174 protein-coding genes, 4 tRNA genes, 10 rRNA genes and 1 pseudogene (2 of these 189 cut by a window edge) are annotated in these 230,686 nt (G+C 46.0%); 65 read left to right on the top strand and 124 right to left on the bottom strand.

Annotated elements, in window-relative coordinates; all coding sequences use genetic code 11:
• The 3 genes in view from SSED_RS02720 to SSED_RS23845 are tightly spaced (at most 22 nt apart) and all read left to right on the top strand, a layout consistent with a single transcriptional unit that may run on beyond the window.
• Positions 1-28, top strand: partial view of a 4Fe-4S dicluster domain-containing protein gene (locus SSED_RS02720; protein WP_012140867.1) — the 3' portion only. It extends 662 nt beyond the left edge of the window; only the last 28 of its 690 coding nucleotides appear in the window; its start codon lies off the left edge, out of view; its stop codon occupies positions 26-28.
• Positions 25-966: a cytochrome c nitrite reductase subunit NrfD gene (gene nrfD, locus SSED_RS02715; RefSeq protein WP_012140866.1), complete on the top strand. Its 942-nt coding sequence runs from the start codon at positions 25-27 to the stop codon at positions 964-966. Before SSED_RS02720 ends, nrfD (SSED_RS02715) begins: the two co-directional genes overlap by 4 nt.
• Positions 967-988: 22 nt before the next feature.
• Positions 989-1,279: a cytochrome c3 family protein gene (locus SSED_RS23845; protein WP_012140865.1), complete on the top strand. Its 291-nt coding sequence runs from the start codon at positions 989-991 to the stop codon at positions 1,277-1,279.
• An 806-nt stretch (positions 1,280-2,085) separates the two neighbouring features.
• Here SSED_RS23845 and SSED_RS24525 read toward each other — a convergent pair.
• The 6 genes and pseudogenes from SSED_RS24525 to SSED_RS02690 all read right to left on the bottom strand — a co-directional run.
• Positions 2,086-2,174, bottom strand: a pseudogene (locus tag SSED_RS24525) (3-deoxy-8-phosphooctulonate synthase); the annotation flags it as partial.
• A 178-nt stretch (positions 2,175-2,352) separates the two neighbouring features.
• Positions 2,353-2,898 carry a hypothetical protein gene (locus SSED_RS02710; RefSeq protein WP_012140864.1) on the bottom strand — a complete coding sequence of 182 codons (546 nt, stop codon included), beginning with the start codon at positions 2,896-2,898 and terminating at the stop codon, positions 2,353-2,355.
• A 10-nt stretch (positions 2,899-2,908) separates the two neighbouring features.
• The gene (locus SSED_RS02705; protein WP_012140863.1) at positions 2,909-3,835 is read right to left on the bottom strand and encodes a C-GCAxxG-C-C family protein; all 927 of its coding nucleotides are present in this window, start codon (positions 3,833-3,835) and stop codon (positions 2,909-2,911) included.
• A gap of 558 nt (positions 3,836-4,393) precedes the next feature.
• Positions 4,394-5,338 carry a LysR family transcriptional regulator gene (locus tag SSED_RS02700; RefSeq protein WP_012140862.1) on the bottom strand — a complete coding sequence of 315 codons (945 nt, stop codon included), beginning with the start codon at positions 5,336-5,338 and terminating at the stop codon, positions 4,394-4,396.
• A 596-nt stretch (positions 5,339-5,934) separates the two neighbouring features.
• A tRNA-Ser gene (locus SSED_RS02695) sits at positions 5,935-6,025 on the bottom strand.
• Between the two features lie 156 nt (positions 6,026-6,181).
• Positions 6,182-7,384, bottom strand: a complete 1,203-nt coding sequence (locus tag SSED_RS02690) for an aromatic amino acid transport family protein (RefSeq protein ID WP_012140861.1) — start codon at positions 7,382-7,384, stop codon at positions 6,182-6,184.
• A 364-nt stretch (positions 7,385-7,748) separates the two neighbouring features.
• Here SSED_RS02690 and SSED_RS02685 point away from each other — a divergent pair, with 364 nt between their 5' ends.
• Entirely contained in the window at positions 7,749-8,249 is a 501-nt protein-coding gene (locus tag SSED_RS02685; RefSeq protein WP_012140860.1) for a TlpA family protein disulfide reductase, read from the top strand.
• An 87-nt stretch (positions 8,250-8,336) separates the two neighbouring features.
• Here the strand turns inward: SSED_RS02685 and SSED_RS02680 are convergent, their stop codons facing one another.
• Complete coding sequence (locus SSED_RS02680; RefSeq protein WP_041421506.1) at positions 8,337-8,561, bottom strand: hypothetical protein; 225 nt, start codon at positions 8,559-8,561, stop codon at positions 8,337-8,339.
• Between the two features lie 277 nt (positions 8,562-8,838).
• Between SSED_RS02680 and SSED_RS02675 the strand changes: the two genes are divergently transcribed.
• Entirely contained in the window at positions 8,839-9,369 is a 531-nt protein-coding gene (locus SSED_RS02675; RefSeq protein WP_012140859.1) for a GNAT family N-acetyltransferase, read from the top strand.
• A gap of 47 nt (positions 9,370-9,416) precedes the next feature.
• On the opposite strand, the gene SSED_RS02670 is transcribed toward SSED_RS02675, so the two are convergent.
• From SSED_RS02670 to SSED_RS02660, 3 genes are all read right to left on the bottom strand, one after another.
• A complete protein-coding gene (locus SSED_RS02670; protein ID WP_012140858.1) occupies positions 9,417-10,397 on the bottom strand; it encodes a chemotaxis protein in 981 nt (326 codons plus the stop codon).
• A gap of 1,042 nt (positions 10,398-11,439) precedes the next feature.
• Positions 11,440-11,697, bottom strand: a complete 258-nt coding sequence (locus tag SSED_RS02665; RefSeq protein ID WP_012140857.1) for a hypothetical protein — start codon at positions 11,695-11,697, stop codon at positions 11,440-11,442.
• Positions 11,698-12,113: 416 nt separating this feature from the next.
• Positions 12,114-12,605: a hypothetical protein gene (locus SSED_RS02660; RefSeq protein WP_012140856.1), complete on the bottom strand. Its 492-nt coding sequence runs from the start codon at positions 12,603-12,605 to the stop codon at positions 12,114-12,116.
• Positions 12,606-13,072: 467 nt separating this feature from the next.
• Here SSED_RS02660 and ubiD point away from each other — a divergent pair, with 467 nt between their 5' ends.
• Positions 13,073-14,554: a 4-hydroxy-3-polyprenylbenzoate decarboxylase gene (gene ubiD, locus SSED_RS02655; protein ID WP_012140855.1), complete on the top strand. Its 1,482-nt coding sequence runs from the start codon at positions 13,073-13,075 to the stop codon at positions 14,552-14,554.
• Between the two features lie 80 nt (positions 14,555-14,634).
• Entirely contained in the window at positions 14,635-15,345 is a 711-nt protein-coding gene (fre, locus tag SSED_RS02650; protein WP_012140854.1) for an NAD(P)H-flavin reductase, read from the top strand.
• 132 nt (positions 15,346-15,477) lie between these two features.
• Here the strand turns inward: fre and SSED_RS02645 are convergent, their stop codons facing one another.
• From SSED_RS02645 to SSED_RS02540, 22 genes are all read right to left on the bottom strand, one after another.
• Entirely contained in the window at positions 15,478-16,761 is a 1,284-nt protein-coding gene (locus SSED_RS02645) for a winged helix-turn-helix domain-containing protein (RefSeq protein WP_012140853.1), read from the bottom strand.
• Between the two features lie 279 nt (positions 16,762-17,040).
• The gene (locus SSED_RS02640; protein WP_012140852.1) at positions 17,041-17,871 is read right to left on the bottom strand and encodes an ABC transporter permease; all 831 of its coding nucleotides are present in this window, start codon (positions 17,869-17,871) and stop codon (positions 17,041-17,043) included.
• A gap of 1 nt (position 17,872) precedes the next feature.
• Positions 17,873-18,775 (bottom strand): ABC transporter ATP-binding protein, encoded by a 903-nt coding sequence (locus SSED_RS02635; RefSeq protein ID WP_012140851.1) that lies wholly within the window; start codon positions 18,773-18,775, stop codon positions 17,873-17,875.
• A 26-nt stretch (positions 18,776-18,801) separates the two neighbouring features.
• Entirely contained in the window at positions 18,802-20,091 is a 1,290-nt protein-coding gene (gene nosD, locus SSED_RS02630; RefSeq protein ID WP_012140850.1) for a nitrous oxide reductase family maturation protein NosD, read from the bottom strand.
• 6 nt (positions 20,092-20,097) lie between these two features.
• Entirely contained in the window at positions 20,098-20,586 is a 489-nt protein-coding gene (locus SSED_RS02625; RefSeq protein WP_012140849.1) for a nitrous oxide reductase accessory protein NosL, read from the bottom strand.
• A 171-nt stretch (positions 20,587-20,757) separates the two neighbouring features.
• Positions 20,758-21,705, bottom strand: a complete 948-nt coding sequence (nrfD, locus tag SSED_RS02620; protein ID WP_012140848.1) for an NrfD/PsrC family molybdoenzyme membrane anchor subunit — start codon at positions 21,703-21,705, stop codon at positions 20,758-20,760.
• Positions 21,706-21,707: 2 nt separating this feature from the next.
• Positions 21,708-22,418, bottom strand: a complete 711-nt coding sequence (locus SSED_RS02615; protein WP_012140847.1) for a 4Fe-4S dicluster domain-containing protein — start codon at positions 22,416-22,418, stop codon at positions 21,708-21,710.
• A 63-nt stretch (positions 22,419-22,481) separates the two neighbouring features.
• On the bottom strand, positions 22,482-23,204 hold the full coding sequence (locus SSED_RS02610; RefSeq protein ID WP_012140846.1) for a tetratricopeptide repeat protein: 723 nt from the start codon (positions 23,202-23,204) through the stop codon (positions 22,482-22,484).
• A 60-nt stretch (positions 23,205-23,264) separates the two neighbouring features.
• A complete protein-coding gene (locus SSED_RS02605) occupies positions 23,265-24,056 on the bottom strand; it encodes an FKBP-type peptidyl-prolyl cis-trans isomerase (protein WP_012140845.1) in 792 nt (263 codons plus the stop codon).
• 62 nt (positions 24,057-24,118) lie between these two features.
• The gene (locus SSED_RS02600) at positions 24,119-24,547 is read right to left on the bottom strand and encodes a rhodanese-like domain-containing protein (protein ID WP_012140844.1); all 429 of its coding nucleotides are present in this window, start codon (positions 24,545-24,547) and stop codon (positions 24,119-24,121) included.
• 77 nt (positions 24,548-24,624) lie between these two features.
• Positions 24,625-26,655 carry a multiheme c-type cytochrome gene (locus SSED_RS02595; protein WP_012140843.1) on the bottom strand — a complete coding sequence of 677 codons (2,031 nt, stop codon included), beginning with the start codon at positions 26,653-26,655 and terminating at the stop codon, positions 24,625-24,627.
• A 603-nt stretch (positions 26,656-27,258) separates the two neighbouring features.
• Positions 27,259-28,542 carry a winged helix-turn-helix domain-containing protein gene (locus tag SSED_RS02590; protein ID WP_012140842.1) on the bottom strand — a complete coding sequence of 428 codons (1,284 nt, stop codon included), beginning with the start codon at positions 28,540-28,542 and terminating at the stop codon, positions 27,259-27,261.
• Between the two features lie 290 nt (positions 28,543-28,832).
• Positions 28,833-29,672 (bottom strand): ABC transporter permease, encoded by an 840-nt coding sequence (locus SSED_RS02585; RefSeq protein ID WP_012140841.1) that lies wholly within the window; start codon positions 29,670-29,672, stop codon positions 28,833-28,835.
• A 12-nt stretch (positions 29,673-29,684) separates the two neighbouring features.
• Positions 29,685-30,593: an ABC transporter ATP-binding protein gene (locus tag SSED_RS02580; RefSeq protein WP_012140840.1), complete on the bottom strand. Its 909-nt coding sequence runs from the start codon at positions 30,591-30,593 to the stop codon at positions 29,685-29,687.
• Positions 30,587-31,846, bottom strand: coding sequence for a nitrous oxide reductase family maturation protein NosD (gene nosD / locus SSED_RS02575; RefSeq protein WP_041421926.1), 1,260 nt, complete (start codon positions 31,844-31,846; stop codon positions 30,587-30,589). The genes SSED_RS02580 and nosD (SSED_RS02575) overlap by 7 nt, the downstream gene beginning before the upstream one ends.
• Positions 31,847-31,965: 119 nt before the next feature.
• The gene (locus tag SSED_RS02570; RefSeq protein ID WP_012140838.1) at positions 31,966-32,466 is read right to left on the bottom strand and encodes a nitrous oxide reductase accessory protein NosL; all 501 of its coding nucleotides are present in this window, start codon (positions 32,464-32,466) and stop codon (positions 31,966-31,968) included.
• A 316-nt stretch (positions 32,467-32,782) separates the two neighbouring features.
• A complete protein-coding gene (nrfD, locus tag SSED_RS02565) occupies positions 32,783-33,730 on the bottom strand; it encodes an NrfD/PsrC family molybdoenzyme membrane anchor subunit (protein WP_012140837.1) in 948 nt (315 codons plus the stop codon).
• 2 nt (positions 33,731-33,732) lie between these two features.
• Positions 33,733-34,437 (bottom strand): 4Fe-4S dicluster domain-containing protein, encoded by a 705-nt coding sequence (locus SSED_RS02560; protein WP_012140836.1) that lies wholly within the window; start codon positions 34,435-34,437, stop codon positions 33,733-33,735.
• 50 nt (positions 34,438-34,487) lie between these two features.
• Positions 34,488-35,195 (bottom strand): tetratricopeptide repeat protein, encoded by a 708-nt coding sequence (locus SSED_RS02555; RefSeq protein WP_012140835.1) that lies wholly within the window; start codon positions 35,193-35,195, stop codon positions 34,488-34,490.
• 33 nt (positions 35,196-35,228) lie between these two features.
• Entirely contained in the window at positions 35,229-36,017 is a 789-nt protein-coding gene (locus SSED_RS02550) for an FKBP-type peptidyl-prolyl cis-trans isomerase (protein WP_012140834.1), read from the bottom strand.
• Positions 36,018-36,071: 54 nt separating this feature from the next.
• Positions 36,072-36,500 carry a rhodanese-like domain-containing protein gene (locus SSED_RS02545; RefSeq protein ID WP_041421504.1) on the bottom strand — a complete coding sequence of 143 codons (429 nt, stop codon included), beginning with the start codon at positions 36,498-36,500 and terminating at the stop codon, positions 36,072-36,074.
• 72 nt (positions 36,501-36,572) lie between these two features.
• Entirely contained in the window at positions 36,573-38,609 is a 2,037-nt protein-coding gene (locus SSED_RS02540) for a cytochrome c3 family protein (RefSeq protein WP_012140832.1), read from the bottom strand.
• Between the two features lie 546 nt (positions 38,610-39,155).
• Between SSED_RS02540 and SSED_RS02535 the strand changes: the two genes are divergently transcribed.
• The 3 genes from SSED_RS02535 to SSED_RS02525 are packed head-to-tail and all read left to right on the top strand — an operon-like array spanning position 39,156 to position 42,122.
• The gene (locus SSED_RS02535; RefSeq protein ID WP_012140831.1) at positions 39,156-41,126 is read left to right on the top strand and encodes a heme lyase CcmF/NrfE family subunit; all 1,971 of its coding nucleotides are present in this window, start codon (positions 39,156-39,158) and stop codon (positions 41,124-41,126) included.
• The gene (locus SSED_RS02530) at positions 41,123-41,551 is read left to right on the top strand and encodes a cytochrome c-type biogenesis protein (protein WP_012140830.1); all 429 of its coding nucleotides are present in this window, start codon (positions 41,123-41,125) and stop codon (positions 41,549-41,551) included. Before SSED_RS02535 ends, SSED_RS02530 begins: the two co-directional genes overlap by 4 nt.
• Positions 41,544-42,122 carry a TlpA family protein disulfide reductase gene (locus SSED_RS02525; RefSeq protein ID WP_041421503.1) on the top strand — a complete coding sequence of 193 codons (579 nt, stop codon included), beginning with the start codon at positions 41,544-41,546 and terminating at the stop codon, positions 42,120-42,122. Before SSED_RS02530 ends, SSED_RS02525 begins: the two co-directional genes overlap by 8 nt.
• A gap of 134 nt (positions 42,123-42,256) precedes the next feature.
• Here SSED_RS02525 and SSED_RS02520 read toward each other — a convergent pair whose 3' ends face one another.
• Both SSED_RS02520 and SSED_RS02515 read right to left on the bottom strand, forming a co-directional pair.
• Complete coding sequence (locus SSED_RS02520) at positions 42,257-42,469, bottom strand: helix-turn-helix domain-containing protein (RefSeq protein ID WP_012140828.1); 213 nt, start codon at positions 42,467-42,469, stop codon at positions 42,257-42,259.
• Positions 42,470-42,487: 18 nt separating this feature from the next.
• Entirely contained in the window at positions 42,488-43,003 is a 516-nt protein-coding gene (locus SSED_RS02515) for a DUF2975 domain-containing protein (RefSeq protein WP_012140827.1), read from the bottom strand.
• A 185-nt stretch (positions 43,004-43,188) separates the two neighbouring features.
• On the opposite strand from SSED_RS02515, the gene SSED_RS02510 reads away from it, so the two are divergent.
• On the top strand, positions 43,189-45,255 hold the full coding sequence (locus SSED_RS02510) for a S9 family peptidase (protein ID WP_012140826.1): 2,067 nt from the start codon (positions 43,189-43,191) through the stop codon (positions 45,253-45,255).
• Positions 45,256-45,303: 48 nt separating this feature from the next.
• On the opposite strand, the gene nhaC is transcribed toward SSED_RS02510, so the two are convergent.
• Positions 45,304-46,821, bottom strand: a complete 1,518-nt coding sequence (gene nhaC / locus SSED_RS02505; protein ID WP_012140825.1) for a Na+/H+ antiporter NhaC — start codon at positions 46,819-46,821, stop codon at positions 45,304-45,306.
• Positions 46,822-47,199: 378 nt separating this feature from the next.
• Between nhaC and SSED_RS02500 the strand changes: the two genes are divergently transcribed.
• Together SSED_RS02500 and SSED_RS02495 are read left to right on the top strand one after the other, a co-directional pair.
• Positions 47,200-47,427, top strand: a complete 228-nt coding sequence (locus SSED_RS02500) for a hypothetical protein (protein WP_012140824.1) — start codon at positions 47,200-47,202, stop codon at positions 47,425-47,427.
• A gap of 154 nt (positions 47,428-47,581) precedes the next feature.
• Positions 47,582-48,160: a nucleoside triphosphate pyrophosphohydrolase family protein gene (locus SSED_RS02495; protein ID WP_012140823.1), complete on the top strand. Its 579-nt coding sequence runs from the start codon at positions 47,582-47,584 to the stop codon at positions 48,158-48,160.
• Positions 48,161-48,514: 354 nt separating this feature from the next.
• Here the strand turns inward: SSED_RS02495 and SSED_RS02490 are convergent, their stop codons facing one another.
• On the bottom strand, positions 48,515-50,047 hold the full coding sequence (locus tag SSED_RS02490; protein ID WP_012140822.1) for a KAP family P-loop NTPase fold protein: 1,533 nt from the start codon (positions 50,045-50,047) through the stop codon (positions 48,515-48,517).
• Positions 50,048-50,655: 608 nt separating this feature from the next.
• Here SSED_RS02490 and SSED_RS02480 point away from each other — a divergent pair.
• Positions 50,656-51,827, top strand: a protein-coding gene (locus SSED_RS02480) for an IS3-like element ISSse1 family transposase (RefSeq protein ID WP_086022442.1) whose coding sequence is annotated in 2 segments (ribosomal slippage) — positions 50,656-50,926 and positions 50,926-51,827 — 1,173 coding nt in all. Because the reading frame shifts where the segments join, the coding sequence is not laid out codon by codon here.
• A gap of 76 nt (positions 51,828-51,903) precedes the next feature.
• Here SSED_RS02480 and SSED_RS02475 read toward each other — a convergent pair.
• The 8 genes from SSED_RS02475 to SSED_RS02440 form a co-directional block, all read right to left on the bottom strand.
• A complete protein-coding gene (locus tag SSED_RS02475; protein WP_012140819.1) occupies positions 51,904-53,016 on the bottom strand; it encodes a hypothetical protein in 1,113 nt (370 codons plus the stop codon).
• A gap of 298 nt (positions 53,017-53,314) precedes the next feature.
• Positions 53,315-54,175, bottom strand: a complete 861-nt coding sequence (gene ubiA, locus SSED_RS02470) for a 4-hydroxybenzoate octaprenyltransferase (protein ID WP_012140818.1) — start codon at positions 54,173-54,175, stop codon at positions 53,315-53,317.
• A gap of 83 nt (positions 54,176-54,258) precedes the next feature.
• Complete coding sequence (uvrD, locus tag SSED_RS02465; protein ID WP_012140817.1) at positions 54,259-56,424, bottom strand: DNA helicase II; 2,166 nt, start codon at positions 56,422-56,424, stop codon at positions 54,259-54,261.
• Between the two features lie 100 nt (positions 56,425-56,524).
• On the bottom strand, positions 56,525-56,878 hold the full coding sequence (locus SSED_RS02460; protein WP_012140816.1) for a RidA family protein: 354 nt from the start codon (positions 56,876-56,878) through the stop codon (positions 56,525-56,527).
• Positions 56,879-57,047: 169 nt separating this feature from the next.
• Positions 57,048-57,494, bottom strand: coding sequence for a hypothetical protein (locus SSED_RS02455; RefSeq protein ID WP_041421501.1), 447 nt, complete (start codon positions 57,492-57,494; stop codon positions 57,048-57,050).
• A gap of 98 nt (positions 57,495-57,592) precedes the next feature.
• Entirely contained in the window at positions 57,593-58,528 is a 936-nt protein-coding gene (locus SSED_RS02450; protein WP_012140815.1) for an SPFH domain-containing protein, read from the bottom strand.
• Complete coding sequence (locus SSED_RS02445) at positions 58,525-59,472, bottom strand: SPFH domain-containing protein (RefSeq protein ID WP_012140814.1); 948 nt, start codon at positions 59,470-59,472, stop codon at positions 58,525-58,527. The genes SSED_RS02450 and SSED_RS02445 overlap by 4 nt, the downstream gene beginning before the upstream one ends.
• A gap of 130 nt (positions 59,473-59,602) precedes the next feature.
• Positions 59,603-60,076, bottom strand: coding sequence for an NfeD family protein (locus SSED_RS02440; protein WP_012140813.1), 474 nt, complete (start codon positions 60,074-60,076; stop codon positions 59,603-59,605).
• A 338-nt stretch (positions 60,077-60,414) separates the two neighbouring features.
• Between SSED_RS02440 and SSED_RS02435 the strand changes: the two genes are divergently transcribed.
• Positions 60,415-61,167 carry an outer membrane protein OmpK gene (locus tag SSED_RS02435; RefSeq protein ID WP_012140812.1) on the top strand — a complete coding sequence of 251 codons (753 nt, stop codon included), beginning with the start codon at positions 60,415-60,417 and terminating at the stop codon, positions 61,165-61,167.
• A 132-nt stretch (positions 61,168-61,299) separates the two neighbouring features.
• Here SSED_RS02435 and udp read toward each other — a convergent pair whose 3' ends face one another.
• A complete protein-coding gene (gene udp / locus SSED_RS02430; RefSeq protein WP_012140811.1) occupies positions 61,300-62,058 on the bottom strand; it encodes a uridine phosphorylase in 759 nt (252 codons plus the stop codon).
• A 408-nt stretch (positions 62,059-62,466) separates the two neighbouring features.
• Here udp and SSED_RS02420 point away from each other — a divergent pair, with 408 nt between their 5' ends.
• Positions 62,467-62,688: an HP1242/YdcH family protein gene (locus SSED_RS02420; RefSeq protein ID WP_012140809.1), complete on the top strand. Its 222-nt coding sequence runs from the start codon at positions 62,467-62,469 to the stop codon at positions 62,686-62,688.
• 80 nt (positions 62,689-62,768) lie between these two features.
• On the opposite strand, the gene SSED_RS02415 is transcribed toward SSED_RS02420, so the two are convergent.
• Complete coding sequence (locus SSED_RS02415; RefSeq protein ID WP_012140808.1) at positions 62,769-63,233, bottom strand: hypothetical protein; 465 nt, start codon at positions 63,231-63,233, stop codon at positions 62,769-62,771.
• A 231-nt stretch (positions 63,234-63,464) separates the two neighbouring features.
• On the opposite strand from SSED_RS02415, the gene SSED_RS02410 reads away from it, so the two are divergent.
• A complete protein-coding gene (locus tag SSED_RS02410; protein ID WP_012140807.1) occupies positions 63,465-64,298 on the top strand; it encodes a mechanosensitive ion channel family protein in 834 nt (277 codons plus the stop codon).
• A gap of 62 nt (positions 64,299-64,360) precedes the next feature.
• Here SSED_RS02410 and SSED_RS02405 read toward each other — a convergent pair whose 3' ends face one another.
• Positions 64,361-65,290, bottom strand: coding sequence for a radical SAM protein (locus tag SSED_RS02405; protein WP_012140806.1), 930 nt, complete (start codon positions 65,288-65,290; stop codon positions 64,361-64,363).
• Between the two features lie 351 nt (positions 65,291-65,641).
• Here SSED_RS02405 and SSED_RS02400 point away from each other — a divergent pair, with 351 nt between their 5' ends.
• Positions 65,642-65,887: a hypothetical protein gene (locus SSED_RS02400; protein ID WP_012140805.1), complete on the top strand. Its 246-nt coding sequence runs from the start codon at positions 65,642-65,644 to the stop codon at positions 65,885-65,887.
• Between the two features lie 72 nt (positions 65,888-65,959).
• Here the strand turns inward: SSED_RS02400 and SSED_RS02395 are convergent, their stop codons facing one another.
• From SSED_RS02395 to SSED_RS02385, 3 genes are all read right to left on the bottom strand, one after another.
• Positions 65,960-66,415 (bottom strand): GNAT family N-acetyltransferase, encoded by a 456-nt coding sequence (locus tag SSED_RS02395; RefSeq protein WP_012140804.1) that lies wholly within the window; start codon positions 66,413-66,415, stop codon positions 65,960-65,962.
• 127 nt (positions 66,416-66,542) lie between these two features.
• Complete coding sequence (locus SSED_RS02390; RefSeq protein WP_012140803.1) at positions 66,543-68,123, bottom strand: DHA2 family efflux MFS transporter permease subunit; 1,581 nt, start codon at positions 68,121-68,123, stop codon at positions 66,543-66,545.
• A gap of 3 nt (positions 68,124-68,126) precedes the next feature.
• Entirely contained in the window at positions 68,127-69,185 is a 1,059-nt protein-coding gene (locus SSED_RS02385) for an HlyD family secretion protein (protein ID WP_012140802.1), read from the bottom strand.
• A gap of 97 nt (positions 69,186-69,282) precedes the next feature.
• On the opposite strand from SSED_RS02385, the gene SSED_RS02380 reads away from it, so the two are divergent.
• From SSED_RS02380 to SSED_RS02370, 3 genes are all read left to right on the top strand, one after another.
• A complete protein-coding gene (locus tag SSED_RS02380) occupies positions 69,283-70,212 on the top strand; it encodes a LysR family transcriptional regulator (RefSeq protein WP_012140801.1) in 930 nt (309 codons plus the stop codon).
• A 114-nt stretch (positions 70,213-70,326) separates the two neighbouring features.
• Entirely contained in the window at positions 70,327-71,055 is a 729-nt protein-coding gene (locus SSED_RS02375; protein ID WP_012140800.1) for a YebC/PmpR family DNA-binding transcriptional regulator, read from the top strand.
• 363 nt (positions 71,056-71,418) lie between these two features.
• Entirely contained in the window at positions 71,419-72,435 is a 1,017-nt protein-coding gene (locus tag SSED_RS02370; RefSeq protein WP_012140799.1) for a DUF4382 domain-containing protein, read from the top strand.
• 126 nt (positions 72,436-72,561) lie between these two features.
• On the opposite strand, the gene SSED_RS02365 is transcribed toward SSED_RS02370, so the two are convergent.
• From SSED_RS02365 to zntR, 4 genes are all read right to left on the bottom strand, one after another.
• Positions 72,562-74,541, bottom strand: coding sequence for a S9 family peptidase (locus SSED_RS02365; RefSeq protein WP_041421922.1), 1,980 nt, complete (start codon positions 74,539-74,541; stop codon positions 72,562-72,564).
• Between the two features lie 373 nt (positions 74,542-74,914).
• Positions 74,915-76,753: a multiheme c-type cytochrome gene (locus SSED_RS02360; protein ID WP_012140797.1), complete on the bottom strand. Its 1,839-nt coding sequence runs from the start codon at positions 76,751-76,753 to the stop codon at positions 74,915-74,917.
• Between the two features lie 514 nt (positions 76,754-77,267).
• Positions 77,268-78,569 carry an SO_0444 family Cu/Zn efflux transporter gene (locus SSED_RS02355; RefSeq protein ID WP_012140796.1) on the bottom strand — a complete coding sequence of 434 codons (1,302 nt, stop codon included), beginning with the start codon at positions 78,567-78,569 and terminating at the stop codon, positions 77,268-77,270.
• A gap of 2 nt (positions 78,570-78,571) precedes the next feature.
• The gene (gene zntR, locus SSED_RS02350; RefSeq protein WP_012140795.1) at positions 78,572-79,051 is read right to left on the bottom strand and encodes a Zn(2+)-responsive transcriptional regulator; all 480 of its coding nucleotides are present in this window, start codon (positions 79,049-79,051) and stop codon (positions 78,572-78,574) included.
• A gap of 670 nt (positions 79,052-79,721) precedes the next feature.
• Between zntR and purH the strand changes: the two genes are divergently transcribed.
• From purH to SSED_RS02335, 3 genes are all read left to right on the top strand, one after another.
• Entirely contained in the window at positions 79,722-81,326 is a 1,605-nt protein-coding gene (gene purH, locus SSED_RS02345; protein ID WP_012140794.1) for a bifunctional phosphoribosylaminoimidazolecarboxamide formyltransferase/IMP cyclohydrolase, read from the top strand.
• A gap of 81 nt (positions 81,327-81,407) precedes the next feature.
• Positions 81,408-82,700 (top strand): phosphoribosylamine--glycine ligase, encoded by a 1,293-nt coding sequence (gene purD, locus SSED_RS02340; RefSeq protein WP_012140793.1) that lies wholly within the window; start codon positions 81,408-81,410, stop codon positions 82,698-82,700.
• Between the two features lie 305 nt (positions 82,701-83,005).
• Positions 83,006-86,008: a hypothetical protein gene (locus SSED_RS02335; protein WP_012140792.1), complete on the top strand. Its 3,003-nt coding sequence runs from the start codon at positions 83,006-83,008 to the stop codon at positions 86,006-86,008.
• Positions 86,009-86,175: 167 nt separating this feature from the next.
• On the opposite strand, the gene SSED_RS02330 is transcribed toward SSED_RS02335, so the two are convergent.
• Both SSED_RS02330 and hemE read right to left on the bottom strand, forming a co-directional pair.
• Positions 86,176-88,788 carry a bifunctional diguanylate cyclase/phosphodiesterase gene (locus SSED_RS02330; protein ID WP_012140791.1) on the bottom strand — a complete coding sequence of 871 codons (2,613 nt, stop codon included), beginning with the start codon at positions 88,786-88,788 and terminating at the stop codon, positions 86,176-86,178.
• Between the two features lie 542 nt (positions 88,789-89,330).
• Complete coding sequence (hemE, locus tag SSED_RS02325; protein WP_012140790.1) at positions 89,331-90,395, bottom strand: uroporphyrinogen decarboxylase; 1,065 nt, start codon at positions 90,393-90,395, stop codon at positions 89,331-89,333.
• Positions 90,396-90,921: 526 nt separating this feature from the next.
• Between hemE and SSED_RS02320 the strand changes: the two genes are divergently transcribed.
• Positions 90,922-91,389 (top strand): Rsd/AlgQ family anti-sigma factor, encoded by a 468-nt coding sequence (locus SSED_RS02320; RefSeq protein ID WP_012140789.1) that lies wholly within the window; start codon positions 90,922-90,924, stop codon positions 91,387-91,389.
• 185 nt (positions 91,390-91,574) lie between these two features.
• Here SSED_RS02320 and acnB read toward each other — a convergent pair whose 3' ends face one another.
• Positions 91,575-94,172 (bottom strand): bifunctional aconitate hydratase 2/2-methylisocitrate dehydratase, encoded by a 2,598-nt coding sequence (acnB, locus tag SSED_RS02315; RefSeq protein WP_012140788.1) that lies wholly within the window; start codon positions 94,170-94,172, stop codon positions 91,575-91,577.
• A gap of 415 nt (positions 94,173-94,587) precedes the next feature.
• Here acnB and hxpB point away from each other — a divergent pair, with 415 nt between their 5' ends.
• Entirely contained in the window at positions 94,588-95,253 is a 666-nt protein-coding gene (hxpB, locus tag SSED_RS02310) for a hexitol phosphatase HxpB (protein ID WP_012140787.1), read from the top strand.
• Positions 95,254-95,556: 303 nt separating this feature from the next.
• On the opposite strand, the gene SSED_RS02305 is transcribed toward hxpB, so the two are convergent.
• The 9 genes from SSED_RS02305 to ampD all read right to left on the bottom strand — a co-directional run bounded on the left by SSED_RS02305 (position 95,557) and on the right by ampD (position 113,437).
• Positions 95,557-97,611 (bottom strand): M13 family metallopeptidase, encoded by a 2,055-nt coding sequence (locus tag SSED_RS02305; RefSeq protein WP_012140786.1) that lies wholly within the window; start codon positions 97,609-97,611, stop codon positions 95,557-95,559.
• A 160-nt stretch (positions 97,612-97,771) separates the two neighbouring features.
• A complete protein-coding gene (locus SSED_RS02300) occupies positions 97,772-99,985 on the bottom strand; it encodes a patatin-like phospholipase family protein (RefSeq protein ID WP_041421497.1) in 2,214 nt (737 codons plus the stop codon).
• 119 nt (positions 99,986-100,104) lie between these two features.
• Complete coding sequence (locus SSED_RS02295) at positions 100,105-104,562, bottom strand: EAL domain-containing protein (protein ID WP_012140784.1); 4,458 nt, start codon at positions 104,560-104,562, stop codon at positions 100,105-100,107.
• A gap of 130 nt (positions 104,563-104,692) precedes the next feature.
• Positions 104,693-106,120 (bottom strand): dihydrolipoyl dehydrogenase, encoded by a 1,428-nt coding sequence (lpdA, locus tag SSED_RS02290; protein WP_012140783.1) that lies wholly within the window; start codon positions 106,118-106,120, stop codon positions 104,693-104,695.
• A 154-nt stretch (positions 106,121-106,274) separates the two neighbouring features.
• Positions 106,275-107,912, bottom strand: a complete 1,638-nt coding sequence (aceF, locus tag SSED_RS02285) for a dihydrolipoyllysine-residue acetyltransferase (protein WP_012140782.1) — start codon at positions 107,910-107,912, stop codon at positions 106,275-106,277.
• Positions 107,913-107,924: 12 nt separating this feature from the next.
• The gene (aceE, locus tag SSED_RS02280; RefSeq protein WP_012140781.1) at positions 107,925-110,591 is read right to left on the bottom strand and encodes a pyruvate dehydrogenase (acetyl-transferring), homodimeric type; all 2,667 of its coding nucleotides are present in this window, start codon (positions 110,589-110,591) and stop codon (positions 107,925-107,927) included.
• Positions 110,592-110,677: 86 nt separating this feature from the next.
• Positions 110,678-111,430 (bottom strand): pyruvate dehydrogenase complex transcriptional repressor PdhR, encoded by a 753-nt coding sequence (pdhR, locus tag SSED_RS02275; protein ID WP_012140780.1) that lies wholly within the window; start codon positions 111,428-111,430, stop codon positions 110,678-110,680.
• A 398-nt stretch (positions 111,431-111,828) separates the two neighbouring features.
• Positions 111,829-112,680, bottom strand: a complete 852-nt coding sequence (gene ampE / locus SSED_RS02270) for a beta-lactamase regulator AmpE (protein ID WP_012140779.1) — start codon at positions 112,678-112,680, stop codon at positions 111,829-111,831.
• A 139-nt stretch (positions 112,681-112,819) separates the two neighbouring features.
• A complete protein-coding gene (gene ampD, locus SSED_RS02265; protein ID WP_012140778.1) occupies positions 112,820-113,437 on the bottom strand; it encodes a 1,6-anhydro-N-acetylmuramyl-L-alanine amidase AmpD in 618 nt (205 codons plus the stop codon).
• 324 nt (positions 113,438-113,761) lie between these two features.
• Here ampD and nadC point away from each other — a divergent pair, with 324 nt between their 5' ends.
• The 9 genes from nadC to mutT all read left to right on the top strand — a co-directional run bounded on the left by nadC (position 113,762) and on the right by mutT (position 122,006).
• Positions 113,762-114,667, top strand: coding sequence for a carboxylating nicotinate-nucleotide diphosphorylase (nadC, locus tag SSED_RS02260; protein ID WP_012140777.1), 906 nt, complete (start codon positions 113,762-113,764; stop codon positions 114,665-114,667).
• Positions 114,668-115,419: 752 nt separating this feature from the next.
• Positions 115,420-115,830, top strand: a complete 411-nt coding sequence (locus tag SSED_RS02255; protein ID WP_012140776.1) for a pilin — start codon at positions 115,420-115,422, stop codon at positions 115,828-115,830.
• A 72-nt stretch (positions 115,831-115,902) separates the two neighbouring features.
• The gene (gene pilB, locus SSED_RS02250) at positions 115,903-117,612 is read left to right on the top strand and encodes a type IV-A pilus assembly ATPase PilB (protein ID WP_012140775.1); all 1,710 of its coding nucleotides are present in this window, start codon (positions 115,903-115,905) and stop codon (positions 117,610-117,612) included.
• 65 nt (positions 117,613-117,677) lie between these two features.
• Positions 117,678-118,943, top strand: a complete 1,266-nt coding sequence (locus SSED_RS02245) for a type II secretion system F family protein (RefSeq protein ID WP_012140774.1) — start codon at positions 117,678-117,680, stop codon at positions 118,941-118,943.
• 72 nt (positions 118,944-119,015) lie between these two features.
• A complete protein-coding gene (locus tag SSED_RS02240; RefSeq protein WP_012140773.1) occupies positions 119,016-119,927 on the top strand; it encodes a prepilin peptidase in 912 nt (303 codons plus the stop codon).
• Positions 119,928-119,972: 45 nt separating this feature from the next.
• Positions 119,973-120,578, top strand: coding sequence for a dephospho-CoA kinase (coaE, locus tag SSED_RS02235; RefSeq protein ID WP_012140772.1), 606 nt, complete (start codon positions 119,973-119,975; stop codon positions 120,576-120,578).
• Positions 120,579-120,586: 8 nt separating this feature from the next.
• Complete coding sequence (gene zapD / locus SSED_RS02230; protein ID WP_012140771.1) at positions 120,587-121,321, top strand: cell division protein ZapD; 735 nt, start codon at positions 120,587-120,589, stop codon at positions 121,319-121,321.
• Positions 121,322-121,400: 79 nt separating this feature from the next.
• A complete protein-coding gene (yacG, locus tag SSED_RS02225) occupies positions 121,401-121,613 on the top strand; it encodes a DNA gyrase inhibitor YacG (RefSeq protein WP_012140770.1) in 213 nt (70 codons plus the stop codon).
• A 3-nt stretch (positions 121,614-121,616) separates the two neighbouring features.
• The gene (gene mutT / locus SSED_RS02220) at positions 121,617-122,006 is read left to right on the top strand and encodes an 8-oxo-dGTP diphosphatase MutT (protein WP_012140769.1); all 390 of its coding nucleotides are present in this window, start codon (positions 121,617-121,619) and stop codon (positions 122,004-122,006) included.
• Positions 122,007-122,215: 209 nt separating this feature from the next.
• On the opposite strand, the gene SSED_RS24755 is transcribed toward mutT, so the two are convergent.
• The 17 genes from SSED_RS24755 to SSED_RS02140 form a co-directional block, all read right to left on the bottom strand.
• Positions 122,216-122,353, bottom strand: coding sequence for a hypothetical protein (locus tag SSED_RS24755; protein ID WP_190273185.1), 138 nt, complete (start codon positions 122,351-122,353; stop codon positions 122,216-122,218).
• Positions 122,354-123,473: 1,120 nt separating this feature from the next.
• Positions 123,474-123,589: ribosomal RNA gene (rrf, locus tag SSED_RS02215) — 5S ribosomal RNA — on the bottom strand.
• A gap of 138 nt (positions 123,590-123,727) precedes the next feature.
• A 23S ribosomal RNA gene (locus SSED_RS02210) occupies positions 123,728-126,623 on the bottom strand.
• A gap of 338 nt (positions 126,624-126,961) precedes the next feature.
• Positions 126,962-128,504, bottom strand: a 16S ribosomal RNA gene (locus tag SSED_RS02205).
• A gap of 1,407 nt (positions 128,505-129,911) precedes the next feature.
• Positions 129,912-130,073: a hypothetical protein gene (locus SSED_RS24750; RefSeq protein WP_190273184.1), complete on the bottom strand. Its 162-nt coding sequence runs from the start codon at positions 130,071-130,073 to the stop codon at positions 129,912-129,914.
• Positions 130,074-130,202: 129 nt separating this feature from the next.
• Positions 130,203-130,318: ribosomal RNA gene (gene rrf, locus SSED_RS02200) — 5S ribosomal RNA — on the bottom strand.
• Between the two features lie 19 nt (positions 130,319-130,337).
• A tRNA-Thr gene (locus SSED_RS02195) sits at positions 130,338-130,413 on the bottom strand.
• 89 nt (positions 130,414-130,502) lie between these two features.
• A 5S ribosomal RNA gene (rrf, locus tag SSED_RS02190) occupies positions 130,503-130,618 on the bottom strand.
• A gap of 138 nt (positions 130,619-130,756) precedes the next feature.
• Positions 130,757-133,652, bottom strand: a 23S ribosomal RNA gene (locus tag SSED_RS02185).
• A gap of 348 nt (positions 133,653-134,000) precedes the next feature.
• Positions 134,001-135,543 (bottom strand): 16S ribosomal RNA (locus SSED_RS02180).
• The 16S, 23S and 5S rRNA genes sit together here with 1 tRNA gene alongside, the layout of an rRNA operon.
• 2,009 nt (positions 135,544-137,552) lie before the next feature.
• Positions 137,553-137,668, bottom strand: a 5S ribosomal RNA gene (gene rrf / locus SSED_RS02170).
• A gap of 140 nt (positions 137,669-137,808) precedes the next feature.
• Positions 137,809-140,704: ribosomal RNA gene (locus SSED_RS02165) — 23S ribosomal RNA — on the bottom strand.
• Between the two features lie 342 nt (positions 140,705-141,046).
• Positions 141,047-141,122: transfer RNA gene (locus tag SSED_RS02160), tRNA-Ala, on the bottom strand.
• A 70-nt stretch (positions 141,123-141,192) separates the two neighbouring features.
• A tRNA-Ile gene (locus SSED_RS02155) sits at positions 141,193-141,269 on the bottom strand.
• Positions 141,270-141,342: 73 nt separating this feature from the next.
• Positions 141,343-142,885, bottom strand: a 16S ribosomal RNA gene (locus SSED_RS02150).
• Between the two features lie 772 nt (positions 142,886-143,657).
• Positions 143,658-146,381 (bottom strand): preprotein translocase subunit SecA, encoded by a 2,724-nt coding sequence (gene secA / locus SSED_RS02145; RefSeq protein WP_012140768.1) that lies wholly within the window; start codon positions 146,379-146,381, stop codon positions 143,658-143,660.
• A gap of 59 nt (positions 146,382-146,440) precedes the next feature.
• The gene (locus tag SSED_RS02140; protein WP_012140767.1) at positions 146,441-147,340 is read right to left on the bottom strand and encodes a M23 family metallopeptidase; all 900 of its coding nucleotides are present in this window, start codon (positions 147,338-147,340) and stop codon (positions 146,441-146,443) included.
• A gap of 27 nt (positions 147,341-147,367) precedes the next feature.
• Between SSED_RS02140 and SSED_RS02135 the strand changes: the two genes are divergently transcribed.
• On the top strand, positions 147,368-147,820 hold the full coding sequence (locus SSED_RS02135) for a DUF721 domain-containing protein (protein ID WP_012140766.1): 453 nt from the start codon (positions 147,368-147,370) through the stop codon (positions 147,818-147,820).
• Between the two features lie 41 nt (positions 147,821-147,861).
• Here the strand turns inward: SSED_RS02135 and lpxC are convergent, their stop codons facing one another.
• The 15 genes from lpxC to mraZ form a co-directional block, all read right to left on the bottom strand.
• Complete coding sequence (lpxC, locus tag SSED_RS02130) at positions 147,862-148,782, bottom strand: UDP-3-O-acyl-N-acetylglucosamine deacetylase (protein ID WP_012140765.1); 921 nt, start codon at positions 148,780-148,782, stop codon at positions 147,862-147,864.
• A gap of 200 nt (positions 148,783-148,982) precedes the next feature.
• The gene (gene ftsZ, locus SSED_RS02125; RefSeq protein ID WP_012140764.1) at positions 148,983-150,158 is read right to left on the bottom strand and encodes a cell division protein FtsZ; all 1,176 of its coding nucleotides are present in this window, start codon (positions 150,156-150,158) and stop codon (positions 148,983-148,985) included.
• A gap of 76 nt (positions 150,159-150,234) precedes the next feature.
• Positions 150,235-151,470: a cell division protein FtsA gene (gene ftsA, locus SSED_RS02120; RefSeq protein WP_012140763.1), complete on the bottom strand. Its 1,236-nt coding sequence runs from the start codon at positions 151,468-151,470 to the stop codon at positions 150,235-150,237.
• A gap of 3 nt (positions 151,471-151,473) precedes the next feature.
• Positions 151,474-152,238 carry a cell division protein FtsQ/DivIB gene (locus SSED_RS02115; RefSeq protein WP_012140762.1) on the bottom strand — a complete coding sequence of 255 codons (765 nt, stop codon included), beginning with the start codon at positions 152,236-152,238 and terminating at the stop codon, positions 151,474-151,476.
• Positions 152,239-152,369: 131 nt separating this feature from the next.
• Entirely contained in the window at positions 152,370-153,839 is a 1,470-nt protein-coding gene (murC, locus tag SSED_RS02110) for a UDP-N-acetylmuramate--L-alanine ligase (RefSeq protein WP_012140761.1), read from the bottom strand.
• A 1-nt stretch (position 153,840) separates the two neighbouring features.
• On the bottom strand, positions 153,841-154,938 hold the full coding sequence (gene murG / locus SSED_RS02105) for an undecaprenyldiphospho-muramoylpentapeptide beta-N-acetylglucosaminyltransferase (protein WP_012140760.1): 1,098 nt from the start codon (positions 154,936-154,938) through the stop codon (positions 153,841-153,843).
• The gene (gene ftsW / locus SSED_RS02100) at positions 154,919-156,151 is read right to left on the bottom strand and encodes a cell division protein FtsW (RefSeq protein WP_012140759.1); all 1,233 of its coding nucleotides are present in this window, start codon (positions 156,149-156,151) and stop codon (positions 154,919-154,921) included. The genes murG and ftsW overlap by 20 nt, the downstream gene beginning before the upstream one ends.
• Positions 156,144-157,475, bottom strand: coding sequence for a UDP-N-acetylmuramoyl-L-alanine--D-glutamate ligase (murD, locus tag SSED_RS02095; RefSeq protein WP_012140758.1), 1,332 nt, complete (start codon positions 157,473-157,475; stop codon positions 156,144-156,146). Before murD ends, ftsW begins: the two co-directional genes overlap by 8 nt.
• A 72-nt stretch (positions 157,476-157,547) precedes the next feature.
• On the bottom strand, positions 157,548-158,630 hold the full coding sequence (gene mraY / locus SSED_RS02090) for a phospho-N-acetylmuramoyl-pentapeptide-transferase (RefSeq protein ID WP_012140757.1): 1,083 nt from the start codon (positions 158,628-158,630) through the stop codon (positions 157,548-157,550).
• A complete protein-coding gene (locus SSED_RS02085) occupies positions 158,630-159,997 on the bottom strand; it encodes a UDP-N-acetylmuramoyl-tripeptide--D-alanyl-D-alanine ligase (protein ID WP_012140756.1) in 1,368 nt (455 codons plus the stop codon). The genes mraY and SSED_RS02085 overlap by 1 nt, the downstream gene beginning before the upstream one ends.
• Positions 159,994-161,475, bottom strand: a complete 1,482-nt coding sequence (murE, locus tag SSED_RS02080; protein ID WP_012140755.1) for a UDP-N-acetylmuramoyl-L-alanyl-D-glutamate--2,6-diaminopimelate ligase — start codon at positions 161,473-161,475, stop codon at positions 159,994-159,996. Before murE ends, SSED_RS02085 begins: the two co-directional genes overlap by 4 nt.
• Positions 161,475-163,211 carry a peptidoglycan glycosyltransferase FtsI gene (locus tag SSED_RS02075; protein ID WP_012140754.1) on the bottom strand — a complete coding sequence of 579 codons (1,737 nt, stop codon included), beginning with the start codon at positions 163,209-163,211 and terminating at the stop codon, positions 161,475-161,477. The genes murE and SSED_RS02075 overlap by 1 nt, the downstream gene beginning before the upstream one ends.
• A gap of 76 nt (positions 163,212-163,287) precedes the next feature.
• Positions 163,288-163,602 (bottom strand): cell division protein FtsL, encoded by a 315-nt coding sequence (gene ftsL, locus SSED_RS02070; RefSeq protein WP_012140753.1) that lies wholly within the window; start codon positions 163,600-163,602, stop codon positions 163,288-163,290.
• A gap of 76 nt (positions 163,603-163,678) precedes the next feature.
• Entirely contained in the window at positions 163,679-164,620 is a 942-nt protein-coding gene (gene rsmH, locus SSED_RS02065) for a 16S rRNA (cytosine(1402)-N(4))-methyltransferase RsmH (RefSeq protein WP_041421494.1), read from the bottom strand.
• 30 nt (positions 164,621-164,650) lie between these two features.
• The gene (gene mraZ / locus SSED_RS02060) at positions 164,651-165,109 is read right to left on the bottom strand and encodes a division/cell wall cluster transcriptional repressor MraZ (protein WP_012140751.1); all 459 of its coding nucleotides are present in this window, start codon (positions 165,107-165,109) and stop codon (positions 164,651-164,653) included.
• 441 nt (positions 165,110-165,550) lie between these two features.
• Here mraZ and SSED_RS02055 point away from each other — a divergent pair, with 441 nt between their 5' ends.
• On the top strand, positions 165,551-165,853 hold the full coding sequence (locus SSED_RS02055; RefSeq protein WP_012140750.1) for a hypothetical protein: 303 nt from the start codon (positions 165,551-165,553) through the stop codon (positions 165,851-165,853).
• Between the two features lie 69 nt (positions 165,854-165,922).
• Here SSED_RS02055 and glpK read toward each other — a convergent pair whose 3' ends face one another.
• The 7 genes from glpK to leuA form a co-directional block, all read right to left on the bottom strand.
• A complete protein-coding gene (gene glpK / locus SSED_RS02050) occupies positions 165,923-167,410 on the bottom strand; it encodes a glycerol kinase GlpK (RefSeq protein WP_012140749.1) in 1,488 nt (495 codons plus the stop codon).
• Positions 167,411-167,468: 58 nt separating this feature from the next.
• Positions 167,469-167,966, bottom strand: a complete 498-nt coding sequence (locus SSED_RS02045; RefSeq protein WP_012140748.1) for a nuclear transport factor 2 family protein — start codon at positions 167,964-167,966, stop codon at positions 167,469-167,471.
• 241 nt (positions 167,967-168,207) lie between these two features.
• Entirely contained in the window at positions 168,208-169,521 is a 1,314-nt protein-coding gene (locus tag SSED_RS02040) for an outer membrane protein transport protein (RefSeq protein WP_041421493.1), read from the bottom strand.
• A 513-nt stretch (positions 169,522-170,034) separates the two neighbouring features.
• On the bottom strand, positions 170,035-170,640 hold the full coding sequence (gene leuD, locus SSED_RS02035; RefSeq protein ID WP_012140746.1) for a 3-isopropylmalate dehydratase small subunit: 606 nt from the start codon (positions 170,638-170,640) through the stop codon (positions 170,035-170,037).
• 13 nt (positions 170,641-170,653) lie between these two features.
• Complete coding sequence (gene leuC, locus SSED_RS02030) at positions 170,654-172,054, bottom strand: 3-isopropylmalate dehydratase large subunit (protein WP_012140745.1); 1,401 nt, start codon at positions 172,052-172,054, stop codon at positions 170,654-170,656.
• 4 nt (positions 172,055-172,058) lie between these two features.
• Complete coding sequence (leuB, locus tag SSED_RS02025; protein WP_012140744.1) at positions 172,059-173,153, bottom strand: 3-isopropylmalate dehydrogenase; 1,095 nt, start codon at positions 173,151-173,153, stop codon at positions 172,059-172,061.
• 56 nt (positions 173,154-173,209) lie between these two features.
• Complete coding sequence (gene leuA / locus SSED_RS02020; protein WP_012140743.1) at positions 173,210-174,781, bottom strand: 2-isopropylmalate synthase; 1,572 nt, start codon at positions 174,779-174,781, stop codon at positions 173,210-173,212.
• Between the two features lie 515 nt (positions 174,782-175,296).
• Here leuA and SSED_RS02015 point away from each other — a divergent pair.
• Positions 175,297-177,048, top strand: coding sequence for a tetratricopeptide repeat protein (locus tag SSED_RS02015; RefSeq protein ID WP_012140742.1), 1,752 nt, complete (start codon positions 175,297-175,299; stop codon positions 177,046-177,048).
• Between the two features lie 5 nt (positions 177,049-177,053).
• Here the strand turns inward: SSED_RS02015 and recQ are convergent, their stop codons facing one another.
• The gene (gene recQ, locus SSED_RS02010; protein WP_012140741.1) at positions 177,054-178,877 is read right to left on the bottom strand and encodes a DNA helicase RecQ; all 1,824 of its coding nucleotides are present in this window, start codon (positions 178,875-178,877) and stop codon (positions 177,054-177,056) included.
• Positions 178,878-179,176: 299 nt separating this feature from the next.
• Between recQ and SSED_RS02005 the strand changes: the two genes are divergently transcribed.
• On the top strand, positions 179,177-179,641 hold the full coding sequence (locus SSED_RS02005; protein ID WP_012140740.1) for a thioesterase family protein: 465 nt from the start codon (positions 179,177-179,179) through the stop codon (positions 179,639-179,641).
• Positions 179,642-179,886: 245 nt separating this feature from the next.
• Complete coding sequence (gene rarD / locus SSED_RS02000; protein ID WP_012140739.1) at positions 179,887-180,783, top strand: EamA family transporter RarD; 897 nt, start codon at positions 179,887-179,889, stop codon at positions 180,781-180,783.
• A gap of 370 nt (positions 180,784-181,153) precedes the next feature.
• On the opposite strand, the gene argA is transcribed toward rarD, so the two are convergent.
• The 4 genes from argA to radC form a co-directional block, all read right to left on the bottom strand.
• The gene (argA, locus tag SSED_RS01995) at positions 181,154-182,473 is read right to left on the bottom strand and encodes an amino-acid N-acetyltransferase (protein WP_012140738.1); all 1,320 of its coding nucleotides are present in this window, start codon (positions 182,471-182,473) and stop codon (positions 181,154-181,156) included.
• Positions 182,474-182,761: 288 nt separating this feature from the next.
• Positions 182,762-182,935 carry a 50S ribosomal protein L33 gene (gene rpmG / locus SSED_RS01990; protein ID WP_011494790.1) on the bottom strand — a complete coding sequence of 58 codons (174 nt, stop codon included), beginning with the start codon at positions 182,933-182,935 and terminating at the stop codon, positions 182,762-182,764.
• 6 nt (positions 182,936-182,941) lie between these two features.
• Positions 182,942-183,178, bottom strand: coding sequence for a 50S ribosomal protein L28 (gene rpmB, locus SSED_RS01985; RefSeq protein ID WP_012140737.1), 237 nt, complete (start codon positions 183,176-183,178; stop codon positions 182,942-182,944).
• Positions 183,179-183,305: 127 nt separating this feature from the next.
• Positions 183,306-183,983 carry a RadC family protein gene (gene radC / locus SSED_RS01980; RefSeq protein ID WP_012140736.1) on the bottom strand — a complete coding sequence of 226 codons (678 nt, stop codon included), beginning with the start codon at positions 183,981-183,983 and terminating at the stop codon, positions 183,306-183,308.
• Positions 183,984-184,127: 144 nt separating this feature from the next.
• On the opposite strand from radC, the gene coaBC reads away from it, so the two are divergent.
• From coaBC to folE, 6 genes are all read left to right on the top strand, one after another.
• Positions 184,128-185,330 carry a bifunctional phosphopantothenoylcysteine decarboxylase/phosphopantothenate--cysteine ligase CoaBC gene (gene coaBC, locus SSED_RS01975; protein WP_012140735.1) on the top strand — a complete coding sequence of 401 codons (1,203 nt, stop codon included), beginning with the start codon at positions 184,128-184,130 and terminating at the stop codon, positions 185,328-185,330.
• Positions 185,327-185,785 carry a dUTP diphosphatase gene (gene dut / locus SSED_RS01970; RefSeq protein ID WP_012140734.1) on the top strand — a complete coding sequence of 153 codons (459 nt, stop codon included), beginning with the start codon at positions 185,327-185,329 and terminating at the stop codon, positions 185,783-185,785. The genes coaBC and dut overlap by 4 nt, the downstream gene beginning before the upstream one ends.
• Before the next feature lie 144 nt (positions 185,786-185,929).
• Positions 185,930-186,523, top strand: a complete 594-nt coding sequence (gene slmA, locus SSED_RS01965; RefSeq protein ID WP_012140733.1) for a nucleoid occlusion factor SlmA — start codon at positions 185,930-185,932, stop codon at positions 186,521-186,523.
• Positions 186,524-186,601: 78 nt separating this feature from the next.
• Complete coding sequence (locus tag SSED_RS24520) at positions 186,602-186,688, top strand: hypothetical protein (protein WP_398355916.1); 87 nt, start codon at positions 186,602-186,604, stop codon at positions 186,686-186,688.
• A 253-nt stretch (positions 186,689-186,941) separates the two neighbouring features.
• Positions 186,942-188,906 carry an alpha/beta hydrolase family protein gene (locus SSED_RS01960; protein WP_012140732.1) on the top strand — a complete coding sequence of 655 codons (1,965 nt, stop codon included), beginning with the start codon at positions 186,942-186,944 and terminating at the stop codon, positions 188,904-188,906.
• Between the two features lie 238 nt (positions 188,907-189,144).
• Positions 189,145-189,804, top strand: coding sequence for a GTP cyclohydrolase I FolE (gene folE, locus SSED_RS01955; RefSeq protein ID WP_012140731.1), 660 nt, complete (start codon positions 189,145-189,147; stop codon positions 189,802-189,804).
• Between the two features lie 299 nt (positions 189,805-190,103).
• On the opposite strand, the gene pyrE is transcribed toward folE, so the two are convergent.
• Together pyrE and rph are read right to left on the bottom strand one after the other, a co-directional pair.
• Positions 190,104-190,745, bottom strand: coding sequence for an orotate phosphoribosyltransferase (gene pyrE / locus SSED_RS01950; RefSeq protein WP_012140730.1), 642 nt, complete (start codon positions 190,743-190,745; stop codon positions 190,104-190,106).
• An 86-nt stretch (positions 190,746-190,831) separates the two neighbouring features.
• Entirely contained in the window at positions 190,832-191,545 is a 714-nt protein-coding gene (gene rph, locus SSED_RS01945) for a ribonuclease PH (protein ID WP_012140729.1), read from the bottom strand.
• A gap of 180 nt (positions 191,546-191,725) precedes the next feature.
• On the opposite strand from rph, the gene SSED_RS01940 reads away from it, so the two are divergent.
• The 4 genes from SSED_RS01940 to SSED_RS01925 all read left to right on the top strand — a co-directional run bounded on the left by SSED_RS01940 (position 191,726) and on the right by SSED_RS01925 (position 195,343).
• Complete coding sequence (locus SSED_RS01940) at positions 191,726-192,589, top strand: YicC/YloC family endoribonuclease (protein ID WP_012140728.1); 864 nt, start codon at positions 191,726-191,728, stop codon at positions 192,587-192,589.
• Positions 192,590-193,003: 414 nt separating this feature from the next.
• Complete coding sequence (locus tag SSED_RS01935) at positions 193,004-193,252, top strand: helix-turn-helix domain-containing protein (protein ID WP_012140727.1); 249 nt, start codon at positions 193,004-193,006, stop codon at positions 193,250-193,252.
• On the top strand, positions 193,239-194,543 hold the full coding sequence (locus SSED_RS01930; RefSeq protein WP_012140726.1) for a HipA domain-containing protein: 1,305 nt from the start codon (positions 193,239-193,241) through the stop codon (positions 194,541-194,543). The genes SSED_RS01935 and SSED_RS01930 overlap by 14 nt, the downstream gene beginning before the upstream one ends.
• A gap of 161 nt (positions 194,544-194,704) precedes the next feature.
• Positions 194,705-195,343, top strand: coding sequence for an ERCC4 domain-containing protein (locus SSED_RS01925; protein WP_012140725.1), 639 nt, complete (start codon positions 194,705-194,707; stop codon positions 195,341-195,343).
• 114 nt (positions 195,344-195,457) lie between these two features.
• Here SSED_RS01925 and adk read toward each other — a convergent pair whose 3' ends face one another.
• The 10 genes from adk to SSED_RS01875 all read right to left on the bottom strand — a co-directional run bounded on the left by adk (position 195,458) and on the right by SSED_RS01875 (position 206,997).
• Positions 195,458-196,120, bottom strand: a complete 663-nt coding sequence (adk, locus tag SSED_RS01920; protein WP_012140724.1) for an adenylate kinase — start codon at positions 196,118-196,120, stop codon at positions 195,458-195,460.
• 229 nt (positions 196,121-196,349) lie between these two features.
• On the bottom strand, positions 196,350-197,375 hold the full coding sequence (locus tag SSED_RS01915; RefSeq protein WP_012140723.1) for a manganese-dependent inorganic pyrophosphatase: 1,026 nt from the start codon (positions 197,373-197,375) through the stop codon (positions 196,350-196,352).
• Between the two features lie 128 nt (positions 197,376-197,503).
• Positions 197,504-199,330: a hypothetical protein gene (locus SSED_RS01910; protein WP_012140722.1), complete on the bottom strand. Its 1,827-nt coding sequence runs from the start codon at positions 199,328-199,330 to the stop codon at positions 197,504-197,506.
• Between the two features lie 935 nt (positions 199,331-200,265).
• Positions 200,266-201,309: an inorganic phosphate transporter gene (locus tag SSED_RS01905; protein WP_012140721.1), complete on the bottom strand. Its 1,044-nt coding sequence runs from the start codon at positions 201,307-201,309 to the stop codon at positions 200,266-200,268.
• Positions 201,310-201,321: 12 nt separating this feature from the next.
• Complete coding sequence (locus SSED_RS01900) at positions 201,322-201,990, bottom strand: DUF47 domain-containing protein (RefSeq protein WP_012140720.1); 669 nt, start codon at positions 201,988-201,990, stop codon at positions 201,322-201,324.
• 82 nt (positions 201,991-202,072) lie between these two features.
• On the bottom strand, positions 202,073-202,897 hold the full coding sequence (locus SSED_RS01895; protein WP_012140719.1) for a hypothetical protein: 825 nt from the start codon (positions 202,895-202,897) through the stop codon (positions 202,073-202,075).
• A gap of 9 nt (positions 202,898-202,906) precedes the next feature.
• Positions 202,907-204,259, bottom strand: a complete 1,353-nt coding sequence (locus tag SSED_RS01890; protein ID WP_012140718.1) for an OprO/OprP family phosphate-selective porin — start codon at positions 204,257-204,259, stop codon at positions 202,907-202,909.
• 275 nt (positions 204,260-204,534) lie between these two features.
• Complete coding sequence (locus SSED_RS01885; RefSeq protein WP_012140717.1) at positions 204,535-205,860, bottom strand: hypothetical protein; 1,326 nt, start codon at positions 205,858-205,860, stop codon at positions 204,535-204,537.
• A gap of 16 nt (positions 205,861-205,876) precedes the next feature.
• Positions 205,877-206,347: a CYTH domain-containing protein gene (locus SSED_RS01880; protein WP_012140716.1), complete on the bottom strand. Its 471-nt coding sequence runs from the start codon at positions 206,345-206,347 to the stop codon at positions 205,877-205,879.
• 14 nt (positions 206,348-206,361) lie between these two features.
• On the bottom strand, positions 206,362-206,997 hold the full coding sequence (locus SSED_RS01875) for a hypothetical protein (protein ID WP_012140715.1): 636 nt from the start codon (positions 206,995-206,997) through the stop codon (positions 206,362-206,364).
• 338 nt (positions 206,998-207,335) lie between these two features.
• Here SSED_RS01875 and SSED_RS01870 point away from each other — a divergent pair, with 338 nt between their 5' ends.
• From SSED_RS01870 to SSED_RS01835, 8 genes are all read left to right on the top strand, one after another.
• Positions 207,336-208,934, top strand: a complete 1,599-nt coding sequence (locus tag SSED_RS01870; protein ID WP_012140714.1) for an SLC13 family permease — start codon at positions 207,336-207,338, stop codon at positions 208,932-208,934.
• A gap of 37 nt (positions 208,935-208,971) precedes the next feature.
• Entirely contained in the window at positions 208,972-209,985 is a 1,014-nt protein-coding gene (locus SSED_RS01865; protein ID WP_012140713.1) for a helix-turn-helix domain-containing protein, read from the top strand.
• A gap of 591 nt (positions 209,986-210,576) precedes the next feature.
• Complete coding sequence (locus tag SSED_RS01860; protein WP_012140712.1) at positions 210,577-211,437, top strand: DmsE family decaheme c-type cytochrome; 861 nt, start codon at positions 210,577-210,579, stop codon at positions 211,435-211,437.
• A 9-nt stretch (positions 211,438-211,446) separates the two neighbouring features.
• The gene (locus SSED_RS01855; protein ID WP_012140711.1) at positions 211,447-213,144 is read left to right on the top strand and encodes an MtrB/PioB family outer membrane beta-barrel protein; all 1,698 of its coding nucleotides are present in this window, start codon (positions 211,447-211,449) and stop codon (positions 213,142-213,144) included.
• 33 nt (positions 213,145-213,177) lie between these two features.
• A complete protein-coding gene (locus tag SSED_RS01850) occupies positions 213,178-215,628 on the top strand; it encodes a DMSO/selenate family reductase complex A subunit (RefSeq protein WP_012140710.1) in 2,451 nt (816 codons plus the stop codon).
• Positions 215,629-215,638: 10 nt separating this feature from the next.
• A complete protein-coding gene (locus SSED_RS01845; protein WP_012140709.1) occupies positions 215,639-216,256 on the top strand; it encodes a DMSO/selenate family reductase complex B subunit in 618 nt (205 codons plus the stop codon).
• A 1-nt stretch (position 216,257) separates the two neighbouring features.
• On the top strand, positions 216,258-218,360 hold the full coding sequence (locus SSED_RS01840) for a hypothetical protein (RefSeq protein WP_012140708.1): 2,103 nt from the start codon (positions 216,258-216,260) through the stop codon (positions 218,358-218,360).
• 55 nt (positions 218,361-218,415) lie between these two features.
• Entirely contained in the window at positions 218,416-219,036 is a 621-nt protein-coding gene (locus SSED_RS01835; protein ID WP_012140707.1) for a TorD/DmsD family molecular chaperone, read from the top strand.
• Positions 219,037-219,589: 553 nt separating this feature from the next.
• Here SSED_RS01835 and SSED_RS01825 read toward each other — a convergent pair.
• Positions 219,590-220,282, bottom strand: coding sequence for a TetR/AcrR family transcriptional regulator (locus tag SSED_RS01825; RefSeq protein ID WP_012140705.1), 693 nt, complete (start codon positions 220,280-220,282; stop codon positions 219,590-219,592).
• A 296-nt stretch (positions 220,283-220,578) separates the two neighbouring features.
• On the opposite strand from SSED_RS01825, the gene SSED_RS01820 reads away from it, so the two are divergent.
• The 7 genes from SSED_RS01820 to SSED_RS01790 all read left to right on the top strand — a co-directional run bounded on the left by SSED_RS01820 (position 220,579) and on the right by SSED_RS01790 (position 230,414).
• Positions 220,579-222,309 carry an OPT/YSL family transporter gene (locus tag SSED_RS01820; RefSeq protein WP_012140704.1) on the top strand — a complete coding sequence of 577 codons (1,731 nt, stop codon included), beginning with the start codon at positions 220,579-220,581 and terminating at the stop codon, positions 222,307-222,309.
• 778 nt (positions 222,310-223,087) lie between these two features.
• Positions 223,088-224,041, top strand: a complete 954-nt coding sequence (locus SSED_RS01815) for a DmsE family decaheme c-type cytochrome (RefSeq protein ID WP_012140703.1) — start codon at positions 223,088-223,090, stop codon at positions 224,039-224,041.
• A gap of 15 nt (positions 224,042-224,056) precedes the next feature.
• Positions 224,057-226,063, top strand: coding sequence for an MtrB/PioB family decaheme-associated outer membrane protein (locus tag SSED_RS01810; RefSeq protein ID WP_012140702.1), 2,007 nt, complete (start codon positions 224,057-224,059; stop codon positions 226,061-226,063).
• A 40-nt stretch (positions 226,064-226,103) separates the two neighbouring features.
• The gene (locus SSED_RS01805; protein WP_012140701.1) at positions 226,104-228,533 is read left to right on the top strand and encodes a DMSO/selenate family reductase complex A subunit; all 2,430 of its coding nucleotides are present in this window, start codon (positions 226,104-226,106) and stop codon (positions 228,531-228,533) included.
• A 12-nt stretch (positions 228,534-228,545) separates the two neighbouring features.
• Positions 228,546-229,181, top strand: coding sequence for a DMSO/selenate family reductase complex B subunit (locus tag SSED_RS01800; RefSeq protein WP_012140700.1), 636 nt, complete (start codon positions 228,546-228,548; stop codon positions 229,179-229,181).
• Between the two features lie 84 nt (positions 229,182-229,265).
• Entirely contained in the window at positions 229,266-229,925 is a 660-nt protein-coding gene (locus SSED_RS01795) for a TorD/DmsD family molecular chaperone (RefSeq protein WP_012140699.1), read from the top strand.
• Positions 229,926-229,955: 30 nt separating this feature from the next.
• The gene (locus SSED_RS01790) at positions 229,956-230,414 is read left to right on the top strand and encodes a hypothetical protein (protein ID WP_012140698.1); all 459 of its coding nucleotides are present in this window, start codon (positions 229,956-229,958) and stop codon (positions 230,412-230,414) included.
• On the opposite strand, the gene SSED_RS01785 is transcribed toward SSED_RS01790, so the two are convergent.
• Positions 230,411-230,686, bottom strand: partial view of a sigma-54-dependent Fis family transcriptional regulator gene (locus tag SSED_RS01785; RefSeq protein ID WP_190273182.1) — the final stretch only. 1,248 nt of this gene lie beyond the right edge of the window; only the last 276 of its 1,524 coding nucleotides appear in the window; its start codon lies beyond the right edge, outside the window; the stop codon is at positions 230,411-230,413. The two genes, SSED_RS01790 and SSED_RS01785, sit on opposite strands and share 4 nt — an antisense overlap.

Genomic DNA, 230,686 nt, shown 5'->3' with positions numbered 1-230,686 from the left:
AGCAAAAAATGGGGAGATAAAGCTATGAATCCATTTCACTTTGATAGCCTTGTTTGGCATTGGCCTATCGCAATCTACCTTTTTTTAGCAGGTATATCGGCCGGAGCTATTTGTTTCGCCGTATTACTAAAGCACTTTAAATTAGGTAAGAGTGCTTACAAATCAAGTTTTGTTCAAGCAGCTTGTCTACTTGCACCACTAGCCGTATTTGCCGGTCTTGGCATACTAGTTCTCGATTTAACTAAGCCATTTGATTTCTGGAAAATTTTAGTATTTTACAATCCGACTTCGATTATGTCTGTTGGAGTTGCTGTGCTAATGATTTACCAGGTAGCCCTATTCTCATGGTTAGCTTGCTTATTTAAAGAGCCTATCTCCAATTGGTGTGACCATCGATGGCCATTGATAGATAGAATATTAAATATATTAGATAAGCATGAGCCTAGCATCACTGGATTGCTAGTTATGCTAGCTCTATCTTTAGGTGCTTATACGGGCTTTTTACTTTCTGCATTGACCACTTTTCCTATGCTCAACAATCCTGTACTACCTATGTTATTTCTTGTTTCTGGTATTTCTTCAGGGGCTGCAGGAACCTTGTTAGGTGGATTACTCCTCAAGGGGAACCCTGATAGTAAAGAAGTTCATTTTATTCATCACATTGAAATACCTATAATTTTATTCGAACTGGTTCTGCTTTTTACCTTCTTCATTGGGTTGATTATATCTGGCGGACAGAGCCAAGCAGCGGCACTTACGGCGCTCGGGGAAGGTTTCTGGGGATGGGTATTCTGGGCTGGGATCATTGTAATAGGCTTAACACTACCGCTCGCCTTCAATTTATTTATGACAGCCTCTTCTAAACGAAAACTATCTTATGTCGCTATTACAGCTAGTTGCAGTTTATTGGGCGTTTTACTGCTTCGTAACTTCATTCTTTACACTGGTCAAATGACTGTCGCATAAACCAATATCAGGAGTTTATTACATGCTTAGAATTTTAGGATTAACATTTCTATTAATATTATCAGGTTACGTACTTGCAGAACCAATAGCTGAAACCCATGCTGAAATGAGTGGTTGCGAATCTTGTCATATTAACGGTGAACCATCTGATGACATGGTTCATGAGAATAGTTCATGTGTTGAGTGTCATGGTCCTTTGAGTGACTTTGCTGACGAAACGCACCAACGACACCATGATGTTTTAGAATGCAGTAATTGTCACCTTGCTCACGATGAAGTAAAACTTAACGATTCTTGCGTTAATTGTCACTAATAATGGTGACTTATTAACGTGCAATGAATGAATTAATTAGCCATACCTCATCATGGCTAATTAATTTCGTTGAAGTGTTACCCCTTCATTTCAGCGAGTTCACAGGGAAGTTATTGGGCAGGTAGCCACATTAAATTTACAAGATTAATAGCCGTTATTAATTGTTGTACCCAACCTCCAAATGGGTTAGTCACTCTATTCTGTAGAGTGACATTTTTATTTTTAGCATAAGGACTGAGGCAGTCCACTGATGAACAGTCAGATCTCTTCAAAATCAGCGGATTAGCAATCAATAGAATAAAATACTTTTTTGCCTCAATCGAGCTGCTTATGTACTAACGGCTGCACTCCCTCTTTTCTTTTGAACAGGTGAACAGTTCTAAAGCCTGATTAAGGGTCAATATTGGTGAGACTTGTCGCTGAAAAATTAGCCCTGCCCTCAACTTCGATATTGGTGACAAGCCTTTTTGATATGCTGGCAGTGTCACTTACCTCAAAATTAATCCTAGTTTCATTAATCTGTCGATCTAATGAAGCTTTGAACTTGCAATGTGTCAGCCCCTTAGATTTCCAACTTTGGGAATCGCTCAGGCATATCAAGGGCTACGACCTGTCAACTTTCCCCAAAATTAAACAGATACTTAGTGTGTGGTTAGTCCTATGTAATCTATCTTTATCCATTTAATAAACAGCAATAAAAAAGCCCCAATCTTTAACTGGGGCTTTAACAGTCGGTGATAAGCTAATTATTACTTACTTGTATTGATAGCATTTAATGATTTAATCAGGTCATCGACCGCTTTAATCTAAGTTAAATACGCTTCTATCTGATGAGGTGGCTGCGCGCATGGCCATCACACTTAGCATTATCAGGATCCGGGTGCGCTTCTATAAACTGGCAATCGAAACCGTCGAGTTGAAAGAGATATATTCAGCAACTAAAAAGAAAGAAGAGAATGACTTAATTACACAATAAATCAAGTCACCAGAATATAGAAACCACCGCTCAGGGGAGCCGTGGTTTCAGTTGCCTTAACTCTTTGTAGGCTTTATTATTTTTGGTTTGCTTTGCGCTAACTCGTCGGTAACCAAAAGTGATCGCCTATAGGTTTTACTATTTCTGGTTTGCTTTGAGCTAACGCGCCAGCAACCATAACAGATAGCCTTAAAGTTTGAGTATCCATATTGAAGACAGGTTGACTGGCAGGAGTAAAGGTATAAGAGCCCGGACTCACTTCAACCAGTGTATCGATACAATCAGACTCTTCTGCATCGCAGCCAAATTTTGAGGCATTATGCCAGGGCATGCTAAACGCCGAAGTTATCTCGGCAGGCATACTCAGGTACATCACCTCGAAATCACTACCGGCATCGGTGATCGCCTGGTTGTCTGCATCGGTCAAGGTAAAGGCGATGGCAAAGCTTTGAGGATCAACCGAGCTGATGATGACATCAATCTCGTTAGCCTGATCTATGGTGACACTGGCAGATATAGGATCAGTCGGCTCAACCGGAACAACTGGATCAACCGGATCAATTGGCTCAACGCTCACATCATCATCTGAGCCACAGGCTGACAACAGCAATGCCAGGGAAGCGGTTATAAGTAATTTACGCATAATTATTCCCTTAGTTGTGGCAAGTGCTACAAGTCGCATCCGCGTGCATGCCTGTCAGGCCAGACGTAACATCATGCGGCGCGTGACAAGTTTGACATTCCATAAAGGAATTCACATCCGAGCCAATATAGGTATCAGGCTCACGCTTGGTTCCGGTATGGCAACCGTAACAGTCATCATTGCCTTTAGCGACCATCTCCAGCTCAGGATCGGTTGTTAACTCGCCTTTGAGCGCCTGGTTTAAAAACTCCACCGTCTTGAAAGCCACTTCTGCTGTCACCTGAGCACAACGCTCATACTTAGCTTTATGGGCCCCACCGTACTTACTTGCAGCAGACCAGTGTGAGACCGAAGTGTGACATAAGATGGAATCGGCCGTAGATTGACCAATCATATCAGGAGTTAGCAGTTCACCGGCATCGTTGTGGAAAATAGGTGCACCGATATAATTCATAAATTTATCATCGCCACGGGGCATAGGGGTCTTTTCATAATAGCGGTTGATAGCACCGATAACGGCAACCTGATCGACACCGCCCAGAATGTTGACAATCATAGCCGCGGCGTTGACGCAGCCACAGATAGAGCCCCAGCCCTTAACCCCGGAGCCACCATAGACTGTAATATTGGTTGGAATGGCGGCAAAATTACAGGCATCCTCATGCCCTTGAGCGGCAAGCTCCTTAACTACGGCATTGAACACACCGTACATACAACCACCACGGACATAGCCTTCATAGGCACGCTTGGCGACTTCAAAAGGATCCAACTCAACGTATGCCAGTAAGTTCGCCCCCAAATCTGCACCACCATCACTACCTAAACCGATAGCACCATCGACCGGACATGTATCAGCGGCGAACACGGCGGGTGACACTGCTGCGGCACCGGCAAAACCAACAATTTTTCCCATCGCCTGACGTCTATCTAAATTCATAATCATCTCTCCAGTTATTGAAAATCTGCAATTCCACATAGTGACAAATTGCATATTCCAATTATAAATATCTTAAAAAACAATAACTTAGCCATTTCCCTGCGAAAGGATAATAGCCCTAAAGCAGAAAACAAATTGTGATCGACAAAACGTTTACAAACAAAATTTCAACAATTCTGATAAGTAAATGATCAAGGACGTCTGCTGAGATTATGGTATTTCAGAGGTAACCAATTACAACTGGAAGGATATGCTCGGTGGTATGGAAGAGTTATGGAACCATAAACGTGTATAACGTGTGTATTGCTAGCTTAAATTGAACTTCTCCACGATAGTGGTCGCTTGCCACTATATAAGCGGTACCTCAATTCCATATTCATCAATGAAACTGTTTCAACATTGGCAATATTCATTGATTTGCAGGTGTATTGGTACGCGAAAGGCAACGATATATCTTTAACTGATATTCAGGCATTGAAAATGGGGAATGACCTCTAAGCTTGGAAAGCTTATGGGACAAAACTGCCTGGAGGGTGATTCGATCAACAAAGTCGAATATCACTGGTTATCATAAGAAAAATGCTCCCGTAACTTCTCAGCTAACTTTAATGCTAAAATATGATCACTAGAGTCATTTGCCTGTAAATAATATTTAAGTTCTTTGTAGGTGGATGTCTCACTAAACAAGTTAGTTGATAATTCAGTAATGTCGAGGAACTCAAGCTCCGGTCTTTCTTGCAGCGTATGAAGGAAAACCGATCCTGCCACCAATCCTACACAGTCACCAAGCTCAAGATAATCGAGCAGCAGTTTCAAGTCAGAAATTTTTAGTGCAACGGTGATTGGGAGTTTTTTCTGGTAGGCAATCTTATCGATACGGGGCATTTTCTGCTCGTCTAAAGCATAATTTGATATGGCTACTTTATATTTGAGTATGTTCTCTAATGTGATTTTAGAATTGAAGATAGGGTGCCCTTTCTTTGCGACCAAGAAATAGCGGCCTATTTCTCCTATTTCATACCGGGTGATGCCGTCCGCTTGGGCAGGGTTGATGGATATACAATAATCAAAAACACCGTTAACCAATTTTTTCTGAAAGTCTGATGTAATTGTGTGTAGTTCGAAAGAAAACGGGCTCCCCTCACCGATAGTAACTTGATTCAAGCAGTCAAAAATTATGTTGTGAAAATTCCCCTGAGCAGCAATATTAACCGCCTTGTTTTCTGCTACGGTGATCTCCATGGTATGAGCCAGAGACTGGTAGTTCGCGACTAACGTTTTGGCCAGAGGGTAGAGTCGGTCTGCCAGATGGTTTGGTTTCATGCCATGCTGCTGTCTAATAAACAGTTCATTTTCAAAAATATGACGAAGGGACGTCAACGTTCGGCTTACTTTTGACTGAGTTATCGCTAATTTTGCGGCTGCAGCGGTTCCACTCTTTTGTTCATAAAGCTCTACAAATACGGATAATGTGAAGGAATCAAGATGATCAATTTTTTTCATGAGTGTATTCCGGAAATATTTTTTGCTGCATGCACCATACTTTAACTGCAGTCATAGTATGGTGCCATCGTTTCAAATCACACTTTGCAAATATAGTAATCGACTTTCTTTTACCCACAAATTAGAAGAATCATTTGCAATTCATGCATAACACAACCAAAAAGACTACAAATCAAAATTATACTCATACCGTCTCTTTGATTATTAATGCGCTTAAAACGTAAATCTTAGCGACTGGTACTTCCCCCTAGTGATCGTGTCACCGACATCTACTTTGCACTGAAATAGATAGCGAAGGGATAGCTGACTTTAAACAATAGGAACAATGGGTTCAATTTCATTAAGCTATAGTTAGCAAAAAGCCCGATATCTTTCGATATCGGGCTCTTCTTAATGTGGCGCCGGGATAGCTGACTTCAAACAATAGGAACCATGGGGTTCTAAATTGAGTATACGAAAAAGGGCTACTCTTTCGAGTAGCCCTTCATCTTAATATGGCGCCGGGATAGCTGACTTTAAACAATAGGAACCCTAGGGTTCTGAATTGAATATACGAAAAAGCCCCAAGCATTTCTGCTTGGGGCTTCATCTGAATGTGGCGGAGGGATAGGGATTTGAACCCTAGACGGGCTATAAACCCGTGCCGGTTTTCAAGACCGGTGCATTCGACCACTCTGCCATCCCTCCGAACGCCGCTGATAATAGGGATACTTGAGTTCAATGTAAAGCCCCACATGAATCAAATGACTAAAAAACAATCCGTTAAAACAAATAAATGCTTAATCAGCCATTTTTCAGCCAATAATCCCCCTAAATAGCGCAATATTCTCATTCTCGGGCTAACTAGCCGACAGCAGGCAAAGCATCAAACATCTGCAACAATTGCACCGTCATGATTAAAATACCGGCTAAGGTCACTAATCCGAGTCCCAATGCTCCGCCCCTAACGCGGTAGCCACCTAACCCGACTTGTCTGCGCTGAGTCGATACCATAGCCACCGGAAGGAAGATCGCCAGTACCACTAACGCAAATGCCGCGTAGCCTAAAGCTGCGATAAACCCTTGAGGGTAAAACATCGCAAATCCCAATGGCGGCATAAATGTCACCAGGGCGACCTGAACTCTATGGCTCGGCTTAGTGCTGCGCTTCAACAGGTCTGCAATAAAGTCATATAAGCCTAAACTGACACCAAGAAATGAGGTAGCCAGAGCGAGATCGGCAAATATCGATACCGTGTTCGCTATCATAGGGTCATGCAGCAGGCGGCTCAGAGAGCCGATGAACCCATTGAGGCTTTGACTCCCCATTAAATCACCTTGTGTCAGAACCCCCTGACTGGCCAGCATCCATAAGAGGTAAACCGCCAGCGGCAGTGCCGATCCCACCACAATGATCCACCTCAATGCCTTAGTATCCTTCCCTAAGTAACGCACGATAGATGGAATAGAACCATGAAAACCAAACGAGGTGAAAATCACAGGCAATGAGGCTAATACGAGCCCTTGATGCACAGGCAGCGCCACTAAGTTATCGACAGACACGTGAGGCAAAAGCAGGAACAACATCAAGACTAAGGCAATTAACTTCAAGGAAAATAAGCTGCGGTTAATCATATCGACAGAGCGAGTACCAATCGCCACAACAGTACCAATTAACACAGTGAAGAGTATCGCCCCCAACTGCATAGGGATATCCAGCTCAAACCAGCTTGTGAGCTTACTATGGATCTGCTCACCGCCACCGGCGATATAGGCCGCACATAACGCATAAAACAGAAACATCATCGAGAAACTGGCAATGAGCTGCCCTTTTCGGCCCAGCAGTTTATACGCCAAGGTGTGTAGGGTCGCATCGGCGGGGGCAAATTGGTGCACTTCGATCATCAGCAATGCGGTATAGGTCATAAGAGACCAGATGAGCAGCATAATAATACTCGCGACACCGAAGCCCAGACCCGAGGAGGCAAGAGGCAGGGCTAACATACCCGCACCTATGGTCGTGCCGGCAATTATGAGCATGCTACCGAAGATTTTACTTTTATTCATTTATGGTGTTCCAAAACAGAGAGAATGTAGCCGGAACAAGCCCTGTATCATGGCCAATTTCCGAACAATAGATGGAATTGCCACAATGGTGTGATCTAAAAATGAGGGGGGGACTAAAAATAACCTCTATCTACGCCATTGTGGCTATAGATAGTAGTAAGTATTGGCGAGTGTTAATAACACGTTATTATCCTTGATAACCACTGTTAATCAATAGCTTAACGAACAGAAATGGAGTGTACAGACTCTACCTTAGTTTTTCCTCATACATCTGTCAACAGTGAACAATTGTTTATACATGAAAGTGGAATTTTGCTAGCTTATACCGATTGATATTATTCGCTATCAAATGAATGGAGATCCGATGAAACAGCTAGCTACAATATTTATGATAACGATGGCCCTTACAATTTCAGGCTGTGCAAGTTCCGTTTCTGAAACGGCTAAAGTTGAATACCTGACCTATGTCAGCACCGGGCAAGCCGTACCGGTCAAACATTTCACCGACTCTCACGGTAATAGCATAGATCTCACCGAGTCACACAATGCCAAGTTGTTGATCCTGTTTGCGACCTGGTGCCCCGACTCTCAACGGGCAATGAAAGCATTGCAGGCATCGGATCTTATTTTAGATCCCAACCTGGATATCATAGGTATTGGCCGAGAAGAGAACAAAGAGGTACTGGATAAGTTTGCCAATGAATATCAGATAAACTTTCCCTTAGTCGCCGATAGTGACCGCAGCATCTACGCCAAGTTTGCCAACGCCGGGATCCCACGCCTCATCTTGCTCGATGGCGAGAATCACATAGTCAAAGCTATCATAGCCGAAGGCGACAACCCCTTAGCCGAGGTTCGGTGGTAGGTAACTGCTGACTATATAGCGATAAGCGAATTTGAGAATAATCCCGGCTGTCTTGGACAGCCAAATAATCAGATGAAACCAACAGGATTAATGCTCAACCTGTATAGCCAGTGGACAGCTCTGATTGGCAAAGAGGACTTTGAAATGAACTTGCTTCATCGTTCTATATTCACAGATAAGCATTGAACCTTCGGTTTCTGATTTTATCAGTTGTGCGGTAACGGCTGTTTGAGGGGATGCAAGAGCTGAGCTTGCCAAAAAAATAAGGCTACTGGCTAAGATAATAGATCTGTTCATCAATTTTTTTATCATTCACTCTTTCCTAAAGATCAGAGTTTTACAGTAATACTCTTCATATCACTCACTCTATCATCACGAGCTGAACCTCTACTTAACAACCACTTAGGTTATTACCTTCGAAATAAAGCCCCCAATAAAATCCCGAATGATTTCTGCAAGGAGGAGTACACCTCGTTAAGCAGGCCAGCAATAGTGACTGGACGAATGCCACCAAAATAAAGTAAAAACTAATACAAGAGTGAATTTAAAAGCCAATACAAAGGCTAACCGAACAAAAAGCAGGAGTGACATGAGCCGAATAATTACCGAGACCGAGCGCCTCATTATCCGAGAGTTTAATCTTAATGATGCCGCAGCCGTACTCCATTTCAATGCCCCGGAGGAGGTAAACCGTTACACGGGAGATGCCGGCATGTGTGAAAGCCTACAGGATGCGATAGCGATCATCCGCGATATCTGGTTAGTCGAGTATGACAAGTTTGGCTATGGCCGCTGGGCGGTGGTACTGAAAGAAACCGGCAAGGTGATCGGGTTTTGCGGGTTCAAGAACGAAAGTCGTATCGGGGCGGTCGATATCGGTTACCGCTTTCACCCGGAGCATTGGGGCAAGGGCTACGCGACGGAATCGAATATGGCGTGTGTCGAATATGCCAGGCAAGAGATGGAGCTGGATCGGGTAGTCGGTGATGCCGCAGCCGAAAACCGAGCATCGATCAATGTACTGCTCAAGTTAGGTATGAGCTTCGATAAACAGTACCGGGAAGATCAATTTACCGTTAATCGATATCAGATGTTCTTAAAGTCTGCTGGCGGTAATTAACCACCTCTCAGCCGCTCTAACAAATTGGCTACCAAAAGAACAACGGTTTAATCATCGAGCACGTAGCCATCCATCATACCGACCATGCGACCGATCTCTGGCTTAGTTATGGTGTCGTTCGCGCCGAGTTGCAACGCCTTACTGCGGTTATCCTCACTCATCAGAGACGAGAACATTACAATAGGCATATTGCTATAGGCACTCGTATCACGCAGGCGCTTCACTAAGTGCATACCATCCATGCGGGGCATCTCCACATCGGTAATGATGGCACTGACGAAATCATTAACCGAAGCCCCCTCATCGACGGCTAAACGCTCATATTCCAGTAACATCTCGAGAGCATCGCCACCATCTTTCGCTGTAATAATGTTATACCCAGCCGATCTCAATGTATTTTCAATCATCTTACGGATAAACGCGGAATCATCGACAACCAGTATGGTCTTAGCTTCACGCTTAGCCAGCATGGTATCGTCGATAATGACACTCTTATCCTGAAGTACATCATATTTATCCATACTCAATTCCGGATTGATATCTGCGATGATTTTCTCAAAATCCAACACCATAATCAGATGCCCCTCCCGCCTGACAACGGCGACGACACAATCCTGTTCGCCCGCCTCTAAAAACTGACTGGGGGATTCGACCTGCTCCCATGACACCCGATGAATACTGCGAACACTATCGATTAAAAAACCATTAATCATCTTGTTAAAGTCGGTGACAATGACAACCTTATGAGTCAAGTCATCTTTCGTCGGGATCCCAAGCCACCCGGCCAGATCTACCAAGGGGATCAAGATATCCCTTAAGGAAAATACACCCACCATATGCGGCTGAGCATTAGGATAATCAGATGTGCTCGGCACCAGAATCACCTCACGCACCTTAGCCACATTAATCCCGTAATGACATACTTTAAAACCGCCATCGGGGAGTAATTTATGCAGATGAAACTCGATAATTTCGAGCTCGTTGGTACCACTCTCGGTAAGGATCTCAGATTTTTTCAAGTCATTCATAAACGGCACTCAGGCAAACACAAACAATGAAAATAGGAAGGGACAATTATGAGTATAGGAAAGAAATGACGCTTTATCTGTTCTCGGTAATTCCATGCTCCGCTCTCAGTAAGAGTTGTAGCCGGTAACTGCGAACGAACATAGCTCTAGAAGTGAGGGGGGAGAAGGAAACGCTCAAAACCAGTATTCGGCTTTCGATAGTGACAGCATGGTCGACGTTCGGAAACCGACCATGATGCTTTTAGTGAGAAGGTTAAGCCTTGTCATGGCGAATTATTTCAAGGCTCGATAGGTCTCGCTGCTCCAATCGAACACATACTCGATCCCTTGCCACTCATAGATGGTATGAGTCATCCCTTTGAATGACCTAGGCGTTTAAAATAGTTCAATTACCTGTAAAAAATAAACCCTCCTAGAGTTCAATACAGGCATGTCCACTAACCTGCAAAAAAATCTAAGCCAAAGGTCCATCCACCTATTACCCCCAAAACAAAAAGTATTGGTATAACAATATCATTCACATTCAATTTATTATCCATATAAATACCCATATAATATCCATACAATTAAGTTGTTTAAATATTTCACTTCTAAATATTCAGCCACCAACCACAGCAGTCAAAAATCTGGACTTAGAAGTTCTTCAACAACGAAGTAACACTACACCTAACTATTACTCTACCTAAAAAATAAAGAAGTAACCCCATAGACTTCAGGGGGCACTTATTTTATTTAAGTAAAGAAAATCTCCTTAGAGTCGAACAAAATAGCTCTAACCAATATAATATCCAATAGAAATTAATACAGCTCCGAATATCGAACCAGTTAGAAACGCCAAAAGCTGAGGCTGTTCAATACATAACTTAATCATCCGTCTCCTCACTTTAACAGTTTTGCAATCCATATTGCACCAGCTGCACCTTCAAGACAAAGCCGGATCCAGTTATACATGCCAAAGGTAATTTTGGAGTAATACCACCATTACCCTACTCAATCTCATGTATTGTTAGCTATCCCCCCCGAAACCCGCATAATACATTCCTTAACTTAAAATTATTAACATTACATTCCCACTTCGGCTTGCATGGGTTTTTATTACACCTTTATCTGGAACGATATAGCCTCTAACCGTTTCCTTACGTGCATAATTTGAAAAAGAGAGAAAAATGGATGTGGCTACAACAATAGCGAGAAGTGCAAGAACGACACTATAAATTGACAAGGGTTGCGCCAGTGAAATATCACCATGCAACTTATTTTTTTGAGCCTCTACGGCTTGCCTTCTGAATATTCCAGTCATAACAACTCCCTTGCACTTAAAATGAATACAATTGTCATCCTGACAATTAAACAGAAATCATTAAAAGTTGACCTAAAGCACACTTGTAAATCTGATATTAAAACATAAGGCAAAAGCATCTTTTTAACAAGACGAACATTAATAAAAATATCCCCACTCCATCACTCATAGAACAGTAATATATCAGAGATGCAAATATATACACTTAAAAATCACACATGGATGCGGTTTCTAAAAACATGAAATACCTGAAGATTAAACCTTAAATTGAACTTATTACTAAGTTATTTACTTATCACTACCTATAGAACGATACCAAATAGCCATCATGAAAGTTATAAATAAACGTTATAGTGAGGTGGGTTTAAACATATGTCGAAAGTGTGGATGAAAACTAGCACTTCACCAATACTGCTCTACCTCAACTCTCGATAGGTCTCGCTGCTCCAATCGAACACATACTCGATCCCTTGCCACTCATAGATGGTGCGGCCATCTCTTTGCATGACCCGGGCATTTTCAGGCAAGCTTTTCAGGCCAGATGCGTATTGCACACTGGTGGTCACTCTCTGTGGTGGTGCTATGACTTTAGGCTCGGGACGCTTATACTCTCTACGATCGTAGCGATAAGGATAGCCCCAGTTGTTACGCCAGTAAGGGCGATACCAAGGTCTGTTCCAATAATAGCCGTGATTATTCCAGTAAGGTGATCCTGTGCTGACTCCAACACCCCAACGCCAACCACTATTATAGTTTGGATAGTGATGACCCCAGCTACTGCTCCAGGTAGGTTGAACCCACACATTACTGCTCCAATTGAAGCGATCAGAAGCTTGTGCACTTAGACTTGAAAGAGACAGCAAACCACACAAGATAACAGCCCGTCTAACACGAGATAATTGACTCATTTGCCTCCCTCCACACTCGCTCTATCATCAGAGCAGACTTGACCGTCCCCCTATATTACTCCTATTTACAGCAAGAAGTAATTTACCTCTATCTTATCTATTTATACCAATCAGTATAAAGATGTGATCGCTCAGCGAGAATTTAGCGCTTCTGAGGCAAGGCAACGAGTGAAGAACATAGTTATTCTACGTTAAAGCTCGTTAACACAGCATCGGATGCGCTAAAACTCGCCTGTTAGGCGTGTTTTGGGCTGCCTACTTCTGCGTTGAATGGCCTTACAAGGGAACAACCATTCCATCATCCATTCGCCTTGAATTAGTTGCCAAAAAACACGCTGAGTAGATCACTTTCTTATACTGATTGGTATTATTGTCTCCTCATAAATCAACCTAAGCAGTTAAACATGCGTACTAAAAATGGTATAGTGCGCGCCATATCACACTTTAATAGCAGCGAGTAATTCCACATGAGTTTTAAGGATTTACGCAGTTTTATAAGCCACCTGGAAGCGAATGGTGAACTTAAACGTATCAGCCATCCGGTCGATCCCCATCTTGAGATGACAGAGATCGCCGATCGTGTGTTGCGCGCCAAGGGCCCTGCTCTGCTGTTTGAAAATCCGGTTGGCAACGAGATGCCGGTATTGGCAAACTTGTTTGGCACACCGAAACGCGTCGCCATGGCACTGGGTAAAGAAGATCCCCTCGCACTCAGAGAGGTCGGTGAACTGCTGGCATTCCTGAAGGAGCCTGAGCCACCACGTGGCTTTAAAGACGCTATATCCAAGATCCCTATGTTCAAGCAAGCCTTGAATATGCCGCCGAAAACGGTTCGCAACGCTCCCTGTCAGGAAGTAATAAAAACCGGCAGTGATGTCGACCTGACTAAACTCCCTATCCAGCATTGCTGGCCCGGCGATGTCGCTCCTCTGGTAACCTGGGGACTGACCATCACTAAGGGGCCGCGTCAGAAACGACAAAACCTCGGGATCTACCGTCAACAGTTGCTCGATAAAGATAAACTGATTATGCGTTGGCTCGATCACCGTGGTGGCGCGCTCGACTTTAAAGATTTTAAAGAGAAATTCCCCGGTGAACGTTACCCGGTAGTCGTCGCGCTGGGTGCAGATCCCGTAACCATCTTAGGGGCCGTGACTCCGGTACCCGACTCCATGAGCGAATATGCCTTCGCGGGCCTGCTGCGTGGTGAGCGCACCGATGTATGCAAGGCCATAAGCTGTGATCTGGAGGTTCCCGCCACCAGCGAGATCATCTTAGAAGGTTATATCGATCCCGAGGAGATGGCCGAAGAGGGTCCCTATGGCGATCATACCGGTTATTACAACGAGACAGATAAATTTCCTGTCTTCACAGTGACCCATATAACCCACAGAAAAGACGCTATCTACCATAGTACCTACACCGGCCGTCCACCTGATGAGCCAGCTATGTTGGGCGTGGCATTGAATGAAATCTTCGTGCCGATTCTGCGCAAGCAGTACCCTGAAATTATCGATTTCTATCTGCCACCAGAAGGCTGCTCTTACCGTATGGCGGTGATCTCGATACGAAAAGAGTACCCAGGGCACGCCAAGCGGGTGATGATGGGAGCCTGGTCATTCCTGCGCCAATTTATGTATACCAAGTTTATTATTATCGTCGATGAAGACGTTAATTGTCGTGACTGGAACGATGTTATCTGGGCCATCACCACGCGTATGGATCCCAAGCGCGATACCGTCATGATAGAAAACACTCCTATCGATTATCTCGACTTTGCTTCGCCTGTTGCGGGTCTGGGCTCGAAGATGGGGATGGATGCCACCAACAAGTGGGAAGGCGAAACCGATCGTGAATGGGGAACCCCAATCGTGATGGATGAGGCCGTGAAACAAAGAATCGATACTATCTGGGACGACTTGGGCATAGACGATGCCCCTACCCTATAATTTATAGTCTGAGATCTTAAACAAGATTAGCCAAAACGATTATTACAAGCCTCCACAGAGGGGCATTAAAAGGACGTTAGATGAAAACGATTCGCTGTAAGATAGAACAAGTCACCCCATTTAATGAGGCGGTTTATCAGATCATTCTGAAGCCTGAAACAGCTTTTGACTTTAAGGCTGGCCAGTATCTTTGCGTCGTTATGGATGAAAAAGACAAGCGTCCATTCTCGATCGCTTCGGCACCCGATGCCGAACATATTGAGCTACATATCGGTGCCGCAGTGAGTGAAAGCTACCCGATGCAGGTCGTAGATCGTATGCAAGAGTGTTTACAAAACAACGCCACTATTGAAGTTGAAGTACCTGGCGGTGATGCTCATCTGCGTCATGAAAGTCAACGCCCGCGCCTCATGATTGCAGGCGGTACCGGCTTCTCCTATATCAAGAGTATCGTTGAGCATCAGATAGCATTAGACCTGCAAGTGGAAACTACATTCTACTGGGGTTGCCGGACTCAGGATGCCATGTATTACGAGACTATCGCACGGGAATGGCATGATGCTCATCCATGGATGCATTTTGTACCTGTACTCGAGCAGGCCAATGATGACTGGAAGGGAAAGCAAGCTAACCTTCTGGATCAGATAAGGACTGACTTTGTCAGCCTCAATGGCTATGACATCTATATCGCGGGTCGTTTCGATATGGTGGGAACGGCGCGGGAACTGTTCCGCACTATGGGACTGGAAGAAGATCACCTCTACGGCGATGCCTTCGCGTTTATTAAGTAAAGATTCTGAAGGCGTTCGCAAGCTCACTACGAGTAACGAGAACGCTTCGCTACGAGAAAAGAGCCAATGCTTTTTTCTCGTAAGGCGTAGCCCGAACTCGCAGGCGCTTTCAGCCGCTCTCTAAACTAGATCCTAGAGTTTGACTTTATCATACTCATACCAGGCAACAAGATTGCCCAGAATTGGCACTATCCACACCGCCGTGTCAGTATCTTTATAGACCCGATAGAAGTAGAGGTCTTCTTCAACTATCTCATGCTTTCTTATTTCGCGATAAAAATGCATCGCAGATGAGCTCACCTTATCTGGTTTGATCAGCTCTTTCTGACCAACCCTGACATGAAAAACATCGACATCCAGGCCGTTAATCTGCTCTGCATACTGCTTAAACTTACCTTTTATCTTGTATTTAATCGGCGTAGTTGCACACTCTTCATCAGTGATACAAGCAGCGGAATAGAACTTACCTGAGTCTTCTCCCTCATAGATGAGCGACAGGCTGATATCGGATCTAACCAACATATTGCCCTGAACCGGATAGTAAACATCGGCGTGATAATGATGTTCAACAAAACCGCTGGTTCCCGGCTCATTATGAGGAATGATGACCCTGTTATAGCGGATCCTTTGCTCCATCTTTTTGGTTAATGCCGCAAAATTTTTCATATTTAACCCGGCGGGAGTCGGGTCGATCGCTGTAATGTTGATCAACCCCTTGCCGGAACAACTCTTGTCATCGGCATCGGGGCACACGGCCATAGAGTAGTAATTACCATCCGTCAGCGCGAAACCATTAAACTTGTTCAAATGAGTTAAGTGGTTCACTTCCGGTGCTAAATGCTTCTGCCACATAGAGGGGTGCAGATGTGCGACATTATCTTTATACAACAACTGAACATCTTGCTTAACGCCACCGATATTCAGTTCGATAGACTTATCCGCATTCCAGCTAGCCGTGTCTTGTACGACCCCATGGTAATCACTGAAATACCAAACAGACAAACCAATCATTAACGCTATGACTATGCCACTGAACTTAACCAGCAGCGATACATCTACGATAGCCGCACGTACAGACTCAGCATCGTTAACCGCAAGCATCTTAATATGAGAACGTGTGGACACATTCAACTGATAACCACGTCCGGCAATCGTTCTCAACATCACTTCAGGATAGGGTTCAAGCTTCTTTCTTAGGGTGCTGACGCACTGAGTTAAAGATGTTGCTGCAACCACGCGATCGGGCCAGCCTGCTGCGAGAAGATCTTCTTTGGTACAGACAGAGCTAGAAGAGAGTAATAGCAGATGTAAGACAGCAGACTCTGATACTGTCAATGTAACGGTCACATTATTAGCATGATCAACTAATTGCTTAGCCTCTTCATCTAACTCCAAATAAGGAGTAATTTTTAGCACCTTGAACCTCTATGAATCAATTAACATCAATGAGTTAGCAATGAACTTATTGATAGTTTACTTAATATAATAATGGAAAAATGTGATTGTACTCCAAAATCAAATCAGATATAAAATATCGAGACGCCCACGCTCACATATATAGCATTTAATCGTTTACATAAAGACAACAAGACAAACCTGAAACTCATTTCACCCAAGAAAAAATAACCTTTAGTAAAGCTCGGTTATAAAGCGTTTCAAGCCATTTTACATCTGTTAATCGAACGAAGTGAATCACTATAGCTGCCTACGTTTAAACACGAAGTTAGCAACAAGCATCAAACCTGAAACCCACAAACCCATTACAAGATAAAGCGCGATTTTTCCCCAACCCGATGCAGATAATGTAGCAAGGCTCCCCTTGCTCGCATCGGTACCGATAAGATTAATTGCGCGATACAGATCCGTAGGATTTAGTGCAATTAAGACATTGATAATATACTGATTAAAGAATGAAATATCGGCAACTAATAGCGTCAACAGCAAGAGATCATAGATAAGCACGAACAGAAACCAAACAAACAGAACCGTCGCAACCGCCTTAGCTTTTTCAGTCGCTTTTAAGCTGACAATATAGCCCAGTAAAATAAACGTGATCGCGAGTAATATGCTGGTCAAAATAAACTGACTAAACTGACCGACTGTGGCGGCAACGTCATAGTTATCACCGAATATAAGCAAGAGCACAGCTGTCAGTCCAAAAGCGAAACTGATAGTAAAACTCATAATCACACTGTGCCCGATAAGCTTACCCGATAAAATTTGAAACCTGGACAGTGGATAGGAGAGTAATAACAGTAGAGTCCCGGACTCATCCTCCCCAATGAAGGCATCGTAACTGACTAACATTGCCGCTAACGGAATAATAAATACAGAAATTGTAGATAGACTCGATATCAGGGCATCCAACTTCGGCAACGCCAATTGACCAACAACGGCACTACCTGCAAACGTAACACTAAGAGAGAGAAGCAAAAAAATAAGCGAGATAAAGGTTACCCATCGATTCCTCAGGCTATCCCGGATCTCTTTTTTAGCGATGACCAATACTGATGAGTGAAATAACATATTAACTAACGACTCCAAGCTGAGAATACTTCTGCATATGAAAATGATAGATCTCGGCTAAACCCGGCTCTTTCAGAGCAAAATCAAACAGACCACACTCGGCAGTTAAATATTGAACGACATCTTGCTTGCTCTCGCTATCCAGCAACAGCGCATTATCGGTATAAAGAGAGGCTAATCGCTCGCTGTCATTCACCAACGCAGCTAATGAAGGAGAGGTTAACCTTGTTTTTAACCGACTCTCATATCTGAGTTCGCCGAGGTTCCCGGATGCCAGACACCGACCCTTACCTAAGATAAGGGCGGTATCGATATTGTTTTCAATGAGTGATAATTCATGGGTACAGACAATAACAGCACAGCCAAGCCGCTTGAGCTCATCAATTTTTCCATAGAGAAATTGAGAGGCAACGGGATCTAATCCGACGGTAGGCTCATCGAGCAGCAATAACTCCGGCTCACAGAGAATCGCCTGGGCAAAGCCTAACCTTTGCTTCATCCCTTTAGAGTAGGTTTTTAATGCCCTGTCTTTGGCATAACCTAAACCAAACTCCTCTATTAATTCACAGACTCTGTTTTTTCCTACCCCCTTGAGCTCAGCAAAATAGGTTAAAATCTCCTCGCCGGTCAACTTATCATAAAAGCTCACATTTTCAGGAAGGTACCCTAACTTCAGGTCCGAACGACTGGTATTTTTTCTTATATTCCGCCCTAAAATATTGATCACACCTCCAGTAGGTGTGATCAAACCGAGCAAGATCTTTATCAGGGTAGATTTACCTGCACCGTTATGACCGAGCAACGCCATCGTTTGCCCTTGTTTCATCTCGAAACTCACATCATCGAGTGCAACATCAGCCCCAAAATTGTGGCTTATATTTCTGGCAGAAACAGCAGTATTCATCTTGCCTCCTGAGTAACCTTCAACTTTCAATGAGGAACGCCAAACTCGAAATCGAATGGGGGAGTAAAATTAAGAAGAGGGTAGCTATCGATAATGCCGCTGGGCTCACCAATCTCAAACTGTCTCTGCACCCATCTAAGCACCATCACTATCGGACTTCCCATCAAGAAATTCGCTTCCGGGTAGAGCCAGAATAGCCTATCGATATTATCATTTGGGCGATACGGGCTATTGCCAATACCGTCAGAACTGTGATCCCACCCCAGATATCCGCTCCAGTGGTTTCCACGTCCATCTTTACTCCACTCAAGTAGCTTATCGCCTACATATTTAACCTGACTGAAGTTATCGACAAACTGATTTTCATAGACCAGATTTCCTTCACCGCCCATGGCCATATAGAAACCGATATCGCAAAGTGAAAAACGATTTCCGACGACCCGATTATCTCTGGCACCATAGATGAAGATCCCCTTTCCCTCTTTACCCTGAACCGGATTCTCATCAGGATTAAGGATCTGCTCGACTCGGTTGCCCTCAATGACCGAATCCTGGCTCATATTAAGCAGGATACCAAAATCGACGGCATCCCAGACCTGATTGCTGTGCAGATGGATCTGCTTTGAACTCATCAGAGCATACCCACCATCGACACGATAACTTTGATTGTTGAAGGCTTCATCCATGCTGGAGTACATATAGTGAATGCCATACTGTTGCTCGAAGAAGCGATTACCGGCTACCTTGCTGTGACTTCCAGACTCTATATAGACACCGTCTCTGACGTGAGAGATGACATTGCCCCACACCTCAGCCCCGACGACATGGTCAAGATGGATGCCATCGCCCCGATCTAGCTTATATAGCGAAGCGTTGCCTGTGACAATATTGTCATTGATCTTGATCCGATTTAGCTCATCGGCTCTGATGCCGAAACCGTCTCCGGATAGCCGGTTATTATTGATGCTGACATCATCGCTGCCCGCCATCACCAAGATACCCGAGTCTCGCTCGTAGTGATCGTTTCCCCAGTGCTCTATGGTGAGCCCTGAGATCTCTACACCAGATGAGTGGATGGTGATAGCACTTCCCTCTCCCTGTGCATCAATAGTGCTACCACCGCGGCTGGAAAGGGAGAGAGGCTTTTCTATGTCGAACCGGCCTTCATATAGACCAGGGTTGAGTATGATGTGATCGCCCGGATTGGCATGCTCTAACTCTAACCTAAGGCTTTCGGTATCGAATACCGTGGCACTTCCGGCTTGGGAGAGAGCGGAGAAGCCAAAAATAACAGCCAAAAGGCAGATGCGAAACATAGGCGGTTACTCGCCGAGAAGTAGCTCGAGGGTGATCTGCTCATAGCCTAAAACGGCTCCCCCAAACTCTTTAGCAAATTGAACAGCCCCCTCTTCGGTGGCGAACGAGGCGACAGCAGGTCCCATCACTGCTTTTCTGCTGGTCCCATATACATACCAGGCCTGAGTCGCATCGATAAAGTGCTTATCATCCGGATGCGCCCAGTCGGTTGCCGACATGTCATGGACCATAAGAGCGGTGATCTGACGTTGATTCTCAGGCTGAAGAGAGAAGTTGAACATATCTCTGGTAGAACAAAACTTAGGGACTATCTCTTCACTTTTTAGCTGTAACTGCCCCTTAGGACCCGGGTATTTCGTTATCATCATGCCACACAGGTGACAACGCTCATGATCATGAATAGCTTGGGCCTCTACCGACTTAGTAACGGCATCACCTCGGCTACATGCAAAAAGAACCGGGATAACCAACAAGATGAGAATAAGCTTTTTCATACATTTTCCAATTCGATAAGAGGTGATGGAATAGCACTCAACACCTTATCGATACCTTGCAGGGAAAAAACGATAAGGCGTGAGTCGGTATAGCAGTAATTGTTGACCAGGCTCCTGATACAAACCTTGCAGGGCGGTGTATCAGGAGTGAGGTTCAATTACAGTTCCACATTAAATCGCAAAGTTCTGACCCGCATAGATGATGAATAGTCGCAGGCACATCATACCTGTGACAGCACAGACACCTGATGCATAGAAGGCTTGCGCTGAGTGGCTAACACGCTTACTCGTTGCAAAGTTAAGTAGTAGCGGGCCACAAAATCCTACCCCTACAACCCCAAGCCAAAATACGCCGGCCCAGTCACCTATATGGAAAGCAGAGAACGCGCTTTGCATACCAGCATTACCGGTAAACAGAGACATAGCTATCATAAAGATAAATAGGATCTCGGCTGCCATGATTGGCCATTCGGCCCCATGTAGAAGCTTCATATCCTGGCTGTGCATCTCCTCCTTAAACATAGATACAGCCAGCATTTTCGCACTTGCTGCACCGGCTGAAATACCAGACGCAATAAATAGCGCCGGCAATACAGAGGTGTTGATGATAGGAAAACGAATAAGCGCCGAGATAAGGAAGCCGGTATACGCACACACCGCCATAGCTAAAATCAGTACTGCAACCTCACATGGGCGACGCACTCCTTTTAGCTTATCAATCACTGGCAGTAACATGCCCAATGCAGGGATCTTACGGATCTCATCTTCGAAAGCGAATAGGGTGATTAAGGCCACTAGCGGAATATACGCTGTCAGTGCAATAACACCTATCGACATCACTGAGTTAAGGTTGTAGTAAACCAGTATCCGCCAGAAGAACAGTGGATTGGTCAAATCGAGCACCAGGCACAACATACCTAAGCTGATGGTCACAAACGAGATCAGTGCAGCCGCTTTATAAAAAGGCGTATTTTCAGTCTGACCTTTATAGAAACGAATAAATATCGCTGTTGCTATCGCCCCACCCGATATCCCTGCAAAGAACAGGTAAACCGCGATGGGCCAGGGCCAGGCGATACCATCAGATAGCCCCATAGTGAATTCCATTGAACCATCCATCTCTATACCCCCAGCTTAACAATAGGTATGTACCTCAGACTTGGCTCAGTACCAAATCCAGGCTTCACACGAACAGAGTCTTTTACCCTTAGCAACTTACTGACATAGGATGTCGGGTCGTTGATATCACCAAAGATCAATGCATCATAGCGACACTTCTGAACGCAGGCCGGTAGCTCGCCAATCGCCAGTTTGCTGTGTAGACAAAAATCGCAATTATCGGCAACATCGGTCTCTTTATTGATAAAGCGCGCATCGTAAGGACAAGCACCGATACAATATTTACAACCGGCACATTTGCTCGCATCCATAGTTACGATACCGGTTTTCTCATCCCGGTGCGCAGCGCCAGTTGGGCATACGGTGACACAGGGGGCATTTTTACACTGCTGGCATGAAACTCGAACGAACTTACGTTCACAACCACATTCAGTTGTTTTACCGCAGTGTGGGCAAGGCTGCCCCTCTAGCCCACCAGAATGTTGCTCCAACAGCAACCTGGACTTACCCTCGGGTAAGTTATTCGCTAAATTACAGGCCTCTTTACACTCACCACAGCCAGTGCATTTATTTTGATCAAACACCATCGCATAATGGGGCTTGTTTGCATCTGACTCCTTCTCTTTGACCGAACTGCACCCTAAGGGCGCTATTATCAAAGAGCTGGCTCCTAAGCACTTAAGGAACCTCCGTCTCTCTATGTTTTCACTCACAGCATCCTCCATCTATCAGCTATTCTGCTGATCTGTTTTATATTTATTTGGTTTAACGTGACTCTACTCAGATGCAGTCACTGAACGATTAGCTATTTTTTGCTCGGCTCGTAAAATTGCATTATTAATTGAGTCTCTATTAAAACTTTGGCTATCACTCTTGAGTAACAACTCCCACTGCTTAATGGCTTCTTCATAATTTCCATTAAGGTATCCGTGAGTCGCTAGCAGTAATCTGGACTGAAATTCATATTCATCGATAGCGAGTGCTCTGGCGATAACGAGATCGATATCGAGACTCATCGCCCGGTTATCACGGTAGTACATGGCATTGGCTTTCATGCCCAAAATACCGGCATCATCACCCGTTAACTGAAGTAGTTCATCGAAGGTTTTCACTGAATCTGAATAAAGCCCACCATCGGCATAAGATTGAGCCAAATTTAATAATGCAATTTCATTGTTTGGTTGCTCATTAACTGTTTTTGCATTTTTATTGATATCTGCGGTGATCAGGTAATCAATATGTTCATCTACGCTCCCTTTATCCCAGTCACTGAAGTGACCCAGTTGCGAGTAAAGTGATACGCTCGAAAAAAGGAGCACTATGGATAGCAGCACAGGTATCTTTATATCTAAAGATGGTGTTATCACTTCGCTATCACATGCATTTGACTGCTTTGCAATATGAATGACCCCTTGATTGAGACACCGGAGATGATGTCGCCAGATCAGTGCTATAAAAGCACAAAGTGTTACCCCAATACCGATAGCAAGACTATTCATAGTGGCTCTCTAAAAACGAATTAAACGTGTCGAATTTCTGTCATTGAAATCCTGTTATTGTTAGTGGGCTTTTCCCCCCCCCATCATGCCTCCCATCCCCATTCCGCTCAGGCCCATACCGTGAGAGTTCTCACCAGGCTCTTCAACTTTGACTAACTCAACCTCAAAAACTAAGATGGAGCTAGGTGGGATAATGCCCACTTGTTTCTTGCCATAGGCAAGTTCAGATGGAATGGTGAACTTAAATGTTGACCCCTCTGGCATTAATGGGATCCCCTCTTGCCAACCTTCGATCACACTCATCAAGGCGAAGCGGTTCGGCTCATCACGTTCGTAGGAGTTATCAAACTCGGTACCGTCGATTAACAGCCCCTTATAGTGAACCGTTACCACATCTTCTGGGTTCGCCTTACGCCCCTCTCCCATGGTGATGACTTCGTATTGCAGGCCAGATTCGGTGACCGTAACCTTGTCACTCTTCTTGTTACTGGCAAGGTATGCGCTACCTTCAGTCATGTTCTTAAGGGCGATGCGCGCATCTTCGGCCTCACGGGCTGCATTTAGCTGCTCGGCACGCTGATTGAGAAAGGTTAATATCTCTTCATCCGAATATTTCTGCTCCCCTTTAAGCGCATCGATCACGCCTTTTACCACTAAGTCGACATCGACCTCGGCACCTAACTGCTTTTGGCTATATATCTGACTGGAAACATACTTACCCAGCGAAGCGCCTATGCTATAAGACTGTTGTTGCACATCTGAGGAGGTGTCGTCATCAGCGATGCTGTAACCAGATACAAACAGAGAGAGACCAGTGATCACAGCGAGTGAACTTTTAGTAAATTTTTTCATATCAATTTTCTCTTAATTTAGTCAAACATCTTTAATACTGAGCTTTACTGCACATCTATCTGTTATGGTTTTTCCGTCACTCGGTTTGCTAAACGCCACCCATATATCCCGTCATACATGTGTCGTACTCCGGTATACCCAAGCTTCATTACGGCTCTTGCCGCGATTTCACTGGCGTTACACAGACGGTTGGCGCAGTAAAAAACCATCACGGTATCTTTATTCTCTGGAAGTAGTTTTTTCCAATCTTTAACGTTGAAATAGATAGCACCTGGAATATACCCTTCAGCCCAAAGCTCAAGCGTATTAACATCAAAAAAGTAGACACCCTCTTTACCCACCAATGTTTCGGCCTCTGTCATTGAGATCGGGTTTAACTGAACGTCTTGGTGGGGAGCCGGTGCCATATCCGAACCGCCTCCGGCAAAACAAGTTGCAGCGCTTAACAGTAAAGTGAGTGAAACAACAATTTGACCCAGTGCTTTCTTCATAATTAATTCTCTTGTTTACCCCGATACCTCAATCTTCTGAGATACCGGGATAGGTTTTGCTAATGAGTCAGCAAGCCTTATTTAGCCGCGTAACCCGTGCCGTCTAAGATGTTTTGCGCTTGTGTTACATAAGTAAGTGCAGCATCGAGACGCTTCTGGGTATAACGGAACCCGTGAACACCCCAAGAGCCATCTTTCTTAACCAGATTGACAGTCTCTTCTGCTTTCTCTGCAAGCATTAGAACCTGAGTCTTGTCTTCAACAGACAGCTTAGTGACTTCGAGTAGCTGGTCGATACGCTCAAGCGCTTGCTCAACCTTGGCATAAACCTCTTTAACAGGTGTTTGCATCTTCATTACTTCACCGTAGATCTCTTTCTGGTCTTCGTAATGTAGGCCTACTTCAAGTTCAGACTGGAACTGGCTGTGACAGCCTTTGTTCTCAACCACATCATGGTCAGAGATAGCGGTACGTGCACAAGACCACATTAGATCTAAGTAGCTACGACCCTCTTCGTTCTTAGCAACGGTCCAACCTTTACCGCCATCAGGGCCCTGTGTACGAGGCTCACCTTCAGGTGGGTTAATTGTCTTACGCACTGGGTCTACGTCAATCTTCCACATGTGTGACTTACGCACTGCGTCGAAACCAGCTTGATCAGGGAACTGCATCGCCTTGAAGTTTTCGCAGCTACCCATGTTTGGCATGTGACAGCTTTGACACGTCTGTTCGCTGTGAGTGTCTGTGTTGCTGGCAATCAGCGTTTGAGCTTCATGACAGTCTTGACAGTCTTTCTTAAGCTTTGGCTTAGTGATACCAGACATCCAAGTACCGTCAGTCACTTCGTGCGGATCGTGACAGGTAGTACAACGCATACCCTTCTCATAGTGCTCAGAGTTATACATCTGAGAACCTTCGGTACCACAAGATGGACATAGTGACTTCATCTTCACACCAAATGCATACTCACCTTTCTCTTGAGCTTCTGGTGTATCTTGAAGAGTAGGATCGTACTGGAAGCGCTGGTGACAACGTTCACAGTTAGATTGCATACCACCGGTACCACCATCCAAGTGACCACCTGCGCCATGACACTCTTCACAAGCAATACCCTTACTGATGGTATGCTCTTGCAACTTCTTCGGGTCGCCTAGAGCATCGAAGTACTCTTGCTTGCTTTGGAAATCAAACTTAAAGGTATGACAAATTTCACAATAAGAACTGGCAGGTTGGAACAACATAGCTTCACGGTACTTTGCACCGTATGAGCTCATCCCTTTCTGGTGTGAACCTGAAGCGCCGAAGGCTTCAATAGTCGTTGGAAATGCTGGAATAACGTCGTTAATTTTCTTTGCCATTTCAGGCGTCAACCACTCGGCCCAACCACGAGAGAACTGGTTAGCACCGGCAACCATTTTACCTGTGCCATCTTTAAGTAGACCGCCTTCGATATGATAAGTACCACGTACCAGCCATGCATCGATAAAACCATACTTGGTACGTGGCGTACCAACGGTTGCATAGATAGCATCCGGTGTAACACCGTCTGGTAAGATAGAGGTATCTTTAGTGCCATACATGGTTTGCTCTAGGTCGTTGTCGACCTCAGGGTGCTCACCTGGGAAACGAATTGTTTTTGCATGACGCGAACGTTGCCACTTCTCATATTGAGTCGCATGACATTCGGCGCACTTTTCAGGACCAACGAAGTTGTTTGGATAATCTAAGATAGACTTGGCACCTAAGCGATACTGAACCGCGCGAGGCTTACCTACACCTTTACTGTATGAAGGGCTGTGTCCTGTATCGAGATACTCTTCACCACGATCACTGATGTGGTAATCACCGACTAGGTTTCCTGACTCCTGGTATTTGAACATCGGGTGATTTTCGAAAAGGAAGTCGAACAACTCCTCCTCTTGGACAATATAATCTTGCAGCGTTTTTACGCCATTGATCCTCTCTGTTCCCTGGTAATTAGCAATCGACTCTTTAGCCGTTTTTCCCATTTGAGGTATGCTGTCATACTTTCCGGCAGCGTTCGCATTGGCAATGGCACCAAAACAAAACAGCACACTTAATGCTACCTTGTGTTTCCATCGTCTCATCATTCACTCCTACTTATCATTGTTTTATTTTTCATGTTTTTGGCATGCCTTTATAAACATGCTTTTTTGAATCTAACCGTTCACCGATTGACCTAAACAACTGAGCAACATCTATTTTCCATATAAAAAACAGTAAAAATTTGCTTCAAAGCACACTTAAAAAAACATCAGATTCAATCAGATGTAAAACCAATATTTACAATTGAATTCAGTAGGTTAAACATTTCAAAAAATATCATTTTAGAAATAAAAATCGTTCTTTTAGTTCTGTTTAGGGTCAAAAGTTGATGAAGAAGCGAGCAAAATCTTGAGTGGGTCACAATAAGGTTCAGAAGTGAGATAGGTAACAAGGCAGACATATAAGGAGTGAAAACATGGAGGAGATAAATCTATCACCGGACAAGGAAAGTACTTAATGATTGCTTTTGTCGCTATTACAAGAGGGCTCAGTGGCTTATGAGAGACTTATGAGGGTTATGGGGGACGTCAGAGCGCTTGTAAGCATAGAAGGTTACTGCGGCCATGAAAGTGCAACAGCCACATACAAAAAAGCCCGTAATCGATACGGGCTTCACAGGCCAAATGGGAACCATCCAATAGATATCAGATATCTACCTGGTCATATTTGTACCAGGCCGTAACCTGACCAAAGAGGGGTGTTATCCATACCGCGGTCTTATCATCCTGATATATGCGGAAAAAGTAGAGTTCTTCGTCCTTAATATCACGCTTTCTCAGATCTCGATAGAAGGGAACCGCCGAAGCATTGAGTCGCTCGGGTTTAATCAGATCTTTCTGCTGTACGCTCACCTGAAAAGCATCAATTTTCAGATTATCAATTGTCTCGCTGTATTGCTTAAACTTGCCCCTAATCTTGTACTTTATCGGTGTGGTCAGACAATCTTCGTCGGTAATACAGGTCGAGGAGTGAAATTCACCCGTAGTGTCCGAATCATAGATAAGAGACATGCTGATATCAGACCTGATCAGCAGCTCCCCTTTCACAGGAAAGTAGACATCGGCGTGATAGTGGTGCTCGATCAGGGCTCCGACGCCCTCTTCACCCTCAGGCAGCATGATGCGGTTATAGCGTATTCTCTGCTCCATCTTTTTCGACAACTCGGCAAAATCTTTCATATTTAAACCGGCTGGCTCAGAGTCGACGGAGGTGATATTGATCAATCCATTTCCGGAGCACTGCTCTTTATCACTGTCCGGACAGATGGCCATTGAGTAATTTGTACCATCGGTCGCCACAAAAGCATTGAAGCCTGGGTAGGAGGCGAGGTAATCACCATCAGAATCGAGATGCTTTTCCCACATGGATGGATGTAAGTGGGGAGCATCATCTTTATAAAGCAGTCGCGCATCTCCGGTGATCCCACCAATTTTGAGCTCAACCCGTTTATCGGCGCTCCAAAGAGACAATTTCTGACTTACCTTGTGATAATCACTAAAATACCAGACAAGTAGCACCAAAAATAACGCAAGCAGGATGCCCGAAACTTTTACCACCAGTGAGACATCGACAATAGCGGCTCGCATAGACTCGGCATCATTCACGGCCAACATTTTCACATGGGATTGTGTCGCTATATGCAGCTGATAACCACGACGCGCAACAGTTTTTAGTTGCACCTCTCTATAGGGGTCGAGTTTCTTACGCAGCGTACTGATACACTGAGTTAACGATGTTGTAGCAACGACACGATCGGGCCAACCAGCACCGAGTAACTCATCTTTAGAGCAGACGGAGTTGGAAGAGAGCAGCAAGCAGTTCAGTACCGCTGACTCAGAGAAAGTCAGGCTGATATTCTTGCCATTGACGTGATCAACTAAATGATTGGCTTCTGTATCTAACTCCAGATAAGGAGTGATTTTTAACACCATTAACCCCTACTAATTTTCTATGCTTATTGCTTTATTTATCACTTTACCAAGAGTCTAAATTTTACAATTAAGCAGTAGAGGAGAATGTGATAATTCACTCAAAATTTGTAGTGTTCCCCTCCATATTTAAAGGTGATGTTCACAAATTTAGAATTTAATGATATTCGAGGTTAAGAGCAGGTAAATATACTCAAAACTCGAATCGACAATTCCCCCAGTTAAGTTCATATTTGCAATAGGTAATTGCAGTCATCCCATAGATTCCCTCTGTCATCTCCAAAGCAAACTCAGAGGCGTTTACGCTTAAAAATTCCATGGGAGATCCAACTTAACAGCGCTATCCATAACAACATCAGGACATACATCCCAGGCAGTCCCCAGTCGGTCTCTGTGAGCATTGCAAGACTTCCTCTCCCATCGCCCCCCTCGATAGCCATCAGGTTTATGGCCCGATAGAGATCGGTCGGACTCAATGCAATTAAGATATTTACAACATATTGATTCGCAAAGGAGAGATCTGAAACCAAAATAGTCAGTAGTAACAGATCATAGATAAGTACAAACAGAAACCACACCAGCAGCAGGGTGCCCACCGCCTTGGCCTTCTCAGTGCTTTTAAGGCTGACGATGTAGCTGAATAAAATAAAGGTCAAGGCCAATAAGTTGCTACTTAGCAGAAACTGAGCAAATGCACCGATTAACTCGGCAACTTGATATTGCTCGCCAATTAACAGCAGCAATATTGCAGTAACTCCAAACGCAAAACTGGTTGCCAATAGCATGACAGTCATATGTCCGAGTAATTTTCCACAGAGGATCTGTAATCGGGTCAGAGGGTAGGAGAGCAGCAGGAGCAAGGTACCAGACTCATCTTCACCGACGAAACTATCATAACTGAGTAAGATCGCCGCTAAAGGGATGATAAATACCGATATAGTCGACAGGCTACTCATCAGGCTGGCAAGCTCCGGAAGGTAGAGACTTCCGGTAACGGCACTGCCGGCAAAGGTTACACTCAAGGAGAGCAACAGGAAGATGCTACCCATGAAAGCTAACCAACGATTTCGGGAACTATCACAGATCTCTTTACTGGCGATAATCAATACGGGGGATGTAAATCTGTTCATATACACTCTTTATTACTGCGCAGGCTGGTCCAAAAGGGGATGCACCATCAAGTCATGGTAAATATCTTCCAGCTTTGGTTCATCTATGGTGAAGTCGAAGATCTGACATTGTGATACTAAGTATTTAATCATGTGTTGCTTTTGACCCGACTCGACCTGTAATCGGCCGTCGATAAAAAACCGCCTCAAGTAGTGGTCACGCTCAACCAACGAAGTCAGTTCGCCAAAATCAATCTTGGCCTTTAACGAACTTCCGGCACTCAACTCAGAACTCGTTCCCTGTGCGAGTCGTCTCCCCTTCGACATTATCAAGGCGCTATCCATATGAGACTCGACAAGGGGCAGTTCGTGAGTGCTCACTACCACGGCGCACCCACTGTTTTTCAACTGATTAATCTTTCCATAGAGAAATTGAGAAGCTTGAGGATCGAGCCCGACAGTGGGCTCATCGAGCAGTAGAATTCCAGGCTCTGACAGTATGGCCTGTGCCACCCCTAAGCGCTGCTTCATCCCTTTCGAGTAGGTCTTAAGCTGTCTGTCCTGAGCATAACCAAGCCCAAACTCATCGATAAGATCGGCGACACGCGTTGGACGAACCCGCTTAAGGGCAGCAAAGTAATTCAGCACCTCCCTACCGGTTAGCTTGTCGTAAAAACTCACATCTTCTGGCAGATAGCCAAGATTGACTTTATGCTGGAGATGAGATGATTGGGCGCTCTTTCCCATAATTTTTACAGAACCTGAACTGGGAGCGATCAACCCGAGTATAACTTTGATTATACTGGATTTCCCTGCACCGTTATGACCAAGTAGGGCCATAGTCTGCCCTGCTTCCACCTCAAAACTGACACCGTCCAGAGCTGTGAAATCATCATATTTGAGGACAATATCGGTCAGCTTTATCGGAACTTCACTCAACATAAAACACATAACTCCATATCGGCAGAGATCAGAGGAAAGCTGTCTACAATGCCATTAGGTTCACCGAATTCAAATTGGCTCTGCACCCATCGAAGCAGAGCCACCACCGGGCTATTCATTAAGAAGCGAGCCTCAGGATAGAGCCAAAAAAGTTTATCTAAGCCATCATTGGGTCGATAGGGATTATCGGCTATGCCATCCCTGTTACTGTCCCAGCCCATATACCCACTCCAGTAGTTACCTCTGCTGTCACGGCTCCACTCCAATAGTTGCTCACCCACATATTTAACTTGGGTTCTGTTATTCACAAATTGATTGCCATAGACAAGATTGCCCTCACCTCCCATTGCCATATAGATACCTATATCACTGGTCGAAAAGAGGTTATGCCTGATCTCATTATCTAAGGCACCATAAACAAAGATCCCTTTACCTTCATTGCCAAGCTCTACTTTTCCTTGAGGGTTATGTGCATCCGATACCCGATTTGAGGAAACGACCGAGTTGTGAGTCATGTTGAGTAGCACCCCGAACTCTTTAGCCCGGCTGACACGATTGTGATATAGATTGATATTTTCCGAACTCATCAGGGCGTAGCCGCCATCGACATCTACCGCCTCATTGCCATAGGCCTCATCACGCTTTGAATACATATAATGAATACCGTATTGCTGCTCGGAAAATTGATTATCAAAAATCAGGCTATGTTTGCCAGCCTCGATATATACCCCGTCTCTGACATGGAAGATCTTATTGCCTTCTATCACTGGTGACTCAACCCTCTTTAGATGGATACCATCGCCTCTGTCTAATTTATGACGCTCGGGATCGCCGGAGATAATATTGTCAGAGACGGTAATATTCGCCGAATTTTCGGCACAAACACCGAAACCGCGACCAGTTAGGCGATTCGATTCGATCTTGGTTCGATGAGCGAGATCCTGGATCAAGATACCGGAGTCTCGTTCGTAAAGATCTCCCCCCCAGTTCTGGATCTCAAGATTAGAAATAGTCACATCAGAAACAAATATGGTAATGGCACTGCCCAGGCCCTGAGCATCGATGACAGCACCCTTCTCGCCCGTTAATGTGATCCCATGGTGGATCTCAAACTGCCCGGAATATATTCCGGCGCGCAGTAAAATTGAGTCTCCTGGGCGGGACTGAGCCAGCTGTGCCTTAAGCCCCTCGGAGTCGCTAACGCTATAGGCCGCCGCAAAACTCACCGAAGAGAAGAGGAGAGCTGTCAGCATAAGTAAGAACAGAGTCAGAAGCGCAAACATGAGTTTGAAGCCATGACAGTGACACCTATCTCTGAGCATTTGACGAAGGAGGGCGTTTTTCACAAAAATCATCATCGAATTACTATCTGTTATTCGCCGGATAACAGGGCAAGATCGACCTGCTCAAACGGCAGAACGGCACCGCCAAACTCCTGGGCAAACTTCACCGCCTGAGACTGACGCTTAAAGCTGGCTACTGCTGGTCCCATGACTGCTTTTTTGCTGGTACCGTATACATACCAGGCCGTTTTGGCATCGATAAAGGCATCGATAAAGGCATCATCACCAGGCTGCTCCCAATCCGTCGCCCCCATATCATGGACAAACAACGCTGAGATTTGCCGTTTGTTTTCGGCCTGCAGTGAGAAATTAAACATATCCCGGGTAGAGCAGAACTTAGGCACAACCGATTGCCCTTTCAGATGAACCTGCCCCTTTGGACCCGGGTATTTAGTGATCATCATCCCGCATAGGTGACATCGCTCATGCTTTTCAATTGCCTCGGCTTTAGCTTGTGGAACATCTTCAGCGCCTTGAGTACAAGCCAGAAGCAGAGGAAGCAGGAACAATAAACAGATTATCTTTTTCATATTTTCTCCAGTGATGCTTTCAGGCCAAGCTCCGGTTGTAACCTTGCAGGGGCGATTCAACAGGAGCCGGCTTACTCACAGCTAGTTTAATTCAATCAATAATGGCTAATGCAAACAGGGTTAATCACATCGATGAATACGTTTAGGGGGACGCACACCGATGACAAATTCACTATTATTTCCAATCAAAATTGACCAGCAAAACACCATAGCTTTGCTTTCGCCCTATTCCCTATATGACCATCCAGGGGACACACATAGGGGAAAGGACTACTCACTAAAAATGGCTTCGCACTTAGCTCAAACCCTTAACAAACTAGATGCCATGGTTTTGACCGGCGTAGATGATAAACAGACGCAGACACATCATGCCGACAACCGCACACATACCAGACATATAAAGCGCCTTAGCCGAATGGCTAAATGCTTTACTTGTAGCAAAGTTCAAGAGCAGTGGGCCGACAAAGCCGATTCCGATAATGCCAATCCAGAAGACACTCGCCCAAGTACCACTATGGAAAGCAGTAAAGGCACTCTGCATACCGGCATTACCTGTAAACAGAGACATAGCAAGCATAAAGATAAACAGGATTTCGGCAGCCATAATTGGCCACTCAATACCATGTAAAACCTTCATATCACTACTGTGTAGCTCCTCTTTGAACAGGCCAACAGCCAACATTTTAGCCGCTGCAGCACCAGCAGAAAGTCCCGATGCAACAAAGAGTGCCGGCAATACTGAGGTGTTAATAATCGGGAAGCGGATCAGAGCCGAGATCAGGAAGCCGGTATAGGCACACACTGACAGGGCTAGCAGCAGTACCACCTTCTCCGATGGGGCACGCACTCCACGCAACTTTGCGATGACAGGCAACAGGAAGCGCAACGCTGGAAACTTCCTGATCTCATCTTCGAGTGCAAACAGCGTCACGAGGGCAACTAACGGTATATAAGCCGATAACGCAATCACACCAATAGACATGACAGAGTTAAGGTTATAGAAGACAAGTATTCGCCAGAAAAACAACGGATTAGTCAAATCCAATACCAGACATAACATCCCGAGTGATATCGTTACCAGCGACATTAAAGATGCCGCTTTTAGAAATGCTGTATTCTCCGTTTGCTGCTTATAGAATCGGATAAATAGTGCAACAGACAGTGCACCACCAGAGATCCCGGCAAAAAACAGGTAAACAGCAATCGGCCAAGGCCAGGCGATCCCTTGAGATAGCCCCATGGTAAATTCAATACTACCGTCCATTATTACACTCCTAACTTAACTATGGGTATGTAGCGCAAACTAGGTTCAGTTCCGAAGCCTGGCTTCATTCGAACTGCATCTTTCACTCTGAGCAACTTACTTACATAGGAGTTTGGATCATTGAGATCACCAAAAATCAGTGCATCGTACCGACAAGCTTGAACACAGGCAGGGAGTTCACCTTTAGACAGTTTTGAGTTCAAACAAAAATCACAGTTATCAGCAACATCAGTCTCTTTATTGATAAAACGAGCATCGTATGGACAAGCTCCGATACAGTATTTACAACCTGCACACTTACTGGCGTCCATAGTGACGATGCCTGTTTTCTCATCACGATGCGCAGCACCTGTTGGACATACAGTGACACAAGGTGCGTTTTTACACTGCTGACAAGAAACTCGCACATATTTGCGCTGACAGTCACAATCGGTTTTTCCACAATGTGGGCATACTTCACCCACTACGCCACCCGACTGCTGCTCAAGCAGGAGTCGTGACTTACCTTCGGGTAGATTATTTGCAGTGGTACAGGCAAGCTTACACTCACCGCAGCCAGTACACTTATTTTGGTCGAACACCATAGTGTAGTGGGGCTGATCACTCTCCCCCTCCTCTTCGACAGAGCTACACCCTAGTGGTGCAATAATCAAAGAGCTAGCTCCTAAACACTTTAGGAACCTCCGCCTCTCTAAATTTTCACTCACAGCATCCTCCGATATTCGCCATCAGGCGAACTCATTTTTAATATTTAGAATTATTTTTTAGCAAATAGATTTTTCTTTGCATTATTAATCGCAAACTCAATTGCATTGCGGTTAAATGGCTGCTTAGTATTCTTTAATAAAATTTGCCAGTGACTTATGGCTTCTTGATACTTGTGATTGATATAGGCGTCATTAGCTAACAACACTCTAGTGTTGAAGTCATGCGGATATAAAGCTAGCGCACTTTGAGTCAGCAATTTAACTTCACTAGTCATAGAACGATGATTCTTATAATATAGTGCTGTAGCTTTTAAACCGATAATTTCGGCATCGTCACCCATATAGAACAACAGCTCATCTAAAGCCTCAATAGCTTCGAGGTATAATCCTCCATCCATTGATGCCCTGGCCAAGCCCATGAGCACAGATTTATCGTTCGGCTGCTCATTGGCCTGTTTTCTTGCTCTGTTTATTTCCGCAGCGAGTAAATAATCGACATTTACATCTGCTCTTGCTAAATCAATTTCATTGTAACGGCCTAAATATGAGTAGACAGTAACAACACTGGTAATAACCGTGACGTTTAATAACAGTACAAATGAAAAGCTTGAACGACTATATTTAGTACGATTTGAGTCGAGCTCATTACAATCACTAAAAAATGACGTATGTTTAATTCTATATAAAGTATGATGACCAAAAAAAGTCATTAGTAACAATACACAAAGCGCAACAATACTAATTAGTAATATATTCATAATGGCTATTCTCTTTAACTGCGATAGTCGTGCTTATTTATGTGGATTAGCACCCATCATGCCACCCATCCCCATACCACTGAGGCCCATGCCATGAGCGTTTTCACCAGGTGCTTCAACCTTGACGAGCTCAACTTCAAAAACTAACGCTGAGTTAGGAGATATCATGCCAACCTGGCGCTCCCCATAGGCAAGCTCAGAAGGGATATTGAACTTATACTTAGCCCCCTCCTTCATCAGCTGTAGCCCCTCTTGCCAACCTTCAATCACAGTTACCAGTGAAAATCGATTCGCTTCATCACGTGTGTATGAGTTGTCGAACTCAGTGCCGTCAATAAGGTAGCCTTTGTAATGAACCGTCACGACATCATTCGCTTGTGGTTTTGCGCCACTCCCCTGACTAATGACTTCATACTGTAGGCCCGACTCGGTCGTTCTAACATCAGCACTTTTTTTGTTTTCGGCCAAAAATTTCTCACCTGCAACTAAGTTTTTAAGTGCAAGATCTTTATCCTTCTCTTCCTTAGCTGTATTTAACTGCTCGGCTCGGATATTGAGGTAGGAGACAATGTCTTCATTAGATAGTTTTGACTGACCTTTCAATGCATCGAGAAGCCCCTCAACGACGATATCAACATCGACCTCGGCTCCCAATTGCGACTGGCTGTATAACTGGCTGGAAATATAGCTACCAAAAGATGCTCCGATACTATAGGACTCTTTATTGCTATCGGCTAACAACTCCGTCTCGGCCATGCATTGCACAGATAAAAATAGTGGTAAGCAAGATATTGCGATGATACTTTTCTTAAACGTTTTCATAATTTTCTCTTTGATAATTAAGGTCTAATCTGGCTTGATGAAATAACATCTACTTTATGGTCTTTCTGTTTGTCGATTTGACAACCTCCACCCGTAAATACCATCTGGCATCTGTCTTACACCGGTATAGCCAAGTTTCATGACTGCTCTTGCCGCTATTTCACTTGCATTACAGAGACGATTCGCACAATAAAAAACCATCACAGCATCTTTATTTTCTGGTAGTATTTTTTTCCAATCTCTAACATTGAAGTAGATAGCACCTGGAATATATCCCTCTGCCCACAGTTCCAATGTATTGACATCAAAAAAGTAAACACCTTCCTTTCCTACTAACGTTTCTGCTTCCACCATGGTGATATGGTTAAGTTGAAATTCATGATGTTTAGCCGGAGCCATATCAGAACCTCCCCCAGCAAAACTATTTGGAGATAGTGCAGCTAAAAAGAAAGTTAAAATAATTATTCCAAGTACTTTATTCATAATGATTCTCTTATTTGCTTCGACCATCGACTTGCTGGTTACAATGGTCGAAGCTGGGTAACAACTCAGTTATTAGTTAGCTTTAGCTGAATAGCCATTGCCATCTAATATCTTCTGAGCCTGTGTAACATAGGTAAGTGCAGCATCGAGACGCTTCTGGCTGTAACGGAAACCGTGTACTCCCCAAGAACCATCTTTCTTAATTAGATCGACTGCCTCTTGTGCCTTCTCAGCTAACATCAGAACCTGAGTCTTCTCTTCAGTTGGTAACTTAGTCACCTCAAGAAGCTGGTCGATACGAACAAGTGCCTGTTCAACCTGTGCATACACCTCTTTAACGGGTGTCTGCCACTTCATCACTTCACCGTAGATCTCCATCTGATCGTTGTAGTGCATGCCGGTTTCCAGCTCTGACTGAAATGGGCTGTGACAACCTTTGTTCTCAACGTTGTCATGATCAGATACAGAGGTACGAGCACATGACCACATAAGATCCAGGTAGTTACGATCTTCTTCGTTCTTAGCTACAGTCCAACCTTTAACAGCTGAATCACGTGGCTTACCTTCTGGTGGATTTAGTGTCTTGCGCTCTGGATGAATATCAATTTTCCACATATGCGATTTACGAACAGCGTCGAAGCCAGCCATATCCGGGAACTGAACCGCAGTGAAGTTTTCACAGCTACCCATGGCAGGCATGTGGCAGCTCTGACAAGTTTGGTTGCTATGAGTATCTGTGTTGTCTGCAATCGTCGCTTGCGCTTCGTGACAATCAACACAATCTTTCTTCAGCTTAGGCTTAGTGAAACCTGATAGGAAATCACCATCAGTGACTTCATGTGGATCGTGACACGTCGTACAACGCATGCCTTTCTCGTAGTGAGCAGAAGCAAACATCTGTGAACCTTCAGTACCACAAGATGGACAAGCAGACTTCATCTTCACGCCAAAGGCGTATTCCATCTTCTCTTGGCCTTTCTCGGTGTCAGCTAACTCATCAACGAAGTTGAAACGCTGGTGACAACGCTCACAGTTAGACTGCATACCGCCGGTACCACCATCCAGGTGACCACCTGCTCCATGACACTCTTCACAAGCGATACCTTTAGAGATCGTATGCTCTTGTAACTTCTTGCTATCACCAAGGGCAGCGAAGTACTCCTCCTTGTTTTGGAAGTCAAACTTGAAGGTATGGCACATTTCACAGTACGAACTCGCTGGCTGAAATAGCATCTCTTTTTCGTACTTAGCACCATAAGAGCTCATGCCCCACTGGTGAGAACCTGAAGCACCAAAACCTTCAATCGTTGTTGGGAACTCAGGGATAACCTTGTTGATCTTCTTTGCCATCTCTGGAGTTAACCACTCGGCCCAACCACGAGAGAACTGGTTAGCACCGGCAACCATCTTGCCTGTACCCTCAGAAAGTAGACCGTCACGGATATGGTAGGTACCACGAACAAGATAGCTATCGAGTAGACCGTACTTAGTACGTGGAGTACCGATGATTGCATAGACATCATCAGGCTGGATGCCATCAGGTAACATTGCCGCTTCACTACCGTAAAGACGAGCAGTTAGATCACCATTTGGTACTTCTTTGTCGGTAATTTCACTTGGGAATCGAACCACGTTAGCGTGGCGAGAGCGTTGCCACTTCTCATACTGAACCGCGTGACACTCACCACACTTCTCAGGGCCAACAAAATTGTTTGGGAAATCAAGTGTCGACTTCGCACCTAGTCGATATTGAACCGCACTTGGACGCCCAACGCGCTCACTATATTTAGGAGAGTTACCCGTATCAAAATACTCTTCACCACGGTCACTAATATGATATTCACCGATGAGGTTACCCTCTTCGTGATATTTAAACATCGGGTGGTTCTGGAATAAGAAATCAAATAACTCACTTTCTTGAACAACATAATCATGAAGTGATTTAACACCTTTAGTTTCTTCTGTTCCTTGATAATTAGCAATTGCAGCCTTTGCTGATTCTCCCATTTCAGGAACGCTATTATATTTACCACCAGCAGCATTTACATTCGCTGCTGCGGTGAAACAAAACAGCAAACCTGCGGCTGTTTTTAGTTTCCAGTTTTTCATCATCTCTCCTAGTTTTCATCGTTTTGTTATCATTCAACTAAGCAGCTCACTTGTTTAGCCGAACAACTAAAACAATTGAGTTGAGGCTATTTTCCATATTTGTTTGACAAAAAATATGGGTGATAGCAAGAAATGAGACACAGCAAAACACAGACAGTAAAAAATTCATGAAAAACAAGCAAAAACAAAAGGTTAAGCGCGAGCGCGGCGACTGTTTTTCAGCTATCACGACTGTTTTTTAGATCTAAAAGGATCTAAAAAAAGCCCACTAACATGTGAAAACATATGAGACTCGATATTGAGTTCGATAAAGGCTAACGGGGTCACAAAATCTATGACTAATATCACCTACCCTTACCGCAGATTTAACCTGATAGCTTTATATCTAAGTTGTCCCTTAATGATTCCGCTCTATATTAACTGACAGCATTTAGAGTCAAGCTTAATTAAAAGTGAACATTAACTTCAGGAAATCAATATTACAACATTTGGCAAACAGGATAGATTCTATACACAAAGTCTATCGGGAATAGAGAGTTAATTAAGATGATCCCAGAACTCGGACTTATACTTCTAATTATCAGCACAGTATCATCTCTGTTACTTGCCGTTATTCCACTCGTTGCCCTACACACTAAAAATCATTACCTTTTCAGCTATGTAAAGACATTAACCGGATTAATGACATTTACCATTACGGCTTCTATTCTTTGTCTGCTTATCTCGTTTATTACCGATGATTTCTCCGTTGCCTATGTCGCCAACCATTCCAACACACAACTGGCGCTACTCTATAAAGTTGCAGCCGTCTGGGGTAGCCACGAAGGCTCTATGCTGTTTTGGGTTGTCGCCATTGCCATTTGGGGTTGCATCATCGTCTTCTCATCCAAATATCGAGACCGCTTATTTATCGGCAGGTTGATCGCAATATTAGCCTCGGTGATAGCCGGCTTTAACCTGTTTATGCTGTTTACTTCGAATCCCTTTGCCAGGTTACTGCCAAATTTCCCGATAGAGGGCCGAGACCTTAACCCCATACTGCAAGACATAGGGTTAATCTTTCATCCACCGCTACTGTTTCTTGGCTATGTCGGCCTCACGGTGACCTTTGCCGCCGCAATTGCGGCTCTGCTCGGCGGTAAGCTGACCCGGACACACGCAGGCTATCTTAGACCTTGGGCACTGCTGGCATGGGTATTTCTAACGGGCGGCAATGCCTTCGGTTCATGGTGGGCGTATAACGAACTGGGCTGGGGAGGATGGTGGTTTTGGGATCCGGTTGAAAATGCCTCTTTCATTCCATGGCTGGTCGCCACCGCGTTACTACACTCGGTGGTTTTGAGTCACAGGCGTGACAGCTTTAAGGTGACCACCCTACTCTTGTGTCTGTTAGCCTTCTCGTTAAGCCTGTTAGGCACTTTCCTCGTCCGTTCGGGTATCGTGCAGTCGGTGCACGCCTTCGCATCCGATCCCACCAGAGGGATGTCGATTCTGTTCCTGCTCGGCGTATTTGTATGTGGCGCCTTAACCCTTTTCGCCCTAAAGGCTAATCAGATTAAATCTGAGCTGAATTTCACACTGGTATCGAGAGATAGCGTGATATTACTGGGTAATATTGTCTTAGTGGTCGCGGCTATATCCGTACTGCTCGGCACCTTTTATCCACTGCTGTTTGAGCTACTCGATATTGGCACCCTGTCCGTGGGAGCGCCCTACTTTAACAGCATCTTCATTCCTCTCACTTTCATGGCAGTGTTATTGATGGGAGCCGCACCTTTAATTTCATGGAAAAGAGAGAAGTTCTCGGCGCTGAGACCCTTAATCGTACTCTTTATCATTGCCCTCGCCATCGCCGAAACCCTGAGCATGCTGACAGGCTCAGGTTTTAATATCTGGCTCTTTCTTGGTGCAACATCGGCCACATGGTTGATCCTGTGCTTAGGCTATCTACTGTTCCGTTTACGTCACCAGGGAATAGAAGGCTTAGCCAGAAAATCTGCGATGCTCATCGCTCACCTTGGGGTTGCCATTAGCATAATAGGTGCAACATCGGTTTCAAATTTCGAGCAGCAGGAGTTGCTGAGAATGGGACCGGCGCAAGGTAAGGTCGTTGCCGGCTATACCTTCGTGTATGAAGATACGGTCAACGTGGATGAGAAGAGCTATACCGCTATTCAGGCAAATATTCGCGTGACCGATGCCGATGATAATTTTATCGGCTATATCACCCCTCAACGCCAGACCTTCAAGACCAATGCCATGGAGGTCTCCAAGGCCGGCATTATGCGTAATATCTTCAGGGATCTTTATGTTTCCAGTGGTCTACAGCTCAGTGATACCGAATATCTCATCCGCATTAGCTACAAGCCGCTTGCCTGCTGGATCTGGTTAGGCGGACTCTTGATGATGCTGGGAGGAACCATAGCGGCACTTACTGGCTTATATCGCCTGCGGGTACAAAAAGCGGCCTATTCGAACAGCAATCCCATTGCCACAAGAATAGAGGGGCTAGCATGATGCGTATCCTCTTTTTGATGCTGTTATTCAGCCTGAGTATGAGCGCAATGGCCGCTACCACTACGACAGGTGAAAACAGCTATACCCAAGATCAGATCCGGGATATCGGCTTTGAAATCTCCTATGAGCTGCGCTGCCCCATGTCGATAAATCAAAATCTGTTTGATTCACAAGCCCCCATAGCGAATGAATTGAAGGCTCAAATTTTCCTTATGTTAGAGCAAGGCGAGTCTAAAGAGGCCATTATCGAATTTCTGGTTCAACGCTATGGCGAGAAGATTAAGTATCAGCCCAGTTTTTCTGTGGCAACCGCCATGCTCTGGTTTGGTCCACTCTTTCTGTTGCTGATAATTATCGCCGTCGCCGCGATGCTTATCCGTGAGCAACATAAACACCAAAGAACTAATGGTAACTCCTATGAATAAGACACTTATATTAACCTGCCTATTGGCCTTATCCTCTGTATTCATCCCTGCAGACGCTAAGTCCAATAAAGTCTACAACACCGGGGAGGCCATCAATAAGCCGATGATCATGTCTCGTTTTATTGAGATGCAATCGGCCAGAGAGGTACCCGATGTCACCTTTACCGATACCGAAGGTGGTGAGATAAACCTCAAACAATATAAAGGCAAGGTGGTAATGGTCAACCTATGGGCAACCTGGTGCGCCCCCTGCATTAAAGAGATCCCGCAGATGGAGAATATCCGTCAGACCAATATAGACAAAGATCTGGTCGTACTGCCGATCTCCATCGATGAAGAGAGTGAAAAAGTTAAACCATTCCTGGCCCGTCATGGACTGTCCCACTATAAGACCTGGCTGGATCCCAATAAAGATATCGACCAGGTCATGCCGGCAGATGTTGTCCCCGCGACCTATGTGTTCGACGGTTCAGGGAATCTCATCGGTTTTCTGAGGGGATATTTAGATTGGGGGGATAAAGAGGTGCAACCCTACCTGGAAAAACTTATCGCCAAATACGCTAAACGATAGCTCACGAGATAGAGAAGAGAGATAACTCACCGTATTAGAATGTCTTACAAGGTTTTCATTGCTCCCGTCCGGCTTGTTTCCCCTATTTTTTACCGGACGGATTTTTTTACAGGTATTTATCCTGAATCTGCAGATCACTCAGCGGCTTTTCGATACTCCAGAATATCTCCGGGCTGACACGCTAGATAGTCGCAGATACTCGCTAAGGTTTCGAAGCGCACCCCTTTTACCTTGCCGCGTTTAAGTAAGGACAAATTAGCCTCGGTGATCCCTATCGCCTTGGCCAACTCTTTCGAACTGACCTTACGAACCGCCATCATGACATCTAAATTTACGATAATTTCCATGATTTAAATTTCCACGACCTAGATAAACTCTCTGTTTTCGGCTTCGAGCTCTCTCGCCGCTTTGAGCAAGTAAACAATTAAAAGCATTAATAAAATTGTGGTCACATCACCAAAATCTATCGTCAATTGTATGCTGGTATGTTCAAAAAATTGTTTATGGTAGTAACCCGTCCCCAGATGCTGGATTATCTCTATTCCGAAGTCGAATACCTTTAGCCATACCAACCACAGATAACAGCGCATCGCCTCATGGCCGAAAAATTGCCCCTGTTGATAATGGCTAAGCAGCTTCTGTAACCAATAAACCCCAACCAATAGTATGATAAACAGGGGGGACTGGAGGCCTAAGAGTATGCCTCTACTCGCACGCTCATCCTGCCAGAGTTCATGAAACAGGTGACTGGCCCCAAAGCGGATATCGCCATTGACGAAGAAACTGTATCCCAGATAAACCATCATGATTGTTGTCGCAATCAAAACCAGCAACCTAAAAAAACCGCTGATCTTCATCAGTTTCTGCATATTGGCATTCATTGTTTCTGTTTCCTCACCCGTGAATTGCACCGATTATACCAGACAGAAACATTTGGTTGTAAATTAATATTTAATTATCGTTTTACAATAATTAATTTATGTATTAGTTTAATTAGCAATTCATGGATAACTGATTTGTTGATAATACAAATAGGCATCTGAGCTGTTATTTAAAGGAATGAACGATGAAGACACATAAGATTTTACCTAGCGTACTCTCGACAGCGCTCGCCGCTAGCTTATTTATAACAGGCTGCTCGCAGACCCCTTCACCAACAAACTTGTCAGATCGAGCCACTATCCAAGATCAAAGTCAGCAAGTTCAACTGCTACCTGTTGAAGCCTTTTTCAACGAGCAAGGGATCAGTGGACTCAAGAGCTCCAGTGACGGAAAGTGGTTAGCCTTTTTCAAAGAGTATCAAGGCGCGAAAAACATCTATCTGATGGCCACCGGTACTGATCTCGATGAAGCTTTTCCTATTACCACCTCAAAGGATCCGATTTACAGCTTCCGCTGGTCACACCAAGGCAATGAGATCTTCTTCCTTAAAGATACCGGTGGTAATGAAAATACCCAGATCTATAAACTCTCTCTGGATACGAGCCAGATTAAACCTGTCCCGAACATCACTGCGCTCACCAGTAATACAGACATCAGATATGACCTGCTCAAACAACCAAAAGATAAGCCCAACACTTTGGTTGTCATGTCGAATCAAGATAATCCTCAGCAGATGGATCTCTTTCGTCTGAATATCGATTCCGCAAAAATAACCAATATTTTTTCTAACACCTACGGCTTCTCTTCCATAGAGACAAACCAACAAGGCGTTCCGGTACTCGGCACCAGCAGTAACCCAGACAATACTTCCGATCTCTACGCCAAAATTTCTGGGAAATGGACGAGTCTGATCAAGACCCAATTTGGTGAAGACATAGATATTCTTAGCTTCGATGAAGATAACAACTTGGCCTATCTTCGTGCCAACATCCAAGGACGAGACAAGCTACAACTGTTACGCCTCAATATGACCACAGGTAAAATCGTCACTCTACATCAAGATCCGCAGGATGAATCTGATGTTTATGATGTGCTCTTTAACGATGAAGGTGCACCACTTGCCGTCTCCTATTATGGCGGTCGTTTACGCACTTACCCGCTGGATGAAACCTTTGCTGACAACTGGCAAAAAATTAACGACCACTTCACTCAAGATGTGGAGATAACCATCACAGATAGAAACGAGAAAACCGGTCTGTGGCAGCTACATATCGCCAGCGATGTCGATATGGGAAGCGACTATCGCTTTGATGCCAATACTGGACTCGTGAGCCTTTTGCTTGAGCAAGAAGCATCGATTAGCCCTGAGCTGCTATCAAAACGTCAATCCATCACCTACCAGGCTCGCGATGGCGTGACCATTCAGGCCTATCTGACCCTACCTAAGGGACAAACACAAAACCTGCCGACAGTCATTCTTCCCCATGGTGGCCCCTGGTCCCGAGACTACTGGACTTTAAGTTCAGGCTATTTCAACCCGATTGCTCAGCTATTGGCAAACCGCGGCTATGCGGTATTACAGCCCAACTTTCGTGCCTCTACAGGCTTTGGTAAACGCTTCCTCAATGCAGGCAATAAAAACTGGGGCACCGGCAGCATGCAGGACGATCTGACCGACGGGGCGCATTACCTCATCAAAGAGGGGATAGCCGATAAACAGCGCTTAGGGATCATGGGCGCATCTTATGGTGGCTATGCAGCGCTTGCCGGCGCGACCTTCACCCCGGATCTGTATCAGGCGGTGATCTCCTATGTCGGTCCCTCTAGCCTTATTACACTACTGGAATCATTCCCTCCTCACTTCCGTCCCTATCTGGGTCAGTTTTACAGTGCGGTAGGCGATCCTGAGATCGATACAGACAGAGTAGATATGAAGGCTCGTTCTCCCATTAATTTCGTCGATAACATTAGGGCGCCGCTGATGTTAGTCCAAGGGGCGAATGATCCCAGAGTGACCCAAATTGAATCCGATAATATCGCGCGGGTGATGTATAACCGCAAACTACCGGTTGAATACATTCTGGCAAAAGATGAAGGTCATGGCTTCCGTAAACGGGATAATAAGTTAGCCTATATTGTGGCTATGGAGCAGTTTTTCGGTAAACACCTGGGCGGCCGAGTAGATAATGCGGTGACTCCCGCTCTCACCGCACACCTCGATACGCTAAAGGTTGATGTGAGCCGATTATAATTTAACAAGTTCCTGGAACCTAGATCCCTAGGTTCCAGGAACCTTCTCTTACGCAATCACCTCTTCCGCCTCTGATACCTCTTCTAGCTTCTCTATCTTGAAGTTAAAATAAGCATAACTTGCACTGATTAACGGGCAGACCAGGTTAAAGAAGGCGTACGGCAGGTAAGCAATTGTCGCGACCCCTAAGGTACTGGCCATATAGGCACCACAGGTATTCCAGGGAACCAGAGGACTGGTGATCGTCGCCGAGTCTTCTAAGGCACGGCTCAAATTAACAGGCGCTAATCCTCGCTTGGTGTACTCCACCTTGAGCATGCGACCCGGCAGTAAGATGGCAATAAACTGATCACCGGTGATCAAGTTAGCCCCGATACAACTGGCCAGAGTCGTGATAATTAAGCTACTGCTCGATGTCACCACACCCAAGATACTCTGTAAAATGCGCTTCAATAATCCGGTGCGCTCCATGACTCCGCCAAAAGCCATGGCACAGAGGATTAACCAAACGGTATTGACCATGCTGCTCATGCCACCACGGCTGAGTAGGCTATCGAGCACGGTATCGCCGGTATTCGCCGTATAACCGTCGAACATGGCAATCCAGATCCCCTTCAGTAACGCAACTGCTGGCAGTAAATTGTCGTCGCCGACAAATTCAATAATATTGTCAAACTGAAAAATCGCTGCACAGATAGCGCCGGCAAAGGTTCCTAAAATCACTGTGGGAAATGCGGGCACCTTCTTATAAGCCAGCAATAATACCACCAGCAGAGGCAAGAGCAGATGTACGCCCGGAGCATATTGAGATTGTAAGATATTCAGGGTCGATTCGAGATCGCTGCTACCTCCTGAACTCTGAGTGCTAAAGCCTAAGATAACGAAGCCTATCAAGGCGATAATAATACTCGGCGTCGTCGTCCACACCATATGCCTGATATGGCTAAAGAGATCCGTACCCGCCACAGCAGGTGCCAGGTTAGTCGTGTCTGACATAGGCGACATCTTATCGCCAAAATAGGCGCCACTGATGATGGCGCCTGCGGTAATTTCGACACTCAGCCCCATCGCTCCGGCAATACCAATCAAGGCGATACCTAAGGTGCCCGCCACGGTCCATGAACTACCGATACTGATCGCCACTACGGCGCAAAGTAAACACGATGCAGCATAGAAGTATTCGGGGTTAAGCACCTTCATGCCATAGAAGATCATCGTCGGTACCGTACCGGCTAAGATCCAGGTACCGATTAGGGAGCCCACCGAGAATAGAATCAGCAGTGCACCCGTCGCCATAGAGACACTGTGTACTATCCCCGCCTCCATCTCCTTCCAGCTATAGCCATTTTTGGCGCCAATCACCAAGGCGATACAGGCCGCCATGATAAGAGCTATCTGGTTAGCCCCCGAAGAGCTATCCGATGAAAACAGATACACGGCCGTCGTCAACATGGCAACCAAGGCGATAATGGGAGTTAACGCATCGAGCAGACTCGCGGGCTTATGTTGAGATACTTTTTCTGGCTCATCAGGCGGCGATTGCTGAAGCTCATTCTTTGAGGGCATCACGTTTTCCTTATTATTGTTTTTATCTCGCTTTGGAGCGTAATTGACTTGCCGTAAGAGCCACTCTTCCGGTGGTTTTCTCCTACGAGGGCCAGCCATATTTACACAAAGTTAACATTCTCGTCCATATTCGTTACATCGGCGAGTCAGCTGCGCAACCCCACAGGAATGTCTAAAAAGACTAAAAATTCATCCCAATAAGAAAATAGTGGTTAGTTATGCAGATAATCAGGGTAAGAAAAGCAAACAAAGGAAATAAAAAGAATTCACCCAGTAACGGCTCAAATGGAGTAACACTGAAAATAGCTATTTGTTTTATCCATATTGCCCTGTTATAAATATCCTTAAACCAACAATCAATTAGATGGATCTGATTCGATGAAAAATAATCACCATATCCTCTCCCCCTTCTTGCTAGCACTACTCCTCTGTGATTGCTCCAGCACAGAGGTCATCGACACGGGTATCACATTTGGTAAGGAGACGGTAAAAGCAAGTCAGCGAAGACAAGAGCGTACAAATCCCTCTTTTAGAGACGATAAAGTTAACTCAGACGATGTTGCAAATGGCTTATTAAATACGATTATTAAATCCGTTAATAATTAGCAATTAAGTCACTAAAATAATTTTTTAATTCTAGTGGTCTTGCGCTTGGTTAACCTTAGCGGTCACTCCCTTGGGTTTCTTTTGCTCCCCCATTAAATTAGAATTGCCGCAATTCTGATATTCAAACACAAGTTAAGACTTCAAGGCATATTCAATGAAACTCACCGCACTAACTCAGCCACTTTACGATCACCTTTACCGTGATATCCTCCAGTTCCGTTCAACCTTCGACCTACCGAGCGAAGATGAAACCACATTGGATGACAAGGCTGACACCCTGCACACTTCGTTGGCTATCGAAGAGCTAACCGAACTTGCCGAAGCCGATACCCGCATGGAACAAGCCGACGCCATCGTCGACTCTGTTTATGTCCTTATGGGCCGCTTAGTTCATCTTGGTGCCACTGGGGTAAACGATCGCATCGAGATTAGCTACGTGATCGACCTGCTGTTACATGTCGCCAAGAACCGCGAAATTGATTTTGTGACCTGCTGGGATGAAGTTCACTCAAGCAACATGAGTAAGGTGTGTCGCAACGAGCAGGAATTAACCGAAACTATCGAATTTTACGCCAAGCAAGGCGTCGAGATCGTCGGCAGCAAGAAAGGTGACTTCATCATCGCCAAGTGCGCCAAAGATGTAGATATGGCGGGTAAGGTCGTTCGTCAGGGTAAGGTTTTGAAATCGGTTTACTACCGACCGGCAGATCTGGCAAAGCTAGTGAAAGCTTAGGTTGTTCATTTTGGAGTTGGCATCTGGGAAATCAAATTTCATTTGCTGATTCTTTGCGGCCTTACGGCCGAGAAGGTCGTGGAATTCCATTCCACACCAGGGCAAGGAGGACTGCTCGTCCTCATCCTCCTTGCATCCACCTATGACGCCCCGGCGAAGTTACATGCATTGAGTACGGGCCTTGTGCTTATGGATAAATAGCTAACACTTCCGATGGTACATCCTGTACCCCGAAAGTTAGCCCGACATCCATGTCTGCCTCACGCAATTTATTCCAACGCCCTTCGGCAACTTCCAACGTGGATTATCTAATCAGTAGGAATTCTAGAATCCCCGTAGTTTATTCGTATTTATTCACTCGATGTGACCTGATAACTCAATGAGCATTTTGTAATCATCCCAAAGCCAGTACCTATCAACCGTGGACTCACTTAATTGAATGAGACTCCTCATCTCCTCATGAAAAACAAAATCGTCATACCTTTTAGTCGCATGTCGAATAAAGTTATATGATTGAATCTTAAGACACTCAATATTACTATTATCCCCCCGGCTTATTGAACTTCCTCCACCGGAATGTACCTCTCTAGACATCACTTTAACTACGGCATTTAGCTGACTCTGCATCAGGTCATTCACTGAAATCCCATCTAAAACATTTCCTACACACCGTATTTCAGAATCTATATGCACATTGCTTTCTCGATTATAAAAACACGTCATTCCGTTATGGTGTTCTGCTATACCAGTAAACAATACAACGGTATTAATGACGTCTGATTTATGGTTCATTCTGGTTTTTGCGATAAAGTCCAAACTTGCAAAAAACTTTTGTATAACCTGATCAATATCTCTCAACTCAAAACCAATTAACTTAGCAACGGCTGCCATATACTTAATGTTATAGTTCTGGTTTTTTGTAAATGGGTGCAACCTAATTCCTAACTCACTGTACTTTTCAAAATCAAATTCTTTTGATTTCAAATACCTTAGAGACGATATTTCTGAAAGCGCGATTTTCCTGGCAAAAAAACGCTTCAAATAAGATGCTGAATTAAACTTAGCTCCATACACAGCATTTACAGAATGTTGCAATGCTTCTGTATCTGTCGCGACCAAAAATACACAACCTTTTGCTTCAAAGAAATGCTTAATCACTTCTAGCATCTCAATCGCGTATATCGGCCTACATCTATCAAGTTCATCAACCAAAACAACTATCGGTGCTTCTAAATCATGAATTTCATTCATCAAAAGTGACAAAGCGGTTATCTGCTTTTTTATATCTTGCATAGCCAATACACGATTAGCGTGAGCTTGGGATATCTTATCGACTAATTCAACATTATTACTTACTACTGAATTACTCTCAGCTTTAGGTAAGGTATCAACAACTGAACCTGCTGCACTCGCTGTTGCCGCTGTTACAGGCTCTCCAACAAGAGAGGCTCCACCACTCAGGAGCTTCATACAAGTACCAAAACCATCTTTCAGCTCATTAAACTTCTCAGTGATGGACTTATCAGCATTACTAGAAAAAATGAAACCCAGTTGATTCAAGAACTCGCTACTAACAACAGATAAAGCATCATTACAAAAGTCACTTTCCCATGCATTGATATACACCACAGGGTGATTTTGCTCAGCAAGTTCTACATATAAACGTCTAAGTAGTTGAGTTTTACCGGTTCCCCAAGAACCATTAAGATTAACAACTAAACCGTCTTTGCTATTTGTCAGAAATGAGCACAAAAATTTGCCATACTCTTGCCTGTTAGTCTTGCAATTTCCCCAGTTGTACTCTGGTTGCCAATCTTCATATTTGCTCGCAAACGTCTTTGCGCGTTCCATCCGTGCTAACTGAGCTTCATCTATTACTGGATCCATTTCTATTCCACTTTAGGGCAACTGCATAAGTACAGAATACCAGCATCAATTTAAAAATATTGATATATCAAACTGACTTAGAATGCTTTAGTCACTAAAAATAGTTAAAGGCCCTGCCAAGTTAAAGCGGAGCATCTCAACACGATACATATAACTCCAAAATTCAAATAAATTACATGCGTTAACGATTTCCCGTTGGAAGTTGCCGAAATATTAAGGTAAAAATGCTGTAGAACCATCATGGATGATGGTTCAGGCTCAGGGCTACATGGATGTAGCATCTGAGCCGTTAGGCAATTTTTATTGGAATATGAGGCCCGTACTCAATGCATGTAACTTCGCCGGGACGTTATGGAGGTTCCAAGGAGGGCGAGGACGAGCAGTCCTCCTTGGTCGGGTGTGGGTTGAAGACCCACGACCTTAGTTATTAGACGAAGTCTAATTATAAAGCTCAAGCGCAGCTTGGTTACTCAAGACCATTTGCCAGCTTTGAGGAAATCAAAGCCAATCCCCCACGACCTTAGTTGTTAGACGAAGTCTAACTATATGGCCGCCTAACCTGATGTGACCCCCTAAAAGTGGACACCTTATATAAGCGATAAGGTGTCATGAAAATTAGATCACAAAGAGTCCACACAGAAGCCTTCAAGTTGGCAGCTGTTCAACAGTCTTTAAACTCTCCCGATACAGTGAAGGCTTTAGCTGGTAAATTAGGTATCCACCCAGCTTTGCTCAGTAAATGGAGAGCCCAATTGACGTCTAAGAAGCACACTTCAAAACCTATTGATAATATTGGCCCTAATAAGAGCCTAACTGAACTTGAACGTGAAATCCGTGAGCTTAAAAAGCGATTAGAGCGTGCAGAGTTGGAGAACGATATCTTAAAAAAGGCGAAGGAGTTCTTCGACAAACACCAGGGATAAAGTTTAATTTTATCCAAGGTTATTGCTCAACTCGAAGAACGATAAAAATGCTTTGCGATGTACTCGATGTATCGCGCTCAGGCTATTACAGCTGGCTTAACCGTGAGCCTTCTGAACGAAGTAAAGCTAACAAAGTACTATCTGATTTTCTCAAAGAAAAGATAGATGAGCACAATGGGATTGCTGGTTATAGAAAGCTATGGCTAGATGCTTTAGCCAATGGGTTTGCCTGCAATAAGAAGCGCGTACAGCGCTTGCTACAGACGTTTGGTTACCGCTCTAGGGCATGTAAAAGGAAGTTTGGCGTAGTGAAACCTAAGCTGATAGAGACCAGAGCTCCTAACTACTTAAACAGGGAGTTTGAAGTGGCTAAACCTAACACTATTTGGGTGTCTGATATCACTCAAGTTAGGTGCAAAGAGGGCTGGCAGTATCTGTGTGTCATTATCGACTTGTACTCGCGTAAAGTAGTGAGCTGGGCAACCAGCTACATAAACTCGAGCGAACTGGTGATGAAGTCACTCAAGCAAGCATGGGCTGAACGTAGGCCAAATGGGAGTGAACTGATGTTTCACTCAGACCAAGGCGTGCAGTACAGAAGCTTTGAGGTGCTTAAATGCCTAACGAAACGTGAAGTTACGGTAAGCATGTCCAGGAAGGGAAACTGTTGGGATAATGCGTGCTCAGAAAGCTTTTTTGCTCAGTTAAAGAAAGAGTGGTTCTCTAATCTTGAAGAACTAAGCAGAAGAGAGATGACAACTCAGTGTCGATTTTATATCGATGATTATTATAATATGGTGAGAAGGCATGGGACTCTAAATGGAGTGAGCCCCATAACCTTTGAATCAAGAATTTGAACCCCGTGTCTACTTTATCGGGGTCATATCAACCTCGAAACTCGTAGCTCGTAGCTCGTAGCTCATGACTCGTAGCTCAAGAAGTTAATTCAGTCGGCATATCGGCATTCCCCTCGAATACCTCCTGCGAAATGCTCTCTTTCCACGATGGGGTTAACTCTGCCCTGCGAACCTCAAGCTCCCTCTCATCGGAGATATCAAAAATAAGATCAGCTAACGCTTCGGGCTTATCGACGACCATGGCAATGGCTTTCACCTCTTCGGGCAGCCAGCCTAAACCGCCAAAATAGGTCTGAGGATGCTTGAACTTGAGTATGATATTACTGCTCTCCCCCTGTCCAAAATTAATGACTCCGGTGCGATTTTCACATGGCGGCGGACTCACCATAACCCTATGTATTTGATCGAATTTAACCAGACTAAATCCCCACACACCATTATTGATTATCAGCTGATCGCCATGTCGATAAACTGAGAAGTGTCTGGAAACTCTGTAATTAGCGGTAATGAGTATTAATCCATACAGGATAAAGCTCGAGACTATAATCGCCGTTATCTCACTCCAGGGTTGTATGACAACATAACTCGCACCGGCCAGTAGCACAGTTGCGCAGGCAAGCAATAGCCAATGCCAGCGAGAGGCGGATAACAAGTTTATATGTGTAACTGAGGGAGGATGTTTGCGCGAGAATCGGGGGATGGCATAGAACCAACTCGCTGGTTCCATGGCTAAGGCTAAAGCCATTGAGCGCTTCCGATCATCCTCTTGTCCGAATTGCTCCAGAATATTGATTCTCGGATCGCCAGACAAGTTGCGAGCCTGCCACAGGGCTTTGATAACACTCACTATCAAGAAAAGCTCTATCCCCAACAAGATGGCGATAATAGGGAACCTTAACCAGATGATAAATTCGAAATAGCTGGCGATTTCAACCGGAAAGCTCAATCGAGCCATCAGACAGCTAAGGCTGACTATCAGCAGTAACTTCCATAACTTCTGCTTACCCAATTTAATAATGCATAACCAGTAGAGCAGAGGAAGAAACGCAAAATAGAGGAGTGCGAACGCTATCGATATCTCTTGTCCATTAGAGATCTCGAGTGTCTCGGGTAAAAATTGAAAGCCTGCAGCGTAACAAAGGATAGCCACACTCAAGAATATCAATCTGAACTTCACGACCTGCCTCATAAAAGGCTCCCTGTGAAATGTTGTATTTATGTTGCAATACAATATCCGATTTTTTCGATTTACCCAAGTATATTTCGATTAAAAGCCGAACAAAAATAAGGCTAACTTATTGAAAGCTGTAGTTTCAGTTAAAAGTATTGCGGGTGAGGTGAGCGAGCTGTGAAAAAAGAGGCCAGACTATCAGACCTCTCTCAATTTAGATAAGCCACGAATCAAATCAGATAGTCGACACCTTAGACAACAGACAGGAATAAACAGCGATAAGCCATCCCAGTTATTCCTGATACATCATTGATAATCAAATCAGATAGTCGACACCGAGGGCGATAAACAGCGATAAGCCAGCCCAGTTATTATTGAGGAAAGCTTTAAAGCATGGGGCCCGTTCACGTTCATGAATAAGCTTTTGTTGGTACATGCTAAATCCTACGAAGGTGATGATACCGAGTCCATAGACTAAGCCGCGATCCGCCGCCCAGCCTGCAGTGATAAAACAAGCCAGCGCCGCCAGTTGAAATAAGCCGATGATCTGCCTGTCATATTTGCCAAATAATATAGCCGTCGACTTAATCCCCACCTTTAGGTCGTCCTCTCTATCGACCATGGCATACATGGTGTCATAGGCCACCGTCCAGCACCAATTTGCAGCAAACAACCACCAGGCCTCGGCTGGCACCTCACCGGTTTGCGCCGCATAGGCCATAGGAATAGACCAGCTCCATACCACACCGAGAAACATCTGCGGCATATTGGTAAAGCGTTTAGTGAAGGGGTAGATAATGGTCAGAATGATGCCAACGACAGAGAGCTTGACCACCAGCGGGTTAAGCATCAAAACCAGTCCGAAGGCAAATAGTCCCATCACAGCGAAGAGAATAAGCGCCTCTCTTCCCGTCACCTCACCACTGGCAAGCGGTCTGGACTTAGTGCGATCGACATGAGCGTCGAGATCGCGATCGGCATAATCATTGATAATACAGCCACACGCCCGCATCACTACGACACCGAAAATAAATATCGTCAGCACTTTCAGATCCGGCATGCCACCAGCGGCGAGCAGCAAAGCCATCAAGCATGGCCATAGCAACAATAAGGTGCCGATGGGGCGATCCATACGGGCTAAACGCAAGTAAACGTCTAATTTATCCCTTAAATTCATCTCTAGGCTCTCCTGATACCACTTTGGCCTTTAATCAACTATCACGCCATTATGACTGACGCGCGCAAGCATTCAAATGGTTTCTAACAAGTCTCGAGCCGCGCATAGGCGACAACAAGCCATTTGCTGCCAACATCGAAAAAGTTAACTTGTACCCGGGCTTGGGCGCCACTGCCTTCCGTACCGGTAACCTTGCCCTCACCAAACTTTTGGTGCATCACACTTTGACCTATCTTAAAGCCGGTATCATTAACGACCGTACTTCGAGAGAAAGAGGGTTTTGCCCTTTGTGGTGCAGTGACTTGTGTCTTTAAACGGATCTCCTCAACATGCTCCGTTGGGATCTCCTTGATAAAACGTGATGGCCTGGCAAAGTTTTCACGGCCGTAAATGCGGCGGGTTTCGGCGTAGGTGATGTAGAGTTTCTCCATCGCACGGGTCATGCCTACGTAGCACAGGCGTCGCTCTTCATCGAGTCTGTCGCCTTCGTCCATGGCCATCTGACTCGGGAATATTCCCTCCTCGACCCCGGACATAAATACTACAGGGAACTCCAGCCCTTTGGCCGAATGCAGTGTCATCAGCTGAACAGCATCGGTAAAGGCATCGGCCTGCCCTTCGCCCGCCTCAAGCGCTGCATGGGACAAGAAGGCATTGAGCTCGCCCATATCCTCACTGTCTTCGGGCATGATAAAGGTACGAGCGGCGGTCACGAGTTCGTCCAGGTTTTCGACACGCGAGCGCGCCTTCTCACCCTTCTCCGCTTCATACATCGCCTTGAGGCCCGACTCTCTTATCACATGATCTGTGGTGCGATGCAATGTCATCTCATCTGTGTCTTGCTGCATCTCAACGATAAGATCCATAAAGCCACGTACCGCATTGGCTGCACGGCCGCTCAATAGCTTCTCTTCGAGTGCACGCAAACAGGTCTGCCACAGGGTTAACTCCTGCTGACGAGCCGTTGAGCGCAGGATATCGAGCGTTCTGCCACCTATGCCGCGTGCTGGAGTATTGACCACACGCTCGAAGGCGGCATCATCGTCTTTGTTATTGATAAGCCTCAGATAGCTCATCGCATCCTTAATTTCCTGACGCTCGAAGAAACGCAGACCACCATAGATCCGATACGCTAAGCCTTTATGAAGCAGGGCCTCCTCGAGCACACGAGACTGGGCATTGGAGCGATAGAGGATCGCGCAACTACTGAGATCCCCGCCCATATCATGCCAATCGTTAATTCTGCCGACAATAAAGCGTGCCTCATCCATCTCATTGAATGCACAATACAGAGAGATCTGCTCGCCATCTTTATCTTCGGTCCACAACTTCTTACCCAATCGCTCAGGGTTATTGGCAATGAGTTCGTTGGACGCTTTCAGGATATGACCCGTCGAACGATAGTTTTGCTCCAGACGTATTGTCTCAGCCTTAGGGAAGTCTACGAGAAATTTATGCAAGTTCTCTACCTGTGCCCCACGCCAGCCATAGATGGACTGATCGTCATCACCGACGATCATCACATTGGCACTATCACCCGCAAGCACGCGGATCCAGGCATACTGAATGGCGTTGGTATCCTGAAACTCGTCGACGAGAATGTTCTTAAATCTGTCCTGATAGTGTTGCAACACATGAGGCTTGTTAAGCCAGAGCTCATGGGCACGCAGTAAGATCTCGGCGAAATCGACTAAACCGGCTCGGTCACACGACTCTTGATAGACCTGATAGATCTGCAGCAAGTTTTGCTCGATAGGAAAACCACCCGCATCGATATGCTTAGGACGTAATCCCTGATCTTTCTTTCCATTGATATAGCCCTGAGCTTGGCGAGGCGGATACTGCTTCTCATCAAGATGAAGGCTTTTAAGAATGCGTTTGATTAACCTTAGCTGATCATCAGAGTCGATGATCTGAAAGGTTTGAGGCAAGTTGGCATCTTTATAGTGGGTACGTAGCAGGCGATGAGCCAAGCCGTGGAAGGTACCAATCCACATGCGCCCCATGTTACTGCCGCTGACTTTTTCCACCCGCTCACGCATTTCAGCGGCCGCTTTATTGGTAAAAGTCACCGCTAAAATAGAATATGGACTCTGCTGTTCAACCTGCATAAGCCAGGCAATTCTGTGGGTTAGCACCCGAGTCTTGCCACTGCCGGCGCCCGCCAATACCAACATGCTGGATTGTGGTGCCCCTACAGCTTCACGCTGCTCGTCATTCAGGCCGTCTAGTAAAGAAGATACGTCCATTCTTGCCTCCAAAAAATCGAGGAGGCAGTATAGCAGGTGCGGGGGATGAGATCCTAGGTTCGAGATCCTAGGATCTAGGTTCTAGAAACTAAAACCTGTTTTAATCTTTCTCAGCCGCCACCACAGAGATCTCAACCAGCAAGGCTTCTCTTGCCATCTTAGCCGCAACGCAGGCACGCGCAGGAGCGTGACCTTCGGGTACCCAGGCATCCCACACCGCGTTCATCTCGGCAAAGTAGGACATATCTTTGACATAGATGGTCGCCGACAAGATATGCTCCCTGTCACTACCGGCTTGCTCCAGTAAGGCATCCACTTTATCCAGCATGGTTTGAGTCTGCTCGGTGATACCTTGCTCGGCATCTTTACAGACCTGACCACACAAATAGATGGTGCCGTTATGTTTAACGATACGGCTCATACGCGCACCGGTTTCTAATCTTTCAATAGTCATACTTATCTCAAATTTTTTTTGGGGATCTCATGGGGAGGAATATTAACGTTCAAACGAGTTTTAAGCGAGTGACTTCGATGTAGGGTCGAAGCGATTTAAACAAGGCCTGTGAAGAAAGGCCTTTGAATAAAGGTGTGGCTCTGCAAATGCTATGTGTTAGTGGATATATTCAATGAGGTTGATAGAGCTTGATTCTATCAACAATTCTTTCTCGATCGTCCGGTGAAAAACATCTTAAATCACACGATATCTTGTTGTTATCACCCCCATGGAAGCATAAATGCCTCAACGGAAAGCGAATAGACCCGGGCATTTTAACTTTGGTAATTTGCTGCCAGCTCAGTTCTCGTTGCTTTCCCCAGCTCTGGAACTTCACGCCAAGATGATCCACCTCAAGTTCGTTTCGCCAGGGACGATGCCGCAAATTCAGATAAACCAATGAGATGAGTTCTGAGCTTAAAACCCAAATAAAACTCCAAGCGGCCACCTTCATAACCGGAATATTTGTTGCCTCGCCACTGACAAGCCTGGCTCCTAATATTGCACACAATGCCATATAAAGGTTCTGGCTTACCGAGTACCACCCATACTGAAAAGGTGTTTGGCTTATCTTCATTGTTGAACTCCATCTCGAGAGCAGGCTGGCTATCCTTAAATACAATTGTTAAATTCTATCCTTAAATAGATTGGCCTGCTCTCAACCTATACTCCTTCTCAGGACTTACTCTCTTCCAGACCGATGCTGTCCATCCAGTGATCGAAGTCCATCATGTTCCCTGGCAGTACCACCCTACTGGCACCATTGCTCAAACCGTCCAGTTGCTTAAGATACTGAGCGCCGAGCTGCATGCGAACCACATTCTTACCACCGGGGGCGGCGATAACGGTAGCCATGAGTTCGATAGACTCGGCGGTGGCCTTGGCGATGGTTAAGATCTCCTCCCCCTTACCTTCCGCTTCGTTGATACGCTTTTGCATCTCACCCTCCGAGAGGTTAATCATCTCGGCTTTGATACCTTCGGAGCGGTTGATCTTACTCTGCTTATCCCCCTCACTCTTCGCCAACAGTGCACGGCGCTCACGTTCTGCATTCACCTGCATCTCCATGGCATTTTTCACCGTTTCCGGTGGGGTAATATTCTTTATCTCGTAGCGATGTACACGGATGCCCCACATGGCGCCAGCCTGATCGAGTACTTCAACCACTTTGGCACTGATCACGTCACGCTCTTCGAAGGTGCGGTCAAGATCCAGAGTTCCTATCACTGAACGAGTGGTGGTTTGAGCCAGTTGTATCGCTGCATAACGGTAATCTGTCACACCGTAGCTGGCCTTAACCGGATCCACGACCGAGATATAGATAACGCCATCGACCTCAACATTCACTTCATCGCTGGAGAAACACTCCTGAGGGGGGACATCGATAGTCTCCTCTTTAAGATCGTGAATATAGGATACCTTGTCTACAAAAGGGACCAGGGCATGAAAACCTGCATCCAGAGTCGAATGATATTTACCAAGACGCTCTACGATATAAGCCGATTTAGTCGGCACTAAACGAATCGATTGAAACAACTTAATAATAAATAAGGCAAAGATAAGCCCCCAGATACCTAACACTATTAGATCTGTATTTATGCCTGCAATCATGAGCGACCTCCTTTCACTGAATTTGAGCCTGTAGAACTGCTACTCACAGCATGCGTCACCTGCTCCATACCTTCGAAGAAGCCTTCCAACTTTGCCATCTCAGCCGGAACAACGGAAATTTCGGCCTCATTGAGTATTTTGCCTACCTGACCGATAAACTGCTCCTTAAGCTGCATGTTCATCGCTTCGTGTCCGCCGTCTAACGCCAGCGCGGTTGAGACAAGCTCCATCCCCTCTGCCTTCGCCTTAGCAATAATACTGATCTCTTGCGCCGTACCTTTAGCCTCGTTGATGCGTTTGAGTTTCTGTCCCTCGGAGATGTTGATCGCCTCTTGTCGCTCCCCCTCAGAGAGGTTAATCATCGCAGCTTTCTCTGCATTCGCTAAGGTGATCTCCGCGCGCTTACTCCGCTCGGCTTCCATCTGTTTTTCTAAGGTGTGTATCACCTTACGAGACGGTGTAATGTTCTTTATCTCATAGCGAAGTACTTTAATTCCCCATGGGTCTGAGGCTTTATCGATCTCACGTACGATCGACTCATTGAGACTGTCTCTCTCAGAGAAGGTCTGACTTAGGGACAGTTTACCTATTTCTGAACGCATGGTTGTTTGAGCCAGGTTCACCGCCGCGAGACGGTAATTTTCGATACCATAGCTCGCCAGCTTGCCATCCATCACCTTGAGATAGACTAAACCATCGACCTCAAGCTGAGTGTTATCTTTCGAGATACAACTCTGTGGCGGCACATCCAGCACCTGCTCACGGATCTCATGCTTATAGGCCACGCGGTCGAAGAAGGGAATAAGAAAATGAAAACCGGGCTTAAGCACGGCCCGAAATTTACCCAGACGTTCGATCACATTGACCTCACGCATAGGGACAATTAACAACAGCTTATAGAGAATAAAAAAGATAAACAGGACAAAAATTGTAAATACAAACATAGATTCCTTCCTTAACTTAAACTAACTGTACTTAAACTAACTGCACTTATTAACTGACAGTGCACTAAACTCTGAGCCCAAAGTGTAGGGCTCATCTTAAACTAGTTGAGTCAGACTTAATTGATCAGATTTAATTACTCATGTTTACTTCGTCTGGGCAGGGTTCGACAACCAAGGCGATATTATCCCGGCAGATGATACGTACGCGAGTTCCCGCAGCGATTTCGCTACCATCGCCAAGTGCCGACCATTCGATACCCTGAAATTCGATTCGCCCCTGATGTTGCGCCGGACCGATAGTCTCTTTAACGACGGCAGTCTGATTATAGATATCGAGTTCCTCATCGGTATTATCAACGTGAGAATCTCCGCCAACCAGCTTTTGGGTAAGCTGCCTGAAACCTAATAAAAAGACAATAGAAACGATAAACCAGAGTGTGAGGCTTTGCACTATTCCTTCGACTAACCCAACAGCCAGTGCCGATGCGACAACCAGACAAGCACCACCGAGCAAGATGACGATTCCCCCGGGAATAATGATCTCAGCCAGCATCAATGCCAGTCCAATGCAGCCCCAGATAATGATGGGATTTGATAACTCCATATTTCCCCCTGAAATGTGAGTATCCGTCAAAACACTATATCAGTTGTTTCAGCCCTTCGCGACATAATATGTCAAAATTCAACTCCTGAACATTTTAAAACCTAATTGAAGCAGACATTTATGCCGATTTATCCCAAAACAGCAACAAACCCTTTGAACAATAGTGCCTTTATGAATATATTCTCCGCCCTATGAGGTGGATGCTCAGCAGCCATCTCAATTTAGCTTCGCCGTACCCTTGGCGATCGATGTTTTTCAACAATCAATAAATGCATCTCAGAGTGCAAAGATTGTCATAGATAGCGGCCCGGTGGCTGCATTAATAAAAAGGTAATGAGATGAACAAAAAATGGCTTTTACTCGCGCTTTTCGCCGCACCACAGGCGATGGCCGATGATATGATCCACTGGTGGGATGCCAGCGTGACCGCGTTATACGGCGATAATTACGATCTAGCGCCTTCCGATAAGCAAACCACTTTCACCTTCGAAACTGCCGGCGCATGGCAATATGGTGACTGGTTTGCGTTTCAGGATCTGATCTATTTCAACGGTTCGAACGTCAGTAGTGACAGCACGACCTACGGCGAAATCTCGACTCGATTGAGTGCCGGTAAAATTTCCGGTAAAGAGATCGGCTTTGGCCCGGTCACCGACCTGTCTCTGGCCATGACCTTCGAAGAGGGTGAAGGACCGGTTAAGAGCTTCCTATATGGTCTTGGCATGGACATAGCTATCCCTTACTTTAGCTATTTTCAACTCAATACCTATCGACGTGAAGCCATCAGCAGTGGCAATATCAGCGACGGTTGGCAGATAACTCCCGCCTTTAGAATGGACTTTCCCGTTGGCAACTCGAACATAGTATTCGATGGTTTCTTTGACTGGGTATTCTCTGCCGATAACCAAGGCTATGAAGAGAACTTTCACTTCAATCCTCAGCTGAAATATGACCTGGGCGCGGTCATCTTCGGAAGCCACGAGAAAAACAAATTCCTTGTCGGTGTCGAGTATGATTACTGGAAGAACAAGTACGGTGTCAAAGGTGTCGATCAAAACACCTACTCGGTTATAGCTAAATATCACTTCTAAGCGAGTTTATGGATCACTAGTTTTATCCATCAGTCCTGATTGAGAAGTCAGATCAAAAAAGGCGCCTAAGGCGCCTTTTTATTAACTTAAACCATCAATGAGCTAACTGCAGGAAAGCTCAACTCAGAGGATTTAAGCCAGTAACTTCTTCGCTGCTGCAACGACGATAGAAACTGCACTCACTTCAGTTTTCTTCATCGTAGCTTCATCAGGGATCTCTTGCTGTGTACGGTTTACAATCACACCCGCAACACATGCCGCACGCCAACCTTGCGAAGCACACATGGTAAATAGCGTCGAAGATTCCATCTCATAGTTAAGCACGCCAAGGTCCTGCCACTCTTGCATCATTCCTCTATACTGACGCGTTACTCGACCAGAGACGGTATCGTAACGATCTTGACCAGGATAGAAGGTATCTGAAGAGGCTGTAATACCGATGTGCGGCTCCAGGCCTGCATCACGGGTTGCTTCGACCATAGCTGTAGTACATTCGAAGTTAGCAACGGCTGGATACTCCATAGGAGCAAAGTGCAGACTCGCGCCATCGAGACGAACCGATGCTTGAGTTACGATAACATCACCAACATTCACTTGAGGCTGGATAGCGCCGGTCGTACCCACACGCAGGAAGGTTGTCACACCTAGCTGAGCTAACTCTTCAACTGCGATAGAGGTCGATGGTCCACCAATACCGGTAGAACATACCACTACAGCTTTGCCGTCGATATAGGCAAGGTAGCTAGTATATTCACGATGACTGGCCAGGAATGTAGCGCCTTCCATCAACTCGGCAATTCTCTTAACACGCTCTGGATCACCAGGCACAATCGCCAAGTTAGCCCCATCCAACATTTTTTTGGTCAATCCCAAGTGAAATACATCTGACATTATGAAAACCCCTTTCAATTTTGATAATAAAATTCTTCTGTTTGCGACTTTAACCTAGTATCGAAGCCAAAAAGGTTAGCTCGATCACACTTTATTGGGCAGCAGGTAAATGTTTTGATGTAATGCAGTTACTAAAACGATTCATCTGCATTAACAAACTGCGTCACTCACAGACACAGATCGAGATATATTGGTTCAGTACCAGTATAGGTGGCTTTAAAAAATAAGGAGTTATACCTGCCATTATCTTTACCACCATCGGATAGCCAGAGATCGCACTTCAGCCTCTTCCCCTCAAGCAGATATTTATGACGAGTTATCAATTGTTGACCGCTATCACATTTGGCGGTCACAAATCGCGCTAATTTAGATATAAACAAAATAAAAAAGAAGGAGGAGATCACCACTATGTTTCCAGAATACAGAGAGCTCATCACTAAACTAAAGTCCGAAGACACGCACTTCCTGAAGAAGTTTAACAAGCATAATGCGTTGGATGATGAAATTAAGGAGTTAGAGCAACATAGTTCCAGTGGCTTTACCAATGAGGTCCATGAGCTCAAGAGAAAGAAGCTTCATCTTAAGGAAGAGATACATACAATTTTAAAGAATACACCACAGATGATTTAGCGCACACAGTTTGAGTTAGTAAACAAAAAATGGGCAATTAAGCCCATTTTTTATATCTGTTTAACGAGATAGAGAGTCCTCTATCTCAATGCCTTAATGAGTGCTGCACTGGAATCGAAGGTACTCACACTCATTACCTTTAAATGATCTAACTTGATCAAGGTTGCCTGATCTTTTTCGGAAGGCAACAAACGCGTCGTTTCTCCCTCTCTGTCCAGTGCCATGGAAAACGGAAGATCTTTCATTTGAGGAATAGCGACAAACTTAGCAATCAAGGAGGGCATGCCACTTATGTCAGCGACATAAACCAGCTTATCTGATGCTTGTTTTTGCTCTGCCGTCAGCACCTCAAGTGCCTCTTTGATGATATCTCCGCCTTTCATGTTACGACTAAAAAGCAGGGTCTGGGTTCCTTCAGAGACGGTGATCTCATTTTCAAACTGGTCCTGAAGTTGTATCTGAGAAACCAGATCGCCTTCAGCGTAAGATGATGCCTGAGCAAAGCTGGTCAACAGAGTACATATAACGAATAACAGGGTTCGCATGCTTTTATTCCTAGCTAGGTCTTGAGTTCATTAAACATTAACTTAGTCCGCTTAAAACCACATTAAAATTATGGGCAATTCATGATCCACTTCACCTAGTATCAACGCTAACCAATGAACACGAGAAACCAGCATCAAAATGACTACATAATGTATCTAAAATTCAGTAATCTATTTAACCTAATTTCAGCTTATTCACTATTGAAGTGATGTTATTTAAAGGTCTATACCATGAAGGAAGATCAACTCGCACAAGAGCTTGAGCAACTACAAAATGTCTATACGCTGATCACTGAGTTTTTGGTTCAATACAGTTTTCGCCTTGTGGGTGCACTATTGATTTTTCTTATCGGCCTATGGCTCGCCTCCAAGGTCGCTAAACTGGTCACAAGACAGTTCGAAAAACACAATATCGACATCACCCTAAGCAATTTTGTCAGCAACTTAGTACGCATTATTATCGTTGTCATGGTCGCCATCATTGCACTGGGAAAGCTTGGGATAAGCGTCACCCCTATGATCGCAGCCATCGGTGCGGCCTCATTGGGTGCCGGGCTCGCTATTCAAGGGATGCTCTCTAACTATGCCGCCGGCATTACCATCATAGTTACCCGTCCCTTTATTATCGGTAATACCATCACAGTTAAAGAGGTAACCGGTGTAGTACAAGATATCCACTTGGGTTTAACGGTGCTGACTAACGAGGAGGGAGAGCAGATCAGTATTCCCAATAAACATATTGTCGGAGAGATACTGCATAACTCCTTTGCAAATAAGCTGGTAGAGACCAAATTCAACATTAACTATCAATCAGATCCCGAAGCCGTTATCGAACTCACCACAAAAATACTGGCAGAGAGCCCACAGGTCAATCAAGACAAACCTGCTCACATAGGTATTAACGGTTTTAACACTGTCGGCATCGAGATAGGTATTCGATATTGGGTCCCCACCGAACGCTATTACCAAAATAAATACCAAACTAACTTAGCCATATATAAGGCGCTTCACTCAGCCGGAATCGAGATCCCATGCCCGGTAAGAGAAGTTCATATAGAGAGGTAGCTAATTCTGTTTTTCCGCTGGATCTTGCCCTAAAAAGTTCAGGGCAAGATTTAAAGTGAGGGCTAAAGCCCCCGCTGCCACTCCTGTCTTAAACCGCTCGACTGCGGCTTGGTCATGGCCTGTTCCACTTGAGCTATTAACTTCTCCTTGTCTTTACCTAAAGTCCCTTTCAACACGAGGTAATTTGAAGCGTGGTCCGAGCGAAAAATCGTTTTATCCAGCTCGAGATGCTTCAATAGAGTGTGCATTTCGACGAATAAACCATGTTGATCCGGCAGCTGAAAATGTCCATCGAAACTCGCATCCATACGCTCTGTCCCCAGAGGTAGCGTAACCACCAGAGTAGAGAGGTACTCAGGCTGAGACGCATTCATTAACTTAGCCGAGTTGATAGCATGTTGCGTTGATAACTCGGTGCCACCGAGTCCATTTAAAATCATCACCGAAGATTTAATGCCTGCCGCCTTTATCTTTTTCAGTGCGGCCAGTGACGAGTCAAAACTTTCACCTTTTTCGATCCGTCGCAGCACCTCATCATCACCACTCTCGCAACCGATATAGAGCAGGGATAAGCCGAGTGCCTTTAAACGGGACAACTCTTCAGAGGTCTTATTCTTGAGGTTTCTTGGCAGACAGTAACTGCTGATCCGGGTGACGTCGGGCAGGTGCTCACGGATCAACAAGCAGATGGCCTCTAGTCTGTCGAAGGGCAAGCTCATCGCATCGCCATCGGCGAGAAACACCCGATGAACCGAGCGACCAGTTTCTGCAACCGCAATAATATCCGCAGCAATCTTATCCAGCTTCTGCGCCCTGAAGCGTTTCTGCGGCGCGGTATACATGTCACAAAAGGTGCAACGATTCCAACTACAACCGTTAGTCACCTGCAGAATAAGTGACTTCCATTCCGATGGAGGACGAAACAAAGGCTCAATATAGTTCAAAGGCTGACACTCCCTACTAAAGAACAAGCAATAATCTGCATCATGCATCCACAGCCATAAACATATAGGTTTCAACCTGGTTCAAAGGCTACCACTCCCAACTGAAGAACAAGCAATAATCTGTATCATGCATCCACAGCCATAAACATATAGATTTCAACTTGCCTCAAAGGTTAACACTCACTAATAAAGAAAAAAACGATGAATTGTGAACAAGTTCTCATGTTTTTACATCTACTACTCACAAATGAGTAGAATTTGATCTGGTTCAATTTTTATTCAGTTTTTTTTGCTAAAGTGCACCCATTCTGAGTTTGTACAAGTTTGGCAAACTCACATTTCCCATCTGGGCAGTGAAGAAAACAGGCGCATCGGCCTGCATACGTAAAGATAATAATTATGCAAATAGCACAACAACTGAAAGACAGAAGAGAGACAGATCTGCATCATGACGTCCATTGGGACTCTATGACTGCAGAGCAAAAAATTGCTCTCTATAACCTGCACCGATTTGGCTATCGGCTGTTGTTTGTTCGCCATATGCATTCAGGACCTTTGGCTGTGATCTCTCAACAAAATCATCTGGCAACGATAAGTAGCCATGGTGAAGTGGATTACAGGACAGATGTCCAACTAAGGGATTAATCTCAACGAAGTTGTTAGATTATTACTCAGAAAGGAGCGCTGAAAAGTGCTCCTTTTATTTATTCCGGCAACTCAAGAACGACGATATAACATATCCAGATGCGGGATCCCATCTTCCAGATAAACTTCAGAGACGGGCTCAAAGCCCAACTTTTGATAGAAAGCCTTAAGGTATTCCTGTCCGCCTAATTGAATATTTTGATCGGGCCAGCATCTCTTTGTCAGCCCGATGGCTTGTGTCATCAATGAGTGCGCGACTCCACCGCCTCTGGCTTGCTCGGCTACCACCACACGTCCGATACTGGCATCGGCATAACTGACTCCTGGTGCGAGTAATCGTGCATAAGCCACAATCTCTCCCGCATCATTTCGCCCAAGCAGGTGACGGGTTTCATTATGGCGGTCTTTTTCATCTAATTCCGGATAAGGGCAGTTTTGCTCAACCACAAAAATATCGACCCTAAGCTTTAATAACTCATACAACTCATCTACCGAAAGCTCATTAAATGTCAGAACGCTCCACTGCATACCATCTCCTCTATTGAACGATTAAAGAATATAAAAATAAAGAGTAAAAAATCAGTGTAACACCACTATGCCAAAAGGGGGATCCGCAGCGATTTTAGTAAACGGACAACCGGCGGTTACACTAAAATTAATCGCTGCGTTTCCTTATCGAGAGCACTGCGACAACGGCAATGAGCAATAAGCATGAGATGATAAAAAAGACATCGTTATAGGCACTGATATAGGCCTGCTGCGTCATAGTCTGCCCCAAGAGTGCATTGGCTTGCGCCGCAGCGGTAACAGGGTCGGACCCCGCCTGAGTGAAAACATTCGCCGTCTGCATCAGATAATCATTAGCTATCGGGCTCACGGCCGGCAGAGTCTCTTTAATATGAGCCAGATGTTCTCTGGATAGGTTATCGGTCAGGGTGGACACTAAGGCGATACCGAATGCACCTCCTAAATTACGCATCACATTGAGCACCGTCGATGCCGAGGCATTTTCATGGGGCTTGATATGCATGGTGGCGATAATACCAATAGGCACTAGTATAAAAGGCTGTCCCAGAGCACGAACTATCTGTGATGCAATCATCTGCTCACCGGCATAGTCGGCGGTCATATGGCTGTTCATGTAATAGCTCAGCGAGAACATCAAGAAGCCAAACGCCGCCAGATAACGGCCATCGAAACGTTCCATCAATTTAGGCACCAGCGGCAGAACCAGTAGCTGTGGGAACCCCATCCACATAATCACCTCACCAATTTCGAGCGGGCTATAATCATGGATCTGTGACAGGTAGAGGGGGATCATATAGATAGCACCAAACAGAGCCATCCCCAATAAGAAATAAGCCACTGTAGAGAGAGCAAAATCCCTCTGCCCCAGCAACCTTAGATTGACCAGAGGCTCACTCTTTTTGAGCTGAATATAGATAAACAAACCTATGTTTATCACCGCAATAATCGACAGATATTGAATGAGAGCAGATCCAAACCAATCTTTACGGTTGCCCTCCTCCAGCACCACCTCTAAGCAGCCCATTCCTATGGCCATGGTGATGATACCAGACAGGTCCACATTCCTTAATTTTTCCCAGATAACGCCCTTTCTCTCCAAGCCATAGGCCAGCATCGCCATGACGATAAGCCCAGGTGGAACATTGATGTAAAACAGGTAATGCCAACTAAACTGCTCGGTTAACCAACCTCCTAACGTGGGCCCGATCGATGGAGCAAAAGTTGCCGTGATCCCAAACAGGGCCATCCCCACGGCGCGTTTTTCATCGGGAAGAAATTCGAGTATTAAACGAAATGCCAAGGGAATAAGCGCGCCACCGAAGAAGCCTTGCATCGCGCGAAACGCGATCATCGACTCCAGGTTCCATGAGATTGAACACAATAAGGAAGCAAAGATAAAGGCCGAAGTCGTCCATAACAGATAGCGCCTCACCGACAAGCCCTGACTCAGCCAACCAGACAGAGGAATGGCTATCATCTCTGCGACCAGATAAGCCGTCGCAATCCATGATCCCTCCTCTAGGGTAGCACCCAGACTACCTTGGATCTCTTTCATCGAAGCATTGGTGATCTGAATATCCAGAATCGCCATAAATGCACCAATCAGCCCGCCAAATACTGCGATCCATGCTCGGCGACTACCACGCTCATAACCCTGTGGCTTTGTCTCAATAGAGAGATTAACTGCGCCATTGACGATAGCACTCATCTCTTAATGACCGATGTTAGCAGCAAGTGCGCTATCTAATGACAATGTTGTGGTATCGACCTTAACGATCGCACTCAAGCCTGGAACGAGTCTCTCCCGCTCCTCACCGAGTTCCAGGCGGATCCTCACCGGAATACGCTGAACAATCTTGGTAAAATTCCCCGTCGCATTTTCCGCGGGTAACAGACTAAATTTGGCACCGGATGCCGGCGAAAGGCTATCGATAACACCTGTAAAGGTTTTGTCGGGAAACGCATCGAGATTGACCTGAACCGACTGGCCGGGCTGCATATGTTGGATCTGAGTCTCTTTGAAGTTGGCCGTGATCCAAACAGCCCCATCCGGTACCAAACTGTAGAGCGCCTGTCCTGGCTGAACGTATTGCCCCTTCAGGGCCCCACGCTTACCTATCACGCCAGAAAATGGCGCCCTGACTTGTGTATCTGCTAACTGGATTTTGGCAAGCTCTAAACCCGCCTTAGCCTTCACGACATTCGCATCGGCCTGTAACAGTTGCGCATTAAATACTGCAAGCTCTCGTTGCTTTGCAACCAAGGCCGCATTAGCTTCATCAAGATGCGCGACAGAAGACTCGAAACTCGCTTGCATCTGATCCACGTCATCCTGGGAGCTGTAATTCTTCTCTTTTAGCTTCTTAGATCGGCGCAACTGTTGCTCCGATCGCAACCGATCCGAACCAGCCGCTGCGACTCCCGCCTGAGCCTGAGCGATCAGTGCGTGTTGCAGCTCTACTTTAGCCGAAAGGGTTTGCAACTCTGCTTGTGAGCTATCAAGCTCGGCCTGACTCTGGGCTAACTTAGCTTCATACTGATTATCTTCTAACTGTGCCAGCAACTGGCCTGCGTTGACATGCTGGTTATCGGTGATGTCTGTCATCACCACATAGCCCGGAACCTTGACGCTGATATGAGAGATATCCGCTTCAACATAGGCATTATCGGTCGACTCGAAGAAACGAACTTGCGTCCACCAGTAATAAGCACCACCAGCTAAGGCTGCAAATATCAGTGGCACCGCAATGAATAATTTACTCTTGGACATGCATGACTCCTTGATTAGAGCCCTATAGTCTACTACTGTCTCCTTTAGTTTATTAGATAGTTAAAAATCAACCTACTGTCTCACAGGTGTAACAATCATGGATCTTAATCGCGTACAGATGTTTGCCCAGGTCGTCGAACAAGGCAGTTTCACCGGGGCAGCAAAAGCCTTAGGATTAACTAAGGCTACGGTTAGCCGAAAAATTGCCGAGTTAGAGGCCGATGCCGGCGTTCAGCTCCTGTTTCGTACCACCAGGTCGCTAAAGCTCACCGAAGCTGGGTCAGCTTATTACAATCGGGTTCATCATATTCTGATCGATCTGAAAAATGCCGAGGATCTACTCAGTGCCAGTCAGCAGCTGATCAAGGGAAAACTGAAAATTGTCTGCCCTATCGAGATGGGCCAGCTTTTTTTTGGCAGGATCTTTGCTCGATTTTTAAAACAATACCCGGATATCTCCATCGAAGCCGAGCTGAGTAACCGAAAAGTAGATGTCATTGAAGAGGGCGTAGATGTCCTGTTTCAAATCACCAGCAGCTCCGACACCCGCCTGCAGACCTACTCCCTGCTCAATACCAGCAAGACCTTAATGGCGAGCCCTGAGTATCTGGCACAATACGGCACACCACAAACCCCACAAGATCTCAATAAACATAGGGCGGTCAAGTTAGAGTCGGCACACATTGACGGCAGCTGGACTCTCTTCGACGGGAAAGAGTGGATCACCGTAGAGCCCGAAGCTCAGCTCACCGTGAATAATGTTACCCTTGCCAGAGAGGCAGCCATAGAGGGGTTGGGGATCACCTCGGTACCAAGCTTGATAGCCCAGCAAGCCATAGATAAGCATCTGCTCATTCCGCTTCTGGAAGATTTCCCCATGGCACAGACAAAGATCACCATGAGCCTACCACAGCGTGCATATCTACCCAGGAAGTACCGCGTCTTTATCGAGTTTATCTACCGGGCTATGAGCGAAAACCCCGATAATCACCTGCTGGATATTCCAGACTTCGTCTCGTTAGAGTGAGTTTTTCTGGCTTAAAATCAAAGATTCATAAATTAAAAAGCTCATCTCTGCAAAAAGAATGATAAAGCTGCTAACATTGCAGGCAATTTTTTAAGCTTAGTGAGATAGAGCAAGATGGGAAGAGCATACCAGAACAAGAAAGAATCCATGGCAAAAACGGCTGGGCAGAAAACCAGAATATATTCTCGCTATGGTAAAGAGCTCTACGTTTGCGCAAAAAATGGTGGTTTCGATCCTGATGGTAACCTTCCACTACGCCAGTTGATCGCCAAGGCCAAGAAAGACCAGGTACCGGCTCATGTTATCGAACGTGCGATCGAAAAGGCCAAGGGGGGCGGCGGTGAAGATTATGAAACTGCACGTTACGAAGGCTTTGGTCCTGGTGGCTGCATGGTCATCGTCGATTGCTTAACCGACAACGGCAAGCGCACCTTCACCGAAGTTCGTCAGGCATTCGTTAAAAATGACGCCAAACTGGGTGGCCCGGGTACCGTCGGTCACATGTTCGAACACCAAGCCATTTTTGTTTTCGCCGGAGAAGATGAAGAGGAAGTACTTGAGATGTTGATGATGGCCGATGTCGACGTCACAGATGTTGAAGTCGAAGATGGCATGATCAGTGTCTATGCACCGAATACCGAGTTTTACAAGACTAAGACTGCATTGAACGAAGCCATGCCTGAAGTCGAATTTGTGGTTGAAGAGATCACCTTCGTGCCACAAACCATGACAGATATCAGCGATCCTGAAGTGATCGAGCAGTTAGAGAAATTCCTCGCTGCCCTCGAAGATTGTGATGACGTGCAAAATGTCTACCACAACGCTGAGTTTGCTGAAAACTAAGCCTCATCTATAGCTCGGCAAGAGCACCTAGAAATGAACCTGTGTCATCACCTATCCGGCTGCTGGCACAGGCATTGATTTCCCCACTAAATCCCACTCAAAATTTGACTGAATTTATTGACACCAGCCAACAAATTGTCACTTTCTCTTCCAAAAAGAAATAAGCAAACTCATCAGCAAAATAAATAGCAAAAAGCTTACTCTAACCCAGTAAAAATCATGGTTTCAAGATAGACAATATTTCGATATGCCCTATGATTAATAGCGATAGATACTATCTCTCTCAGGCAGTGGCGGTAATCAATGTCAGATAAGAAAACATAAGAATCTAGCCGCTGCCGTGTATAAAATCGAAGGTAACTTATGAAACACACTAAGACAATACTCGCTATCACCCTGACGAGTTTGCTTGCGGCATGTGGTGGCAGCGATGATAACTCATCTCCTGACCCTGAATCCGGTATCTTTAACCTGGGAGTATCGGACAATCCAGCCGATGCCGAGATAGTTAACATCGCATTTAAGCAAGTCGTCCTAAAGAATGATGAAGGCTCTATCTCATTTGATGCCATAGAAGGTGGTGGACTCAAGCATGTCGATCTACTTACGGTACAAGGCGCCGAGGTCGCGACACTCGTCAGTGGCGAATCGGTTCCGGTAGGTGAGTACCAGATGTGTATCTATATGCAAAATAATGAGGCCGCAGCCTCTGGAAGCTCTTATGTAGAAACAGCCGATGGCATAGCCGGACTGACTACCAACAGCAATGGCTCCTGCGGCGGTGTTGGCGCCGAAGATCCAGACACGGGTCGCCTGTTCTTAAATAAAACCTTTACCATCGAGGAGGGAAGCAACACCTTCGTTGCCGAGTTCAATCTGGCCAAAGGCCTGCAGGCCCCTCACGGCAATAAAGATTACTGGACCTTGAAACCCACATCTGTGCAGCTGGTCAATGCCGCAGAGATAGGCGGGATTTCCGGGCAGGTAAGCTCTGCTACTTTCTCTGAATGTCAGTCCGCGGCTGTCGGATTAGAACTCCCTGATGAATATAGTCAGGCAGTTTATCTCTACCCAATCGATACGATACTGACGAATATGGCCGACTTCAGGGCCGAAAATGAGCCTTATCTGCTGACAGAGGTCGCGCCTCTCGCATCGGCTCGTGTTAACCCAATTTTTGACGAAGGTGGGACTGAGACTGGTCAGGGATACGAGTTCGGTTTTCTCGATGCCGGCACCTATAGCTTAGGCTACACCTGTGTTGCTCAACAAGATGACTCAGATGAAAATGATATTGATAAGACTCCTCCCTTCTTTATCCATATCGACGAGCAAGGGGTTGTTGTAGAGCTTGGAGAGGTCACAGAGCGTAACTTCTAGCTCTCTTTGTACTTGCTGCTTAAACACTGACCATAGTTTAAAGGCCAGCTAAAAATAGCAAACGAAAAGGCACTCAATTGAGTGCCTTTTCTATTTCAAACCAATTTTAAACTGTGTACCAAGAAGCTACTTGGTTGCGACCCGTTCACCAGGTAGCTGACTGCCATCCCCTTTAAGATAGGTATCTAAAAACTTCACATAGGCTTCCGATGCCGTAATACGATTATTTTTCTTGCTAAAACCATGCCCCTCGTCATCGAACACCACATATTCCACCGGCACTCCGTTTTGCTTCACCTTTTCAACCAACTCATCACTCTCGATTTTGAGGACGCGAGGATCGTTCGCTCCCTGGATCACCATCAAAGGTTTAGTGATATTTTGCGCGTGAAACAGTGGTGATATGGCTCTGTGACGCTCGGCATCTGTCGCCGGGTCACCCATTTCATCATATAAGGCCTTCTTAAACGATTCCCACCAAGGTGGAATAGACTCGAGCGTACGCACCCAGTTGGTGACACCGAAGATATCGATACCCACCTTAAACTCCTCCGGCTCGAAGGCTAAGGCTGCGGCTGTCATGTAGCCACCATAACTCCCCCCCATGATGCCAATCTTATCTGCATCGACCCAATCTAAGCCTTGCAGATACCTCTTTCCGTAGACGATATCCTGCAGATCATTCTCACCATGATTCTTATCATCGAGATGGAAGAAGGTTTTACCATAACCTGAGCTGCCGCGATTATTGACCGCAAACACTGCATAGCCATGATTAATCAGATGTTGGCGCATAGCGCTGTATCCGGTGCGGCTCTGGCCACCAGGGCCACCATGAACAAATACCACGGCAGGACGCTTATTGTCTGCGCTCGCCCCCTTAGGCTTAAACAGTAAGCCAGGCACTTCTAATCCATCGAAGCTCTTAAAGCGCACCACTTCACTCGCGACTAAGTCCTGGGGGTTAATCTTTGGGTTCAGTGCTTGAGTGAGCTGCTTGGCTGACTCGCTATCCATCTTCCAGACGAAGAGGTTAGAGGGTGAGGTATCTGAATTGATATAGAATGACAGAGTGCTTTCATCTTTGGAGAAATTGACACTGCGCAGATCGCCTCCGGGTAGTTGAGGCAGGCTCACCTTTTTACCTGATTCGGTATCTAGAATGCTGATACGCGTGCTGGCATCGGCGTTAACTCCACTGACACGATATTTTCCCGATTCAGAGAAGTAGACAAAGCTGACATTCCAATCATCTTTCACCGCCAAAACATGCTCGCCACTGGCGATATCGTATTGCCAAACTTGTGCAAACTCCCCCTTGGCATCGGTGCTGTAGTACAGGAACTGACTATCGGAAGAGAAGGTCATTGGGCTGTAATTGGCCGGATCTTGATGCTCGCTAATCAGCGTAGGCTTCAGGGTTCTTTTTCTGAAATCTAACAGGTATGTGTCGCTATCCCTGTTGGTATGTGTTTTAGCTAATGAGAGAAAGTACCCATCCGGTGACACCTCAGATATCTCAAAACCCAGCTCATTTTTAAAGACTAAGGTACGTTTATAAGTCTTAGCGTCATAACGATAGAGATCCATAAACTTTGGGTCGCGCTCGTTAGTGGTGGCATAGAAGAACTCGCCGTCATTGGTAAAGTTCACGAAGTTGGCACGGGTATTTTCACTATCGGTCAGATCCGTGATAGTTCCATCGATCTCACGAACAAACAGGTGATAGAGCTCATTGCCGCCATTATCCTGAGTCAGCAATACGCGATCATCATTAGGGAACCAGGATATCGGATAGGTGGTGTCTTTAAAGTTAGTCAGTGCGACTTTATTGCCGGAGGCAACATCCATCTTATAAAGATTAAAGATCCCGGTTTCATCGGAGCCCATCAAGATGGAGCGCCCATCTGCCGAGAAGGATGAACCAAAATAGGTTGTGGTTTCGAAGAAGGTCTTGGCATCATATTTCTGCACAGATGTTTGCACATTTGATGGTTCACTTGCTACAAGCTCATTCGAGCTTTTAGCGGTGTTTGAACACCCGGTAAGACCCAATCCTAAGGTTACGGCTAGCGCTAGCGCACTAAGGTGAAGAGACGTTTTCATATTTCCCTCTTTAATATCCCAAATTTTCAGTTCGAAATCGTTAGTCAAAAAATCCATATACTTCACATCATAATTAACCCTGACAATTCCAATCAGGATTAAACAAGATGGGTATAACCTAGAGGAAAATGAACAGAAAGGCGAACGATACTAATGAGACCAAATATCTGACCATTAAGCGGGAGTTCAAAGTGTAATACCAATCGGTATAAACTCCAGACAACAAAAAGGGCCCCGCAGGGCCCTTGGCAAACTGAACATTCACCAGGTCTGTCGCATCGATATCTAGTGTCTTAAAACGACGGCCTGCAGGGGAGCCGTGTATCAATTCAATATCTAACGAAATACATCCATAGATGAAGGTCCATTTAACTTAACGTTCGAATACATGGAACTTCTCGATACCGTAAGATTTCCCCTCGGCATGACAAGTTGAACAAGATTCTGATGTTGGTAATGTGTACCAATCTTCAAGCTTCTCAACGTTGATTTCGCCACCTTGTTGAAGCATGTGATTCTTAGCCGAATCATCATTATGACAAGCAAAGCAGTTAGCGGTTACCGGACTGGTCATCACACCCGACTCTCCGCCGTTATAGGCTTTAGATAAGATATATTGATTAGGGATAGCATCGATATCGATACCTTCAGCATGGCAGGCGACACAGTTTTCGGCATTTAACTTAGCTGCCGAGTTTGCTTCACCATCGGGATCTGTCGCCGTGTTACCGACTCCCCAGTGCATGCTGTGGACCATAGGACCAAAACCTGGTGCAGAGCTCTTAGCGTTGCGGTCCTGGCCATTGTTATGGCACGCGACACAACCTAAGCCACCATCATTGTAGCTACCGTTCTTGTGGTAGTTGCTACCGTTGGTATGACACGTTGTACAGCTGTCGGCGGTGACAGAGTGTCGACGCGCATATTCAGTACCGGATAGAGCATCAGAGTAACCGTGAAGCGTTACACCATCATATCCCGCATCTTCCCCGAAGTTGAAGGTCACACGTGAGCTGGCGATGATTTCAGGGAACAGTTCATCGAGAGATGAAAAACATAATGTTGCAGAACCAGCAGCATCGAAGGTTGCGCTATAAGAGCGAGCCGCGCGACCAACAATAGACGCATTCTCGTAGCCGTGCAGATAAGCCCCGATATAAGAGATGGTACCGTCCGATGTTAAGCCCTCCAGATCTAACTGCTCCTCCCCCTTGAACAGAGAGATATCGGTACAGAACTCACCTAACTCATTATTGTAAACCTGAGATGTGGCCAAGCTATGCTCTTCATGAACCGCTTTCTTTTCGGCTATCTTCTTATGGAACAAGCGCATATCACTACCTTCATTGAAGGAATTGAAGGTCGCCGCTAAATTTGAAGTTTCAACATTCGCAGTATCATGACAATCAATACATGTCTGCTGTGAATAGACAGTCTCTATAGGCTCTGCGTGACAGGTGTAACAGTTAGAGGGAGCAAAATCCTTCTCAAACTTCTGATGATTGATATGACCAATCTTCTGCAGGCTATTCTTAGCATAACCGCCGGTATTCAATGAACTACCACTATCATCCACATCGCGCGGGACGTGGTTATGACATGCCATACACCCGGCAACCAAGTCAGTTTCGCCTTCAGCATTTATTGCCGTATAACTCGAATGCTTAATTGAGGAGGCTAAGAAGTCCACGTGGCAGCTCTGACAGGTCGCCGTCGATGTCGTATGAATATTTTCAGTTTTATCGACCACAATATAACGAGACTTAGCGATATTATCGCCACCGCCAACGGCTAAACGAATAAGTCCTTCGGTACCCGCATTTACCGCAGCCATGGGCGCGATAAACTCATAGCGACCATCTTGAGTCATGGTGAGGCTGGCACCTTCGGTAGAGACATTGGCACTGCCACCCACAGAGCCATCACGGCTACGCTGGATACCTTTCTCGGTTAGTGCCGCCACTTCCGCGCTGGCTTCCTCGAGCCCGGTGATTAAGACTCCCTCTTCATTGGTGATCTCAAACTCAAATCGCACCAGTCCCTCTTCCAAGGTGTGAGACAGCATCTCAACATTGGTGACTTGAGAGCCCCCTACCGTTGGCGGTGGCGGCGTAGTGCCATCTTCGCCATCTTTACCATCACTTCCACAGGCACTTAAGCCCATCGCTCCAGCCACTACCAAAGCCAGATAACGCTTATTCAGTACTTTCATCGCCACTCCCGAATTTTACTTTTTTTAATTGCGATCTGCTCGCCCCTATAAATACATTAACGTTTGTAGGGATATATTTTTTGAAAAGAGAGTAAATTATTGAGCCGAGTCAAAGGAGTAAAGCCGAAAAATCAGAGTGATAACTAACCAGCAAAAATATGATTTACGAAGAGAAACTCCAAACGTGAGAGGCATAAACAAAAAGATGATAACTGAAGGTGATTTCGCACAGATGTTTCACTTAACGTACACTGAAACAGTGATTAACCGAAGATTAAAACGAAACATAAGTCATTGAATAAAATGAATTAATGGCGACACATACATTAGAACTCAATAAACTAAAATAACATGCGATAAGCACCTAGAAAATCAATTCTAAATTTTTAAAGCTTGCAGTTTGATGTGTTGCTCTATTTGTTTTTGGCAAAAAGACAAAGACAATGGCGATCATTTAGGTAATAAAAAAGGGCCTATCAAAGGCCCTCTCTTTTAAAACCGTTTACTTTGAAACCTAAGAACAGCAATCTCTGCGCCACCAGTTCTTTGGTAGCTTCTCGAGTAGTACTTTCAGCATCAATATCGCCAGTACGACACCCGAGGTGTACACCACGACAGATGGCAAGAGATTATGTTGCTCACCGATCTGCGGCATAACTTCAAAGCCAAATGTGGCAACCAGATAATTGACCAAAATCCCCGAAACGAGTGCGACACCCAATACTCCACCGAGATAGCCAAATAGCGCTCGTTTCCCGAGTTCCTTAGTCACGACACCTAAGGTGGCGATATTGGTCGCTGGCCCCGCGAGCATAAATACCAGTACAGCACCGGGAGAAACACCAGCCAAGAGTAATCCCGCAGCAATAGGCGTCGATGCCGTGGCACAGATATACATAGGAATTGAGATGAGTACCATCACCAACATCGCTAAGATGCCATCCCCCCATTTAGCCATGAAGTCCCCCGGCACATAAGTCTGTACCAGTGCAGCAAAGAACAGTCCGATTAATAACCAAACCGTAGTGTCACGCACCAGATCCGTTGCAGCAAAGTGCAACCCCTTACCGATACGACTGATCACCGAAGTGCCTTTTAGCTCAGTAGCGACATCTTTGGTCGATTCACAGCAACTTTCACTCTTATCACTCGCATCACTCTTTTGTGAACTACAGCATGAAGCTTTGGGCTCCTCAACTTTTATCTTACTGCTACAACAAGGTGAAACTTCAGGTTCTTTAGCTTTTTCCTTACTGCTACAACAAGATGTAGATGCTGGCTTTACGCCACTTAATAATGGCTCTGTTGCGGCCATAGGCGTCATAGTAACTGCTTTCTTGCTTGCTTCATTCTTACTGCCACAGCAAGATCCACTCACCTCACCGCTTTCTTTTACTTTTGGCTTAACTTCTGTAGGAGTATCATCATCTCGCCCAACCAACAGACCTGCCACTATCGCGCTGATAACAGCCGCAATAGGCCTGACTACTGCCATGAAAGGGCCAAGCAACACATAAGAGACGGTCACCGAATCGACACCGGTCTCGGGAGTGGAGACTAAGAATGAAGTTGTCGCGGCTTTAGATGCACCGGAGCGTCTCAAGCCAACCGCTGCCGGAATAACCCCGCAGGAACATAAAGGAAGAGGCGCACCTAATACGGCTGCCTTAACCACGGTTTTAAAGCCATGGCCGCCGAGCTGTTTTTGCATCCATACCATAGGCACAAACATTTTCAGCATGCCTGCTAATACGAGGCCCAACAATAACCAGGGGGCTGAATCTAAAAACAGGTCAATAAAATTTGCTAACAACATACCTAACCCTTACTTTGACAATTTTTTGTATACTGTGATTTATCATGATGATGAGCGTGATTTTCACACTTAATGTTATCGGTATTCGTTTCTAACGCTTCTAAGATAGAGCAATGCTCGGCACTCTCCGGTCCTCCACAACAGGCATCCGACAGACGCTGAAGTGACACTTGAAAGTGATTTAGCTCGGATATTTTTTCATTCACTTGAGCCAACTTGCTATCCACCAAGCCTTTAACATCGGCGCATGCCCAGTTGGATTTGTCTAACTCGATAGAGAGAAGCTCGGTGATCTCGGCTAAGGTAAAGCCGACCGCCTTAGCTCTTAATATAAAACGCAATCGCTCCGCATCACTCTCACTATATAAACGGTAACCCGAGTCACTGCGTGAGGAAGGCGCCAATAGGCCATGTTTTTCATAAAATCGTAATGTGTCGGCCTTCACTTCACATAGCTTAGCCAGCTCGCCAATTCGATACATATATCGCCCTTACCTATCACCACAATGAGTCTTGAATATTACAGAGTATAAACCTTGGAGTTAAATCTAAGGTCAAGGGTTATAATGCGATAAATATTGTTATACCCAAACAACCTCGAAATGCAGGATTCAGCATGTCGAGAAGTAACAGAGTTCAAGGCATGAAATTGCAGTACTAGTTATTCTAATTCAATATTTCATAACGCAGAAACATGTTGCTTCTCGCCTTGCCCTTCGGGAGCTTCCGTAGAATCCCTGCACTGCGTTAGTGATATTGAAAAGGGACTCACCATTCTCTTCAATCACTGCCTTGTTCAGCCATCCTACGGGAGCTCTGAAACGAGCATTTTGAAGTAGCTTGGGTATATATAACCCTTTTAAATAAACAGAGTGTGACGCTCTGCACAAATTAGCCGTCATCATAAACAACAGGCCTTCGAAACAATTCCATTATCTGAGGGGGGTTGTTCGCAAAAGCGTATTGTGAAATCGTGCAGAAAAAAAAAGCCTAGGGATACTTTTTACGTTAAAATACGCGCGCTACGAAACGGGAGCGACTAAAGAAGCTAGAGTTGAGGGACTTTTGGAAAACGGTTAAGCATTACAATTTATTATGCTGTTCTGTTTTCCGAAAGATCCTTAAAAATAACTACTGGACCCTGTACCCAAAATGAATAATGCCAGACCCATTCGTCGCGCGCTGTTAAGCGTTTCAGATAAAACCGGAATCCTTGAGTTTGCAAAATCTCTACACGCTCAAGGCGTAGAACTGCTATCTACTGGTGGCACCGCCCGCCTTTTGGCTGATAACGGTGTGCCTGTCATTGAAGTATCGGATCATACCGGACATCCTGAAATTATGGATGGTCGTGTTAAGACCCTGCACCCTAAAGTGCATGGCGGTATCTTAGCGCGCCGCGGTATCGACGAGCTCGTCATGGAACAAAACAACATCAAGCCTATCGACCTGGTTGCCGTCAACCTGTATCCATTCGCAGAGACTGTGGCGAAAGAGGGTTGTACTTTGGCCGATGCAGTCGAAAATATCGATATCGGCGGTCCAACTATGGTTCGCTCTACGGCGAAAAACCATAAAGACACCACCATCATAGTTAACGCGAGTGATTACGACCGCGTTATTGTTGAGATGAATGCTAATGAAGGCAGCACGACGCTGGAGACTCGCTTCGATTTAGCTATAGCCGCGTTCGAGCACACCGCAGCATATGACGGCATGATTGCTAATTACTTCGGCACTCAGGTACCGGCACACAGTAAAGATGAGTGCCATCACGACTCTAAGTTCCCGCGTACCTACAATACTCAGCTGGTGAAGAAACAAGATCTGCGTTACGGCGAAAACAGCCACCAGACCGCGGCTTTCTATGTCGATAGCCCCTCTTTTAACGGCCAGGGCGATGAAGCTTCTGTCGCGAGCGCCATACAGCTACAGGGTAAGGCATTGTCTTACAACAACATCGCCGATACCGATTCAGCACTCGAGTGCGTGAAAGAGTTCAGCGAACCGGCTTGTGTCATCGTTAAGCACGCTAACCCATGTGGTGTGGCTATAGGTAGTGATCTTCTCGATGCCTATAACCGTGCTTTTAAAACCGATCCGACCTCGGCCTTCGGTGGCATTATCGCTTTCAATGGTGAGCTCGATGCGGCAACGGCCAGCGCGATTGTTGAACGCCAATTTGTTGAAGTCATTATCGCACCGAAAGTGAGCCAAGCCGCTCGCGATATCGTGGCTGCTAAAGCCAACCTTCGTCTTCTCGAATGTGGCGAGTGGAACACTAAGACCACGAGCTTAGATTATAAGCGAGTCAACGGTGGGCTGCTGCTGCAAGACAGAGATCAAGGTATGGTCGGCCTGGATGACGTGAAAGTGGTTTCTAAGCGTCAACCCACCGCAGCCGAGATGAAAGATCTGATGTTCTGCTGGAAAGTGGCTAAGTTCGTTAAATCAAACGCCATTGTTTACGCTAAAGACAGCATGACTATCGGCGTGGGCGCAGGCCAGATGAGTCGCGTATACAGCGCGAAAGTGGCTGGCATTAAGGCTGCCGATGAAGGGCTGGAAGTTCAGGATTCAGTTATGGCGTCCGATGCCTTCTTCCCATTCCGTGATGGTATCGATGCAGCCGCTGCTGCGGGTATCAGCTGTATCATCCAACCTGGTGGTTCGATTCGTGATGAAGAGATCATTGCCGCGGCAGATGAGCACGGCATGGCGATGGTATTCACCGGAATGCGCCACTTCCGTCATTAATGATAAGAAGGAGCTAGGTTCTAGGGTTTAGTTCCTAGTTCCTAGCTCCTCGATCCTAAGAACTTCTTTAAGGATAAAAAAATGAATGTATTAGTCATAGGTGGCGGCGGTCGTGAACATGCATTGGCATGGAAAGCGGCGCAGTCTGCACAGGTCGAAAAAGTCTTTGTAGCCCCTGGTAATGCTGGCACATCTCTGGAGCCAAAATTAGAAAATGTGGCCATTAATGTAGAAGAGATCTCTGCATTAGTCGCCTTTGCGCAAGAGAAAGCCATTGAGATCACCATTGTCGGCCCTGAAGTCCCGTTGGCACTCGGCGTTGTCGATGCTTTCAATGAAGCGGGTTTGCCTATTTTTGGCCCAACCCAAGGCGCGGCGCAGCTGGAATCTTCTAAAGCCTTCACAAAAGATTTCTTAGCCCGTCATAACATTCCAACTGCAGCCTATTCTAATTTTACAGAAATCGCGCCGGCTAAAGCCTATGTGACAGAAGTGACAGCCATGACAGGTTTCCCTATCGTGATTAAGGCCGATGGCCTTGCCGCAGGTAAAGGGGTGATCATTGCTGAAGATCAGGCAGCAGCAGACGCGGCTATCGAAGATATGTTGGCTGGCAATAAGTTTGGCGAAGCCGGTTCTCGCGTCGTTATCGAAGAGTTTCTTAAAGGTGAAGAAGCCAGCTTTATCGTCATGGTCGATGGTAAAAACATTCTTGCTATGGCCACCAGCCAAGATCATAAAGCCCGTGATAACGGCGATCATGGTCCTAACACCGGCGGCATGGGTGCCTATTCACCCGCTCCGGTTGTCACTCAAGCCGTACATGACTGGACAATCAATAACGTCATCCGCCCAACGGTCGATGGCATGGCAGCAGAAGGTAATGTCTATACCGGCTTCCTTTATGCGGGCTTGATGATCGCTCCCGATGGCAGCGCTAAGGTATTAGAGTACAACTGCCGTTTCGGCGACCCTGAAACTCAGCCTATCATGATGCGCCTGAAATCTGACTTAGTTGAGCTTTGCCTGGCTGCCACCCGTGGCGAATTGAATAAGGTTACGGCTGAATTCGATGAGCGCGCCGCCGTCGGTGTCGTGCTGGCCGCCGGAGGGTACCCGGAAGCGTACCGCAAGCACGACGTTATCGATGGTTTAGATCTGGGTAACAATAACGCCAAGGTCTTCCATGCCGGTACCTGCATGAAAGATGGCCACGTGGTGACCAACGGTGGTCGCGTACTATGTGCTACCGCTCTGGGTAATAATGTCACAGAGGCACAACAAGCTGCATATGGACTCGTCGATAAGATCCACTGGGATGATGTCTACTTCCGCACCGATATCGCCTACCGCGCTATCTCACGGGAGAGTTAATACCTACTAATGGAAGGGGTAATAACCCTTAAGAGGTAATTAACTTAAAACGAGACTGAGGTCACACTCATCATCGCATGCAGACTTACTGCATAATAAAGCACCTAATATCCCTACTGATATCAGGTGCTTTATTTTTTAAGGGCTGAAGCAAAGCAGTGGAACAAATACCTCTTCAAAGTGCATAATCATTGCAATAATTAAACATTGGCCTACGTAACACCGTAAAAACACTACAAAACGCCATTGTTACAGACTTTTCACCTGCGTATACTCCAGCTCTTTTTAATTTGGCCGGGGGCCCGATGAGATACCTGTTATTAATGATCACCTTCCTGATCACCGCATGCGGTGGCGGCGGTGATGATGACACCACGACACCGACACAAGAGAAACTAACTCATCCGGGGCTTTCAGCACTTGATATCCGGGTCGACTATTCACCCGATGGTAGCCTGACACCAGTACTCAGTGGTTCTCAGGGCAATATAAGTTTCAGCCTGGCCGACGGCGCTGCGAATGACGTAGTGCGAGTCAATCAAAACAGCCTAACTATATTAAATGTCGGTCAAACCAAGTTAATCGTTACCGATAGTGGTAATAGCCAGTATAAAGCCACAAGCAGATCACTAAATGTTTCTGTCGACAGAGCGAGTCGTGATCCTCTGCTGACTAATAACTACTCCTACCCTTATGCTGCCGGTGCGATTCACCAGGTCGGCGTTAGTGGTGCAAAAGGTCAATTGCTTTACGAGCTCAGCACTGGTTATCCCGATGATGTTGTCAAAATCGACATCGCAGGTTCGCTAATTGTTTGGGGCGAGGGGCAGACTCAAGTTACCGTCAAAGATGACGGGGGGCGAAACTACCAGGCCAGCGAGAGTCAATTCTCCATTACCGTCGAAGCCGCAAACTCGCAGTTTGCTTCCTATCGAGACATCACCAATAAACCACTGGTTTTTGGTGGCACCTTGCTTCCGGTTTATTCAGGATCACCGACAAGTGAGATAAGCTACGCTATCGCAGAGAATGCCAGTCAAGATGTAGTTCAGATCCACCCAATAACGGGTGTGATGAATATCAAAGGAGCCGGAGAGACAGAAATCGTCGTCAGTCAGACAGCTGAAGATAATCATCAAGATATTGCCAAGCAAACTTTTAAAGTCAGAATTAACAAAGCCGATAACACAGATTTTATCGCCAATGATCTAACGCTCCCCTATGGATTCGATGATGAGCCAAGACTGCAAACAATCGGCGCTCAGGGAACCCTCACTTTCGAGATTGTCGATGGCGAGTCAACCGATGTGATCAACTTTATCAACAGCGAAACCGGACAATACCGCTTCAGCGGTATCGGTGAGACGAAGGTGAAGATAACAGACTCAGGAAACAGAAACTATCTGAGTAAAACGGTTATTACCACAGTGAATGTCGAACGTGTTCAATCGGTACCGCTCTCCTCTGTCAATCTTGAGAGTGCATACCAGCAAAACAAGGTGATATCGGCTCAAGTCGCAAGCAGGCAGGGCAAGCTAAGCTTCTCTCTTGCAAAAGATAGCGCGACGGATGTGGTAAGCATTGATGCACTATCGGGTGAGATGACGGTACTGAAACCCGGTAAGGCAGAGATCACAGTCACCGATGACGGTGATCTGTTCTACATACCGCAAACTACCAGCTTCTTCGTGACCATCAATAAACTCGTTAACGATCAATTCAGTGTCGACGATGATCTGTACGATAATGTGGCCAATACCGTTTATACACCGGTAGCGAAAGGAAGTCAGGGGCCTGTCACCTACGCGATTTCTGCCAACTCAACGGCTAACGTGTTAAGCCAAGATCCGACGACCAAGGTCATCACATTAACCGGTGCCGGTCGGGGTTGGATAACCGCAACCGATCATGGCAACGACTACTACCAGAGCCAAACAACTGACTTCATTGTCGATGTAGGCTATGCCGATGGTACCTTGAAACCCTTAGCCATTTCGGCAGGCTATGCCCCAAACAAGGTCGTCACTATTCCGGTATCGGGTGTCGTTGGACAACTAAGCTCTCAGCTCGAGAGAGGCCAACCTGACGATGTCGTCAATATCGATATTGTTAACCGCACCGTCACTATTAAAAATGCTGGCACCACTTACTACACGCTTACTGATTCAGGAAGTGCGGCAATCGCCCCTCGTAGAGTGCAATTACGGGTAACGATAGCCAAGGCCGCAGCGAATGTTGATTTGAGCCTGACTTCAACACTCATAGATACGATATATGAAGAGGGTAAGCAGCTTAGTTCACCCGCTGTATCGGGTAGCGCGACAGAGAGTACGATTAAATACTATGTCGATTATAGCGATCGACAGGTAGTGACTGCAGACTCAAGTAGCGGTGCGCTAACAATTAAAGGAGCCGGTTCGGCTCAGGTACAGGTAACTGAGGTGAGCCGCAACTTTGAGGACACGACACGCAGCTTCACGGTTAACGTCGGTAAGGCTAAGCATCCTGGATTGACCGTTGCTAAACAGGTTCCCGGCGCGAGTTATTACCCGGGGCTTGAGATGGCGCCCGCAGAGCTTGGCAATCAATTCGGAGAGCTTAGCTTCAAATTCACACACACAGAAAAGCCTGAGACTTATGAATTAACCCGAAACGGCACCTTGAGGGTACTCAAGTACGCAGCCTCGCGTACTAACACTTCTGTCCGTATAACCGTCACCGATGACGGCGGCGATGATTACCTGCCAAGCTCTGTCGATTATGATGTTTATGTCAATCCTATCGAAGAGGGAACTGGTGAAAAGTCTGTATTTACGTTCGACGGCACCGAGCTATCGATAACTTCGCCCATCGATGTGGCTGCCGGAGATGTTACATACTTCTCGGCCTCCGATACCCGTTCAGAAGCAGAAACCATGGGTGATAATCTTCAAAAATCCGGCGGTTATGCCACACAGAGGGTTACCGTTTGTCATGACCCATCAGTCTTAACCACTTGCACCTTAGTAACCGTCAGACTGCAAAACACCAGCCACTGTCCCGATGGCAGTAAAATAGCCTATCCTGTAGGCGCTAAAATTCGTTATGAGTGCCCGGGCCTAAAACAACCGATAAACTCTGAGGTGATGGTAAGCTTCGATAAAACGGATCTCTTTAATCCATCGCTGGCAGTTGGCACCTATCAGGCTCTAGAACCGATAACCTTAGTACACTTTGCCAAACCCTATCGCGCGGGTGGTGTCATCGAGATGGGTGATATTCAAGCCAGAGCCTGGTGGCTGATCAAGGTAAATCTGACCGTAAACTAAAGCTGTTATGGCACAGTGAAACATTCCACTGCCGCCATAGACTTTTAAGGCCTGATACTCTCGAGTATCAGGCCTTATTTTATTCAACGAAAATGGGCAGCTTAATCAACTGTTCGTTAGAGGGTTAGCGAGTTCAGCCCCGAGACCGATATACCCGACGAAAAAACTCAGGCACTGATAAGCTCCAGTGCGGGCTTAGCTTGCAACGGCTGCCCTCTGGAACGTCTAAGCTCAATATATGTCTCTAAAGGCTTAGGGCGGCCTATTGCATAGCCTTGGGCATAGTTAATGCCGATATCTTCAAGCCTGTCGATAATATCCTGATTTTCAACAAACTCTGCCACAGTCTCAATTCCCATCACATCACAGACATCGTGAATGGACTTAACGATGGCAAAGTCTTTCGCATTGGTCGCTAAACTTTTGACAAAACAGCCATCAATTTTTACGTAGTCGACAGGAAGCTCTTTCAGGTAGCCATACGATGCGAAACCGGTACCGAAATCATCTAAGGCAAATGAAAAACCTAGTTTACGCAGGTAATTGAGCATATCCATGGCTCGATTTCTGTTTTGAATCGCGCTGGTCTCTGTGATCTCAAAACAGATACATTTGCTCGGGATCTCGAAGCGCTTAAACTGCTCGGCAATGTACTCCACCATGCCTTCGGCACCTAAGCTATTGCCGGAAAGGTTAATCGAGATGCAGTGATCATCCCAAATTTCTTCATGCAGCGACAACCACAGAAATGCCTTTCGAATGACCTCTTTATCGACATCATTCATTAGCTTAAACCGCTCAGCGGCTTCAATAAACTGGGCCGGAGATAAGATGCGCCCGCATGGTTCCTGAATGCGAAGTAAGATCTCCATGCGTTGTTTATGTTCGCCCGGGCCCATACCTTTGATTGGCTGGTAATAGAGTAGTAGTTCATTATGCTCTATCGCCTGACCAATTCTTACCGCCCACATAGGTGCGTTACGCTGATAGATGGATTCTTTATCGTTATCATCGTAAAAATGAACTTGATTACTGCCTTTTCGCTTAGCGGCAATACACGCCACATCGGCATCTTTGATCAGCTCTTTCGGGCTGATATAGGGTGCCCGAGCGATAGCCACACCGGCACTGACCCCGACCTTATAGTGGCACCCATTATCACGTAGCACCTGCATCGAAACACTGGAAACGATCCGTTTCACCAGCTGAGCCACCTCTGATGCATTATGATCCCGGATAGCTAAACCGAACTCGTCTCCACCTAACCGAGCTAACATCTCATCTTTACTCAAACAGGATTGCATCGCTTTTGCTACCATGGCCAGCATGGTATCTCCGGCGCTGTGCCCGCAGGAGTCATTGATTAACTTGAACTGCTCCAGGTCGAAATAGCAGATCGCTATCGATTGAGCATCATGGCTAAATTTCTCCAACCTCTCTTCAAAGGCGCGACGATTTAATAGTGAAGTGATGGAGTCGAAGTTAGCCTTTTGCCTTAACTGCCTTTTAAGTAGCTCCTCTCGGGTAATATCGCGAAGCACAATCACAGTACCTATCACGATCCGCTGCTGATTAAGTAAATTACTGATACTACGCTCCAGAATTCGAGTCTTATCGGTTTTCAGCTTTAGTTTACTTAATACGGGTTGTTGAGCCTGACTAAACATGAATTCAAACAGGTCATCTTTGATACTCTTGTCTGTTTTTACCAAGGAGTCTACTGAAACGCCTATGGCACTTTCCCCTTTAACGCCGAGTAACCGCTCGGCCTGGGGATTTAAATACACCACCTTAGCTCCGATATCGGTCAGAATCACCGCCTCGGCAATCGATTCTAATGTCGTTTTAAAGCGCTCCTTCTGCTGAAATATTCGTGCAAGCAAGGTATTCACTCTCTCGGCCATGATAACAAGTTCTGAGCAACCACTTCCGACAAGCGGCGTGTAGGTTTTGGCAATGGGATCGATATCGGCAACCTGAGTCATCAGTCGACGGAAGGGACGAATAAGCCCCAGCTTGAGCCAGATATATCCGATGATAAGTATCAGTAATCCCACCCCCACGATAGAGAAGGTCACCAGGTCATACTTTAACTTCACCTGATTGAACGCATTTTCGGCGAACTGAATTTCCAGATGAACAGGACTTTCAAAGACTAAACTTGGTACCTTGATACTCGATATTGGTTTATCACTATTTACGTCATAGACCAGACTTGATTCACCTGGCACCAAATTGATATGACTGACTAACCCTTTGAGGCCATAACTAGAGAGATATTCGGGTGTAAGCTGTCTGGCCAATATAATCGAACGACTCTGCGAAACTGGCACTAAGCTGACGATGAAACTCTTATCCTGCAGCATATAGATACCGGACAGGGGTTGAGTGGCATGTTTGAGCTGGACAGGCACCGTATCGAACTCAAATGACATGATGTCATCGTATATGGGGGAGAATGGCTGCAGTTCACCATTATTCAGATAAAACAGACTCAAATGCTCGGCAAGCTGACTGTCACGCCAAGCTTCATCTAATAATTTTCTCTCTTCGATGGCAAGTTTTGAAAGGGGTAAGGCGTAGACATTAGCTAATAGCTGCAGCTGATTTATATCTTTTTCTATCTGGGTCTTAATGGTGCTGAGTTCAATGTTGACCGCACTGTTTTTGAATGTATCAACTCTATGATCGAACCACATGCTTAAACAATAAGAGACAGAAATCACCGCGGGAAGGCAGAAACCTACAATAAAGACGATTAACTTTTTCCCTATACGCATCTTATACCAATTTCAATGAACATTTTTCACTCAGAGCCGATATGGCATTTCAATTTTAAGGGGTTTGATGGGTGGCATCTAATCCTTGAGCGCCCTAATCGATGATGCTGTTACCTTGCACACTCCCGGTGCAAAAAACTCAGACTTACATTGAAAACATGCTACCTAATAACAACGACCAAAAAGCTCACAACTAAAGCTCGGATCACTACATTCAAAAATAAATAACGACAGTCATCATAACTTCGGCATGCAAAATAGCGCATTTACAGGCAGGATAAAACCCGTTTTGTTTCACTCGTTGCTAAAGTAGTCAATAGCCTGCATTTATCTGATTTTGTAAGCCTTGATATAGCGCATTAAAAGATCTGTAATCCTCGGGTATCGGCTCAAAAATTGATAAAAATCACATCCCGAAGTTCAATCTGGAACTTTATGTGATAATTTCGCGAAATTCGAGTGACTTATCTTAGCCATAATCAATAAAAAGGCCCGCAATATGCGAGCCTTATTAACACAACAAGAGTACTAGATGTTATAGATTACTTGTGGTATTGAGCCGATAACTCGTGCACAGAGTTAATGAAAGAACCTGCGTGCTCTGGATCGACATGCTGGTGAATACCATGGCCCAAGTTGAACACGTGACCCGTACCTTCGCCGTAGCTTGATAGGATCTGATCCACCTCTTGATGGATGCGCTCAGGTGAAGCATAAAGTACCGATGGATCCATGTTGCCTTGAAGGGCCACTTTATGACCAACACGGCGACGTGCATCACCGATATCGACAGTCCAATCCAGACCAAGTGCATCACAGCCGGTTTCAGCCATTGATTCTAACCATAAACCGCCACCTTTAGTGAATAAGGTAACCGGAACCTGACGGCCATCGGCGTGACGAGTCAAACCATCGACAATTTTTTGCATATAACGCAGTGAGAATTCACGGTAAGCGTGATGTGAAAGTGCACCACCCCATGAATCGAAAATCATCAGTGATTGAGCACCGTTAGCCACTTGAGCGTTTAGGTATAAAATTACTGAGTCAGCAAGTTTATCGAGTAGCAAGTGCAATGTAGCTGGCTCTTCATAGGCCATCTTCTTGATCTTCTCGAATGTCTTGCTTGAACCACCTTCAACCATATAAGTCGCCAGTGTCCATGGAGAGCCAGAGAAACCGATTAACGGTACTTCGCCTTTAAGCTCACGACGAATAGTGCTCACGGCACGCATGACATAACCCAGCTCATCTTCTGGATCTGGAATACATAGCTTCTTGATTGAGTCGATAGTATCGGTAGGACGCTGGAAGCGTGGCCCTTCACCTGTTTCGAAGTACAGACCTAAGCCCATGGCATCTGGTACGGTCAAAATATCCGAGAATAGGATTGCTGCATCGAGATCATAACGTCGAAGTGGCTGAAGTGTCACTTCACAAGCCAAATCCTGATTCTTACACAGAGACATAAAGTCACCGGCTTCTGCACGTGTGGCTTTATATTCTGGAAGGTAACGGCCAGCTTGACGCATCATCCAGACAGGTGTTCTGTCGACAGGCTGTTTTAGTAAGGCGCGTAAATAACGATCATTTTTTAATTCTGCCATTTGGCTCTATTCCTAGATTTATTGATTTCCGCTGGGTCGGTAGTTTAGCATTTACGCGAATAAAGTAACCTCTATCAGCTCATTTATGTGACATTAACCTCTTCATACTCAAAGCAGATTAATGTGCTACCAAGTTATCCATCTCTGTATTCCCCGCCGTACTTAGAGTGAGAACAGTTGGGATGTAAATACACTGACAAAAAATAGGTGTTAATGTTCCCAATATGACAGAAAAAAGTTGCACACACCTTCAGCCTTTGGTATAAAAAGTCTGCGCTAGCAAGAACAATCAAGAAGCTCGTCGCATCGAGCCTGCAAAACCTTTACTCGCCCAGCGATAGCATTCTATCGCTGGGCATTTTATTTTTTGGCTGTTTAATTCCCCAATTTTCATATTTTTCTGTATACAAAATAATCATCTCTTTGAATTGATAATATCTGCCTAAATAAGCGAATAATGGTTGATCATTACCCTAGTTGTCACCTACATTAGGAGTCAGGGAAGAACTCTTTAACGGGAACTATCATGCTAAGACAACTAGAGAAAGCCGAACAAAAATGGGGTGGTTCTAACACACTTATCGATCATTGGCTCAATAACCGTCGCAAACTACTCGTGAATTATTGCCAGATCGCAGGCATTCCTCCCTATGAGCCAACCGAAAAATCACTGCCGGCTATTACCGCAATCAAAGAGTTTTGTGATCTCTTAATGGATTATGTTTCTGAAGGGCACTTCGAGGTTTATGATCGTGTCGTGACAGCCTGTGAAAAACATGGGATTTCGAGCCAGACGCTTGCCCAGAACCTGGTTCCCCGCATCAGTGAAACAACAGACTCAGCCTTAGATTTCAATGATAAATATACCGAGTTTGTAGATGATAAAGTGTTATTCCAGCTCGACAAAGATCTATCATCTTTAGGGCATGCGATGGAAACTCGATTCGAATTAGAAGATCAACTGCTGGAAGTGCTGCATACAAAGCATTCATAGAGCGGTTCTAGGTTCTAGGTTCTAGGTTCTAAAAAGCTTAATAAAAAAGGCTAGATTCATCGGTATGAATCTAGCCTTTTTTGTTGGTTCGCTGCACTGAAATACCAATCGGTATAACAACGCCCAAAGGGACAAAGTCCACCTTCTAAGCTAATGCTTTAAGTGGACCCCGACCCGTTCTGATTCTATACCGCAGACTGGAAGATAACTTCGCCCGCTTTTTCAGTATAAGAACTCATCTTATCGAAGTTCAGATAACGATAGGTATCGGCAGCCGTTGCATCTAACTGCTTAGCATACTCCTGATACTCATCAGAACTTGGCAGACGACCTAGGAGTGCAGCAACCGCAGCCAATTCAGCCGATGCCAAATAAACATTAGCACCTGTACCCAGACGGTTGGGGAAGTTACGAGTCGAAGTTGAAACCACTGTCGCACCATCGGCAACACGAGCCTGGTTACCCATACAGAGAGAACATCCAGGGATCTCAACACGCGCACCAACGCGGCCGAAGATAGCGTAATAACCCTCTTCGGTAAGCTGATCACGATCCATCTTAGTTGGAGGCGTGATCCACAGACGCGTCGGTAGCGTTGTAGCAAACTTATCCAGCATCTTACCCGTAGCACGGAAATGACCGATATTAGTCATGCAAGAACCCACGAATACTTCGTCAATCTTAGTGTCTTTAACCTCTGATAGCAGTACTGCATCATCAGGGTCGTTAGGGGCACAAAGGATTGGCTCTTTAATGTCATTCAAGTCAATTTCGATAACCGCGGCATATTCTGCATCGCTGTCAGCTTCCATCAACTCTGGGTTTTCTAACCACTCTTGCATCGCAATAATACGACGCTCGATAGTACGACGATCGCCATAACCTTCGGCTATCATCCACTTCAACATCACAATGTTAGAGTTCAGATATTCGATGACAGGCTCTTTATCAAGCTTAATACTACAACCAGCAGCACTACGCTCAGCAGAAGCGTCTGACAATTCAAATGCCTGCTCAACCTTCAAGCTTTCTAAGCCTTCAATTTCAAGAACTCGGCCAGAGAAAAAGTTAATCTTACCCTGCTTCTCAACAGTTAGCAGACCCAGCTCGATCGCTTTATGCGGAATCGCATGGACAAGATCACGTAACGTGATACCTGGCTGCATTTCACCTTTAAAACGAACCAAGACTGATTCAGGCATATCGAGCGGCATTACGCCAGTCGCGGCGGCGAAGGCCACCAGGCCCGAACCTGCCGGGAACGAAATACCTAACGGGAAACGAGTATGTGAATCACCACCGGTACCGACAGTATCAGGCAGTAGCATACGGTTTAACCAAGAGTGGATAACACCATCACCAGGACGCAAAGATACACCACCACGATTCATGATGAAATCAGGTAGCGTGTGGTGCGTATTCACATCAACCGGCTTAGGATAAGCCGCTGTGTGACAGAAAGACTGCATAGTCAAGTCGGCACTGAAGCCAAGACATGCAAGATCTTTAAGCTCATCACGAGTCATAGGACCGGTAGTATCTTGCGAACCAACCGAGGTCATCTTAGGCTCACAATATTGACCAGGACGGATACCGGTAACGCCACAAGCTTTACCAACCATCTTCTGAGCAAGGGTATAACCTTTGCCTGTATCGGCCACATCTTGTGGTAATACGAAAACTGTTGATGCTTCGAGCTTTAACACTTCACGGGCACGAGCCGTCAGGCCACGACCGATAATCAATGGAATACGACCACCAGCACGAACTTCATCCATTAACACGTCAGTTTTTAGAGCGAACTCAGAGATAACCTCATCGCTGTCATGACGCTTAACGACCCCCTGATACGGGTAGATGTCGATAACATCGCCCATGTTCATCTTGCTAACGTCGAGTTCGATAGGCAATGCACCGGCATCTTCCATCGTATTGAAGAAGATTGGTGCGATCTTACCGCCCAGACAGAAACCGCCAGCACGCTTGTTTGGCACATTAGGGATATCATCACCCATGAACCAAAGCACCGAGTTAGTCGCAGATTTACGTGAAGAACCTGTACCGACAACATCACCAACATAAACTAATGGGAAGCCCTTAGTTTTAAGCTGATCAATTTCTTTAATTGGACCGATCACACCGGCCTCATCGGGCACAATACCTTCACGGGTATTTTTTAGCATAGCTAAAGCGTGCAGTGGGATATCCGGGCGTGACCACGCATCGGGAGCTGGAGACAAATCATCTGTGTTTGTCTCACCTGATACTTTAAATACCGTCAGAGAGATCTTCTCTTCAAGCTTAGGGCGGTTAAGAAACCACTGCGCCTCAGCCCAAGAGTGAACAACCTGCTTGGCAAACTCATTACCGGCTTGCATCTTCTCAGCTACATCGTGGAAAGCATCAAACATCAACAGAGTTTTAGATAGGGCTGTAACGGCTAAAGGCGCCTGCTCAGCAACATCAAGCTGAGCGATCAGCGGTTGAATATTATAGCCGCCCAGCATGGTGCCAAGCAGTTCAACGGCGCGAGCCGATGACAGAATAGATGACTTAGCTTCGCCTTTGGCGACAGCATCCAGGAAACCAGCTTTAACATAGGCGGCTTCATCGACACCTGGTGGAATTCTATTTTCCAGCAGGTCCAGGATAAACTCCTCTTCTCCTGCAGGTGGGTTCTTAACCAGCTCAACGAGTTCGGCGACTTGGTGGGCATCTAGTGGCTTAGGGACTACGCCCTCTGAAGCACGCTCTTCGACGTGTTTACGATATGCTTCTAGCACGGCAACATTCCTCTTTGTTTGGCGTTCTAACAACGAAACTGCACGTCTTCATAAATGAAGCTCACAGTCCTGCAGGCTCGACCCTTATTTCTGCTCGGCATTATACAACAGGTTTACAAAAGTTTGAATCAGATCACACTCTTATGAGTCATAAACAGGTGATAAACCCGCCAGCTTGCTTGGGGTGAACTGTAATTTAATCGTTACTCGTGAAAAATGTAATTAGACAATAGTTTTAAAAAGTAATTAAACCGATAAAAAGCAAATAGTTAATCACAGTTTATCTACCAACATAATCGGTAAAAAAGGCACTGAAAAATGAATTTCATTAGCATAAACACTCCCAATATCATGTGAAAATGATGATAATTGATAGTACTATTCACCGTAGTTATATTGAACATACCGGAACCCTATGACCTCTTCACGACTATCAGCCATCATTTTCGATATGGATGGCATACTTATCGACTCAGAGCCAACTTGGCAGAAAGCTGAATTTCAGACCATGAGAGAGCTGGGATTAGAGATAAGTTTTGACGATACCCTTCAAACGACCGGTCTGAGAATCGATCAAGTTGTGAGTTATTGGTACCAACGTTTCCCCTGGGATAATTATGACAATAGGGAAGTATCCAGGAAGATCGTCGATCAGGTTGTTAGCTATATTAACAAAGACGGTATTGCCATGGCGGGAGTGATCTCTGCATTAGATTACTGTCAGGAAAAAAACCTTAAAATCGGTTTAGCCACCTCCTCTTCACACGCTATCGTCGATGCTGTTTTAAACAAGCTGGATATCAGCCATTACTTTAACTCGACTCAATCGGCCGAGCACTTAGCCTATGGAAAACCACACCCGGAAGTGTACCTAAACTGTGCACTGGAGTTGGGCATATCCCCTACGAAATGTATCGCTGTCGAAGATTCATTTAATGGCCTCGTCGCCGCCCGAGCGGCAAACATGCAGACTTTAGCTATCCCCGCACCAGAGCAACGACTCGAATCTAAGTGGATTATTGCCCATCAGCAGCTAGCCGATCTCACCAAGCTTCCTGAGTATTTAGATGGGAAGATATAGGTTTTAGGTCCTAGACTTTGTCGCTAAGGGACGCCAACCCGTTGGCTAGCAGACGCTACGCTAAACGATTGGAGTCAATACACTCTAGCTATTAAAACATAGGCGTGGGAGATTCTATTTTTCTAGGGCAAAGCCCGTCTAATAGGCTTCGCCGCCCGCGTAGCGATAGACCAGAGGTCGTCATCTTAGCTTTGTCTGTTTGAAATAAGTAAGCCCATCTAAAAAAAGATGGGCTTACTTATTATTACTCTCTACCTTGATAACACCACGAAGTGGTATCGATAGAGATGCGTAGCAGATCTATTACCAGATCTTAACGCGATCTTCAGGGCTCAGGAACATCTTATCACCCTCTTTCAAATCGAATGCTTGATAGAAGGCAGGGATGTTTCTTGGCGTGCCCATGGCGCGGAAGTGACTCGGTGAATGAGAGTCGGTCATCAGACGACGGCCCAGCTCTTCATCACGATAATTACGACGCCATACTTGCGACCAACCGATAAACAGACGCTGTTCACCGGTTAAACCTTCAATGACAGGCGATTCTTTACCGTTCAGGCTCAAATGATATGAGCGAGCAGCAACAGTCAGACCACCTAAGTCACCGATATTCTCACCTAGGGTCAGATCGCCATTGACATGTTTGCCAGGTAGCGCTTCATAAGATGAGTACTGAGCAGACAGTTGCGCCCCACGCTTCTGGAACTCTTCACGGTCTTTATCCGTCCACCAATCGCGCAGGTTACCATCGCCGTCATACTTGGCCCCTTGATCATCGAAACCATGGCTGATCTCATGACCGATAACCGCACCAATACCACCGTAGTTTATCGCATCATCGGCATCCATATTAAAGAAGGGAGGCTGAAGGATCGCGGCAGGGAACACGATTTCGTTCATCACCGGGCTGTAGTAAGCATTTACTGTTTGTGGCGTCATATGCCACTCAGTGCGATCGATAGGCTTACCTAGTTTATTCAGCATGGTTTTATATTCGAATTTAGAATAGCGCTGAATATTCCCCACAAGCTGATCTGCTTTAATACTTAGGTCGGTGTAATCCTTCCATTTGTCAGGATATCCAATCTTATAGGTAAACTTAGACAACTTTTCTTGAGCCGCAATCTTAGTCTCCGGAGTCATCCATTCGAGTTCATTGATACTGACTTCAAAACCTTTAATGAGATTTTGAATGAGCTCTTCCATCTTCTCTTTTGCCTCTGGCTTGAAGTGTTGTTTCACATACTCCTTACCCACAAGCTCACCAATGACCTGATCCGCGGCATCGACTGCCTTCTTCCAGCGTGGCTTCTGCGCTTCAATTCCCATCAAGGTTTTGCTATGGAAAGCAAAATGAAGATCGACAAAGTTCTTGCTCAACAACTCCCCGTAACTATCAACAAGATGGAAAGAGAGGTAATCCTGCCACTCGCTCACAGTAAACTCATTGAACTGAGCACCAAATTTTTCAAAATAAGAAGGTTGACGCACCACAGCTTCTTTGACCGAACTCATATTGGCGTTAGCGGCAAATTGAGCAAAGTCAAAAGAACTCACTGTAGCCTGTAGCTCGGCGCTGTCCATCATGTTGTAGCTCTTATTCGCATCACGCGACTCCACACGGCTCCACTGGCTCTGTGCGATAAAGTGCTCAATCTTAGCTACGCTGGCTGCCACTCGCTCAGCATCTTGACTGCCGGCTTGCGCCATAATATCCGCAACATAGGCATTCAGTGCGGCTCTGTTGGCTACAAATTTTTCATCATCTTTCAGGTAATAATCACGATCGGGTAGAGTCAAGCCTGACTGGTAGAGGTAGACCGCATACTGGCTTGAGTTTTTAGCGTCGTTGTTAACGTAAAAACCGAATGGCATCTGTACACCACTATTTAGCAGACTCCCCATCAAGCCGGCGATATCTTTGTGAGTCTTTGCCGAAGAGATATCGGACAGCAGGTCGCTTAACGGGCTGATACCTAGCTTCTCGATGACATCAGTATTCATATAGCTGGCATAGAAGTCACCCACTTTTTGCTCACTCGAGCCTGCAACTTTATCTTGCTTAGCCGCCGCTTCATCGATAATTTTTTTCAGTGCATTTTGACTCTGCTCATAAAGTACTGAAAATGCGCCGTAGTTAGACTTATCTGCAGGAATTGGAGTGTTAGCTAGCCAATGACCATTTACGCTGTAGTAAAAATCATCTTGATGGCGAACCGCATTATCGAAGTTCTCTTGTTCGACTCCCGACACCTTAGTCACTTCCTCAGCGACTGTTGTCGTTGGTTCATTACTGCTACAAGCAGCAAGACCTAAGCTAAGTGCAATACCAATTGCCAGTTTACTTACTCTGTTCATTTTCATCCCCGATCTATCCTTATGATATACAGAATCTCCTATGATGGAGCTTTCTATAAATTTATCCGATCACACACTACCACTGAGGCATTTACGCCTACAGTACGTTTTTGTAACTTTGTATGAATTAATACCAATCGGTATAAGCCAACAATCGGGCTTACCAGTTCTTTCCAATAAATATAAATATTGTCATCTCACCATCATCGGCCCAGCCAAAACCTAATGCGGCGGGGCCCATAGAGGTATCTGTACCGAAATATAAACTGCCGGAATAGATAAGATCATCGAGATCCACCCCATCTCTGTACTCCCAAACGTTACCCGCCTCGATACTCGTACCCAGGTAGAGGGGATAATCTGTCATCCCTAACACATCTCGTCCCAGATCGTACTGATAGACGAAGGCACCAAACACCTTATGAGCGCCAACGAGCGCATTTTTGTGATAACCCGATAGATTCAGGAAGCCACCAAGCTCAGACACATGCACGCTGAAGCTGTCATCTTTATCGACGGTAGCCAATGACGCTATTCCTACGAAAGCATGATTACCAAAACTTAATGCACCGCGCCAATCCGCCTCGATCTGAAAGGAGTTCTCGTTAGTGTCAAAACCTAAAAAATCGGGCGCCGACTCGTTTCTGTAATAGAGGTTTAAGGTAAATCGATTACCGGAGGTCGGGAAGTTAATACTGTTGAGATCATCGAAACCAAACTTAAAGTAAGCACCATAGGTTTCATATTTAAGCTCATCAATTATAGCCTTATTTTCTAAAACTCCCTTTTCACCCGTTATTCCCAGCTCAACCATGCCCTCTTTTACAAAGTTATAGCCAATACCAATATCGGCCCTGTATTGAGTCTGAGATAACTGCAGTGTTTTAGCGTTTTGCTCATAGAAGTCCCAGTCTTTTTGCTCATAAGCTAATTTGGCCCGGCTAAAGAACTCTTGATCATAATCCAGAGGCAGATAAAACTCGGTGGCGATTAACTTCTCAAAACCGAGCCTTAATTCATTACGCCACTCACCACCTGTATCAGTGATATCGGTGAGTGTATAGGCCAGATCCAAGGACACGACAGAGTCCAGAGAGAAGTCATCTTCCCAGCTGAAGCCCAGTTGAAAATAATTAGGCCCCCATGATTTAGACTTGGTATTTAAGGTCAGCACACGTCCCTGTTCTGTATCGGAAAATTCCGCATTAACCAGCTCAAACTTGTCCAGGGCATATACATTGGCAATGCCTTGCTCGAGTCGCTCTGTGGTAACGACCTCACCAGGGTGAATTCCGAAGGCCTCCCTCAACAGAGAATCACTTACTCTCGATTCATTATTAAATACAATATCAACTAAGGGGTGGTCGACTTCATTGAGCCAGGTTTTGCTTATGCGCTTTTTAGCTTGCTGATAGCTGGCGTATTGAGACTCGGTGACACTCAATTGCTTAAGTAAATCAATATGCTCAAGCGCAGCCGATTCGCCCAAGGCATAAGCCTGAGGCATGATTGAAAAGTCTGTGGTACTCATATCACCGACTTTTGGACGAATGAGAATGTCACCTTTACCAAGAAGCAATTTCTGTCTCTCAGAGCTGGCATTCGTCAACATCGTCGATAGCTGATTCAATACCGCGACAGTACTATTTAACTCCTCTTTCTTCACCAGAGATGAACCGATATCGACGGCAATTATGATGTCGGCTCCCATCCCCATAACCACGTCGATAGGCATATTATTTGCGATGCCGCCATCGACGAGAAGCTTACCTTCATATTCAACCGGCTGGAGCGCGCCGGGAACGGTAGCCGAAGCCTGCATGGCCTTGACGACACTGCCATTATTGATAACGACGGCCTTACTGGTTACAAGATCCGTTGCCACGGCGCGGTAAGGAATAGCTAACTCATTGAAGTGACCAAACTGATGAACTAAGCCCGTGGATCGCTGGAGAAGTTTAGACATGGTTTGCCCACGCAAGAGACCGTTGGGCATTTTCATCTCATCATCGCTATATCCCATATTCACCGGGATATTAAATCTGTCTCTTTGCTGCTTATTCCGATAGCTCAATGATTCTCTGGGAATCGTATCTGAGTATCCATCTGACCATGACTCTGTCATCATGATCTTTTCAATCTCAATAGCACTGTATCCAAGGGCATACATGCCTGCGACATATGCGCCGATGCTGGTTCCTGCGATATAGTCGACAGGAATCTTGTTCTCCTCGAGCACCTTCAATACACCAATATGAGCCGCCCCCTTCGCGCCTCCCCCACTGAGTACCAAACCAACTTTTGGCCTGACATCGGCCATGACGGGAGCAGCGATAAAGCTGACCACCAGCAAAAATATTAGATTACGTATCATAGGATATTGGTTCTTAATTATTAATTGATACAGGGCGGGCATATTCTAACAAAAAAAACGTAACATAGTTAAAACACAAACAGAGAACTAATAAGTGGTGTTAAATAGCTAATATGACGTCACTCCGCTTTTTTTAGCCCCATATAGGACTCCATATCGCTTACCGTTAACGGTTTAGAGAAGTAATAACCTTGAATAACATAACAACCCCGGCTAAATACTTGCTCGAGTTGATCTTTGGTTTCCACACCTTCGGCTACCACATTCAATTTTAAGTTTCTGGCTAGCTCAATGATACTGCTCGCGATGGCCTGATCGGTCTCATTGGTCGCGATATCGATGAGGAAAGAGCGATCGATCTTTAATGTATCGACATCAAAGTGACGTAGGTAAGCAAGCGATGAGTAACCGGTACCAAAGTCATCAATAGCCACATCAATTCCAAGCTCTCTTAGATCCCTAAGATGATCTTTTGCAATATGTAGCTCCTTCATCAAGACCCCCTCGGTGATCTCAAAGCCTAATGCCGATGGGGGGATCTTAGTCTCTTCCAAAATAGACCTTACGCCATCAATAAAATCGGGCTGACGAAAATGAACGGCAGAGATATTAACTGATAACTTAAAATTTTCTTTATATGAGTTGGCCCAGAGCGCCCCCTGAACACAAGCCTGACGTAGCACCCAGCGATCGATATCTATAATTAATCCACATGACTCGGCCACCTTAATAAAGACATCCGTCCGAACTAACCCATCTTTATGATGCCTCCAGCGCAGCAGAGCCTCCATACCAATTAATTTATCACCCCTGAGGATATCGACCTGAGGTTGATAATGAAGCTCAAATTCATCGCGTTCGATCGCTTTGCGCAGCTCTCCCTCCAGACGAAGGTGGTATAAAGCTTCTGCATTACGCTCCGAAGAGAAGTATTGGAAATTCCCTCTGCCCTCCTCCTTCGCATGATACATAGCCTGATCGGCATTTTTAATTAAGACCTCAGGCTGCCTCGTATCATCGGGCCATAAACTGACACCAATACTCGTAGAGATAAAAAATTCTCGGCCGAATAGCTCAAATGGAGCCTCAATTTGTACCAGTAACTCGGTGCAGACATGATTTATCTTATCAATATTGTCGGCGTCTCTGATTAGAAGCACAAATTCATCACCACCAAAGCGGCATAAGGTGTGCTCCTCTGAGATACACGATTGCAGCCTACTTGCGGCTTCAACCAGCAGTGCATCTCCCATACTATGGCCGTATGAGTCATTAACATGCTTAAACCGATCCAGATCGAGGAAGATCAGGGCCAACTTTTCACCGCTATGTTCTGCACGATGAATAGATTGAGCTAAACGGGTAGAAAATAGAGAGCGATTGGGGAGTCCCGTTAGTACATCATAATTAGCCAGGCGACGCAGGTCCGCTTCTGTCCGCTTTCGTTCTGTGATATCGGAGAATACTGCGACATAATGGGTGATATCCCCCTTACCACCGAGCATGGTCGATACATTAAGCCATACCGGACAGCTACTACCGTTGGTACATACAAACTCACGCTCTCCCGTCCATGACACGCCTTGATCCAGAAGGTGCGCAATTTCATCTGAACGCCCCTCTTTAGCCACCATAAGATCGGAGAAATACTTATGCGTCAACACTCTCGCATCTGAGCCTATGATGGTCTGAGCCGCCTTATTGGAGACCTTTATCCTCTCACTCGCATCTAAAATCAACACCCCTTCAGAGGTGTTACCGAATGCCTGGGCTAACAATTTAACATCGTCTTCGAGTTGACGTTGAGCCGTGATGTCTGAATATATCCCCGCTACGCGTAAAATTTTTCCCGATGCAGGATCCAGCTCTACCGGCCTGCCTCTCACCCTAGTCCATCCCCAGGTCTTATCTTCTCGACGGTAGCGATACTCGACATCGAATCGATCGCTATAACCTTCGATCATATTATTCCATGAAGCCAGCACCTTATCTTTTTCATCACGATGAACCGGAAAATCTTTCAGCTTTAGTAGCTTATTTTTCCGATCTTCTTTCCGTTTCGCACCTCGATTCTCCAGACTAAACATCTGTGTATCATGTCGCCACTCCCAAAGCTCTGAATCGCTTCCCTTGAGTGATTGGCGTAGTCTATCCTCACTTTCAACCAAGGCACTGTTAACAAGCTTAAAGGCTTTCACCTGACGCTGCCGGTAAACAATCACTCCTATACCAATACAGAGAACGGTGAATAATATCAATCCATTGAACCATTGAGTCTGCCACCAGAATTGTTTAACCCTAAATTCAAAGGTGTGGGGTACCTTTGACCAGATACCATTCTCTTGGCTTAAAATATCCAAGTGATATTTCCCGGATGATAAACCGGTGATATTCAGTTGAGACTGCCCTTCCAACAATAGGTAGTGACTCTCGCTGCGGTCTCCTTCTCGGCGCAACCTATATTGCAATGTCATAGGCGTATCATCGAGATAATCCAGGCTGGTAACCTGGAAACTAATCAGTCTCGCACCAGGTAAAATCACCGTATCGGCCTGTGGAATAAGATCGATTTGAGTGTCATCGTCATAAAACACCGAAACAGCTTCCAGAAACACCTTGTCTCTTTGGATGCGATTACTCAAGTCATCGATATTCAGTGCCATAGCCCCATCGGGCGTACCTAGGTAGAGTCCATAAGCGGGGTCATAAAAATAGGCACCGTCGTTCAGCTCGTCACCAATAAGCCCGTCGTCTTCGTCGATAACAAGAATATTGTTACTCTCAATCTCCTGTCGGATTATCGAGTAGGGGCAACCAATAACACGGTGTTTATCCGTTTGATGAATAAAAAATACAGAGGAGCAATCAGTCAACCACTTCTTATCTAATGCTTTCACTCGACCCGATGCAGGAGCATATTCGAACAGGCCACTGGGTGAAGTGCCCAGCCAAAATACCCCCGACTCAACCTGCTTAATATAGTTAACTTCTATATCGATATCTTCGTCACTAAAAATATTTATTCGGGAATGAAATTGGCCTTCGCTATCGAGAAAACCAAAGAAGTCGCCTCCGCCAATCCATAATCGACCAGACTCATCGCGAAATAGCGCACGTAGATCTCGTATGCCCGCTTGTGTCCTTTCTCCGGATATTAGTCTCTCTTGAGGGTTAAGCATTCCCGGCTCCCAAAAATAGAGGCCGGTCATGGTAAGAAACCACCAACGTCCCTCTATCAAGGGATCGTTATAACTTGTATATACCACTTTGTGCTCTAAGGAATAATCTCCCTGAGCCCATTGGGCAAAACGTTGAGAAGTAAAATTACGCTTATCTACAACAAACAGACCCGTTGTCGTTGAAAGTAACAGATGATGACTATCTAAAGGATCAATCTTATAGATACTGTCATTTAACTCGATACCATCAGGAACTAACGTCCTAGATTGTTTATTTTTTTTATCGATAACGATAAGACCATTATCGGTGCCTAGCCAAATATTTTCATCTTCCGCAAATATGGTCCATATCATCTCATTGCTGAGATGATATGGCTCAGACATAGTGAACCTGTCGATAAGAAAACCAGGATCATCGGCAAGAACGGCCAGGCCATCTCCCGAGCCTCCGACCCATATAACCCCTGTATTATCTATGGCAATATCATTAATATAATCGATATCTGCGCTCTGTTTTAATTGCTTTTGAAAGAGCTTATGTTCTGTAGAGCCAGGGGGCCACTTGATTAACCCTATATGGCTGGAGATCCAAAGATCGCCATTATTATCCTCAGCTATTTTGGTCGTATAATAGGGTAGCTCTTTCACCGGATTAATCTGTAAGTTATCAACATCGACCCGATATAATCCATTGCTCGAGCTTAACCAAACTCTTCCCTTAGAGTCTTTAAACAGCCACTTCATTAATCCGTTTTTCTCTTCCCAGGGTAAAACCGCTATCCGTCGTCCTTTGCTATCTCGCAGTTGCAACTCATATTCGGTACCAACCATTATACGACCATCGTCGAGTGCAACCAGGTTATGCCATAGAACATCGGCATTATTTGGCAGAAAGATGATCCTCTCTAATGAAGATGGCTGATAAGAATACTGAAGCATCTCTCCCTCTCTGGTGAGAAAGAGATAACTACCATCGGCCCGCTTGACCTGAGCGACTATGCTTTCGCCTTTAAACTCAGGAAACAGCTCATCACTTCCGAATTTGATAAACCGATTGGCCAAGATGTCATAGAGATAGTTTTCAGAATAGTTACTGACAAGCAGGTGTTTTTGGCTCAAGGGTTCAACAATATTGATATATTCATCGGAGAGACGCAGGTCGAACTCAACCTTGTCGATCCGTCTAACTTTAGAATTACTTAACCGATAAAGGCCTTCATCGGTGGCCAGCCATACAAAGCCATATTCATCGAAGCTGATGTCATTAATCTGGGAGTTTGTCAGGCCTTCTCGCTCATTAAAAACACGAGACACTAAATCGCCCGCCATGACGGGAGCCAGGCAAGTAAGGAGTAATAATAATGGAAAAAGTATTTTTTTTACGTAAGCGATTTGCATTCAATAAACATCTCATAGGCTTACTACGAATGTAGCAGTTCATCGAGCCTAATTCACCTGCTTATTTACAAATTTATAACGCAATCAAAAAAAAGCGCTCAAAAGAGCGCTTTATCAGTTCTGTGAAAGGTTACTTTTTCTTTTTTGCTTTTGGATTAGGCAAATCAGTTATAGAACCTTCATAGATTTCAGCGGCCAAACCAACTGATTCATGTAGGGTTGGGTGAGCGTGAATAGTCAACGCTAAGTCTTCAGCATCACAACCCATCTCGATAGCAAGGCCGATTTCACCCAATAGCTCACCACCGTTAACGCCTACGATAGCACCACCGATCACACGGTGTGTCTCTTTATCGAAGATAAGCTTAGTCATACCATCGCTACAGTCTGATGCGATAGCACGCCCACTTGCGGCCCATGGGAAAGTAGCCGTTTCATAAGCAACGCCTTGCTCTTTCGCTTCTTTCTCAGTTAAACCTACCCACGCGACCTCAGGGTCGGTATAGGCAATTGATGGGATAACCTTAGGATCGAAGAAATGCTTAAGACCAGAGATAACTTCTGCGGCAACGTGACCTTCATGTACACCTTTATGCGCAAGCATTGGCTGGCCAACGATATCGCCGATAGCATAGATGTTTGGCACGTTAGTGCGCATCTGCTTATCGACATTGATGAAACCACGCTCATCGATATTAACGCCCGCTTTTTCTGCATCAATCAGCTTGCCATTTGGCGTACGGCCAATTGCCACAAGCACGGCATCGTAACGTACAGGTTCCGCAGGCGCTTTCTTACCTTCCATAGACACATAGATACCATCTTCTTTAGCTTCAACGGCGGTAACTTTAGTCTGTAAGATAAGATTAAATTTCTTCTTAATCTTCTTAGTGTAAACACGAACGATATCTTTGTCAGCGGCAGGAATAACCTGGTCAAACATCTCAACCACGTCAATCTCACTACCCAGTGACGAGTATACTGTCCCCATCTCGAGGCCGATAATACCACCACCCATAACAAGTAGCTTTCCAGGTACTTCTTTAAGCTCTAGCGCATCGGTCGAATCCCAGATACGTGGGTCTTCATGTGGGATAAATGGCAATTGAATAGGACGTGAACCCGCGGCAATAATGGCTTGTTCGAAGCGAATAACTTTAACGCCATCTTCACCCGTAACTTCAATGGTATTAGGGCTGGTAAACTTACCAAAACCATTAACAACATCAACCTTACGCATCTTGGACATTCCGCCCAAACCTGTGGTTAGCTGACTAATCACCGTTTCTTTAAAGCTACGAAGCTTATCAAGATCAATTTGCGGCTCACCAAAAACAACACCGTGGCTCGCAACCGCTTTCGCCTCTTCGATCACTTTAGATACGTGAAGCAGCGCTTTTGATGGGATACAGCCTACATTCAAACATACACCACCAAGCGTGTTGAAACGCTCAACGATGATGACTTCCAGACCTAAATCAGCCGCACGAAATGCCGCTGAATAACCAGCAGGACCTGCACCTACTACCAATACCTGAGTTTTGATTTCGTTACTCATGTTTTCCTCTATTCTTTTTATTTCATTCCGTTGGCGAGTGTGTCGCTTCACGGTAAATGACGCCAGCTATCGAATTTTTATTCTGTAAGGTGGCCGCATTTTAACCCTCAATTGCAATAAACAAAAGGCTACTCAACATGAGTAGCCTTCATCATTACAAAATAAGCGTCCGTATGTCGGACAGCATACTTGACAGTGTCACGCTAAAGCGCGCTGCCATCGCCCCGTCGATCACCCTGTGATCATAAGAGAGAGATAGCGGCAACATTAGCTTAGGCTCAAAATCTTTACCATTCCACTTTGGTTTAATCTCTGACTTAGATACACCTAAAATAGCCACATCCGGGTAATTGACGATAGGCGTAAATGCCGTACCACCGATACCACCCAGACTCGAGATAGTGAAACAACTGCCCTGCATATCTGCAGACTTAAGCTTACCATCACGTGCTTTAATCGAGATCTCAGTCAACTCTTGAGTCAGTTCGTGAATACCTTTCTTATCAACATCACGAACAACCGGAACCACTAGGCCGTTTGGCGTATCAACCGCAACACCTATATGGTAATACTTCTTCTTAATTAAAGACTCACCATCGGCACTTAGGCTGGCATTAAACACAGGGAAAGCCTGTAGGGTCTTGGCAACGGCTTTCATCATAAAGACAAGCGGCGTGATCTTAATACCTGTCTTACGCTTAGCTGCAAGTTCATTTTGCTGCTTACGGAATGCTTCCATCTCGGTGATATCGGCTTCGTCGAATTGCGTCACATGCGGAATGGTGACCCAGTTACGATGCAGGTTCGGACCAGAGATCTTCTGAATACGTGTTAGGGGCACTTCCTCGATTTCACCAAACTTAGCAAAATCGACTTTAGGTGCAGCAATAACATTGAGTCCACCCGCACCACCAGCAACGGCTGTCGCTGCAGATGCCTTAGGACGGCTAAGCTCATATTTAATGAACGCCTGAACGTCTTCCTTAAGGATACGACCTTTGCGGCCCGTACCTTTAACTAAGGTCATATCTGCGCCGAACTCACGAGCCAGACGACGAACGGCTGGTGAAGCGTGTACCGCTCCGGTGACAGGCTTACTGCCTGCACTTGGATGATGCGGAACCGGAGGCTTGCTTGTCGCGGCCTGAGCTGGTTGAGCTACAGGAGCTACAACTGGGGCTTCAACCGGAGCCACTATCGCTGCTGGTGCTGAAGCACCAACTTCCAACATAAGCACAAGCGAACCTTCAGAAACTTTATCACCAACGGCTACTTTTAACTCTTTCACCACACCGGCTGAAGGTGCAGGCACCTCCATCGTGGCTTTATCGGTTTCCAGGGTGATCAACCCGGTATCGACATCTATGCTGTCACCCACGGCCACCAGCACTTCGATGATTTCGACATCGGCCGCATCACCAATATCGGGCACCTTGACTTCAATAACTTGTGTAGCAGTAGAAGCCGGAACAGGAGCTGCATCAACAGGTGCTGCTGGCGCAACCGGAGTCGGCTCTGGAGCCGCTGTTGCCGCAGTAACTTCAGTGCTTGCACCTTGCGCAGACATCATAGCAATCAAGGTGCCTTCAGAGACGGTGTCACCGACGGCTATTTTAAGCTCGGCTAACGTGCCGGCAAAAGGCGCTGGAATGTCCATGGTCGCCTTGTCACTTTCTACGGTAATAATTGACTCTTCGGCTGCAAGTTGATCACCAACAGCAACACAGATCTCAATTACCTGTACATCGTCACCACCGATATCGGGGACTAAAACTTCTTTTAATTCAGACATTTTACTTCCCTCTTACGCGTACTGCGGGTTGATCTTGTCAACATCGATACCGTACTCGCTAATGGCTTTTGTTAGCACATCAACAGGCAGTTCATTACGGTCAACAAGTGACTTAAGTGATGCAATCACGATAAATTTCGCATCAACCTCAAAGTGGTGACGTAAGTTTTCACGGCTATCGCTACGACCGAAACCATCGGTACCTAACACTTTATAATCTGTAGGTATGTACGCGCGAAGCTGCTCGCCGTATATCTTCATATAATCGGTAGCGACGATGGCTGGAGACTCACTGGAGATGACTTGACTGATGTAAGCCTCTTGTGGCGTTTCCGTTGGATGTAACATGTTATAACGCTCTGCAGCCTGACCATCACGAGTTAACTCGTTGAAACTGGTCACACTGAATACATCTGCAGAGATACCGAAGTCTTTAGCCAAAGCCTGAGCCGCTTTACGTACTTGCTCAAGAATGGTGCCACAACCCATTAACTGAACTTTACCTTTACCCGAACCTTCAACGGTCTCCAGCTTATAGATACCTTTGACGATACCCTCTTCGGCACCCTCTGGCATAGCTGGTTGTTCGTAGTTTTCGTTCATAGTGGTTAAGTAGTAGAAGATATCTTCTTGCTGCTCACCATACATGCGACGAATACCATCCTGAACCACGACAGCGATCTCATATCCGTAAGTGGGATCATAAGAGACGCAGCTTGGAATAGTATTAGCCAATACATGACTGTGACCATCCTGATGCTGTAGACCTTCACCATTCAAGGTTGTACGACCCGATGTTCCACCGACCATGAAGCCACGCGCACGCATATCACCTGCAGCCCAAGCCATGTCGCCGATACGTTGGAAGCCAAACATTGAATAGTAGATATAGAACGGGATCATTGGCGTGTCGTTAACAGAGTAACTGGTTGCCGCTGCGACCCAAGATGACATTGCACCTAGCTCGTTAATACCTTCTTGCAATACTTGACCGCTCTTGTCTTCGCGGTAGTAAGCCACTTGATCTGAATCTTGTGGGACATACTTTTGACCTTCGTGAGCGTAAATACCCACTTGGCGGAATAGGCCTTCCATACCAAAGGTACGGGCTTCGTCAGGTATAATCGGTACAATTTGCTTACCAATCTTCTTGTCTTTTAGCAGTGCAGTCAAAATACGCACGAATGCCATTGTGCTTGAGATCTCACGGCCATTTGAACCTTTCAGTACCGAATCGAAAATCTTCAATGATGGTACTTCAAGCTCTTCAGAGAACTTCTCACGACGTGCAGGCATGGCACCATGTAGTTCAGCACGACGCGCCTTGAGGTATTTAACCTCTTCCGAGTCTGCACCTGGGTGGTAGAAAGGAATATCTTCTAACTGATCATCTGAGATCGGGATATTGAAACGATCGCGGAAGTACTTAAGTGATTCAACACCCATCTTCTTCACGTTGTGAGCGATGTTTTTACCTTCACCCGCGTCACCCATACCGTAACCTTTTACGGTTTTAGCAAGAATAACTGTTGGACGACCTTTAGTGTCTTTAGCATGCTGAAGCGCAGCAAAAATCTTAACAGGATCGTGGCCACCACGGTTCAGGCGCCAGATGTCATCGTCTGACATGTTAGCAACCATCTCGGCAGTTTCCGGGTATTTACCGAAGAAATGCTCACGAGTATATGCACCGCCTTTGGCCTTACAGTTCTGGTATTCACCATCGACCGTCTCTTCCATCAACTGCAGTAGTTTACCGCTGGTGTCACGAGCCAATAATGGATCCCAGTAACGACCCCAGATCACTTTAACCGCTTCCCAGCCTGCGCCACGGAATTCGCCTTCAAGCTCTTGAATGATTTTGCCGTTACCACGTACAGGGCCGTCAAGACGCTGTAGATTACAGTTAACGATGAAGACTAAGTTATCCAGCTCTTCACGCGCAGCAAGACCGATAGCACCTAGAGTCTCTGGCTCATCACACTCACCGTCACCAAGGAAACAGTAAACGGTTTGCTCTGAACAATCTTTAAGACCACGGTCGGTAAGGTACTTAAGGAAACGAGCTTGATAGATAGCCTGGATAGGACCCAGACCCATAGATACCGTTGGGAACTGCCAGTAGTCAGGCATTAACTTAGGATGTGGGTATGAAGGCAGACCTTTACCATCGACTTCTTGACGGAAGCTGTTCATCTGATCTTCAGTCAAACGTCCTTCAAGGAAAGAACGTGAATAAATACCGGGAGCAATATGGCCTTGGAAGTAAACTAGATCGCCGCCATCTTTTTCATTTGGACCGCGGAAGAAGTGGTTGAAGCAGACATCGTATATCGTGGCGCTTGAAGCGAAACTAGAGATATGGCCACCTAGTTCAAGATCTTTCTTAGAACCACGAAGAACCATAGCCAATGCATTCCAACGAACGATGGCGCGAATTCGACGCTCCATCTCCTGGTTGCCAGGCACATGAGGCTCTTGGCCAGCCGGAATCGTATTCAAATAAGCTGTAGTCGCTTTATAAGGCAGATGTGTACCATTACGACGTGCTTTGTCGATAAGCTTTTCAAGAAGGTAATGTGCGCGTTCAGGACCCTCTTGCTCGAGTACTGCCTGCAGAGAATCGACCCACTCTTGGGTCTCTAATGGATCTAAGTCTTGTAGCATATGTTCAGACATTTCGCAGTCCTTCCCCATACGTAGTAATAATAGTCATCATGAAAATTGTCATTTTCAGAGTATTTTCTGGTGTGAAGCCCGAGGCTTTACACACCGCTTTTTAAACGGCGCAGACTACGCTGCAACCGGCTATCTTCTTCCCTAACAGACAGCATGACTTCCTCAATGTAACTTAAGTGTTCATTAGAGGCTTCTCTAGCTGCTTCGGGATCTCGGCGAACGATGGCGGCAAGCAGGGCCAGCCTATGATCGTTGGCCATTTTGGAGGCTTCCTCTCTTCGGTTCAGAAGCTCCAGGTTCTGTGCCACGTTTTTATGCAGCACAGGGGCTAAACTTAAGACAAGGTGTAGCATAGCCACGTTATGAGAGGCTTCGGCGACCGCACGGTAGAATTTTACAATAGCTTCCGCTTGCTGCTCAATTTCAGATGCAGCATCAACTTCCATAATCGTGCGCTTGATATTCTGCATATCGGCGTCGGTACCACGTAGCGCCGCAAAATATGCCATCATGCCTTCGGTAGCATGACGAAACTCGAGTAGATCATACTGACTCTCGGAGTCACTATGCATCAACTCGACGATAGGATCTGCCAGGCTCTGCCAAAGCTGCTCTTTGACATAGGTGCCACCACCTTGACGACGCAAGAGTAGACCTTTGGCTTCAAGCTTTTGAATGGCTTCTCGTAATGAGGGACGGGAAACTTCGAACTGCAGTGCAAGTTCGCGTTCAGGGGGTAGTTTCTGACCAGGCTGGAGACTTCCTTCCAGGATCATCTGTTCTAACTGTCCCATGATGACGTCAGAAATTTTTGGCTGGTTTATTTTGCTATAAGCCATATGGCCCTCAGCTCCTATTGTAAATTGGTCTTACCAATTTAGTCGACTGAGCGCACTTTATCAAATCACATTTTGAATGTCCAGCTTGTGATCCATCTCATATATGCTCGCGAACTGTGAGCATACCGAAAAAAACAATCAAAGGGGTCTGACCATTATCACTGAACTTTAATTTTCATATGCTTAACTACAAGACTGTTACTCTTAGTGAAGACGATGATGCAAAATGTTCAATGAAAAATATTATCAGGAAATTAAACTCCTCAGTAAACTGTCAGCATCCCTTAGGATTTTTATCAGATATAAAATGAGCTCCCCCCTAGTCCAAAGTAACTAAGAGGTTAGATGGCTCCTGCTTAACTGAAACAAAAGCTTAAACTCATTAAGCTGTAGACTCTCTAAGCCACGACCCCAAATATGGTCAATAAAGACAGAGTGGTAAGCAGAAGAATAAAGTTACGCTTGCTCAATTGTAGCAGCGCTAAGGTAGCCTGCACGCAAATTGGCTTAGCAGATGGTTCGGGACTAGGCTCGGCAGCCAGAGCAACCTGAGTCACGACCTCTCTGGCACCATATTTTAAACTAAAACCGAACTCTCTCCAGCTTGCAAAGGCCTGTGAAAACTGGCCACTAAGTACATATCCAAATGCAAACACCCGACTTGGAAGCCAGTCCAGCAGTGTGAGTACCTGTCCAACCAAGGGTTGCTCGAGTAACTTTTGATGATTTTCGTCTGAGAAGTATCGAACGGTGCAATAGAAAACGGCTCCTGCGGGTCCAAAAAAAATGAGAAAGAGAGCAACAGCACCATAGAAGCGGTAATTTAACCAAGCGACACTTTGGCCAACCTTAGCGCCTAAGTCCCCTTCGGAAACAGCTTCAATCGACCTGTTACAATCCAGCTCTTCGGCAAAGTGATAACAGGCTTGGGAGTCTCCCCGACACGCGGCTTGCATATAGCGTTTAAACGTCTGTCTCTGCTTTAGGTGACTGAAACAGAGTATTGAAACTGCGACCCAGAGCAATAGGCTTAACGCGCCCCAAAATAGGCCGGCAACGGCCCACGTGGCAACTTGAACAGCGACAGCGGGTAACACCAGAGCCAAAGCCATCATTACTTCAGAATTAAGCTGCTTCTCACCAAAGAGACTATTAGAATAAACGCTTAAGAATGACTCGAGCTGCCAACTTTTCGGCAAAAGCTTCAACCGCTCGACAATAATAGCCACTAATAAAGAAAATAATGCCATTTAAAGTATCCTTTCGTGAGGTGGGGCTAGCTTAAAACTCTTCAATTAACGTTCATAACTTAGACAAGAGTTCACTATATACCAAGCGCTGTTTAACCACTATCTCTTTGCCAATATCTAATCTATTATGTTCAACGTTTTAACTTAAATCTTTTTTAAATCGTTGCCAATCAAAGCTTTCACCGGGATCTGTTTTACGGCCAGGCGCAATATCACAATGACCCACGACTCTATCAATATTTAGCATAGGATATGCGTCGAACAAGGCAAGGGTTAGTATTTTCAACTCCCGGTACTGCTGCTCGGTATAGGCCAGAGTATCGGTCCCTTCCAGTTCAATACCAATTGCAAAATCATTACACCCTTCTCGAGAGCCATAGCTGGATACCCCGGCATGCCAGGCACGATCACCACATGACACATATTGTACTAATTCGCCATCTCGCCGAATAAGGAAGTGAGCAGACACCTCAAGCCCCTTAAGGTCGATAAAGCTGGCGTCAGCACTGACATCCAGACACCCCTTAAACAATTGGTCTATATAAGATTCACCGAAACAGCCAGCAGGAAGGCTGATGTTATGTATAACCAACAAGCTAACCTCATTCAACGGGCGGTGGTTAAAATGCGGGGACTCACACCGCCTGGCATCATTTATCCACCCATCGGCACAGCGCTTTTCCAGACAAATATCATTATCCGTAGGGGAGCGCTCTTGCGCTGTTACCGGGGGAGAAGTTTTTATGTGTGAGGACATAACAAGGATATCTCAGCTCTTAATGGGGTGTTTACAATAATATATACACTCTATCAGTAAGCTATACAGCTGAGAAGCGGCTGATTTAGTGATTCTAAGCTTCACCGAAAAAACTGAATAACTGAACCAAGCCACAAAAATAACTTAGAGAGGTCCCGAAATGAATATCATATAACTCAGGGAGCTAGCTCTGCGAGCCAGAGGTTTCAACTTTCCTTATTCTCTACTTTAGAAAACAAATTTGTTATTATAATTATATCAAACAGCTAAATTTATACTTAACAACATCTGTTCATCAGTTATCGTCGATTAAGGACACCAAGTATGTTGGAAAATGACATTCGGTTATCAGTCAAAACCGCACTCGAAGAAGACTTAGGTTATCAAGATAATGCAGCTGTCTCAGGACGAGATAAGGCCAACTCAGACATTACAGCCCAACTGATACCGGCCGATAGATACGCTCAGGCGACATTGATTACCCGCGAAGAGGGCGTATTTTGCGGTAAAGCCTGGGCAGAGCAGGTATTCAATCAACTGGGTGGTGAGGTCGCGCTTCATTGGCATGTTGACGATGGTGACCTCCTTGTACCGAATCAACTATTGTGTGAACTCTCGGGACCAGCAAGAGCCATACTCACAGGCGAGCGCACTGCGATGAATTTCATCCAGACGCTTTCTGGCGTTGCGACTCACACCAAGCATTACATAGATAAAATTGCCGACACTCACACTAAACTGCTCGATACACGTAAAACCATTCCCGGCCTTCGCACGGCACAAAAATATGCCGTTACCTGTGGAGGCGGTAAGAATCATCGTATAGGGCTGTTTGACGCTTTTCTCATTAAAGAAAACCACATTATGGCCTGTGGCAGTATTTCAAAAGCTATCTCAGCAGCCAGAGCCCTGCATCCCGATAAGCCGGTAGAAGTTGAAGTAGAGAGCATTCAAGAGCTTCAACAGGCACTGGAAGCCAGATCTGACATCGTCATGTTAGATAACTTCGATGTCACCATGATGCTGGAAGCTGTCGAGCTAAATAATCAGTTTTTTGATCAATTAAATGCAGATAAGACGGCGAGTAAAACCAAGCTGGAAGTCTCCGGCGACGTGACACTGGATACCATTGCCAACTACGCTAAAACAGGTGTCGATTACATCTCTGTTGGAGCCTTGACCAAACACGTTAGGGCGCTCGATCTATCACTTAGGCTAAAAAACACCTAGTAAACGGTTAACAAATAGCTAACAAGCAATAGATAAATAGTGAATGGTATTTCGCATCGTAAGCGGTGCGAAACGCCTAACTCTACTCACACTCATGCTTCATACTACACCTGGTCAAAAAACAACTGCGCTACATTCATACAAAGCAAAAAGCGGTTGCCTGAAAAATAGACAGGATTTTCGATTCTGAAAACGCCCAAAAATTGACACTCCCCACCAAAGTGCCAGATTTCGATACACAGCCAAAAAAATGTTAGAACTTTTTAACATAAAACAACATCCATTAGATGAATTCATCGTCAAATTAGTACTTTGTTGTAATTTGTAGTTCCATTTCCATTAACTTTGTACTAACTTTGGACTTAGGCGAGATGGCCATTTCGGCCAACCTCACCATTAGGTAGACGCTCAACCTGTCGAAGCTAACAAAACTTAAACAAAAGCGAATAGTGAATCGTGAATAGCGAAGAGTTCTTTAGTTGAGAGCAGGAGGAGATCACAAGGTGCGGTTTGCCGAAACGACAATGGACAGCACAACAAACTTTTAACACTTAGCATAATGGCAGTATAGGCAGATTTTAGATTAGCTGTGATTACAAATTTAGTTACCACCTCTTTGAGCTTAACTGAAACAAAAAGCATCAAAGAATTTAGTAACAAGATTAATTAAGGACAGATTAGCTAGCGCAGGAGCAACACGGCTAAGTAACATAGACTAAACTAAAGTAAGCGGTGCCACTTGGAGATTGAAAATGAAAGGTCTTAACTTGAACAAGAGTATGAAAAACGCTAAGGGTTTCACCCTTATTGAATTAATGATCGTTGTTGCAATCATCGGTATTCTCGCCGCAATTGCACTACCTGCTTATAAAGATTATGTAGCTAAAGCTGATGCATCAGCTGGTGTTGGTACGCTAGCAGGTTCAAAAACTAAAGTATCAGAGGTATACTCAATTGATGGTAGCATAGGTTGTACTGATTCTAATGGTGATGGTATCCCTTACTGTGCTGCCGCCGATGGCATATTAGCGACTCAGAACGAAGCTGGTACTGTTATTATTACCTTAACTCCTGATATTGCGTCAACTCCTGGCAGTATTGAGTGGGGTTGTGTGCTATCCGGCGCTAACGCCGTTGCAATTAAAGGCTGTACAGCGCCTTAATTTGTTATCCAGATAATCAAAGATAAGAGGGCTAATGGCCTTCTTATCTTTCTATTTTGAGGTCTAACTTACGTGCCAACGACTGGGTTACACTTAGGATTATCAACCCTTTTCATTCGCAAACAACTGCTCAGCGAAGAGCAGATAGCATCGGCGATAGCCAAATCTCGTCAATCGAAGCGACCTCTAGTTTCAACCATAATCTCAGAAAAGCTTATCTCAGGGCGAGAAATTGCCGAGTTATGCTATGAAGAGTACGGTACTCCACTGCTGGATCTCGATGAATTTGATATTGCCAGTATCCCGGAAAACTTTCTCAACAAAAAGCTAATTGAAAAACACAAGTGCCTGCCACTTTTTAAGCGTGGCAACCGCCTCTATATTGGCACCTCAGATCCGACCAATATCGCAGCACTGGAGGATTTTCAATTTAGCGCAGGCCTGCACGCCGAAGCCATTTTGGTTGAAGACGACAAGTTAACCAAGGCTCTGGAAAAGGTACTCGAAGAGGACATTTCGGCCCTCGATATCGGCGACATAGATGAAGACTCTTTAGCTGGCATAGAGATAGAGGACACCAGTAAACGCGATGACGATCAGAATGGTGACAGCTCCGATGATGCCCCGATCGTTATCTATATCAATAAAATTTTGACCGATGCGATACGAAAAGGCGCATCGGATCTTCATTTCGAGCCCTATGAGAAACGATATCGAATTCGCTTTCGCATCGATGGCATCTTACACGAAGTATCAGAGCCTCCGGTAAATCTCTCTAACCGTATTTCGGCTCGCCTCAAGGTGATGTCAAAGCTGGATATCGCCGAGCGCCGCGTCCCCCAAGATGGCCGCATAAAGATGAAGCTATCTCGCACCAAATCAATCGATTTTCGTGTCAGTACGCTGCCAACAATTTGGGGGGAGAAGATCGTAATGCGTATCCTGGACTCATCCTCTGCTCAACTAGGCATCGAGAAGCTGGGTTACGAGGATGATCAGCGAGAGCTTTACGAGGAGATGCTGGCAAAACCACAAGGCATGATCTTAGTGACTGGCCCAACGGGTTCGGGTAAGACGGTATCTCTCTACACCGGACTCAACATCCTTAACACCGAAGAGCGTAATATCTCAACGGCAGAGGATCCGGTAGAGATAAACTTAGAAGGTGTCAATCAGGTACATATCAATCTAAAAGCCGGACTCACCTTCGCATCGGCCCTGCGTTCGTTCCTCCGTCAAGATCCCGATGTCGTCATGGTGGGTGAGATCCGAGACTTAGAGACAGCCGAAATAGCCATTAAGGCGGCACAAACCGGTCACTTAGTGCTCTCGACACTGCATACTAACTCGGCGGCAGAGACTCTCACTCGTCTCATTAATATGGGCGTGCCCGGGTACAATATTGCCAGCTCGGTCAACCTGATTATCGCCCAACGTCTGGCTCGTCGTTTATGTCCAGAGTGTAAACAACCTGAAGAGGTGCCCAAACACGAATTGGAAAAACTGGGGTTTAATCCAACTCATATCGAAGCTGGCATCACAGTCTATAAGCCAATAGGCTGCGATCTCTGCTCAGGTGGTTATAAAGGCCGTGTCGGTATCTATGAAGTGATGAGAATGTCAGATGAGATAGCCCGTACTATTATGGAGGGAGGTAACTCCTTACAAATAGCCAACCAGGCAAAAGAGCAGGGGATGAGAGATCTCAGGGGTTCCGGGTTATTAAAAGTCATTCAAGGTGTTACCAGCATTGCAGAGATAAATCGTGTAACCAGTTTTTAATCAACCTAAAAGTGGCTAAATTTGTTTAGTTAGTGCATTAGAAGCAAATCGAAGGAAGAAAGGCTATGGCAACGGCGACAGCAGGCAAAGCAAAAAAATCAAAGAAAAAGAGTGCTAAAGCCCAACCTAAGGTTTTCACCTTCGAGTGGAAGGGAGTTAATCGCGATGGAAAAAAAACCTCTGGCGAGTTAAGAGGAACCTCCGCAATAGAGATAAAGAGTCAGCTAAAACTCCAAGGCGTTAAACCAAAAGCTGTCCGTAAAAAAGCAAACTCACTCTTCAAGAGTGAAAAGAAAATTACAGCCATGGACATTGCTATGATGACCAGGCAGGTTGCCACCATGCTCTCAGCAGGTGTTCCGATTGTCACAACGCTAGAATTACTGGGTCGTGGCCATGAAAAGCCTAAAATGCGAGAGTTACTAGCGACGATTGTAGGTGATGTCCAATCAGGTATCCCCCTTTCTGATTCACTCAAACCCCATAGACAATATTTCGATGATCTATATGTCGATTTGGTTGCAGCGGGTGAACATTCTGGCTCACTCGATGCCGTATTTGATCGCATTGCCACCTACCGAGAGAAAGCCGAGGCGTTAAAGTCAAAAATCAAGAAAGCCATGTTTTACCCCGCTGCAGTTGTAGTGGTTGCGATAGCGGTGACCGCCCTACTTTTACTTTTTGTTGTGCCTCAGTTTGAAGAGATCTTTCAAGGCTTTGGCGCGGAATTACCTGCCTTTACGCAGATGATTGTTGATATTTCTCGATGGTTGCAAGCCTCTTGGTATATTTTTGTTATAGCGATAATTATTGCAGTATTCAGCTTCAAACGCGCTCATCTACACTCACAGAGCTTTAGGAACAGGGTCGATGAATTTGTATTAAAAATCCCTGCTATAGGCGATATACTCGATAAAGGTGCTATGGCTCGCTTTGCTAGAACTCTCTCAACAACTTTCGCAGCGGGAGTTCCGCTAATTGACGGCTTAGAATCCTCTGCGGGAGCTTCAGGTAACTATGTTTATCGAAGCGCTCTACTTAAAGTGCGCCAAGAAGTGATGGCAGGTATGCAGATGAATGTTGCTATGCGCACAACAGGTCTGTTTCCTGACATGCTGATCCAGATGGTAATGATCGGTGAAGAGTCTGGCGGACTCGATGAGATGCTCAATAAAGTCGCTAACATCTATGAGATGCAGGTCGATGATGCCGTCGATGGCCTTTCCAGCTTAATTGAGCCTATCATGATGGTTGTCATCGGCACACTCGTTGGCGGCCTGATTGTCGGCATGTATCTACCAATCTTCCAAATGGGTAATGTGGTAGGCTAGCTCATTAACTCAATCTAAATAACTTTTTAACTCAGTCCAAATAACCATTTAGCATTAAAAGAATAAATATTAATGTCAGAATTTATCTCCATATTGAGCCAGAACCTTTGGCTCTTCAGTATTATCAGTTTTATTTTTTCGGCTGTCATAGGCAGTTTTCTTAATGTGGTAATACACCGCTTCCCCGTCATGTTAAAGCGTGAATGGCAGCAAGAGTGTAATCAGTATTTGAACGAATACCACGAAAAGCTGATAGCGCCCATTTCGGAGCAACTTAACAATCCCATCGATGACTACCCCGAGAGATACAATTTAGTCGTTCCTGCTTCTGCATGCCCGAAGTGTAAAACAAACATCAAACCATGGCACAACCTACCGATTGTCGGTTGGCTGATGCTGAAAGGAAAATGTGCGGCGTGTGGTACCAGTATTTCGCCCAGATATCCAATTATCGAGCTCCTCACCGGGCTGGCTGTAGCATTGCTTGCATATCATTTCGGGCCTGGCTGGGAATTCATTTTTGCGACGGTACTGACATTTGTTTTAATAGCCCTAACAGGTATTGATCTGGATGAAATGTTACTGCCAGATCAGCTCACCCTTCCTCTACTCTGGCTTGGCTTACTGATAAATCTGAATGGTACCTTTGCGTCACCGACCGATGCAATGATCGGTGCTGCGGCTGGCTATTTAAGCCTCTGGAGTGTCTTCTGGGCCTTTAAGCTTTTAACGGGTAAGGAAGGCATGGGATATGGTGATTTTAAACTATTAGCCGTTTTCGGAGCCTGGTTTGGTTGGCAGATGTTACCACTCATTATTTTATTATCATCGCTGGTTGGCGCAATAGTCGGTATAGGCTTGATAGTAACCAAGAAGATAAATAAAACTAACCCAATTCCTTTCGGCCCATATATAGCAGCAGCAGGTTGGATCGCCATGATCTGGGGCTCCGATATTACAAACTGGTACCTTTCTACACTGTAACGAATAACAGCCTTTGATAGATAAACGGTAAGTAGGAACAGATCAATGTCAAAGTTTATAGTTGGCCTGACGGGCGGTATTGGTAGCGGGAAAACAACCGTTGCCAATATGTTCGCCGAGTTAGGCGTTGAGCTTGTCGATGCAGATATTATTGCTCGAGAGGTGGTCGAGGTTGGATCCAAAGGGCTAAATGAGATTAGTGCTCACTTTGGAAACACAATACTAAACAAGGATAAAAGCCTAAATAGGGCCACACTCAGAGAGCTCATTTTTAGTCAGCCCGATGAACGACAATGGCTAAACGATCTGATGCACCCCATGATCAGGAGTAAGATACTAAAATGTATTGAATCCACCACTTCACCCTACGCTATTTTGGTTGCTCCCTTGCTATTTGAGAATGGTTTAGATAGGTTAGTAAACTTATCTCTTCTGGTTGATATTTCACCTGAACAGCAATTGGACAGAACAATTGATAGAGATTCTGTTTCTTCAGAACAAATTAAAAACATAATAGATAGTCAGGCTCCCAGAGCTGAAAGACTATCGAAGGCTGATGATGTCATAGACAATCATGGAAAGATATCGGCACTAAAAGGGAAGGTCATTACACTACATAATAATTATTTGAAATTAGCCAATAATACTTAAAAAACGCCATGACTGAACTAATTTATGAACAGCCTTTAAATGAAAAAACAAGAAGCTATTTGCGACTAGAATATCTAGAACAGCAACTACAAACAAATTTAGCTCATGATCATCAGCATAGATGTTTCTATCCACTTTTTTCTCTGTGCGAATTAACCGAACGCTGTGATTATCGTGGCGAAGTATTAAAAGATATTGATAAACAGATCCTTCAACTCTCTAACTGGCAAAACCTACCTCATATTGACTCTAGGCAAGTTAGTATTTACTTGTCCAAACTTGCGGATGCAAGAGAAGCCCTAAGTGTTTGTGAGAGGCCAGGAAGCCAGCTTAAACTCAATCGCTTTCTTGCTGCATTACGCCAAAGATTTAATATGCCGGGCGCTTGCTGTAACTTTGACCTTCCTCAACTCCACTACTGGCTTGCAAAACCATGGGACATTCGCCAGTATGAATACTCTGAGTGGATTGGTCATTTTACCGCCTTGCTCGTCCCCATTAAGTTACTGCTGGACCTAACCAGACAAACCACCGAATATAGCAATGCAGTAGCCACAGCTGGTTTTTTTCAAGGAAACAGCAATCAAGCCTTATCCTTAATCAGAGTCAAACTAGACTCCCAACAAGGATGCTATCCTACAATCAGCGGTCATAAAAATCGTTACGCCATCCATTTTGTACAATTTGACCAACAGAAACATTCTGATAGAAGCATAGAATTCAAATTAGCCACCTGTTCTTAAAATCAGTATTATTGTCATATCTACTATATAACGTGATCTGTTTCTAACAAGTCACGAAACCGGTTCAAGAGAACTAAACATGACAACAACAGTGAAATGTCCAACCTGCCAAAAAGAAGTCATTTGGAACAGCGAGTCTAAATTTAAGCCTTTCTGTAGCGATAGATGTAAACTTATTGACTTGGGAGATTGGGCCTCAGAAAAGCATGCAATTCCAGTTAAGTCCGAATTTGATCCTGAAACCCTAGATGGCTTAGGCTACGATGAAGCTGACTTCTTTAAGGATCAATAATCAATGAAGCGGATACATGTCGCCGTAGGCGTAGTCCTTAACAATCAAAATCAGGTATTGTTAGCCAAACGACCGTCTCACTTACACCAAGGTGGCAAGTGGGAGTTTCCTGGAGGCAAGGTTGAAAGCGGTGAGACTGGTTCACAAGCATTGATTAGAGAGCTTAGAGAAGAGGTAAACCTTATCGTCATTGCTACAAGCCCCTTAATGACGATCTCACATGATTATCCTGACAAAGAAGTACTCTTAGACATCCATACGGTAAATGGCTATTCAGGTCTTGCTGAAGGGCTGGAAGGACAGCAGGTGTTATGGGCAAATGTAGATAAATTAGGAGAGTATGATTTCCCTGAAGCTAACACTCCAATAATCGACAAACTACAGTCTCTTTAAGTCACTTCAGAGCCTAATTCCAAAATGACTTAGGCTCTTCCTCATTCCAACCAAATATCAGTTATCTAAGATGTCCTAGCTCTGTAAAACGCAAATTTCCATTAAGGAAGGCGTTACAGAGCATGACTTAATTCTTGGGGCGACATCTAGTTCAAATAGCCGAAACATCTTCACTACAGGAACGAATGACGACACGAGGTTGCTATGGGTTACATAATACAGTTAGCCGCTATCGTAGGTGCCAGCAACTCTCCACGTTTACCCCATTCGAAATCGAGGGCTTCCCTGCGAGTCTCATAGCCTTTTTCTGGCATCCATGCCATCAAGGCATTTTTAATCCTAAACATCTGATGGCGGAAATACCCCCTTTATGTAGGAGCGCGCTTCAGCCGCGATGCTTATATTATAAATGAGCTATTCCCGGCTAAAGCCGGTCCTACACTTTCCCCATGTTCGAGTGGTCATTTCTTGTAGCAAAGAGTCCAGACTAAAAACGAAAAAAGCCCGTTGCGTGAGCAACGGGCTTTATCGTTATTAGGCGCCTGGAAATGACCTACTCTCGTAGTCCACGAAGTGGACACATGGGGGTGAAATTATGGCGCTATAAATACGCAGTATTTAGCCATCATTGAACGCGGAGAATCCTGGATTCGTAGCGGGAGGTCCCGCTCAGCGGCGGAATTGAATCGTGGGAAGTGCTTTTGTAACCTGCAACAAAGGCGCCTTCAATGCCCAGCTTCGAGCAAAGCTCTCCGCGTTCAGCTCCAGCATCAAACTTCGTTTGATAAGCACAGGGGCTTCCCCCTACTATCACATGGATAAGATGCATGCTTCGCATGCGCTATTTACTTCCCCATGTTCGAGTGGTCATTTCAAAAAGCCGTTAAACGAAAAAATCCCCAACACGAAGTGCTGGGGATTTATCGACTCTTTTTACGAGAAATTAGGCGCCTGGAAATGGTCAGCTGCGGGTAAACCCTCCGCGTTCAATAGGCGCAAAGCTACGCTTCGCCAACAACGCCTATTTCACCCTACTCCACATGGAGATGAAGCATGCTGCGCATGCGCTATCTATTTCCCCATGTTCGAGTGGTCACTTCTTCTAGCAAAGAGTCCAGACTAAAAACGAAAAAAGCCCATTGCGTTAGCAATGGGCTTTCTCGTTTATTAGGCGCCTGGAAATGACCTACTCTCGTAGTCCACGAAGTGGACACATGGGGGTGAAATTATGGCGCTATAAATACGCAGTATTTAGCCATAATTGAACGCGGAGAATCTGTGATTCGTAGCGGGAGGTCCCGCTCAGCGGCGGGTCGACGTCGGGAGTAGGCATTGCACGTACGTGCTTAAGTGGATAAGCCACCTGATTTCAATACAGGTAAGTTCGAGACATAAACTTTGATATTTTTTAAAAGCCCAAACGCAAAAAAGCCACCTTATTCAGGTGGCTTCTTCACTTAATTAGGCGCCTGGAAATGACCTACTCTCACATGGGGAGACCCCACACTACCATCGGCGCGATTGCGTTTCACTTCTGAGTTCGGGATGGGATCAGGTGGGGCCACAATGCTATGGTTTCCAGACTAATTTGGTAAAATTTAGAAAGCTGTCTATCTAGAATCTTCTAAATAGCTCTTAAATAAGTTGAGTCACACTAAAATCAAGTACTGTATTCTTTTGAAGTAATCACACTAGCTTCATACAAAACCCATACGGGTTGTATGGTTAAGCCTCACGAGTCATTAGTACAGGTTAGCTCAACGCCTCACAACGCTTACACACCCTGCCTATCAACGTCCTAGTCTCGAACGGCTCTTTAGAGGAATTAAATTCCTAGGGATGACTCATCTTAGGACTCGCTTCCCGCTTAGATGCTTTCAGCGGTTATCGATTCCGAACGTAGCTACCGGGCAATGCTATTGGCATAACAACCCGAACACCAGCGGTTCGTCCACTCCGGTCCTCTCGTACTAGGAGCAGCTTCCTTCAATCATCCAACGCCCACGGCAGATAGGGACCGAACTGTCTCACGACGTTCTGAACCCAGCTCGCGTACCACTTTAAATGGCGAACAGCCATACCCTTGGGACCGACTTCAGCCCCAGGATGTGATGAGCCGACATCGAGGTGCCAAACACCGCCGTCGATATGAACTCTTGGGCGGTATCAGCCTGTTATCCCCGGCGTACCTTTTATCCGTTGAGCGATGGCCCTTCCATTCAGAACCACCGGATCACTATGACCTACTTTCGTACCTGCTCGACGTGTATGTCTCGCAGTTAAGCTGGCTTATGCCATTGCACTAACCGTACGATGTCCGACCGTACTTAGCCAACCTTCGTGCTCCTCCGTTACTCTTTGGGAGGAGACCGCCCCAGTCAAACTACCCACCAGGCACTGTCCTCAATCCCGATTCAGGGACCTGAGTTAGAACATCAAAGCTACAAGGGTGGTATTTCAAGGTTGACTCCAACAGAACTAGCGTCCCATCTTCAAAGTCTCCCACCTATCCTACACATGTAGGTTCAATGTTCAGTGCCAAGCTATAGTAAAGGTGCACGGGGTCTTTCCGTCTAGCCGCGGGTATACGGCATCTTCACCGCAATTTCAACTTCACTGAGTCTCGGCTGGAGACAGCGTGGCCATCATTACGCCATTCGTGCAGGTCGGAACTTACCCGACAAGGAATTTCGCTACCTTAGGACCGTTATAGTTACGGCCGCCGTTTACCGGGGCTTCGATCATGAGCTTCTCCGAAGATAACCCAATCAATTAACCTTCCGGCACCGGGCAGGCGTCATACCGTATACTTCCTCTTGCGAGTTTGCACAGTACTGTGTTTTTGATAAACAGTTGCAGCCACCTGGTATCTGCGACTCCCAACAGCTTAGAGAGCAAGTCTCATCACCGTCGGGAGCGTACCTTCTCCCGAAGTTACGGTACCATTTTGCCTAGTTCCTTCAGCCGAGTTCTCTCAAGCGCCTTGGTATTCTCTACCCAACCACCTGTGTCGGTTTGGGGTACGATTCCTGCTAACCTGAAGCTTAGAAGATTTTCCTGGAAGCATGGCATCAACTACTTCAGTCCCTTAGGACCTCGTCATCAACTCTCAGCCTTAATGTTCACCCGGATTTGCCTAAGTGAACAGCCTACAGTCTTAAACGCGGACAACCAACGCCGCGCTAGCCTAGCCTTCTCCGTCTCTCCATCGCAGTTAGCAGAAGTACGGGAATATTAACCCGTTTCCCATCGACTACGCCTTTCGGCCTCGCCTTAGGGGTCGACTCACCCTGCCCTGATTAACATTGGACAGGAACCCTTGGTCTTTCGGCGAGGGAGTTTTTCACTCCCTTTATCGTTACTCATGTCAGCATTCGCACTTCTGATACCTCCAGTGTGGGTTACCCCTTCACCTTCAACGGCTTACAGAACGCTCCTCTACCGCTTGCTAGTAAACTAGCAAACCCATAGCTTCGGTGTATTGCTTAGCCCCGTTAAATCTTCCGCGCAGGCCGACTCGACTAGTGAGCTATTACGCTTTCTTTAAATGATGGCTGCTTCTAAGCCAACATCCTAGCTGTCTAAGCCTTCCCACATCGTTTCCCACTTAGCAATAACTTTGGGACCTTAGCTGATGGTCTGGGTTGTTTCCCTTTTCACGACGGACGTTAGCACCCGCCGTGTGTCTCCCGTATAGTACTCATTGGTATTCGGAGTTTGCAAAGGGTTGGTAAGTCGGGATGACCCCCTAGCCTTAACAGTGCTCTACCCCCAATGGTATTCGTACGAGGCGCTACCTAAATAGCTTTCGAGGAGAACCAGATATCTCCCGGTTTGATTGGCCTTTCACCCCCATCCACAAGTCATCCGCTCATTTTTCAACATAAGTCGGTTCGGTCCTCCAGTTGATGTTACTCAACCTTCAACCTGCCCATGGATAGATCACCGGGTTTCGGGTCTACACCTTGCAACTAAACGCGCAGTTAACACTCGGTTTCCCTACGGCTCCGCTATTCGCTTAACCTCGCTACAAAATGTAAGTCGCTGACCCATTATACAAAAGGTACGCAGTCACGGTCTCAAGAACCGCTCCCACTGCTTGTACGTATACGGTTTCAGGTTCTATTTCACTCCCCTCACAGGGGTTCTTTTCGCCTTTCCCTCACGGTACTGGTTCACTATCGGTCAGTCAGGAGTATTTAGCCTTGGAGGATGGTCCCCCCATGTTCAGACAAGATGTCACGTGTCCCGTCCTACTCGTTTTCACGTAAAGTTAGTTTTCATGTACGGGGCTATCACCCTGTGCCGCTGTGCTTTCCAACACATTCCACTAACACCCTCTACGCTTAAGGGCTAATCCCCGTTCGCTCGCCGCTACTAGGGGAATCTCGGTTGATTTCTTTTCCTCCGGGTACTTAGATGTTTCAGTTCCCCGGGTTTGCCTCACATACCTATGTATTCAGTATGTGATACTCACTTATGTGAGTGGGTTTCCCCATTCGGACATCGTTAGCTCAAATGCTTGTTACTAGCTCGCCAACGCTTTTCGCAAGTTACTACGTCCTTCATCGCCTCTGACTGCCAAGGCATCCACCGTATACGCTTAGTCACTTAACCATACAACCCAAATGAGTTTCATCTGTGTTGCATTGCAACTAATGGTGTTTACTTTCGCCAAAAGAATACTCATGAACTCATTACCAATTAAGGTAAATCGTTCGGGCACTTGATTTTAAGTGTTTGAGAACTCAATTATTTATTTTCGCATTAATGCTATTAACTAAAACAGTTGTTATCCCTTACGAGATATCTTCCACAATAGTCCCTTTCACATTAACACTATCAGCTTTCCAAATTTTTAAAGAACAAGCATTACCGTCTAGGTATGCCACTCGCTCTAACAAGAACAAGTTATCTGTGTGAACACTCAACAAACATTAAGTTAGTCGTATAGGTAAGGAGGTGATCCAGCCCCAGGTTCCCCTAGGGCTACCTTGTTACGACTTCACCCCAGTCATGAACCACACCGTGGTAAACGCCCTCCCCGAAAGGTTAAGCTATCTACTTCTGGTGCAGCCCACTCCCATGGTGTGACGGGCGGTGTGTACAAGGCCCGGGAACGTATTCACCGTAGCATTCTGATCTACGATTACTAGCGATTCCGACTTCACGGAGTCGAGTTGCAGACTCCGATCCGGACTACGACCGGCTTTGTGGGATTAGCTCCACCTCGCGGCTTTGCGACCCTCTGTACCGACCATTGTAGCACGTGTGTAGCCCTACTCGTAAGGGCCATGATGACTTGACGTCGTCCCCACCTTCCTCCGGTTTATCACCGGCAGTCTCCCTAAAGTTCCCACCATTACGTGCTGGCAAATAAGGATAAGGGTTGCGCTCGTTGCGGGACTTAACCCAACATTTCACAACACGAGCTGACGACAGCCATGCAGCACCTGTCTCAGAGCTCCCGAAGGCACTAAGCTATCTCTAGCGAATTCTCTGGATGTCAAGAGTAGGTAAGGTTCTTCGCGTTGCATCGAATTAAACCACATGCTCCACCGCTTGTGCGGGCCCCCGTCAATTCATTTGAGTTTTAACCTTGCGGCCGTACTCCCCAGGCGGTCTACTTAATGCGTTAGCTTGGGAGCCCAGTAACTAAGTTACCAAACTCCGAGTAGACATCGTTTACGGCGTGGACTACCAGGGTATCTAATCCTGTTTGCTCCCCACGCTTTCGTACATGAGCGTCAGTCTTTGTCCAGGGGGCCGCCTTCGCCACCGGTATTCCTTCAGATCTCTACGCATTTCACCGCTACACCTGAAATTCTACCCCCCTCTACAAGACTCTAGTTTGCCAGTTCCAAATGCAATTCCCAGGTTGAGCCCGGGGCTTTCACATCTGGCTTAACAAACCGCCTGCGTACGCTTTACGCCCAGTAATTCCGATTAACGCTTGCACCCCTCGTATTACCGCGGCTGCTGGCACGAAGTTAGCCGGTGCTTCTTCTGCGAGTAACGTCACAGCAAGCAGTTATTAACTACCTACCTTTCCTCCTCGCTGAAAGTGCTTTACAACCCGAAGGCCTTCTTCACACACGCGGCATGGCTGCATCAGGCTTTCGCCCATTGTGCAATATTCCCCACTGCTGCCTCCCGTAGGAGTCTGGGCCGTGTCTCAGTCCCAGTGTGGCTGATCATCCTCTCAGAACAGCTAGGGATCGTCGCCTAGGTGAGCCATTACCTCACCTACTAGCTAATCCCACCTAGACTCATCTAATCGCGAAAGGCCCGAAGGTCCCCTCCTTTCCCCCGTAGGGCGTATGCGGTATTAGCAGTCGTTTCCAACTGTTATCCCCCACGACTAGGCAGATATCTAGGCATTACTCACCCGTCCGCCGCTCGACGTCTGATAGCAAGCTACCTCCGTTTCCGCTCGACTTGCATGTGTTAGGCCTGCCGCCAGCGTTCAATCTGAGCCATGATCAAACTCTTCAATTAAAGTTTTGTTGGTTCCTAAGAACCGGCTCAATGAATTCTGATTTCGTTTAAAAGACTCGGAAGAATCTTAAAAACGTTTGTACATATTGCTATGAACACTCATCTTACATTGAGTAAAATTTTTGACTACTTCGTGAGAAGTAGTTTCGAATAACTCAACACCTGTGAGTGTCCACACAGATTTCTTGTTTCAATTTGTTAAAGAGCGCTAGCATCAATCTTTCAGATGCTGCCGTTAGACGCTAGGTCGTTGGCTTGAGGAGGCGTATTCTACACGCTCCGTGGTTGGCGTCAAGCGCTTATTTTAAGAAGTTTTTCAAGCGATGATTTCTTATACACTCTCGTATGTAAGGCACATCAATGAACCGCTTAAACCGCTTTTCACCTGATTAGAGTTTCTATTGAAAATCTAATCTCTAACACTGCTGCAAGTCCCGTCCTATCTAACCTTTCGACTATTTCTAATCTCAAGTCATTAGCTTAGTTGGCCTGCTGTGCCGTGTCAGTGGGAGCGAATTATAGGGAGTTTTAGGCAGAGCACAAGCGCTAATTACTGATATATGGGTGTTTTTATCAAATTGGCACTTAAGAACAGCTTGCGCACCAGTTGCGCACAGGGTTACCCACAACCGGCACAAGTAAAGCGCGACTGATGCTGATTTAGCCCTCATACGCATCAGTCACGTCATGTATTCACCGATCACATTAACGGTTGAAAACCAATCAATTAAAGCGGTTCAATAGGTCCGATGCTGAAACTTATACGATCAAAGCTGTTGTCCAATCAGGTTTACACTCTTCATATTGATATCGGTAATAACGAATATCGGCCTGGCAACTAAAATGAGCCAAGCCTAAGAGCAGGGAATAAGGAGAAATATAGCGAGTTTCATGAAGGAATAGCTGGGGGAACTGGAATGAAAAGCCAGATCCATAGAATACAATCGGGCCGATGCCCTCTCACGTGGCAGTCTAGACGGATGATTTTTCGTATAAATGTAAGATCAAAATGTCTGTTTTCGAAGCTAGGGCAACCGCCATGGTAATTGTAGATCCAGTAACAAGCATTAACGAGAGTCAAGATTGGCGAACTGGAAGTTATACAGGGAGAAACGGTAACCGATAAAGACAATGAAAATGTCTTTGGTGCACAACTGAACGCCTTGCAAACCGGATGAGGCCCATATATGGCGAAGGTAGAATAATGCACGGCTATATGGATATTGGAGGTTGAGCGAAGCAGGGTACTAGATCCAAGTATGCAATTAATAACATTGTCTCTAAAGCGCTAAATTCTCGCTGACCGATCACATCTTTATACCGATTGATATTACCCCTTTTTACATCCATCCTGAATTTCGTAACCAGCCTTCCTCTGTAGGAGCGTGCTTTAGCCGCGAAGCCTTCTTAAGAGCGAAGGCGCCAGTCATAGCCGCTGAGAAACTTACTGCAAAATGCCAACAAAACGGAGACCCTGACCGCCATGGATGGCGGAAATACCGTTAATGCATGGATGCAATTAACGGCCACATCGACGAAGTCGCTACGGGCTGCATGTGAAGTAGGCATTCATGCCTACCTAAGTGGAGAAGTCACCTGCCTACATTGAACTGGACCATGAGCTACTGAGCCAAAACTTAAAATAGCCCAAACGCAAAAAAGCCACCTTATTCAGGTGGCTTCTTCACTTAATTAGGCGCCTGGAAATGACCTACTCTCACATGGGGAGACCCCACACTACCATCGGCGCGATTGCGTTTCACTTCTGAGTTCGGGATGGGATCAGGTGGGGCCACAATGCTATGGTTTCCAGACAAATTCTTTTAACTAAAATGGTGCTGATACCCAGAATCGAACTGGGGACCTCATCCTTACCAAGGATGCGCTCTACCGACTGAGCCATATCAGCAATATTTTAAATTTATTACTACGATTGAGTCTTACGTGTTTTCATCTTAGATGAAATTCACTGCACTATCATATTTAACTATATTAGGCGCCTGGAAATGACCTACTCTCACATGGGGAGACCCCACACTACCATCGGCGCGATTGCGTTTCACTTCTGAGTTCGGGATGGGATCAGGTGGGGCCACAATGCTATGGTTTCCAGACTAATTTGGTAAAATTTAGAAAGCTGTCTATCTAGAATCTTCTAAATAGCTCTTAAATAAGTTGAGTCACACTAAAATCAAGTACTGTATTCTTTTGAAGTAATCACACTAGCTTCATACAAAACCCATATGGGTTGTATGGTTAAGCCTCACGAGTCATTAGTACAGGTTAGCTCAACGCCTCACAACGCTTACACACCCTGCCTATCAACGTCCTAGTCTCGAACGGCTCTTTAGAGGAATTAAATTCCTAGGGATGACTCATCTTAGGACTCGCTTCCCGCTTAGATGCTTTCAGCGGTTATCGATTCCGAACGTAGCTACCGGGCAATGCTATTGGCATAACAACCCGAACACCAGCGGTTCGTCCACTCCGGTCCTCTCGTACTAGGAGCAGCTTCCTTCAATCATCCAACGCCCACGGCAGATAGGGACCGAACTGTCTCACGACGTTCTGAACCCAGCTCGCGTACCACTTTAAATGGCGAACAGCCATACCCTTGGGACCGACTTCAGCCCCAGGATGTGATGAGCCGACATCGAGGTGCCAAACACCGCCGTCGATATGAACTCTTGGGCGGTATCAGCCTGTTATCCCCGGCGTACCTTTTATCCGTTGAGCGATGGCCCTTCCATTCAGAACCACCGGATCACTATGACCTACTTTCGTACCTGCTCGACGTGTATGTCTCGCAGTTAAGCTGGCTTATGCCATTGCACTAACCGTACGATGTCCGACCGTACTTAGCCAACCTTCGTGCTCCTCCGTTACTCTTTGGGAGGAGACCGCCCCAGTCAAACTACCCACCAGGCACTGTCCTCAATCCCGATTCAGGGACCTGAGTTAGAACATCAAAGCTACAAGGGTGGTATTTCAAGGTTGACTCCAACAGAACTAGCGTCCCATCTTCAAAGTCTCCCACCTATCCTACACATGTAGGTTCAATGTTCAGTGCCAAGCTATAGTAAAGGTGCACGGGGTCTTTCCGTCTAGCCGCGGGTATACGGCATCTTCACCGCAATTTCAACTTCACTGAGTCTCGGCTGGAGACAGCGTGGCCATCATTACGCCATTCGTGCAGGTCGGAACTTACCCGACAAGGAATTTCGCTACCTTAGGACCGTTATAGTTACGGCCGCCGTTTACCGGGGCTTCGATCATGAGCTTCTCCGAAGATAACCCAATCAATTAACCTTCCGGCACCGGGCAGGCGTCATACCGTATACTTCCTCTTGCGAGTTTGCACAGTACTGTGTTTTTGATAAACAGTTGCAGCCACCTGGTATCTGCGACTCCCAACAGCTTAGAGAGCAAGTCTCATCACCGTCGGGAGCGTACCTTCTCCCGAAGTTACGGTACCATTTTGCCTAGTTCCTTCAGCCGAGTTCTCTCAAGCGCCTTGGTATTCTCTACCCAACCACCTGTGTCGGTTTGGGGTACGATTCCTACTAACCTGAAGCTTAGAAGATTTTCCTGGAAGCATGGCATCAACTACTTCAGTCCCTTAGGACCTCGTCATCAACTCTCAGCCTTAATGTTCACCCGGATTTGCCTAAGTGAACAGCCTACAGTCTTAAACGCGGACAACCAACGCCGCGCTAGCCTAGCCTTCTCCGTCTCTCCATCGCAGTTAGCAGAAGTACGGGAATATTAACCCGTTTCCCATCGACTACGCCTTTCGGCCTCGCCTTAGGGGTCGACTCACCCTGCCCTGATTAACATTGGACAGGAACCCTTGGTCTTTCGGCGAGGGAGTTTTTCACTCCCTTTATCGTTACTCATGTCAGCATTCGCACTTCTGATACCTCCAGTGTGGGTTACCCCTTCACCTTCAACGGCTTACAGAACGCTCCTCTACCGCTTGCCAGTAAACTGGCAAACCCATAGCTTCGGTGTATTGCTTAGCCCCGTTAAATCTTCCGCGCAGGCCGACTCGACTAGTGAGCTATTACGCTTTCTTTAAATGATGGCTGCTTCTAAGCCAACATCCTAGCTGTCTAAGCCTTCCCACATCGTTTCCCACTTAGCAATAACTTTGGGACCTTAGCTGATGGTCTGGGTTGTTTCCCTTTTCACGACGGACGTTAGCACCCGCCGTGTGTCTCCCGTATAGTACTCATTGGTATTCGGAGTTTGCAAAGGGTTGGTAAGTCGGGATGACCCCCTAGCCTTAACAGTGCTCTACCCCCAATGGTATTCGTACGAGGCGCTACCTAAATAGCTTTCGAGGAGAACCAGATATCTCCCGGTTTGATTGGCCTTTCACCCCCATCCACAAGTCATCCGCTCATTTTTCAACATAAGTCGGTTCGGTCCTCCAGTTGATGTTACTCAACCTTCAACCTGCCCATGGATAGATCACCGGGTTTCGGGTCTACACCTTGCAACTAAACGCGCAGTTAACACTCGGTTTCCCTACGGCTCCGCTATTCGCTTAACCTCGCTACAAAATGTAAGTCGCTGACCCATTATACAAAAGGTACGCAGTCACGGTCTCAAGAACCGCTCCCACTGCTTGTACGTATACGGTTTCAGGTTCTATTTCACTCCCCTCACAGGGGTTCTTTTCGCCTTTCCCTCACGGTACTGGTTCACTATCGGTCAGTCAGGAGTATTTAGCCTTGGAGGATGGTCCCCCCATGTTCAGACAAGATGTCACGTGTCCCGTCCTACTCGTTTTCACGTAAAGTTAGTTTTCATGTACGGGGCTATCACCCTGTGCCGCTGTGCTTTCCAACACATTCCACTAACACCCTCTACGCTTAAGGGCTAATCCCCGTTCGCTCGCCGCTACTAGGGGAATCTCGGTTGATTTCTTTTCCTCCGGGTACTTAGATGTTTCAGTTCCCCGGGTTTGCCTCACAACACTATGTATTCATGTTGTGATACTCACTTATGTGAGTGGGTTTCCCCATTCGGACATCGTTAGCTCAAATGCTTGTTACTAGCTCGCCAACGCTTTTCGCAAGTTACTACGTCCTTCATCGCCTCTGACTGCCAAGGCATCCACCGTATACGCTTAGTCACTTAACCATACAACCCAAATGAGTTTCATCTGCGTTGCATTGCAACTAATGGTGTTTACTTTCGCCAAAAGAATACTCATGACCCAATCGTTAAAGAAGTAAATCTCTAATGACTGAGTCGGGCACTTGATTTTAAGTGTTTGAGAACTCAATTATTTATTTTCGCATTAATGCTATTAACTAAAGCAGTTGCTATCCCTTACGAGATACCTTCCACAATAGTCCCTTTCACATTAACACTATCAGCTTTCCAAATTTTTAAAGAACAAGCATTACCGTCTAGGTATGCCACTCGCTCTAACAAGAACAAGTTATCTGTGTGAACACTCAACAAACATTAAGTTAGTCGTATAGGTAAGGAGGTGATCCAGCCCCAGGTTCCCCTAGGGCTACCTTGTTACGACTTCACCCCAGTCATGAACCACACCGTGGTAAACGCCCTCCCCGAAAGGTTAAGCTATCTACTTCTGGTGCAGCCCACTCCCATGGTGTGACGGGCGGTGTGTACAAGGCCCGGGAACGTATTCACCGTAGCATTCTGATCTACGATTACTAGCGATTCCGACTTCACGGAGTCGAGTTGCAGACTCCGATCCGGACTACGACCGGCTTTGTGGGATTAGCTCCACCTCGCGGCTTTGCGACCCTCTGTACCGACCATTGTAGCACGTGTGTAGCCCTACTCGTAAGGGCCATGATGACTTGACGTCGTCCCCACCTTCCTCCGGTTTATCACCGGCAGTCTCCCTAAAGTTCCCACCATTACGTGCTGGCAAATAAGGATAAGGGTTGCGCTCGTTGCGGGACTTAACCCAACATTTCACAACACGAGCTGACGACAGCCATGCAGCACCTGTCTCAGAGCTCCCGAAGGCACTAAGCTATCTCTAGCGAATTCTCTGGATGTCAAGAGTAGGTAAGGTTCTTCGCGTTGCATCGAATTAAACCACATGCTCCACCGCTTGTGCGGGCCCCCGTCAATTCATTTGAGTTTTAACCTTGCGGCCGTACTCCCCAGGCGGTCTACTTAATGCGTTAGCTTGGGAGCCCAGTAACTAAGTTACCAAACTCCGAGTAGACATCGTTTACGGCGTGGACTACCAGGGTATCTAATCCTGTTTGCTCCCCACGCTTTCGTACATGAGCGTCAGTCTTTGTCCAGGGGGCCGCCTTCGCCACCGGTATTCCTTCAGATCTCTACGCATTTCACCGCTACACCTGAAATTCTACCCCCCTCTACAAGACTCTAGTTTGCCAGTTCCAAATGCAATTCCCAGGTTGAGCCCGGGGCTTTCACATCTGGCTTAACAAACCGCCTGCGTACGCTTTACGCCCAGTAATTCCGATTAACGCTTGCACCCCTCGTATTACCGCGGCTGCTGGCACGAAGTTAGCCGGTGCTTCTTCTGCGAGTAACGTCACAGCAAGCAGTTATTAACTACCTACCTTTCCTCCTCGCTGAAAGTGCTTTACAACCCGAAGGCCTTCTTCACACACGCGGCATGGCTGCATCAGGCTTTCGCCCATTGTGCAATATTCCCCACTGCTGCCTCCCGTAGGAGTCTGGGCCGTGTCTCAGTCCCAGTGTGGCTGATCATCCTCTCAGAACAGCTAGGGATCGTCGCCTAGGTGAGCCATTACCTCACCTACTAGCTAATCCCACCTAGACTCATCTAATCGCGAAAGGCCCGAAGGTCCCCTCCTTTCCCCCGTAGGGCGTATGCGGTATTAGCAGTCGTTTCCAACTGTTATCCCCCACGACTAGGCAGATATCTAGGCATTACTCACCCGTCCGCCGCTCGACGTCTGATAGCAAGCTACCTCCGTTTCCGCTCGACTTGCATGTGTTAGGCCTGCCGCCAGCGTTCAATCTGAGCCATGATCAAACTCTTCAATTAAAGTTTTGTTGGTTCCTAAGAACCGGCTCAATGAATTCTGATTTCGTTTAAAAGACTCGGAAGAATCTTAAAAACGTTTGTACATATTGCTATGAACACTCATCTTACATTGAGTAAAATTTTTGACTACTTCGTGAGAAGTAGTTTCGAATAACTCAACACCTGTGAGTGTCCACACAGATTTCTTGTTTCAATTTGTTAAAGAGCGTTAGCATCAATCTTTCAGATGCTGCCGTTAGACGCTAGGTCGTTGGCTTGAGGAGGCGTATTCTACACGCTCCGTGGTTGGCGTCAAGCGCTTATTTTAAGAAGTTTTTCAAGCGATGATTTCTTATACACTCTCGTATGTAAGGCACATCAGTGAACCACTTAAACCGCTTTTCACCTGATTAGAATTTCTATTGAAAATCTAATCTCTAACACTGCTGCAAGTCCCGTACTATCAAGCTTAGTGACTATTTCTAATCTCTAAGCGTTAGTCTAGTTGGCCTGCTGTGCCGTGTCAGTGGGAGCGAATTATAGGGAGTTTTAGGCAGAGCACAAGCGCTAATTAGTGAAAAATGAATGTTTTTATAAAAGAGATGCTTAAACACATGTTACATACCAATTACGCACAGAGTTACCCACAACCGCCTTAGGCTACCGTCATTTTCACTAGAGTTTCCACTTCTAAAATTGGCCATACACAAATGATATCCCACCTAAACTTATGTATAAAAATCAACCAGCTGAGACTTTTATGCAACCAAGCACTGAGCTGCTGTACGTACACAGTGGTTAAATCATCAAATGAACTGGCCCTATAAAAGCGCAACGGCCTGAAGTTAGCCCCTTTGTTCTCTGCTCCTCCCCAGAAATAAGCTCTGCAACTTCTATCCATGGAAGAATACACCTGGCTTTGCAGTACAAGAAACATTTTAATTTTGGTGGTGTAGATCTTGTTCAAAGAAGAAGTGCACGATTGAAAGGATCCACGAGAAAGCAGCTAGCCTCTACGTAGAAGCGTGCTTTAGCCGCGAAGCTTGTATAACGAAATGAGCGATTCCCGGCTAAAGCCGGTCCTACACAATAGAATGATGCCAGAAATTAACACCCATAGTGCGCTAACTGCTTTTAAGCTAAGAGCAAAGGCGCCTGTCATGGTCAGCTACGGATAAATCCTCCATGTTCAGCTCCATCATCAAGCTTCGCTTGAAAAACGCAGGGCCTTCACCCTACTCTCGACGTCAGCGAAGTGAACACATGGGGGGGAAGTTATGGCGCTATAAATACGCAGTAGTTAGCCCCAGTTGTTTAAGTAAAAAATGAACGCGGAAAATCCAGGATTCGTAGCGGGAAGCGACATCGGGAGTAGGCATTGCACGTACGTGCTTAAGTGGATAAGCCTCCTGATTTCGATACAGGTAAGTTCGAGACATAAACTTTGATATTTTTTTAAAAGCCCAAACGCAAAAAAGCCACCTTATTCAGGTGGCTTCTTCACTTTAAATTCAGGAGTGCGCCTGTCATGGTCAGCTTCGAGCAAGCTCTCCGCGTTACACCGCAGCATCAAGCTACGCTTGATAAGCGCAGCAGTTCCACCCTACTCTACATGAGTATTGAGCCTCACTGCGTTCGGACTCTTTATATTCCCCATGTTCGAGTGGTCATTTCAAAAAGCCGTTAAACGAAAAAATCCCCAACACGAAGTGCTGGGGATTTATCGTTTATTAGGCGCCTGGAAATGACCTACTCTCGTAGTCCACGAAGTGGACACATGGGGGTGAAATTATGGCGCTATAAATACGCAGTATTTAGCCATAATTGAACGCGGAGAATCTGTGATTCGTAGCGGGAGGTCCCGATCAGCGGCGGGTCGACGTCGGGAGTAGGCATTGCACGTACGTGCTTAAGTGGATAAGCCACCTGATTTCAATACAGGTAAGTTCGAGACATAAACTTTGATATTTTTTAAAAGCCCAAACGCAAAAAAGCCACCTTATTCAGGTGGCTTCTTCACTTAATTAGGCGCCTGGAAATGACCTACTCTCACATGGGGAGACCCCACACTACCATCGGCGCGATTGCGTTTCACTTCTGAGTTCGGGATGGGATCAGGTGGGGCCACAATGCTATGGTTTCCAGACTAATTTGGTAAAATTTAGAAAGCTGTCTATTCAGAATCATCTAAATAGCTTTAAATAAAAGTTTGAGTCACACTAAAATCAAGTACTTTGTATTCTTTTGAAGTAACACTCATTGCATTACAAAACCCATATGGGTTGTATGGTTAAGCCTCACGAGTCATTAGTACAGGTTAGCTCAACGCCTCACAACGCTTACACACCCTGCCTATCAACGTCCTAGTCTCGAACGGCTCTTTAGAGGAATTAAATTCCTAGGGATGACTCATCTTAGGACTCGCTTCCCGCTTAGATGCTTTCAGCGGTTATCGATTCCGAACGTAGCTACCGGGCAATGCTATTGGCATAACAACCCGAACACCAGCGGTTCGTCCACTCCGGTCCTCTCGTACTAGGAGCAGCTTCCTTCAATCATCCAACGCCCACGGCAGATAGGGACCGAACTGTCTCACGACGTTCTGAACCCAGCTCGCGTACCACTTTAAATGGCGAACAGCCATACCCTTGGGACCGACTTCAGCCCCAGGATGTGATGAGCCGACATCGAGGTGCCAAACACCGCCGTCGATATGAACTCTTGGGCGGTATCAGCCTGTTATCCCCGGCGTACCTTTTATCCGTTGAGCGATGGCCCTTCCATTCAGAACCACCGGATCACTATGACCTACTTTCGTACCTGCTCGACGTGTATGTCTCGCAGTTAAGCTGGCTTATGCCATTGCACTAACCGTACGATGTCCGACCGTACTTAGCCAACCTTCGTGCTCCTCCGTTACTCTTTGGGAGGAGACCGCCCCAGTCAAACTACCCACCAGGCACTGTCCTCAATCCCGATTCAGGGACCTGAGTTAGAACATCAAAGCTACAAGGGTGGTATTTCAAGGTTGACTCCAACAGAACTAGCGTCCCATCTTCAAAGTCTCCCACCTATCCTACACATGTAGGTTCAATGTTCAGTGCCAAGCTATAGTAAAGGTGCACGGGGTCTTTCCGTCTAGCCGCGGGTATACGGCATCTTCACCGCAATTTCAACTTCACTGAGTCTCGGCTGGAGACAGCGTGGCCATCATTACGCCATTCGTGCAGGTCGGAACTTACCCGACAAGGAATTTCGCTACCTTAGGACCGTTATAGTTACGGCCGCCGTTTACCGGGGCTTCGATCATGAGCTTCTCCGAAGATAACCCAATCAATTAACCTTCCGGCACCGGGCAGGCGTCATACCGTATACTTCCTCTTGCGAGTTTGCACAGTACTGTGTTTTTGATAAACAGTTGCAGCCACCTGGTATCTGCGACTCCCAACAGCTTAGAGAGCAAGTCTCATCACCGTCGGGAGCGTACCTTCTCCCGAAGTTACGGTACCATTTTGCCTAGTTCCTTCAGCCGAGTTCTCTCAAGCGCCTTGGTATTCTCTACCCAACCACCTGTGTCGGTTTGGGGTACGATTCCTGCTAACCTGAAGCTTAGAAGATTTTCCTGGAAGCATGGCATCAACTACTTCAGTCCCTTAGGACCTCGTCATCAACTCTCAGCCTTAATGTTCACCCGGATTTGCCTAAGTGAACAGCCTACAGTCTTAAACGCGGACAACCAACGCCGCGCTAGCCTAGCCTTCTCCGTCTCTCCATCGCAGTTAGCAGAAGTACGGGAATATTAACCCGTTTCCCATCGACTACGCCTTTCGGCCTCGCCTTAGGGGTCGACTCACCCTGCCCTGATTAACATTGGACAGGAACCCTTGGTCTTTCGGCGAGGGAGTTTTTCACTCCCTTTATCGTTACTCATGTCAGCATTCGCACTTCTGATACCTCCAGCGTGGGTTACCCCTTCGCCTTCAACGGCTTACAGAACGCTCCTCTACCGCTTGCTAGTAAACTAGCAAACCCATAGCTTCGGTGTATTGCTTAGCCCCGTTAAATCTTCCGCGCAGGCCGACTCGACTAGTGAGCTATTACGCTTTCTTTAAATGATGGCTGCTTCTAAGCCAACATCCTAGCTGTCTAAGCCTTCCCACATCGTTTCCCACTTAGCAATAACTTTGGGACCTTAGCTGATGGTCTGGGTTGTTTCCCTTTTCACGACGGACGTTAGCACCCGCCGTGTGTCTCCCGTATAGTACTCATTGGTATTCGGAGTTTGCAAAGGGTTGGTAAGTCGGGATGACCCCCTAGCCTTAACAGTGCTCTACCCCCAATGGTATTCGTACGAGGCGCTACCTAAATAGCTTTCGAGGAGAACCAGATATCTCCCGGTTTGATTGGCCTTTCACCCCCATCCACAAGTCATCCGCTCATTTTTCAACATAAGTCGGTTCGGTCCTCCAGTTGATGTTACTCAACCTTCAACCTGCCCATGGATAGATCACCGGGTTTCGGGTCTACACCTTGCAACTAAACGCGCAGTTAACACTCGGTTTCCCTACGGCTCCGCTATTCGCTTAACCTCGCTACAAAATGTAAGTCGCTGACCCATTATACAAAAGGTACGCAGTCACGGTCTCAAGAACCGCTCCCACTGCTTGTACGTATACGGTTTCAGGTTCTATTTCACTCCCCTCACAGGGGTTCTTTTCGCCTTTCCCTCACGGTACTGGTTCACTATCGGTCAGTCAGGAGTATTTAGCCTTGGAGGATGGTCCCCCCATGTTCAGACAAGATGTCACGTGTCCCGTCCTACTCGTTTTCACGTAAAGTTAGTTTTCATGTACGGGGCTATCACCCTGTGCCGCTGTGCTTTCCAACACATTCCACTAACACCCTCTACGCTTAAGGGCTAATCCCCGTTCGCTCGCCGCTACTAGGGGAATCTCGGTTGATTTCTTTTCCTCCGGGTACTTAGATGTTTCAGTTCCCCGGGTTTGCCTCACATACCTATGTATTCAGTATGTGATACTCACTTATGTGAGTGGGTTTCCCCATTCGGACATCGTTAGCTCAAATGCTTGTTACTAGCTCGCCAACGCTTTTCGCAAGTTACTACGTCCTTCATCGCCTCTGACTGCCAAGGCATCCACCGTATACGCTTAGTCACTTAACCATACAACCCAAATGAGTTTCATCTGTGTTGCATTGCAACTAATGGTGTTTACTTTCGCCAAAAGAATACTCATGAACTCATTACCAATTAAGGTAAATCGTTCGGGCACTTGATTTTAAGTGTTTGAGAACTCAATTATTTATTTTCGCATTAATGCTATTAACTAAAGCAGTTGTTATCCCTTGCGAGATATCTTCCACAATAGTCCCTTTCACATTAACACTATCAGCTTTCCAAATTTTTAAAGAACGGGCTTAAAAAAGCCAAAGATAAATTATTAGTTTATCTTTGGCATCTCTATCCAATGCATGAGCTTACAATTTCAGCAAAAAAGTAAGTAAATGGTGGAGCTATGCGGGATCGAACCGCAGACCTCCTGCGTGCAAGGCAGGCGCTCTCCCAGCTGAGCTATAGCCCCATTTACATGCAGTCAAACAAATATACGTATAACCAAATCGTTTCTTATCAAGCAAGATAAGGAAAGATATTGGTGGGTCAGAGTGGACTTGAACCACCGACCTCACCCTTATCAGGGGTGCGCTCTAACCAGCTGAGCTACAGACCCAACGTATTTTTGCTCTTTCTTCTATCAAGTAATCTGTGTGAACACTCAACAAACATTAAGTTAGTCGTATAGGTAAGGAGGTGATCCAGCCCCAGGTTCCCCTAGGGCTACCTTGTTACGACTTCACCCCAGTCATGAACCACACCGTGGTAAACGCCCTCCCCGAAAGGTTAAGCTATCTACTTCTGGTGCAGCCCACTCCCATGGTGTGACGGGCGGTGTGTACAAGGCCCGGGAACGTATTCACCGTAGCATTCTGATCTACGATTACTAGCGATTCCGACTTCACGGAGTCGAGTTGCAGACTCCGATCCGGACTACGACCGGCTTTGTGGGATTAGCTCCACCTCGCGGCTTTGCGACCCTCTGTACCGACCATTGTAGCACGTGTGTAGCCCTACTCGTAAGGGCCATGATGACTTGACGTCGTCCCCACCTTCCTCCGGTTTATCACCGGCAGTCTCCCTAAAGTTCCCACCATTACGTGCTGGCAAATAAGGATAAGGGTTGCGCTCGTTGCGGGACTTAACCCAACATTTCACAACACGAGCTGACGACAGCCATGCAGCACCTGTCTCAGAGCTCCCGAAGGCACTAAGCTATCTCTAGCGAATTCTCTGGATGTCAAGAGTAGGTAAGGTTCTTCGCGTTGCATCGAATTAAACCACATGCTCCACCGCTTGTGCGGGCCCCCGTCAATTCATTTGAGTTTTAACCTTGCGGCCGTACTCCCCAGGCGGTCTACTTAATGCGTTAGCTTGGGAGCCCAGTAACTAAGTTACCAAACTCCGAGTAGACATCGTTTACGGCGTGGACTACCAGGGTATCTAATCCTGTTTGCTCCCCACGCTTTCGTACATGAGCGTCAGTCTTTGTCCAGGGGGCCGCCTTCGCCACCGGTATTCCTTCAGATCTCTACGCATTTCACCGCTACACCTGAAATTCTACCCCCCTCTACAAGACTCTAGTTTGCCAGTTCCAAATGCAATTCCCAGGTTGAGCCCGGGGCTTTCACATCTGGCTTAACAAACCGCCTGCGTACGCTTTACGCCCAGTAATTCCGATTAACGCTTGCACCCCTCGTATTACCGCGGCTGCTGGCACGAAGTTAGCCGGTGCTTCTTCTGCGAGTAACGTCACAGCAAGCAGTTATTAACTACCTACCTTTCCTCCTCGCTGAAAGTGCTTTACAACCCGAAGGCCTTCTTCACACACGCGGCATGGCTGCATCAGGCTTTCGCCCATTGTGCAATATTCCCCACTGCTGCCTCCCGTAGGAGTCTGGGCCGTGTCTCAGTCCCAGTGTGGCTGATCATCCTCTCAGAACAGCTAGGGATCGTCGCCTAGGTGAGCCATTACCTCACCTACTAGCTAATCCCACCTAGACTCATCTAATCGCGAAAGGCCCGAAGGTCCCCTCCTTTCCCCCGTAGGGCGTATGCGGTATTAGCAGTCGTTTCCAACTGTTATCCCCCACGACTAGGCAGATATCTAGGCATTACTCACCCGTCCGCCGCTCGACGTCTGATAGCAAGCTATCTCCGTTTCCGCTCGACTTGCATGTGTTAGGCCTGCCGCCAGCGTTCAATCTGAGCCATGATCAAACTCTTCAATTAAAGTTTTGTTGGTTCCTAAGAACCGGCTCAATGAATTCTGATTTCGTTTAAAAGACTCGGAAGAATCTTAAAAACGTTTGTACATATTGCTATGAACACTCATCGTTACATTGAGTAAAATTTTTGACTACTTCGTGAGAAGTAGTTTCGAATAACTCAACACCTGTGAGTGTCCACACAGATTACTTGATAAATTGTTAAAGAGCGTAGCATCAATTTTTCAGATGCTGCCGTTAGACGCTAGGTCGTTGGCTTAGGGATGCGTATTCTACACTTCCCGTTGTTGGCGTCAAGCGCTAATTTTAAGAAGTTTTTCAAGTGTCTTTTTCTTATACAAGAGAATGACAAATGAAAACCTTAAAGGCTTTCTGCCTGAGTTATCTTTCGTTAAAAAGTTAACTCAACTTCAACTGCACTCTCTTACGAGATGTAGGCTGTATGCCTGCTGTGCCGTGTCAGTGGTTGCGCATTATAGGGAACTCAGAGCAGAGCACAACCCCTTTTTATCGAAAAAATGATATTTATTCGATCTTTTAAGATAGCCACACAATACCCACCAATTACCCCCAAACTTATCCACAACAGACCTTGAAGCCGTCGAAATAACCAACAAATGAGCAGGATAACAGATACTGTGAAATTCAGCGAAACGGCACCACATATAGTGTCTGGAGTTAATATTGTTCATACACGCCGCTCATGCGCTAGTCGGAGAAATAAAAAAGACCACTCATTGAGTGGCCTTTAATAATCTTCTATCGAATAGAGATGCTTATGTCAGCTTGCCGTGACACTGCTTATACTTACGCCCTGAACCACATGGACAAGGATCATTACGGCCAACCTTTTCACCTTCCCGCACAACCGGAGTGTGTGCAGACAAAGATTCAGCTTCCTCAGCTCCGACTATAGCTTCTGCTGAAGCATGTTGGTAATCACGTTGGATTTTGGCATCTTCCTGGCGGCGGCGTTCTTCCATCTCTTCTACATCTGACTGAGCTTGTACTTGAACCTTAGATAGAACACTGATGACATCGTGTTTCAGTGTTTCTAACATCTGCTGGAACAGCTCAAACGATTCACGCTTGTATTCCTGCTTTGGGTTCTTCTGTGCATAGCCACGAAGATGAATGCCTTGACGCAGATGATCCATGGCAGCCAAATGCTCTTTCCACAAACCGTCGAGTGTTTGTAGCATGACAGCTTTTTCAAATTGACGTAGAACTTGCTCGCCAACCATCTCTTCTTTAGCTTGGTATGATTTCACCCAAGTATCGACAATTCGCTCACGAAGCGTTTCTTCATGAAGATCATCTTCTTTATCCAGCCACTCCTGCACTGGCATTTTCAACCCGTACTCTTGCTCCAGACGTGTTTGTAAGCCAGGTACATCCCATAGTTCCTCAACAGATTGCTGAGGAATATATTGATCGACGAGACCATTAACCACATCGGCCTGAATATTAACGATAGTGTCCTGGATACTCTCAGCATCCATCAGTTCATTTCGCTGTGCATAGACAACTTGACGCTGATCGTTGGCTACATCATCAAACTCAAGTAACTGCTTACGAATATCGAAGTTACGCGCTTCAACTTTACGTTGTGCGTTTTCAATAGCTCGAGAAACCCAAGGGTGCTCTATCGCCTCACCTTTCTCCATACCTAACTTCTTCATCATTGAAGAGACACGGTCTGAAGCAAAGATACGCATCAGGCTATCTTCCATTGAAAGGTAGAAGCGTGAAGAGCCGGCATCACCTTGACGACCAGAACGACCACGTAACTGGTTATCGATACGGCGAGACTCATGACGCTCTGTACCCAGGATATGCAATCCACCAGCAGCAACGACTTCGTCATGGCGAACCTGCCAGTCTGTTTTAATCTTGGCTTTCTGTTCATCAGTTGGGTTAGTAAGAACCTCGATCTCCATCGCCCAGTTACCACCGAGTACGATATCGGTACCACGACCCGCCATGTTGGTGGCAATGGTTACCGCACCGGTTCGACCCGCTTGGGCAACGATATCGGCTTCACGTTCATGGAATTTTGCGTTCAATACTTCGTGAGGGATCTTCTCTTGCTTCATTAATCGTGCAAGCAGTTCCGATTGCTCAATTGAAACGGTACCCACAAGCACTGGCTGACCACGTTCACGACAGCCCCGAATATCTTCAATAATCGCAGCGTATTTCTCATCAGGAGTTAAATACACGAGATCGGCATGGTCTTTACGAACCATAGGTCTGTTGGTTGGAATAACTACCGTATCTAATCCATAGATGTGTTGGAATTCGAACGCTTCAGTATCGGCTGTACCTGTCATTCCCGCTAACTTCTCATATTGGCGGAAGAAGTTCTGGAAAGTAATAGATGCAAGAGTTTGGTTTTCATTTTGAATATGAACGCCTTCTTTCGCTTCTACCGCTTGATGAAGACCTTCAGACCAACGGCGACCCGGCATAGTACGACCGGTATGCTCATCGACAATGATAACTTCGTTATCCTGGACGATATAGTCAACATCTTTTTCGAAAAGAGTATGAGCACGCAGCGCGGCATTAACATGATGCAATAGAGAGATATTTGCAGCTGAATATAGAGAGTCACCTTCGGCCAACATTCCGCGTTCGGTAAGCAGCACTTCAACTTTCTCTTGTCCACGTTCAGTCATGTGAACTTGTTTAGCCTTCTCGTCGATAGAGTAATCACCATCGCCGATCTCCTCTTCCGTATCTTCTTTGTCTTGACGGACAAGATGCGGAATAAGGGTATTAATTTTGGTATAGAGCTCAGAGCTGTCTTCTGCGGCACCTGAGATGATCAATGGCGTTCTTGCTTCATCGATAAGAATCGAATCGACTTCATCGATCAGTGCATAGTGAAGTGGGCGTTGAACACGCTCTTGTGGCGAAAAGGCCATGTTGTCACGAAGATAATCGAAACCAAATTCGTTGTTAGTACCATAAGTAATATCGGCATCGTAGGCAGCTTTCTTCTCTTGCTGGCCAAGACCCGCGACATTAATACCAACAGAGAGCCCAAGAAACTCAAAAAGCGGACGGTTGTTCTCAGCATCACGACGTGCCAAATAGTCATTGACCGTAATAACGTGAACACCTTTACCCGTCAAACCATTCAGATAAGCCGGTAGTGTTGCGGTAAGTGTTTTACCTTCACCCGTTCTCATCTCAGCGATACGGTTACTATCCAGTACCATACCACCCAGCATTTGAACATCGAAATGACGCATTTCAAAAACACGCTTAGACGCTTCGCGTACAACGGCAAAAGCTTCAGACATCACATCATCTAAAGTCTCACCAGACTCTAAACGACCACGAAAGGCAGTAGTCTTAGCCTTTAACTCTTCGTCAGTCAGCTTTTCATATTCATCTTCAAGTGCATTAATCTTTGTGACAGTTTTGCCAAGAGATTTAAGTGTGCGATCGTTACGACTACCAAATAATTTTGTCAGTATTTTACCAAACATCTGAACCACTTTTTATGTTGTTGGCCAAGTCCCGATTGAGTCAAAAGCCTAATTTTATATTAACCTGCTTTGCGGTAGACAAATTTCTGCGGATCTATCTGCTGTCCACCCCGCAACACTTCATAATGCACATGGGGTCCGGTCGAGCGCCCGGTACTTCCCATTTTGGCGATATTCTCGCCTTTGGCGATAACATCACCTACGGTTACTAACAAAGACTTATTGTGTCCATAACGAGTTCGTAAACCATTTCCATGATCTATCTCTACAAGCTCACCATAGCCAAACATTTTGCCTGCCCATGTGATCACGCCGCCAGCGGTAGCGACCACATTGGTTCCCTCTTTTCCGGCGAAGTCGATGCCTTTATGCAAAGTCCTCCGTCCATTAAAAGGGTCATTTCGTAAACCGTAGGGCGATGATAACCATCCTTTTTGGATGGGCCGCCCAGATATATAACGTTCTTCATCTATATGGAGATTAGATGATACTGTTTCAAGTATTGAAAGTTGAACATTATTGTTATCTATTCGTGATACTAACTTATCCATGTCTGCGATAAGCTGGTCGAGCTCGATATTGGCACCTAATTCACTCAGGCCACCCACACCGACTTCGGAAGAGAAATCAAATTGATCTTCTAATTGATTATTTTTTGCAACTTGCTGACCGAGAGCTTCAAGACGAGTCACCTTCGCTTGTATGCGGGCAACGTGAGTTACGAGCATAGCCAGTTGGGCTTCTGTCGCACCTTTAAGCTCTATGAGCTCATTTTTTTGCGCTTCACGCGCAACTCGCTCATTATCGACATTGGTCTGCTGTTGCAGAATTTGTTTGGCGCTGTGCTGATATAGCCCTGAACCTGCTGCTATTAATAGAACAGGTAACAACAGCCAACGTTTACCAGGCTGCCATCGAGAGGCGCCATTTCGACCTTGAATAAAAACTGTTACACTCATAGCCTAATTAAGCCATTTTGTTATCATATGAAAAAGCCCCCGCAGGACCTAAGCCAATTACTGCATCAGCAAGGGCAAATGCCTAATCTTGCTGAAAAAGCAGAACTTCTATTACACTTGAATCATTACGTGAAACAGGTGTTAGCTGGTCCGGTGTCGCAGCAACTAAAAGTTGCAAATCTTCGACAGGGTGTTCTTGTTATTGAAACGACTTCAGCTGCATGGGCCGCAAGAATAAACTTCCAAAAAGCCAAAATTTTACAACAGCTACAAGCCGAAACGCTACCCATGCTCACCGCTATCGAAGTTAAAGTCAACCCGAGTCTGGTTTTGTATGAAACAAAGCCCAAAATCCCTCAACATCACATCAGCGAAACAGCTGCAAGCCATATTGAAGCATTAGCCGAACATACGGAGGGTTCTTTGGCAGAGAAACTAAAACGGCTGGCTGCATTAGCCAGCCGTTCAAGGCAATCTTAGCGTTAGCAATTAAGTAACTCTGAGTTCTCTTAACCTATCGATTAAGTGAACACTGCTGCACCTGTTGGTACAGAGAAGCTCACAGGTGCTTCGTCTTTTTCGAAGCTGACAAGCTCCCAGGCATCTTGCTGCGCTAACAAGGCGCGCACTAATTGGTTATTTAATGCATGCCCGGTTTTGAATGCACAGAATTCACCAACAATGGCATAACCAGCAACATAGAGATCACCGAAAGCATCTAAAATCTTATGTTTAACGAATTCATCCTCATAACGCAGACCATCGGGGTTGAGGACACGATATTCGTCAAGCACAACTGCATTTTCCATACTTCCACCCAGGGCTAAATTGTTAGCTCTCAAGTATTCGATATCACGCATAAAGCCGAATGTTCTCGCTCGACTTATATCGCGCACAAATGCTGAAGTAGAAAAATCCATTACCATGTGTTGTTGACTACGGGCGATTTCGGGGTGATTAAAGTCGATTGCAAAATCGACTCTAAAACCTTTAAAGGGTTTTAGTTCAGCCCATTTATCACCATCTTCAACACGCACAGTATTTTTGATTCTCAGGTATTTCTTAGCCGACGCTTGCTCTTGAATCCCTACTGATTGAAGTAGGAATACCCATGGGCTGGCGCTGCCATCCATGATTGGGATCTCCGGGGCATCGACTTCAATAACGGCGTTGTCGATACCAAGGCCCGCAAGGGCTGCGAACAGATGCTCAATTGTTGAGATACGTACACCTTCATCATTGACAAGTGCCGTACACATAGTCGTTTCACGAACTAAATCGGCTTTGGCTGGAATAGCCACTGCAGGTTCAAGATCGGTGCGCACGAGTACGATACCTGTATTAACGGGTGCGGGTTTGATGCTCAAAGTCACCTTATTGCCGGAATGCAATCCGACTCCAGTGGTTTTAACCATTTCTTTAACAGTTCTTTGAAAAATCATTCTATTACCCGTTCATCTCAACAAAAAAGCTCAAAACCTGTATAGGATAATTCCCTACATACAGGCGTGGCTGGTCGGATATGCTAACATATCTTTGCAAATTAGCCAAAATTCTACTAACCATCACTATCGCGAAACTGAAAAAGTCGCCTTAGCAAAACGTAGACAGCTCAATTAAAAGCTGTACACCAAAACTACATTTAATCAGCCTGCTTACGCAAGAATGCTGGGATATCCAGATAATCTGCTTCATTTTTTGGTGCTGGTGCTGGTGCAGTTTGAGCAACTGGCACAACATTTCCTGTCACCATTGGCTGAGCTATCATCTCTTCAGATGCTGTCTCTGGACGAACTTCTGGTGTCACTATTGGCTCTGGACGCGGAGCAGGTTTAGTCACCAACTGAATATCAGGCTTCTTTTCTGCACCAATTCCGGTAGCAACTACGGTCACACGCAACTCATCGCTCATTTCAGGATCGATTACCGCTCCCACGACGACTGTAGCATTATCAGATGCATAAGCTTTAACGTGATTACCCACTGTCTCAAACTCTTCAATGCTCATGTCCATACCGGCCGTAATGTTAACAAGTACACCACGAGCCCCGGCAAGATCGATATCTTCCAGCAAAGGACTGGCAACAGCCGCTTCGGCTGCTTCTTCGGCACGGTCTTCACCACTGGCTACACCCGTACCCATCATGGCATTACCCATCTCTGACATCACAGTTTTCACGTCGGCGAAATCCACGTTGATCAGACCAGGTCGAGTGATCAGTTCTGCGATACCTTGAACAGCACCCAGCAATACGTTATTTGCCGCGGCAAAAGCATCTAACAATGACGTACCACGGCCTAATACTTTCAGTAGTTTCTCGTTAGGAATGGTAATTAACGAATCCACATGCTTGGCAAGCTCAGCGATACCTTGATCGGCATAAGACATGCGCTTCTTTCCCTCGAACGGGAAAGGCTTAGTTACTACGGCAACGGTTAAGATGCCTTCTTCTTTAGCAACTTCAGCAACAACTGGCGCAGCACCTGTACCCGTACCGCCACCCATACCCGCGGCAATAAAGATCATGTCAGAACCTTTAATGGCATTTCTGATATTTTCTTTATCTTCCTCGGCTGCCAGGCGACCAATTTCTGGGTTTGCCCCCGCTCCCAACCCTTTAGTGATATCACGTCCAAGTTGAATGGTTGATCCTGCTGAAGATTTTCTTAATGCTTGTGCATCTGTATTGGTTGCAACAAACTCAACACCTTCGATGTTGTGTTTAACCATATGTTCGATGGCATTGCCACCACCGCCACCGACACCGATGACCTTAATCACCGCTTCATCAGTATGACTATCCATGATCTCAAACATGGTCTTCTCTCCGTTTTGCCTGCGTTATATGTAAAACAGCTAATCGACTAAGCCTTTAGCTCATCTTCTTAAGCTATTAAAACTCACCTTTAAACCAGCTTTGAACCCGATTCCAAAGACTGGTAACCCCTTGACGCTCAGGACGCTCAAACTGACGCTCGACGACCCTTCTTGCTCCATAGTGTAACAAGCCTACCCCGGTCGAATATATGGGCTGATCCACATATTCAAATAACCCTTTCACAGGTAGTGGTGTTGCTACTCTCACTGGCATACCAAATGTGGCTTCAGCCACATCAACCGTCCCTTCAATGGAGGATGTTCCACCTGTTAGGACGATACCAGCTGCGATCTGGTCTTCTAGACCAGAGTCTCTTAATTCTTTCAGTACTAATTCAAAAAGCTCTTGATACCTAGGCTCAACCACTTCTGCCAAAGTATGTCTGGACATGGTTCTGGACGGCCTTCCACCGACAGAAGGAACTTCAATACTGTCTTCACGGCTAACCATGGCGCTACGAGCACTGGCAAATTGAACCTTAATCTGTTCCGCATGAGAAAGTGGCGTTCTGAAAATCTTCGCGATATCGTTAGTCACCTGATTACCGGCAACTGGCACCACAGCGCAATGACGCAATGCACCGTTGGTATATACCGCCAGATCTGTTGTCCCACCACCGATGTCGACTAGACAGACACCTAAGTCCTTCTCATCATTAGTCAAAACTGAGTCAGCAGATGCAATGGCAGAAAACACTAAGTCATCGACCTTGAGTCCACATCGCTCGACACTCTTGGTAATATTTTTTGCCATATCATTCGCGCATGTAACAATATGAACCTTTGCCTCCATACGCATACCTGACATACCGATAGGGCTCTTAATGCCGTCCTGTACATCGATTGCATATTCTTGTGGCAACACGTGCAATATGCGGCGCTCAGTAGGAATTTTTACCGAACGCGCCGTGTGAATCACATTGTCGACGTCATCCTGCGTGACCTCTTCATCATTGATTGAGACCATGCCGTTTTCATTCTGACAATCTATATGCTTACCAGAAATACCCAAATATACTGATGAAACTTGGCAATCGGCCATTAACTCGGCCTGATCTAACGCACGCTGTACACTGCGCACAATAGAATCAAGATCGTTTACACCACCTTTGTCCATGCCTCTGGACTGATGATTCCCTAACCCGACAACACTGATCTCACCATCGGGTAGCACTTCACCTATGATCACAGCAACCTTTGAGGTTCCTATGTCTAATCCAACGATCAGATTTCTATCTTGATTCTTGGTCATTATTTACTGGCTCTCTTTCTGTGCATTTTCCCAACCTACGGCTAATCCGGTGTCGTAGCGCAAATCTACCTTGGCAACTGGCTTTGACTGCTTAACCAGTGTCGGATACACATTGATAAATCTTTGTATCCTTGCCATTTTATCTTCTCTGCCTAGCTCGAGCATAATTCCGTTATCCAATGAACCATGCCATGCATGTCTCGGACTCAAACTTAGACTGTCTAACTTGAAACCATTTATCTTCAACAACTCGCTAACTTGCCGATATGTGGTTAATACCACTTTCGATTGCCCTTCCGGGCCGGCAAGCAGAGGCAAAGCCCCAATATCAGATCTTTTAGGTGCATCGAATATCTGCCCATGAATATTGAGCCAGGCATCTCCATTCCAATGGGCGACGACTTGTTGCTCAACCAGGTATACCTTTAACTTTGCAGGCCATTCACGCCGTACCGAAGCCTGGTAAACCCAGGGCAACGCCTCTAATGCATCCTGCACTTGATTGACATCTGCCGAGAAAAAGCTTCTCTTCATCAGATCCTGTAATGCGACCTGTATCTCTTCATCAGAGGTTCTGGCACGCTCTCCTCTGATTGCCACAGCCTCGATAGGCAATGCGTCGGCGTCATTAACTATCAGATTAAGTTTCCAAGCTCCCATCGATAAACTGATTACTACCAAGAGCAAAAACAGGAGCCCAAGACACAGATACCAATCGACCTGCACCAGCCTCAATTTCCACCTTTGACCAACCTCAGCCCAAGACACAGATATTCAACCCTAATCTATATTTTAACGAAAACGTTAATATACTAATGAACCACAGAAAACCGGCCATTATATAGCCCTTATTCGTGGGGTCAAAATCCGGTACATCGGCAATGAGATATCTTTCAAATTTATTCCTTACCCGTTCCTGAAGCCGCTAAATCGAAACCAAGGCTCGATAGAGATAACTGTTTAGCTATCGCCCCGATATTTCCAGCTCCCTGAGTCAATACAAGATCTCCCGCTTGGAGAACATCCGGCAGTAAACTGAGCAGTTGTTCACTATCGGAGACAAAAATGGGGTCGAGCTGGCCTCGTTGACGTATGGACCGGCATAACGCGCGGCTATCGGCCCCCGGTACCGGAGACTCTCCCGCTGCGTAGACATCCAGTAACAACAGACAATCCACTTGAGACAGGACTTCGACAAAGTCATCGTAAAGGTCCCGTGTACGGCTATATCTGTGAGGTTGATAGACCATGACCAGACGTTTTTCCGGCCAACCGGCTTTAGCGGCTTTAATCGTTGCAGCAACCTCGCTGGGATGATGACCATAATCATCAACCAACACCATCTCCCCCTTATTGGTATCGAAACAACCTAACTGCTCGAATCGACGGCCGATACCCTGGAAGTCAGCGAGGGCTTGAATAATTGCCGCATCATCAATTTCATCTTCTGTAGCAACTGCAATCGCGGCCAATGCATTGAGCACATTATGTTGGCCGGGTAAGTTCACCACGACCTCCATATCTTCAACCCCGGCCCTTCTCAGAGTAAAGCGGCTAAGATACGCTTCCTGTACGAAGTTGAGCGCTTGAACGTCTGCATCTTCACTGAAACCATAGGTCACTATCTTACGACCTACCTTGGGCAGTAACTCGCGCACAACCGGGTCGTCGATACACATTACTGCGACGCCATAAAAAGGCAGGTTATGCAGGAAGTCGATAAAGGTAGATTTTAATTTTTCAAAATCTCCCTCATAGGTATCCATATGATCCGCTTCAATGTTGGTCACAACGCTAACCATTGGCTGCAGATGCAAGAAGCTGGCATCACTCTCATCCGCCTCGGCAATGAGGTATCGACTGTGTCCCAATCTGGCGTTGGTACCGGCACTGTTTAGCAGGCCACCAATGACGAAGGTAGGATCGCGCTCAGCTTGACCATAAACACTGGCAATTAAACTGGTCGTAGTGGTTTTACCATGGGTTCCCGCAACGGCGACACCATGACGGTAACGCATTAACTCGGCAAGCATCTCTGCCCGCTGGACCACCGGGATCCTCAGCGCCTGCGCCTCGAGAAGCTCAGGGTTATCCGCACTAATCGCCGTCGATACAACGACAACATCCGCGCCATGCACCTGCTCTTCTCGATGGCCTATATGGATCTTTGCGCCCAGAGAGGCAAGTCTTTGTGTCACAGCATTCTCAGCGATATCGGAACCGGATAACTTGTACCCCTCGTTAACGAGTACCTCAGCAATTCCTCCCATACCCGCACCACCGATCCCGACGAAGTAGATATGCTTAACTCTTCTCATCTCCGGGATGATGCTTCTTAACTGTGAATACTTCTCTTGATTCTTACTCATTTCAATCCTTTCCAGCTAATCTGATGCAGACACTCGCAACTTTCTGTGTTGCGTCCAATACCGCTGCACTTTTTGCTCGTAGGCCCATCTGAGCTAATTCGTTTCTATCAGAGGCTAAAATTTGCAATTTTCCAATCAGCTTATTTGCATCTAAAATTGTCTGCGGCAGTAAAAATGCCCCCCCGGCCTGCACCAAAACTTGCGCATTTTTGGTTTGATGATCGTCGACTGCATGTGGATATGGCACTAACAGGCTAGGTAAGCCAACGGCTGCCACCTCAGAGACGGTTAATGCCCCTGAGCGGCACAGCACAACATCGGCCCAGCGGTACGCTGCTTCCATATCATCAATAAATTCGGCAACATTAACACTGCCATCTTGCCCAAGGTGTTGGTACTCTGCCTTGACCCCTTGAAGGTTACCCTTACCTACCTGGTGCCATACGGTAATCGAGTGCGTCTTACTCACCGCAGCTGTCACACTTGGCATTAGGTCGTTAAACACTTTAGCGCCTAAGCTTCCACCAACGACTAATACCTTTAATGCGTCATCGGTAACGGGGTCGACATTACTATCGCCCAAGGCGATAAGCTCTTCTCTTATCGGGTTTCCAACAACCTCTGCCTCTACATTGTCAAACGTATCTTCGAAGGCACATAAAACCTGACTGGCAATTCGAGCAAGAATTTTATTGGTCATTCCCGGTATCGCATTTTGCTCATGCAATACTAAAGGGAGCCCCGATAGTCTGGCGGCCACGCCACCGGGTCCACTGGCAAAGCCTCCCATGCCTAAGACCACATCGGGCTTGAACTCTTTAATCACAGCCTGGGCCTGCATGATCGAACGTATCACCTTAAAAGGTGCAGCCAACTTACGCAGCAATCCGTTTCCACGCACCCCTTTAATATCGATAAAATCGATATCGAATCCATGCTGAGGAACTAACCTCGCTTCCATACGCTCAGCGGTTCCTAACCACCTGACTTGCCAACCTTGCTGGCAAAGGTATTTTGCGACTGCTAGCGCAGGAAATACATGGCCGCCGGTACCTCCGGCCATAATCAAAATACGCTTATCAGTATTCACGGTTGTCATTAACTTTTTTCCCCTGCACAGCTTGAATAGAGCTCAAACGTCGCTCATGATCGATGCGGATCAATATCATAGCTGCGGCGGTCATAACCCAGAGACTACTGCCTCCATAACTAATAAAAGGTAGAGTGAGCCCCTTCGTCGGTAGCATTCCAATACTTGCACCCACATTCACTACTGTCTGAAAACAGAACCAAATACCGATGGCATAAGCAAGGTAACCTTCGAAGGGCTTATCTATCTCAATACATAAATTGCCTAATTTTATCGCTCTAAGGGCCACAAAAAGCAGCACCGACAGCACCACAACGATGCCAATAAAACCTAACTCTTCGCCGATAACGGCAAAGATAAAGTCCGTATGGGCTTCGGGCAGGTACTCTAATTTCTGAATACTATTGCCTAAACCTTGTCCGAACCAATCGCCTCGTCCATAAGCCATCAAAGATTGGGTTAGCTGATAACCGCTGCCGAACGGATCTTGCCAGGGATCCATAAAAGAGGTGACTCGGCGCATCCTATAGGGCTCTAAAAGCACCAAGGCCACAAATGCCATCACTCCAGTCAATATCAAGGCAAAAAAGTCCAGCAAGCGAGCTCCGGCTAAGAAAAGTAAGCCAACCGTTCCCACAAATAACACCACGACTGTACCTAAATCGGGTTGCATCAAGATCAGAAACGCATAAACCGCAAATACGGCAATCGGTTTGTAGAACCCCTTAGCGTTTTCCCGTATCTCCTGATGACGTCTGACTAAATACCCCGCCATGTAGATGGTAAAGGCAAACTTAGCCAGTTCAGCCACCTGTATTCGAATCGGCCCCACGGATAACCAGCGGGTCGCACCATTCACCGACGTCCCCACAAGCAGTACGGCGACTAACATAATGCCTACGATCAATAGCAGTAGCGGGCTGAACTGTTGCCAACGGCTCATCTCGATACGCAACACCACGGCAGCGATAACTGCGCAACCCACAAGGTAGGCAAAATGCCTGATAGCAAAATGATAAGGGTTACCTGTCAGGCTTTGTGCTTCAGGCATTGAAGCAGACATCACCATCACAAACCCAAAGCAGATCAGAGACAAAACAGCAAAAAGTAAGGCGCGGTCATATAATTGCATGCCGGGAGCTTCTCGCTCTTTAAACAAATTTGGCCAACTCCAATTCACACTGGTGCCAAATAAGTTGAGTTGTCTCTCTTCGCTACGCATTTAATGCCTCGGCGCTTAACCCTTCGGCTAACCGGCGAAAATCATCGCCTCTTTCCATAAAATTCTTGTACATATCCAAACTGGCACACGCCGGAGACAACAAAACAATATCACCAGCTATGGCTAACTGTGCGGCTTTATTGACCGCATCAGCCATAGAATCAACCCTAATCGAGCTGTCGGACAGGGCGGCGATCTTATCTCCATCTTTACCTAATGTAATGAGATGGCTCACCGCCTTTAACACTGGCACCAAAGGTTTGAAATCCGCTCCTTTTCCATCACCACCGGCAATTAAAATGATATCACCCAGGTGTTCACTGATCCCCTCGATAGCCGCCACAGTAGCACCGACATTTGTCGCCTTAGAGTCGTTAATGTAAGCAACACCGTTTCGGTTAACGACCATCTCAAACCTATGCTCGAGCCCGGTAAACGATGAAGCGACCTCAACCATTGCAGCCTTTTCTATACCGGCTTGATAAGCAAGCGCCATAGCGGCAATCAAATTGGCATGATTATGGCTGCCGACCAGAGCAACATCCTGAAGACTGATAACCTCTACACTACCGTGTACTATCTTGCCCTCGCAGACTCCCCACTCATCATTGTCGGGCAGAGATAAACCAAAACTGTTCTGGTTCATCGGATCTTTGGGTTTAGTCAGCTCATCTTCTCGATTAAACAGAGCGAACCGGGTTTGTGAATATAACCTCAACTTAGCCTGACGATATGCTTCGATATCACTATATCTATCCATATGATCTTCACTGATATTAAGGCAAGTAGCCGAAATACAATTCAAGCTGTGAGTTGTTTCTAATTGAAAACTCGACAGCTCCAATACATACAGCTCAATATCGCTCTGGAGTAGATCTAAAACAGGAATACCAATATTGCCACCAACGGCATAATTGATACCCGCAGCCTTAGCCATCTCAGCCACTAAGGTCGTTACTGTAGATTTTCCATTCGATCCAGTGATACCGATAACGCAAGCATCCCGCTCTTTGACCGCTCTGGCAAATAGCTCGACATCGCCGATAACCTCAATATCCATATCTATCGCGGCTCGGATTTCCGGTGTATCGATAGCGATGCCCGGACTGACAATGATCTGAGTCGCCTGCACCAGATATCGACAGTCGAAGCCGCCACTGATCAACTCGACATCGGGAAACTCTGCCGCCAACTTATCCGCACCAGGAGGTTGCTGACGACTATCCATAACCAAGGGAGTGATCCCCAGGCCATGTAGATAACGCACAACCGAGAGGCCTGTGGCTCCCAATCCCAATATCAGGTGCGACTTGTGGTTAACCATATTCAGCTACCCTTGTTTAGCGATGTAAAGTTCAGCAACAAACTGCGATCTCATATCTAAATTCATACCCGACTACCTTAATTTCAGCGTGGCCAGGCCAAGTAAAACTAAAAACAGAGAGATAATCCAAAAACGAACAATCACTCTGGGCTCTGGCCAGCCTTTCAACTCATAATGATGATGAATAGGTGCCATACGGAAAATTCTTTGTCCACGTAACTTGTATGAACCAACCTGCAAAATGACTGATACCGTCTCCATAACGAAGACGCCCCCCATGATCACCAGCAGGATCTCCTGACGTACCAATACGGCTATCACACCGAGTGCAGCCCCTAACGCCAGAGAGCCTACATCCCCCATAAAGACCTGTGCAGGGTAGGTGTTAAACCAGAGGAAACCTAGGCCAGCACCTACGATTGCGGTACAGACAATCACCAACTCTCCGGCACCAGGCAGATACGGCAGGTGAAGGTAATTTGCAAACTGAACATGGCCCGAAAGATAGGCAATTAACGCAAAAGCCGCGGCGACCATAACCGTAGGCATGATTGCTAAACCATCAAGCCCGTCGGTCAAATTGACCGCATTACTCGACCCCACTATGGTGAAGTAAGCCAAAACGATAAAGAAGCCACCGAGCTGAGGCATAATATCTTTAAAGAAAGGTACAACGAGCTGGGTTTCTCCGACTAAATCCGCTGATGCATAGAGATAAAATGCGATGACCAATGCGGCAAGTGACTGTAAGATATACTTCCACTTGGCAATCAAACCTTTGGTATCTTTTCGAACCACTTTACGGTAATCATCGATAAAGCCAATCAAGCCAAAGCTTGCAAGCACGAACAAAACGACCCACACATAACGGCTGGCAAGGTCTCCCCAAAGCAGCACACTAATAAACACACCGGCTAAGATCAGAATACCGCCCATCGTCGGCGTGCCACGCTTACTGAAATGAGATTCCGGACCATCATTTCGTACAACTTGGCCAATCTGTAGCATCTGCAGACGTTCAATCATCTTCGGTCCCCACCAAAGACTAAATATCAAGGCAGTTAACAGACCTAGAATGGCTCTAAACGTTACATAAGAAAAAACGTTAAACCCAGAATAAAACTGAGTTAAATACTCCGCCAGATAGACCAGCATTAAACAAACTCCCCGCGCCCATAGGCAACTATTAAGGCCTCAACCACGCGTTCCATTTTGGCACTGCGTGAGCCCTTGACTAAAACCGTCACATCACCTTGCAACTGATTAATATGATTAACTAAATTATTTACTACTTGTTCTAACTCTTGATGATGAACACCACCAAAGGCGGTACTGGCATTTGCGCTTAGTTCACCCAATGAGAACAGTGCTTCTATCCCTCTTATTTTTGCAAGCTCACCCAGCTCAGTATGCAAAAGGGACGCATTGTCGCCTAATTCTCCCAAATCACCCAGCACTAAACAGCGATATCCATCAATTTCTTGAAGCCAGTCAATTGCAGCGCTAACCGATGCAGGATTTGCGTTATAACTATCGTCAATCACTCGCACCCGACCGAGCTGAGTTGGTAACATTCTACCTTTCACCGGCTCGAGCAAAGACAAGCCTGAAACGATCTCACTCAGAGGCAGGCCCAAGGTTAAACAGATCCCTGCGGCTGCCAGAGCATTGCTCACTTGATGGCGACCAGACAAGGGCAATGTCACCGAAACTTCTTGGTTCAGGTAACTCATCTTGAAGCAATAGCGACCCAGCAGATCGGGTTCGAGCCCGCTTCCTTGAAGATCGGCTGCAGCTTCGATAGCAAAAGTTAGCTGCTTATGTTCACTTGCCGCCTCTTTCATCACCCGAGCGAATGAATCATCGGCATTAATCACTGCCGTCCCGTCAGGGCTCAGATGATTAAATATCTCAGACTTGGCAGCTGCGACCCCGGCTAATGAACCAAAGCCTTCGAGGTGAGCCGAGGCAACATTGTTGACTAAAGCAACATCAGGCTTAACCAGTGACGAGGTGTAGTCGATCTCGCCGCGATGATTCGCCCCAAGTTCGAACACACCAAACTCATCTCCCTCCTCCAAACGAAGCAGGGTAAGGGGGACACCAATTTCATTATTAAAATTGCCGGCAGTGTAGAGCACCTTATGTCTCTGGGAGAGGATGGTCGCGACCATCTCTTTCACACTTGTTTTTCCATTTGAACCGGTTAGCGCTATCGACTTAGGCTGAATGACTTCTCGCAGGTATGCCCCTATCTCTCCCATGGCTTTCTGAGTGTCTTTCACTATCAGTTGGGGGAGATCCAGAGGTAATTCATGGGTCACCAGAAGCGCATTAGCGCCATTTTCGACCGCTAAATGAGCGAAGTCATGGCCGTCGAATCTCTCGCCTTTCAGTGCAACAAACAAAGTCTGGGGCGGAATGCTTCTACTATCACTGCAAACATAGGCAATTTCGGTATCAGGACCGATGAGGCGCGCATCTAATCGATGGCTCAATTGCAATAACGTTAACGGGATCATACTTGAGCCTCGGAAAGTTCACGTGCCAGCGCACGCTCATCATATTGCCGGCGAACTCCAGCTATTTCCTGATAGGTTTCATGCCCTTTCCCGGCTAATAACACTAAGTCTCCCGCCTTGGCATTTGCCACCACTTGACGAATAGCCACTTCTCGATCCACTTGTGTTAACGCCTTATCGGGTGCGGTTAATCCTTCCAGAATATCGTTAATGATGACATCGGGTTGCTCGCTTCTGGCATTGTCACTAGTCACCACCACTCTATCCGCATATTTTTCTGCGGCTTGCGCCATCAATGGTCGCTTGCCTTTATCACGATCGCCACCACAACCAAACAGACACCACAGCTCACCGTCACAATGACCTCTTAATGCCTTAAGGGCCTGCTCGATGGCATCGGGAGTGTGTGCATAATCGACGACAATAGTGACATCATCTGGGGTGGTAAATCGCTCCATGCGTCCGGCAACGGCTTGTAACTTAGGCACCACGGCAACTAATGAATGCATATCGAAGCCAAGCAAATACAAGGCGCCCAGCGCGGCAATGAGGTTAGACAGGTTAAATGAGCCTAATAATGGTGAACACAGATCGGCATGGCCACCAGGCCAGACTAATTTTGCATCGACCCCCTGATGATGGAAATGGTTATTTTGGGTGTAGATGGCTTTTGAGTTTTCAATCGAAGCCGGCTCACCATGAATACTGAAACTGGTATATTTCCCCGTATCGTGTTCGGCTAGCCATTGCTTACCAATCTCATCATCAAGATTGATCAAGCCAGAGCTTAACGAGGGAAAGTTAAATAATCGTTTCTTCGCATCGCCATAAGCCTGCATGGTCCCATGATAATCCAGATGATCGCGGCTTAAGTTCGTAAATACCGCCACATCGAAGGGAACGGCCTCGACTCTTCCCTGAATCAAACCATGACTCGAGACTTCCATCGCGCATAACTCGGCGCCTTGGGCATCAAACTCCTGAAGCTGAGCCATCATGGTGATTGCATCGGCTGTCGTATTACCGCTATCGACTAAGTCACCCCAAAGGCCATTGCCCAGGGTGCCCATCACCGCACTCTGTTTTCCCAATAAGGTAACCAGCTGGGCCATAAGTTGGGTTATCGATGTTTTACCATTAGTGCCTGTTACACCGACCAACTTCAAACGTTCTGCGCTAAGTGGATATGCTTGAGCCGCTAAAGCTGACAGTTGGCGATTAAGCTGGAAGAATAAGATCTGTTTTCCTTCATCATCGACACATTTTCCATGACTCTCAGGGTCATCGGTGTGAACCAGTGATGCCACAGCACCTTGTTGTACGGCAGAACGAATATACTTTCGGCCATCGGCTTGATGACCGGGGATGGCAATAAAGAGATCCCCCGGGCCCACAGCCCTACTATCTAAAGTCAGCTTATTGAAGCTTTCCGAACCCGCATAATGGAACCAAGGGGCTAACAAATCACGTAATAGCATCACTCAGTTCTCCTCGTTGTACCCGCTAGACGTACCTTTTCTCTCGATGAAATAGGTTCAATATTAAGCATCTGTAAAGCACCTGACATAACTGAGGCGAACACAGGAGCGGCAACATCACCACCGTAATACCTGTCACCTTTGGGCTCATTCACTACGACAACAATCGCCAATTCAGGATTATGTACAGGGGCAACACCCGCAAAAATGGCAACATAATCCTCACCGTAACCGCCGGCAACCGCTTTACGGGCCGTACCTGTTTTTCCTGCGACCGGATAGCCCTCAATATGGGCTTTGGTCGCCGTGCCACCTTTTTCTGTGACACCGATGAGCATCTCCATCACGCTCTGTGCAATCTCCGGTGAAATGACCTGCTCCCCCTCGGGTTGCTGCTTTAGCTTTAAGATAGAGACGGGATATAAGACACCTTTACTCCCTAAGGTGGCATACAACCTGGCTAATTGAAGCGGTGTTACCATAAGCCCATAACCAAATGAAAGCGTCGCACGTTCAAATTCAGACCAACGCCTGCGGTCATGGATAAGTCCGGCACTCTCACCCGCAAGATTGATCCCGGAGTAATTACCCAGTCCCATTGTCTGATAAGCGCCCAATAGCTCCTGGACAGGCATGGAAAGCGAAATTTTTGCCATGCCCACGTTACTCGAATGCACCAACACATCCGCAAGAGAAAGGTCGCCATAATACCTGGAGTCCCGTACAACCTTGCCACCAATCCTCATTCGACCAGGATAGGTCTTAATGACCTGATCTGATTTAATCGTTCCGGCTTCCAGTGCCGCAGCGACAACAAATGGCTTAATGGTCGAGCCAGGCTCATAGGAATCGGTAAGCGCCCGATTTCGCATTCTGAACGCCTGAAGATTATCTCGAGAGTTAGGGTTATAAGATGGTGTATTGGCCATAGCCAACACTTCCCCTGTGTGTACATCGAGAACAACGATAGAAGCCGAGGTCGCTTGATTTATCTCCGTCGCTTTTTTCAGCTCACGGTATGCCAACTGCTGAATGCGCTGATCCAGGCTAAGCACCAGGTCGTTTGGACTGTCTCCATCCTGCACGATATCCAGGCGCTCGACGACATGACCATCCCTCGATTTACGTACTTTCTGTTTCGATGGGGTACCGGTTAACCAATCATTATAGGAATTCTCGATACCTTCTATGCCAATATCATCGATGTTAGTGATCCCCACTAACTGAGCCGAGATTTCACTGGTCGGATAGTAGCGGCGGGATTCTGATTTTAGATACACACCCGGTAGCTTTAACTTACTGATATATTCCGCAACAGCCGGTGTGACCTGACGTTTAAGATAGGTAAAACGTTTCTTTGGATTTGATTGAACCCGCTTCAGTATCTTCTCTTTAGGCTCATGAAGAATATCGGCCAACGCTTGCCAGCGCCGCATATCGACAAAACCATTGCGGTCGTGGACGACCTTAGGATCGGCATATACCGCCTTTACCGGCACACTCACGGCTAACATCTCACCGTTACGATCGGTGATCAGTCCACGCTGTACCTCTCTACTGGTGGTACGAAGCGTACGCATATCACTTTCATGGCGTAGCTTTTCAGGCTCTATGATTTGAATATAAGCAGCACGACCGATAAGACTGGTAAACAGCAGGCATACGAAGGCAACAACGACATATAAACGCCATTCGATTAACTGCGGCTTCTGTTTACGCTTTGCCTGTTTGCTCATTATACCCTCAACACTCCACTTTAAACCTAGAGGAGCTAACCAACTCTTTTTCTTTGACTTTCTTATTGATAATCTATCATGGCACTCTTACCACAATCTCTTCTTTAGGCAGTGGCCGGCTCATCTCGAGCTCTTTGCTCGCAATACGCGTGATCCGGCTGTGCTCAGACTGAGACTGCTCCTCAAGAAGTAAATTACGCCATTCAATGTCCAACCTATCCCGCTCTTGCAGCATCTGATCCCACTGAGTGATGTACTTGCGGCTCACGTGGCTTGTGTATACAACAGCAATGGCATTCACCATTACGGCTATTGCGAGTAACAACACCCACTTGTGATGCCACAAGTCGAGTAAAACGATTCGAGGCAGATTCAATTGAGATTTACTCAAATCCGGCTCCCTCTATCGACAGCCTCGAATCTGGATAAGCAAGGTAATAGCAATGAAACTGCTATTTCGCCTGCCATTAATACTCCAACCGCTCCGCTATACGCAACACAGAACTGCGAGCTCGGGTATTACGCTCAACCTCCTCCTCAGAAGGTTTGATTGCTTTACCTATGCCTTTGAGTAAACGGCTTTTATTGATTTCAGCCTCTGTTATTGGCAGGCCATGTGGCACGCTTTCACCTTGGCAGTGCCTGCGAATGAAGCGCTTGACCATTCTGTCTTCCAAAGAATGAAAACTGATCACAGATAAACGTCCATGGGGAGCAAGCACGCTTAATGCCCCCTCTAAAGCTTGATCTATCTGTTCTAATTCACTATTGATATAGATTCTAATCGCTTGAAACACTCGAGTCGCAGGATGCTTGTTGCGCTCTTTGTTTTTACTGATCCTGGCAATCAAATCGGCCAACTCTTTGGTTCGTAAGAAGGGCGTCTTTTCTCTATCGGCGGCGATACAACGAGCGATATGTCTGGAGTTCTTCTCTTCGCCGTAGGTTTTAAATACCCAAGCCATATCTTCTATCTCTGCACGAGCAATCCAGTCGGCAGCAGTTTCACCTTGAGAGTTATCCATTCGCATATCGAGTGGACCGTCACGCAGAAAACTAAACCCACGTTCGGCATCATCAAGTTGCGGAGACGAGACACCAAAGTCCAGCAGCACGCCATCGATCTTGCCTTTCAAGCCGAGATCTTCCACATAGGTGGCCAGCTGACCGAAGCCACCATGAACTATGCTAAATCTTGCATCATCGGCAAACTGTTCGGCTGCAGCAATCGCCTGAGGATCTCTATCGATAGCGATTAAACGACCATTTTCGCCCAAATGCTTAAGCACCTCACGAGAATGACCACCACGACCAAATGTGCCATCGATGTAGATACCGTCTTCTTTAATATTTAGGCCTGCTACCGTTTCAGTTAACAGTACCGATAAGTGTGCAAATTCTTGGCTCATCATTTTCTTCTATCTATTTAGCTTCACTGATCACAGTGAGAAATCGGCAAGACGTTCATTATCAGCAAACTCTTCGCTTTGAATCGTCTCTCGGCTTTGCTCTATCTGCTTCTGCCAAGCAGTTTCATCCCAAAGTTCAAACTTATTCAACTGCCCCACTAACATTGCTCGCTTCTCTAAATTGGCATATTGACGAAGCGGTGGAGGTAGTAATATTCTACCGTTCCCATCGAGCTCACACTCATGGGCATAGCCCAAAAGTAGCCTTTTCATGGCTCTTTCTGTAGCCCGGGTATCGGAGAGTAGTAGTAATTTTGCTTCGATCTTACTCCATTCATCGAATGGATAGAGCAAGAGGCAGGGAGATTGAAAATCAACGGTTATCACTATTTGGCTATTAAATTCAGCGTGCAGGGGCTCACGGTAGCGCTTTGGAATAGCGATCCGTCCTTTTGTATCAAGGTTAATAGCACTGGCCCCACGAAACACGTTAGCTTATCCTTGCCTTAAACAGTAAGTGATCCACAAATATCCACAATTTCCCACAAGACCTAAGTTTAGAGATAGAACGCAAGCCTTGTCAAGGGCGTAAACTATTTATAAATCCAGCATTCAAGCGGGTTAGCAGCAAATTTAAAATATTGTAAAAACAGGAAATAATGAGGGGGAAAAGTGGATCTACACCCCTAAAAAGTAGAAAAAATAGACAGGTGCGACACACTATTTATCATTAATTAATATTTAAGTGGGAACAGCGTCCTAATTTATTACCAGATTTTGCTGATCTGACATAATTTGTTCAGGAATTAAAATGTCTTCCCCTCCTATCTGTGAACTCATTAAAAATTAACTAAAAATCATACAGCGCGGTATAAATATTGACCATCGCTTGCCGATAAAGGAATATATACTTAAGAGAAAGGAGGAGATATGGTTGGTTTAGACAGTCTATACGCCATGCTGGCTCGCCCCGTTCCGCCAGTGATAAAGCGAAAGCGGGTCGTTGAAGAGACAGAATACATGAAAGGTATTGCGGCAGACAGCCATGAGGCCCCTCAGTCACAACTTCCACCAAGCCTTGAACGTCGCCACGCAATTGAAGACCGACGCGACTCACCGCGGGGCGATCGCCGTGGCCAAAAAGAAAAGGAAAAAGAGCAAGAGGAAGAGTTAGCTAAAGCGCAGCAAGAAGCCATCGAGTCTCCCCTTCCCCATATCGATATTGATGTTTAACTCACGAATAAACCACAGATTCGATATACACCTAAAGTCATCTGTTTACTCGGCTGTCGAGTAAAAACATCAACTCTTAATCGTTTGAGTCACGGCGCGGTTCCACCCACAATACAGCTCATCACACTTCTCAGCTGATATAGATGGTATAAATGTGCGCTCGATATCGGCTTTATGTTTTAGCTCAGAGGTCGAGCTCCAGAATCCCACGGCCAATCCTGCAAGGAATGCCGCCCCCATAGCCGTAGTTTCAGTAATGGCAGGCCGCTGTACTTCTACATTGGTGATGTCAGCCTGAAACTGCATCAAAAAATCGTTAGAGACGGCCCCACCATCGACCTTTAACTGCTTGAGCATGACACCGCTATCTTTGGCCATGGCATCGAGCAGATCACGGCTTTGATAAGCAATAGCTTCCAAAGCGGCGCGGATAATATGGTTACGATTCGAGCCACGGGTTAACCCAACCAGAGCACCACGAGCGTTGGGATCCCAGTATGGCGCTCCTAAGCCAACAAAAGCCGGGACTAAATAGACCCCATTAGTATCTTCCACCTTTGAGGCAAAATACTCGGTATCTTGTGCGTCCCTGATGAGGCCCAGTTCATCTCTGAGCCATTGAATCGTCGCGCCTCCCATGAAAACGGCGCCCTCTAAGGCATAATTCACTTCACAATCTGCACCTATCGCGACAGTGGTGAGCAAACCATGGGTAGATTTGACGGCTTGTTTACCCGTGTTCATCAACAAGAAACAGCCTGTACCGTAAGTATTTTTCGCCATCCCCTCATCGATACAAAGCTGTCCGAACAAGGCTGACTGCTGATCGCCTGCAATGCCAGCAATACTTATTTCGCCGCCTTCACCTGCAATGCGGGTCTTACCGTACACCGCACAGGAAGGCTTAACTTCAGGAAGCAGGGACTCTGGAATATTCAGTGCCTCCAGTAACTTACTATCCCATTGCTGAGTATGGATATTAAATAACAGAGTACGACTGGCATTGGTGGGGTCGGTAACATGCACTTTTCCCTCGGTCAGCTTCCAAACCAACCAGGTATCGATAGTGCCAAACAGTAACTCTCCTTTTTCTGCTCTCTCTCTGACGCCCGCAACGTTATCCAAGATCCACTTAATCTTAGTGCCTGAAAAATAGGGGTCGAGCAGTAAGCCTGTTGTCTCACGCACATAATCTTCCAGCCCCTGCGCTTTTAGCTCATCACAGATATGACTACTGCGACGACACTGCCAGACAATAGCGTTATAAACTGGTTTACCGGTTAACTTATCCCAGATGACGGTCGTTTCACGTTGATTGGTGATCCCAATCGCAGCGACCTCACTACCATGGATCCCGGACCGAGCAAGCAGTTCGATAAGGGTAGAGCTCTGTGAGGCCCATATCTCCATGGGATCATGTTCGACCCAACCGGCCTGAGGGTAAATCTGAGGAAACTCTCGCTGTGATACAGAAACAATATTGGCATCATGATCGAATATGATCGCTCTTGAACTTGTTGTACCCTGATCTAATGCCACCACATACTTTTTAGCCACAACTGATCCCTATTACTGCGCACACTTTTTACCGTCAATATTACGGCCTGAAAAATGATTATTGTTGAGTCTCTTGTAAAACACCGATCTCGGGCTCTACAACATCTTGTTCAATCATCTCCTGTGGAGGCTGTTCATCACAAGCATGGGCAGGGAAATACCAAAATTCGGCTAACTTTCCGGCTTTAACCCTAAATGTACCGATACTGCACTGGCTAAGGTGCTCACCGTCGTTATCCCAGGTCACTCTTTCAACCGTACTAACATAACTACCTGAATCAATGATCTGGAGAATGGTGGCATTGGCATCTTTAAGTGTCTCAAAATAGTCAGTCATCGCCGCACCAAACTCGGTTCGGTCTGATGTTTCCACCTCCACTTTGGTTCCAGTGATATGCATCCAACGTACAGTCTCACTCGTATGCTGCACCATTAATTCAACGTCATGCTTGTTGTAAGCCTGGATGAAACTTTCGACCACTTCAGTAGGTGTGGGAGCTGCTTGTGAGGTAAAGGATAGGAAAGTTAAACTGGCGGCGAGTAGATAAGACCTCATTGTACACCTCATATTTCGTTACTGTATGTCGAACCAATGAAATCAGACACACGTATTGCACTTTAAAGCGTAGATAAAGCTCTAAAGTGCTTAGCTAATAGGGTAATCCATTAGATGAATATAATCTTATGAAGTTCATTTTGCTAACAAAATATTTACTTAGCTGATATAGAAGGTACTTTAAAGGTGTAAAAAAGGGGCCAGAGCAAAGCTCTGACCCCTTTATTCAATAAGTTCTATATTAGAAGCGGTAGCTTGCCTGTACGCCCACCAGCATAATATTGCCACTAGTAGTACCACTGAATGTGCCGCCAAATAGTGCAGAAGAACGATCAGACTCAATCCCAGGGCGAGGCTCAACCACAGGTGACTCATCGGCAAAGATGTATGTCACACCGAAGTCCAGGTCGAGATTATCGCTATAGTGATAACCATAACCGGCACTCAGCCACAGACGATCCATCTCTGGAATAGTCAGGGTACGGTTGGCGTCAGAGACCGCAGATCTATCATAAGCCACACCCGCGCGTAGGGTCGATTTTTGGCTCAAATCATAAGTGGTACCTAAAGCGAAGCGATAGCTGTCTTTCCAGTTTTCCTGCTTCACTAGCTGAGTAGGCTCAGATAGGGCAGGAATAACGGCTTCCAACTTTTCAAATGAGCTCCAATCGGTCCAGTTGATGCTGGCATGAATAGCCAACTTCTCAGTCAGCTGATGGAAAGAAGCAAGCTCTGCGGTCGCTGGCAGAGATAACTCCATGGCGCCATCCATCTTCAATGTTGGATCCATTGGGTTGAAGGCTAAACCGTTGGCCTCACCTTCCAGATTTTGATCGACGGCAGAGCGGTAGTTCACCCCAATACGGTTACTATCGTTAATCTGCCAGGCGGCACCTAATTGCCAGCCCCAAGACGTATCATCGCCTTCCATGTATTTCAGCGTGGTCCCTTTAGGTACCGGCAGGTTTCCCATAGGCGTCGGTAAAACAGAATCGGCCGAACTCTTTGCCCCTATGCTACCTTCACCAATAACGAAACGAACACCTGCACCGACACTGAACTGCTCATTGATGCGATATGCGATATTTGGATTGATCTCTATGGTAGTAACAGAAGCTTCATTACCAAACTGAGTACCACGGAAGCTGTCATCCAACTCAGTCGCCATACCAAAGTTACTGCCCAAGGCCAGACCTAAAAACCACTGTTCATTGAGCTGATGAGTCACATAGAAATTTGGTACAACGGCATCATCAGCAATATCGTTTGCAGAGGTTGGATTTGTACCATCAACAAAGGTCACTTCACCGTTGATATCGATATTTGGCATAACCAAAATAGCGCCACCAGCAACTTGCGTACCTGACAGGTAAGTCATCATGGCTGGATTGCGAAATTGCGCCGCGGCATTATCAGCCATGGCAGCTTCACCGGCGAATGCACGGCCAAGCCCGGTTGCTGAGTATTCTGCTAACTGAAACCCGGCAGCCTGAACTTGTGTAACCGATCCAACAATCGCCGCAGCCACGGCCATAGATAAAATGCGCTTGTTCATTGTCTCTCTCATTTTCAAAGTCATTATTGAATTTATTGATCTTGGCGTTATTTAGAGCAATAGCTCAAAACCATTGTGAGCGGGAGTGTACCCACGCAGCATATCTTTGCAAGCACAGAAGACAGAACAGTATAAAGCACTAAAAACTCGGTAACAGGAACGCATACGCAGCACAAATGACTTTTAAAACGTTTTTTACTTTTACACTGATGAAGTCAGTGTCGCCATAAATTATTGAAACAAACTCACACTCACAACAAATCATATATATATCAACAACTAAGAAATAAAAACAATAGAGACAAGTGTTCGCCAAAATAGGATTTAAACCACAGGACAAATAACTAGCCGGGGGCCCAGCTGTTACACAAAATCAACATCAATAGTATTGCACCATTATTTTTCAATGACTTAAAATCACGTGCCTGCTCATTAAAACAGAAGCCGAATGGACAAACATCCATTCGGCTTCTCTGTTTTACCAAGCTTGTACAAACGTACGCTTAAAACATTTTATGCTTTCCAAGTCGGCAATTGTGCCTCATAGCGGGCTATCTGATCCGCACAAGCCAAACTCAAACCGATAGCATCCAGGCCATTAAGTAGGTTATGCCTTGCCGAACCGGCTATCTCAAAGTTAAATACCGCACCCGATGGAGAGGTAACCGTGAGTTCCTCAAGGTCTACCGTGATCTCTGCGCCTTCACTGGCCTCAACTTCATCCATCAACTGCTGGACTTCAACATCGGTCAGACGAACCGGAAGCAGGCCATTATTGATCGAGTTACCATAAAAAATATCGGCAAAACTCGGTGCTATGATGGCTCGCAATCCAAAATCGGCTAATGCCCAGGGAGCATGCTCACGACTCGAACCACAACCAAAGTTCTCTTTAGAGATAAGGATAGAGGCGCCCTTGTATCTTGGCAGGTTGAGGCTGAAACCGGGGTTTGGCTCATCGCCTGCCTCATCGAGATAACGCCAATCATGAAACAGGTGAACCCCAAAGCCATCCCGGGTCACCTTAGATAAAAACTGCTTAGGAATAATTTGATCGGTATCGACGTTAGCACTATCGATCATCACTGCAAGTCCAGTGTGTGAAGTAAATGGATTCATGACTCTGATGCTCCTAGTATGCTTTACGAATATCGACAAAATGACCGGCTACTGCCGCAGCTGCAGCCATAGCGGGGCTCACGAGATGAGTACGACTGCCTCGTCCCTGGCGCCCTTCGAAATTACGATTACTGGTAGAGGCGCAGCGATCACCGGCTTCTAATCTGTCATCATTCATAGCTAAGCACATAGAACAACCCGGCAGACGCCATTCAAACCCTGCCTCGAGGAAGATCTTATCTAACCCTTCAGCTTCTGCCTGCTCCTTCACTAAACCAGATCCAGGCACAACTATCGCGGTGACACCCGCGGCCACTTTACGGCCTTTGGCATGTAGCGCCGCATCACGCAGATCTTCGATACGAGAGTTAGTACATGAGCCGATAAAGACCTTATTAATGCTCACATCAGTCATACAAGTTCCTGCACTAAGCGCCACATATTCCAGCGCCTTCTCTATGCTGGCCTTAACCGTGGCATTAGACTCATCTTCAGGGTTTGGTACCAAACCGTCGATAGCGACGACTTGACCCGGATTCGTTCCCCAGGTGAGCTGAGGAGCGATATCTGATGCTTCAAGCACAACGCTTGCATCGAATATGGCATCTTCATCTGTTTTAAGCTCGGCCCATGCGGCTATAGCTTGCTCCCATGACTCTCCCTTAGGCGCAAATTCACGACCCTTAAGGTACTCGGCAGTGATCCCATCCGGAGCGACCATGCCCGCTTTGGCACCCATTTCGATAGCCATATTACACACCGTCATGCGACCTTCCATAGAAAGTGCTTCAATCGCCTCACCACAGAATTCGACCACATAGCCCGTACCGCCATCCATGCCAATCTTACCTATAATTGCCAGCACGATATCTTTAGCAGTAATCCCAGCGGCGACGTGACCACGCACCTCGATTTTCATCGTCTTAGCTTTGTTTTGACGCAATGTCTGCGTCGCCATCACATGCTCGACTTCTGAGGTGCCGATACCGAACGCCAAGGCACCAAATGCGCCATGGGTTGCGGTGTGAGAATCACCACACACGATAACCGTGCCGGGCAGGGTGATCCCAAGCTCAGGACCCATCACATGGACGATACCTTGGTTTTTATGATGAATGTCATACAGGCGAACACCAAACTCTTTGCAGTTATCCTGCAGGGTTTCAACCTGGATACGGGCCATGGGGCTCAATGCATCGAGGCTTGCGCTCTTAGTCGACGTGTTGTGATCCATGGTGGCGAAGGTTTTTTCCGGTGCACGCAGTTTGCGCCCCGCGACCTTCAGACCACTGAATGCCTGTGGAGACGTCACCTCATGAACCAGATGTCTGTCCACATAGATTAACGGCGCCTGACCTTCGTTTTCAACCACCACATGGCTGTCCCATACTTTTTCATATAATGTCTTTGCCATGAGATTAGATTCCTTCCTTTACCAGCTTAGTTATGTAATCACCCATCTCAGAGGTTGATTTAGCATTGGCCCGCTGCGATGCAGGCAGTAGCTCTCCGGTTAGGTAACCATCACTAAGGGCTTTACCTACGGCCGCTTCAATCGCCACCGCCGCACTCTCCAGCTTCAGGCTATGACGAAGCAGTAATGCGGCAGATAGGATCTGAGCAACGGGGTTTGCAATGCCTTGCCCGGCGATATCGGGAGCGCTGCCGCCGGCAGGTTCATACAAACCAAAACCTTTACTGTTCATACTCACAGATGAAAGTAGCCCCATAGAGCCCGTTAACATGGCGATCTCATCTGAGATAATGTCACCAAACAGGTTAGAGCAAAGCATGACATCGAATTCATCAGGGCGGCGAAGCAGTTGCATGGTGGCGTTATCGATATAGATATGTTCAAGTTCGACATCGGGATAGTCTTTAGCGACCTCTTCGACCACTTCTCGCCACAACACCGAACATGCCAGCACATTGGCTTTATCGACAGAAGTCACCTTCTTACGACGACCCTGCGCCGCTTCGAAGGCTATCTTGGCGATACGTCTAATCTCTTTGCGGCTATAGCGCATGGTATCGAATGCTTCTTCCTCTTCTCCCTCACCCTGACGCCCTTTGGGCTTACCAAAGTAGATACCGCCGGTTAGTTCGCGAACGCAAAGCACGTCGAAACCTTTGCCTGAGATATCGCTGCGTAGCGGCGACATATGCTCTAAACCTGCATGTAGTTTTGCCGGGCGCATATTACAGAACAACTCAAAATGACCGCGAAGAGGAAGTAATGCACCACGCTCAGGTTGATCATTGGGTGGCAAGTGCTCCCATTTAGGACCTCCGACCGAACCAAATAAAATGGCGTCGGCCGCTTCACAGCCTTTTAGAGTGACTTCCGGTAATGGACAACCATGATTATCGATAGCTGCGCCACCGATATCATATTCACTGTATTCAATAGCGAGCTCGAACCGCTCCTCTACAGCACTCAGCACTTTACGCGCCTCGGCCATCACTTCAGATCCAATTCCATCTCCGGCTAATACCGCTATTTGATAACTCATACGACACCTAACTCCTGCTCTTCAATTATAATTTTATCTATTCTGGCACGTAGGGGTTAAACACCACCCAGCTCACTACGGTCTTTTTGTATTTTTTCTTTACAGTCAGCTACTTTATCGGCTCTGGAAGTCAAGTTCATCACATGTACCAGTGCTTGAACCGAAGCTTCAACCACGTCAGTCGCAAGCCCGACGCCATGGAAGCTCTGCTCATTGTAGTTGGCTTCAATATCTACCTGTCCCAGTGCATTTTGCCCTTCGCCTTTCGCACTCAACTTATAACTGGTGATATTCACCTCGCACTGACTCGCTCTGGCGATCGCGTTATAAGCCGCATCGACGGGACCATTTCCGGTCGCAGCCTCAGTGACCGTTTTACCGTCGATCTCTAATTTCACGGTTGCGGTTGCATTACCTTCGGTTGAGTCTGAGTGAACGACCAATTGTGCAAGTTTATAATCGGCCTCCTCATCGACCTGTGCTTCCATGAAGGCCAGCGCTTCAAGATCATAGTCAAACACTTGTCCTTTCTTATCGGCTAGCTGCAGGAAGGCCTCATACAAGGTATCCATATCGTAATCTTTATTACCGTAACCCATCTCTTCCATACGGTGCTTAATTACGTGACGACCCGAACGCGAAGTCATATTCAAATTATTACGATGCAAGCCTATGCTTTCAGGCGTCATAATTTCATAGGTATTTTGTGACTTCAGCATACCATCCTGATGAATACCCGATGAGTGGGTGAATGCATTAGCGCCTACGATCGCCTTATTAGCCTGAACAGGCATGTTGCAAAGTTGGCTGACCAAGTTAGAGGTGCGGTGTATCTCTTTGGCATTAATCCCGGTCTCAAGACCCAGTGAATCTTTACGCGTCGATAAGATCATCGCGATCTCTTCCAGTGAACAGTTACCCGCTCTCTCGCCGATACCGTTAACGGTACACTCAATCTGTCTGGCACCTTGCTGCACAGCCGTGATCGAGTTGGCGACAGAAAGGCCCAAATCATCATGACAATGAACGGAGATGATCGCCTGATCTATATTCGGGACTCGGTTAAACAAGGTTTCGATGATACCGCCAAACTCGCTGGGTATCGTATAACCTACGGTGTCAGGAATATTGATGGTACGAGCACCCGCCTTGATGGCTTCTTCAACCATGCGACACAGGTTGTCGATAGGCGTTCTACCCGCATCCTCACAGGAAAATTCAACATCATCGGTGAATCGACGGGCATATTTAACCGCACCCACTGCCATCTCAAGCACTTGATCGAATGAGCGCTTCAATTTGCTCTCTACGTGAATAGTTGATGTAGAGATAAAGGTGTGAATTCTGAATTGGTCTGCAACGGATAATGACTGCGCCGCAGCATCGATATCTTTTTCAAGCGCTCTGGCGAGAGCACACACCCGGCTATTCTTAACGGTATTTGCAATCGTCTGCACCGAGTTAAAGTCACCAGGTGACGAAACCGGAAAGCCCACCTCCATAACATCGACGCCAAGACGCTCCAGTGAGAGTGCTATCTGTAGCTTTTCCTTAACCGTTAAACTCGCCGCTAAAGCCTGCTCGCCATCTCGTAGGGTTGTATCAAAAATAATCACTCGGTTAGACATCTGTTTTCTCCGTGGATACTTATATTGTTGGCGCTTATCAAAAATCGTTGGGATATAAAACAAAAAACCCCGCGGTTGTTAGCGCGGGGTTTGTGAATGCTGGTACTTCTATCGAGCGTGCAACACTACATCCTCCGCGCAGAATCTGCGAGAATGAGAATGAGGAGGTTGAGTAATGCACTTTTAATTTTCATTTTTTATCAAATAAGCATAACTATGTATGCGTTCATTTATCGTTCGAGTGCTTAATTTTTAACGTGTGAGCCTTCCGGTGTCAACCCCATTCTTTTCAATAACGACAGATTAGACCAGACGAGTCGATTTTTAATATCACCAAAACCTCTGCATACCATAGCTTTCACTAGACTTTAACCATTTAACATCCTTGAACCACCATTTTTGTAATCAAGCATCTATCAATCACCCTCAGCTGAATTTTTATGCAACATCTTATTTAAATTCGGTATAATGCAATACTTCATGGATATCTGAAAAATAAACCGGAGCTGGCAAAAATGGATTTTCGTATCGTCGTGCTAAGCCTGACATTCTGGCTCGCGCCAGTGTGGGCGAGTACATCTGTACCACTCGATACGATCGACACTCTCATCTATCAATATCCAAGTGCAGCGTTAATTGAGATAAACGATCTCGAAGCCATCTCCTCTCCGGTAAAACTCTCTGAAACAGAAAAGCTCAGACTTGCCCTATTCAGGTGTGAAACCTTTTTACAGCTAGGTGAGAACGAAGCGGCGATTAACCTAGCCAGGATCAGCGAAGCCAAAGCCAAAATCCTCAAGCTTGAGCAGGCGCGCCCCTATTTTCTGAACTGTATGGCGGGTGCATTTACCAATTACGGTGATTTCAGGCAGGCACTGCCCATACTCGACTCATCTATTTTGTTGTCCAGAGAGCTCAAACAGCCACAATCTTTAGTCAATGGCCTGAGGTTGAGAGGCATCATAGATACACAAGTTGATAGCTATAGCAGCGCATTCGAAGATCTAAGTTTAGCTATCGATATTTACCCTGATGCACAGAATCAAGAACAGGGTTGGACTCTACCTCCTCTCATCTATATTCAGATACCACTCAGTAAGCTACTGGCAAAGAAGACGAAGATCAGACAAGCTTTTGAGATTATTGAACGCGCCGCAGACTCAAAGGAGTTTCAAGGCAAGGTGCGGGTTGTACTTACAACCCACATGGCTAAGATGGCACAGTTGAATCAATATTCTTCAAGTGACAACTTAATTCAGCAAGCCAAAACTCTACTTCCCGAATTAGGCACTGCGTTTGAACTGGCAATCAGTTACACAGAGATGGCTCAACTCGAATATAAGAGAAAAAATTTCATCCGTGCGATTCAACTACTCGAGATCAGCCTGAATACCTTTAAAAAACAGAAAAAGACCATTGAGGAATTAAGAGCACAGCGCTTATTAGGGGAAGTGTTGCTGGCAAGCGGTAACACAGACAAAGCACTAAAGTTAATCAACAAATCAATAAGTGCAGGATTGCGAACATCTCACTACGCAGAGTTGATACTCAGCTATCAAGTATTAGGCAGCTATTATGCGAGTATTGGAGACTTTAAACAGGCTCACCTGTATCAACTAAAGCGTTTCGATGCGGCAGAAAACTCCTTTAACTTCATCAAAGATACTCGCTTGCTTCAGTTAAATGCCAGAGTCAGCAGACAACAGCAGGTCTTTAAAACTGAGTTATTACAAAGCAACTCATCGATAAACGTTGGCCAGGGGTTTAAGTCCGGCTATATCGCAATTCTACTGACACTGTTATTTGGCTTTATTTTAGGTGTCATAACCATCAGGTATAAGAAGAGAACAATCCAGGCACCACTAGCCATTGAACCACAGAGCCGTGAACATAAAATCGAACGGTTAATCAGTAACAGTAAACAGGCTGGGTATCCCCTAAGCCTCGTCGTCATTCACACTGCAGATGTTTATCAAACCAATCTTCCACTACTCATCTCCAGAATCGAGAATTTACTGCGAGATCAGGACTTGGTAATAAACAGAGAAGATGGGGAACTCTTGCTATTGCTTCCCCATACTAAGGAGGGTGGCACATTAAGGGTCATCGAGCAGATAAAGGAGATCATTACGCCTTTATTGAATGGCAATAAAACAAAAATTGGTTACGCTCGCATGCAACAACATGACAGCCTGAGCTCATTAATAAAGCGTGCCCATATACAACAACTCAGACAAACTAAAATCGATAAAGAACCGACAGGCTGATACGGTTAACTATCGGCTAAGTAGTTAGCTATTTCATCAAGGAATTCACCACCGAAGCGGCTCAATTTACGCTCACCGACACCGTTAACGGCCAGCATCTCTCCTGGACTCGTCGGCATCATGGCTGCCATTTCAGCTAAAGAGGCATCGTTAAAAACCAGGTAAGGTGGTACATCCAACTCCTCGGCTAATTGACGCCTTAACTGTTTAAGTCGGGCAAATAATTTACGATCATAATTCAGTGGCGCGCGCGTACTGCTCCCTCTTCGTTTGGTCGTTTGCAATACGATCCTCGGTTCTGCGAGTAACAACTCAACTTCACCTTTCAATACTGAGCGGGCAGAAGGGTTCAACTTCACCGAAGAGCCACGGGTAATATCCTGACTAGCAAAGCCCAAGTGAATTATTTGGCGAATAATACTGAGCCAATACTCATGACTCTTATCTTTACCTATGCCCCAGGTCGACAGCTTATCATGGCCACGTTCGAGTACAGTTGCCGCTTTAGAGCCTCTCAACACCTCGATAAGGTGGTTAACTCCAAAGCGTTGATCCAATCGATAGATACATGAGAGCACCTTCTGTGCATCTTGCATCCCGTTATAGCGCTTCGGGGGATCTAAACAGATATCACAGTTACCACAGGGCTCAAGCGCACTTTCATCGAAATAATGCAGCAGGACCTGACGACGGCACGTTTGCGCTTCGGCGAACGCAGCCATGGTATTCAGTTTATGGAACTCGACCTGTTGTTGTGGCCCGGGCTCAGACTGTTCTATCAAGTGACGCACGCGACCGATATCGGCGGGGTCGAATAGCATCAGCGCTTCGGAATCTAAACCGTCACGTCCGGCTCTGCCGGTCTCCTGATAATAGGCTTCAACGCTCTTGGGAATATCGTAATGAACGACATAACGCACATTCGATTTATTAATCCCCATCCCAAATGCCACGGTAGCGACCACAATATCGAGCTGATCTTTAAGAAAGCGATCTTGAACATCGGCTCGCTCTTCCTGAGTCTTCCCTGCGTGATAGGCTTCAGCGTTGTGCCCTTGTAGTCTCAGTCGTTCTGCCACCTCATCAACCCGGCGACGACTGCTACAGTAGATTATCCCGCTGGTCCCTTTTTGATCGGTAACAAACTGGCGCAACTGATTCGCTGCATTGAGCTTCTCCGCCACGGTATAGCGAATATTAGGACGATCGAAACTGGTAAGCAGCGAAAATGGGCTGATAGTTAAACGGTCACAAATATCTTTTCTGGTTGCCTGATCTGCGGTCGCCGTCAGTGCCATGATAGGCACATGAGGAAAAACTTCTCTCAGCTTACCCAATGCGGCGTATTCGGGTCTGAAATCATGCCCCCATTGAGAGATACAGTGAGCTTCATCGATAGCAAACAACGAAATATGCAACTCATGAAGCCTGTCGATAAAGTGCCCCTGTAAGAGACGCTCTGGCGACACATACAAGAGCTTTATTTCGCCCTTGTGCATCTGTTGCAAGATTCTGGCACTCTCTTCTCTGGGAAGAGATGAATTAAGATAAGCTGCCGAAACCCCCATCTGGGTCAGACTATCGACCTGATCTTTCATCAATGAGATAAGCGGTGACACGACAATTGTCAACCCAGGCAATTGCAGGGCAGGAAGCTGATAGCAGAGGCTCTTTCCGCCGCCCGTTGGCATAATGACTAAACAGTCATAACCCGAACAGCTTTGCTCTATCACCTCTCTTTGGCCCTCTCTGAATGTCCGGTAGCCGAAAACAGATTGCAGACTAGAAGAGAGCGGATCTAATTGAGGTTCGTCTATCGCTTGTTCCATTGGCCATCAGAGTCAGAAATTGGGGGGCCTATTCTAATACCAATCAGATAAAAATGCTTGTCAAATAACGGTTGGCCAGAACTTTCATGGCCAGTCGATACAGCACAACCTCATCGATGCTCAAGCCGATTTAACAGCATAATTAACTAGCGACAACGATAAAACCAGCCGATAGCTTAAGTTAATGTCCAATAAATTCAGTGCTATCTTGTCCTTTATCGAGATTTAAATTTGCATTGCAGCATACATAAGCGATAGATTAATTGCTCTAATAATAAACAGGTCTAAGAGGGAGCTTTATGACTAACCCGATTCAAGAGCAGACACTTCGTCGAGTCGCCGAGGTATTCGATAAACAGGTTCCCTTCCATAATTTATTGGGGCTCGATATCAAACGCTATGATCTCGATGGTGTCGAGGTCGTTATCAACATGAAGCCTGAGCTCATCGGTAATATTCATCAGCAGATACTTCATGGCGGAGTCACGGCTACGGTACTCGATGTTGTTGGTGGTCTCACGGTTTTTGCGGGTTTGGTTGCCAGCCGGGAAGACTGGAGCATTGAGGATCTACAAAGTCGATTGCAAACATTAGGCACCATAGACCTGCGTGTCGATTACCTAAGGCCGGGGAGAGGGATGCAATTTACCGGCACTGGAACTGTGATACGTGCAGGCAACCGAGTTTCTGTTTGTCGCATGGAGCTTCACAATGAGCAAGGCTCTCATATTGCTTTCGGAACAGGGACATACATGGTGGGTTAATGTCGATGTAAGCTTGCCCAGTTGATCAGGCTGAGCCTCTTATCAGATCCGGCAAGCCCTAAAGCGGGCCTCCTCTCCTTTTACAGGAGCTAATAGTGATTCCAAAGTGTCAGCTTTCGTTTCCTTGTGTCACTTTTACTAAACATGAACTAGATGCACTTTTTCTGACATATAGTGCCGATGAAGTTGAGCCCGCTACCCATGAGGCATACAATAGAGCTCTCTCTTCTTTTGTAGTTATATTCATGCTTGACTCTGAACACCGCAAAGGCATTGCATTCGCGCTTTGTGCCTATACTTTGTGGGGCTTTGCTGCCCTCTATTTTAAATTACTCGATCACGTTTCAGCGACTGAAATTTTGATCCATCGTGTGATCTGGTCATTTGTTTTTGTGACCATGCTCATGTTCATTTTTGGTGGGTTCTCCAGGCTGAGACAAGTATTGAAACGCCCTAAACAGCTGGCGGTACTCACACTGACATCCGTCCTGATCGCAGGAAATTGGCTGCTATTTATCTGGGCAGTGAATAATGACCACATGCTGGATGCCAGTCTGGGATATTTCATCAACCCTCTGGTTAATGTCATGCTAGGTATGGTTTTTCTTAGCGAACGGCTAAGGAAGCTACAATGGTGTGCCGTAGCCTTAGCCGGGGCCGGTGTGCTGGTTCAGTTGATCTCGTTCGGCTCGATTCCCCTGGTCTCACTGGGCCTGGCTTTCTCTTTCGGTTTATACGGGTTACTGCGAAAGAAGGTCAATGTCGATGCCAAGACAGGACTATTAGTCGAAACCGCGATTCTCTTTCCTATCGCTATGATCTATCTGTTCGCCAATATGGGGGACGCACTCACTAATCTGATGACCAATACCCTATCTAACAACCTACTCTTGATGGCAGCGGGTATAGTCACAACCATACCGCTACTCTGTTTCGCCGCCGCAGCGGTTAGAATTCCGCTCTCCATGCTGGGATTCTTTCAATATATCGGCCCCAGCATCATGTTTATACTCGCAGTTACGCTCTACAAAGAACCCTTTGATCTGGAGAAGGGGATCACCTTTGCTTTCATCTGGAGCGCATTGATCCTGTTTAGTATCGATATGCTCTATAAGCGTAAAAAGCCTCTGAGAGAGTCCTGAAACTTTCTCTGATGCAGTTTTAACGGCAAGATGAACTAAGGACGGAACAGTTCCAGACATAAAAAAGGAGGTGATAACACCTCCTTTTTTGTTGCCAGTTTACCTAATACCAATCGGTATAAGAAAGTGGTCAACTCAGAGTTATTTTTGGCTGCATAATTCAAGGCGAAAGAGTGAGAGAATGGTGATCCCTTTTGAACTCATTCAACACAGAAGTAGGCTGCCAAAAACACTCCTGAAAGGCGAGTTTTAGCGCTTCCGATACGGCGTTAACGAGCTTAAACGTAGAATAACTATGTTCCTCACTCGTTGCCTTGCCTCACAAGCGCTAAATTCTCGCTGAGTGACCACACCTTTATACCAATTGGTATTATAGCTCAAGAGCCAGTATTTTAGACTTTCTCTGATAATTGTATAACTGCTTCTTTTTATCCGGTAACTCATCGACCTCAACGATTTCGAAGCCATGCTCTAAAAACCAATGAATGCTTCTGGTCGTCAATGCAAAGAGTCGTGAGTAGCCCCTAACCCTCGCCTGCCCAATGATATTGTTGAGTAAAATACTTCCTCTATCCGCATCGCGATACTCAGGGTGCACGACCAGACAAGCAAATTCACCGGCATTATCCTCTTCAAACGGATAGAAGGCGGCGCAGCCTATTACTAAGCTATCACGCTCAATCAACATAAACTGTTCGATCTCCATCTCCAGTTGTTCACGTGAGCGGCGCACTAATATTCCTTTCTCCTCTAACGGACGGATCAGGTCTAAAATGCCACCAATATCACCAATGCCCGCACGGCGCAGACGTTCTGCACTCTCGGTAACGATTTGCGTACCCACACCATCTCTGGAGAACAACTCCTGAAGCAGGGAGCCATCATCGAGATAGCTGACAAAGTGACAACGGGATACGCCATTTCGACAGGCATCGATACTGGCTTTTAGAAATGCCTTTGTCCCCAAGCAGACATGAGATTCCTGATTAAGATTATTGAGGATCTGCTGGGCTTCGTTTGGCATTAACTCGGCCAACACCTCACCAAAACTATCCAGAATACCTTTCTGAGAGCTGAAGCCTATCATCTTGTCGGCCTTCAGTTTGACCGCAATTTGAGTCGCGACCTCTTCCGCAGTTAAATTAAAGCTCTCCCCCGTTACCGACGCCGCGATCGGACCAAGTAACACTATGCCATTATTGCCTAACTGAGCCTTAAGACCCTGAACATCGATTCGTCTTACTTTGCCACTGAGGCAATAATCCACGCCATCATCGACGCCTAAGGGCTGAGCAATAACGAAATTACCACTGACCACATTAATTTGAGCACCTTGCATGGGCGTATTACTCAAGCTCATGGAAAGCCTTGCTGTAATATCGAGTTGAAGGCCACCCACAACCTGCTTGATAACCTTGAAAGCATCCTCTTCGGTGATCCGCACCCCATTATAATATTCAGGGACGATGCACTTATCAGCCAGCGCTTCATCGATCTGTGGTCTGGCACCATGCACCAGAACAATCTTAATACCTAAACTATGCAGCAAGGCAATATCGTTGATAATCGAGCGAAATTGATTTTGGGCCAAGGCCTCACCGCCTAACATCACGACAAAAGTCTTACCCCGGTGAGAGTTAACGTATGAGGCAGAATGACGAAATCCATCAACGAGTTCAGTGGTACGCACGAGTAATATCTCACCTTAATTCATCAAATATGCAGTCATTTGAAGTATGACATGGTAATAAAACCATGTTATTGCATTTTAATGCAAAATTAAAGCATTTATTTTCACGGCGAGATATAGGGTAAATAACTAAAAACAGGAGAGAATGGAAATGATTAGCAGGAAAACAAGAGGAGTGTAATGTGAATTTTTATTGAGTAATAATTAAAATCATTTTTTCAGAATATAGAAAAACAGGCAAAAAAAAGCCCCTGAAACAGGGGCTTTCTAGAAGTAAGAATCAAGCAATTACTTGATTTTAGCTTCTTTGTACATAACGTGCTGACGAATAACTGGATCAAACTTCTTGATTTCCATCTTTTCAGGCATGTTACGCTTGTTCTTTTCAGTCGTGTAGAAATGACCAGTTTTAGCGCTAGAAACTAGCTTGATCTTCTCACGATTACCTTTAGATTTAGCCATGGTTTATTATACCTTCTCGCCGCGGGCACGAAGTTCAGCAACAACAACTTCAATACCTTTCTTATCGATGATACGCATACCTTTAGTAGAGATACGTAGCTTAACGAAACGCTTTTCGCCTTCTAACCAAAAACGATGGTTTTGTAGGTTAGGTAAAAAACGACGACGTGTCGAGTTTTTCGCGTGTGAGCGGTTGTTACCAACCATTGGTTTCTTGCCAGTTACTTGGCATACTCTTGACATGTCAAACTTCTCCAAAACAATATATATAACGCTCGAGCATTAATGTACCTCGAATATGGCCGTCGCCTGAGGCACACAACAGAGGGCGCATTTTATACAGGATCTAAAAATAAAGATCAAGGGATAGTTAATCTATCCATCCCCGCTCTGCAAATGAAACTATCTCGCGATCGCCTACAACCATATGATCTAGCAAGGAAACATCTATGGTTTCGAGTGCAAACTTCAATCGCTCAGTAATTCGCCTATCGGCCAGACTTGGCTCCGCAACTCCTGATGGATGGTTGTGGCAGACAATCACGGCCGCGGCCTTTTTCTCAAGCACCAGGCATACCACATCACGCGGATATACCGAGGCTGAATCTATGGTGCCACGGAATAATTCGACAAACTGAATTACTCTATGTTGGCTATCCAACAATAAAATAGCGAACACTTCATAGGCACGATCTGCTAATTGTCTCATTAAATAGTCCCGAGTTAAATCAGGATCACTCAATATTTTTCCTCTTTTTAAATTTTGTTGGGAAATTCGCTTGCTTAACTCGGCTGCCGCCTGAAGTTGAGCAAACTTTACCGGCCCCATACCTGGCATTCTGCACACCTCAATCTCAGAGGCCGTGAGAAGTTCTCTAAGCCCGCCGAATTGACCAATCAGATTCCGCGCCAGCTCAACAGCGCTTAAGCCCTGTACGCCATTTCTAAGAACGACAGCAAGCAACTCCGCATCGGATAACGGTCCAACACCTAATTTTAAAAGTTTTTCCCTTGGCCCTTCTCCATCGGGCCAATCTTTAATCCCCATCACAACCTCCCTTTGTGATTTTTTATCTGTTCTTGAGTATGGTCGAGTTTTTAAAACTTGTGTCCTCCACTTCACCAGGTTTGTGATATGTTAGGCGGCAATTCAATTTAGCGACTGATTTCACCTCTTAATGAGCCATCTCTTATGAACCAGAGTCTGACAAATAAACAAATTTTACTAGCTATAGGTGGCGGTATCGCAGCCTATAAATCTGCCGATCTGATTCGTCGCCTCAAAGAGCGTGGTGCAGACGTTCGTGTTGTCATGAGTCAAAGCGCTAAAGAATTTATTACTCCGCTGACATTACAGGCTCTCTCCGGATATCCGGTCGCATCCGATCTCCTCGACACCGCCGCCGAAGCCGCTATGGGGCATATTGAGCTGGCACGCTGGGCGGATCTGGTGCTGGTAGCCCCGGCGACAGCCAATTTAATTGCACGAATCAATGCGGGTATGGCCGATGAACTCATCACAACAACCTGCTTAGCCACCGAATCTCCAGTGGCCATCTGTCCGGCGATGAATCAGCAGATGTATCGCAATCAGGCAACACAGGACAATATCAAGAATTTATCTGAGCGAGGGCTAACCATCTGGGGCCCGGATTCGGGTAGCCAAGCCTGTGGCGAGGTAGGTCCGGGTCGTATGCAAGAGCCTCTGGAAATTGCCATGCAGGTCGAGCAATTTTTTGCGCCTAAGCTTCTTTCTGGTCGCTCACTGCTGCTTACAGCGGGTCCGACACGAGAAGCGATTGACCCCGTACGTTATATCTCGAATCACAGCTCCGGGAAAATGGGCTTTGCCTTGGCTAAGGCCGCTGCCGATATGGGAGCCAATGTCACCTTAGTCTCAGGCCCGGTTAATCTGCCCACCCCAACAGGCGTGAACAGAGTCGATGTAGAGTCGACCGATGATATGCTCAATGCCGTCATGGCCCAAGTCGATGCCCATGACATTTTTATCGGCTGTGCTGCAGTCGCTGATTATCGCGTTGCCGATATCGCCACAGACAAGATAAAGAAATCAGCGACTGAGATGCAGCTTTCATTGGTTAGAAATCCTGATATCTTAGCCAGCGTTGCGAGTCATACCCCACGACCGTTTACTGTGGGATTTGCCGCTGAAACTCAAGATGTTGCACGCTACGCCAAAGATAAACTTATCCGCAAAAAGCTCGACATGATTGCGGCAAACGATGTGTCCAGCCCTGAACTCGGTTTCAATGCGGATAGCAATGCACTAAAAGTGATTTGGGAAAAAGGAGAGCAAGATCTCCCCGCAACGGATAAACTAACCTTAGCCACTCAATTGCTCACCCTGATAGCGAAGCGAATAGATAACGCATGAAGACTCCTATAGAAGTAAAAATCCTCGACTCACGCATTGGTTCTCAATTTCCTCTACCCGCCTATGCGACACCCGGTAGTGCCGGCATGGACCTTAGGGCCATGCTCGAAACCAGTATCCAGGTGGCTCCCGGAGAAACGATTCTAATTCCAACAGGCATCTCAATTCATGTCGCAGATTCAAGCCTTGCTGCTGTGATACTCCCCCGCTCAGGCCTGGGCCATAAACACGGCATAGTGTTAGGTAACTTGGTTGGCCTTATCGATTCTGATTATCAAGGACCACTGATGGTCTCATGCTGGAACAGAGGCAGTGAGCCATTCACCTTAGAGATAGGAGACAGGTTGGCTCAACTCGTTTTTGTTCCGGTCGTTCAGGCCGAATTTAAACTCGTTGATGAATTTGATAACTCATCTCGTGGTGAAGGCGGCTTCGGTCATTCTGGCACCAAATAACCTGAAACACTGTCATCTTTGAGGCTGAGCAGATCGGCCTCAACTCTGTAAATAATAAAAAGTGAATCGTTGCCAGCATCCGCTTTTGGACGAAGGCAAAGCGATCACCTAGCTCCTGCCGTATTTTGAGTGAAGGAAAACTAAATGGCTGTAAGCCCAAAAATCAATCGCCGCGAACATATCCTCCAATGTCTGGCAACTATGCTGGAAACCAATCCGGGACAGAGAATAACAACGGCAAAACTCGCTGCCGAAGTGGGCGTCTCTGAAGCCGCGTTATATCGACACTTTCCAAGTAAAGCGCGCATGTTTGAAGGCCTTATCGACTTCATCGAAGAATCACTCTTATCTCGCATCAACCTCATCATGACGGAAGAGAAAGACACCATGAAGCGATGCCAGTTGCTACTGCAGCTTCTGCTTATCTTCTCCGAACGCAATCCTGGGATCTCCAGGGTGCTAAATGGTGACGCCCTGCTTGGTGAGAATGAACGTCTTCGTAGCAGAGTCAGTCTTATTTTTTCAAAAATTGAAACTCACCTAAAACAGATCTTACGAGAGAAAACTCTGAGAGAGGGCAAAGGCTTTAATCTTGATGAAGCCATTTTGGCCAACCTGCTACTCGCCATAGCAGAGGGTAGAATCGCGCAATTTGTTCGCAGTGAATTTAAGCAAAAACCGACCGAGCACTTCGACCAACAGTGGATATTTATTCAGCAGCAGTTACTTCAAAGCTAGATCACCGATAGTAATGGCAGCCCGATTCTTACAAACAGAATGGGCTGTTATGACACCATAAGTTGAAGCATCGCCCCATTGATATGCAGTGAGTTCAAGCAAAAACCGACCGAACACTTCGAACAACAATGGGCCTTCATCCAGCAGCAGTTACTTCAAAGCTAAAATCATCTATGCAGCACAATAGCCCGATTCTTACAAACAAGATGGGCTGTTATAACACCATAAGTAGAAGCATCACTCCAATTATACGCAGTGAGTTTAATCAGAAGCCGACCTAAACACTTCAAACAGCAGCGGCCTTCATCCGACAACTGCGCCGCTAAACCATCCTATTGATATACTGTTATTTTTGCTTTATTCTCCTGCTGATACATAAATACACAAAATATTCACGATATTCTTACAAGGAAGTTATATGAAACTAATTAAGTTTTTTAGTTTTGCTTGCCTCACAATCCTCAGCTATAACGCTGTGGCAAAAATAGAAAGTCCAGCCGAAGTATTCAGCCGTTCGGCCGAATTTAGTAACGTAAAAATCTCCCCTGGTGGAGACTACCTCAGCACGATAACCACAAAAGATGGCAAACAAGTTCTGATCATTTTAGATGCAAAAACCAGAAAACCACTTCATTCGGTCTATTTCTCCACCAACGCTCAGGTTGGCGACTATCAATGGGTCAACGATGAAAGAGTGGTGCTTCAGAAAGTGTATCTGAAAGGCTGGCAAGATCATCCGCTCTATTACGGCGAGCTGATGGCCGTTAACGCCGACGGTTCAAAACCTGTATATTTATTTGGTTATGCTCAAAAAGGACAACAGACAGGCACCAGAATTAAGAAAAACACACCGATAAGAGCCACGGCCTACATCCTTGATCCCATGCCAGAAAACAAACGCTACATGCTCGTAAAAGCCCTTCCTTGGGGCTCGGGCAGTAGTAATACTGCTGAAAATTTACAGCAGGTTTATCGTGTCGATGTCTACAAGGGCAAGCGTAAGAAGCTCGTCACATCCCCAATCTCATATGCCAACTTCTTAACCGATGATGAGGGGGAGGTTCGATTTGTCAGCGGCACCAGAGATTACATCAACTCCCGCCTCTTCTACCGAGAGGATAACCTTTGGGTCGATACAGACAAGCTGCAGTTAAATCTGGAGCAGATGCGACCCATTGCATTCGGCGATGATAAAGACAGTGTCTATGTCGTTGGCAGTGAACCCGGAAAAAATAAAGGCATATACCTGATCAATATAAAAACGGGAACCAAGAAACTGGTAAGCCGGGATGATGTGGTCGATCCCTACAACGTCTGGATCAATCAAAATAACAAGAAACTCTACGCCGTTGAATTTGAAAATGGTTATCCCAGTTATGAATTCGTAGATAAACAAGATGCTCGCGCAAAGCTGATAAAACAGTTGCTTGCATCTTTACCCGGACATCAGATCCACCTAGTCAGTGAAACAACTGATGCGAACCAATTCATAATAAAGGCATTTAACGACCGCAACCCCGGTGATTATTATCTGTTTAACACCGAGACCATGAAGCTCGAATACCTGGTATCTCAAAAAAACTGGCTCGATCCCGAGTTAATGGCCGAGGTTAAGCCTATTAGCTTTACCAGCCGAGACGGTAAAAAAATTCATGGTTATCTCACTCTGCCAAACAATATTGAAGCGAAAAACTTACCCTTAGTGGTCAATCCTCATGGCGGACCACATGGACCAAGAGACTGGTGGGGATTCGATGCTCAAAATCAGCTTATTGCCAGCCAAGGTGCCGCAATATTACAGATAAACTTCCGTGGTTCTGGCGGATACGGTAAAGAGTTTGAACACCTTGGCCATCAGAAATGGGGCACTGATATTCAGTATGACATCATCGATGGGACTAAATATGTCATCGAACAGGGATTAGTAGACAAAGACCGCATCTGTATTGCCGGGGGCAGCTTCGGCGGTTATTCAGCATTGATGGCACCAACACTTGCCCCTGACATGTTTAAATGCGCTATCGGATTCGCAGGTGTCTACGATCTCCCATTAATGTTTAAAGAGGGAGACGTACAGAGTCGTCGTGCTGGCGAGCGTTACCTGGAAAAGGTCTTAGGTGAAGACACTAAGGTCTTGCAATCTATGTCACCGACTCATAATGTCGATAAGCTCAAGACCAAACTCTTACTGGTTCATGGTGGAGATGATGAACGTGCGCCAATCGAGCAATTTGAAGCACTGGAAGATGCCCTGAATGAGCGTAACTATCCTTACCAGAAACTCATTATGGACGACGAAGGTCATGGCTTCTACAACGACGACCATCAAGCAAAGTACTATGGTGAGATGTTGAGCTTCCTGAAAGAGAACCTCAAACTATAACCTGCGACTCCCCCTTAAAAGCCGATAGCCTCTATCGGCTTTTTTGTTATCTTAACTCAGATTTCTGGTATATATTTACAGCAAATAGCGGTATCCTCCCGCTCTCTCTTAATTCAAGCCCCGAACCAGAAGTTGACTCCGGCGCCCATTAAGAGAAGACTGACACCCCAGCAAGTCCAGCGTTTGTTGCGACAAAAGAGACACAATAAAACCACTACCCATCATAGTGGAGGAACTTATGACATCAAAAGACGCCGTTCTCAGTGAATCAGCACAGCTTGTGCAAAGTGCATTATTAACACGTGGACTCGAGACTCCTATGCTCCCAAGTGAGCTTAGCGCCGATGAGCGTAAAGACCAGATTGAACAGCATATGCGTGCAATCTTAAATTTAATGTCGCTGGATCTGACCGATGACAGCTTGGCCGATACACCACGCCGTATAGCCAAAATGTATGTCGATGAAATTTTCTCAGGTCTGGATTATCAGAATTTCCCCAAGATCACTGTCATCGAAAATAAGATGGGATTCGATGAGATGATCAAGGTTAACGATATCAGCCTGACGAGTACCTGCGAACACCACTTGGTCACCATTGATGGTTTAGCCACCGTGGCTTATCTGCCAAGAAAAAACATCATAGGCCTGTCTAAGATCAATCGTATCGTGCAATTCTTCGCACAACGTCCTCAGGTGCAGGAGCGACTCACTCAACAAGTTTTAGTCGCATTGCAGACCCTGCTAGAGACCAAAGATGTCGCAGTAAAGATGGATGCCGTACATTATTGTGTGAAATCCCGTGGCGTCATGGACTCCACCAGCTCAACGACAACTACGGCACTGGGTGGCATTTTCAAATCGAACCCAGCCACACGCGCCGAATTCTTAAGTAATTAAAGGTAAGTAATTAAGAAAACAAAGGGGCGAGGTTCTAGAACCTAGTTACGGGCCACAAGTTACGAGCCGCGACATTCGAGATGCGATATTTCTTTATGTAGGAGCGGCTTTAGCCGCGAATCTTTAAGGACTACGGGTTACGAGATACGAGTTTCGAAAAATACTAGTCCAGAAAAAACGCTGCATTATAAACGCAGCGTTTTTATTTTTTGCCTTTACTCTAAGCCAGCTCGATGGCGTCCTCGAACTGAGCCAGCAAACACTCCTGTAGTCTAGGCCATAAGAACTCGAGGCTTCTTTTAAATTCCGTACTGGTCGCGGTAAGCACTCACCGACTCGAGCTGCGCTTCCATTCCTGACTTTTCAGAAAGATAGTTAATCAAATCACCCAACTTGATGATAGAAACAATTTCACAGCCAAAGTCACGCTCGACCTCCTGGATAGCAGAAAGCTCACCCTTGCCCTTCTCCTGACGATCCAGTGCGATCAACACACCTGCCAGCTCAGCCTTATGGGCTTCGATGATCTCCATAGACTCACGAATCGCGGTACCGGCAGTGATCACATCATCCACCAACATAACGCGGCCTTTAAGCTCACTGCCGACTAAGCTGCCGCCTTCGCCGTGATCTTTCTTCTCTTTACGGTTAAAGCAGTAAGGGATATCGATATCATGATGCTCACATAAAGCGACGGCCGTAGTGGTAGCAATTGGGATCCCCTTGTACGCAGGTCCAAACAGAAGATCGTGTTTGATCCCCGAATCGACTAACGCAGCGGCATAGAAACGCCCGAGGCGAGCTAGGTCACGGCCTGTGTTAAACAGGCCTGCATTGAAAAAATAAGGACTCGTACGGCCAGATTTAAGCGTAAACTCGCCAAATCTCAATACCTGACGCTCTAATGCAAACTCAATAAACTCACGCTGATAAGCTTTCACAATCTCTCCTTAAAATTTGTAGGCAGGTGTTTGTTTTTTACTTACAAAAAGGACCCCGCAGGGCCCTTATCTTTATTCTATAGAAATCAGCTCAATGCCGCTTTCTGTATATCGACAATTTCACGAATACCGTGCTTAGCCAACTCCAGTAAACTCAGTAGCTCTTCATGGCTAAATGGTTCGCCTTCAGCAGTACCCTGGATCTCGATCATCTTGCCGGTTTCTGTCATCACAACATTCATATCGGTCTCAGCTTCGCTGTCTTCGATATACTCCAGATCGCAAATTGGCTCGCCCTTGTAGATACCAACACTGACTGCGGCGATAAGGAACTTAAGTGGGTTTGTTTTCAGAATGCCCTTTCCACGAGCCCAGTTAAGCGAATCAACCAAGGCAACACATGCGCCAGTGATAGCAGCGGTACGCGTGCCACCATCGGCCTGAATTACATCACAATCGATAACGATGGTGTTTTCACCCAGAGCCTTCATGTCAACGGCTGCACGTAGTGAGCGACCGATAAGACGCTGGATCTCCTGAGTACGACCAGATTGCTTGCCACGAGCAGCTTCACGGTTCATACGGCTGTGAGTCGAACGCGGCAGCATGCCGTACTCAGCAGTAACCCAACCTTGACCTTTTCCCTTAAGAAAACGTGGAACTCCCTCTTCGAAGCTGGCAGTACAAAGTACTTTAGTGTCACCGAACTCAACTAAAACAGAGCCTTCAGCATGAGCTGTAAACTGACGAGTAATTGTCACTGGACGTGATTGAGCTGGGGTTCTGTCGCTAGGGCGCATAGGAAATTCCTGTATTCATAAATCTATAGGCGAATTTGGGTGCATATTATAGGGGCTTGTAGCGTTTGACGCCACGTTATTCGAACTCTTGGGCTAAAGCCGGGCGAGATTACTTTGACCCTTGCAAGCATAGGTCTATAATCCCAGTTCACTTTAACGTTTACACGATTGGGAAAACCCATGATCCAAAGTATGACAGCCTATGCTCGTATCGAGCACAAAGCCGAGTGGGGTACCGCCTCTTGGGAAATTCGTTCCGTCAATCAGCGCTATTTAGAAACCTACCTGCGCCTACCCGAACATTTTCGCAATCTGGAGCCAGTACTAAGAGACCGTCTGCGTAAACGTTTAAACCGTGGCAAGATTGAAGTTAACCTAAGATATGACCTCGCCGACAATAGCAGTAATGAACTGCAGATCAACCAAGATCTAGCTAAGCAGCTGATTAATGCTGCTAACTGGGTAAAAGAGGAAGCCGGTCAGGGTGAACTGAACCTGGTCGATATCTTAAAGTGGCCGGGCGTCATGTCAGGCTCTGAGCAAGATATGGATGCATTGGGCAAAGAGCTGTTAGTTGCTTTCGATTCGGCAATCGATCAATTCATCGAAGCACGTGGCCGTGAGGGTGCAGCAATCAACACCATGCTACAAACACGCCTCGATGCCATCGTTGAGCAAGTCACTATCGTTCGCGAACATATGCCTACCGTTATGCAGTGGCAACGTGACAAGTTGATTAATCGTTTAGCCGAGATCACTGGCGAGCTCGATCCGGCTCGTATGGAGCAAGAGATGGTTATTCTTGCTCAGAAGATGGATGTCGCCGAAGAGATGGACAGGCTCGATGCCCATGTTGCCGAGACACAACGTATCCTTAAGAAAGGTGGCGCACAGGGCCGCCGTTTAGACTTTATGATGCAAGAGTTTAACCGCGAATCTAACACCTTAGCCTCTAAGTCTATCAGCGCCGAAGTCACTGCCGCCGCAGTAGAGCTTAAGGTGTTAATCGAGCAGATGCGTGAACAGATCCAAAACGTAGAATAATGTTCTTATCTATTTGAATTAGTGTATCTAAGCCCAGTTTATAGCTGGGCTTTTGTTTGCCTGTAAAAGTAGATACTTGGTATAGCTGAGTCAGTCAGAATACGACCAAACTGACGAATAATACTTTAGGTTCCTTTCATGACGCTGCCTATCAATGAGTCAGTAGTTTTACCGGACTCGGTTATGTCCAAGATCACTTGAACAAAACAGTGGCAGACTAGTGCCCCAATAAGTGTACGTTGTTACCCTTTTTAAGAACGCGCTCGTACACTCTTACTCAATGTGTACGATCATACACTTTTAATGTAAGACAAATGCTAACCACACCAATAGTGTACGTTACTACACCTTTATCTTGATTCGTGACATACAAAGCACTAAAGTAACCATACGTACACTTTTAAGGGCGGTAGAATGCTCACTCAATTCGATCCAAACACCTTAGGCAAACTAATCAAAGACCGCCGAAAGGCCGCTGACATGAATCAGGAAATAGCCGCATCATTCTGTGGTGTTACCAAGAAGACCTTGATCAGAGTCGAAAAAGGCGAAGATGTGTACTTTTCAACGATAATCAAAATCCTCAATGGCCTTGGTATAAAGCTGACCGTCGAGACTCCTAATAGCAAAAACAAATTAGGTGGCAGCAATGAGTGGTTCTAACTTTCACATCCTAGAGATGCACTTTAGAGGCATGGTTATTGGGGCGATAGGTTTTGACATAGACACTGAACAGTTCTCTATCGAATACACTAAACCTTGGCAGGAAAAGGGCTTTCCAATTTCACCAAGGCTCCCACTTGATGGCCAAGCCAGCAGTTCTCAAATTTCCATTTACCTGACTAACCTACTGCCCGAAAATAAAGGGCTTGATCACCTCATTGAAGCCCTAGGCATTGCCAAAAGTAATACATTTGGTCTGATCAAGGGCATTGGGTTTGATACCTCTGGTGCAATATTGTATCTGCCTGTGGGCACCAAACCACCAGCAACCTCTTTTACTCCGATTTGCAAAGAAGACCTCATCAAACGAATCGAAGATCCTGAACATTGGCCGATGGAAGTCTGGGACGGAAAACCACGCCTTTCAGTTGCTGGAGTTCAATCAAAATTAAACCTATTCCACAGCGACAAAGAATACGGATTTGGTGAAGGTGAACTCTGCTCAACCCACATCATTAAATTTGAAAAAAACAATCAGCACCTCGTACTTAACGAATTTATTACCATGACACTTGCCGGCCTCATCGGCATGCAGGTTGCGAAAGTTGATATAATGCCAATAGGGAAATACAAAGCATTATCCGTTACCCGCTTCGATCGCATGTACGAACCTGAGCGCCATATTGTAATGCGTCGTCACCAGATCGATGTATGTCAGGCTCTGGGATTTTCCGTCTCAAGAAAGTATGAACGAAATTTTGGTAGTGGACGTGACGTTCAAGATATTCGTGAAGGAGTGAGTCTAGAAAGGCTGTTTAGCATCGCTGAGCACTGTGCTAATCCAGCACAAGCCAAGTTTGACATGCTTCGTTGGACAATCTTTAACTTACTCGTCTGCAATGCGGACTCACATGGCAAAAACTATTCATTCTATGTAACTCCTGATGGGCTTGAACCGACCCCATGGTATGATCTTGTCAACGTGCAGATGTACCCTGATTTTGATCAAGAGCTTGCTATGGCTATTGGTGATGAGTTCGAAGCTGACAAGATCCACGCCTACCAATTGATGACATTTGCTGAAGAATGTGGAATTAAGCAAAACATACTTGAATTATCGCTCAAGCAACTGGCGAAAGCGATTATCGGCAATCTGGATAAAGCGGCAAAACAAACCGGGGAGATTACGGATGCAGAATCCAAGTATGTTGAGACGTACAAAAAAACCATTCAAGCACGATGTGAATACTACCTGGCTCAGGTTGAAGAAATGAAACACATTAAGCTATAGCGAAGTAACAACGCCAATATCGATACCGTGTAGCTGAACATTCAATCCTTCAAAGCCACTGTTAGATGAGGCTTTTTGTTTTATCTATCGAAACGCTTACTTCATCCGGCACAATTTAAACTAGACTCTGTAATACTCGATGGATTGATTAAGTATTCAGGATGAATAAGACTCTAATTGAGATCGCCTATGACGATAGGGAGCACGCGGAGATATTGATCGAACAGCTGTCACTCCACACAGAACTGTGCCTGGTCAGAAAACGTCTGAAGCTCGGCGATTATCAAATAAACAACTGGCTTATAGAAAGAAAAACTCTGCCTGATCTCGTATTTTCTCTCTGTAACGGTCGACTGTTTTCACAGATCGCGCGATTATCAAAGTGTTCAGACAATGCAGCACTGCTTATCGAAGGTTCCTCTAAAGATATTGCATCTTATGACATTACTCGAGAAGCATTAATTGGTGCACTGTGCTCTATTTCAATTAACTTCAACATTCCCATCCTACGCAGTTTATCTCAGTATGAATCGGCTAAAATTCTCTACTTTTGTGCCACGCAATTAAACAGTAGAGAAACAGGATTAAAACTCAACGGAAGAAAACCGAAACGTAGGAAAAACCGTCAGCTTTTCATACTACAAAGCCTACCTGAAGTAGGTCCCCGATTAGCAAGGCGATTATTAAAGCACTTTGATAGCGTCGAAGCCGTGATCACGGCATCAACAGATGAACTCATCAAAGTCGAGGGTATCGGACAAGAGAGGGCACGAAAAATACGCGAAATGTTAATCCCATAATAATCGAACCAGATGCATCCAAATCAAGAATACCAAGGTCCGGGTTAACCCCAAGTTTAAATATATTGCAAGCTTGGGGTTAACTGTTCAGTTTGAAAAGAGCGGCCGGTTTTATCAGATAGATGGCGCAAACGCTTGGTGAGCTTTAACTATAGCGGCACTGACATCGGCAACGCTTTGGGTGCCGTCAAACTTGTTATAGGTCAGCTTTCCAAAGTCTGCCAATTTGCCATAATACTTTACCAGCGGCTTTGTCTGCTGATGATAGATATCCAGACGACTTCGTACCGTACTCTCCTCATCATCGGCGCGAATAATCAGCGCCTCACCGGTCAGGTCATCCTTACCTTCGACTTTCGGTTGCTTAAACACGGTATGGTAAACACGACCTGACCCCGGATGAATACGACGCCCCCCCATACGTTTCACGATCTCCTCATCCGGCACATCGATCTCAACCACATGATCGATATCGATACCGTTTGCCACCATGGCATCGGCCTGCGGCAAAGTGCGAGGGAAACCATCTAATAAGAAACCTTTAGCACAATCGTCTTGAACGATCCGCTCCTTAACTAAGCCAATAATTAAATTATCAGAAACCAATTGACCACTATCCATCAGAAGTTTTGCTTCCAGCCCCAAAGGGCTCTGAGCCTTAACGGCTGCACGTAACATATCACCTGTCGAGATCTGGGGGATGCCGTACTTTTCCATAATGAACTGCGCCTGGGTTCCCTTACCTACACCCGGTGCGCCTAATAGCATAATACGCATCTTATTATTGTCCTCTTTTGCTAAGCTATTGATTAAGCTTTTGATTGAATGATTGATTAAACTGTTGATTATGTTCTTCGATATAGGGCGGCCTGAGTTGACCGCCCTGCTCGATGAGATGGAGCTGGAGTGATGGAGCTTTTGACATGGAGCCCAGGTTAAATCGAGCATCATGCCTTTCTTACAAGGTTCTTGAAGGCTCAAGAACCTGATTTCTTTTACCCGTCGTTTAGTCAGCCAACGCTTTCTTAATTGCCGGCATCATCTGTCTCTTACGCGATAGGGTATCTTCCAGTACAAAAATGCCCTGACTATTTTGCTTCACCCCATAGGCTTTACTGGCTGTCTTAGTCTCTTTATCGCTGTTGGTGAGTACATAGGCAGTCTTTTTCTGCATATCTACGATTGCAAAGAAGAGCTGTTCCCGCTTCTGATTCTTACGGGCCTTTGCCATGGCACCTCGTAGCTCATCTACGCGCCCAAGTAGCTCGCTTGAATCCAAAACTTCTGCCACACCAAAACCAATATCTTGCCCATTGACTATATAGTTCTTATAGTCGCCCACGACTATGTCATATGCGCTGACATCCGACAGGTCAGATTTAGCCTTAAACATGCCTTGAGCAAAATCATCTGCGTTGAGGTTGGCTTTTGCCGAAAGTGTCTTAACCAGCTCTCTATCACGCTGGGTTGTGGTCACCGATTTCAGATTTAGCGTATCCGACAAGATACCCGCAAGCAGAAGACCCGCCATGGTTTTTGAGATAGTTTTTCCATGATCTAATGCATCATCGGCAATGATGGTTGCCGCCGATCCCCAAGGCTTAATAACAATGCTGATAGGCGCCGACAGTGAAATTGGATTGTCTCTCAACGCATGATGGTCTATCACAGCCTGGATCTTGTTTTGATCTACGCCTTTCATCAGCTGCGTCGTTTGGTTGAAATCAACCAGCGCCACCTTGGCATTTTCCAGGTTCCTGGCCAGTGGAGGCGTTTTTACATTTAGCTTGTCCAATACAAACTGGGTCTCTTTATTGAGTTTACCTGTGCTGCGCGCCTGTCCGCCGTAAAACTCTGCAGCCGCGATGGCCGAAACAGTAGTATCGGTATCCGGAGTCGTATGGCCAAACCAAAGCGTATCGGATGAGATAGGTTGTGCATTAAGTGAGAGATCTAAGTCGGCGCTCTGGCAGGGTAATGCCATGGCCGCTGTTAAAGATAAAGCAACAAGAGTCAAACGATGAAAAGTCATGATACTTCCCCGTAATTAATTATTATCTTATTCGAAGCCCGGTTGGAACTGTTGAGTCCAACCGGACCAGAGGTGTTTGGTTTAGAGGGAAGTGTTAAACACCTCCCTCACCTGGGATTACACATCAATTATTCTGCGACGCCTGACCAGTAGTAATGCTGGTTACTGCGAGCCTTAATATCCATATTTTTCTTGATGATAGGCTTTAAGTAATCCCTTGCTGTATCACCCAGTAACTCATAACCTTTAAGTGCATTACCACCATCTAACTTAGCGGCAAGTTTTGCCCGGCTTTTAGGGTTATCCAGAGAAGAGCCTGCAGCCACAGCAACCAACAGCTCGCCTTTAGCACCAACCACTTTTGCTAAAGCCTGCTTTATGTTGCCCTTACCACCTAACACGACAACCGAAAGCGGCTTACCATTCAGGGCTGTTTGGTACACCTCGCCCTGAACACCTTTCTGACCTGCGATTACTTGCTTATCACCGTTAGTCTTTACATTGATAGTGCCATCGAGATTACGAGTCTTGATCCCGTCGATAGCGGCAATCTTAACCTCTGGAGCGACTTGAGGAAGCTTAGGGGTTTTCTTGGCATCGAAGCGCTTACTGACTGCAAAAGCAATCTCAGTCTTAGATTGAGACTGATCTTTAGCCAGTAGATCTGCGCTCTTCAACTTACCGTATAGCCAGGTGTTTAACTTGTTGAGCTCTTCGCGGTTCTTGGTTTTACCTTCGAAGCCTATCTCCAGCAGTAGAGGCTCGCTGTACTTGCCCTCCTTACCGAACTTTCCGGGCTCGATGATCTTTTTCCAGATCTGAATTTCAATTTCATGGCCGGCAAAGGGACCGGTATTGAGCCAACCTTTGTACTTAGATTGACGCATGATGTCGGTCTTTAACACCTTGTCGGCACCATAACGCATCAGTGGCGTCATCTGCTTGTATGCACGCCTATCTGCAAACATCAGGTATTCGAAAATTTCTTCAGAATTAGCATTATAGAAATCGAAGTTCAAGAAGTTGAAACCAGTATCGGTAGCAAGGCTGTATAGGTCGCCACCGATAGAAACATCCACCTCTCCTTCACCATCGATCATTGGTTTCAGGTCGGTAATATCCGATGAGCGAAGCTTATGGGTAAATTTTGATTTACGCGGCTTACTGACGTCCAAACGAACCCGGAAAATCTCATCCTGACTCTTCAGGAAGCGGTCCTGGGTATCCATATAGAACCCCTCTTTAAACTTGACCTTGGCTCGCCAATCGATAAAGGGGGTCTTCTCGACAAATGCTTTGCCTAGTTTCTTTCCTTCCGCATCCCAAAAATAGTCATCATCGATCATGTAGTGCCACTCGATATCTTTCATCACCTTTAATGAGATAGGTTTAGCCGGGCCATAATCCTTTAAATATTCATAATCTAATTCGGCAATTTGTGGTGCGATAGCGATCAGCAGGTCACCCGCATTATGCATTGCCTCTTCGGTGCGACCTGGACGGCGCTTGTTGTAACGGCCGGATTTGTTATTCATTATCCATTGACCATTTTCCATCTCCAGCTCACCACCAATACGAGCCTTACTTCCACCGATTAAGGCAGTGTGTCCGTACTTCTCTTTGTATCCCCATTTTTTAGGCTTACCATCCTCGATTCTCATCATGCCCTCTTTGTACTTCCTTCCCCAGGGAGACGTCACCTCAGGGGCAATAACAAAGTTGCCATCCTTGTCGATAACCCAAACATACCCTTCCCCTTCGTCCAGGATGATAGGGTTGTCAGCATTACCTACTTGCAGGTAGGGATTCAATGCGATCTGATGATGGTTATTTACTTCGTAAGCCTTAATGTAGGCTGGCGGCATGATAGGACCATAAAGTGCATCCAAACTACTTGAAGCGATAGCGCTAAAGGCAAACGGTAGAACAGATAGTGCGAGTAGGTGTGATCTCATAGCTCATTTCCTTGAACGATAGTTAAAGTCGATAATAAAAGTCGATAATAAAACGTTAACTTCTCCGGTGAACGCCAGCTCTGCGACAGCTGTTGCCGCTGCTTTATGGAAGCCTAATGAGAGCATTGACTCGGTGCATGATGTTATTGTGATTACACACCTTATATCTCATCGTCTTCCTACCTAAAGACATTCACTTCAGTGGCCAATTGAACCTGTTTTGGTTCTTATTTAACCGTGTGAATAGAATATACCCAACAGGAATCAAAACAGTGACCAAGATCAAAAAGTCTTAACTAAATCGTACAAATCGATCTCTTCACGAGAAATCACTAAAACCCTAGTTTAAAAGGCTATAAACACAACAAATCGCAGAGCTAAACCCCGCAATTTGTATGAACTACAGAAACTTCATTCTTGATTTATTAAAAGTAAATATCACGCTTCTGTAAGCACGACACAGAAGCACAGTAGCGACATCAGGCTATTGCTTCAGGATAGCGACCTTGCCGTAACGTACAAGACAACGCCCTCCCCCGAAGGTAATACTCCATATCTTTCAGTCATCAATACAGAGCTCATTCACCTATAAGCTATAAGCTATAAGCTATAAGCTGTTCCGTCTAACCTCGTAAATTTTAAAGCTGCAACATAAAAGTGAGTAACTGAGATTAAAAATATTAATATGAACTGACAATATGAAGCTAACTATCAACAATTGATTCCCACAACTAAGAACAGTTAGACATTGATTTCATTTCGACAAAATCAACAGATAACTTAACAGTTAATAAAACCAACAGTGAAAAGAGATAAACAGTATCAAGCCACTGACAACCAATCCACTTAGAGCAGCAAGAAAACAATAGAAGCCGATATAAATATAGAGAAACATAAACCTCAACTAGTTATAAAATTCAACACAGAATGACGAATCAAACTACGACCTGATTAAATAGGTTTTGAACTATAAACAGACCAATAAAACATGCCAAGGCAGATATTATTGGAGTAATAACCCAGCCCATCAATATTTGTGATAACACCGCCCACCTAATAGGTAAGCGCTTCAACAATGCAATACCAATGACCGCACCAATTACAGCCTGAGAGCTGGATACCGGTACTAAAGGTATCGCCGGCAATCCCAGCTCAACAAAACTATTGGACAAAGATTGCGAAGAGAAAATAAACAGAACAATTGAATGGGCCATCACAACAACCCAGGCTGTTATCGGCGTCATAGGGATCAAGTTATCTCCTACGGTGAGCATCACTTTTTTGGAATAGGTAAAAACACCTATACTAATGGCAACAGAACCGATAAAAAACAGCTGCATAGCGGGACTGAACTCAATTCCCATCCATATTGCAGAGTCGATAGGTGCACTCAGTACGAATACCCCCATGACATTGGCAATATTGTTTGCCCCCAGGCTGTACGAACCAAATGCCCCCGCAATGATCAAGCCGATTCGAGTCCATTTATCCAATTGAAACAAGCCGGGACGAAACCAGTTTATCGATGCTGCAACCAGCTTATATAGCAGCACAGCGGTGAATGCAGCTAAGATAGGACACATGATCCAGGTACTGAGGATTTTACTCAACACCTTAGGATCGGTTGCCATACCACTGAATAGGTTCCAGCCAATAATAGCGCCTACAATCGCTTGACCCGTAGAGACAGGAAGCCCGGATTTAGTCATGAAATAAACAGTTGTTGCAGCCGACAGGGCAACAGTAAAGGCACCACCTAAAGCAGATACTTTGCCTAAAGCGCCTAATGTATGTGATGCACCCGCGCCGCTAATTACAGCGCCTAAGATCACCATAACTGAACAGATAAGTGCGGCCGTCGAAAACTTAACCATTCTTGTTCCAACGGCGGTGCCGAACACATTCGCGGCATCATTCGCGCCTAACGACCACCCCAGAAACAGACCGCTGGAGAGGAAAATCCAAATAGCAATATCCATCGATTCCTCCCTCTATTGAACGCGTTTTAGTGTGAATATCGAGATGCGGTCACTGATATCTTCGGCTAAATTAGCCACCTGATCTATTCGGTCAAAGAAGTAGCGCAACTGAACTTTATTTATTAATGGCTGGTCTGTTTCAAATAAAATAGTTTTAGCTCTGGTACACACTTTATCTGCATCGCTTTCAAACATGATTGTTTTTTTATGATATTCCTGAACACGTTGAAGATCGGTGAAAAAACTTTTAGCACATAATAGAGCATGGTCAATTGTATCGCCAACCACATTCAACAACAATAATAGATCCTCTTCAACTTCGACTGGGATTAATGGTTTTTCAATATCTAAATGAAGTCCGATTGTTTCTTGTTTATTTATAAGCCTGTCAGTTAATTCTATTAGTGATGCTACATCGGAGCGAAGATCTGGAATTAACGTTTTTCTATACAGAGTATTTTCAATCTCTCTCTTTAAATTATCTGCATGTTGCTCAATTCTTTGTAACTCATCTAATGTACTTTTAAATTCTTCACTGTCAGCGCCATGTCTTAAATAGGCTTTCCATAACTGAACAAATGCATGATGAGATAATGTGACTTGTTCTAAAAATGTATAAATGCTCGCTTCTGTAGATTTGCTTTGAGAAAGTAAAGAGGTGACTCGAGAAAAGCCAAACATGACATCTCCTTTTTATAATTAGAATGGGATTGGGTGAAGGTCAGGCAGGAATTGGGAGCTTACCTGACCTTCGGGGAAGGACTTACTTAAATCCCTCCGTCATTTTGAATGTTGCTTTGGTTTTGGAGCCTTGATGACCACTAGAAAAGCCAACCTCTTGTACCTTCTGATAGAGGAACTGGTACGCCTCCTCAAGCTTCGCCTTGTCACTCACATGCCCCTTAAAGGAAAACTCGGTAAATGTTACCCGCGGTTTACGGTAATAGGGGGTCCAAAGTTGAAAATCAATTTCCAGATTACTGAAGCGATCATCTTTCAGGGTTCCTTCCCATTCATTAGTACGCATCACTACCGTCTGGATAAACTGTTTCTTATTGCCTTCATAAATTGGACCAAGCATATCCCAGACTACTTCGTTCTTTTTCAACAAGTTAAAAACGAGTTCCATATCCAATTTTTTGACATCGATATCACCAGGAGAATAGGGTATATCGTAGCTTACACTGTATGCCGCCTTACCTTTGGTATAGTCTATCTCGGCCTTCTTATAGTTTGATAGCTCACCAAACCCTTCAGGCGCTTTCGCTCTCAACTTAACAGTTATCTTGCTCTTTCTAGGTTTAGTCAGATGCTCACGAACACGGATTTGAATACTTTCAGCCTTAAAAGCTCTGTCAGGCGTATCAATATAGGTCACGAGTTTTTGAGATAACTCATCATCAAACTCAATAAAATTAAATGCCTGCTTAAACGATGATGTCTGTGCTTTAGCTGCATAAGGTAAAGTTTTCCCCACCCCCGTATTGACATGATATTCGAGTGATGTGAACTCCCCCGGCGACAAGGCGTAAGCACTTGAGCTGAGGCAAAGGTTAACTAAACCAATTAACAATAAATTGTTTCTCATAAGGTCACCTTAGAATGCAAACTGCAAACGAGCTTGGAAAATATTAGCATCTTGGTCATACATCATATCGCCATTGATATCTTCATAGGGCTTCTTGTAATCGGCAGTCGTATGCACATAATTAAATTGAGCTTTTAAATTGTTCTCCAGGTACCAGTTAACCCCAAGAACGTAATCCGTTTTCTTACCACCATATATACCGGCTTCAACATCGTCGAAATTGGCTTGGTCCACTCTTACTGCCAGTTCCCATGCACCATAACCGCCGGCAGAGATAGCATTGTCAGGTTTAACCGTCTTGAACTTGCCACTTTTCCCTTTATATTTCCAAGCTTCGCCGGTTAGGGTATAGATGGCTTGGAGATAGTATGCATCTACCGTCACTTCTGGCTCAGAATCATCGGCTTGATCGGCTAACGCTGTTGCATATTCCGCTTGGAGAAGAACATTACTGTACTGGTATGCGATCTCGGCGCCATAATGTTGAAGTGACTCGGCATCAAACTTACCTGTATCAATCGTTCTTCCACTGGCTTTAGTATTTGGTCTCGCACGATAACGTGTCTCTTCAACCGCTTCGTTATTATATACAAACAGTGCACTGGCACCGAGATGAAGCAGATGCTCACCACTATCGATAAGTGCAGTAGTAAAACGAGCATTGACTATATCTTGTTTAAAGTTCAAATCGTCATCATCGAACCCTGCGTTAACTCCATAACCTAAAGTGACGTTATAATTGTTGCCTACATAACGCCATTGAGCACCGAGTGCACGATCGGGAGCGAAGGTATCTGTAGCTGCACGCTCTAAGAATGCCAAGTGAGCAGAGCTTCCTGTGGCCTCTAAACCAAAGGCATACTTTTGGAAACCTAAAGTAAGCTGAGAGTTATCCCACCCCTTATAAGCAATGTTCGCATCCTTAACTTCAACTTCTGCAACACCATCAAAATCAAATTCTAATTCGTATTCCCATACATTTGAGAAATAGCCTTCTAAACCAAACCGAATGCGTCTGATACTGGCTTCATTAAATGAATCCTCGTATTCGCGCTTGCTACCGGTATACAACTCATCGGCACTAACATAATCAGTCTGGATTCTAGCCTTAAACTCCAGAGTCGAGCGACCATCTTTAGAGATAAGTTCAGGACTTGGTGAACTCTTGGAGAATTTAACTCGGTCAACCTGTGAAGCGGCATCTTTAGCTTCGATAAGCTCAACTTCTAGCATATCCAGTCGCTGCTCTAACTCGTTAATGCGCTCTTTTTCAGACGCGACAGCATTGGCAGAGAAACAAAGTAGTGAAGCAGAAACAGCAAGCGCAACAATTGAGATTCGTGAAACATTAGCTTTAGCCATGAGAACATCCTCGATTAGTTTATTTTTATGTGTACATGATAAATTTTTGTTTTACTTTCATTGCTGATAGGTTACGACTACTGACGAGAATATAAAGTGATCCAGCTCAACTAATCTCAATCTAATCGTACAAAACTTATTTTATTTTATCTCCAAATAGAAATCTGATATAGCTAATGAGCAAAGCTGCGGTAGCTTTGGCTAGCAACCATGACATTCAATACCATAAATGGAGTGTATGCACTCACCACTGAAATGAACACATGCAGACAGTTTTACTCAACGGCCTCCACTAATGCGTGAATCCCCTTCCTGCTAGCCGTTAGCTTATAGATCTTATGTGATATTCCTGAATCAGTTTTCACCTCAAATGCGAGATAGACAGGATGTATCTGCTCAACGTTTACGGCTTGTATATTCCTATCAGCCTCTTTCCAGTGTCGTCTGATAACCCTGGGTAATGAACGCAATCGACCACTCAAATTGAGTGTAAGATTATCAACAAACTTAGCTGATACTAACTGCTGTTTTTTTACATGGGCCGTATAACTTCTCTGATACACCAGCGCCTCTTTAAATGCATTACTGTCAGACGAAGAGAATGCCTTACGTACCTTCTTCAGCAAATCTTTTATATTTTCGCTATTCAGCCGATACAGTGTCTCTTTTGCATCAAATACAACTTCCGAATCACTGCCTTTATAAAAACGATAATGATGCTGGAAATAGTGGGCAAAATACTTCTCCATTAAGTAGTTTCTTCCCAACTCCTTAATGCGATCCTTAAAAATATATGACAGAACCAGAGAGAAAAAGAAGGGCGTCGAAAAGTTACCAAACGCCTTCTGAGTCATAAATGCAGCAGCCGTGGCAAAAGCCATGGCAAACGCCGCGGCAAATCCAAAGATTAACTGTTCGGCTAACATGCCGCTGTTCAGCATCTTGCGCCTCAGTTGATAGGGGCGATTAAGAATTCGTTGGGCTAGCTGTAAACGGTCTAATAACTTCTCCCGGCCAAACTCTGAATCATGGGTTAATTTATGATTTTCACTTTCTGCATAGGCTGTAAGATTTTTTATCCTCAAGGAGTACTGCGCTTTCTCCTCTTTAATCGCGCTATGCTTCGCTTTTAACAATGCTTGATGATAGTGATAAAGGAGGAGATGATCGGCAAGCTTAAACAGTTTCCGCTGAGACAAGTGTTCTTCATCGTCATGTATTTGATGAAACTTATCCAGGTATCTAGCAAAATCCAGCAGCTCCTCATCACTCTTTTCTGTCAGCATCTCCAAACTGGCCGCAACAAAATCGGCTAATGCACTTCGATAGAGGGTTTTGTTAACCTTGGCCACCGCATAAGCCGTTTTCCTGAGAATCAGTAAATCATGCTTAACACCCTGATGAGTGACAGCTTCAAGCTTAACTAACTTCTGCTGCTGCAGTAAATTACGATAAAACAGTGCGCTACTCATGCTGTCGCTATGCTGTACCAGTTTTGCAGGGAAGAAGAAGAATACTTTCCATTGCAGACTCTGCTGCTCCGGAGGTATTTCGACAGATATCTTCAAATGGTACTGATCGGCAATTGATAGCGACAACATATTTATATAGCCCTGATTACCACTGAGTATAAGGTTGCTTCATAAGCATAGAGTTGTAGTACTTAACGTCTCCAGTCACCTCTTCACCTACCCACTCAGGTTTATCGATGGCCTGTGCTTCATCGATGAGCTCAACCTCTGCGACAGTTAAGCCTTCGTTACTGCCGTAAAACTCATCGACTTCAAAGATAAGCGATGCATGCTCAATGATATAACGCGTCTTATCGATAACCCCAGGCTCACAGATTTTCAGCAACTCTTCAGCCTCTTCCGTTGGGATCTGCTCTTCCCATTCATAACGGGAAGCACCCGATTCATTGCCTATTCCCTTGATAGTCAAGAAACCTTTATCTCCCTTAATACGCACCCTAACTGTACGCTCAGGAACACTACTCAAATAACCTTGAATAATGCGTACAGCCTTTACGGCCTGACCTTTAAAGCTATCATTTTTTACCAGATATTTACGTTCAATTTCCTGTGCCATTTGTTAACCCCTTACTAGTTTGCCAATGGAAGATTTTTCATGCCGATCACACGCTTGATGGCTTGTAAGTAATTGATGTTTTCCACCCCCTCTAAACGTAGATCTGAAACTGTCCTCTGAATATCATCCAGCTCTACAGACTCACTATTTACACTCACGAGGCTGGCGCCATTGACCAGTACGTTGGCAACTTCACAGATAGTGTTGTTTACCATGTAGCCATAACGCTCTTTGTGGATCTTAACCGCTTGTAGATCAGGATGTGCATCGATAATCGAGATAAATTCTTCGAAAGAATACTCCTGCTTAGCGAGAGCCGGAATTTCAACCATAAATGCAGGGAAAATCTCTTCAACCAGCTGTGTTTTCGAGATAGGAAACTCTGCTTTCAGTTTTGGATCCCACTGCTCAAGACCGTTAACGGTTTGCACATAAGCTTTAACATCCATCTTTCCATCACGGATTTTCGTGTTATTAAGATCATTAGTACGTGACATGATATAGATTTCATCACTTTCACGACGCCAAACTTTTTCAGGTACAGGAACCGATAAACGAGCCATACGCTCCGCTGCTACGCTGAAATCCTGACCAAACGTGCGAAACTCGAAGCGTGGCTTGGATATCTCTCCAATCTTTAACTCAGACATGTTTTTTCCTTCCCAAATTGTTTTATGAATGTTGATGAATAGTGTTGATGAACGAGTTACATGCTATTCTTTAACCGCTTCAAAAAACACGATCCAGATCAAACTTATACACATAAAAGTTTTAACTTGATCTGACACAAAATAAACCAATACGATCTAACTGAACGACTTAAGACTATAAATCAATTAGTTACCACCTAGCCGAGAGTCGCAAAATTAAATCGAAAAAGATCAAATAAAAACTAGCAAGTTAAAACGTTGATCTCGATCGTGTTTTTAAGATGTGATTATCGTTACAGTTTAAATACATTAAAATAAGTCATAGAGGCTAGGCTGGTATGAACAAAAAAAAAGCACATGTCGATCCATTAGACATGAACCAGTATCGAATGGAAAAACTACCGATACGGAGTAAGAGCAAGTTTGAGCAATGGTTGGAAAAATCGGGTATCTGGATTGCTATTGCCGCATTTATCTATCTCCTCGTCGGTGAGCCTTCTACATTCCTTACCAGCTTCGATCCATCGACTCTCAGTGCCACCGCCTCTAAGCACTTTCTTAACGTGGGTAATGTTGAATTTAGCTGGCATGGTCAAGCCATGCTCGCCATTTTTTGCGCCGCCATCATCTTATGGATAACGGAAGCCATTCCTAATTATTTAACCTCGCTAATCGTTATTATCACTATGGTACTGACGGGTGTTCTCCCGGAAAAAGTCGCTTACGCTCAGCTAGGCCACCCTATTATGTGGCTGAATATTCTATCTTTTATATTGGCATCTATGTTAGTTGCTTCCGGTGCGGCCAAACGCTTCGCTCTATGGTTCATCTGCAGATTCGCGACCAGTGCCACACCAATTTTTTATAGCTTTATGGTTATCAACTTAGTGTTGTCGGCGTTTATTTCGGCGACAACGGCTAAGGCCGCGATCTTGATGCCAATCTTTATGGTTATCGCTGCGGTGTATGGCGCCTCAGGGGGAGACAAAAAGAACAACTTCGGCAGAAATCTGGTGCTTCAAAATCTGCTGCAGATAAATTTATGTGCAGGCGCATTTGTCACAGGGTCCGGCGCAAACTTGCTTGCAGCCAGTCTTATTGCCGGCGCTATCGGTGGCAGCTTCTTCTTTGCCGACTGGATGATCGTCGCCCTGCCTATCGTCATATGCATGATTATCGTGGGCTGGCTGTTAGCGACAAAAGTCTTTTTCCCGCTCTCTCCTGAAGAACATCTTCCCCAAATTGAAGGCGGTATGGATCGTCTGAAAAAAGAGCTGGATAAGATGGGCACCATCTCGACCAGAGAGATAAAAGCAATCGTCATCTTTGTCACTATCCTGGTATTTTGGGCCACGGATAAACACCATGGCATCAGCGCAACCGCCATTGCCTTTATCGGTGCCATTGTCGCCCTCTCCCCACGCATCGGCGTAGTCAACTGGAACCAGGTCGATGTCCCATGGCATCTACTTCTGTTCTCGGCGGGTGCATATACGCTTGGTGCCGGCTTTAAACAGACGGATCTGCCTAATCTTGCGGTAAATTTCGGTTTAGAATATTTTGGCCTGGGTGACAACACGCCCTTTTCGGTCTTCTATATAGGTCTCACCGGAGCCATGTTGTTCAGCTCACTCGTCTTTCAATCAAAGACAATGCGAACCATGTTATTCGTTCCCATTGCGATAGGTATTGCACAAAGATTTAACTATCCGATTATGAGTCTGGCACTGCCTGTTGCACTGCTTATCGAGCATGTCTACGTGCTGCCTTTTAACAGTAAGCCCGCGCTACTACTCTACTCTACGGATCAATACAGCCTGAGTGACACCTTCAAGTTCGGTATCACTATGCTAATCATTGGCTGGATCGGCAGCATCGTCTTAGGCGAAACCTGGTTTCATTGGTTAGGTTACACACCTAATGGCGTGTTCTGGTAGATAAGGTACTTATTTTCAAACTGCAGGGTTAATTGATATGTATTCAAATCATAATGAGATCCGAAGTAAACTTGCGCTATTACAACTAGCCAAAGAGCTTGGAAGTATCAGTAAAGCCTGCGATATGATGGGTTACAGCCGAGACAGTTATTACCGCTTTAAGAAGCAGTATGAGAATGCCGGCGAGCAAGGGCTACACAATCTATCGAGAAAGAAGAGCACACTTAAGAATCGGGTCTCACAGGAAGTGGAAGATCAGGTCATAGAGATCGCACTCGATTATCCGAACTATGGCCAGGCCAAGGTGGCGGAACTCTTAACCGCGAGGGGATGTACCATATCCCCCAGCGGGGTTAGAACCATCTGGTTACGTCATAATCTGGAGACTAAGCAGAATCGCTTAATTGCCTTAAACAGTCGTCTTCGACAGCAAAATGAGCTCGACTTTAACGCTCAGCATCAGATAGAAAAATCGTGCAAACTTCAACAGGAGGAGGGCAGCCTAGACTGCCAGGGTCCCGGTGATATTTGCGTGCAGGACACCTTCAAAATTGGCAATATTCCGGGACTGGGCACTGTCTATCAGCACACCTGCATGGATGCCTATAGCCAATACACGCATGCGCATATAACGCTGGAAAAGAGCTCAACAATATCCTCTGACTTTCTCCGCACGCAGGTACTTCCCTGGTATAAGAACCAATATATCCCTATCAATAGCATTTTGACCGATAGAGGCGCCGAATTCAGTGGAAAATATAGCCAGCAGTTTCAAAATCTACTTCAACAAACCGCTATTAACCATATTCAGAAAAGGGCTTATAACGGGCCGATCGTTAATGGTATTGCCGCCCGATTTCACAACCTTGCTCACAGCGAGTTTTATGCGCCATTCTTAAAGAACAATAAGGTATCAAACATAGAGACGTTAAATGAAAATTTGCAAAAATGGCTTAAGCGCTACAACCATCAGTACGCAATTGCCGGAAGGTATACCTTAGGTAAAACGGCCATCGAGGTGATCGAACTCAGTCGACACTTGTATAGATAAACTTTGACTCAAATTTATAACCCTCGATAGATGATGCTAAGTTAAAGCGGTTATTCTTGAAAACGATAAAGCCTTCAGATTTACTACCACTCGATTAGCATCCCCCTCCATAAGCAAATAAAAAAAGATCGTGTGACCTCACCACCAGCTGCAGGGAAGTGGTGAGAATAACGACATATCACACGATCCATATCCAATACCCATAACAAACGTCAGATAGGATTAATCGGGGAAATAACAAAAAGCCAATTTAGATTACGCCCAAAAAAAGACACCTGTCAACACGTTTACCCCCCTATCACCAATTTACCCTACCGATCATAGAACAATTCAAAAATGTGACCACCAGCAACCACCAAGTTAAAAGCTTATAAGTAAATGATTTTGATTATCATCAAACTGTAAGCTCAGCTCACAAAGCCGACACACTTTTCAACGCAGCTCCCAATATCAACAGAGATGTACACACGTGTATATACCGGTGTGAGCAAAATCACATCGCAAGTAGACACCTGTCAATATAATCACCCAAAAATGAATGCAAAAACATCAATACCGTTTCTTTATGAAACTATGAGTGTGAGAAAAGCGATGAGAATCTTACAAAAAATCGGGCTGTTAACCGCGTTTATCGCCGCTACGGCCCTCTCTGTGCCAAGTGCACTGGCAAATAAATCTGCTACTCCTTTAGAGCAGCAACTGGTAAATAAATTCACGGAGGCTAAATACTCTAAGAAAGGTGCTGACACCTGTCTTATGTGCCACAAAAAATCTCAATCCGTTATGGCTATCTTCAATACGCCACACGGAAATACCAACAAGGGCCCTATGGCTGGACTTCAATGTGAAACCTGTCATGGACCACAAGGAAAACACAAAGGTAAAAACGAACCGATGCTCACCTTCGGTGATGAGTTATCTGTAGAGGGCCGTAACAGCGTATGTGAATCTTGCCACAGCCAAGAGCACACACCTTTCCATGACCAGGCCTGTAGTGATTGCCACAACGTCCACCAGGCAGAGCTAGCTGCTGAGCAGCCACAAGCTCAGTGCGCAAGTTGCCACAGCCTGCAAGACTCCGCTCAGTTTAAGCGTTCGACTCACCTCGACACCTTAACCTGTAGCGATTGTCACAACCCACATGAAGAGCAGCCACTATCTGTTAATGACACCTGTTACAGCTGTCATGCCGAGAAGCGGGGACCAACGCTTTGGGAGCACTCGCCAGTCACTGAAGATTGCACCACATGTCATAACCCACATGGCTCAGTTAACGACAACCTACTTAACAGCCGTGCACCTCAGCTGTGTCAGAGCTGTCACAACCAAGCCGGTCACCCAGGTGATGTTCACAACAGCTTAAATGGCTTCACTCAAGGGCAATCTTGCATGAACTGTCACAGCAAGATACATGGCTCGAACCACCCTTCAGGCCACTTGTTTGAGAAATAGGAGTCGATGATGAAGGCTAAACTTACTTTAGTAGCACTCGCTGTTCTCTCAGTCAATGCTACCGCAGCGAACTTCGCTGTACCGCAAGATATTGAAAAAGACTATGCCTGTAAGCGTTGTGTCGCCACCGAACACGCTAACACCGTCGGCATCATAACCGAACAACGTAGTCACTTAGACACTCAGTACGGCGCTAGCGCCGATATTAAAGGTGCCAACTACAGCATAAATGCAGTCGAGGCCGGCGCTGATAATGGTCATCTAAAAGCCGCAGCACACCTGGGCGATTTCGCACTGGAGCTGGCTTATGTTAACCGCTGGAACCTCGACGATAACGATATCGGCGCCGAGCGTCAGCAGTTATCGGTCGGGGCAAAGTACCAGACTCAACTTGTCACCGCGTTTGTTAAAGCAAGTAGTGAAGACAAGCAGGGTCAGCGTATCGGCTCTGTGGTTGACCCTAAGCCGACTAACTATCTAGAGACTATAGATCACACGACTCAGGTGATGAACGCCGGCCTGCAACTTCATGGAGATTTTTGGAACCTAGGTGTTGCCGCCTTTAACTCGGAGTTTACCGACAATGCCGGTATCGATGCCGATAACAGCGCTCAACAAGCCAGTGTAAAAGCGGGTCTTAACTACGGCAGCACACGCCTAAGTGTTAGCGCAGCTTCCGGCAAGATGATTCAGGACGAGGCTATCGAGCAGGAAAACTCGCTGGTGCCTATCTCAAACTTCGATGGTGAAGTTGAGACACTAGACTACAGTGCCCGTATCAGCTCTCGCGTTGCAGGGTTCAAGGTAACTGGTTTCTACAGCTACAGTGACCGCGACAATGTCAGCGGCTCATATGAATTTTTTGAATCTATCAACACGCCAATCGATAGCAGCAAGACACGTTTAGGTGTCGATGCCAGCTACCGTTTAGGCAGCACTAAGTTCAGTGCAGGTTTCGAGCAGAATGACCGAACCCGCACCGACAGCGACCGTGAGGAGACCCAAGAGAGTGAGGTCTTTGGCCGTATAGACTACCGTTATCAACAGTTTAACTCCCATATTAAATTCATCAGCGGTGAACGTACGGGCTCTGAGTACCATATCGGTGACGATATCTACCAGAAGTACTATCTGGCGGACAGAGACCGTGTCAGTACTGAGCTGGGACTGGGTTACAGCCAAAATCACTACGGTGCCAACCTTAAAGTCAGTATCGCCAGTGATGAGTACAGCAACAGCTCGGCACTGAAAGAATCTGACGAGATGTCGGTTAACGTCGACGGCTTCTATCGTTTCAACGACCAGATGGTGCTCAACGCCTATGCTGGTACACAGACCATCGATAGCCTGGAGATCCACAACACCACGGTTAGTGATGAGTTTACCTACTTCGGTTTTGGTTTAGACCAGTACCAAATCAATGAGGATATAGCGCTAGGCACCTCCTACACCTTCTCATTATCTGGCAGTGACACCGCCGTAGACAGCACAGAAATGGGGGACTATTACCAATACCAACACCTTGCTGAAATCCATATGGATTACCGCATAAGTGAGCGTATTTCGACCCGTTTTGCTTACAGCTATGAGCGCAACTACGACACGAACTACGCCAACCAACCGATTGATGCCATCAATACCATTGACGACCTCAATCAAAACTACACCGACCACAAGATCGGTGCATTTTTCACAATTAAGCTGTAAGGGCCATCAGGCCATAAACTTGAGGTAATAATTATGGAACGTCGCACGTTTCTAAAGTTCTCTGCGGCAGCTGCTGCGGTTGCAACTGTTACTGGCTGTGAGAGTAGCAGTGCCAGCAATCCTCTGCCGGCCCCTAGTGAACCTGTACTCCCTCCAGTAGGAGAAGGGATTACATGGGGTTCATGCGCCACAAACTGCTGGCAGGCATGTCCTTTGAAGGTACACAGTAAAGATGGCGTGATCACGCGCATTGAAACTGAAGGCAAGGCTACAGACGATTGGGATAACTTCGACCACGAGATCCGCCCCTGTCCTCGTGGACGCTCTATGCGTCAGAAGGTCTACAACCACGATCGTCTCAAATACCCAATGAAGCGCGTAGGACGCCGAGGCTCTGATGAGTTCGTTCGTATTAGCTGGGAGGAAGCAGTCTCTAGCGTCGCCTCTGCTATGGAACAGACATATTCTCAGTACGGCAAGAACGCTATCTTCATGCCTCTGGGCGGTGGTTCTCACGACCTGAACACCGGCGTTACTCAATCGAGTGTGCGTCTGCTTAATATGGCTGGCGGATGCTTATTCTTCCATAACGATTATTCAGCAGCACAGTATCGCGAAGGTTCTGCTGGTATGTACGGATATCTGGCATCTAACGCTGGTGATACCGTCGGATTCTGGAATACAGGCTCTAGCCTACGTAGCCTGGAAGACAGTGATCTAATGGTGTGTTTCGGGTATAACCCGATGGAAGCCCGCCTCGGTGGTGCTGGTTCTGGTTATGAATACTTGAATGTTAAGAAGAAAAATAACTTCAAGACGTACTACATAGATCCCAGGTTCACCGATACGGCTGTCACTGCCAACGATGAATGGATTCCTATCCGTCCAGGTACTGACGCAGCACTGTGTGAAGCGATAGCGTATGTATTGATAGAAGATGGATACGCAGATATTCCATTTCTTGAGCAATACACCCATGGATACGATAAGTACCAAGATTATATCACCGGTGTAACAGACGGCACCACTAAGACTCCTGAACGCGCAGAAGGGATCTGCGGCATCCCTGCAGAGAAGATCCGTGAGATTGCCCAAGCGATTGGTGCAGCATCAGCTCCATTCGTGACACAAGGCTTCGGACCTCAACGTCAGGGCAACGGTGAGAACAATGCTCGAGCAGTGATGATGCTACCATTACTTGTCGGTAAGATTAGTGGCGATGGTACTAACCACGGCGGCACTCCAGGTAACGATGGTCTGTCCCATTACGCCATGATGCCAGCTGATACTCTGCAGGATCTAATGAACATGAAGATCATGGACGTTACGATCCCTGCGGCGTCACATCTCGATGCTATCGAGTTCGGCATGCAGATGAAGCCAAGCACCCATGATGTTCGCTACTCCAACCCAGACTTGATGGCTGCTGACACACCACTAGAGACTAACGTACGCTTTCTATGGCTGGCCTCCTCGAACATGTTGGCTAACCAGAATGGCGATATCAACCGAGCAGACCGCCTACTTAATGATGAAAGCTTAGTGGATTTTGTGGTTGTCGTTGAACAGCATATGACGGCATCGGCTAAGTACGCAGATATCATCCTGCCTGAAGTCAGCTGGCTTGAGATGTATGACGTAATCCAAAGCTACAACAAGATGGATTGTGGTTCACTCATGTATGCCTACGGGATCACACCAGCTGTTGACCCTATGTTTGAATGTAAGCCTGCATATGACATCTGCCACATGATCGCCAATCAACTGGGTATAGGTAGTAAGTTCACCAATGGTGGAATGACCTACTTAGATCAAGTCCGTAAGGTTTTTGCCGAATTTAAGAAAAGTAACCCATGGATTCAAGGTGATACGTTTGAAGAGTTTGTCAGCTTCGGACCTCAGCGCCGCCCTGCTGGTGAGCACCCTAACGTCGGTAAAATTCGCGACTTCATCACTGACCCAATAGCAAGCCCTCTTGGAACACCAAGCGGCAAGGTTGAAATTTACTCTCAATATTTCGAGGGTAAGCAGACTCAAGCAGAGGGTACCGACGAGATCAACCCACTGCCAGTATATTTTGCTTGCGACGAGTCCTATGAAGATGCAACGGCTTCAGAGTTCCCATTACAGTGCATTAACTACCACGGCAAACATAGCGCACACAGCATTCACGCCAGTACCCCATGGCTCAATGAAGTGCTAGAGCATCATCTGTGGCTAAACCCAATAGATGCAGGTGCTGCGGGCGTAATCAATGGTCAGAAGGTCATTGTAGAGAGCCGCAGAGGAAAGCTCGAAATAACCGCTCGTGTAACACCACGTATCGTCCCTGGTGTAGTTGCTATGCCACAGGGTCAATGGCGCCGTATGAAAGGTGACATCGATGTGGGTGGCTGTGCAAATACGTTGACTGATAGTAAGCCTAGCCCGGTTGCGAAGTCATTCCGCTCTAATACTAACCGAGTCAGAGTGTACTCGGCATAGGAGATAAGATATGCAATTAGGATTCTATGTTGATACATCGATATGTTCAGGCTGTAAGGCCTGTATGGTCTCCTGTAAAGATAAGAATGACTTAAATGTGGGACGCAACTTCCGCCGCGTATATGAATACGCGGGTGGCAGCTGTACGGATAATGGCAATGGTGTGTTCTCCCAATCGGTATTTGCCTATTACACGTCGATATCTTGCAACCATTGTGACACCCCTGCATGTACAAAGGCCTGTCCGACAGGCGCTATGCATAAGCGCTCCGAAGACGGACTAGTCATGATTCATGACGACATCTGTATCGGTTGTTCATCTTGCGAACAGGCGTGTCCTTACGACGCGCCCCAGCTTGATGAAGCACGGGGCAAGATGACTAAGTGTGACGCCTGTATCGACAGGCTTAATGCCGGAAAACAGCCTATGTGTGTTGATAGCTGTATCCATCGAGCATTGGACTTCGGTCCTATCGATGAGTTGCGTGCCAAATACGGCGATACGGCGGAGATCGCCCCACTACCGTCAGCAAGTATCACAAAACCAAATTTAATTCTTAGAGTTCACCCAGACGGTCAGCCTGTAGGTTCAGGTGCCGGTTCTGTAGTAAATCCAAACGAGGTATAACATGAATACTAAACTTTCTCTTGTAGCAGTCCTTTTAGCAGGTGCTATGGTAACTGGCTGTTCTGATGATGATTCAGAAACAGTCTATGTCTGTGAAAATGGCGATACCGTTTCTGCTCCAGAGCAGTGCCCTACAACACCAACAGATCCTACAGATCCAGTTGAACCGCCAGCTGTAGACGGTCCATTCGTACATGCTGGTCGTACTATTATCGATGGCGCCTTTTACAGTGCCACCAGCCCTAGTAACGAGTACGACCCACTGCGTGACTGGGAAAATACAATGCCAGCTGGCTATAAAGAGATGCGTAATGCCTCTTACCCTTGGGGAACCACTGTTTATAATTCAGCAGCCAATGGCGAAGAGTTATGGATGGGTACCATCTCGAACGGGTGGTGTGTATGGCCGTACCAGAATATAGCCATGCCTATCGAGTTGACTACCTTTGAGAGTGAGACGACAGGCTGCTCAGTTCCCGGTACTACCGGTACTCCATCACAGATCTTCATCTACAACTTCCGTACCGGTGCAAAGGAAGTGATTCATGAGAGCATGCTGACATCAGGTGGTCCTCAGTTTACTGAAGCGTTCAAGCCTATCAATAATACCTATGGCTTCCGCGCCGCGGGTACTGCCGGTGACCTAGTATTCGTCGCTGGACACTGGAAGACTACAGAAGATAAAGGTCGCCTACGTCTATTCGTATTCAATGCTAAGGAGCGTTCATTCGTAGGCTACCGCGATATCGTAGGTGACACCACTCGTCGCTTCCGTACTTTGGAACATGCAGACGGCACGACAGGGTTCTACACTATCGTCGGTGCAGAAACGGGTATGACTCAATACGGTGACGGCCCGACACAGCTACTTCGTTGGGTGGGTACTCAGGACGATCCATTCGCTGGCGGTAATATCAAGGGTACAGACCCACTGACGACTACTGGCTGGAGCAAGGTTTCGACTCAACTGGATAATGAACAGACTCCAGACGGAGTACAGTACGGTATGATCGGTGACTGGCGCCAATTCACCCATACCGACGGTACTGAGCGTCTGATCATGTCAGCCTCAGCACATCCTTTCGTGTACAAAAACGGCGTACGTAGTGATAAGTTTAAAGAGTCAGTCATTCTGATCTCAGATCCTATCCCTAACTCAGGCTACACAGTAGATGAGCAGCTTACTTTCCGTGAAGTATTCGGTATGGATCAGTACGACCCTGACACTAAAGGTCGCTGGGGAGCTAAGTGGGGAACAAGTGCTATTAACGACGGCTACATGTACTTCGGTACTTACCACCAAGGTACAGATGCTGCTTATAAGCACTTCGCTAAGGCAGACCCTGCTCTATTCACTGAGTTAACAGGTCTAGAGTCTGCCGGAGAAGCTGATGCGACTAAGGTAACCGACGTTACTACAACTAATGATGCTCAGGCTACTGATCATAAACTGTTTATGATTAATGAATGGCGTGCTACCTCAATCTTCCGTATTGACCTTAAAAATATCGATGCGGTAAGCGCTGGCGACACCTCTAAGGTAGAGTTGCTATACGGCTACGAGACTATGGAGGTTAACGACGGTAACGGTTGGAAGACTACACCAAACTTACTAGGTAAGAAGCCTACTCATGGCGAAGCGGGTATGGGTAATCCAGGTAACGTATATTCTTGGACCTCAATTGCAAAAGACGGCAAGTTATTCTGGGGATTCTTCGATGCGTTCTCTGGACTACATGATCTACTATTCGAAGCGTATTCCGGTGAGTACATGTTATTCGACGGTATCGTATTCCAGAACCCTGTGTGGAAGAGGCAAATGGCTAATAACCCAGCCATGTGGATGTACGATTACGCTAAAGCAGAGATGGATGCTAACGGTCTAGGCGCAGAGTTTATTCCAGGTGGCGATCTACTTATGATTGAAGCTGATGGTTCTGCACGTAAGCTTACTACTAACGGTTTCGGTAACCAGTGCTCTAACGGTATCCGTAACGTTGTAGATATTGATGACAAACTATACTTTGGTACGTCAACTTGGTGTAACGTCGGTCCTACCTCTGGGCTTGAGTTCTACCAATATGAGCCTAGCTTAGATAAGTAGATTTTATAGTTAAGGTGGCCCTCTGGCCGCCTTTATTTTTGTTTCGGAGTTAAGTATGAACAAAGCACTAGCTGAAATAACCCCTATCCTAGCAGCCAATATGTATCATGACCCTTGCGATAAGGTGCTTGAGATGTATAACGAACATGACTTCAGCGAGTGTTACCCTCTGCTTACTCAGAGTAACACTCGCAGCGAAGGAGTTGCACTCATAAGCAATTACATGAAGCAATACACGAGTGAACAACTACCTAAACTGCTGCTCGACTTCAATCAGCTGTTTATTGGTCCTGGTAAGATGAAAGTCCCATTATGGGGCTCATACTACCTTAGTGAAGATAACCTGTTGTGTGGGCCAAGTACTCAGAAACTTCAAGCGCGCATCGATGCTCTAGGTATAGCGATCAATACCATTGATGGTGATAACCAGCCTATCGACCACATATCACTCGTTCTCCGACTGGTGGAGTTTGCGCTTGATGAAGAGAGGAGTTTAGAGCTGAAAGCTATCGTTACCGAGCATCTTGTCCCCTGGGCGTATAGAGTGGCAGAGCTAACGATTGAGCACGCTAAAACAAACTTCTACTTAGGGTGGGGATTATTACTTAAAGATTATCTAGACGTCTTAGTAGAGTCTAATGGGATCATAGTGAAAGAGCATACCCTATGGGGGTAGTAGGCTCAATTAAGCTCCAATATAAGATAGGTAAAGTGGCGGGATGGATAGAGGATTACATCAGCAAATCACTTGATATACACCCAAGAGTCTTCGGGCAAGTCACTATCGGGGCTGTCAGTAACTATATATCCTCTTCGGCTCGAGAGTACATCGAAGAGGCTTACAGTGCTGATGTAGAAATAGAGTCCTTCATACATGTCTGTATGTGCAGTGCGGTGTGTACGATGGGGAGTAAGAGAGGTGACGTACAGAATATCGTGGTTTATGTCATTAAGAAGGCTGCAGTAAAGTGCCCATTACTTCATCCCCTCATAGAGTCTGTTCCACAGAGTAAGCTCACTAGCATAGTATGACTAACATAATAGTATGACAACCGAAGGCGTATATTGCTCGTGCCTAAGGCCGTGGCATAAGCTCCGCTTTTATCAATCACGACCTTTCAAGCAAACCGTGTTGGTTGATGGCTTTATTGGAAAACGTCCGTGCAACTTGATCATCACACGTCTCGCTTAAATCAGTCTAGGTGGTGATATTACGTTTAGGCACACTACTAATATGCAATCATCTCGTTTCTCTTGTGCCTTCCTATACCAATCAAAGTTTTCTCATAATCGACATTAGCATGCTCTTCACACCAATCTAATGCCTCTGTTAACTTTAATAGGTTTTCGAAAACTTTTTTCAGAGGGTAATTGATCTGCTTACCCACAGTCATGACATTTTGAGGAATGGTGACGCATCCTCTTTGATAAGGAAATGTCGATGCCATGACCTCCTCCAGTTGCTCTTGAGTGACTCTCATATGACCTTGTTTAAAAGGTATAACCCAAAACTCTAAAACGATCCCTCTGATCTGAGCAACTATCTGCTCAAGCTTAGCTTGATGCGCTTCACCAGCGAACATAAATATACCGGGATTAGCACTGAGCAATAGCGTACCAGAACGATTCAGCGCCTCCATTGAGCTCGCAACAGGAGCCAATAAACTGAGTAAAATTTTCTCTCTATCGTTTAAGATTTCATCGGCCTGAATATCTAGTAACATCTGCAAAGTATTGCCTGCATCACTGACAAATAAGCTTACTAAAACATCTTCTTTACCAGAAAAATATTTATATAAGGTTGCTCGAGACACCTCCGCACGTTTAGCAATGTCAGTGAACTTAAACGACATCATTCCATGTTCAAGAATTAGCTCTCTTGCGACCTCTAATAATCGTGACTCTCGTTCTAGTTTACTCATTGCTTCATTTAGCCTTATATTTGATACATTTCTAATGTATCAAACTACAGATAGTTAACCAGTCAAGATAAGATAGACTGTGATCTTATGCGCTATTTTTCACACAAGCTAACAACCATGTACACAGGTGTGTAACTTGTACATAAACATCAACATACTTTCGCCGCCACATCAGTCACAATCCATAAATAAAGCCAAGGTATTGTGAACGCAACGGGGTTTTATTCCACTCGAATATGACACGATCCACTCATCATCTATGCTCAACTAACAGAGAAATTTAATTTCCGGTGTCAATGCCAACATCAAATAACATTTCACAGCCCCTTTCTATCCGAGCGCTCCTTACAGGGATGACACTCGGAAGTCTGCTGGTATTGTGCAACCTCTATATGGCCCTTCGCATTGGCTGGTCAATAAATATGTCTGTTCTGGCCTCCTTGCTTGGTTTTGTTAGCTGGAAAGCGGTGGAAACGACCATAGGTTGCAGAGCCTGGGACCCAAGTGAGACAAACATTCAGCAAACAGTAGCATCAGCTGCCGGAGCAACGATATCGGCAGGGCTTGTAGCTCCCATCCCCGCTTACCTTATTCTCACCGATACTCAGTTTGAATATTGGCCCATGGTGATCTGGATGATAGCCATCAGCCTTCTCGGGATCTGCGTCGCTTCCGCCATTCGCCCGGCTATGCTCAATAATGAACGCCTCAGATTTCCTGCCGGTATTGCAACGGCCGAAGTGATCACCGATATGTTCAGTAGTGGGCGCATTGCACGTCACCGAATCATTGCTCTGCTGTCTGCCATGGCGATCACCATCAGCCATCGAATATTTATTCCGGTGAGCTATAAGATTCCCTTAGGGTTTTCAATTCCTGGTCAAAATGCCATGGCAGGCACTAGCATCAGCGCTAAAAATCTGGGGTTTATTATCGACCCCTCATACATGCTACTGGCCTTCGGAGCCATCATAGGTACAAGGGCGGCTATCAGCCTCTCTATTGGCTGCTTAATTGCCTGGCTTGGGCTAGGCCCCTATATTCTTGGCCAAGGCTGGGAACAGGCGGGCCCAGTAGATGGTAACTGGTTCAGTTACATCATAGATTGGTTAGTCTGGCCTGGCGTCGCCATGATGCTAGCCTCAGCTTTAACAACCACGGCGATAACCCTATTTAAGTCGGATAGAAAAAACCGTCTCTCACTTATGTGGGGCTTACCCGAGTTTCTGCTTTTAGGCACGATCACCCCGGTCATTGTCTTTCTCCAGGTGTGGCTATTTGATATCAGTTGGTTTGCCGCAATTTTAGCTGTACCACTCGCCTTCCTGTTTGCCATCGTTGCCGCACAAGTGGTCGGCGAGACGGGTATTCCACCAGTCGGCGCGCTAGGAAAACTCTCTCAACTTTCCTTTTCGATAATTAGCCCTGGCAGTGTTACGACCAACTTGATGACAGCCAATGTAGCAGGCGGTGCTGCGGGTCAGGCCACGGATCTGCTCAATGATTTTAAAGCTGGGCATATATTGGGAACCAACCCCAGACATCAGATATTCGCGCAGGCTATGGGGATCTTAGTAGGCTGCCTGACCAGCGCCGGGATCTTCATGTTACTTATTCCAAATCCCGCCGAGCAACTGATGACAGAACAGTGGCCGGCACCTGGCGTTGCCACATGGAAGGTCATTGCTATCGCCCTGACCGACGGGTTAGAGGCAATACCACAATCGGCAAGATATGCCATGTTTGTCGGCATTGTTGCTGCCACCATTAATGAGCTTTTGCCGCTCATAGTGCAAGAAAAGTGGCACAGGTATCTACCTAGCATGTCAGCAATGGGCCTGGCATTTGTACTGCCTGCTCAAGTCAGCATGATGCTATTTATCGGCGCAATATTAGCTTGGGGGTTGAGACGATTAGCACCGCGCTGGTCGCAACGATTCCTGCTGGCCATCGCCGCAGGTTGTATTGCAGGAGAGAGTCTTGCCGGGGTGCTTGGCTCTTTATGGCACCTGTTGCTATCTAAATAATATCATTTAAAAAGTAGCCTCTTAAAGCCGAAGCCCCACAAGCTGCAAGATAATTGAAAGCCCGATAAGCCCCCTTCGACAACTCTGAGACAAATGACGATAACCTCTGTGCAAACAATCATAGAGAGTCATATCATCCAACTCCCTCCCCCCCTAATCTCTCTCTTCGATCAGCGAACTGCAACGATGAAAACAGCTTCCCCCCGCCATACAAATTAGAATGTGCTAATAAAAGCCAAAGAAAACAACAGATAAAATTTCAAACCAATAAGTAAAATACAAATCATGAAATACAAATAAAGTGCAAAAAAACACTCAATCAATAATGATTATCAATTGAATTATGAATAAACATGAAAACTTATTTGATTTTATTAATGGGTTATGAATAACTATTAATGAGCATTGATTTAATAATAATATATATGAATAACAATTCTAAACATTCATAAAAGAAATTATATTGAAAACATTCTCATTTATATAAATGGTAGAACAAAAATAATAACAACAGGTTCAAGCTCAAATAAAAATGAGCTAAAAATCAATGACTTTCAACCACCACCGAGATTACACAAACATCAAATCAAACATACAAAAGACAAGCCTAAATAAAGATCTTGATCACGCATAAATTATTTTTAAATTAAAAATCACACATTTCACAATACCCCTTAAGTAATAGCTTCGCATTTTTAACAATCCAAACTACAATTTAAATGTAAAACAATTAACACAAACATTACCAAACTATAAAATAATTAACCGTAAGGCCAAGATGATGAACAAATGTATTATCACTAAGTTACTTTGTGGGATATTCGCTTTCGCGTGCTTATCTCTCTCAGTTCAGGCGGCCCCCTGGAACCAACTCACTGGTGAACAACTGGAGCAGAAACTGGCGGAGAAATTTGCTCAGGGTAAATATTCTAAGAAAGGTGCCGATTCCTGCCTGATGTGTCATAAAAAAAATGACAAGGTCATGGCGATATTCGGTGGAGTACATGGCAACACGAGCCAACCGGATTCACCCATGGCGGGTCTGCAGTGCGAAGCCTGTCATGGACCGTTAGGTAAACACAATAAGGGCGGCAAGGAACCGATGATCGCCTTTGGTAAAGAGAGCAAGCTGCCTGCTCAGAGTCAGAACAGTGTTTGCCTGGGATGCCATAACGATCCTAAGCAGATGGCATGGCATAGCAGCAGCCACAATTTAGACGAGGTGGCCTGTAGCGATTGTCATAATATCCACACCGACAAAGATCCGGTAATGGACCAACTCACGGTCAATGACACCTGTACCTCTTGTCACACTCAGCAAAAATCAGACATGAATAAGCGCTCATCCCATCCGATGAAATGGGATCAAATGACCTGTATCGATTGCCATAACCCACATGGATCGATGAGTGAAAGTGCACTTAACCACACCACAGTCAATGACACCTGTTATAGCTGTCATGGCGAGAAACGTGGCCCAGTTTTATGGGAGCATGCACCGGTCACTGAAAATTGTGCCAACTGTCATAACCCCCATGGCAGCGTGAATGAAGCCATGCTTACTCACAGGGCGCCGCAGCTGTGTCAGCAATGCCATATGGATGATGGCCATGCAAGTCGTGTCGTACAGCAAGGTGGAAGTGACGCCTTTGGCGGCGGTAAGAGCTGTCTCAACTGCCATAGCCAGATCCATGGCTCCAACCACCCAGCCGGCAGCAAGCTGCAGCGCTAATCAGGAGTAATTCAAATGAGATTCAAATTTAACCTCATCACGTTATCACTTCTCGCTATATCGGGCGCGGTAACGGGCTCTGCAATGGCGGCTGACTTTGGCGTGAACAGGGCCAATACCAGTACAGTTAAACAGGAAACCTTTCAGTGTAAGCGCTGCCCTCAAGTCGATGGCTATACCGGCACAGTCGGTATCAATGCCGCCTATATTGAGAGTGACGACATTCACTCCGGCAATGCTTTCGGTACCGACAAAGACGGCGCTAATGCCAGTTTGGATGCCGACCTCAATTACCGAAACGGAGCAGGCTATAAGGCCAGGTTCCAGGCACACCAGCTAGGTCTGGATAACGGCTTCGCTCACCTTGAAGCGGGCAAATCCGGCCGCTATGAGATAACTGCGGATTATCAGCAGCTGACAAGTTATCAGTCAGGCGATGCACGCAGCCAGTTATGGTACAAAGATGGCGTGTTGACCCCGAGCGAACATACTCAGACCCAAGAGCTCTCCCTGCAGAGAAACAAAGCTGGCTTGGGTCTGAGTTATGGCCGGGATTTCTATCAGGCTTATATACGTTACGACCACGAGAATAAAACCGGTTACCAGAGCAGTAGCATTGTCACTCCCCGTCCGGTTAATTTCGGTCTGCCTGTCGATGCCAACACAGATAACCTCACCGCGGGGCTGTCTCTGTCAGGCGATAACTGGGCTACCGATCTCAATTACTTCGTGAGTCAGTATAAGAACGATATCGGCGCCTTAAGTCTCCCCTACCTGTATGACGTCTTTGCACCGACTCCTGACAATGAAGCTCATCAAATTAGCCTGTCGGGTCAATACCAGTTGAGCCGCACCGTCATGAGCGGTCGTCTGGCGTCAGGCAAGATGATCCAGGACGATGATTTGATCCAGATGTCCGGTAATCCAATACAAAACTGGGACGGTGAGGTCGAGACTTTAGACGGCAAGCTGTCAGTCACCTCGCTTTTGAGTAATAAGCTCAGACTCGGCGGCAGTGTCGATTACAGCAAGCGCGACAACAAGGGCTCGGTATGGGAGTTCGCTCAATATGAAGTTAACGGGATCACGGGCGCATTTAAACAAAATGTTCCTTTAGACACCGAACGTCGCGGTCTCAAGGTTAATGCCAGTTATCGCTTCAGCAGCGACTATCGCCTGCAGGCCGGCTACGACCGCAAGGAGATGGAGCGCAGCCATGGCGACCGTGAGCAGACAAATGATGACGTGCTATGGGCCAAGCTCAACGTCCGCGCATTGGATGATATCAAGCTTAAGTTCAAGGCCAGTCTGGATAACCGTGGCGGCAGCGAATATCAAACCAGCGAACTGACCTCATCCGAAACTAACCCCTTGCTACGGAAATACTACCTGGCTGACAGAAAGCGTACCGCCTTCGAAGCCAAATTTAATCACACTCCGACTTCGTGGCTCAGTCTGGATATGACCGCCCGCTACGCCAAAGATGATTACGACAAGACTCAACTGGGTCTGACCGGATCTGAAGATTACGGCTATGACATCAACCTTGGGCTGCAGCTCGATGTGCATCTGTCTGGCTATGCCTTTGCCGGTCAGCAGTGGATCGACTCCAATCAAACTGGCAGCCAGAGTTTCTCTGCCCCGGATTGGTCCGCCGATATCGAAGATGAGTTTATCAACCTGGGCGCTGGATTCACCTATACAGGGCTACTGGAAGACAAGCTCACTCTGGGCGGCGATTACCTATTCGCAAACTCCACCAGCGACACGTTAGTCATCTATGACGTCGTCACGCCGCAAGGAGATTACTACTCTTTCAACCATAGTCTCAAGCTACATGCGAACTACGCATTGAGTGAAGAGATGGCGTTAAAACTGGCTTACCAGTATGAGCGCTATTACGACACCGATTACGCGCAAATTGATGTCGATACAGTTCCGGGACTGACCACCTTAGGCGACCTGAACCATAACTATAACGCGCACCAAGTGATGTTGTCGTTTAGCTACCAGCTGCGCTAATGCAAACAGTGCTAATCATAACTGCAATGAGGAAAAGATAATGGAACGCAGAAGTTTCTTAAAAATGAGTGCCGCACTAAGTTGCGCAGCGACGGTTTCAGGCTGTAACTCAAGCTCTAAAGATGTTGAAGTGGTACCGCCTACGCCACCTGTTGCCGGTGAAAACCTAAACTGGTCGGCCTGTCTGGTTAACTGTGGCTCTAACTGCCCGGTACAGGTTTTCTCTACCGATGGGGTGATCACCCGCGTAGAGTCAGAATTTACCACAACAGATAAATATGGCGATCATGACGTGCGTGCCTGCCTTCGTGGTCGTTCACTGAGAAAGCGTGTCTATGCTCCCGATCGCCTGAAATACCCGATGAAGCGTGTCGGCCCTCGCGGCAGTGGACAATTTGAGCGTATCAGCTGGGATGAAGCCCTGGATCTCGTGGCAGAAAAACTGCAAGGCACCATAGACCAATATGGTAACGAATCGATTCACTTCACCTATAACTCAGGTGCGCGTTATCACTTCTCCGGTAAGCAGTGTCTCTACCGTCTGATGAACCTTAAGGGTGGTTACCTCAACGCCTATGGCGACTACAGCTGGTCACAAATTTATGAGGCTGCGGGACAGACATACGGCTCAGCGGGCCCTGGCTGGCAGGGAAGCAGCGTCTCTGAGATGCAAAACTCAGACTTAGTGCTGATGGTAGGTTACAACCCATCTGAGATCCGCATGAGTGGTTCGGGTGAAGCCTATGACTTCCTGATGCAGAAGCAGAAGAATAAGTTTAAGACTATCTTGATCGACCCACGTTATACCGACTCTGCCGTAGGTAAGGAAGATCAGTGGCTCGCTATCCGTCCGGGTACCGACGCGGCACTGTTCGAAGCCTTAGCCTATGAGTGGATCACCACCAACACAGTGGATCAGGCCTTCCTGGACAAATATTGTGTCGGCTATGATGAAAAGACCATGCCTGCGGGCGTTGGATATGAAGAGAGCTATAAGGCGTATATTCTCGATAACACAACGGTTGGCAGCTCAATTCCAGGCGTTAATGCTAAGACGCCAGAGTGGGCCGCTGCTATCACAGGTATCGAAGCCCATATCATCGTCGAGTTAGCCCGTGAACTGGCTGCGGCTCGCGCACCTTTCATCCAGATTGCTGCCTCACTAAACCGCCAGGCAGCCGGTGAAAACAACACCCGTGCGGGTTACATGCTACCTATCTTGTTAGGCCAGCTGGGTCTGCCGGGTACTAACTGTGGCGGACTGTGTAAAGGCTCGTTCCTGCACGCACCGTTTATGCCTACCGGTTCTAACCCTGTGAAGAAAGCTATCTCATTCTTTACCTTCACTCAGGCCATCGAAGACGGTAAGAACATGACCGTTCTGTCCGATGGTGTACAGGGCGTCGATACCGATGAAGAGGGCGACGGAAAGCTAGGCACAGATATCAAGGCTATCATCAACTATGGTGGTAATGCCCTGATTAACCAACACTCAGACGTGCGTAAGACAGAGAAGCTGCTTCAAGATGAATCTAAGTGTGAATTCATTCTTGTCGTCGATAACTGGATGACACCGAGTGCCAAGTTTGCCGATGTTTTACTGCCGGATGTGACCTGGTTGGAGTCGGAAGATCTTATCTACCAAAGCTACGCAGCCGGTGATACAGCTACCCTGGTACAGATGAGCAGCGGCGTCGATCCTATGTTCGAGAGCCGTCCTATCTATGAGGTCTGTGTCGATCTTGCTAAACGTATGGGCGTCGAAGCCGAGTTTACTGAAGGTAAGAGCCGCAAAGACTGGCTGGATCAGTTCTATGCCGAGTCTAAAGCCGCTACACCGGGACTACCGGATAAAGAGGTGATGCTCACACAAGGTATCTATCGCAAGTACCTGCCGGACGGTGGCTATATCGTACTGGAAGATTTCCGTAACGATCCTGAGGCGAATCCTCTGGGCACACCATCGGGCAAGATTGAGATCTACTCTTCACGCCTGGCAGACAAAGCCCGCACCTGGAAGCTCAAAGAGGGTGATGTGATATCTGCGCTGCCTAAATATGTGCCTACCTGGGAAGGTTATGAAGATACTGAGACCAAGAAGAAGTATCCACTGCAGCTCACCGGTTATCACACTAAAGGCCGCGCACACTCGAGCTATCACAACGTCCCATGGTTACGTGAAGTCGTACAGGATGCCGTATGGATGAATCCGCTCGATGCGAACAAGCGCGGACTCAAGACTGGCGACAAGGTCCACATCTTTAACGACCGAGGCACCATCGAAGTCGAAGTTAAGGTGACGCCTCGCATCATGGTCGGCGTAACGGCACTGGGTCAGGGCGCGTGGTTCCAACCCGGCGGCGATGTGGATAAAGGCGGTTGTTTGAACGTCCTGACCACACAACGCACGACACCTGTAACTAAAGGTAATCCTCAGCACACTAACCTGGTTGAAATCCGTAAGGTCTGATAGGAGATAACAATGAGCAATAATATCCAATACGGCTTTCATGTCGACGCAAGCAAATGTACCGGCTGTAAAACCTGTCAGGTATCGTGTAAGGATCGTAAAGACCTTCCTGTCGGCATCAACTGGCGCCGGGTCTATGAATACGGTGGCGGTCAATGGACAGAAAATGGTGATGGCACAGTAAGCCAGAACGTATTCGCCTACTACATGTCTATCGGTTGTAACCACTGTTCTGAGCCTGTGTGTGTTAAGGCCTGTCCGACTGGTGCAATGCACAAACGCCGCGAAGATGGCTTAGTCCATGTAGCTGCAGATCTGTGTATCGGTTGCGAAAGCTGTGCAAGAGCCTGTCCATACGATGCACCTCAGATAGACAAAGACCGTAAGGTGATGACCAAGTGTGACGGTTGTTATGAGCGTTTGGCCGAAGGAAAGCAGCCTTCATGTGTCGAGTCTTGCCCTATGCGTGCTATCGACTTCGGTCCTATGGACGAGTTGAAGGCTAAGTACCCTGGAGCCATCTCACCCGATGTTGCTCCGCTGCCGGAAAGTAGTGTAACGACACCAAACTTACTAATCACACCTAACCGTCACACTCGCCCAAGTGGCGCCACCGATGGAGAAGTGTTGAACTACTCAGAAGTTTAACCCCCAGCTTGGTGCCATTCTTTTGGAATGGCACCTTTTTTCCTGTTAATTGCGACAAATTTTAGTTCAACAAACGAGGTTAGCATGTCATCCCTTACCGAAAATGAGCTCCTGGAATATCAAGGCATTGCACGTATTCTTCACAATGTACTCTTTAACGACCCGACACCTGAGTTGATCCAGAGTTTTATCGAACACGATGTTGCTCAGAGCTGGCCTGAGTTTACAGGTTCGGCCCGGGAGTCGAGTGGTCGCGAGTTGCTGTCCAATTATCTCGGCCAATGGACTACAGACAAACAACAAGCCCTGAAGTTGGACTATGCACAACTCTTCTATGGTCCCGGCGAGCCTAATGCTGTGCCTTGGGGATCGGTCTACCTGAGCGAGAGACAACTCCTCAATGACAAGACGACTCTGGCACTGAAAGCATTTTACCAAGAGCAAGGGATCAGCTTCGAGCTGGATACCAATCAACCCGTGGACCATATCGGCCTGTTTTTCGCCGTATTGGATCAGCTGCTAACCCAATGGGCTCAGACTGAAGATAGTGAAGCGATAGAGCGCAGCTGCATGATACTGCTACAGCAACACCTGCTTCCATGGTCTGGTCGTTGCCTCGAACTCATGACTGAACATGCCAAAACCGACTTTTATCGCGGTATAGCATTGCTGACCCAAGCCTATTTAGAGGGGCTGATCCAAAGATTAAACCTGGTCCCTATGACAACGCGCCTGTATCGTTAATAGACAAGATTCAATATCAGGTGGGTTGATATGACTTTCATCAAGGCACTGGGAGCGCAGTGGAATAAAGGGAAGCTGGCTCAACAGCTTGAGCAGGCTCTGTTGCAGGAGCCTGAGATCCACTCCCTCTTTATTGGAGCAACTACAGTCACCACCGTCTCCAACTTGATTGCAGCCATCGGCTTTCGTGAACCAGAGACTCAAGAGCAAGAGCTGCCACTCACCCATGAATTTATGCTCACCATACTGTTCGACTGTTTTCGGTTACTGATGATAAAACAGATTGAGCATGACAATCTGAGTCAGGCCGAACACCTGATCATTCAGATTGCGAAAATTTGGGCAACGAAAGAGATGGAGGAGAAGCCAGACAATGAGATCTGCCTGACTCAATATCGAGAGTTACAACAGCAGATCCTCAACCTGACCGAACAACTCGATGAGCTCAACCGACAGAGACGACTTCAGAAAAGAAATATGGGACGTTAGCAGATACCTAATTTTTTCATCTTACTACGCATGGTATTCGGGTTGATGTCCAGCAACTGAGCGGCACCACCCGGGCCATAGAGCTTTCCCCCTGTAACCCGCAGCGCATGCTCGATATATTTTCGGGTCATGGTTTCCAGAGGCACCAGTTTATCGGTTGCATGACTGGGATCGACAATAATGGTCTCTCCCCTCTTCTCCTTATGCTCGGCTTTCACCTCAGGCACCAGGAAATCGAAATTAAGCGGCCCCTTGGGGTGCTGAATAATGGC

It is taken from the genome of Shewanella sediminis HAW-EB3 (assembly GCF_000018025.1).
In the GTDB taxonomy this organism is placed as follows: domain Bacteria; phylum Pseudomonadota; class Gammaproteobacteria; order Enterobacterales; family Shewanellaceae; genus Shewanella; species Shewanella sediminis.
The sequence above is the reverse complement of the archived record's forward strand: the minus strand, read 5'-3'. Positions and strand labels throughout refer to the sequence as shown.

Excerpts from the sequence above, each read along its gene's own strand:
- nrfD (WP_012140866.1), top strand. The coding sequence starts at position 25 with ATGAATCCATTTCACTTTGATAGCCTTGTTTGGCATTGGCCTATCGCA.
- SSED_RS23845 (WP_012140865.1), top strand. The coding sequence starts at position 989 with ATGCTTAGAATTTTAGGATTAACATTTCTATTAATATTATCAGGTTAC.
- SSED_RS02710 (WP_012140864.1), bottom strand. The coding sequence starts at position 2,898 with ATGCGTAAATTACTTATAACCGCTTCCCTGGCATTGCTGTTGTCAGCC.
- SSED_RS02705 (WP_012140863.1), bottom strand. The coding sequence starts at position 3,835 with ATGAATTTAGATAGACGTCAGGCGATGGGAAAAATTGTTGGTTTTGCC.
- SSED_RS02700 (WP_012140862.1), bottom strand. The coding sequence starts at position 5,338 with ATGAAAAAAATTGATCATCTTGATTCCTTCACATTATCCGTATTTGTA.
- SSED_RS02690 (WP_012140861.1), bottom strand. The coding sequence starts at position 7,384 with ATGAATAAAAGTAAAATCTTCGGTAGCATGCTCATAATTGCCGGCACG.
- SSED_RS02685 (WP_012140860.1), top strand. The coding sequence starts at position 7,749 with ATGAAACAGCTAGCTACAATATTTATGATAACGATGGCCCTTACAATT.
- SSED_RS02680 (WP_041421506.1), bottom strand. The coding sequence starts at position 8,561 with ATGATAAAAAAATTGATGAACAGATCTATTATCTTAGCCAGTAGCCTT.
- SSED_RS02675 (WP_012140859.1), top strand. The coding sequence starts at position 8,839 with ATGAGCCGAATAATTACCGAGACCGAGCGCCTCATTATCCGAGAGTTT.
- SSED_RS02670 (WP_012140858.1), bottom strand. The coding sequence starts at position 10,397 with ATGAATGACTTGAAAAAATCTGAGATCCTTACCGAGAGTGGTACCAAC.
- SSED_RS02665 (WP_012140857.1), bottom strand. The coding sequence starts at position 11,697 with ATGACTGGAATATTCAGAAGGCAAGCCGTAGAGGCTCAAAAAAATAAG.
- SSED_RS02660 (WP_012140856.1), bottom strand. The coding sequence starts at position 12,605 with ATGAGTCAATTATCTCGTGTTAGACGGGCTGTTATCTTGTGTGGTTTG.
- ubiD (WP_012140855.1), top strand. The coding sequence starts at position 13,073 with ATGAGTTTTAAGGATTTACGCAGTTTTATAAGCCACCTGGAAGCGAAT.
- fre (WP_012140854.1), top strand. The coding sequence starts at position 14,635 with ATGAAAACGATTCGCTGTAAGATAGAACAAGTCACCCCATTTAATGAG.
- SSED_RS02640 (WP_012140852.1), bottom strand. The coding sequence starts at position 17,871 with ATGTTATTTCACTCATCAGTATTGGTCATCGCTAAAAAAGAGATCCGG.
- SSED_RS02635 (WP_012140851.1), bottom strand. The coding sequence starts at position 18,775 with ATGAATACTGCTGTTTCTGCCAGAAATATAAGCCACAATTTTGGGGCT.
- nosD (WP_012140850.1), bottom strand. The coding sequence starts at position 20,091 with ATGTTTCGCATCTGCCTTTTGGCTGTTATTTTTGGCTTCTCCGCTCTC.
- SSED_RS02625 (WP_012140849.1), bottom strand. The coding sequence starts at position 20,586 with ATGAAAAAGCTTATTCTCATCTTGTTGGTTATCCCGGTTCTTTTTGCA.
- nrfD (WP_012140848.1), bottom strand. The coding sequence starts at position 21,705 with ATGGATGGTTCAATGGAATTCACTATGGGGCTATCTGATGGTATCGCC.
- SSED_RS02610 (WP_012140846.1), bottom strand. The coding sequence starts at position 23,204 with ATGAATAGTCTTGCTATCGGTATTGGGGTAACACTTTGTGCTTTTATA.
- SSED_RS02605 (WP_012140845.1), bottom strand. The coding sequence starts at position 24,056 with ATGAAAAAATTTACTAAAAGTTCACTCGCTGTGATCACTGGTCTCTCT.
- SSED_RS02600 (WP_012140844.1), bottom strand. The coding sequence starts at position 24,547 with ATGAAGAAAGCACTGGGTCAAATTGTTGTTTCACTCACTTTACTGTTA.
- SSED_RS02595 (WP_012140843.1), bottom strand. The coding sequence starts at position 26,655 with ATGAGACGATGGAAACACAAGGTAGCATTAAGTGTGCTGTTTTGTTTT.
- SSED_RS02585 (WP_012140841.1), bottom strand. The coding sequence starts at position 29,672 with ATGAACAGATTTACATCCCCCGTATTGATTATCGCCAGTAAAGAGATC.
- SSED_RS02580 (WP_012140840.1), bottom strand. The coding sequence starts at position 30,593 with ATGTTGAGTGAAGTTCCGATAAAGCTGACCGATATTGTCCTCAAATAT.
- nosD (WP_041421926.1), bottom strand. The coding sequence starts at position 31,846 with ATGCTGACAGCTCTCCTCTTCTCTTCGGTGAGTTTTGCGGCGGCCTAT.
- SSED_RS02570 (WP_012140838.1), bottom strand. The coding sequence starts at position 32,466 with ATGAAAAAGATAATCTGTTTATTGTTCCTGCTTCCTCTGCTTCTGGCT.
- nrfD (WP_012140837.1), bottom strand. The coding sequence starts at position 33,730 with ATGGACGGTAGTATTGAATTTACCATGGGGCTATCTCAAGGGATCGCC.
- SSED_RS02555 (WP_012140835.1), bottom strand. The coding sequence starts at position 35,195 with ATGAATATATTACTAATTAGTATTGTTGCGCTTTGTGTATTGTTACTA.
- SSED_RS02550 (WP_012140834.1), bottom strand. The coding sequence starts at position 36,017 with ATGAAAACGTTTAAGAAAAGTATCATCGCAATATCTTGCTTACCACTA.
- SSED_RS02545 (WP_041421504.1), bottom strand. The coding sequence starts at position 36,500 with ATGAATAAAGTACTTGGAATAATTATTTTAACTTTCTTTTTAGCTGCA.
- SSED_RS02540 (WP_012140832.1), bottom strand. The coding sequence starts at position 38,609 with ATGAAAAACTGGAAACTAAAAACAGCCGCAGGTTTGCTGTTTTGTTTC.
- SSED_RS02535 (WP_012140831.1), top strand. The coding sequence starts at position 39,156 with ATGATCCCAGAACTCGGACTTATACTTCTAATTATCAGCACAGTATCA.
- SSED_RS02530 (WP_012140830.1), top strand. The coding sequence starts at position 41,123 with ATGATGCGTATCCTCTTTTTGATGCTGTTATTCAGCCTGAGTATGAGC.
- SSED_RS02525 (WP_041421503.1), top strand. The coding sequence starts at position 41,544 with ATGAATAAGACACTTATATTAACCTGCCTATTGGCCTTATCCTCTGTA.
- SSED_RS02520 (WP_012140828.1), bottom strand. The coding sequence starts at position 42,469 with ATGGAAATTATCGTAAATTTAGATGTCATGATGGCGGTTCGTAAGGTC.
- SSED_RS02515 (WP_012140827.1), bottom strand. The coding sequence starts at position 43,003 with ATGAATGCCAATATGCAGAAACTGATGAAGATCAGCGGTTTTTTTAGG.
- SSED_RS02510 (WP_012140826.1), top strand. The coding sequence starts at position 43,189 with ATGAAGACACATAAGATTTTACCTAGCGTACTCTCGACAGCGCTCGCC.
- nhaC (WP_012140825.1), bottom strand. The coding sequence starts at position 46,821 with ATGCCCTCAAAGAATGAGCTTCAGCAATCGCCGCCTGATGAGCCAGAA.
- SSED_RS02500 (WP_012140824.1), top strand. The coding sequence starts at position 47,200 with ATGAAAAATAATCACCATATCCTCTCCCCCTTCTTGCTAGCACTACTC.
- SSED_RS02495 (WP_012140823.1), top strand. The coding sequence starts at position 47,582 with ATGAAACTCACCGCACTAACTCAGCCACTTTACGATCACCTTTACCGT.
- SSED_RS02490 (WP_012140822.1), bottom strand. The coding sequence starts at position 50,047 with ATGGATCCAGTAATAGATGAAGCTCAGTTAGCACGGATGGAACGCGCA.
- SSED_RS02475 (WP_012140819.1), bottom strand. The coding sequence starts at position 53,016 with ATGAGGCAGGTCGTGAAGTTCAGATTGATATTCTTGAGTGTGGCTATC.
- ubiA (WP_012140818.1), bottom strand. The coding sequence starts at position 54,175 with ATGAATTTAAGGGATAAATTAGACGTTTACTTGCGTTTAGCCCGTATG.
- uvrD (WP_012140817.1), bottom strand. The coding sequence starts at position 56,424 with ATGGACGTATCTTCTTTACTAGACGGCCTGAATGACGAGCAGCGTGAA.
- SSED_RS02460 (WP_012140816.1), bottom strand. The coding sequence starts at position 56,878 with ATGACTATTGAAAGATTAGAAACCGGTGCGCGTATGAGCCGTATCGTT.
- SSED_RS02455 (WP_041421501.1), bottom strand. The coding sequence starts at position 57,494 with ATGAAGATAAGCCAAACACCTTTTCAGTATGGGTGGTACTCGGTAAGC.
- SSED_RS02450 (WP_012140815.1), bottom strand. The coding sequence starts at position 58,528 with ATGATTGCAGGCATAAATACAGATCTAATAGTGTTAGGTATCTGGGGG.
- SSED_RS02445 (WP_012140814.1), bottom strand. The coding sequence starts at position 59,472 with ATGTTTGTATTTACAATTTTTGTCCTGTTTATCTTTTTTATTCTCTAT.
- SSED_RS02440 (WP_012140813.1), bottom strand. The coding sequence starts at position 60,076 with ATGGAGTTATCAAATCCCATCATTATCTGGGGCTGCATTGGACTGGCA.
- SSED_RS02435 (WP_012140812.1), top strand. The coding sequence starts at position 60,415 with ATGAACAAAAAATGGCTTTTACTCGCGCTTTTCGCCGCACCACAGGCG.
- udp (WP_012140811.1), bottom strand. The coding sequence starts at position 62,058 with ATGTCAGATGTATTTCACTTGGGATTGACCAAAAAAATGTTGGATGGG.
- SSED_RS02420 (WP_012140809.1), top strand. The coding sequence starts at position 62,467 with ATGTTTCCAGAATACAGAGAGCTCATCACTAAACTAAAGTCCGAAGAC.
- SSED_RS02415 (WP_012140808.1), bottom strand. The coding sequence starts at position 63,233 with ATGCGAACCCTGTTATTCGTTATATGTACTCTGTTGACCAGCTTTGCT.
- SSED_RS02410 (WP_012140807.1), top strand. The coding sequence starts at position 63,465 with ATGAAGGAAGATCAACTCGCACAAGAGCTTGAGCAACTACAAAATGTC.
- SSED_RS02405 (WP_012140806.1), bottom strand. The coding sequence starts at position 65,290 with ATGCATGATGCAGATTATTGCTTGTTCTTTAGTAGGGAGTGTCAGCCT.
- SSED_RS02400 (WP_012140805.1), top strand. The coding sequence starts at position 65,642 with ATGCAAATAGCACAACAACTGAAAGACAGAAGAGAGACAGATCTGCAT.
- SSED_RS02395 (WP_012140804.1), bottom strand. The coding sequence starts at position 66,415 with ATGCAGTGGAGCGTTCTGACATTTAATGAGCTTTCGGTAGATGAGTTG.
- SSED_RS02390 (WP_012140803.1), bottom strand. The coding sequence starts at position 68,123 with ATGAGTGCTATCGTCAATGGCGCAGTTAATCTCTCTATTGAGACAAAG.
- SSED_RS02385 (WP_012140802.1), bottom strand. The coding sequence starts at position 69,185 with ATGTCCAAGAGTAAATTATTCATTGCGGTGCCACTGATATTTGCAGCC.
- SSED_RS02380 (WP_012140801.1), top strand. The coding sequence starts at position 69,283 with ATGGATCTTAATCGCGTACAGATGTTTGCCCAGGTCGTCGAACAAGGC.
- SSED_RS02375 (WP_012140800.1), top strand. The coding sequence starts at position 70,327 with ATGGGAAGAGCATACCAGAACAAGAAAGAATCCATGGCAAAAACGGCT.
- SSED_RS02370 (WP_012140799.1), top strand. The coding sequence starts at position 71,419 with ATGAAACACACTAAGACAATACTCGCTATCACCCTGACGAGTTTGCTT.
- SSED_RS02365 (WP_041421922.1), bottom strand. The coding sequence starts at position 74,541 with ATGAAAACGTCTCTTCACCTTAGTGCGCTAGCGCTAGCCGTAACCTTA.
- SSED_RS02360 (WP_012140797.1), bottom strand. The coding sequence starts at position 76,753 with ATGAAAGTACTGAATAAGCGTTATCTGGCTTTGGTAGTGGCTGGAGCG.
- SSED_RS02355 (WP_012140796.1), bottom strand. The coding sequence starts at position 78,569 with ATGTTGTTAGCAAATTTTATTGACCTGTTTTTAGATTCAGCCCCCTGG.
- zntR (WP_012140795.1), bottom strand. The coding sequence starts at position 79,051 with ATGTATCGAATTGGCGAGCTGGCTAAGCTATGTGAAGTGAAGGCCGAC.
- purH (WP_012140794.1), top strand. The coding sequence starts at position 79,722 with ATGAATAATGCCAGACCCATTCGTCGCGCGCTGTTAAGCGTTTCAGAT.
- purD (WP_012140793.1), top strand. The coding sequence starts at position 81,408 with ATGAATGTATTAGTCATAGGTGGCGGCGGTCGTGAACATGCATTGGCA.
- SSED_RS02335 (WP_012140792.1), top strand. The coding sequence starts at position 83,006 with ATGAGATACCTGTTATTAATGATCACCTTCCTGATCACCGCATGCGGT.
- SSED_RS02330 (WP_012140791.1), bottom strand. The coding sequence starts at position 88,788 with ATGCGTATAGGGAAAAAGTTAATCGTCTTTATTGTAGGTTTCTGCCTT.
- hemE (WP_012140790.1), bottom strand. The coding sequence starts at position 90,395 with ATGGCAGAATTAAAAAATGATCGTTATTTACGCGCCTTACTAAAACAG.
- SSED_RS02320 (WP_012140789.1), top strand. The coding sequence starts at position 90,922 with ATGCTAAGACAACTAGAGAAAGCCGAACAAAAATGGGGTGGTTCTAAC.
- hxpB (WP_012140787.1), top strand. The coding sequence starts at position 94,588 with ATGACCTCTTCACGACTATCAGCCATCATTTTCGATATGGATGGCATA.
- SSED_RS02305 (WP_012140786.1), bottom strand. The coding sequence starts at position 97,611 with ATGAACAGAGTAAGTAAACTGGCAATTGGTATTGCACTTAGCTTAGGT.
- SSED_RS02300 (WP_041421497.1), bottom strand. The coding sequence starts at position 99,985 with ATGATACGTAATCTAATATTTTTGCTGGTGGTCAGCTTTATCGCTGCT.
- SSED_RS02295 (WP_012140784.1), bottom strand. The coding sequence starts at position 104,562 with ATGCAAATCGCTTACGTAAAAAAAATACTTTTTCCATTATTATTACTC.
- lpdA (WP_012140783.1), bottom strand. The coding sequence starts at position 106,120 with ATGAGTAACGAAATCAAAACTCAGGTATTGGTAGTAGGTGCAGGTCCT.
- aceF (WP_012140782.1), bottom strand. The coding sequence starts at position 107,912 with ATGTCTGAATTAAAAGAAGTTTTAGTCCCCGATATCGGTGGTGACGAT.
- aceE (WP_012140781.1), bottom strand. The coding sequence starts at position 110,591 with ATGTCTGAACATATGCTACAAGACTTAGATCCATTAGAGACCCAAGAG.
- pdhR (WP_012140780.1), bottom strand. The coding sequence starts at position 111,430 with ATGGCTTATAGCAAAATAAACCAGCCAAAAATTTCTGACGTCATCATG.
- ampE (WP_012140779.1), bottom strand. The coding sequence starts at position 112,680 with ATGGCATTATTTTCTTTATTAGTGGCTATTATTGTCGAGCGGTTGAAG.
- ampD (WP_012140778.1), bottom strand. The coding sequence starts at position 113,437 with ATGTCCTCACACATAAAAACTTCTCCCCCGGTAACAGCGCAAGAGCGC.
- nadC (WP_012140777.1), top strand. The coding sequence starts at position 113,762 with ATGTTGGAAAATGACATTCGGTTATCAGTCAAAACCGCACTCGAAGAA.
- SSED_RS02255 (WP_012140776.1), top strand. The coding sequence starts at position 115,420 with ATGAAAGGTCTTAACTTGAACAAGAGTATGAAAAACGCTAAGGGTTTC.
- SSED_RS02245 (WP_012140774.1), top strand. The coding sequence starts at position 117,678 with ATGGCAACGGCGACAGCAGGCAAAGCAAAAAAATCAAAGAAAAAGAGT.
- SSED_RS02240 (WP_012140773.1), top strand. The coding sequence starts at position 119,016 with ATGTCAGAATTTATCTCCATATTGAGCCAGAACCTTTGGCTCTTCAGT.
- coaE (WP_012140772.1), top strand. The coding sequence starts at position 119,973 with ATGTCAAAGTTTATAGTTGGCCTGACGGGCGGTATTGGTAGCGGGAAA.
- zapD (WP_012140771.1), top strand. The coding sequence starts at position 120,587 with ATGACTGAACTAATTTATGAACAGCCTTTAAATGAAAAAACAAGAAGC.
- yacG (WP_012140770.1), top strand. The coding sequence starts at position 121,401 with ATGACAACAACAGTGAAATGTCCAACCTGCCAAAAAGAAGTCATTTGG.
- mutT (WP_012140769.1), top strand. The coding sequence starts at position 121,617 with ATGAAGCGGATACATGTCGCCGTAGGCGTAGTCCTTAACAATCAAAAT.
- SSED_RS24755 (WP_190273185.1), bottom strand. The coding sequence starts at position 122,353 with ATGTTTAGGATTAAAAATGCCTTGATGGCATGGATGCCAGAAAAAGGC.
- SSED_RS24750 (WP_190273184.1), bottom strand. The coding sequence starts at position 130,073 with ATGCCTACTTCACATGCAGCCCGTAGCGACTTCGTCGATGTGGCCGTT.
- secA (WP_012140768.1), bottom strand. The coding sequence starts at position 146,381 with ATGTTTGGTAAAATACTGACAAAATTATTTGGTAGTCGTAACGATCGC.
- SSED_RS02140 (WP_012140767.1), bottom strand. The coding sequence starts at position 147,340 with ATGAGTGTAACAGTTTTTATTCAAGGTCGAAATGGCGCCTCTCGATGG.
- SSED_RS02135 (WP_012140766.1), top strand. The coding sequence starts at position 147,368 with ATGAAAAAGCCCCCGCAGGACCTAAGCCAATTACTGCATCAGCAAGGG.
- lpxC (WP_012140765.1), bottom strand. The coding sequence starts at position 148,782 with ATGATTTTTCAAAGAACTGTTAAAGAAATGGTTAAAACCACTGGAGTC.
- ftsZ (WP_012140764.1), bottom strand. The coding sequence starts at position 150,158 with ATGTTTGAGATCATGGATAGTCATACTGATGAAGCGGTGATTAAGGTC.
- ftsA (WP_012140763.1), bottom strand. The coding sequence starts at position 151,470 with ATGACCAAGAATCAAGATAGAAATCTGATCGTTGGATTAGACATAGGA.
- murC (WP_012140761.1), bottom strand. The coding sequence starts at position 153,839 with ATGAGTAAGAATCAAGAGAAGTATTCACAGTTAAGAAGCATCATCCCG.
- murG (WP_012140760.1), bottom strand. The coding sequence starts at position 154,938 with ATGACAACCGTGAATACTGATAAGCGTATTTTGATTATGGCCGGAGGT.
- ftsW (WP_012140759.1), bottom strand. The coding sequence starts at position 156,151 with ATGCGTAGCGAAGAGAGACAACTCAACTTATTTGGCACCAGTGTGAAT.
- murD (WP_012140758.1), bottom strand. The coding sequence starts at position 157,475 with ATGGTTAACCACAAGTCGCACCTGATATTGGGATTGGGAGCCACAGGC.
- mraY (WP_012140757.1), bottom strand. The coding sequence starts at position 158,630 with ATGCTGGTCTATCTGGCGGAGTATTTAACTCAGTTTTATTCTGGGTTT.
- SSED_RS02085 (WP_012140756.1), bottom strand. The coding sequence starts at position 159,997 with ATGATCCCGTTAACGTTATTGCAATTGAGCCATCGATTAGATGCGCGC.
- murE (WP_012140755.1), bottom strand. The coding sequence starts at position 161,475 with ATGCTATTACGTGATTTGTTAGCCCCTTGGTTCCATTATGCGGGTTCG.
- SSED_RS02075 (WP_012140754.1), bottom strand. The coding sequence starts at position 163,211 with ATGAGCAAACAGGCAAAGCGTAAACAGAAGCCGCAGTTAATCGAATGG.
- rsmH (WP_041421494.1), bottom strand. The coding sequence starts at position 164,620 with ATGAGCCAAGAATTTGCACACTTATCGGTACTGTTAACTGAAACGGTA.
- SSED_RS02055 (WP_012140750.1), top strand. The coding sequence starts at position 165,551 with ATGGTTGGTTTAGACAGTCTATACGCCATGCTGGCTCGCCCCGTTCCG.
- SSED_RS02045 (WP_012140748.1), bottom strand. The coding sequence starts at position 167,966 with ATGAGGTCTTATCTACTCGCCGCCAGTTTAACTTTCCTATCCTTTACC.
- SSED_RS02040 (WP_041421493.1), bottom strand. The coding sequence starts at position 169,521 with ATGAACAAGCGCATTTTATCTATGGCCGTGGCTGCGGCGATTGTTGGA.
- leuD (WP_012140746.1), bottom strand. The coding sequence starts at position 170,640 with ATGAATCCATTTACTTCACACACTGGACTTGCAGTGATGATCGATAGT.
- leuC (WP_012140745.1), bottom strand. The coding sequence starts at position 172,054 with ATGGCAAAGACATTATATGAAAAAGTATGGGACAGCCATGTGGTGGTT.
- leuB (WP_012140744.1), bottom strand. The coding sequence starts at position 173,153 with ATGAGTTATCAAATAGCGGTATTAGCCGGAGATGGAATTGGATCTGAA.
- leuA (WP_012140743.1), bottom strand. The coding sequence starts at position 174,781 with ATGTCTAACCGAGTGATTATTTTTGATACAACCCTACGAGATGGCGAG.
- SSED_RS02015 (WP_012140742.1), top strand. The coding sequence starts at position 175,297 with ATGGATTTTCGTATCGTCGTGCTAAGCCTGACATTCTGGCTCGCGCCA.
- recQ (WP_012140741.1), bottom strand. The coding sequence starts at position 178,877 with ATGGAACAAGCGATAGACGAACCTCAATTAGATCCGCTCTCTTCTAGT.
- SSED_RS02005 (WP_012140740.1), top strand. The coding sequence starts at position 179,177 with ATGACTAACCCGATTCAAGAGCAGACACTTCGTCGAGTCGCCGAGGTA.
- rarD (WP_012140739.1), top strand. The coding sequence starts at position 179,887 with ATGCTTGACTCTGAACACCGCAAAGGCATTGCATTCGCGCTTTGTGCC.
- rpmG (WP_011494790.1), bottom strand. The coding sequence starts at position 182,935 with ATGGCTAAATCTAAAGGTAATCGTGAGAAGATCAAGCTAGTTTCTAGC.
- rpmB (WP_012140737.1), bottom strand. The coding sequence starts at position 183,178 with ATGTCAAGAGTATGCCAAGTAACTGGCAAGAAACCAATGGTTGGTAAC.
- radC (WP_012140736.1), bottom strand. The coding sequence starts at position 183,983 with ATGGGGATTAAAGATTGGCCCGATGGAGAAGGGCCAAGGGAAAAACTT.
- coaBC (WP_012140735.1), top strand. The coding sequence starts at position 184,128 with ATGAACCAGAGTCTGACAAATAAACAAATTTTACTAGCTATAGGTGGC.
- dut (WP_012140734.1), top strand. The coding sequence starts at position 185,327 with ATGAAGACTCCTATAGAAGTAAAAATCCTCGACTCACGCATTGGTTCT.
- slmA (WP_012140733.1), top strand. The coding sequence starts at position 185,930 with ATGGCTGTAAGCCCAAAAATCAATCGCCGCGAACATATCCTCCAATGT.
- SSED_RS01960 (WP_012140732.1), top strand. The coding sequence starts at position 186,942 with ATGAAACTAATTAAGTTTTTTAGTTTTGCTTGCCTCACAATCCTCAGC.
- folE (WP_012140731.1), top strand. The coding sequence starts at position 189,145 with ATGACATCAAAAGACGCCGTTCTCAGTGAATCAGCACAGCTTGTGCAA.
- rph (WP_012140729.1), bottom strand. The coding sequence starts at position 191,545 with ATGCGCCCTAGCGACAGAACCCCAGCTCAATCACGTCCAGTGACAATT.
- SSED_RS01940 (WP_012140728.1), top strand. The coding sequence starts at position 191,726 with ATGATCCAAAGTATGACAGCCTATGCTCGTATCGAGCACAAAGCCGAG.
- SSED_RS01935 (WP_012140727.1), top strand. The coding sequence starts at position 193,004 with ATGCTCACTCAATTCGATCCAAACACCTTAGGCAAACTAATCAAAGAC.
- SSED_RS01930 (WP_012140726.1), top strand. The coding sequence starts at position 193,239 with ATGAGTGGTTCTAACTTTCACATCCTAGAGATGCACTTTAGAGGCATG.
- SSED_RS01925 (WP_012140725.1), top strand. The coding sequence starts at position 194,705 with ATGAATAAGACTCTAATTGAGATCGCCTATGACGATAGGGAGCACGCG.
- adk (WP_012140724.1), bottom strand. The coding sequence starts at position 196,120 with ATGCGTATTATGCTATTAGGCGCACCGGGTGTAGGTAAGGGAACCCAG.
- SSED_RS01915 (WP_012140723.1), bottom strand. The coding sequence starts at position 197,375 with ATGACTTTTCATCGTTTGACTCTTGTTGCTTTATCTTTAACAGCGGCC.
- SSED_RS01910 (WP_012140722.1), bottom strand. The coding sequence starts at position 199,330 with ATGAGATCACACCTACTCGCACTATCTGTTCTACCGTTTGCCTTTAGC.
- SSED_RS01905 (WP_012140721.1), bottom strand. The coding sequence starts at position 201,309 with ATGGATATTGCTATTTGGATTTTCCTCTCCAGCGGTCTGTTTCTGGGG.
- SSED_RS01900 (WP_012140720.1), bottom strand. The coding sequence starts at position 201,990 with ATGTTTGGCTTTTCTCGAGTCACCTCTTTACTTTCTCAAAGCAAATCT.
- SSED_RS01895 (WP_012140719.1), bottom strand. The coding sequence starts at position 202,897 with ATGAGAAACAATTTATTGTTAATTGGTTTAGTTAACCTTTGCCTCAGC.
- SSED_RS01890 (WP_012140718.1), bottom strand. The coding sequence starts at position 204,259 with ATGGCTAAAGCTAATGTTTCACGAATCTCAATTGTTGCGCTTGCTGTT.
- SSED_RS01885 (WP_012140717.1), bottom strand. The coding sequence starts at position 205,860 with ATGTTGTCGCTATCAATTGCCGATCAGTACCATTTGAAGATATCTGTC.
- SSED_RS01880 (WP_012140716.1), bottom strand. The coding sequence starts at position 206,347 with ATGGCACAGGAAATTGAACGTAAATATCTGGTAAAAAATGATAGCTTT.
- SSED_RS01875 (WP_012140715.1), bottom strand. The coding sequence starts at position 206,997 with ATGTCTGAGTTAAAGATTGGAGAGATATCCAAGCCACGCTTCGAGTTT.
- SSED_RS01870 (WP_012140714.1), top strand. The coding sequence starts at position 207,336 with ATGAACAAAAAAAAAGCACATGTCGATCCATTAGACATGAACCAGTAT.
- SSED_RS01865 (WP_012140713.1), top strand. The coding sequence starts at position 208,972 with ATGTATTCAAATCATAATGAGATCCGAAGTAAACTTGCGCTATTACAA.
- SSED_RS01860 (WP_012140712.1), top strand. The coding sequence starts at position 210,577 with ATGAGAATCTTACAAAAAATCGGGCTGTTAACCGCGTTTATCGCCGCT.
- SSED_RS01855 (WP_012140711.1), top strand. The coding sequence starts at position 211,447 with ATGAAGGCTAAACTTACTTTAGTAGCACTCGCTGTTCTCTCAGTCAAT.
- SSED_RS01850 (WP_012140710.1), top strand. The coding sequence starts at position 213,178 with ATGGAACGTCGCACGTTTCTAAAGTTCTCTGCGGCAGCTGCTGCGGTT.
- SSED_RS01845 (WP_012140709.1), top strand. The coding sequence starts at position 215,639 with ATGCAATTAGGATTCTATGTTGATACATCGATATGTTCAGGCTGTAAG.
- SSED_RS01840 (WP_012140708.1), top strand. The coding sequence starts at position 216,258 with ATGAATACTAAACTTTCTCTTGTAGCAGTCCTTTTAGCAGGTGCTATG.
- SSED_RS01835 (WP_012140707.1), top strand. The coding sequence starts at position 218,416 with ATGAACAAAGCACTAGCTGAAATAACCCCTATCCTAGCAGCCAATATG.
- SSED_RS01825 (WP_012140705.1), bottom strand. The coding sequence starts at position 220,282 with ATGAGTAAACTAGAACGAGAGTCACGATTATTAGAGGTCGCAAGAGAG.
- SSED_RS01820 (WP_012140704.1), top strand. The coding sequence starts at position 220,579 with ATGCCAACATCAAATAACATTTCACAGCCCCTTTCTATCCGAGCGCTC.
- SSED_RS01815 (WP_012140703.1), top strand. The coding sequence starts at position 223,088 with ATGATGAACAAATGTATTATCACTAAGTTACTTTGTGGGATATTCGCT.
- SSED_RS01810 (WP_012140702.1), top strand. The coding sequence starts at position 224,057 with ATGAGATTCAAATTTAACCTCATCACGTTATCACTTCTCGCTATATCG.
- SSED_RS01805 (WP_012140701.1), top strand. The coding sequence starts at position 226,104 with ATGGAACGCAGAAGTTTCTTAAAAATGAGTGCCGCACTAAGTTGCGCA.
- SSED_RS01800 (WP_012140700.1), top strand. The coding sequence starts at position 228,546 with ATGAGCAATAATATCCAATACGGCTTTCATGTCGACGCAAGCAAATGT.
- SSED_RS01795 (WP_012140699.1), top strand. The coding sequence starts at position 229,266 with ATGTCATCCCTTACCGAAAATGAGCTCCTGGAATATCAAGGCATTGCA.
- SSED_RS01790 (WP_012140698.1), top strand. The coding sequence starts at position 229,956 with ATGACTTTCATCAAGGCACTGGGAGCGCAGTGGAATAAAGGGAAGCTG.